Genomic DNA, 230,686 nt, shown 5'->3' on the forward strand with positions numbered 1-230,686 from the left:
GTGGCTGGCGACGAGGTGCCGGAGGGTGCCGTTGTTGGCGAGCATGTGGTTGAGCCCAAGGGTGAAACCGAGGCGGTCGAGGTAGTCGAGACCGTGGCTGGCGACGAGGTGCCGGAGGGTGCCGTTGTTGGCGAGCATGTGGTTGAGCCCAAGGGTGAAACCGAGGCGGTCGAGGTAGTCGAGACCGTTGCTGGCGACGAGGTGCCGGAGGGTGCCGTTGAGAAGCCGAAGCGTGGGCGACCCCGCAAGACCGAATCGGAGTAGCTATGTGGGCGACCGTCGATGATGTGAAGCTCCGATGGCTACTGCCCGAACCGATCACCGCGACTGATGAGCAGATTGATGCTTTGGTAGAGGAAGCTGAGGACACGATCCTTGGACGTTTCCCTGACATGGCGTCTCGGGTGCCGTCGCCTATTCCGCTGGCGCGAGTCCGTAAGATCACGGTCGCGCTGGTAATCGAGAAACTGAAGAACCCTTCAGGTACTCGCCAAGCCAACACCACCACGGGGCCATTCACCGACTCGGTCACCTATGGTGGCGCGAACCCGGGTGCGATGATCTTGACGAACGATCAGATCAAGGAACTTTCTGGTTCGCGCACGGGTGCGGCATTCACAGTGAACACGATCCCTGTGGGGTATCCATGGCGTTGGCGGTGACTCGTATTCGGCTCGTGGATTCGGGCCAGATCGATCGTGGCGGGAAACCGATCATGGTTGAGGCTCGGACCGACCACATCGCGAAAGCGTTCGCGCCGCTCGTGCAGGTTGAGGATGAAGATGTGGAGCGCACGGTTGCCAACTTTGGCGGCACCTTGTACTTCCGTCCGCCTCATTTCTGTTATGCCGAAGCGTCCGACCGGTTCATCGTTCGCGGCGTCGAATACGAAGCAGACGGGCGAGAGGCCGATTGGCATCATCAGGATTCACGGCATCGGGGAACGGTGATCGTTCTTCGCCGGCACGAGGTGGCCCATGGCTAAGACGAAGACAAAGGTGAAGCTCAAGCGCAGCGAATGGGGACGTCAAGTTACAGGATCTGCCGGCATGGAAGAGCACGTTGCAGGGCTAGCGCGTCAGGTTGCGGCCCGGCTGCCTGGAAGCACGGTAAAAACCGAGGTCACAAAGGTTGTCGGCGGCGGCTATCGCGCCCGCGGCACGGTGACCACCAAGATCCCTTTCCAGACTGAAGTGGACACCGGCGAGGCGCTGGCTGCACTACAGGCCGTTGTGCCGTCCGGGCACAAATCCAACGGCAACACTGGTGCTACTCGTCGTCGCCGCGCCGCGACCAAACAGTCGAGGAAGCGCGGGAGCGCGATTATCAAGGCTCGTCGCAAAGCGAAGGGGGCGTCATGACGGTTGTTTTTGACAGCTTGGTTGCCTCCGTGGTGCCGAAGCTTGATACCCTCCTGAAGGCTCGGCCTGAGCCGTACGCGTCCGGAGTGACGGTAGCCAACAAGGTCCTTCCCGTGAAGGGCCGCCGCCCAGGATTCAAAGACCGTATGGTCTCGGTGTTCCAGGGTTCGGGTGCTGGGGACTACGACACGTTGGATGACACCACGCTTCGTGTGCGGGTGATCTGCAAAGACGAGTTCGACGCTGAGGATCTTGCGCTTCTTGTGAAAGCGCTTTTCGAAGACGCGTGGGGGCGGGGCCTGGTCGATGGGGATCCGATCGTGCGCTGCAAGGTGTCTGCTGGCCCTGTCGAGGTTGTGGCGGCCGCCGAAGGCTTCGAGTGGTACATGGTTGCGAACGTGACCCGGCGCGGAACCGATTTCCGCTGATCAAACAAGACTGACGCGCTCCCGCTGGGGGCGCTTTTTCTATGCCCGGATTCGGGCGGATGGAGCAATGATGACTACTGCAGAAGACGCCCGCGCGGGGCTGACTGCCGCAAACGTGCGGGTCGCAGTTACTGGTGCATGGTTTGTGGGTGAGACGAATGCGCCGGCACCGACTGGTCCGGGTGACTCGCTCGCCCAGTACCGCAACCTCGGGTATCTGAGTGAGGACGGGACCTCTCGCACGATCGACCGTTCGACCACCTCGCTTCGAGCTTGGCAGGATGCCGCCGAGGTCCGTGTGGTCGTGACCGAATCGGGGATCTCGTACACGTTCACTCTGATCGAGACGAACCGCGAGACCGTGGCTCTCTACAACGGCCTCAAGGAGTCCGACATTGGTGCTGATGGTACTTATGTCGTGAACCCGGGCCGTACTGGTGGACGCCGATCGTTCGTGTTTGTGGTCTTCGACGGCGCGTACGAGCGCCTGGTGTGGATCCCCGAGGGTGAGGTCACCGAAGTGGGCGACCAGACCAACGCCTCTGGTGAGGCCATCGGGTACGAGATCACCATCAAGGGCTACCCGTCGGCGAAGATCGACGGTGGCACCGAGAAGGTGTTTGACCCGGCCCTGGCATCCACTGGCGATGCTGCGGGCAAGGCTGCTGGCAAGGACAAGTAACAGACCAGGTGGGCGCGTTGCGTGGGGCGCGTCCACCTTTCCTTTTCCCACGCATTCACTTTTTCCCTACGCAAGGAATCGCGATGCTTGAAATCACTCCGAAGGTTCGACCTAACTTCAAATTCTCGTATGACGGCGAGGTGTATGAGCTGCCGGGCATTGCCCCGCAGGCGATCATCACCGCCACAGATGGTGTACCCAAGCCGAAGGTCTATGCGGGTGCCCAGAAGGATGCCTACGACAAGATGACCTCGCAGGCGCTCATCAATGTTTTCCTCACTGAGGTCCTGCCGGAGTCGCTGACTTCGCGGCCGTCGTGGGATGCATACGAGCACACTGGTGAAATCTTCTCCGCGTGGTCGGAGTACGTCGAACTGGGGAAATCCAAGAGCTCCGACGCCTAGCGGCGGAGCACGAAGATGAATTCGTTTACGAGCTCCGCAAGGGCGGCTGGTCGGTAGCTGATCTGCGTGATAGCGACTGTCTGGGGGAAGTCCTGTCGTGGTTGAGGGTTTCGGCACGCGACCCAGCGTCATGGCTGCATGCAGCCATCGTGGGATGGAAATATCCGTTGTCGCGCGAAGGTCAGATTCTTCTCGAGCTGTACGACCTGACGCTGGCTGTGAACTCGGGCAAGAAGAAGCCGAAGCCGTCGCCGCGACCCTGGCAGACAGGGCAGCGGATCAATGCCACGGCACTACCGATCGAAGAAGCTCGTGAACGCCTTGCAGGGCGCGGAATGAAGCAAGAGGGGCTGGCCTGATGGTCGGCCCCTTTTGCGTACACAGGGGGTGTGTATGGCTGAAGCTGCTGTAGCTGAGGTGTCGCTGATTATTGTCAGCAAGGGCGCAGGGAAGCAGATCGCCGACGAGATTGACAAGGACGATCCGGGGACTAAAGCTGGCAAGTCTGTCGGAGACAAGGTTCTTGGGGGGATCGGGAAGGCCCTCAAGGGCGGCGCGCTGGCTGTCGGGGCTGTAGCCGTAGGCGGTATCGGTACCGCCCTGGTGAAGGGCTTCAGCCGTCTCGACGGAATTGACCAGGCGAAAGCCAAACTGACAGGCCTGGGCCACTCGGGCGAGTCGGTGCAACTGATCATGGACAATGCGCTTGCGTCCGTGAAGGGAACGGCGTTCGGACTCGCTGAAGCTGGCACGTCCGCAGCAAACGCCGTCGCTGCTGGCGTCAAGCCTGGTGCTGAACTTGAGCGCACACTGAAGCTGGTCGCAGATGCTTCGACCATCGCCGGAACCGGCATGGGCGAGATGGGCGCGATCTTCAACAAGGCCGCCGCATCGAACAAGGTCCAGATGGACGTCATCAACCAACTTCATGATGCTGGTGTGCCGGCGCTCGCTTTCCTGGCTGACCAGATGGGCGTCACCGCTGAAGAAGCCTCCAAGATGGCATCTGCTGGCAAGATTGACTTCGCCACTTTCCAGGACGCTATGGAGAAGGGCCTGGGTGGCGCAGCGGCATCGTCCGGTGACACATTCAAGGGCGCACTCGACAACATGGGTGCAGCTATGGGCCGTCTGGGCGCTGACTTGCTATCGGGGATTTTCCCTGAACTCAAGAACGGGTTCGGCGATCTGACAACACTGTTTGATGACCTGGGTCCCGTTGCAAAGGACGTGGGCAAGGCCATCGGTGAAACCGCTAAGGCCGTGGGTGAGGGCATCAAGGATCTGGTTTCTGGTCTGACGATGAACAAAGAAACCCGAGACCAGTTCGGTGACGACCTCGAGGGCCTGGTCAAGGTTGGTGCGGATGTGCGCCAAGCGTTTGAGACCACAGGCGATGTCATCAAAAACGTGTTCGAGTGGGTGCAATCGAACAGTTCGTGGCTGACGCCGCTCGCAGTCGGCGCGGCCGCAGGAGCTGCCGCATTTACTGTTTGGACTTTGGCCGTGAAGGGATGGGCTGCGGCGACATCGATTGCCGATAAAGTCCAGAAGGCTTTCGATGCCACCACGAGAGCGAGTGTAATCGGGCTCATCGTAACGGCAGTTGTGGCGCTAGTCTCGGCTCTCATTTGGTTCTTCACTGAGACTGATGTGGGCAAGGAAATCTGGGCAAATTTCACCAAGTTCCTTGGTGAGGCATGGGACAACATTGTTGCTGGTTTCCAAGCCGTAGTCGATTTCTTTGTGGACGCCTGGAACAACATCGCGAACTTCTTCAGCGACGCAATCGACAACATTGTTTCGTTTGTGCAGGATCACTGGGGCCTTCTGCTGTCTTTCCTGATCGGCCCGATGGGCCTTGCGATCCAATGGATCGTGGAGCACTGGGAGGAAATCAGCGACTTTTTCGTGAGTTTCTATAACGACACGATCAAACCGATTTTCGACGGGATCGGCGAAGTATTTACTTGGCTTTACGAAAACATCGTGGTCCCCTTCGCCAAGGGGCTTGAGATTCATTTTGCGATCATGGCGGCTGCGGCGCAGTGGCTCTATGACAACGCGATCAAGCCTGCTTTCGATGGCATCGGTTGGATCTTCAACTGGCTCTACGAGAACGTGGTCAAGCGGACGTTCGACGGAATTGGCATCATCTTCACCTGGATCAAGGACAACGTTTTTACTCCTTTTGCCGATTTTGTCAAAACGACCATTGAAGGCGTTGGCGCGATTTTCACATGGCTGTACGAGAACGCTATCCAGCCAGCATTTGATCTTATTGGCGCGATTTTTGAATGGATTTACGAGAACGTCATCCTTCGCATTTTCAACGGTTGGGTGGAAATGATCAACGGCGTTGGCGCGATTTTCACATGGCTGTACGAGAACGCTATCCAGCCAGCATTTGATCTTATTGGCGCGATTTTTGAATGGATTTACGAGAACGTCATCCTTCGCGTTTTCAACGGTTGGGTGGAAATGATCAACGGCGTTGGCGCGATTTTCACATGGCTGTACGAGAACGCAGTTCAGCCGGCTCTTGACGGAATTGGCAAGGGAATGCAGTGGGTACAGGACACCATTATCGCGCCAGTGTCGAAGGGCATCACTGACCTTATGAACGGCATCGGGGAAACCGTTGACGATGTCTTTGGTGCCATTCCAGGCTTCATGGAGTCCGCTTTCAAAACCGCTAAGGATCTCATCAAAGCGCCAATCAACGGGATTATCGATCTGATCAACGGCGCGATCGGTGGCATCAACTCGATGGCAATCGATGTGCCTGATTGGTTCCCGGGCGACCTTGGTGGAAAGACCATCGGTTTCAATATCCCGAAGATTCCGCGGCTTGCTGAGGGTGGCATCATCTCGAAGCAGCCTGGCGGCATCTTGGCCAACATCGGCGAAGGCAAATACGACGAGGCCGTAGTTCCCCTCAATCGAAAATTTTACGACGCGCTCAGCGGGTCGGCTTCGAGTGAGCGCAGAGAGGGCGACCAGATTACAGTCATGGCTTCGCCGGGGATGAACGGGACCGAGTTCGCGCACGCGTACGCGGCACAGCGAGAGTGGGAGGGCCGAAATGAATAGCATCATGATTGGCCTTCCTGGCCAGCCGCCGCAGATCGTTTTGCGGATGGTAGGCAGGGCTGCGGGAGATGATCGTGGGTTCATGATCAACCCGTCAGGTTTCAAGGGGTGGACGGATGGTGGATCGCTGAGATCCACCAGGTCCGACCGCCCCTTGGGCCACGGCCAGTTTGATGCACCCGGGTACTTGAATGCCCGGGTGCTTACTTTTTCAGGGCACGCCTTGGCTGACTCTGCGGCGGATCTCGATCAGTTGCGATATCAGCTCACGTCGGTTCTGAATGGTGGCCAGCTCGGGCGCGTGACCGTCGCCTATGAAGGCAAGACACTGTGGGCGAATTGCCGTCTCGAGAGCGCCAAATGTGAACCAATGGCGTCGGATCCCTCGGTCGGGGATTTCCTGATCCAGCTCGTGTGCCCCGATCCGCGCAAGTACGGCGACACTCGAGAGTTTTCCGCTGGACAGCTTGCTTTTCATAGGGGCAACGCTGAGGCATACCCCGTTTTCACCATCAAGGGACCAACGATTGGCGGTTACACCCTTTCAGGCCCGGATGGGAAGCAATGGGTGGTGCCAGTTCCGATGCCATCCACAGAGACCCACACCATCGATATGGCCACTGGTGTTCTTCGGGTCAACGGGCAGGTGCGCTACGGGCTGGCTGTTCGGTCAGATATGTGGTCGATCCCTGGTGGGACAAAAGTCGCTCATTCAGTGAACGGCGGCACGCTCACGGTTCGACTCACCGATACGGAGATCTGATATGTGGGTGTACAAAATCGTTTCTGCGCTTACCCACCTTCCAGTGGCCACGGTGCAGCCGAAGGCGGGGTCGTTCACTCGGACCATCAACGCGGTGAGCACCGGTTCTGCGACTTTCGATGTGGACGACGTTCACGATTGGACTCGCCTAACGGCCCCCTGGGAAATGATCGTTGTCGCCGAATACAACGGTGTGGTGATGTATGCCGGGTACATCATCGATGACGTGTATGACGCGGCATCGCGCACCATCGTGGTGAAGACAGAATGTGTGCGCACAATCCTTTCGCGTCGGCTTCCATTTGCGGTCACCGGATCCACAGATGTTCCTGAGTATCCTGCCGGCACGCTATCAGTGGTGAACAAGTCGTGGGTTGGGGCTACTCGGGCCATCCTTCTTCGACAGGTGATCGGCGGTCAGGCCGGCCGATGGAATCTTCCGATCATCTTGCCTGGGGACTCGGACGGGGGCTTTTCTCGAACGTTCTGGAACTACGAATTTTGGACTATCGAGCAGATGCTTGCTGAGATTCAAAACGCGGATGGTGGCCCGGACATCGATTTCGCGCCGAGGTGGTCTCCTAGCGGACGGCTTGAATGGGCGTTGGTCGTTGGCACCCCGCGGATTTCTGCGGGGCTAGTGGAATGGCATAAGGATGCTCCTGCTGGGGGGATCGCGAAGTTCACTAGGCAGCGCAACGGGCAGAAAACCCTTTCGGGCGTGCACACGATCGGTAAGGGATCTGAGCAGGACATGCGGTACGGCAAGTACGGCACGGAAGGTCCGCCTGGAACGATTTTCCTTGACGGTTCCATGCCGTACAAGGAAATGGACGATTACGCGCAGCTGAATGCGCAAGCGAAGGCTGACGCGATCACGTTCGGTCGAATCACTGAGCAGTGGTCATTCGCCATCAACGGGGGGCAAAAAGACTTGCCTTCAATCACTGACATCAAAGTCGGCATGACCGCGGGCATGCGTGTCTCAGAGGACCCGGTAATCCCGCCCGGTATGTACAGCCAGTACGTGATCAGCTTCGGATGCGACCTCACTGACTCTGTCTCATTGGAGGTGCAGGCAATTGGGCCGAATTGACAATCTCAAGCAGGGCGGATCGACTCAGGCTAATCAGGTGCGACGTCTGAACGCCGCTGCGCCTGTTGGGTACACGTCCGTCACACGAGGCGGTTTGCGGATCGCCTCGCCCGAAGGGCTGACCATTCAAGGGTCGTCCACGACTACGGGTAGCCAGTCCATTTCAGGCCGACTCGGAGGGTCGGGCACTTTTGACTGGACTGGCCCCATGTGGATGCGCGGAGCGGTCACGGGCGTGGGCACTTTCACCTTCAACGGTCCGTGCCAGTTCAATGGAAATACATCCGGTCAGGGCGCACTCACCTGGTACGGGTCCGCGAGTTTCGACGGAGACACTAAGGTGACAAGGTCGCTTGAGGTGTCGGGTGACGCTCGCATTACCAAAACTCTTGATGTGACGGGAACTACTCGCCTTCGGGCCCGAACAACGCTCGAAAATGACTTGGTTGTGCAGAGCCCAGGCAAGGTCGTGGTGGGCTCTATGAGCTTCGAGCGGCTGGGCGATGGAGGATCAATCAACTTCCAGCCGCGGGGAAGCATCTCGGCATCACTGGGGAGCGTTCTTATAATCCCGCCTGACACCAGCGCCGGTCTCACCGTCGGCGGCGGCAAGGTTGCTGTTCAAGGTGCGCTCACCGTGAGTGGTGCAAAGCAGTTCGTCATGGATCATCCGACTGATCGCACATCCGAGCTTTACCATGCGGCCACCGAGTCGCCCGTATCTGGTGTCGAGTATTGGGGCGAGCTAGCTCTTGATGAAACCGGAGCCGCCGAGGTGCAGCTACCGACGTATTTCAAGGACCTCACGAAACCGTATGGTCGGGCGGTGCTGGTAACGGCCCGCGGATTTATCGCCGACTGGGGCGATATCGAGGGAAACACTTTCACGGTCACTGGGAAACCTGGTGGCCGTTTTTCATGGCTGGTAAAAGCTGAACGGCTGGGTGCTGATTTCGCACCCGTGCAGAAGAAGGGAGAACCAGTTGACCAAGTTTGAGCCGAAGAATCTTGATGGTCTGGCGGCCGCGTCGCGGTTGCGGAATGCCGGCAAGGTGACGCCCGGCTGGTGTTTGCAGGTCACCTGGCAGGCTTTCGGATCCCCGAAATCCGACGGTGAGCAGGGCGGATACCAGTGGGCCACAGATGCGCGAAAGGGTGCACAGGCCAAGGGTGCTCTTGTTCCCGGTCGGCTTGAAGATGCGCCGGCGGGCGCGGTTCTTTATTGGTCCGGGGTTATGGGCACGTGGTTGCGCGATGGGAAGCGGATCTGGGGAGATGCCGGGCATGTAGCAATCATGACCGCTGACCGGAGAATCGCAACGATCGATCTGCCAGTTCGTGGCTTCACTGGTGCAGTTACGCCGGCGGAGTTCCGCAGAGCATGGGGCCACCTCAAGTTTGAGGGTTGGGCCATCGGTCCGGGGGCGTTCCTCGGGCACACAGTTTTGGGGGTTCAGGAAGCGGCAAAGCCGGGCCTGGCCGCGCCGGGGAGCCCCGCACCTATTTTGGAGGTTGAGGATATGCCGAAGATTGTTCAGGTTACAGTGCCCGCGCCGGGCACGGTCGCACTCATCACCGAGCACAGTGCGCGAATCTACACGTCCCCTTCGGGGGAGCAGGGCGATTCCATTGCCGCCAATCGGCAGGCTTTCGGTGCTGTGCTTGGATTCACCGAGGGGCAGGTTGCTTTGCTCGCGCGGGAGGCTGAAGCGCGAGGCGAAGCGCTGGTAAAGAAGATCGCTCAGGCGTCTCGTAGCTGATGCCGGAATGGGTGCCTGAATGGATGGGTGCTCTCACTATTGGTGAGGGTGTTTTATGGGTCGTCGCGGTAGCGGCGACCCTTGCTGGTTTGCGGAAGGTTTGGCCGTCGTTGAAGGCGCTTGGTGTGTTTCTGAATGCTTTGTCCGAGCTGCCAAGGTTCATGGCCGAGACGCGAGCTCATACTGCGTCGGCTGAAGCGCACGCGGCGGCGACCACTGCGTCCCTGGCCGCCGTGAAGCATGAGGTGCTGCCCAATCACGGTGGCAGCATGCGCGACGCGGTAGACCGCAACGAGAGCGCGACAGGGATGCTCTCTGAGCGTCTTGCCTCTGTCGAAGATTCGATTAAATCGATCACGGACAAGCTCGGCAGTGACCACACCCGCATCGCAGTTTTGGAAGAACGGACCCAGCCGCGTGATGAACGCGGCCGGTTCACGAAGGGGGAGTAATGGACTACCTGACTAAGGACTTTTGGATTTACGCCGGCGAGCGCGCGATCAAGACGTTCGCGCAGACTGCTGTAGCGGTTATCGGTACTACTGCGATCGGCCTGATCGAGGTTGACTGGGCTGGCGTTGCGTCGGCATCGGCTCTGGCCGGCGTCGTGTCGATCCTGACCAGCGTGTACTCGCACGAGCGCACTCCGGGGAAGCGCGTCAAGGACGGTAGCTGATGCCTATTTATAGGGGGCGACTGACTGACCCTGCGCTATCTGCTTTCGCGAGTCTTAGCCCGGCATTGCATTTTCGTCTGGACCGGCCTTCGTATGGTCTGACTGGTGGAAGCATGCTGACAACTCGACCTGTGAAGGCTGATCTCAATGCAGATGGGTCGTTCACAGTCGACTTGGTGTCCTCGGAGGGTATCGCTGGGTCGGCGAAGTACATCGTGTCGGCTACATGGTTGGACGCTGTAGGCAACTATCAGTCGCAAGACTTGTTTTCGTTTTTTGCCAAACAGGGTGGCGGAGAAGTAACGGATGGATCAGACGGAGAGGGTTGGTCTCCGGCTCATGTTTTTTGGCAGGCGACCCGTCCCGACCCTTGGCCAACTGGGTGGATCTGGGTAGATAGCACGACCGGTGACGTAAACCGGAGAAACGGGTAAATAATGGCAAATCGAATTGAGTTCCTCGGAAACATTCGAGGCCCAGCAGGATACAACGCGTTGGGCGCGGACCAAAGCGACAAAACTGTTGCTGGATATGTGAACCAGGAGTCCGGAGCGACTCAGACAAGGGCTGCGCTCCGCCAGCACTTTGTGCCGCAGAGCGCTTACAGATTCAACAACGGAACCACGCCGCTGGTAGACCTCATCGACAATACCGGCTCAGCATCGACCATCCATCTGACATCTGGCCCCGGATTCAAGGGCGCATACCTCATGGGGATCGGCAACGATTATGAGGACAAACCAGGCCTACTGATCGCCAATAAAGCGAAGGGTGTGGGGTTCTACCTCGATAACTACCCTTCGGCTACTAACTCGGCATTCTTCGGCGCGCAGAATGGCGGCGGGTCGGCATTCATGGATCTCTTCCAGAATGCAGACAACGCAGAGCCAGTGCTTCGGGTAAGAGCAAACCCGGCGATTAAAACCAAGTGGGCGCAGTCGGTTTTCGCAGCAGAAGACAAGCTGGGCTCTGCCTTTAGGGTCCTCACTGAGGGTGGAATCTGGGCGCAGCGCCTCGTCACGGTAGCTCCCGAAAACGGGTCTGATGTGGCCGCACAAGTCCTGGTAACCGGTGCGCCTGGCGTTGGATCAAGCCAGAGAAGCGGCACCTATCACACGATCAACGGGGAAACCTACCTATCCGCCACGGGCCAAGAAAGCAAGTGGTTCGCCACTCGCGTGTGGTCCACCAGTGACAAGCTGTCATTCCAGGGAGGTGGCATCCGCGGTGATTTTGGGAGCAACGAGGGCGGTGCATGGACAACGGCCTTGCAGATCAACGTTCATGGGCAGCTCGGCTTCTTCGGCGCTGCCCCCGTTTCCCGTGTCCCGGTAACGCCGGGATGGGCTAACGACCTTTCCACTACCATCGCTCAGGTCAACGCGATCAAGGGCGCACTAATCAATCTGGGGCTGATCTCGTCATGACCACTCGCATCCTTCACTTCATCATTCAACCTGTTCTCGTGGAAGACGAGAACGGAGAGCTGACGCCGGGGCCCGTTGTTGATCCCGTGACGGTGCCTCTTTCCGGGCTAACCTCGTACTCGGAGCGTTTCGTGGATGAGCTTGCAAAGCTGAATGCGAACAATGCTGGTGAACGATCTTAGCTACCCTTGGGTCGTGGCGCGAATCATCCCAGGAGCTTTTTTCTTGATCACTTCGGTTGTCTTCTCGGCAATTAGCTGATGGCCGAGATCATTAGGGTGGAAGTCGTCCCGCGGGCCTACAAAAGTCGAATCACCAACCGGCCCGCGGGTTCCATCCTTCGACATGATTTTCGAGAGATCGATGTATGTCCCGTTCGAGCGGCCACAGCTTTTCTCGATTACTTTGTCGTAAGAGTCGCCCCAGGTGGTCCAGGTTCCCATGCAAATCAGCAAAGCGTCATCTGATGTTTCGCGGATGCGTCCGAGCAGTGAATTGTATTGTTGCTCGAAGCTGACCAAATCAGTTTTTTCGCCGACATCATTCGTGCCAAGCTCCACGACTGCCAGGTCAAGCCGTTCCGGCACGTCCAATATGCGACTTACCGTAGTAAGTGTTTGATGGGCAAGGGCCGTCTCGGTCGGCTCCACCTCAATGAGGGAGCTGAGAACGACGCTCTTGAACCCTGATTCTTGATCAGTGGCGAAAAACCCGTCGGTCAGGCTGTCCCCGACGAATAGAACTCGGGGCGGCTCTGAATAGGTTCGCATGGGGGTGCTTGCGCACCCCGCCAGCATGAGAGTGACTGGCAGTAAAAACGCTGCAATGGCGCGCATCTAGTAACTCCTATGGTCTGGGGACGCGCTAGAGATCGTACCAGTTTGGGTGGCCCTCCGGGGCCGCCCCGCTTTTTCGTGTTTAGTCCGTGCTGATGCGTCCGGCGATGTCTGCTCTGAGCGAGGTGAGTTCGTTCAACAGGTCATCCATGACTGCTGGGTCGGTCTTTGCCTGAAAGGCCCGGTCGTCCGTGGCGAGAGCCGTCGCACGGTCGTGGAAAGCGCCATGCTCGGAATAGGAAAAAGCTCCATATGGTGCGTGCCGGATGCCGTCCACGATGCGCAGCATAGCTAGAGAGAACTTAGCCGCCTCGTGTTCCAGATCGCGCGCGGGAGAAAGCTGGGCGGCAGCGGGTGCGTAACGCGGTAAGCTCAACCGTTATGAGTAAAATTGGTGCGTGGAACAGGTTGCGGTGGGTGGACTCCGCCAAAGGTTTAGCCATATTGCTTGTAGTGATGTGGCACCTATACCTATTTTTCCTGTACCCGGCACTGGTCGATTACGGCCCCGATGGTCTCGCGGCACGGGTTTCGCGGCGGATGCATATTTTGACACCAGTAAGAATGCCTCTTTTCTTTCTGCTGTCAGGCGCACTCGCCGCGAAACTCGCTGTCACCTCTTGGGGCACAGTCTTCCGGAAGCGCACACTGCACTACTACTACCTGTACTTAGTGTGGGTGAGCATCTACAGCATCATCTACTTTTTCCATCCGAACCTTTGGGCCGAGCCAAGCTGGCTAGGCTGGTCGATGTCTGCAACCTTCAAACTAAACACTTTGTGGTATTTATGGGCGCTGGCGATTTTTTACCCGCTCGCTAAGCTCCTATCCCGAACCCCCCGGATGGGTCTGGTTGCTGCTGTTCTCGCCTCGGTAACGATCGGAGTCACGCCTTACGCTGAAGTTGGGGCTCTTACTGATGTGCCAAAGAACTTCATCTGGTTCTTTGCGGGATTTGTGCTCAGCGAAAGCATTAAACGGTTTACTGCGAACCGGCGAACTGGTCTTATCGCGCTCGGTGCAGCGATAGTTTGGATTGCGCTTGCCTGGATGAAGTTTGGGAGCGACCAGATAATGTTCTTGGGCATCGCGGCCTGCGCCGTCTATGCCGTGCTTTTTGTGCTGGTATGGGCTGATCAAAAAAGCTTTGCTATCAGCCGAGGGCTAGCCCACCTAGGGAAACGCACGATGCCCATCTATGTTCTCAATGTCCCCGTGCTGTGGTACCTGTCGCTCATGATGCCGGCGGGGTGGGCTCCCAGCGGGGTTATCGAGTCTTTCGGGTTCCTGCTGGTGGGCTCTGCCCTCATCGCCACAGTGTCGCTACTGGTCGGAACAGCTATCGGAAAGCTTGTCCCTCCACTTTTTTCCCCTCCGAGGTGGCTCATCGGGGAGCGAAAGCTACCGGAAGTCTCGGTCGAGCCTGTTAAGCCGAGATAACTCACCCTCGTGGTCTTGCACGAAGTAAGCCACGATTTTCTTGATGATCGTTTTCATACCTACAAGATACGGCACCATTAGCCTGTCAGGCAGATGATTTTCGCGGGGTGTATCTTTGACCCCCAGCGTCCCGATCTGCATTCTCGGGGTGCCTTACTTTCTGTGGGGCGGCCGCCAGGGGACCTTTAGATCCTACACACGCATATGGCTCGGTGGGATAAGCGGCGAGACTTGGGCTACGGGTGTCGAACGTTTAGTAGTGATAGCAGGGCGGTTCCTTCGGGAGCCGCCCCGCTTTTCTTGTTTAACTGGAAGTGCCCCTCACGCCGGGGCGTGAGGGGCATGCGCTACCAGGAATGGTTGCTCACCCATTCAACCCGTGTTGGTGTTGAGCGAACACCCCCACTGAGAGGGCCACACGAAAATGATGCGTTAAAAGGGAAAGGCCCCGCAGTGGGGCGGGGCCTTTATAACCCGAGGGTTACATTCATATTGAACACGAAAACCCACAGTCGAAACACCCCCAAACGAGTGCTATTTCTCCTTGCGGATCGACAACACCGCGAACCCCTCGGGCACCTGCGCTTGGGCCTGCTCGAGCGCAGCCTCGTACGTGTCGGCCTCGACCTCGATAGTTGTGACCTCGGACGGGCGCACCTGCAAAATAACCTTCATGGACCCAGGATAGCTTCGGCTGCCCACATTTTGCCCACAATCCACCCACATCTAGCCCGATTGAGGGCGATTCAGGAGTATGAAAAAACCGCAAGATTACAGGCATGCAAAGGCGCCGCTTGAAGAAAAACAGAACCACGACTTCTTCAGTGGCTCGGGCTCCTCCTACGTCATCGGCAAGGCCGTCGTGACCGAGGATGAGGACTGGGACTTCTAAGTTTTAGGGTACCTACCGACATCCCGGGAAAGCCCGGAGCCCATCTGGGTCTCCCCGGGTTTGCGAAAGGCCGGGACCTGCAGGAATTCTGCGGGTCTCGGCCTTTTGCGTGCGCGGTCAGTGAACAGCGCAGGTGCTTGACACGTATCAATAGCCATTCGATGAGGCGCTCAGACGGTGCAAACTCGCCGCTAATCGGGGATCGTCTGCGCTGTCTGAATAAGATCGGGGAGCATCGCGGACACAGGGATGGCTTCTACTCGACCGTCTGGCTATGCTGATCTTGCACATTGCAGTAGCGGTGTGAAGTGAGCTCGGTAGCCTTCCGGACGGTCGGTGGGCCGAGCTTCGCGTTTTTATGCAGAAATTCTTGTGATACCTGTGATGAGAGGGTTCACTCGTGACTTCCACTCGCCACCTTTGACGTAGCTCCAGGCGATCGCGTCGGCAATCCACAACAGTGGCTCTTCATGCGGTACCTGGAGGTCGTAGCTGAGCGCTGATTTGAGACCATGTCGCCTCACCTCCTGGAAGAGGAACTGTCGATCAGCCTTTTCGATTGACTCGTCTCGTTCGATCACAATCTTGGTGGAGCTGCGCTGGGCGGCATGGGTAACGATTCCTGACAGGCATGCTTCGCGCCCGATGATCTGGTTTTTCGTCACACACTGGAACACGTGTGCTTGGGCACCGAACTCGGAAAACCGCGACAAGATCAGGCGCTTGCGTTCAGGCCTTTCCTTGGAGAAGTGGATGCGCCGTTGGCCGGGCAACACCAGCGATCGAACGTTGCGGCGAAGTACTGCGATGTCGCCTGGCAGAACGAGAGCTGCGACCATCGTGTAGCCCTTTGCTTTGGATTCATCGACGAAGAGGGTGCTCACGACTTACGACTTATGACTTGTGACCGTCGTGTGTGCGCAACCGGATCGAGTGCGTGTTTCGTCCGGACCAGCCTAGGTCGCGAGGGTTCTCCATAATTTGAATATAACGAAGACTTCTATTGGGACTGCCTACACGCATCATTCATTGACAGCACCTGCCTGGAATACGCCAAGCGATCATTTAGTGCATAGCTTCGAACCGATCCTGCCAGAACGTTCTAGTTGTTCGCCAGAAAACCTCAAATACCCCTTTACCTTCTCGCCGGAACAGACCATTCTTGGAGTCAAAGCGAAAGGACACCATGACCGAGCTGATCATCGGCGACGTACTCGAAGCACCGGGAACGCCGGCAAAGATTGACGCACGAAAGTTCAACCGGCACACGTTCTGGTGCGGACAAAGCGGAAGCGGGAAGACGTACGCCCTGGGTGTGGTCCTTGAACAGCTCCTGTTGCACACCGAGCTGCCCCTGCTGATCCTGGATCCCAACGCCGACTTCGTCCGTCTACGCGAAACCCGGCCCACAGCGACCGATGCCGCGAATGAGCGGTGGGGCGACCTCGACATGCGGGTGTTCCGGTCCGGCCGGGCCGAGGGGGAGCGTCTGCTTGTGCGCTACGTGGACCTTTCGCCGGCCGCCAAGGCCGCAGTGCTGCAGATCGATCCGATCGCCGACTCCGAGGAGTACAACGTCCTCCTGCACCTCGACCGCGAGACCAAGAACTTTGACGCCGCCGACTTTGACACCGCCGAGATGGTGCGTAAGCTGCGCGACAGCGGCGATAAGTGGGAGGGCCGCCTGGCCAACCGGATGGAAAACCTGCAGGTGCTCGAATGGGAGCTGTGGTCGCGCGGCGCCCACTCGGTGACCGACGTCATCGACGAGCGTCCCCGCGCGACCGTGCTCGACCTCGGCGGGTTTGATCACCCGGCCGAGCCCAAGGTGGCGGCTCTGGCGGTGCTCGAACACCTCTGGGAGCGCCGTGAGGAACGCCGCCCCATGCTCATCGTGATCGATGAGGCGCACAACCTCTGCTCTCCCGAACCGGTCACCGCGGTCGAAAAAGCACTTACCCAGCGTCTCATCCAGATCGCCGCCGAGGGCCGCAAGTTCGGTCTCTGGCTGTTCCTCTCCACTCAGCGACCCACCAAGATCCACCCCAACGTGCTCTCCCAGTGCGACAACCTCGGACTGATGCGGGTCAACGCACCCCGTGACCTCACCGAGCTCTCGGAGGTGTTTGGGTTTGTTTCCGAGGATCTGATCCGCCGAGCCCAGGGCTTTGCTCAGGGACAGAGCCTCTTCGCCGGCGGGTTCATCACCGAGCCAACCGTCATTCAGATGGGCGAGCGGGTCTCCGAGGAAGCCGGCGGGGACGTGCGGGTGCCGCTGCGCGGGTGAGACCGGCGGCTCCGTTACACACGAGTGGCGAGAACTTCCTGGTGGCACCGACACCCACGGTGAGAATTCAGCCGGGGCGCACTACTGTGGGCTCATGAGTAACCTCATCAGCGCGGCCGAGCTGGCCGCCCTTCTGGAATCCGAAACCCCCGTTCGTGTGCTGGATGTGCGTTGGCGTCTGGACAAGCCCAATGGACACGACGACTATCTGTCCGGACACATCCCGGGTGCCGTGTATGTCGATCTCGATACCGAGTTGGCAGATCCCCACGGAGATCCTTCGCTGGGGCGGCATCCGCTGCCGACCCTGGATATCCTCAACACCGCCGTAACCCGCTGGGGCCTCAACCCCGGCGACACGGTGGTGGCCTATGACACGTTTGCCTCGCTTCCCGCCGCACGAGCGTGGTGGGTTCTGGCCGATGCCGGGTTTGTCACCCTCCGGGTCCTGGACGGAGGCCTCGCCGCGTGGACGGCCGAGGACCGGGCGCTGGAAACCGGCGAGGTGACGCCCGAACCCGGGACCCTGGTGCTCACCGAGCTCGGCCAGAACGCCGTCCTCGACGCCGATGCGGCCGCAGCCCTGGCAACCTCGGGCGTGCTGATCGACTCCCGGGCGGGGGAGCGCTTCCGCGGCGAGAGCGAACCGATGGACCCCCGCGCCGGACACATCCCCGGCGCAGTCAACGTGCCCTCCGGCACCTACCTGGACAAGGGCCGCTTCCTGGATCCCGAGCGCCTCCGCGCGGTATTCGCCGGCGTCGGTGCGGTTCCCGGAGCGCAGATCGGAACCACCTGTGGATCGGGCATCACTGCGGCCCATACGGCCCTGGCGCTGGCCGAGGCGGGACTGCCTGCGGCGATCTTCGCCGGATCTTGGAGCGCCTGGTCCCGCGATCCCGAGCGACCGGTGGCCACGGGCGCCTAGTCCACGAGGAGTGTGGCGCGCCCCACGGGTGTCTCAGGCACAGGTGGCGTTGCGCCTCGCCGCGCGCCACCAGGGACAGACTGCCCCGACGGCATCGAACTTTTCGAGGTGGCGTTGTGCCCCACGACGCATGCAGGGGGCATGCTTGGGGCACAACGCCGGAACCGGAATTTGGGGCCGGTTCATCACAACAAGATCCAGCCGACACGGTTTCATGACGGGGATACCGGAAATTGTTACTGTCCGAATGTCTTGAGCTTGGCGATGAACTCGTCCCGCTTGTCCGTGCTGAGCAGTTCGTACCCGCGGGCCGAGATCTGCACCCCCTCAAGCGGGGTGCCGTCGCGTGCCGATTGTCCCTCGCGTTCGGTGCGGAAGGCACCGGTGGGATCCTGGGAGAGGTCGTAGATCTGGACATCCACATAAAACGTGATCTGCCGATCCACCGAAACCATCGACCAGGTGTGCTGCTGGTCGGGGTTTGCGCTGCCATAGAAGCGCTCTAGATTGCCGGGATCGGGCTGATAGCTGGGGTCGCTCAGCATGATGGTGCGGGAGACGCCGTTTTGCAGCATCACCCGGTTGACCACGTCGCGGAGTCGACGCTTATCGGCCACCGACTGCATCGGGCGATCGCTTGTCCACACGGGACCGCTGCGGTCTACCAGCATCGACTCGCCACCGTACCCGTTGCGGTTATTACGCAGGGTGTTTTCACCATGCATGGTCCAGGTGATGCCGAACTCGGTGGTGAGGGCCGCTCGCAATTTGGCGTTCAGGTCGTCGGTGCGCGCGATGTTTTCCTCAAGCGAGGGCTTGTCGAGAATCTCGGCGGGATCAACCCCGCGGATCCCCGGATAGGCGTTCCATTTACGCTGCTCGGAGGTTTTATAGTCGTCGTAGTTCCCGCTCTGTGCACTTTCCAGCGCGGACACCGATCCGACCGTGGCCACGTTGACAAACAGCGTCACGACCAGCGCGATTGTGCCGAGTCGGCGACCACGCGGCCCCACCAGAATCACGATGGCTGCGATCAGCATCAGCACCTGCACGGTGATGGCACCGATCGTGAAGTAATAGCTGCTGGCACCGGGCAGGAGTAGACGAAACAGCAGCCACAGCGCATGCGCGAGCACCACCGCACTGACAATTTTTGCGGCCCGTGATGAACTCGGCCGCGGTGCCGGCAGCGCGGGTGCGGCGGGCGCGGGCAGCGGGGGTGCCGCCGGACGCATCATCCGCGAAACCCGTGTGTTGCCGCGATAACCACCGGGCGGCGGGGGCGGAGGTGCGCCCTCGCTACCACCCAGGTAGGGATCGTTGCGGGTTACCATGGTCGCTCCGTATCCGGGGTGCCGCCCTGCTCGTTGCCGCCGTTGCCGCGCTCCTGATCACCCTGTTCGAGCTGCTTCTTGAGCTTGTCCAACTGATCATCCGAGGGCCCGGGCGGAGGCGGTGGGGTCTCCTCGGGGGGCGGGGGTGGAGAATCCGAGCCGTTGCCCTGATCCGGTGGTGGAGGCGGCAGAATTTTACTGCGGATGGATTCCTCGGTGGTGGTGAGGCTCGAATCCATGCTGCGCGAGGGATCGGAGGAGGCGCGATCAGCCTCGGGCGTGCGGCACTTCGGCGAGGTCTCCACGATGGTTTTCAGCGCCTCCAGATAGAACGCCTGTCCGCCCGGAACATCCTGCTCCTGGGTGGCCCGATCGCCCTGACGTTCGATCACCATCGCCAGGTTGATCCGCACCGTGCAGATCGCCAGGCCCGGGGTGCGCGGCAGAGCCGCCTCGAGCTGTTCCCGAGACTCGGTCAAAAGTCCGTCCTCGGCCAAGCCCACACTCAGGTCAAAGGGGGCCTTGAAGGGCTCGAAAATGTTCACGGGGGAGAGACCGCGTGCCGCGGCCGCGCTCTCCGAATAGCGCTCGGCGTGTACGTTGAGCAGGGACAGATGCGCAAACGCGTAGATGCTGAGGATCTTGATCACCAGCAGTAACCCCACCAGCAGGAATGGCAGTGCCCCAATCGCGCTCCAGAGCCGCACGCGTGCGCGTCGTATATTGCGCTCGGCAACCGTGCGCGTTGTTGTGGACATCAGCGTTCCTTCCCCGCCGCGAGGACGCCGCGGCGCAGCCGGATGAGCTGGGCCAGGGCGTTCGCCATTTCGACGCCCAGCAGGGCGGCGAGCAGCCCCGCCGCATACGGATACAGTTCGATGGCGGTGCCCACGTGCCCTCCCGTGCTCGCGGTGCCCGAGGTAGTGGTGGCCGGGGGATCGGGGAGCGCGAGCTTTTTGCCGGGCTCGCGCAGCTCGTATTTCACTCCGAGCTGCGTGGCGATGGTACGCAGGTTGTCCTGGTCGATCACCGAGAGAGCGGGCTGACCCTGATACTCAATGTAGGGGGCCTCACCGCCGTCCACGGTGCCCGTGGTCTGGCGCATCTTGCCACCCTGCTCGGTGCCGTATCCCAGCACCAGGCCGCCATCGGTGAGCGGGGCGGAGTCGGCGAAGCTCTCGGGGGTGGAATCCGACGTCTGCTCGCCGTCACCGAAGTAGAACACGAGGCGTCCACGCGCCTCGGTGGAGTTTTGGATCAGGCCCAGCGCGTCCTTCAGCAGCGGGGCGGCCACCCCGATGCTGGTTCCACGCGAGTTCTGGGTCACCTCGGGGGTCAGCCCATCCAGGGCCGAGCGTAACGCGGTGGTGTCTGCGGTGATCGGGACCCGCATCTCGGCCTCACGGTCGAAACTGATCAGGCCAAAGCGGGCGCCGGGGTAACGCTCCATGACCGCCTGAATGTCCTTCTTGATCGCGTCCATCCGGGGCTGATGGTCGCTGCCCCAGTCCTCGGCAATCGAGCTGGCGGTGGTATCCACCACGAGCAGAACGTCGGTGTTGGCGCTGAGGGTTTCGGCACTGCCGCCGGGCAGTCCCGGGCGCAGCAGGATCGTGGCCAGCAGCACCGCCATCCCGATCCGACCCACCCATCGCCAGCGCTCGGAGGGCGCGTTGGAGCGTCCCAGTCCGATGGCCGCGAGCACCACAAGGGGAATCAGGAACACCAGCAGCAGGGCCGGATGAAGCACCGGTTGAAAAATCACAGTCGGAACCTCCACACCAGCACCACAAAACCGCCACCGGCAATCAGCAGCGCCACGGACCACAGCGCCGGATCGTCGGTCCGAATCACGCGTGGTTCCCCGCGCAGGGCGCGTGCCTGAGAAGACTGAACCTGGGCGATGATATCGCTGACGGCGGTGGTCGCGCGCAGCGGGTAGTAGGCACCGCCGGTGCTCTCGGTTGCCGCACGCAGGCGATCCGTGTTGCCCGCGTTGTTCCCATCGACCGGGTTGAGCGTGAAGACACGAATCTGCTTATTGGTGGCGTAGCCCGCGGCCTCCTCGAGGCTTACGATTGAGGCTCCGTACTCCTCGTTATCGGTCGCGAAGATCAGCGAGCGGGACCGGTCGGTTTCGATGTGGTCAAAGCGCAGCGAGCAGGCTGCCAGACCGTCCCCGATCAGCGAGGCACCGGTACCGTTGAGCGTGCCCTTCCAATAGTCGGGGGTGAGGCTGGTGTCATCGGTGAGGGATCTGCGCATCGCGGTGAGCTGCTCACGGACAAGCGTGTAGTCATCGGTCAGCGGGAACACCTGGGCGGCCGAGCTGTTGAATATCGTCAGGCCGATCCGTTCGCCATCAAATCCCTTGCTGAGCTCCAGGAAGGTGTCGATGACCTCGGCGTCCACGTCGGTCATCGAGCCCGAGACATCCAGGCACAGCATGATGTCCCGGTTGTGCGACAGCGGGCGGGTGACCGATTCGGTGGTCGGACGGGCCACCAGGATCCCGCCGAAGATGATCGCCACAAACCCCAGCACCAGGACTCCGGCGAGCAGCCGGGTGCGGGTGCGCACGACCGAGGTGAAGCGCGGAAGCGAGCGCAACCGGTCGGTGCGGGAAACCGCAACCGGATCGGTGCCGGGACGTGCGGCGGGATCTCGTCGGCCCAGCAGGATTCCGGCGGCAACCGAGACCCCGAGAATGACGAGCGTGATGAGGAGCAGCCAGGGGGATGCTAGTTCCATGTGGTCACCACCTGACGGGCGATAGCGATGCCGGCGAGGGGATCCACCATCGTGTGCGGATCAAACTGGCTGGGATAGTAGTAGCGTCCCAGCGCATCCAGGAGCACCGGCGGGACACCCCGACGGGAGAGCTCGGTGAAGGTGAGCACGGGGGCTTCCAGCCCGCTGTACTCATTCACATAGGCGCGCACCAGGCCACTCAGTCGGGCGTGCACGTCGTGGGGCTGTAGGGTGCCCGAGCGATACTCGGATTCGATCTGGTCCAGACGCCCGAAATACTCGGCGCGCAACGCCCCATAGGCCTGGGCGGTCAGCATGGCCGGATCGGCGGCGGGGACCGGGGGCCCCGCGGGGGGCTCGATGAGGGGGCGCGTCAGCCGGGCGACGATGAGGATTGCCGCGACCGCGAGGATCACGACCCCGAGCGCCAGGAAAAACCAGCCGGGCAGATACTGATAGGGCGGGTACAGGTTGTTATCGACGGGCACGATGCCTCCGTCGCAGCATGTCAAGAAGCGCGGGTACAACCTCGGCTTCGGTGCGGATCTCCAGGTGCGTGATCGACAGGGCGTTCAGCAGCGCGATGCGTCGCTCCCGCTCCGCGGCGTCGGCCCGTGCCAACGCCTCGATCAGGGCGGTGTCCCCCTGGGCGAAGGTCGGGATCGCCCAGCCGGTTTGCACATCCACGTGGGATTCGCGGGGAACCCCGAGCAGTGGTGCCTCGCAGACGGTGATCCAGACCAGGTCGTGCTGCACTCGGAGCCGGCGCAACTGACGCTCCTCGGCGGCGCTGATCGGTGCCTCATCGGTGATGATGGTGAGGATGCGACGACCGCGCTCCTCACGAACCACGGACTCCAGCAGTTTCTCGCGGGTGAACTCGGCCCCGGCCACCCGATCCCGCGCGCCCCGCAGGGCGAGTTCCAGTCGACCCTCCGATGTGGCACCGCGCTGACGGTGCAGGCCGGTTTCGGTGGCGTAGCGGGTTCCCACCTCGTCTCCGTGGCGCAGCGAAAGGTAGCCGAGGACCCCGGCTATCAGCAGCGCCAGATCGCGTTTGCGGGTTCCATCGGCGGCCCTGGCATCCATCGTCACGCCGGTGTCCAGGGTCAGGCTCACCACCTGACGACGGGTCGCGATGTAGCGCTTGATCAGGACCTGGTTGCTGCGGGCGCTGGCGCGCCAGTCGATATCGCGCACCTCGTCTCCCGGCTGATACACACGAAGATCGTCAAAGTCGAGGCTGCGTCCGCGCAGCACCGCGGCGTGCGCACCCTCAAGCGGGTGTGCACTGCGGTGAGGGGAGGTCAGAAACAGCCTGGCCTTGACCTTGCGAAGAAGTGTGCTCACGAAGGCCCTACGGGGTGGGGACGGCCGCGAAGATCTGGTCGATCAGGTCCTCGCTGCGAATTCCATCGGCTTCGGCCTCGAAGGTCAGCAGCACGCGGTGACGCAGGACCAGGTGACGCAGGGTCACCACATCATCGGGGATCACGTAGCTGCGGCCGGAGAGCAGCGCGAGAGCGCGCGCGGCCTGGAGGAAGGCGATGCTCGCGCGTGGGCTGGCACCGTAGCGCAGGGCGCGGGCGGATTCCGGGGCGAGGTATTCCCCCGGACGCCTGGTCACATAGATCAGCGAGACGATGTAGCTGCGGATCGCGGGGTCCACGTGAACCCGGCGGGCCAGGTCCTGGAGGAACACCACGTCGTCGAGGTCGACCGCGCCGGCACCGTGGGCCTGCGGGTCGAGGACCCCGGAGTCGATCCGGCTGAGGATCTCTAGTTCCTCGGCCGGGCTCGGATACTGCACAATCTCCTTGAGGAGGAAGCGGTCCATCTGAGCCTCGGGGAGCTCATAGGTACCCTCCTGCTCGATCGGGTTCTGGGTCGCGATGACCAGGAACGGACTCGGCAGCGCGTGCACCTCGCCGCCGATCGTGGTCTGACGCTCCTGCATCGCCTCGAGCATCGCACTCTGGGTCTTGGCACTGGAGCGGTTGATCTCATCCAGCAGCACAAAGTTCGCGTGGACCGGGCCGAGCACCGTGCGGAAGTTTCCGGTTTTCACGTCGAACACCTGGTTGCCGGTGATGTCGCTGGGCAGCAGATCGGGGGTGCACTGGATGCGGCGGAACTGTGCCCGGATGGTGTCGGCGAGGGTGCTTGCGGCGGTGGTTTTGGCCAGGCCCGGGACGCTCTCCAGGAGTACGTGACCGCCGGCGAGCAGACCGACCAGCAGACTCACCCGCAGGCGTTCCTGGCCCACCATGCGTGCACTATAGGCGGAGGAGATGATGTCCAGGATCTGGCGGGCGCGAGCCATTTCCGCGTCGTTTGGGATGACGTGGGCGGGTACTGCGGGCGTTGGTTCGGTCATAGCTGGTGGCATTCCCCTTCGCAGATGGGCGTCTCGGAGCCCGGAACAATTCGGGGAGTCCGGGAATCCCCTCCCGGATGCCCACTCGGCCACGATACCCGGGGCCGCTGGGAGATGTCGAGCCGGAGACGCTGGATGTCCGCCATCTGACGCATAAAACGGCGTCCCGGATTCGGGACGCCGTTTTCATGGGAGCGAGCTAGAGTTCGAGGTTGCTGTGCTCGCCCAGGTGGTGCCAGGTCCGGTTGTGATAAACCAGCGGCCGCGACTCGGTGGCGTCGGCCTCGACGCTGCCGGCCTCGGGGGCGTTGGCCTGCAGGGCGTGCACCACGACCACGGTGGAGGCGCCGGCGCGCAGCGAGTTCACAACGCGGCCACGAATCCAGGTCTGGGCCGAGGGGTAGAAGGGTTCGCCGGTGATCAGGCGGGACCAGATCGAGGTGTCTTCGAAGCGGTCGATGCCGCTGGTGGCGCCGAGCTTGGCGATGTCGAGCTGGTCGGCACCGAGCAGGTGCACCACGAGGGTGTCGGCGGCGATGATGGTCTTGGCGCTGGAGGACAGGTCGGACACCGAGAAAACCAGGAGTGCGGGGTCGGCACTGACAGAGAAGACCGAGGTCACGGTCATCGCGACCGGGCCGGTTCCATCATCGGCGGTGACCACGGCGACGCCCGCCGGGTGGTTGCGGAACGCGGCCTTGAACTCATCCGGTGCGAGGCCCGCATCAAACCCCAACGCCGGAGATTCCTCGGTGTCGGCGTCGTGTGACAGAACATTCGCTGCGGTCGTCATCTGCTCGGGTTCTCCTCTATCCATATCGGTATATACCGATGTGCGGCGGGTTTTATTCCCCGACGCCTGTGGTGATACAGGTTCCACGATGGCCCTCGATTCGATCTGTCGCAAACCGCACGTAGTTTTGCGACGAAATGTGAAGCTAAATGACAAAACCGCGGGGCGTCCGTGTGGGCCGCCCCGCGGTGCGAGTTAGCGCTGGTCGAGCGCCTTGGTGATGCGCTGCAGCGACACCGACTGGCTGGTGCCGAGGTGCTGGGCGAACAGGCTGATCCGGAACTCCTCGAGCATCCAGCGAGCCTGCACCAGGTGGTCCGGTGCGTGCTCGGGCAACGGGATGGTGCCGCCGGCGTTGGTGAAGCGGGCCTGCGCCGTCTCGATTTCGTTCTGCCAGGCACGGTCACGGTTGGCATTGTCGGCCAGTCGCGAGGCGCGGTGGGTGATGCCCGAGAGGTAGCGCGGGAGATCCCGCATCCGGGCGAGGCCCGTGCGTGAGACAAAGCCCGGGAACACGAGTCCCGCGCGCTGTGCCTTCATATCGGTGAGGGCGGGCAGCAGGGTCAGGCTGGTCGCCTTACCCAGCGCCTTATCGGCCTCGCGAGAGGCGGTGAGGATGCGGGCGGTCAGAGAAACCGTCTCGAACATGCCGTTCATGATGGCCTGGGACACCCGGTCCCGCACCTTCTCGAATTCGGCGCGCATGAAGATCGCGCCGCCCGGTGCTACGCGCTGCAGCACATCGTCGATGCACGCGGTGAGGCAGTCATCAAACAGCGCCGGGGTGTTCTGGTACGGACTCGCGGCCAGCGCGAGCTTTTCCGGCGCGGTCAGATGATTCTGCACGTACGAGACCGGGGAGGCCGTCTGCAACTGCAACAGGCGGCGCACACCGCCGGGCAGCTCGCGCAGCTGATCGGCCTCGGTGGCCATGATCCGCACCTCGACGCTGTCTCCGCGGTCCACGAGCGCCGGGTATCCGCGCACCACGTGCCCGCCCTGATCGCTGTCGATGAAGCGCGGCAGCTCATCGAAGTCCCAGCTGGTGAGGCCGCGACGCTCGATCGGATCGGCCGTGCGTGCCTGGGCCACCTTCGCCACCTGCGTGCGGGTCTTGGTGGCCAGGCGCGATTGCAGGACCGTGAGGTCCTTATCGCTGCTCAGGGTGCGACCTCGCTCATCGATCGCCCGGAAGGTGATCTTCAGATGGTCGGGCACCCGGTCGAGCTCAAAGTCGGCGGCCTCGATCGGGATGTATACGGCGCGCTTGATCGCGATGGCCAGGCGCGCGGTCAGCGTATCCTCCTGGGTCGCGGTGGGCTGCGGCACCTCGGTGGGGAGATCGGCAAGCAGACGCGCGGCCCAGTCGGCCGCGGGCACCACGTTGCGTCGGATGTGCTTGGGCAGCGACTTCAGGAGCGCGGTCACCAGCTCGGCACGCAGGCCCGGCACCTGCCAGTCAAAGCCGATCGGCGAGAGGCGGGGGAGGAGCGCGAGCGGCACCATCACGGTCACGCCGTCGTCCGCGGTGCCCGGCTCAAAGCGGTAGCGCAGCTTCAGGGTCTGATCGCCCTGTGACCAGGTCGGCGGGAACAGGCCCTCGTCGATCTCGTCGGCGTCCTCGGGCAGCAGGTCCTCGGCACGCATGGTGAGCAGCTTCGGCGTGCTGGCCGCGGCCTCACGCCACCACTTTTCGAACCCGCGCAGATCGGCCACCTCGGCCGGAATGCGCGCGTTATAGAAGTCGTACACGGCCTCGTCATCGAACAGGATGTCGCGGCGACGCGTACGCTCCTCGCGCTCGGCGAGCTCGCGGCGCAGACCGGCGTTCTGCCGATCGAAGGCAAACAGCTTCTGGTTGAGACGCTTGAAATCGGCCTCGCGCTGCACCAGCGCGTGGCGGATAAAGAGATCGCGGGAGAGCTCCAGGTCGATGCGCGCGTACTGCACGCGGCGACGCGGGATGATCGGTACCCCGTACAGGGTTACCTTCTCATACGCCACGACGGATCCCTGGGTCTTCTCCCAGTGCGGCTCGGAATAGCTGCGCTTACAGAGATCCGGGGCGATGGCCTCGGCCCAGGCCGGGTCGATCTTTGCGACCGTGCGCGCAAACAGCCGGCTGGTCTCTACCAGCTCGGCGGCCATCAGGGCATCGGGCTGCTTCTTGATCAGCGCCGATCCCGGGAAGATCACAAAGCGCGCCTGACGCGCGCCCACGTAGTCGCCCTTGCGGCGTGGACCGGGGGTTGCCGCGGACCCCCGCTTTTTGGCGGCCTGCGCCTGGGCGGCGGCCGCCTCGTCCTTGATACCGATCTGGGAGAGCAGACCGGAGAGGATCGAGCGGTGGATGCCGTCGGGGTTGGTGGCGGGGTCCCCGACGCTGAGGCCCAGCTGCGAGGCCATGCGGCGCAGCTGGCGGTAGACGTCCTGCCACTCGCGCACGCGCAGATAGTTAAGGAACTCGGCCTTGCACATGCGGCGGAACGCGCTGGAGGAGAGCTCCTTCTGCTTCTCTTCGAGGTAGTTCCAGAGGCCCAGCAGGCTGAGGAAGTCACTCGTGGGGTCGGCAAATCGGTTGTGGAACTCATCGGCCTGCTGGCGCTTCTCGACCGGGCGCTCGCGGGGATCCTGAATGGTCAGCGCGGCCACGATCGCCATGACCTCGCGGGTCGTGCCGTGCTTTTTGGATTCCAGCACCATGCGGGCAAAGCGCGGATCAATCGGCAGGCGGGCGAGGTCACGACCGGTCTTGGTAAGGCGCGGGGTGGTGCCCGGGCGCTGGGTGATCGCGCCGAGCTCGGTCAGCAGGTCGAGGCCGTCCTTGATTCCGCGGGCCTCGGGGGCCTGCAGGAACGGGAACGCGGCGATATCGCCGAGACCCAGCGACACCATCTGCAGGATGACCGCGGCGAGGTTGGTGCGCAGCACCTCCGGCTCGGTGAACTCGGGGCGCTTGTTAAAGTCCTCCTCCGAGTACAGCCGGATCGCGATACCCGGGCTGGTGCGCCCGGTACGGCCCGAACGCTGATTCGCCGAGGCCTGCGAGATCGCCTCGATGGGCAGTCGCTGGATCTTCGCGCGCACGCTGTAGCGCGAGATGCGGGCGGTACCGGCGTCGATCACGTACTTGATGCCCGGCACAGTGAGGCTGGTCTCGGCCACGTTGGTCGCCAGAATCACTCGGCGGCGCACCCCGGCGGTGTTTCCCGGGCGGAAGACCCGGTGCTGCTCCTCGGCACTCAGCCGGCCGTACAGTGGCAGGATCTCGGTGACACCGGTCGCACCGGCATAGCGGGCGCGCAGCGCGTCGGCGGCGTCACGAATCTCTGCCTCACCGGAGAGGAACACCAGGACATCGCCGAGGGATTCGCGGGCCAGCTCATCCAGGCCATCGATGATGCCTTCGATGTAATTGCGGTCATCGCGGCTCGGAGTATCGGTGTCCTCTTCGTCCTCGGCGTTCTCATCGGCGACAAGCGGTCGGAACCGGATCTCCACCGGGTAGGTGCGGCCTGAGACCTCGATAATCGGGGCGTCGTTGAAGTGCTTGGAGAAGGACTCGGGGTCGATGGTCGCCGAGGTGATGACCACCTTGAGATCCGGGCGCTTGGGCAGCAGCTGCTTGAGGTAGCCCAGCAGGAAGTCGATGTTGAGGCTGCGCTCATGTGCCTCATCGATGATGATGGTGTCGTAGCGCTTGAGCAGACGGTCGTGGTGGATCTCGTTGAGGAGAATACCGTCGGTCATCAGCTTGATCTTGGTGCTGGCGCTCGCCTTATCGGTGAACCGCACCTGGTAGCCGACGGTCTCACCGACCTCCTCGCCCAGCTCCTCGGCGATCCGCTCGGCGATGGTGCGCGCGGCGATTCGCCGCGGCTGGGTGTGTCCGATGCTCTCCCGCCCCAGCTCCAGCAGAATCTTCGGCAGCTGAGTGGTCTTTCCCGACCCGGTGGAACCGGCAACGATCACTACCTGGTTATCGCGAATGGCATCGGAAATATCGGTGCGCTTCTGCGAGACGGGCAGCTCGGCCGGGAACGTAATAACGGGAGACATAACGTTCCATTCTACGTCTTTTTGGGTGCCGGGCGCCCGAAATCAGCTAGGCCGGAACCAGCGGCAGCCTTCCATCCAGTACCCGGACATCGCGGGCGCCGGCCAGGGCCAGGGCGAGGGCGGTGGCGCTCGCCGTGACCTCGCCGCCATCGGCCGTGATGATGGGCAGCCCCGAGCGCAGGGCGGGGGCGTACAGCTCGCGCAGCTTGGCATCGGAAACCAGGGTGTGGTCACTGGAGCGGGTGATCGAGGTCAGCGGGACACTCAGTGCCCGGTCGCCGGGGCCCGTGCGCGGCAGCTCCAGCTTGGAGCCCGACACCACGGTCACCGGGGTCAGGACCTCGGGTGAACCCGCGTGGACCGCGGCGGCGGTGACCGGATCCACCCACAGCTCGGGCCGCGGGGTCCCCACAAAGTCGGAGAGCTGGGACACCCGTGAGCCACCGCCAGATTCCACCGAGCGGTGTTCGCTGAGCCAGGCGGTGAGGCCGCCATCCAGGACCGCAACCTCGTCGAACCCGGCGGTGCGCAGCAGCCACCACAGGCGGGCTGCCCACTGGCCACGCTGGGTGTCGTACACAACCACACGGCTATCGGTGGAGATGCCCAGGCGGGCAACCGCGCCGGCCAGGCAGGCGGGATCGGGGCGGTGCAGACCCGGCGCATCCGGGTGGGAGAACTCGGTCAGCAGGTCGGCAAAGCGCGCGCCGGGAATATGGCCGGAGCGCTCAAAGTGGTCGCGCCCGCAGTGATATTCGCCGTCTCCGGACACCATCACGGTGGCATCGATGACCACCAGGGCGGGGCTGCCGAGGTGGTCGGCGAGCCACTGTGTGGAGACGACGGGACTTTCAAATACGGGAGACATACCTCAACGCTAACCCGCACATCCGACGCCGTCGAGGGCCACGCAATACGCGGTAACCCTTCACGGCCGACTCTGCGTCGGCACATAGCTGACACCAAGACTGTGTCGCATAGCTCATACCAAGGTTTCTCTCAGGAAGCGAAATGAAGCCCGTAATACTGCGGATGTAACGCCAGGTTACCCCGTGTTACCTGGCACCCGGTGGGGGGTCAGCGTGGTTGCTAGCGTGTGGGCTTTACCTCCGGGCATACCCCTCCCGCACCCTCCCGAAAGGAAAAACCACTCACATGGCACTCCACAGACTGATTACGGCCAGTGCGCTGTCAACGGTCCTGATCGGCGGGCTTTTGCTCGCCCCGCAGGCGGCCGCCGTCGCGGACGAGGCGGGACCACTCCTGCTGACCGTCCCGACCACCGCCGCAGACCAGGTCTCCGACCTCGATGTCGTTGAGGCAAACAACGCCGGGCTCGTGGTCCTCGCCGATCCCGAAACCGAGTCGCTGCTCGCGACCCGCGGCGTACGGGTCATCAGCTCGGCCCCCTACTCAACCTCAATCGGTCAGGCACCGGTCCAGGCTCCGCGGGCCCGGTCCTTCGCGGCCGCCGCGGCCCCCACCTACCCGCTGCCCGGCCGCCTGGCCGGCACCGAGTACGAGACCTACTTCGGTGGGTACCGCACCGCCGCGGCCTACGATAAGTTCTCCACCGACATCGCATCCAGCTACCCCGAGCTCGTGCAGCGGGTCGACTTTGGCGAGTCCTGGGAGAAGAAGAACGGCAAGGGTGGCAGCAACCTCGTCGCGATTCGTATCACCGGCGACGTGAAGAACCAGCCCGCACCGACCGACGGCCAGGAGGGCCGCCCGCGGTTCGTGCTGGTCGCCCAGGCTCACGCCCGTGAAATCATCACCAGCGAGCTGGCCTGGCGCTACGCCACCGAGCTGCTCAACGGCTACGGTGTAGACCCGCAGGTGACCGCACTGCTGGACAGCACCGAGGTCTGGATCAACTTCCAGAACAACCCCGACAGCATTCGTCAGGTGGAAACCGCGCTGGGAACCTCCCCGGTCAACGCCGCCGGTGATGCAACCCCGCCCAACAGCTCCAAGGCCTGGCAGCGCAAAAACGCCAACAACACCCTGTTTGCCCCGACCTCCACCAACTGGAGCAGCCAGCAGCACGGGATCGACCTTAACCGGAACTGGGCCTTCAAATGGGGTGGCGCGAGCACCAGCACCAACCCCAACGCGGTCACCTACCTGGGACCGTCCCCGGCCTCCGAGCCCGAAACCGCTCAGCTCGCCACGCTGCTGACCCAGCTGTTTGGTGAGTACCGCACCGAGAACACCACCGCGGCACCGGATACCCGCAAGGGCAGCTACATCAACCTGCACTCCTACTCGGATTACGTCATCTACCCGTATGCGTATGACAAGAACGACGCGGTCCCGAACCTGGCACCGATCAAGGCCAGCGCCTTCCGTCAGTCCTTCGCCAGCGGATTCCAGACCGGTAAGGCCGGCGAGATCCTCTATGACAACGCCGGAAACGACATCGACTGGATCTACTCGCAGCTGGGCGTCCCCGCCTACACCTACGAGATCGGTACCGCCTCGACCGGTGGATTCTTCCCCGCCTACACCCGAGTGGCCGACTTCTGGGCCAAGGTTTCCCCGGGTATCCACTTCGCCGCCGAGGCAGCCTACGCCCCCTACACCGCGACCCTGGGTGGCGTGGTGACCGAGGTATCGGCGGAGCGTGCCGAGAACGGTTCGGTTCAGATCACCGGCACCGCAAGCGATGACGTCTACGGCAAGGACCCGCGCTCGGCCGCGCGTCGCCCGGCCGTCACCAACATCATCGAGGCGGAGGCCGCGGTTGCCTACGACCGCAACAGCATCGGTAAGACCGTACCGCTGACCGTGGCCGCACCCGGAACCGAGGCCACGTTCTCGGGAACCGTTGCCGTGACCCGGGACAACGCGTCCTTCAACCGGGTGTTTGTCCGGGTCAAGAACGGATCCGGCCAGTGGGGACCGTGGCGTGCGGCCGAGGTCGCACAGATCGATGCCCCCGTCTACTCGGGACCCTCCACCTTCACCCTGACCGCCGGTGAGAAGCAGAACATCCAGCTCAACGCCGCCTCCGTGGTCCCGGCCGAATACGCTGTGTTCGACGGTGCCCTGCCCGAGGGGCTGACGCTCGACCAGGAAACCGGCGTCATCTCCGGAAGCGTGACCAAGGCCGGAACGAGCACCGCGACCCTGATCATCGCCAATGGGTCGGCAAGCATCAACCCCGAGCTGACCTTCACGGTCGAACCCGCCGCGCTGTCGACGTTTGACCTGGGCCTGTCCGCTCCGGCACCCAAGCAGGGCGACACGATCACCATCACCGCGCTGGGAATCGATGAGTATGGCAACCAGATTGCCGACTTCAGCGACCGCGTGGTGCTGACCTCGAACGTGGCCAGCGACGTGATCGTGGGCAACACCGTACGCTTCCCGCACGCCAGCCCGCACATCATCACCGCGACCTTCGAGGGCGTCTCATCCTCGATCCTGGTCGAGGTCACCCCGGTGGCTGTAGACGGCGGAACCACGCCGCCCACCACCGTTCCGGCTCCGGGTTCCTCGGCTCTGCCGGTGGACAACGCCGGGGTGAAGAACCCGGGCAACTCCATCGCCAACACGGGTGCCGAGATCGGTGGCATCCTGGTGGCCCTGACCCTGCTCCTCGGCGCCGGAACCGCACTGGTTGTGCGTCGCCGCCGCAGCAGCGAGGTCTAACTCGCCTCACCCCTCGCGCCCCCGGCTGCTTCGGCAGTCGGGGGCGCTGTTGTGCGTTCGCAGTCGCGGTGAGGTGTCGGGCATCGAGTCGGGAGGTTTACCCCACCCGGCCCGTTAGAGTATGGGGAGCCTTGCACACCGGACGAGGGGAATGGCGATGCGAATGCTGGGACGTACGGTGACGGCGGCGATCCTGATTGCGCTGCCGGTGGGCACCCTGGTGTGGGCGCGCACTGCGTGGGAGGGACGCTTCACTGCCGAGCTGCCCAGTCACTGGCAGGGGCCCGGAGGACCGGACGCGACCTCGCCTGAGGAACCGCTCTACTGGGCGATGCTGTGGACCTCGGCCGTGAGCGCCCTGATTGCGCTGGCGGGTCTGATCCGCTGGCCGCTGCCCTCGGCGGGCATGCGCTGGTGGGTTGCGGTTTTTGCAAGCGTCGCCGCGGTCACCGCCTCGATGTGGATCGGCCCGGCCGGGAGCACACTGGACCTTGAGAATGCCCTGGAGGCTCGGCCCGGTGTGGGTGTTCTGCTCACCATGTTTTGCCTGGTATACGGCGCGATTCCCGCGCTGGTGAGGCCACCGGCGCGGGAATCTGTGGGTGTAGCTGGGTAGTTAGCGGCGTCGACGGGCGTCGATCTGACCGGTGTTGAAGCCCATCAGGTTGAGGCCGCCGTGGAAGCGGGCGTGCTCGATCTTCATGCAGCGATCCATCACGACCTCCAGGCCCTTACTCTCGGCGAGGGCCGCAGCCTCCTCGTTCCAGAGTCCGAGCTGGAACCACACGGTTTTTGCGCCCACCGCCGCGGCCTCCTCAACCACCTGGGGGAGGTCGGAGTTCTTGCGGAACACATCGACGATGTCGGGCACCTCGGGCAGCGAGGCCAGGTCGGGATACACCGGCTGGCCGAGCAGCTCGGTGGCTCGCGGGTTTACGAAGTACACCCGGAAGTTCGAGGACTGCTGCAGGTAGGTGGCCACGAAGTAGCTGGACCGTGCGGTGTTGGGTGAGGCACCCACAATCGCGACCGAGCGCGAACGGCGCAGGATGTTATAGCGCTCGTGGGAGTCCGGACCCACCCAGGTGCGGGTGGTGTCGGCGTGGGTCGGCGCGGCGGGCAGTGCGCAGGTCAGGCCGGCGCTGCTGGTGGTGGCGCTCATTTTCCTGCTCCCGCGTTCAGCGCCGCGGTGTGGCTCAGCTCCGTGATGGTCATTTTCCTGCTCCCGCGTTCAGCGCTGCGGTGTGGCTCAGTTCCGTGATGGTCATTTTCCTGCTCCCGCGTTCAGCGCTCGGTCGAGGTCCGCGATGATGTCCTCGGGGTCCTCGATGCCCACGCTCAGTCGCACCAGGCCCGGCAGCACGCCGGCGTCCAGCAGCTGCTGCTCGGTGAGCTGGGCATGGGTCGTGGAGGCCGGGTGGATGATCAGGGTCTTGGCATCACCCACGTTGGCCAGGTGGCTGGCCAGCTCGACGTTCTCGATCAGGGCCTTGCCCGCCTCGCGTCCGCCGCGCAGCACAAATCCGAAGACCGAACCGGGGCCGGACGGGAAGTACTTGGCCGCGCGCTCGTGGTGCGGGTGATCGGGGAGCCCGGCCCAGTTGACGGCCTCGACCCGGGGATCGGCGGCCAGCCATTCGGCGACAATACGGGCGTTGTCCACATGGGCGCGCATCCGCAGCGGCAGGGTCTCCACACCCTGGGCGAGGAGGAAGGCCGAGTGTGCGGGCAGCGCCGGTCCGATGTCGCGCAGCTGCTCGGCACGCAGCCGGGTCAGGAACGCGTACTCGCCGAAGTTGCCCGACCACTCCAGGCCGCCGTAGCTCGGGACCGGTTCGGTGAAGCGCGGGAAACGGCCCGAGGTCCAGTCAAACTTCCCGGATTCCACCACGACACCACCGAGGGTGGTTCCGTGACCGCCGATGAACTTGGTGGCCGAGTGGGTGACGATATCCGCTCCCCAGTCGATCGGGCGGATCAGCGCCGGAGTGGAGAGGGTCGAGTCGATCACCAGCGGCACGCCGTGGGCGCGGGCGACCTCGGCGAGGCCCTCGATATCGGCGATCTCGCCCGAGGGGTTGGCGATGGTCTCGGCGAAGATCAGCTTGGTTTTGTCGGTGATTGCGGCGGCGTAGGCGGCCGGATCGGAGGAGTTCACAAAGGTGGTTTCGATGCCGAAGCGGCGCAGGGTCACATCCAGCTGGGTGACCGAACCGCCGTAGAGGCTGGCCGAGGCGACGATGTGATCGCCCGCCTCGGTGAGACTCGCGAAGGTCAGGTACTGGGCCGCCAGGCCACTCGCGGTGGCGACGGCACCGAGGCCACCCTCGAGGTTCGCGATCCGCTCCTCGAAGCTGGAGACCGTGGGGTTGGCCAGGCGCGAGTAGATCGTGCCGTATTTCTGCAGCGCGAACCGGCTCGCGGCGTCCTCGGCGCTGTCAAACACAAACGCGGTGGACTGATAGATGGGAAGGGCGCGGGCACCGGTAGCCGCGTCGGGGATGTTGCCCGCGTGAATCGCGCGCGTGCGGAAGCCGTACTCTCGATCTGCCATGATGACAGGCTAGTGGGCGAGGCGCGTCACACCCGCTCATGTGACGTCATAGACCGAAACATAACAGTGTGAGACAATACTTATGAGCCCGATGATCGGGCCCCGGACGAGGGCGCAGTACCCGGAACGCGACAAGACTGACCATGAAGGTTGGTGTTTGTCATGGCATGGATCGTGCTGATTATCTCCGGTATTCTCGAGGCCGTTTGGGCTACCGCGCTGGGCCGCTCGGAGGGATTCTCTAAGCTCTGGCCCACGGTGGTGTTCGGGGTGGCGCTGCTGCTCAGCATGGGTGGTTTGGCGTATGCGATGCGCGAAATCCCCACCGGAACCGCGTATGCGATCTGGGTGGGAATCGGCGCAAGCCTCACGGTTTTGTACGCGATGATCTTTGGTGGGGAGCCCGCCTCGATTATTAAAATCCTGCTCATCCTGGGAATCGTCGGCTGTGTCATCGGCCTCAAGATGGTGGACGCCGCGCACTAGAACCGAGGCGTTCGGCAGGGCCAAAAACCTGTGAATTCCATTAGGTTGTGCGAACGGCGCAAATCTGAATGTGGATCGAGGCTCCGGACGCTACACTGGCCCAATGGCTACCTCAGAAACCCGTGCTCGAGCCGAACGTCGCCTCGGGATTACGCTTTTGATCGTGTCCGCGCTGGTTGCCGGATTCGCTGTGTACACCTTTGTCAGTGCGAGTGTCTGGTACGCGTATGCGGCCGGTGCGCTGTTCTCGATTCTGGCGCTGGTGCTGGTACTGCGCGGGGTTGAACAGGTCCGCGATGGGATCGATTCCGCCCACCCCTAAACGTCTCCACAACAAGAAAGTCCCGCAGGCAGTGCCTGCGGGACTTTTTTGTGCCCTAGATCCAGCTGGGGAGCCAGGCGTGCATCTGCCAGAACCAGTAGGGGACGTTCATCGCGGTCCACAGCGGGTACCAGAAGACCGACAGCGCGGTCGCGAAGAAGAGGAAGATCCCCACGGTCGCCAGGCCCGAGGTGCGTCGGGGGCGTGGATCCTCCCGCTTGCCGATGATCAGCCCGATCACAAAGACCAGGCCGAGGATCAGGTAGGGCTCAAACGCGATCGTGTAGAACTGGAACACCGTGCGTTCGGTGTAGGCGAGCCAGGGCAGGTAGCCGGCTACCATGCCCATCAGGATCAGGCCCACCTGCCACTCCTGGTGACGGGTCAGCCGGTACACGAGGTAGAGGGTTGCCAGCACGGCGGCCCACCAGATCAGCGGGTTGGCGATCGAGGTGATGGCCTCCGAGCACAGGTCGGCACCGCAGGATCCGGCCTTCGGGGTGACGTACCACATGCTTGTCGGGCGGATCATCGCGAGCCAGCCGAGCGGGTTGGCCTGATAGGCGTGCGGGGTCGAGAGGCCCACGTGGAACGCGTATATCTGCTCGTGATAGTGGACCAGGGACTGGATGGCCTTGGGCACCCAGGCGAACGTGCCCTGCCAGGCGTTGGCCGGGTCGGCCGCCCACTGGCGGTAGTATCCGCCCGAGGTGCTCAGCCAGCCCGACCAGCTAGCGATGTAGACCACCACGGCAACCGGGACGTACAGCAGGAAGGTGGCGGGTGCCTGGAGGAGCGAGCCCAGGGCGAATTCGCCGAGGCCGCGACGGCGGCGGGCCAGCAGGTCCACCACAACCAGGTAGATCCCGAAGGCGGCCAGGAAGTAGAGTCCCGACCACTTGACCGAGGTGGTTGCGCCAAAAGCGAGACCCGCGGCCAGGACCCACGGCCGATTCCAGATGACCGGTCCGGCCGCCTTTTTGAGCGGGGCGTCGGGGCGTTCGGCGATCCAGGCATCGAGGTGCCGTTCCAGCCAGGCTCGATCCTTGAGGATGAACCAGAACCCGAGCAGTGCGAAGACCATGACCGAGTTATCGAGGATCGCGACCCGGCTCATCACGATCGCGTGTCCGTCGATCGCAAACAGGAATCCGGCGATGACCGCGAGGGTGCGCGACTTGGTCAGGCTGCGGGCCACCAGCATGACCAGGCCCACGCCGATTACACCCATCAGCGCGGTGGTGATGCGCCAGCCGAACGCATTATCGGCACCAAAGATGGCCATCCCGACCCCGATGATCCACTTGCCCAGCGGCGGGTGGACGATATAGGAGGGGTCCTTGAGGTAGATATTGACGTCGCCGGCGTTGAAGCGCTCGTTGACGCCGTCTGGCCACTTGGACTCGTAGCCGTTGCCCCACAGCGAGTAGGCGTCCTTCACATAGAAGGTCTCATCGAACACCAGCGCGTGCGGATACCCGAGGTTCCAGAGGCGCACACCCGCGGCGAGCAGCAGAATCAGGACCGGGATCAGCCAGTTGAGCAGGCGTGCCCGCTCGGGGGTGCGGACGATCCTGAGCCATAGGTCATCGATGCGCGACCCGGTGGGTACCGCCGCGTGGGCGGGTGGATGCGCGCTCTCCCGCGTGGCAACCGCGACCGGGCCGGTGTGCGGCGCGGCGGTCTGTACGACCGGGCCGGTGTGCGGCGCGGCGGTCTGTACGACCGGGCCGGTGGTGGGGGTGGGCGACTCGGCGGCGGAGGGAGTGCCCTCCGAGGCGGAACCGTTTTCACTGCTGGACACCCTGTAATGGTAGTCAGTGAAGGTGCGATTTCTCACCCGATTTGGTGATTGTTGTGTGTGGGGTGCCGGATTGACCTGTCAGACTGGACCCATGATCATCCTCGGTGCCACCCCCATTGGAAACCTCTCCGACGCGACAACCCGTCTGGTGGAAACCCTGGAACGGGTCAGCGTGGTTGCCGCCGAGGACACCCGCACCACGGTCAAGCTGCTGCGCGGGCTCGGCATCGAGAACCGTCCCGAGCTGCTGGCCCTGCACGATCACAACGAGCGGGTGCGGGCGGCGGACCTGGTCAATCGCGCCCGAGATGAGGACATCCTCGTCCTCAGCGATGCGGGCATGCCCACGGTCTCGGACCCCGGATTCCACCTGGTCGAGGCCGCCGCGGCCGCCGACGTGCGGGTCACGATTCTGCCCGGCCCAAGCGCCGTGCTCTCGGCCCTTGCGGTCTCGGGCCTGCCGACCGACCGCTTCTGCTTCGAGGGGTTCCTGCCGCGCAAGTCGGGGGAGCGTCGCGCGGCCTTCACCGAGCTGGCCGACGAACGCCGCACGATGGTCTTCTTCGACTCGCCCAACCGGCTGGCCGCGAGCCTTGCCGATATGGCCGAGGTGTTTGGTGCCGAGCGTCGTGTGGTGGTGTGCCGTGAGCTGACCAAGCTCTATGAGGAGGTCAAGCGTGGCTCGGCCGCCGAGCTGGCCGAGTGGGCTGCCGAGGGTGTGCGCGGGGAGATCTGCATCGTGGTTGCCGGGGCTCCGGCCCGCGAGTTCAGCCTCGAGGATGCCATCGCCCGGGTCCGTTCGCTGGTGGAATCCGGCGTGCGCACCAAGGATGCGGCGACCCAGGTTGCCGCCGAAACCGGCCTCGGCAAGCGCGACCTCTACGAGGGTGCGTTGGCCCGCTAAACGGCTTCCCACGCCGCCCGGCGTAACGATGTCCGCGGGCGGGTGATTTTCACCATACAATTGAGCGCATGTCGTCCGGTCGTTCTTTCTATGTCACCACACCCATTTTCTACGTTAACGATGCTCCCCATATCGGGCATGCGTACACCGAGGTGGCCGCTGACATGCTCGCGCGCTGGCACCGTCAGTCAGGTGATGACACCTGGTCTCTGACCGGAACCGACGAGCACGGAGAGAAGATCCTGCGCACCGCCACCGCCAACGGCACCACCCCGCAGGCGTGGGCCGACAAGCTGGTGCGTGAGTCCTGGATCCCGCTGCTGGAGACCATCGATATCTCCAACGACGATTTCATCCGCACCACCGATGAGCGCCACGAGAAGAACGTTCAGGTCTTCCTGCAGAAGCTCTACGATGACGGGTTCATCTACTCGGGTGAGTACTCCGGCCTCTACTGTGTGGGCTGTGAGGAGTTTAAGCCCGAGAGCGAGGTTGTGGACGGAACCGGTGAGTTCGCCGGCCAGAAGGTCTGCGCGATCCACTCCAAGCCGCTGGAGCGCCTGGAGGAGAAGAACTACTTCTTCCGGATGAGCGACTTCTCCCAGCGCCTGCTGGACCTCTACGAGCAGAACCCCGAGTTTGTGCAGCCGGAGTCGGCGCGCAACGAGGTCATCCAGTTTGTCCGTCAGGGCCTCAACGACCTCTCGATCTCGCGCTCGAGCTTCGACTGGGGTGTCAAGGTGCCCTGGGATGACTCGCACGTGGTCTACGTGTGGTTCGACGCGCTGCTGAACTACATCACCGCCGTCGGCTACGGCCAGGACGACGCCACCTTCGAGAGCCGCTGGCCGGGTATGCACCTGGTGGGTAAGGACATTCTGCGCTTCCACGCCGTGATCTGGCCGGCCATGCTGATGGCCGCCGGACTGCCCGTGCCGCACCGTGTATTTGGTCACGGCTGGCTGCTGGTGGGTGGCGAGAAGATGTCCAAGTCGAAGCTCACCGGTATCGCGCCGCACGAGATCACCGACACGTTTGGTTCGGACGCGTTCCGCTACTACTTCATGTCCGCGATCCACTTCGGTCAGGATGGCTCCTTCAGCTGGGAAGACCTCTCGGCTCGCTACCAGGCTGAGCTGGCCAACGGATTCGGAAACCTGGCCTCGCGCACCCTGGCGATGATCACCCGCTACTACGACGGCGTCGTGCCGGCTCCGGCCGAGTACACCGAGGCCGACCTGAACGTTCAGCGTGTGGTCGCCGAGGCCGTGGCCAACGCGGATGCGGCGATCGAGAAGATCGCGCTGCACGAGTCCCTCGCCGCCATCTGGACCGTGGTCGAGGAGCTCAACGGATACATCACCCTGCAGGAGCCCTGGGCCCTGGCCAAGGACGAGGCCAACCGTGAGCGTCTGAACACCGTGCTGTACACCGTTGCCGAGGGCCTGCGTGCCCTGGCCGTGGTACTGTCGCCGACCATCCCCAAGGCCACCACCAAGCTGTGGACCGCACTGGGTGTGGAGGACTCCCTGGGAGCCCTCACCGCTCAGCCGATTCGCTCGGCCGGTGTCTGGGGTCAGCTGGTTCCGGGGACGACCGTGGGTGCGCTTGAGGCGCTGTTCCCGCGGATCGAAACCACCGACGCCGAATAGTGGGGATGCCGGAATCGGCGAAAGCGGGTAGCGTCGAGGGTATGAACCCGACGCACGTACGCACGCGTGGGGACTCGGATCGTAAGGATCTGAGTTACCCGCCGCTCCCGCAGCCGCTCACCTCCGGTGTGTACGACAACCACACCCACCTGGAGATCGCCGATGGCGATCAGGCCCTCGACTATCGCGAGCAGCTTGATCGCGCCTCGAGCGTGGGTGTGAAGGGCGTTGTCCAGGTGGGCACCGACCTGGCCACCTCGCGCTGGGGTGCCCAGATCGCCGCGATCGAGCCGCGGGTGCTCGCGGCCGTGGCCATCCACCCCAACGACACCCCCGAGCTTGAGGCTCAGGGCCTGCTGGATGAGCATCTCGCGGGCATCGATGAGCTGGCCGCGCTGCCACGGGTACGCGCGGTGGGCGAGACCGGACTCGACTTCTTCCGCACCGGAGAAGACGGCCGAGCCGCCCAGTTCCGGGCGTTTGAGGCGCACATCGAGATCGCCAAGAAGCACAACCTGGCCCTCCAGATTCACGACCGCGACGCCCATAACGAGGTCGTGGAAACGCTGCTGCGGGTGGGCGCGCCCGAGCGCACGGTCTTCCACTGTTTCTCGGGAGACGTGGAGCTGGCCGAGATCTGCATCAAAAACGGCTGGTACATGTCCCTCTCGGGCACGGTGACGTTTAAAAACGCCCACAACCTGCGCCGGGTCCTGGATATTGCGCCGCGCTCGCTGCTGATGATCGAGACCGACGCGCCCTATCTCACCCCGACCCCGTACCGGGGTCGGCCCAACGCCCCCTACCTCATTCCCTATACGCTGCGTGCAATCGCCGAGTACCTGGATCTTGATCCGGTGATGCTGGCCACGCAGCTCAGCTCCAATACCGAAGCCGTATACGGCCGCTGGGATCACGATCCGATCCGCTCCCAGACCGGCCCGAACGACCGAACGAAAAGTACCCAATGAACCTGCTCGGCCCCGCCGAAATCCGCGACCTCGCGGAAATGCTTGATGTGACGCCCACCAAGAAGCTCGGCCAGAACTTTGTGGTGGACGCCAACACCGTCCGTAAGATCGTCAAGGCTGCGCACGTCGAGGCCGGGGATGCGGTGATCGAGATCGGTCCCGGACTCGGTTCGCTGACCCTGGGCCTGCTCGAGGCCGAGGCCCGCGTGGTTGCGGTGGAGATTGACGCACGTCTGGCCGCCCAGCTGCCCAAAACCGTGGAGGCGCTGGCCCCGGAGGCCGAGCTGATCGTGGTGCATCAGGACGCCCTGAAGGTCACCGAGCTGCCGCTTGAGCCCACCCGCCTGGTGGCAAACCTGCCCTACAACATCTCCGTGCCGGTGCTGCTGCACCTGCTGGAGCACTTCGACTCGCTCACCTCGGGTGTGGTCATGGTTCAGGCCGAGGTGGGTCACCGCCTGGCCGCAGAGCCGGGGTCCAAGATTTACGGCAGCCCGAGTGTCAAGGCCGAGTGGTACGGAAACTGGCGGATCGCCGGAACCGTGAGCCGCCAGGTGTTCTGGCCGGTACCCAACGTGGACTCGGTCCTGGTGGGCTTTGATCGTCGCGAGGACCAGATCGGCACGCTTGAGGAGCGTGCCCTGACCTTCGCGCTGGTGGATGCGGCCTTCGGGCAGCGTCGTAAAATGTTGCGACAGTCCCTGGGACAGGTTTTGGGTGGCGCCGATGTGGCGACCGAACGCCTGGAAGCCGCGGGAATTGCGCCCACCGCGCGCGGTGAGGCCCTGACCGTTCATGACTTTTTGGGCGTCGCACGCGCACATCTGAGCGCCGTCGGTAAATAACGTTAGATATCCTGCGTTAGGTTTAACTCATGAGCGCCAACCAGACGTCCACTGAGGTAGCAGCCCGGGCTCCCGGGAAGGTGAACCTGTTCCTGTCCGTGGGAGCGGTCCGTGAGGATGGATACCACGAGGTAGCCACCGCGTATCAGGCCGTGTCCCTGTATGAGGACGTCTATGCCTCACACGCGAGTGATTTCGCGGTGACCTTCGAGGGCAAGATCAATACCGATTCGGTGCCCACCGATGGCTCGAACCTGGCGATCAAGGCGGCCCGCCTGCTGGCCCGCAAGACCGGTTATCGCGGCGGGGTGCACCTGCGGATCGAAAAGAACGTTCCCGTGGCCGGCGGCATGGGCGGCGGATCCGCCGATGCCGCGGCAACCCTGGTCGCCTGTGATGCGCTCTGGGGAACCGGACTCGGTCGCGAGGAACTCGTGCGCCTGGCCGCCAAGCTCGGCGCCGATGTGCCCTTCGCCCTGGTGGGCGGCACGGCGCTGGGAACCGGACGCGGGGAACGCCTGAGCCCGGCGCTGGCCACCGGCCAGTTCACCTGGGTGTTTGCCCTCGCCGATCAGGGACTCTCCACCCCCGCGGTCTACGCCAAGCTCGACGAGCACCGGGAAAAGCACGCCCTGGACATTTCCCCGGCCCGCGAGGTGCCGAGTGTGGATAACGATGTTTTGCAGGCGCTGCGCGCCGGGGACACGATCATGCTCGCCAACGCCCTGCACAACGACATGCAGGTCGCCGCACTGCAGATGCAGCCGGGCCTGGCCGACGTGATCGAGCTGGGGGAGCGCTCCGGTGCGCTGGCCGGGATCGTCTCCGGGTCGGGGCCCACCGTGGCCTTCCTGGCCGAGGATTCCGATGCGGCCCTGGAGATCCAGGTTTCGCTGAGCGCCAACGGTATCCGCACGGTGCGGGCCACCGGTCCGGCTTCGGGCGCCCGCCTGCTCACCGACTAGCTATCTCGTTTTGGCCGGTCAGCCCCGGCTTTGTTTTCGCCGGGAATTGTCGCCCCAGAGCGAGGGACGTTTCGCGCAATCACCCGGATAAACCCGCAACGTTTGTATAACTAACGTTTTCAGCGCCGTCAAAAACCTGTTACATTCCCCGTACACGCCGTCGGGGGGACGGCACCGCGGTGTTCCGTGTGTGCGTCGGCCGATTGGTGCCATGACACACTGACGGTCCGGGGGAACACACGGTGGTATTCGAACGACTCAGCGGCGTACGCAACGCCCTTGTGGGAGTGGTGGTAGGCGCACTCGTGGTGAGCCTGGGTCTGGTGGGCACCGGCCCCGCCTTTGCCGCCGGGCCTCCCGCCACCCTGACCCTGGAAGCGATCAACCCCGCGACCGGAGCGACGGTCACGCAGGTGGAATCCAACCGGGAATTCGCCTATACCGCGAGCGTGGGTTGCCCGGATCCCTCGGGGTGTGGTCCCACCACGGTAACCGTAGTCTTTCCCAGCGAGGTGGAGTTTATCGCCAGCGGGTTTACCCCGCCCAACGGCACCACGTATGCGCTCAGCCCCGAGGGCGGACCCGCCACCGGGAAAACCCTCACCATCAACTGGGACAACCTGGACCAGGCATCCCTCATCTACCTGCCCGCCAAGGTCAGCGCGGATGCCGATTCGACCCTGAACGGTTCCCTCCAGGAGGCCACCGCACGTCTGGTTTCCGGGGTGGAGCCGGATGTGACAACGATCGAGGATGCGGCCCAGATTCGCCTGCGTGTGTATGAGCGTCCGGGCATTCTGAGTAGCGCGCAAACCTGGAGCTCGGTGGATATCGCCGAGGGTAGTCGCGCCGAGGCCGAACTGGTGACCACCGCAGTGGCGGCGGCCAACAGCCCCAGCTCGCTGAGCTTTCGGGTGCCCGGAACCGCCGCGATTCCCGAAGCTTCCCTGCCCGTGGCCGAGGCGTTTGATCTGACGGGACTGCGCTTTAACGCAAACCCCGGCGGCATCTCGGTGGTGTTCACCCTGCAGGATGGAACCACCTCCACCGTCTCCGTCCCTGCCGGAACGCTGGCGGTGGACGCCCCCGCGGAGACCGTCGGCTATGACGTGACGGTCTCGGGACTGCCCGCGCTCGGTTCCACCAACGTGGGCCAGCGTACCGTGAGCGTGACCGGTGACTATACCCTGCGCGACTCGCGCCGAAGCGATGGCAGGCGCATCATCGGCGAGGGTGCCAACATTCAGTCGGTACGCGCCACCGCCGATGTCACCAACCGGGTGAGCGACGTGGCCCCGAATGCTCCCACCACGCTGGTCCAGCAGACCCACCGCGACATCGTGGTGGCGGCGCTGCTGCCCTCGATCGCCCGCTCCACCGCGTGGATCACGACCTCGGGTGATCGGACCTCGGTGTACGAATCCGGCGAGGGATCCACGGTCACCGTGCGCCTGTCCAACACCGGCGTGCCCGTGCTCTCCGAGGCGACCCTGCGGCTCACCGCCAACCAGACCAGCCGCACCGCCGACTACTTCGACTATCAAAAGCTCACGGCAAACCCCGAGGTGGTGTTCCCCGCCGGATCCACCCGGGCGAGCATCCGCTACAACTACGCCACCGCGCCGGTGGCCGGTGAGGCACAGGAGTTTTTCGCCGGTGCCGCGGTCCCCGGGCCCGAGGGTGATGGGCGCACGCTGGAAGAGATCGTGGGCATCACGGTCACCTTCTTCGCCACCGACGACGGCGGCATTACCGGGAACTGCGCGCTGGATAACGATGATTGTGCAGCCCGGGTGATTCTCACCTCGGTGTTGCGTGACAAGCGGCTCTCAAACAACAGCCCGATCACCGCGCCCTCCGGCAACCCGGGGACAACCCTGGTGGAATTTGACGGGACCGTTGTGGCCACGGCGGCCACCGGTGCGCGCATCACCGAGAACCTGCCCACCGCGAGTATCACGCTGGTGAAGCCTCAGTTCACCGCCAAGCTCAGCAAGAACCTGGGTTCCGATGCGGACCGGATCGTGTATCCGCTGACCGGTGAGGCACGAGCCGGAGACGTGTTTGACCCCGAAATCGACCCGCAGAACTACCGCGATCACGCGCTGCGGCTGAGCGCATCGACCAGCCCGTCGGCGGGAGCGACCGAGGATCAGGGACCAACCGGGCTCACCATTTCGGACCCGCAGACCACCCCGACAAACGCCAACCTGAAGAGCAACCCGTTTAATACGATCAAACTGTCGGCGCTCTCCTCGCAGGCGGCTGTCTGTACCGATGCGAACGGCGGCACCGTAGCCAGCACCACGAGCTACAAGGTGTGGGTCCTCGGTACCGGAACCTCGCCCACGGTCACCAAGGTTGACTACACGGACGGGATGGAGCTGGACCGGGTGGTGGGATTCGAAGTCACCATCCTTCCGGCCGAGCCGGCCGCGCGCTTCCCGGTGACCATCGACTGTGATCTGCCCGCCGGAACCACCGTCACGTTCCGCAATGAGCAGCTGAGCGGCCCGGTCAAGGTGGACCCCAATCTGATTGGGTCCTCGGACACCCCGGGACTCCTGACCGTGGGAAACACCGCCGAGGTGCGCACCGGGATCAACACCGCGACCGCCACCGGTGGCGACGCGATGTTCCTGCTGGATCTGGCCCGCGCCTCGGTGTTCAAGGACTACGCATCCGGGGCGAAAAAGTACGGCATTCAGGGGCAGGAGTCGCCGACCGCGTTCCTCCTGGCCGGTGTGCCCGAGAGCGAGCGCAGCGTGCGCGTGCGTATGACCGACGGTCCGCACTCGGGGTCCTCACTGGACGTCTTCGCCCTCACCGGTCTGCGTGATGCCCGGGTGGGACCGGACCAGAGGATGACCATCACCATGAACGATATCGACGGGAATCCGATCGGGCCCGTGGGTGAGGTTGAAGCCAGCACCAGCCATAAGGGTGAGGAACTGTCCGCGGAGGATATCGAGGACTCACAGAGTGCCGGATACCTGGATTTCCAGCGGGTGGACCGCGAGATTGAGTGGTCGGGATCCTGGGTTGGATTCGATTCGGCACGCGTCTTTAGCGTGCAGGTTGAGGTCACCCGGGCCGACCCCACCGTTGCGTTGCAGCGCTTCGGGGCGTTCTCGGTGGTGGCCGACATGAAGCTGCGCACGCACCTGCTGACAAACCCCGCGGTGATCGTGAACGGCTCGCTGGCCGGGATCATCAAGCGCAACCGCGCCACACTCACCTCGATGAATGAGCCCGGGGGATGGACCACCGGGATTGTTGGCACGGCCGACTTCACGGTGTACGCCGCCGATCAGCTCTTTGGGGATGCTACCGCGAGCTGGCAGGGCACCCTGGCGGAGAACTACCTGGTCGCCCAGCATCAGAGTCCCTCCCACGTGGTGCTCACCGCGAGTAACAAGACCGCGCTGGGCGTGGACGGGGTGCCGCCCGCAAACCAGTGGTCGGCCACCGGCAGCATTGCCGTGGGCGTGGATAGCATCGCCGTGGGGGTGGGGAACGGGCCGGGAACCGCGACCAACGATCCCTTCGCGATCACCGACTTCACCGGTATCGAACTGGTGACCTGGCCCGATCGTGAGGGTGCTCCCAGCTCGGGCGGGCAGCCCGCAAATAACAAGGTAGCGGGCGTGATCCACTACCTCTTTGCCGACGGCACCACCCTGGATGTGCCGGCACCGGTCAACGCGCAGCCCGCGACCCTGAACCCTCCCAGCGATCGTTTCGCGGACGTGGTCGGGGTGCATATCACCTGGTCCGAGGAGGGCAAGCGGGTGGGTCTCAATCGCCCGACCGCGGTCGTTCAGGGCGAGCTGCGGTTCTTCACGAACCTGCGTGACTACGTCCGTACCGGGTACACCTACCGGTTTGTCGCCGGTGTCCCGGATGAGCTGGCATCGGATCAGAGCATCGATGGGGCCACCCAGATCCCCGGTGAAACGGTAACCCAGCAGGCCAACCTGACCGCCAACTATGCGGCACGGATGGGCAACGTAACGCCGCTGGATCTGACCGTAGACAGCGCCAACCTGGCCATCGATGTGGCGGCCTCCTCGGTGAATGCGGCCGTGTCGGTGACCGGCACGGGAACGCTGAACCGAGACCTGCTGCCCAACCGAACCTGGGTATTGGTTACCCAGAACACCGGAAACATTCCGGTGCGCTCGCTGCGGATGGCTACCGCTGCCGAGTTCCTGGATGGTGCACACTGGCCCTCGGCGGATCCGGACGGATACACCCTTGAGCCCGGATCGGCCCTGGACGCCTTCGATGTCCAGCGAGTCCAGGTGAGATACCCGGTGGGTGCGGTCACGGCCCGGGTCTGGGTGCGGGGTGAGGACGGAAAGTGGAGCGACGCCATCACCGCGGCCGACAACGCCGACCTGACCCTGCCGAGTACCGGAGACGGGCCCAAGACCTGGGCCGAGGCCACCGGTTTCCGGGTGCAGTTTGACGGGGATGAGAACACCCGCAAGCGCATCCTGAAGCGCTCAATCGGTGCGCTCAACATCGAATCCAAGCTGCGCACACACCTGCGTAGCGACCCCACCGAGGTCTCGCCGGCCACCGATTTGCCCAGCGGGGCCAGCCAGTGGGTCGTGGGGATGACCGGTGGTGGCGCATCCTTCATGGACACCTTCACCGTCCCGCTCGCGGAGGTGACCAATGCGCGCGGTGAGACCCCGATCTATCCGGGAACCCCGGCACCGCTGGTTCGCAAGTACGCGGGTCGATACGACCCGGTGACCAACACCGGAACCACCACCACCAACGCGAACCCCGGATCCTGGGTCAACTTCTTTGTGGTGCTGCAGAACAACGCGAATGCCTCGAGCAACCTCTACAACCTCACCGCAATCGATGTGCTCCCACCCGAGCTCGCCTATAACGCGGTGTTCCCCTCCTCGGAGTGGCGGGTGACCTCGGCTCCCGAGGGTGTCTCGCGCACCCCGGAGATGACACTGGTACCGGGGGATCGGGATTCGATGCGCTGGACCTGGCCCGCGGATAACGTGCTGCGTCCGGGCGAGAAGATTGTACTTCAGGTGCCGCTGCAGATGAGTGACGGTGTGGCCTCGGGCAGTTCGGGGACCAACACCGCCCGGCTCGTGGGGAGTGGAATCCTCGGGGCGCTGCCCGCCTCGGTCTGTGCCGATGAGTCCTCGGCAAACGCCAACTGTGTCTCCACCGCCAACGCGAGCTTCCTGCAGAACGACTCGGTGCGCGCGGAGTCCTATATCAACGCGGCAATCGGCGGCTCGGAGACCGAGGCCCGCACCGTGTGTGACCCCTCCACCAACGCCGAGTGGCCCGACGGCGACTGGGTGCGCAACCCGTGTATCGCGCTCACCACGGCGGGGGCAACCCTGACCTACCGGGCGAAGCTGATCAACTCGGGAAACAGCGCGCTGAGCCAGTTCCGATTTGTGGACGAGCTGCCCGCGATCGGCGACACCGGTGCGGTGCTGGAAACCGCGCGTAACTCGCAGTGGACGGCGGCCCTGGTCCCGGGATCGGTCAGGCTGCTGGGTGGTGCCGAGGCCGAGGCCATCGGTGCCCGCGGGGACGCCGCCTTCTCCGCCGAGGGACTGCGCTACTCCTCGACGGGCAACGCCTGCCGGGTCGCCCCCGACGCGTTCGGCGGCGCAAACACGCTCGCCTGTGACGCGGGCACCTGGAGCGGCACCGCCACCCCAACCACGCACGCCCTGGGGGCGGACATCGTGTTTGCCGATGACGCTCGGATGCTTGGTGGCGAGTTTGTGGTGGTGGAGTTTGATGTGACCGTTCCGGAGACCAGCACCACCCCTCGGGTGGCCTGGAACTCCGTCGCGGCCACCGGACGCGTCAACGCGGCAAGCAGCTGGCTGCCGGCCGCCGAGTCGCCCCGCTCGGGTGCCCGCGCGCAGGACAGCGAGCTGACCCTGACCCTGAACCTCCGGGATGACCCGGTCACCCGCTGGCACCTGGGATCCACCGGCTATGCGCTCGACTATGCGTGTCTGGCACCGGGGGCCGAGTCCCCGGTTACCGGAACCGCGAACTTTGCCGGAATCGGCGCGGTGGACGAGACACTCTCGATCACGGTCACCGGCCTCCCGCTCGGGGCATCCTGCTCGATCGTGGACCAGCGCTATCAGCCCACCGGGACCACGCCCCCGGGCCAGTACGGTTCGGTTTCGGCCGGCACCACCGGGTACGGGTTTAGCACCGATCCCGAGGATGCTCTGGTGCTGGGAACCACCCTGGCCGATAACGTGATTGCCACCACCAATGCCTTTGCCGAGGCGGTGGTGACCCTCGCGGTCGAGGTGGATGGTGATGCAACCTTCCTCCCCGCGGACGCACCGTTCGAGGTGGCGATGAGCTGCACCTTCGCGGGAATCACCGAGAACTATGGGCCCTTCAGCCTGGTTCCCGGAGACACCCAGCGTGTGGACGGTCTGCCGGTTGGTGTGACCTGTACCCCGGCGGAGACCAACTCACGCGGGGCTGCCACGGTCACGGCGACGCTCAACACCGAGGCGGTGCCACTGGATGCAAACCGGGCCTTTGACGCCGAGACCCTGGAGCCGGGGACCCACGACGTGGTGTTCCTCAACACCTTCAACGCGGGTGGCGACCTGACCATTCTCAAGCGGGTGGAGACGCCGAGCCTGACCACCACGGTGGGCGATGCACGCTTCACCGTGGTCTGCACCCTCGCCGGGGCACCGATCGCGCTGGGCGATGTGGGCACGTTCACGCTCGCCATCGCCGCGGGGGAGACCACCGCATCCCGGGCTATTGCCGGTCTGCCGGTGGGCGCCGAGTGTGTGGTGACCGAAACCGAGTCGGGCGGGGCGAATATCGCCGCCCCCGAACGCACGGTCACGATCCTGGATGGGGAACCGGTCACGGTCGAGATGCTCAACACCTATTCGCCGGCGGCACTCGAACTCACCAAGGTTCTCACCGGTCCGGGGGCGGGCGAGTCCCGGGTCCCGGGCAGCTTTGAGGCGCGGGCAACGTGTACTCGGGAGCTGACCGTGGGTGGTGCCGCGGTCACGGTGACCGATCACGATGCGCTCACGGTCCTTCGGCCGGGAACCGCCGTGCGGATTGATGCTCTGCCCGAGGGTAGCGTCTGTACGATCACCGAGCCCGATCTGCGGGGTGCGGAGAGCGTGAGCATCGATCCGGTGACTCCGGGCGTTGTCGATCAGCAGTCGGCGGCGAATACCGCCCGGGTTGCCCTGGTGGGCCCGGGGGCCGATGGCAATCCGATCCCCACCGCGGTGCGGGTGACCAACACCTATGCGGCGACGCCGGGAGTTGCGGGTCCGGGCGGTTCGATCCTGGGGTCCACGGGTGCTCAGCACGCCGTGGGGCTGGGTGCCCTCGCCCTTGCCACGTTGCTGGCCGGACTCGGCGCGTTCTTCTTCCGCCGCCGAGGCCGCACCGAATAGCCTCCCTCCAAGACGCACGGCCCCGTGTGAGAACCCGGGGCCGTGCGCATATGCGGGGTGCTGCCATACTCGGAGGATGAGCGGATTTCATCATGTCGAGGTGTGGATCGCGGACCGCGAGTCCCTTGGCGACTGGGCCTGGCTGCTGACCCGCCTCGGTTTCACTCGGGACAGCGTGTGGGCCGAGGGAGAGTCCTGGGGTGCCGGAGGCTCGTATCTGAGCCTCACCACCTCCCCGAACCTGTCCTCGCCCGTGCACGATCGTCGGCGGGCGGGGATCAACCATCTGGCCTTCCACGGTGGATCCCGGGCGGAGGTCGACGCGCTGGTCGCCGCGGCCCCGGCCCACGGCTGGCGGACGCTGTATGCCGAACGCTATCCACACGCCGGCGGTCCCGACCACTACGCGGCCTGGTGTGAAAATGCCGACGGGTTCAAGGTCGAGGTGGTGGCCGAATAATCGGGCATACAAAAAGACCCACGGGAGAAATCCCGTGGGTCTTTTGTGGTGTCGTGACTAGTTCACGCAGGGGATGGAGCCGGCCTGCAGCGGCTCCTTCCAGTCGTGGTAGGTGTTGTCTGCCGGAGCCTCGGAGGAGGGGGCGCCCGGGGTGGCCGGAGCCTCGGAGGCGGGAGCCTGCGGGGTTTCCGGGGTCTTCGGGGTCTCGGCGGTGCCGGCGCCCGCGCCGCCGGTGGCGGGGGTTTCGGGGGTGGCGCTGCCGGAGGGGGTGGTGCCGAGCAGCTGGGCCACGGTGGCGTGGATCTGGTCCAGGTCCACCAGGTTGACGTCCTTGCCATCACGCTTGGCATAGCCGGTGATCGGCAGGGTTGTGAAGGTGATGTTTCCCCCGGCGAGGCTCGAGGCCTGCTGGGCGAAGCTCAGGAATTCGAATCCGTCATCCACCGCGATGTACTGCTTGGCGGTGCCAACCAGGCTGGTGATCGTGGCGGGGTTGGTGAAGGTGCCCGCCTGCTTGAGCTTATAGGCGAGGGACACCATGAACGCCTGCTGGCGACGGGTGCGGTCAAAGTCGGTCAGCTCCAGACCGGACTTACCGGTGTCGCGCCGCTGACGCACAAAGCTCATGGCCTGCTGCGCGTCGATCTCCTGCATGCCCGCCGGGAAGTTCGCTCCCGAGTACTTGTCCTCGGTGGCCTGGTTCAGGCACACCTGGATCGGAGCCACCGCCTGAGCGACCTGGTAGAAGGCCGCCATAGTGATCTCCACGAAGTGGTCGATCCGCACGCCGCCGAGGAAGTTGGACACCGTGTTGATCTGAGCCTGACGCCCGGCGGTACGGGCCTCCTGATAAGCCTCATCGCGGCTCATGCCGCCGCGCACGAGCTCGCGCAGCTTCTCGTCCAGGGCGAGGCCGTAGGCCTCCTTGATCTTGGACATCTTTACCCCGTTGGGGTGACCGGCCAGCTCGGCGTAGTCATCGCGCGGGATGGAGATTCCCTGCGCCCGGCCGCCACCGGCGGGGATGTGGATGAGCATCATCACGTTGGCGTTGTATCCGCCATCACCCTGGTCTCCGGCGTGGATCGCGTTGTAGATCTCCTCGGGGAACGGCTTGCCGTTCTGATCCACCCGACTGTCCAGACCCATGATCAGGATATTGGTTTCATCGGTGTTTTGATTGGCACCAAATTCGGGCTTGCCGCTGGGCATCGAGATTGGAGACCGGTGAATATTGTTGTTCAGGTCCTGATACACATACAGCGCGAAGGCACCGGTTCCGGCGGTCAGCAGCACCAGGGTGCTCACCACGGCGAGTGCGATCTGGCGGCGCAGACGTTTGCGCGGAGTCAGTCCGGCCGCGTGGCTCACGGCGGCGCGGGAAGAGTTCGGATCGGTCACGAGGCTCCAAATCGGGGGTGCACGGAGAATTAAGCCTATCGCGTGATGTCGAGTAATCTCTGTGACCGCGCGGGGAGAATGCCGGGGACGACTAAGCTTGAGGGGTGGCTCACCTGTTGGGAGCGGAATCGCTCCACCTAGAATTTCCCACCCGCGTAATCTTCGAGAAGGTTACTGCCGGGGTCAATGAGGGCGACCGGATCGGTATCGTCGGCCGTAACGGTGATGGCAAGTCCACGCTGTTGCAGCTGCTGGCCGGCCGGATCGAACCCGATTCGGGTCGGGTCACGCGTCGCCGCGGGGTGACCATCGGCTACCTCGATCAGCGCGACATCCTGGACTCGGACATGACGGTTGCCCAGGCGATTGTCGGCGACACCGAGGAGTACATCTGGGCCGGTGATCCGAAGATCCGCGACGTGATCTCGGGTCTGCTGTCCGATCTGCCCTGGACCGCCGAGATCGGCACCCTCTCCGGTGGTCAGCGCCGCCGGGTCGCCCTGGCCGCTCTGCTGGTGGGTGACTGGGACGTGCTGTTCCTGGATGAGCCCACCAACCACCTCGACGTCGAGGGTGTGTCCTGGCTGGCCGGACACCTGAAGAACCGCTGGATCCCGGGCCAGGGTGGCCTGCTGGTGGTCACCCACGACCGGTGGTTCCTCGATGAGGTGTCCACCGACACCTGGGAGGTGCACGACGGCATCATCGAACCCTTCGAGGGTGGCTATGCCGCCTACGTGCTGCAGCGCGTGGAGCGCGACCGGATGGCCGCGACCATCGAGGGCAAGCGTCAGAACCTGATGAAGAAGGAGCTCGCCTGGCTGCGCCGCGGTGCCCCCGCACGCACGGCCAAGCCGAAGTTCCGGATCGAGGCTGCCAACGCCCTGATCGCCGATGTCCCGCCGGTGCGTAACACCGTGGCGATGAGCCAGATGGCGACCTCGCGCCTGGGTAAGGACGTCGTGGACCTGCTGGATGCCGGCGTGAAGTACGGCGATCGGACGATCCTGAAGAGCGTGGAATGGCGTATCGCCCCGGGTGAGCGCACCGGAATCCTCGGTGTCAACGGTGCCGGAAAGTCGACCCTGCTGGGCCTGGTAACCGGCGAGGTGCAGCCCACCTCCGGTGTGGTCAAGCGCGGCAAGACCGTGAAGATCGCCGCACTGACCCAGCAGCTCGCCGAGCTGGAAGACATTCAGAACGAGCGCGTCTCGGCCGTGATCGGCCGCTACCGCACGAGCTATAAGGCCGGCGATAAGGAGATGACCCCGGGCCAGCTGCTCGAGCAGATGGGCTTCGCCTCCGCTCAGCTGCAGACCCCGGTGAAGGACCTCTCCGGTGGTCAGAAGCGCCGCCTGCAGCTGCTGCTGATCCTGCTGGATGAGCCCAACGTGCTGATCCTCGATGAGCCCACCAACGACCTCGACACCGACATGCTCGCGGCCATGGAGGACCTGCTGGACACCTGGCCCGGCACCCTGCTGGTGGTTTCGCACGACCGGTACCTGCTGGAGCGGGTCACCGATCAGCAGTATGCGGTACTGGATGGCGACCTGCGTCACCTGCCCGGCGGCGTGGACGAGTACCTGCGCATCCGCAACGCGACCCCGGCCTCGGCGAGCAAGCCCGAGGAGCTGACCTCGCAGGCCAGCTCGGCCCCGGCTAAGCCCGGCCTGAGCGGTGGCGAGCTGCACCGCGCGCAGAAGGAGCTGGCCTCGATCGAGCGTCGGATCCAGAAGGCAACCGCCGCAATCGATGCGGCCCACGCACGCCTGGCCGAGCACGACCAGAGCGATTACGCGGGCCTGGGCAAGATCACCGAGGAGACCCAGAAGCTCTCGGCCGATATCTCCAGCCTGGAAGAGCGCTGGCTTGAGCTTTCGGACCTGCTGGGTTCGTGAGTCTGGCTGTTCCGTCCGCGCAGCGTCTCATCTTTGAGACGCTGCGCGGGCGTTTTGACGCCGAGGGATGGTGGCCGGCAGCATCGACCTTCGAGATGATGGTGGGCGCGATCCTGGTGCAGAACACCGCCTGGCGCAACGTGGAAACCTCGATTCGGGCGCTGCGGGAGCGCGCACTGTTGGATCCGGTGGCGCTCGCCGCAATCCCGGCCGAGGAGCTGGCCGAGGTGATCCGGCCCAGCGGCTTTATGACCGCCAAGTCGCGCTCGGCGGTGGCCCTCGCGCGCTGGGTGGTCGAAACGGACAGCCTGAACGGTGGGGTGTCTTCGCGCACCGATGCCGAGCTCCGCGAGGAACTACTCGCGCTACCGGGCATCGGCCCCGAGACCGCCGACGTGATCGGCCTCTACGCCTTTGACCGCCCGGCCTTTATCTGGGACACCTACGCCCGCCGGATGCTCACCGCTGTGGGCTATTCGGTTCCCGGCAGCTACCCGGCCGCCCGTCGCGCGCTGACCGCGACGGTTGAGGCCGCCGGTTTCAGCGTGTCCGAGTATCGGGAGTTTCACGGCCTGATCGTTGAAGCGGGCAAACACGCCCGTTCCCTAGGCGGTTGGGACGTGCTGGCGGCCGAGCTGTTCCCCGCGCGCTAAGACGCCCGCCGAAACGACCGTGGGCACCCCGGAAATTCGGGATGCCCACGGGTGTGCAGTCGACTAGTTAAAGAGTCTCCGGAACAGGTTGGTTTCGGCCAGGTCGAGCAGTTCCTTGCCGTTGTCCGGTTGAGGGGACTGTATTGTGCGCTGGCTAGTTGAAGAGTCTCCGGAACAGGTTGGTTTCGGCCAGGTCGAGCAGTTCTTCGCCGTTGTCCGGTTGAGGGGACTGTATTGTGCGCTGGCTAGTTGAAGAGTCTACGGAACAGGTTCGTCTCGGCCAGGTCGAGCAGTTCTTCGCCGTTGCCGGAGAGGATTGTGCGCAGTGCGTACAGGGTGAAGCCCTTGGCCTGGGCGGCGGTCACGGTTGGCGGGATCGAGAGTTCCTGACGCGCGGTCATCACCTCAACCAGCGCGGGGCCGTCGTGTTCGAAGGCCGTGCGCAGCGCGCCCTCAAGATCGTCGGGGCTTTCCACACGCTGACCGTGTAGCCCGATCGCGGTCGCGACCTCGGCGAAGTTGGGGTTGTCGAGTCCGGTGCCGTAGGTCACAAACCCGGCGGCCTTCATCTCCAGTTCCACGAAGTTCAGCGAGGAGTTGTTGAACACCACGATCTTCACCGGAAGCTTCAGCTGGCGCAGCGTGATCAGTTCACCCAGCAGCATGGCCAGTCCGCCGTCGCCGGAGAGCGCGACCACCTGGCGCTCGGGGAAGGCAGACTGGGCACCGATGGCGTGGGGAACCGCGTTGGCCATTGTGCCGTGGTTGAAGGATCCGATCAGGCGGCGCTTGCCGTTCATTTCCAGGTAGCGGGAGGCCCACACCACGGGGGATCCCACGTCGGGGATGAACACGGCGTCCTCGCTGGCCAGGTCGCTGATCAGCTTGGCCACGTACTGCGGATGGATCGGGGTGCGACCGCGATCGTTGGTGGCCAGCTCATCGAGGCCCTTTCGCGCCTTCCGATAGTGCTTGAGGGAGGCGTCGAGGTGTTTGGAGTCGGTGCGTTCGCGCAGGATGGGAAGCAGCGCCTCGGCGGTGTCTTTGACCGATCCCACCAGCCCCAGATCGATCGGGGTGTGCTGACCGAGGTTTTCCCCGCGAATATCGACCTGGATGATCTTCGCCTTGGACGGGTAGAACTGACGGTAGGGGAACCCTGTCCCGAGCATCAGCAGCACCTCGGCGTTCTCCATCGCCCGGTAGCCCGAGGAGAATCCCAGTAGGCCGGTCATGCCCACGTCGTAGGGGTTGTCGTATTCGATGAACTCCTTACCGCGCAGCGCGTGCACGATGGGTGCCTTGAGTCTGGCTGCCAGCGCGATCACCTCATCATGGGCACCCTCGGTGCCGGCACCGGCGAGGATCGTGACGTCCTCGCAGCCGTTGAGGATCTCGGCCGCCTGGGCGAGCAGCGCATCGGTGGGCCGGGTAATCCGCGGGGCGTGCACGATGGGGGCCGAGCGGCGGGTATTCGGGGTGGACTGCAGCAGAATGTCGCCGGGGATGACCACCACCGCGACACCGCGCAGCTCGATCGCCATCCGCATCGCCCGCTCGATCACAAACGGCACCTGCTCGGCCACACTCACCAGCTCGGTGTAGACCGAGGCTTCGCGGAAAAGTTCCTGTGGGTGGGTTTCCTGGAAGTAGCCGCTGCCGATCTCGGCGCTGGGGATCTGGGCGGCGATAGCCAGCACCGGAACCCGGCTGCGGTTGGCATCGAAGAGCCCGTTGATGAGGTGGGTGTTGCCGGGTCCGCAGCTGCCCGCACACACGGTGATCTCACCGGTGAGGGCGGCCTCGGCCGCCGCCGCGAACGCCGCGGCCTCCTCATTGCGCACGTGCTGCCAGGCGATGGTGCCGTCCTTACGCAGGGCGTCGGTGAACCCATTGAGTGAATCTCCGGGGAGCCCGTATACCCGGCTGACTCCCGCATCCTTGATCGTTTCGACGATGGTTTCGGCAATGCTTGGCATTAAAAATCCTCCCGCGCTACATGATCGTTATCCCTTTCCACCCTACTCGCGACGGGTGAACTTAATGCATGCATCAATGCATGGTTCTGATACAGTGGCGACGTGACCGAATCAATCCTGTTGCCGTGGGAGGGTGATCACAGCCGCTCAGTGGCTATGAAAATCGCCGCCACGACCGCCAAAAGTATCGTCCAAGGCGGGTATGGTCCCGGCGACCTGCTCACCGAGGTAACCCTCGCCGACTCCCACGGTGCCAGCCGAACCCCCGCTCGCGAAGCCATGCTGCAACTGCACACCTGGGGTCTAGTGCGCCTGATGCCCAAAAAGGGTGCCCTGGTTACCGCCGTATCCCCAAAGGAACGGCGGGATCTGCTGGATGTACGGGCGATGTGCGAGACCCGCGCGGTCGAGCTGTTGGCCGATGATGACGCGGGAAAGCTTGCGCTGTTGGACCGCCTATATGCGTGCATCGCCGCCCAGCAGGAGGCCCTCGTCGAGGGTGACCTGCTGTGCTTTGCCCAGAACGACGTGGCCTTCCACCTGCGCATCATCGAGGCCGGGGGCAACCTGGTGGTGGGGGAGATGCTGAAAAGCCTGGGACCGCGCCTGGCCCGTCTGATCTACCAGGCCACGATCGAGCGCCCCTCCGCAGCCGCCGGATTCCGCGAGGAGCATGTTCGCCTGGCCGCGATGATCGCCGCCGGAGACACCGAGAGCTTTGGCACCGCCGTGCGTGCCCACATCGACCGGGGAACCTCCACCGGAGGCGTCGCGTGACCCGTGCACCCTGGTGGCGTGTTGCCCCGGCCGTGTTTTTGCTGGCCTGGGGCGGGAATCACTTCACGCCGCTGCTCCACCTCTACGAGGAACTCGGACGCTATGCCGCCTGGCAGGCGAACCTCCTGCTGGGAATGTATGTGCTCGGGCTGGTTCCCGGGCTGCTGATTGCCGCCGCCCTCTCCGACCGCTTCGGGCGCAAGCCCGTGCTGGTGACCGGGGTACTGCTGGGAATTGCTGCCAGCGTCATGCTGGGCCTCGGGCTGCACTCGTTTGTCCTGCTGTGTGCCGGGCGTGCGCTCGCCGGCGTGGGGGTGGGCATCGCGATGTCGGTGGGTTCGAGCTGGATCAAGGAGCTTTCGGCCCCCGACATCGACCCGAGCGCCGCCCGCGGATCGGGGGCGCGCCGTCCCACCCTCACCCTGACCATCGGGTTTGGGCTGGGTGCCGCGGTCACCGGAATCCTGGCTCAGTGGGCCCCGGATCCGTCCCAGCTGCCCTATGTGGTGCATGCCGTGCTCAGCATTGTGGCCCTGGTTCCGCTGATGCGCGCTCGAGAAACCCTGACCGCGGGTCCCGAAGCGGGGACCCACTGGTGGCAGGATCTGCGCATCCCCGCCTCGGGTGGCCCGGCATTCCGCCGCGTCATCGTGCCCGCGGCCCCCTGGGTCTTTGCCGCCGCGGGGATCGCCTATGCGATCATGCCGGCCATTGCCTCCCGCCAGATGGGGGAGTGGACCACGCTCTACGCCACCATTCTTACGGTCCTGACCCTGGGTACCGGCGCGCTGGTGCAGCCCTATGTGGCCAAGCTTGATGGGCGCACCCGGGGTCAGGCGCTGAGTATCGGGCTGGCCCTGATGTCGCTGGGTATCGTGCTGGCCGTGGTAGCCGCGATCCTGAGCAACCCGATCCTGCCCTTCTTCGTGGCACCGATCCTGGGCTGCGCGTATGGGGTCACGGTGGTCGCCGGCCTGACCCGGGTACAGGCTATTGCCACCCCACAGGACCTGGCCGGTCTCACCGGCGTGTACTACTCGCTGACCTATTCAGGATTCTTACTGCCGGCTGTGCTTGCCGCGCTGCTGCCGGTCATGAGCTACACCTTCTCGTTGGCGATAGTTGCCGTGATCTGCGTAATTTGTCTGGTCATCGTGTACACCGGGAGCAAGCGTTTCCGCCCCGGAATCACGGGCTAAAACCTGTTCGTGTCTCGGTTTGTTACGGGCCGTTTTCGGCATCCCGCCCGGGTTCCCTACGGTTGAACCATCGTGAGAAGTGCTCGCGGAGAAAGGAAGCCCAGATGTCTATCAAGCACAAAATCGCCGGAGTCGTCGCAGGAATGGCCGCGATTGCGCTGCTGGCTGGTTGCTCCTCCGCAGCCACCCCCGAGGGTGGATCGTCGGCAGATGCCGGCAAGACCGTGAAGATTGGTGTTGTTGGCGCCAGCGACCCGTACTGGGAAACCTATAAGGATGAGGCCAAGAAGGCCGGCATCAACGTCGAGATCGTTGGTTTCACCGAGTACCCCCAGGTCAACCCGGCACTGGCTAACGGCGACGTTGACATCAACCAGTTCCAGCACCTGATCTACCTCGCCCAGTACAACGTGGGTGAGAACAAGGACCTGACCCCGATCGGTTCGACCGCAATCTACCCGCTGCCCCTGTACTCGAAGAAGTACAAGGATGTGAAGGACATCCCCGAGGGCGCGACCATCGCGATCCCCAAGGACGAGTCCAACCAGGCCCGCGCGCTGCTGGCCCTGCAGGGTGCCGGTCTGGTCAAGCTCAAGGATGGCGGCTCGATCGTCTCGATCGCCGATGACGTGGAGTCCGGCTCCAAGGTCAAGGTCATCACCGTGGACGGTTCGCTTGCGGCCGCTCAGCTGGATGACCCGGCCGTTGCCGGTGCCGTGATCAACAACGACTTCGCCACCAAGGCCGGAATCGATGTCAGCTCGGCCATCGCCAAGGACAGCGCCGAGGACCCCAAGTCCCAGGCCTACGTCAACGTGTTCGCGGTTCGCGCCGCCGACAAGGACAACGCCACCTACAAGAAGCTGGTGGAGATCTACCAGGACTCCGAGGCCGTGAAGAAGGGTGTGCAGGAGGCTAACAACAACAGCGCCGTGTTCGCCAAGATCCCGGCAGCCGACCTGGAGAAGACCCTCAAGGACGTCGAAAAGACCGTCAAGGCTACCAAGTAGTAGGACATCACATACACCCGGGCGGTGATTGGAGACATGCTCTCCAATCACCGCCCGTGGGCGTCTGGGCCGTGATAGCGTCGCCGAGTCCTCGGTGATTTGAGGCCACACACGTATTTTGGGCGGTTTTGCCGCAACCGCAGCAGCAAGGAGCGCAACAATGGCACTGGTCAGTTTGACCGACGTCACCAAGACCTATCCGGATCCCAATGATCGTAGGCGTCAGATCGCCGCTATCGACGGGGTTTCCCTGGATATTCAGTCGGGCGACGTCTACGGCATCATCGGCTACTCGGGGGCCGGAAAATCCACCCTGGTCCGGTTGATCAACGCGCTGGAATCGGCCAGCTCGGGCAGCATCCTGGTGGATGGGGCCGAGGTCACCACGATGCGTGAGGGTGAGCTGCGCAAGCTGCGTCTGGGCATCGGCATGATCTTCCAGCAGTTCAACCTCTTCAACGCCAAGACGGTTCGGGCAAACATCGCCTATCCGCTCAAGGTGGCGGGGGTGCCCAAGGCCGAACGGAATCGCCGAGTCGAGGAGCTACTGGCCTTTGTGGGGCTTTCCGAGAAGGCTAAATCCTTCCCCGATCAGCTCTCCGGCGGGCAGAAGCAGCGGGTGGGCATTGCCCGCGCGCTGGCGACCTCGCCGCGGATACTGCTGGCCGATGAGGCGACCAGCGCGCTGGACCCCGAGACCACCCACGAGGTGCTGGGTCTCCTCAAGAAGGTCAATCAGGAACTCGGCATCACGATCATCGTGATCACCCACGAGATGGACGTCATCCAGCAGATCGCCACCAAGGTCGCGGTGATGGAAAGCGGCAAGGTCATCGAAAACGGTGAGGTCTATGAGGTGTTCTCGAACCCTCAGCACGCGGCGACCCGTCGCTTTGTCTCCACCGTGGTGCGGGGAATCCCGGTTGGTGAGGAGCTGCAGACGCTGCGGTACCGTCACCCGGGACGGATCTTTACCGTGTCGATCCTCGACGGGGATACCAGCCAGGCGCGGGTGTTTGAGATCCTGACCCGGGCCGGACTCGGATTTGAACTGATCTACGGTGGCATCAACGACATTCAGGGCCGGACCTTTGGTCACCTGACCCTCGCCGTGACCGGGGACGATGCGGCACTCGAGTCTGCCCTCGCCCAGATTTCCGCGCTGACCGAGATCGTGGAGGCCCGCTGATGGACGATATCACCAACATCATTAACAACATCCCCAAACTGATCACCGCCTCCGGGGAAACCCTCTATATCGTCGGTTTTGCGTTGCTGCTGGGCGGATTCCTGGGACTCGTCCTGGGCCTGATCCTCTACGTAACGCGACCCGGTAACCTGCTGCAGAACCGTCCGGTGTTCACGATCCTCAACGTGATCGTGAACATCTTTAGGCCCATCCCGTTCCTGATCTTCCTGGTTGCGCTTCAGCCGCTGACCCGAATCGTGGTGGGCACCGGAAACGGTAACACCGCGATGGTGTTCACGATGTCGATGGCGGCAATGTTCGGGATCAGCCGAGTGGTGGAGCAGAACCTGCTGACCGTCTCGCCCGGCGTGATCGAGGCCGCCCGGTCGGTGGGTGCCTCGCGGCTGCGGGTCATCTTCACGGTGATCCTGGGTGAGGCCCTCGGACCCCTGATCCTCGGCTACACCTTCGTCCTGGTGGTCATCGTGGACATGTCCGCGTTGGCCGGCACGATCGCCGGTGGCGGTCTGGGTACCTTCGCGCTGGAGAACGGCTACCGCCAGTTCAAGCCCGAGCTGACCTATGCGGCGCTGGTGATCGTAATCATTCTGGTGCAGCTGATCCAGTTCCTTGGCAACTGGCTGGCCCGCAAGGCGCTCCGCCGCTAGGGTCCATACACAACGCCCGGGTGGCTTCTTCGGAAGTCCACCCGGGCGTTGTTACGTCCGGGAGCCGGTGCGGCGGCACTGGCTGAAACGGGCTATACGGAATCCACGCCCAGGCGGCGCAGCAGGATCGAGAGGGATTCCTGTTCGCGCTCGGTGATCGCCGAGAGCAGCTGCGATTCGGCCGCCAGCAGTGCCGAGATCGCGGCATCCACGGCGTCGCGTCCCTCGGCGGTCATAACCACCAGGATGCCGCGGCCGTCGTTGGGATCTGTCTCACGGCGCACCAGCCCGCGGGCGACCAGGCGGTCGATCCGGTTGGTCATCGTGCCGCTGGACACCAGGTTCTGGGTGAGCAGGGTTTTGGGGCTCAGCGTGAAGGGGGCTCCGGCACGGCGCAGCGAGGCTAGCACGTCAAATTCCCAGGGCTCCAGGCCCGGCTCGGCAAAGGCCGCGCGACGGGCCGCATCCAGCTGATGGCTCAGCCGATCCACCCGGGAGAGCACCCGCAGGGGCGCGAAATCGAGATCGGGGCGCTCGCGTTCCCACGAGCGCACGATCAGATCGACTTCATCCGGTTGTGCGGGCATCTCACTATTATCTCGACTTCGAGACAGTTGTGGGGGATTGACGGCAAATCCACACGCTTCGTGGCGACCGAAGTTGCGGCTTGTGGGCGTTGTCGGCGGCGACACTCGTCGGAATCTGGCAGACTGGGATCGCACACGTCCTACGACGTGTTCCGCCTTGGTGTAACGGCAGCACGGCAGCCTTTGGAGCTGTCCGGTCCAGGTTCGAATCCTGGAGGCGGAGCGCAGTGCACTCTTAGACACCGCACTCTCGCAGGGTACGGTGTTCCCTTCAGAAAGGAATCGAGTGACCGATTCGCAGCTCGCCGTTATCGTTCTTGCCGCAGGGCAGGGAACCCGGATGAAGTCTCGCACCCCGAAGGTTCTGCACCCGCTGGGTGGCCGCACCGTCGTGGGTCACGTCATCGAAGCGGCGCGCAGCCTGGAGGCCGCTCACGTCCTCGCCGTGGTGCGCCACGAGCGTGATCTGGTGGCCGCCTCGATCACCGAACAGCTTCCCGAAACCATCATCGTGGACCAGGATGAGATCCCCGGCACCGGTCGTGCGGTGGAACTCGCCGTCGCGGCGCTGCCCGCGGGGTTCGCCGGCGATGTGCTGGTGCTCAACGGCGATGTGCCGCTGCTGACCGCCGAAACCCTTTCCGCGCTGATCGCCGATCACCGCGGTACCGGGGCCTCGGCCACCATTCTGTCGGCCATCCTCGATGATGCCACCGGCTACGGTCGAATCATCCGCACCGAGGCCGGCGACCTGGACCGGATTGTCGAGCACAAGGACGCCAATGAGGTCGAGCTGGCATCCCGCGAGATCAACGCCGGCATCTACCTCTTTGGTCTGGCCGCGCTGCGCGAGCAGCTCGCCGCGCTGACCACCGATAACGCCCAGGGCGAGAAGTATGTGACCGACGTGCTCGGCCTGCTGCGTACCGCCGGCTCGGCGATTGCCGCGCTCCCGGTGAGCGATGCCTGGGAGGTTGAGGGCATCAACGACCGCGTGCAGCTCGCCGCCGCCGCCGCGCGCCTCAACACCGTGACCATCGAGCGCTGGCAGCGTGCCGGGGTGACCGTTCAGGACCCGCGCACCACCTGGATCGACGTCCAGGCCACGCTGGCGCCCGATGTGACCCTCAAGCCCGGCACGCAGATCCTCGGACCCAGCGTGATCGAAAGCGACGCCGTGATCGGCCCGGACACCACCCTGTTCGCCGTGGAGGTGGGCGAGGGAGCCGAGGTCAAGCGCACCGAGGCCAGCCACAGCGTCATCGGTGCCGGCGCGACCGTGGGGCCGTTCACGTTCCTGCGCCCGGGCACCGTTCTCGGTGCCAACGGCAAGATCGGCGGCTTTGTCGAGACCAAGAATGCCAAGATTGGCGCGGGCTCCAAGGTCCCGCACCTCTCCTATGTGGGCGACGCCACCATTGGTGAGGAAACCAACATCGGTGCGGGCACAATCTTCGCCAATTACGACGGCGTGAACAAGGCCGCATCCACCGTGGGATCGCATGTTCGAATTGGATCGCACAGTGTGGTCGTCGCTCCGGTTACAATTGGAGACGGTGCGTACTCGGGTGCGGGCACCGTGGTCCGGAAAGATGTTCCGGCCGGGAGCCTCGCCATCAACGTTTCACCGCAGCGCAACCTCGAGGGCTGGACCGAGTCCAAGCGTCCCGGAAGCGCGGCGGCACTGGCGGCCGAGGCCGCCAATTCCCCCACAGCAGATAACTGAATAACGCGAAACGTCGGTCAAGACCGGCAGGAAGCAGGAGTGGTGTCCGGCATTAAAACGAATGGTCAGAAGCGTCTGGTTCTGGTCGCGGGTCGCTCGCACCCCGAGCTCGCTGAGGCAGTAGCCGAGGCGCTCGGGTCCGAGCTCGTCCCGACCGACGCTCGTACCTTCGCCAACGGTGAGATCTACGCGCGGTTCGATGAGAGCGTGCGTGGTTGTGATGCATTTGTCATCCAGTCCCACACCGCTCCGATCAACGAGTGGCTGATGGAGCAGCTGATCATGGTTGACGCGCTCAAGCGTGCCTCCGCCAAGCGGATCACCGTGGTCGCCCCGTTCTACCCCTATGCACGTCAGGACAAGAAGGGTCGCGGCCGTGAGCCGATCTCGGCTCGCCTCGTCGCCGACCTGTTCAAGACCGCCGGTGCCAACCGCATCATGTCGGTGGACCTGCACGCCTCGCAGATCCAGGGCTTCTTCGACGGCCCGGTGGACCACCTGTTCGCGATGCCGGTTCTGCTGGAGCACTTCCGTGCCTCCCTCGACCGCACCGAGCTGACCGTGGTGTCCCCGGACATGGGCCGCGTGCGCGTGGCCGACATGTGGAGTGACCAGCTGGATGCGCCGCTGGCGATCATCCACAAGCGTCGCGACCCGCTGGTGGCCAACCAGGTCACCGTGCACGAGATTGTCGGTAACGTCGAGGGTCGAGTCTGCCTCCTGGTGGACGACATGATCGACACCGGTGGAACCATCGTCAAGGCGGCTCAGGCCCTCAAGGACAACGGTGCAACCCGCGTGATTGTGGCCGCCACCCACGCCGTGTTCTCGGACCCGGCGAGCGAGATCCTGCAGTCGGCCTGCGTGGACGAGGTCGTGGTGACCGACACCCTGCCGATCCCCGAGCACAAGCGCTTCGACACCCTCACCATCCTCCCGATCGCGCCGCTGCTGGCGCGCGCGATCCACGAGGTCTTCGAGGACGGTTCGGTTACCTCGATGTTCGATGGTGCCGCCTAGCCTTTAGCCACATCACAAACGCCTCCCGCTCATCGAGCGGGAGGCGTTTGTGCGTGTGGTGGTGGTCGCTGTGTTTGTGCCCGGTTAATCCGCGAGTTCCGCCGCAGGCACGACCGCGACCGCGGGCACCACGCCGCCGCGTCGAGACAGCAGGCTTCCACGCGCGCGCATCAGGCTGGGGACCACCAGATAAACGGCCAGGGGAACCACGGCCGCGGTCAACACCAGCGTGCGCAACGGCAGAGGCCAGCCCGCGGAGAGGGGTTCGAGGGCGAACGAGCCGAGGGTGACCAGGGGGAAGATGGCGAGCCAGGTGAGCAGTGCGCGGACGTGGGTCGAGGGTGGTTTCTGTGACATTAATCAATCTCCAACTGTTTGGTTGCAGATCCGAGAGTAGCGCCTCAATCGAGCATCTGCAACTGTTTAGTTGGAATTGCTAGACTGGGGTCATGGCCTGGGATACCGAACGCACTCAAAAGCTCCTGCTCGATGCCGCGACGGCATGCTTTAGCGAGTCTGGTTTGGCGGGCACCCGGATCGACGCCATTGCGCGGGCGGCCGGGGTGAATAAGGAACGTATCTACAGTTACTTCGGCAACAAGGAGGCGCTGTTTGAGACCGTGCTTTCGCGCGAGTTAGAAACCTTCGTGGGGCAGGTGCACGTATCCGGCGTCGGAGCCGAGGCCGTGGGGGAGTATGCCGGAGCCTTTTTTGATCGCTTCCATCAGAGCCCGCACCTGCCCCGATTGCTGGCCTGGGAGGGACTGGAACGTCCCGCCGCTCGGATGGGTGGACACACCCGGCTGGCAAACTGTGTGGCCAAGGTGGATACCCTGTCCGTGGCCTTGCCCGGTGTATCGCGACCCCAGGTGGCCCAGCTGCTCCTGAGCATCATCATGCTCGCCGCCGCCTGGTGGACCATGCCGCAGATGAATCGCCTGGTGCTCGGTGGGAGTGAGGGGACTCAGGATGACCCCGAAACGGCGGCCGATCGGTTCGGCCGTGACCGGCACCGCCGGGCGGAGCTCGTGGTGCAGGTAACCGGCGCCGCACGCGCCCTCCTCGCGAGCGATTAGCGACACGTTTGATGGGCGCGCTCCATCGCGCCGGCGCACGCGCGTAGCGTGAATGGATGTGAGCGAGATTCGGTTCCGATTCGCGGTAGCCGCGGATGCGCCCAGGGTTGTGGCGCTGGCCGCCCGCGTGTTTCGCGGGGCGCCCAGTCGCGCGGGGTGGGCGAGCGAGGTGGGGATGTCCTCGTCGCGGCCGACGGACCTTTCGCTGGCCGCGCGCTGGATTAGGTCCGAGAATCAGTGGGTGCTCCTGGGGGAGGTGGAGGGCACTCTGGTGGCCGCGGCGCACGTACGGAGCAGCTGCGGGGGCCGGACCCTGGAATCCGCGGTGAGCAGCGGAGTCGCGGGTGGGGGGCGGGTGCGCCTGGGGGCGTTTTGGGTGGATCCCGTTCGCGCTCGATGCGACGTGACCGCGGCGATGCTCGCGGAGCTGGACCGAATACTACGAAGCTCGGTGCGCGGGGAGGCTCGCGAACTGGTGATCGTGACTCCCCAACCCGCACTCACCGCGTATTTCCTGCGCCGAGGTTTTATCCCCAGCGGAAAAATCTTTGATCTGCCGCCCGTTGATCCTCAGATCCGGGTGGGAAGACCCGATGCTGCGGTGGCGACCGCTCCCTGAGTGCCCTGGCGGAGGTTGCGAAGCGGGCGTAGGGTGGGCTCATGACAAACGATGTAATCGCAAACGACCCTCAGATCACCATGTATGGTGCCGACTGGTGCCGTGACTGTGTGCGCTCTAAGGCCCTGCTGGATGCCCGTGGTGTGGCCTATACCTATGTGGATCTGGTGGCCGATGAGAACGGTGCCGAGCGCGCTCAGGCGATCTCCGGCCGCACCCAGATTCCGGTGGTGGTATTCCCGGATGGGTCGCATCAGGTTGAGCCGAGCGACCGTGATCTGGAGGCCAAGCTCACCGAGCTGGGTGTCCTCTAGCGCACATCTGCCATACCAGCGGCCTCCTAACGGCGCATGCTTCCCTGGTGAAACATGCGTCGTTTTGTATTTCACGGGTCGCAATTGCTCAACTGGTATGGTAGTTTTCTTGTGGGCGGAATGACCGACCCGTCGCATCATCAAAGGAGTTGACCGCGCATGCGTATCGCCAGTGCCGAAATCATCGTCACCAGTCCCGACCGGAACTTTGTCACGCTGAAGATCACCACCGAAGACGGAATCACCGGCCTGGGTGACGCCACCCTGAACGGTCGCGAACTGGCCGTGGTTGCCTACCTGCAGGAGCACGTGGTGCCGCTGCTGATCGGTGCCGACGCGCACCGCATCGAGGACATGTGGCAGTTCCTCTACCGCGGGGCCTACTGGCGCCGTGGACCGGTCACCATGGCCGCGATTGCCGCCGTGGACGTGGCGCTCTGGGACATCAAGGCCAAGGCCGCCGGCATGCCCCTCTACCAGCTGCTGGGTGGTGCCTCGCGTAACGGCCTGCTCGCCTACGGTCACGCCTCGGGCAAGACCATGCCGGAGCTGTTTGACAGCATCCGTTCGCACCAGGAGCAGGGCTACCGGGCGATCCGCGTGCAGACCGGTGTTCCCGGCCTGAAGTCGATCTACGGCATCGCCTCCAACGACACCTTCGACGCCAACACCGGCGTGCGCTACGACCACGAGCCCGCCCAGCGCGGTGCCTACCCGGCCGAGGAGGACTGGGACACCCGTGCCTACCTGCGCCACGTACCCACCGTGTTCGAGGCCGTGCGGAACGAGTTCGGTCCCGAGCTACCGCTGCTGCACGACGGCCACCACCGGATGACCCCGATCCAGGCCGCCAAGCTGGGCAAGAGCCTCGAGCCCTACGACCTGTTCTGGCTTGAGGACTGCACCCCGGCCGAGAACCAGGAGGCGCTGCGCCTGGTCCGTCAGCACACCACCACCCCGCTGGCCATCGGTGAGATTTTCAACACTCAGTGGGACTACCAGCAGATCATCCGCGAGCAGCTCATCGACTACGTGCGCTCGGCAGTGACCCACACCGGTGGTATCTCGCACCTGAAGAAGATCCTGGAGTACGCGGCGCAGTACCAGATCAAGTCCGGTATGCACGGACCGACCGACATTTCCCCGGTGGGTATGGCCGCGGCCATGCACCTGGGACTGGCAATCCACAACTTCGGTATCCAGGAGTACATGAAGCACGGGGCCAAGACCGACCAGGTCTTCGAGCAGTCCTTCACCTGGGAGAACGGATTCCTGCACCCGGGCAACAAGCCGGGTCTGGGTGTCGAGCTCAACAAGGACGAGGCGGGCAAGTACCCGTACGAGCAGGCGTACCTGCCCTACAACCGTCTGGCCGACGGCACCGTTCACGACTGGTAGGAAGCTACCCGCACGATGACGCATCGTGTGGGATCAGGATTCGATTGGCGGGTGTGGGTTTGCGCCGGGTACACCCGCTAATCGAACATCGTTGTACATCCGAGGGCTCGGGATGCCGCACGGCATCCCGAGCCCTCCGGCCTAGGATTGAGCCATGACTTCCTCCTCCGCTTCGGCACCACGTGCGTCCGCGCGGTCGATCGCCTATACCGAGATCCGCGAGCGGGTGATCCGCGGGACCTATGCCCCGGGCACCGGGCTGAGCGAGGCCGATCTGGCCGGCGAGCTCGGTGTCAGCCGACAACCAGTGCGTGAGGCGCTGCTGCTGGTCGCCCAGGAGGGGCTCGTCGAGGTGCGCCCGCAGAGCGGGACCTACGTGGCCCGGATCGACTCGGCCGTGGTGCGCCAGGCGCAGTTCATCCGCGAGGCCATCGAGCTGGCCTCGCTCGAGGCCTGCCGTGATCGCGTGGGGGAGGCCCAGATCGCGCGGCTTCGCGACATCATCGCCCGGCAGCGCGAGGTCGAGGACCCCGAGGACTTCTACCCGCTGGATGAGGAGTTTCACCGTGCTCTCCTGGGTATCCCCGGGCACGAAACCGCCTGGGCAACCGTCGCCGGGGCCAAGGGACACCTCGACCGCGTGCGCTATCACGGACTGACCGGATTCCGATCGGTTGCCGAATACATCCGCGATCACGAGCGCATCGTCGATGCCCTCGAATCCGGCAGCATTCCCGGTGCCGCCGCCGAACTGCGCTCCCACCTGCGCTTCGTCCTGATCGACCTCGACGGCCTGGAACGCAGTCACCCCGAGTACTTCGAGCCGGTGGGTCCCGCTCGGCGATAAGGGGCATTCGTCCGGTGTTCTCGCCATATTTCGTGGGTAAGAACCCTCCTCCACATAGGTGCGTGTAGACCACGTTCTCCACAGATTATGGTGTTCTCACCGCCCAGCTCTTCTGTCGCAGAGGATTGTGAATGGGGGTGATGAGTGATGACACAGAGGGCGGGCAACGTGCGAGGGGCAGTGCTGCGCTTTCTGCTGTCGCCGTTTGCCGAGGCGCTGACCTGCGTCGCCCTTCTCTTTGGTGGAATGAGCATCTCCACCGCTCGTGGGGAACCTGTTTTTCTGTTCCTCGGTGGCATGCTGATCGCGATCGGTGTGTGCCCGCTGCTGGTACGCGGGTTCCAGCCCTCAGTCGAAGGCAACCTGTTTCGCATTGCGACGGCACAGACGGGCGATACCCTGACGCTGCTCCGCAGTACGGTTCGCCTGGCCACCGAGCTGGTTGTGATTTCGCCCGCGACTCGATCACGACTCGGAAAGAATTACCTCGAAGACACCGTTTTCAGGCTGTGGCGTACGCGATTCCGCGGGGACTCACGAGTGGGCATCGTCCTCTATGTCCTCAGCGAGGATGGGCAATTCTGGAAACCGCAGGTGGGTGTCGGTGCCGGAATTTCCGGTGCACGGCTGCCGCCGATGCGCGTGCGGGGGCTCTCCCCGCTGGGCTGGATCGGCGAGATCACGCGGGAGAACACGGAAGGCGTCGTGAGATCACGGCACCGGCGAGACTCCGAACTGGTCATCCCTCTCCGCGCCCCCGACCGCGTTCTCGGTGCTCTGCGCATCATGGGGGTTACGGCGAACGATCACTCAAAAGAATTCCACGTAGCGTTGATGCCATACGCGGAAGCCATCGAATTTGCGATCGTCGCCGCGGAGCATCGATCAATCTAAAGCAGGAAGAACACGGGAGGAAGATCATGAGTAACATCTACGAGCAGCAGCCCGAACCGCAGACGCCGGCACGGGAACCATACTGGGCCGACCATGACACGGCACGGGACTTTAGCGAGGCTATTGAGCGTCAGGTTGCCGCGGGCATGCGCGCCATTGCGCTGGATATTCTCCATCTGCGTTGGCGTGGACTCCGCAAGCGCCATGGGATTCACCCCAGTCAGCTTCGGTAGCGCGCGAACCGCGGAAGGCAGCCCGAGCATCCTCCACAGCGCACTCCTCGCATCGAAGTTTCCACAGTTTCAACGATCAGGACCGTGGCCGGCTAGACGAAGCGAAAGATATAACTCGGAGGTGAATCGAGTGAATCGCGAAGTGCGTTGGGGAAGCAGAGCGGTGCGATTTTTGCTGTCCCCGTTTGCCGATGTGGTAACGAGCCTGGCGATGCTGTTTGGGGGCATGTTCCTCTCGACCTTGCCTGCCCGCCCCGCGGGGCTTTCGTTCGGGATTCTGCTCCTTGTCATCGGAATCTGCCCGATGCTTGTGCGTGGTGCACATGCATACTTTGACGTTGGACGGGCATATTCGACGTGGGTCGGTGGTGATCACGTCTTACAGTTCATGAGTCGAATCATTCGTGTGGCAACCACTCTGACACGTCTCGAACCGGATCCACATGCGCGTCGGATCCTGCGCGAGTTGCGGGCTACAGCGGACTCAATGTGGACGCACACGCTTCACGCCGATGTGAAAACCCGAACTGTCCTGTATGTCCTTGACCCGGTGACGAACGGGTTTGTGGCGCAGGCCTGGTCTGGGGTACCGCTGCCGAACCAGCAAACACCCCAACCGCCGCTTGCCGGGGCCGACCCCGTTGAGTGGATCGCTGAAATCACGCGAGAAAACGAGGAAGGCGTGGACCCTGACCCCGTCGGAGGTTATAACCCCGTCCGATATTCTGGGCCGGATCTCTGGGTCCCCATCCGTTCTCCCTATCGGATATGCGGCGTCTTGCTCATGTCGGGTCACTCACGCACTGTTCATGACCGAGCCTTGCGCGTAGCGTTGCGGCCATACCTGGATGCGCTCGCCTACCTCCTTGATTCCGTACCGGTTCATCGAATAGGCGGTGCCTCCACCACTCCATTCCCCTGAGAAAGAGAGGCCACAATGGCAGAGAACGAGATTCGGGAAGATCTGGACACGTCAATCATTGACGATGAGCTCCCGTACGAGGAGGCCAGCATCGAAGAACTCCGCGAGCGGTACCGGAGAGAACGAGACGAGCCGTTTGCGGCCTTCCTGGCCGACATGCTGCTCTTCCGGTGGCGCGGGCTACGGGAGCGTCATGGTTTGCAACGGGTCGGCTGGAAGGGCCGTTGAATTCGGAACTAAAACGCGGCCCCGCCCGATGGGGCGAGGCCGCGAGATTACCCGTTTGCCAGTTCCGTAACCTGGAACCGGCAGATGAGGGTGATGAGAACCGGAACTAGTGCGAGTCGGTGGCGCTGATCTCGGTACGGTCTCCCGACCACAGGGTGTGGAAGGTTCCCTCGATGTCGACACGCTTATAGGTGTGAGCACCGAAGAAGTCGCGCTGGCCCTGGACCACGGCGGCCGGCAGGCGCTTGGCGCGCAGACCGTCGTAGTAGGCCAGCGAGGAGGAGAACGCCGGGGCGGGGATGCCGGTCTGGGTGGCCGAAACCACAACCCGACGCCAGGCCTCCTGACCCGCGGTGATCGCGTCCGAGAAGTACGGTGCGGTCAGCAGGGCGGCCAGGTTCGGCTGCTCGGCGTACGCGTCGGCGATGCGGTTGAGGAACTGGGCGCGGATGATGCAGCCACCACGCCAGATGCGCGAGACGGCACCCAGGTCGATGTTCCAGTTGTACTCGGCGGCACCGGCGCGGATCGCGTCGAAGCCCTGCGAGTAGGCGACGATCTTCGAGGCGTAGAGTGCCTGGCGGACGTCCTCGATGAAGGCGTCGCGGTCGGTCACGGCCACCGGGTTTGCCGGACCCGGCAGACCTGCGGCAGCTTCGCGCTGCTCGGGGTGCGAGGAGAGCGAACGTGCAAACACGGCCTCGGCGATACCCGAAACCGGGACACCCAGGGCCAGTGCGTTCTGTACGGTCCACACGCCGGTGCCCTTGGAACCCGCCTGGTCCAGGATCACGTCAACCAGCGGCTGGCCGGTCTTGGCATCCACCTGGCGCAGAACCTCGGCGGTGATCTCGATCAGGTAGCTCTCCAGCTCACCCTTGTTCCACTCGGTGAACACGTCGGCTATCTCGGCCGGGGTCAGACCCGCGTTGTAGCGCAGCAGGTCGTAGGCCTCGGCGATGAGCTGCATGTCGGCGTACTCGATACCGTTGTGGATCATCTTCACGAAGTGGCCGGCACCGTCGGTACCCACGTGGGTCACGCAGGGCTCACCCTCGGCGACCGCGGCGATCGAGGAGAGGATCGGACCCAGGGTCTCATAGGCCTCGGCGGTTCCACCGGGCATGATCGACGGGCCCTTGAGTGCGCCCTCCTCGCCACCGGAGATACCCGCACCCACAAAGTGGATGCCGGTCGGGCTTACGGCCTTTTCGCGGCGGATGGTGTCGGTATAGAGGGCGTTGCCGCCGTCCACGATGATGTCGCCGGGCTCGAAGCGCTCGGTCAGCTGGTTGATTACGGCATCGGTGCCGGCACCGGCCTGCACCATGATGATCGCGGTGCGCGGCTTCTGCAGCGAAGCCACAAACTCATCGATGGTCTCGCTGGCCACAAAGCCGGCCTCCGGGTGTGCCTCGACAACACCGCGGGTGCGCTCGGGCGAGCGGTTGAAAATTGCGACGGTGTTACCCTCGCGGCTCGCCAGGTTACGGGCGAGGTTGCTGCCCATGACCGCCATTCCGATCACGCCAATGTTTGCCTGTGCTGCTTCCGTCATGGTTACTCCAATTCGGGGATTATGGAAAGGGGATGCGCTGGACATGCCTGGAAGAGACGCAGAAACGCGCGGCTCCGAGCATGGGTTGTGATCAACTTAGCAAACCTCACATGCCCGGAAACGGTTTTGCCCATGCACCTTTGTTCAGTGCTGTGGGCGACCGTGCGGACCCCCGGAATACCGGGGATCCGCACGGTGTTGTCCGCCCACCGCGGAATCGGATGCGCACACCGGTGCGCCCGAATCGGCCAGGTTGAGGTCCTGTCGAGAGACGGAAAACCTCGCGCGGGACCCCCGGTGTGGACTGTTCGATCTAGAGACGGAAGACCTCGCGCGGGATGCGGTCCGTGAGATCCCGAATCAGCACCGCCGCCTCATCCTCGCCCAGCTGATGGGTGGCCACCAGCCCGGCGAGGAATGCGGCATCCGCGCGGCGGGACATGTCGTGGCGGGCGGGGATCGAGCAGAACGCGCGGGTGTCGTCGATGAACCCCGAGGTCTTGGCGAAGCCGGCGCTGTCGGTCACGGCCGACCGGTAGCGGGCGATCGCCGCCGGGGTGTCGATGAACCACCACGGCGCCCCCGCATAAACCGAGGGATAGAACCCGGCAAGCGGGCCGATTTCCCGCGAGAAAACCGTCTCATCCACTGTGAACAGCACCAGGCGGAAGGTGTCGTTGGTTCCGAAATCCTGGAGCATGCGGCGCAGGGGTCGGGTGAACGAGCCCTGGTCGGGGAGGTCGTGTCCGGTGTCGGGGCCGAAGCGTTCCAGGGTCGGCGTGTGGTGCCCGCGGATCACGCCGGGGTGCAGCTGCATGACCAGCCCATCCTCGGCCGCCATCTCGGCATAGCGGTAGAGCATGTTGCGGCGGTAGGCGACGGCGTCGGCCTCGGTCGCGGTTCCGGCCAGGGCGGCGGCGTGGATGCGTTCGGCCTCGGCGAGGGGGAGCGGCTCGGCGGTGGGTTCAAGCACGCCGGTGTCGGTGGCCGTGGCGCCGTGGTTGATGAAGTGTGCACGACGGTTCCGCAGCGCGGCGATCAGGCCCGCATAGGTTCCGGTGTCGATATCGGCGGCCTCGGCGATCGCGGTGAGGGCGCCGCGCCAGGCCGGGGCCGAGGGGTCCATGTAGCGGTCGGCGCGGAAGGTCGGCAGCACGCGCCCGTGGAAGGTGGGATCCTCGGCCAGGGCGCGGTGGGCATCCAGCGAGTCGGCGGGATCGTCGGTGGTGGCCAGGACCTCGATGTTGAAGCGCTCAAACAGTGCCCGCGGCCGCCATCCGGGCTGCGCCAGCTTGGCGGCGATCTGCGCATAGATCGAGTCCGCGGTGTCCGCGGAGGGGACCTCGGTGATCCCAAACACGTCGTGCAGCTCGGTTTCAAACCAGTAGCGCACCGGGGTTCCGGCGAAGTGGTGCCAGTGGCTGCAGAACCTGCGCCAGATATCCGATCCGCTCGCGGTGGAGGCCACGCCGCGGTCGGCCAGTCCCAGATCGCCCAGGGCAACACCGTGGGCGTGCAGCAGCCGGGTGACGTAGTGGTCCGGGGTGATCAGCAGCTCGGCGGGATCCCGGAACGCCGCGTTTTCCAGCAGCAGGGTCGCATCCACATGCCCGTGTGGGGAGAGGATCGGCGCACCCGCCACCTCCCCATAAAGCCGCCGGGCAATCGCGAGTGTGGTGGGGTCTGCCGGAAGCAGACGATCGGGGTGTGGGGTGAGCTGAGTCACGGGTGTCTCCCTGTCTTCATTGGCTGGGGTCGGTAACGCGGTGGTGCAAAACTGTGGGTGGCTAATGCTCCCGGGCGGGGCCGGTGGACTTGCGCACGGTCAGGTGGGTGGGCAGCAGCATCGGCGGGGGCGGCGGAGCGTCCGCACCGGCTTCGAGCCGGGACAGCAGCATCGAAACGGCCATCCGGCCCGCGCGCTCGATCGGCGCGGTGAGGGTGGTGAGCGGGGGATTGCAGAAGTCGGCCCCGAAGATGTCATCGCAGCCGACCACGCTGATGTCCTCGGGGACCCGGACGCCGCGCTCGCGGAACCGCTCGAGCATCCCGATCGCGATCAGGTCGTTGAACACCACGCACGCGGTGGATTCGCTGTTGATCATCGCCTCCGCTGCCGCCGCTCCCGAGGCCATGCTCGGGGCGTATTCGCGGGTGCGTACGGGGTGCACGCCGAGCTTCTGTGCGGTCTTTTCCAGGCGCTGCCAACGGCGCTCATTGGACCAGGACATATCGGGTCCGGACACGTAGGTGATCCGGCGGTGCCCGAGGGAGGCGAGGTGGTCGAGGGCCTGATCGATCCCGAACGGGGTGTCGATGATGACCGCGGGAATCCCGGGCACATGACGGTTGATCGCGACCAGCGGCATCCGTTCGGCCAGCGTGAGCAGCTGCTGGTCGGAGAGCCGGGATGCGGTGAGGATCGCCCCGTCGGCCGAGCGGCGCAGCGAGTCGATGGTCGCGGCCTCGGAGTCGCTGGACTCGGCGGTGTCCACGAGCATCTGGAGGTAGTTTGCCGCCTTGAGTTGCTGCTGTGTGCCACGGATCAGCCCAAAGTAAAACGGGTTGGTGATGTCCGAGACCAGCACCGCGATCGAGCCGGTCTGTCCCGAGGTGAGGGCGCGCGCCTGGGTGTTCGGGGTGTAGTTGAGGGCCCGGGCAATCGCCACGATCTTCTCCCTGGTCTGGGCATTTACTCGGCCCGGATTGGAGAGCGCGCGCGAAACGGTCGAGGCAGCAAATCCGCTTTCGCGGGCCACGTCGTGAATCGTCGCGGGCCTGGTTGACGGCGACACCGGGTCATTACTCATATCCAGAGAAAACCACACTTGGCAATTTTTGGCAAACGGTTGCTGAAAGTTTGTCGTTTTGTCTAGAGTCGGTGCACCGGGGTTTTGAGCCACGGTTTCACCCACTCAAGGAGGAGCTCGGATGATGAAGAAGAAATTCGCCCTGACCACGGCGCTACTGGCGGCCGGCGCGATCACTCTCGCCGGTTGCGCGAGCGGCGGTGACGCACCCGGCGATGGCGCCGGCGCGCTGGACGGAAAGGGCAAGACCCTGAACGTTCTGACCGACGCCAACACGCTCTACCCGGAGGAACAGCAGAAGTGGTTCGCCGATGTGAGCGAAAAGTTCAAGGCCAAGACCGGTGCCGAGGTGAAGTTCGAAACCTTCGCCAGCGCCAACGATGAGCTGACCAAGATCCAGACCTCGGTGGTCTCGGGCCAGGGCCCGGACATCTACTCGCTGGGTACCACGTTCACCCCGACCGCCTATGCCACCGGTGCCTTCGTCAAGCTCAGCGACGACGACTGGAAGAAGGTCGGCGGGCGCGACCGCTTCACCGAGGCCAGCCTGGGGATTTCCGGACCGGACAAGGACAACGAGGTGGGGATTCCCGCCCGAAGCCGTCCGTTTGTGATGGCCTACAACACCGAGATGCTTGCCGCCGCCGGCATCGACAAGCCCGCCGACACCTGGGACGGACTGCTCGAGCAGGCAAAGAAACTGACCCACGACGACGTGTATGGTCTGAGCATCGCCTACGGCGACAACTTCGACCCGTGGAAGTTCATCTGGGCGATGTCGACCCAGGCCGGTAACCCGATTATCGACGGCAAGAAGGTGCGCCTGGATGACCCGGTCACGATCAAGGCCTATGAGACCTACTTCGGCTGGCTGACCCAGGACAAGGTGGTCAACCCGGCCGCGATCGGCTGGAAGGCCAGCCAGGCCCTCGCCTCGTTCGCCGACGGTAAGGCCGCGTTCATGCCGATGGTCACCGCAACCTCGATCAACACCCTGGAAGCTTCGGCCGTGGCCGGCAAGTACGCCTACGCGGTCATGCCGACCGTTCCGCCGGGGGAGACCAAGCGTCCCTCCGACGGCAAGGAAGCCGCCTCGATCCTCAGCGGATCCAACTTCGTGGTTGCCGACTACTCCAAGAACAAGGACCTCTCCTTCGCCCTGATCGAGATGCTGACCACCGCCGAGGAACAGAAGGTCTACTACGACACCTTCGGCGAGATGCCCACCAACTCCGAGGCCGCCGCGGCCCTGGAAAAGGACAACGCACAGCTCGCCCCGATCGTTGAAGCATCCAAGCTCTCCGTTGGTACCCCGTTCAGTGGTGCCTGGGGTGATGTTCAGCTGGGCATGACCAACGTCGTGGTTCAGGCCATCCCCTCGCTGAACGCCGGATCGGTGAGCACCGATCAGATCATCTCCGCCCTGAAGACCGAGCAGGAAAAGGCTCAGTCTGCTCTGGATCGCGCGAAGTAAGACACCGGAAGAGATTTCTCATGGTTACCACCCCCGAGGCGCGCACCCGCGCCGATGCGCTCGCGGCCAACGCCGCCGCGAGCGCCGATGCCACCCCGGCGCGCACTGCCGCGCGCCGGGGCGGGCATCCCGCCCCCTCCTCGCCTCCCACGGGCCGCCCGCGTCGGGCCCGGAAGATCGGCGAGCGTGATCGCCCGCTCTGGATGCTCGCCCCCGGCGGCATCCTGATGGTGGTGGTGATCCTGGTCCCGCTGGTGCTGGGACTGGTGATCTCCCTGATGGATCTCGACCAGTACACGCTGCGGCAGTGGATCAGCGCACCGTTTATCGGCATCTCCAACTATGTGGAGGCGCTGACCAAGTCCACGCTGATCCAGTCGATCGGTATCAGCGTGGGCTACGCGGTCCTGGTGACCCTGATCTGCCTGCCGATCGGTGTCGCCGCGGCCCTGGCCACCCAGAACCGCTTCCGTGGTCGGGGCCTGGTCCGCTCGCTGTTCCTGGTGCCCTACGTGCTGCCGACCTTCGTGGTGGGTACCGTGTGGCGCACCATGCTCCAGCCCGACGGGGTGGGCAACGCGATGCTCAAGAACTTCGGCATCGACGGGGGCCTCTGGCTCAACGGCCCGCAGTCCTACTGGGCGCTGGTGTTTGTGCAGATCTGGGCATCCTGGCCCTTCATCTACCTGCTCGTGCTCTCGGGTCTGCAGTCGGTGGACTCCGAGGTACACGAGGCATCGGCCCTGGACGGCGCCGGCTGGTGGACCAAGCTGCGCTATGTCATCCTGCCCTACCTCAAGGGTCCGATCACCCTCGCGCTGATCATCTCCTTCCTGCACTCGGTGAATAACTTCACTCTCCCGTTTGTGCTGTTTGGAATCCCCGCACCGGCGGATGTCAACGTCCTGCCCGTGCTCACCTACATCACCGGCTTCCAGAACTTCCGGTTCGGACTGTCGGCCGCGATGGCCGTGATCTCGCTGATCCTGATCGCGATTCCGCTCTTTATCTACCTGCGAGCAGTGAAGCTCGACACCGGAGAGGATGGTGGTTCCCGTGTCCGCAAGTAACACGATCGCCCCCGTACGCGTGACCCCGCACCGCGCCAGCGCCAAGGAGGGTGCCCGCCAGGCGCAGATCCACCGGCTGCTCCCCAAACCCCTGCTGATCGTGATCCTGGCCGCGCTGCTGGTGTTCTCGATGGTGCCGGTGCTCTACATCTTCTTTGCCTCGATCAACTCCGACCTGGCCGTGGCCCGCGGGGCGTTCTGGCCCACCGAGTTGACCTTCGAGAACTACTCGAAGATCTGGACCACGGTGGACCTCGGCACCGGACTGGTGAACAGCGTGCTGGTGGCCGGCGGCGTCGCGATCGTCTGCGCCGGACTCTCGGTCTCCACCGCCTATGTGCTGGTGCGCTATGCCTTCCGCGGCCGCCTGCTGGTGCTGCGTGGTCTGCTCGCGCTGCAGTCGATCCCCGGAACCCTGCTCCTGCTGCCCGTGTTTGTACTCTTCTCCAGTGCGGCGAGCACGCTGGGCGTGCAGATCATCGGTACCCGCTGGGGCCTGTTCCTCACCTACCTGACCTTTGCGCTGCCGTTCTCGACCTGGGTCATGGTGACCTACCTGCGTGGCCTGCCGCGTGAGCTTGAGGAGGCGGCGCGCCTGGACGGTGCCTCGCCCTTCAAGATCCTCACCCGGATCATCGTGCCGCTGAGCTGGCCGGGCATCGTCGTCTCGGGTATCTTCGCGTTCTTGCTGGGCTGGAACGACGTGCTCTTCGCCTCGGTGATGACACGCCCGGAGTCTCGAACCGTGGCCGTCTCGCTGCAGATTTTTGGGGCCACCCAGGAGGGCGGTGCCGTCCCGGTTTATGGCCAGATGATGGCCGCCGCGCTGGTGTGTGCGGTGCCCGTTGTTGTTCTCTACCTTATTTTCCAGCGCTACCTTGTTGGTGGCCTCACCGCAGGAGGAGTTAAGTAATGACCGCATCATTCACCCCCACCTGGACCCTGTCCGGGTTCGGGGACGAGATCCATGAGGATCCCCGCATTCAGATCGCCGTGCTGCAGGCGCTCGGTGCCCAGCACATCGAGGTCCGCAGCGCCTGGGGCATCAACATCGTGGAGCTTGACGATGCCCGACTGGAGGAGCTGCGTGCGCTGCTCGCCGAACAGGAGATGGGGGTCTCGGCCATCGCCTCGCCGCTGGGCAAGGTGGATATCACCTCGGACTTCGACGCCGAGCTGGCACGCCTGGACCGCGCCATCAACGCCGCCAAGGTGCTGAACAGCCGCTACATCCGCATCTTCTCCTTCTATTACGGCGAGGGCGTGGACGTGGACTCGATCCGCGAACCCGTGATCGAACGACTGACGCGCTTTGCCGAGATCGCCCAGGCCGCGGGGATCGTGCTGCTGCACGAGAACGAGAAGGACATCTATGGCGACACCCCCGCCCGGGTGCTCGACCTGATCACCTCGGTGAACTCGCCGGCGCTCCGCGTGGCCTGGGACAACGCCAACTATGTACAGGTGGGAGCGGTGCCCTTCGATGACGGATTCGAGGACCTGCGCCCCTACCTGGAATACCTGCAGGTAAAGGACGCCCTCGCGAGCGACCACTCGGTGGTTGCCGCGGGCGAGGGCGACGGCCAGCTGCGCGAAACCCTCGGTGCCCTGGCATCCGACGGGTTTGCCGGCTTCGCCTCGCTCGAACCGCACCTGTCCGATGCATTCGCCACCGGCGGATTCTCCGGGGCCGCCGCCTTCGGGCGTGCAGCCCGTGCCTTTAGGGGCCTCACCGATGAACTGGGAGTAACACTCAAATGACCACCGCAACACCCACCCGTGCCGTCATCATCGGCTGCGGCGTGATCGGCACCCACCACGCCCGCGTCCTGGCGGCCCACGAGGCCTTCACCGTGAGCGCGCTGGTGGATGTCTTCCCCGAAGCCCTCACCACCCTCGCCGACCTGCTGCCCACCGAGTATCCGGTGGAGCGTCCGCGCACCTTCGCGACCCTGACCGAGGCGCTTGAGGCCGGAGACATCGACCTGGTGGTCATCACGACCCCCAGCGGTCTGCACGTAGACGCGGCGCGCGAAGCACTCGCCGCCGGCGTGCACGTGGTGATCGAGAAGCCGATCGACGTGGACCTGGTGCGCGCTCGCCGCATCGCCGACCTGGCCGATGAGGCCGCCGAGCGCGGGCTGATCGTCAGCGTCATCTCCCAGCACCGCTTCGATCCGGCCAGCGTGCTGGTCAAGCAGGCCATCGATGCGGGCCGCTTTGGGCGGGTCACCTCGGGCTCGGCCACCGTGGCCTGGTGGCGCGGACAGGACTACTACGACAGCGGTAACTGGCGCGGCACCTGGGAACTCGACGGCGGCGGCGCGGTGATGAACCAGGGTGTGCACACCGTGGACCTGCTGCGCTGGACCCTCGGCACCCCGGTGGAGATCTACGCCCGCACCGCGCTGCTCGCCCACGAGCGGATCGAGGTTGAGGACATCGCGGTGGCCACGGTCGCCTTCGAATCCGGTGCCCTCGGCGTGATCCACTGCACCACCGCCGCCTACCCGGGCCTGAACACCCGCCTGCAGGTGCTCGGCTCGCGCGGCTCCGCGGTGATCGACAACGACCGCCTGGAGTACTTCCACGCGGCCGGCGGCGCCGACCTGATTCCCGGAACCGGGTTGAGCGCGGTGGGCACCGCGAACCAGGCAGCCGAGGTCATCGACGCCGGCCAGCTCTCCACCTCCCCGCGGGAGGACGGCGACTTCCTCGCCGCCCACACCCGGCAGTATGACGACATCGCCGCCGCGCTGCGGGATGGCCGTGACCCGGGCATCACCGCCCGCGACGCGACCCACTCGCTCGCACTCGTGCACGCGATGTACGCCTCGGCGACCCTGGGCACCGCGGTGCTGTTCGCCGACGTGCTCGCCGGAAAATATGACGACCTCACCCTGACGACGGGACGTGCATCATGAAGTATTCGGTATTCACCGCCTCGACCCCCGACTGGACCCCGGCCGAGGCCGCCCAGACCCTGGCCGCCCAGGGCTGGGACGGCATCGAGTGGCGCATCACCGACCAGGACGAGGCCACCCCGCCCGGATTCTGGGCCGGAAACCGCGCGACCTGGCCGATGACCGGGCTTGAGGACCACCTCGTTCAGATCCGCGAGATCACCACCGCGAATCACCTGGAGTTCTCCGGCATCGGCGGGTATGCCCAGCTGGAAAACCGGGTGGATGCCGAGCGGATGCTCGCCGCCACCGCCGCCGTCGGCGCAACCCAGGTGCGCATCGCGATGCCGCGGGTGGATGGACGCAACTATGCGGACCTGTTTGCCCAGGCCCGCACCAACCTGGAATACATCGTGGCGGTGGCCGAAAAGCACGGTGTCAAGGCGCTGGTTGAGCTGCACCACGAGACCATCACCCCGTCGGCCTCGGCCGCGCGCCGCCTGGTCGAGGGGCTGAACCCGCAGTTTGTCGGCGTGATCCACGACGTGGGAAACCTGGTCAACGAGGGCTTCGAGAACCACCTGGCCGGCTTCCAGCTGCTCGGGGAGTACCTGGCACACGTGCACATCAAGAACGCCCGGTGGGTGGTGGATCACGTGGAGCAGGACGGCACCCACATCTGGCGTCACGAGTGGACCACCCTGCGCGCCGGGCAGGCGGACCTCGCCGGTTACGTGCGTGATCTGGTGGCATTCGGCTATGACGGCTGGATCACCCTGGAGGACTTCTCCACCGAGGTCCCGCTCGAGCAGCGCACCGCCGAAAACCTCGCCTACGTGCGCGGCCTGGTCGAGGCCGCGCAGGCGGGTTCGCGTGACTAGCTCCGCCGCGGCCGGGGACCGGGTACCCACCCGGACCCGGCCGCACCCCCGCACCCGGATCGCCCACCTGGGCCTTGGCGCGTTCCACCGTGCCCACCAGGCCTGGTACACCGAGCTGGTGCAGCGCGAAAATCCGGGGGACTGGGGGATCGAGTCCTTCACCGGACGCTCACCCGCGCAGGCAGAGATTCTGGCGGCCCAGGATGGCGTGTTTACGCTGGTGGTGCGGGCGGCGTCGGGGGACACGTTTGAGCGGGTCGAGTCGATTGTCCGGGCCAGCGACGGTAATGACGGCGCGCGCTGGCGTGCGCGGTTGGCCGATCCGGACACCGCGATCCTCAGCCTGACGATCACCGAGGCCGGGTACCGGCGCGGCCCCGACGGGACGCTGAATCTGACCGATCCCGATGTGGCGGCCGATATCGAGTTTCTGCGGGCCACGGGTAAACCGGAATCCGACCGGGGCTGCGTGAGCGCGCCGGGCCGGATCGTGGACGGGCTGCGTGCCCGCCGCGACGCGGATGCCGGGCCGATCGCAATCCTCAGCTGCGACAACCTCGCCGACAACGGTGCCGTGACTCGCGCGGTGGTGCTGGATCTGGCCACCCGTGTGGACCCGGCCCTCGCCGCGTGGATCCGGGATAACGTCTCGTTTGTGTCCTCAATGGTGGATCGAATCACCCCGGCCACCACCGATGCCGATCGCCGTGAGGTGGCCGAGCACACGGGACTCGCAGACGCCGCGGTCATCGTGACCGAGCCGTTTGCCGAGTGGATCATCGCCGGGGACTTCCCGGCCGGTCGTCCCGCCTGGGAACACGCCGGCGTGCGTTTTGTCAACGAGATCGAGCCCCATGAGCGGCGCAAACTCTGGCTCCTCAACGCCGGACACTCGCTGCTGGCCTATGCGGGACTGGCGCGCGGTCACCGGACCGTGGACGCCGCCTTCGCCGATCCCGAACTCGCCGAACGCCTGGAGACCCTGTGGGCCGAGGCCGCCGAGGTGCTGCCGCAGGGCGGGCCCGAGATCGACGCGGCCCGGGCCGCACTGCGTGAGCGCTTCGCCAACCCGCGGATCCAACACCACCTGGCCCAGATTGCCCTGGGCGGTGCCCATAAGCTGCCGCCGCGGATTTTTGACGTGGTGCGAGCGCGCCGCGCCGCGGGTCTTGACCTGGGCACCAGCGCGATCCCGATCGTGGAGGAGTGGATCGCCTATCTGCGCCGCGCGGACACCCCGGATGCCGAGTCCGCTCCGCTGGGTGCGGGGATCGAGGTGGGAAGCCTGGGCGTCGAGGACGTACTGGGGATTCTGGCCCCGGATCTACGGGAGGTTTTGGGGCTGCAAGCGATCGAATCCTGACCGGTCCCGAACCGCAAAGCGGCCGCACCATCCCTCCCGGCTGGTGCGGCCGTCGCCGTCTCGGGTCCGACGATTTACACTCGCCGGGAAAACTCGGTTAGACTAAGCGCTGAACTTCGGCGAGGGCTGTCCTTCGGGATAAGCCGTTATCGACGCGGTGGGCAAGGCCTCGGCTTTTCCTCACGCTGATATGCGTTCGAGTTGAAACCATCCGGGTCCCCGAGGCCCGCCACATCAAGGAGTAATTATGGCTGACAACAGCGTAAACCTGGACGCCGAACTGCGTACCTCTTTCGGTAAGGGTGCCGCCCGCAAGCTGCGCGCCGCCGGCAAGATCCCCGCCGTCATCTACGGTCACGGCACCGAGCCCAAGCACGTGTCGCTGCCCACCCACGCCACCGGCCTGATCGTGCGTCACACCAACGCCCTGATCAACCTGAACATCGAGGGCACCGAGGAGCTCGTTCTCGTGCGCGAGGTTCAGAAGGACCCGGTTCTGCGTATCATCGAGCACATCGACCTGGCGGTTGTTGTGAAGGGTGAAAAGGTCGAGGTTGAGATCCCCGTTCACGTTGAGGGCGACTCGGCTCCGGGCACCCTGGCAAACGTTGAGACCAACACCCTGCGTCTGCTGGTTGCCGCAACCAACATCCCCGCCAACGTTGTGGTTTCGATCGCCGGTGCCGAGGAGGGACAGCACGTCCACGCCAAGGACGTCGTTCTGCCCGAGGGTGCCGAGCTCGTTGACGACGCAGACCTGCTGATCGTCCAGGTTGCCGCCGCTCCGGCCGCTCCCGCCGAGGACGAGGCCACCGAGGCTGCCGCCGAGTAATTCTCGCGCTTACCTGCGCGCCCCGTTCTCCCTGGTGGAGGGCGGGGCGCGTTTTTTGGGTGGGGGAACCGCGCTACCCTGGACACATGACAGATTCGGCGCATCCTCGCCGCTGGTGGCACGTTTTTTTGGGAGCACGGACACAGAACATGGCTGCAGCAAACACCTGGCTGGTGATCGGACTCGGCAACCCCGGCCCGCGCTATGAGCGCACCCGGCACAACATCGGACAGATGGTGATCGCCGAGCTGGCCGGCCGACTGGGACAGCAGCTCAAGCGTCACCGCAGCGCGGCCCTGGTGGCCGAGGGCTTCCTGGCCCCGGGCGGTCCCAAGCTCATCGTGGCGACCCTGACCAGCTTCATGAACGTCTCGGGGAAGCAGACCGCCGCGCTGGCCTCGTTCTACTCGATCCCGCCGGAGCGAATCATCGTCATCCACGATGAGATGGACATCCCCTTTGACAGCATCAAGCTGAAGATCGGCGGCGGTCACGGCGGTCACAACGGGCTGCGTGATATTGCCGCGGCCCTGGGAACCCCGGAGTTTATCCGGGTGCGTACCGGGGTGGGGCGCCCGGTGGGGCGTCAGGACCCGGCCGACTTTGTGTTGGCGCCGTTCACCGCGGCCGAGCGGGAGACCCTGCCCATCCTCATTGCCGATGCCGCCGATGCCGCCGAGCTGGTGGCTACCGAGGGCCTGACCGCCGCACAGCAGAAGTTCCACAGCCGCGGCTAGGTCCCGGCACCACTCGCATCACGACCAACGGCCTCCTTCTGTGGAAGGAGGCCGTTGTGGATTCGCCGTTTAGTCGGTGACGGTGAGGTTTGCTACCCGGTCTCGGGCTGGGTTCAGGGTAAACCGGAAGCGACGGACCGTGGGGCCGGCGGGGTTGTCGGTGTTGATGCGGTAGAGCAGCGTGATGCCGTGGGCGTCGCGCTCGACCCCAAAGTGCTGGGCGCTCACGCGGCGCTCGGTGAACTGGTGTGCCCAGCGCAGGAGTTCATCATCGCCCACGTACTCGTCATTGTGATCGGTGATCCGGGCGTCCTCGGTGACCAGCGCCAGCAGCGGGGTTGGGTCGGGGAGCACCGCCGATGCGACAAATTCGGTGATGACCGCGGGAAGATCGGTTGCGTTTTCGAGGGTGGCCGAGAGGGTCATGCGGTTCAACTTTCGCCGGGGGACGGGGTGATGATCAACGCTGATCGGGTGGATGTTCACACCATGATTCCCTGCCTCCCCCGACAGTGGGTGAATCCTGGCACCAAATGAACCATAAGCTGTCGCATTTCACTGCGTGGTTTTCGGCGTGGATGATGCATGCATGTTTGGTGTCGCGGTGGCGGGGATTCCTCTCCAAAATTGGCGTGTTTTCCACTTGGTAAGGGCGCATTGGGGAGGTGTTTATGCGGGAAACGAATGCTCGCGAGGAGTTTGGCAACGCGTCGCGCAGGGGCTCAGTTCGGGCGCTTTTGCTAGATAGCAGGCACTATCTAGAGACCTTGGGTGTAAAATCACTCGGCTCTTCCGCGATTGCGGTTTCGCTCAGGGCACAGGGACGGCGGATGCCGATGTCACCGGTGCCGTCTAGAATTACTCGGTGATGCTTTCGGGTCTGATTTCAGCGCTTTCTGGCGCGCCCTCATTTTCCGCTGCCCTGGACTATGCCCCGCGCGATGCCGATTTCTCGGTCGCCGAGGGGCTGACCGCCCCGCTGATTGCCGGGCTGGTTGAACGCCGTCGTGAGGCGGGTGCCCCGCCGGTGGTGCTGGCGATCACCGCGACCGGACGCGACTCGGAGTCGCTGATCGCCAGCCTCCGCGCGCTCCTGCCCGGTGGCGATATCGTCGACTTCCCGGCCTGGGAGACGCTGCCCCATGAGCGTCTGAGCCCGTCCACCGAGATCGTCGGTAGGCGCCTGGCCGCCCTGCGGGCACTGCGCACCTGGGACGGCGAGCGTACGCTGATCGTGGTGGCCTCGGTGCGGGCTGCCCTCCAGCCGCTGGCCGAAAACCTCGCCGACGCCGCCCCCATCTCGCTGGTTGCCGGGGCGCGTGGTCACGACCTCCAGGAGCTGGCCGCCCGGCTGGTTGAGGCCGCCTATGTGCGGGTAGACCTGGTGGCACGGCGCGGGGAGTTTGCGCTGCGCGGAGGCATCCTGGATGTCTTCCCGCCCACGGCCGACCATCCCTTCCGGGTCGACTTCTTCGGTGATGAGGTCGAGCAGATCCGCCGCTTCTCGGTGGCCGATCAGCGCTCCCAGGAGGAGGATCTGCCGGGGATCGAACTGGCACCTGCCCGTGAGCTGCTGCTGACGGCCCCGGTGCGTCAGCGCGCCCGTGAGATGCAGCATGAGTTCCCCGGTATCTCGGGCATGCTGGAAAAGATCGGCGAGGGTATTCCGGTCGAGGGCATGGAGTCACTGGCCCCGGCGCTGCTGGAACGCCTGGTCAACGTGGGCCATTATCTCCCGGCGGGAACCGCGGTCGCGGTGGCCTCGCCCGAGCGGGTCACCACCCGGGCGATCAGCCTCGCCGAGACCAACCGCGAGTTCCTGGCCGCCGCCTGGAGCGCGGCTACCGCGGGGGCCGGAGCGCCGATCGATCTGGGCGGGGGAGAGTTCATCACCCTGGGCACCCTGCGCGACTCGCTCAAGTATTCCCGCCCCGGTGAGCCCAATACCGACCACCCCTGGTGGACCTTCAGTTCCTTCCAGCAGGGTCCCGTGGGCGGCGATATCGACATCGATGCGCTGCTCGAGGTACGGGTCGAGGCCGAGACCGTGCCGAGCTTCGCCGGAAACGTCGAGGGGGCGATCGCCCACGTGGGTGAGCGCCTGCGCGCGGGATGGTCGGTTGTGGTGACCGCCGGCGGACAGGGCCTCCTGGAGCGTGCCCGCGACGTCCTGAGCGAAGCCGGCCTTGCCGCCCGCATCGTGACCGAGCTGCCCGCCGAGCTGGAAACCGGTGTCGCGTTCCTGGTCCAGGCGAGCCTGGACCACGGCTTCGAGATGACCGAGATCAACCTGGGCCTGATCAGCGAGGCCGAGTTCTACGGTCGCGCGGTGGGCTACGATTCGCGCGCGGTCAAGAAGCTGGCCTCGCGTCGCCGCAACGTGGTGGATCCGCTCCAGCTCAACCCCGGCGACCACGTGGTGCACCAGACCCACGGCATCGGACGCTTCGTGGAGATGACCCAGCGTACGGTCTCGACCGGCGGGCGCAACCCGATCAAGTCGCTGCGCGAATACCTGGTGCTGGAGTACGCCCCGAATAAGCGTGGCTACCCCGGCGATAAGCTCCTGGTGCCCACCGATCAGCTCGATCTGCTCTCGCGCTACGTGGGCGGCGAGGCCCCGCAGCTGTCCAAGATGGGCGGTTCGGACTGGTCTCAGGCCAAGTCCAAGGCGCGCAAGGCCGTGCGAGACATCGCGGTGGAGCTGGTGAAGCTCTACTCGGCCCGGATGAACAGCGTGGGCCACGCGTTCGGGCCCGACACCCCCTGGCAGCGTGAGCTGGAGGAGGCGTTCCCGTACCCCGAAACCCCCGACCAGCTGACCACCATCAGTGAGGTCAAGTCCGATATGGAAAAGCCGATCCCGATGGACCGCCTGCTCTCCGGCGACGTGGGCTTCGGTAAGACCGAGGTTGCCGTGCGCGCGGCGTTTAAGGCGATTCAGGACGGCAAGCAGGTCGCGGTGCTGGTGCCCACCACGCTGCTGGTCAAGCAGCATTTCGAGACCTTTGCCGAGCGCTATGCGGGCTTCCCGATTCACCTGCGCGCGCTCAGTCGCTTCCAGACCGCCAAGGAGGCCAAGGAGATCATTGCCGGGCTCGAGTCCGGCACCGTGGATATCGTGATCGGTACCCACCGCCTGCTCACCGACAATGTGCTCTTCAAGGACCTGGGCCTGGTCATCATCGATGAGGAGCAGCGTTTCGGTGTTGAGCACAAGGACAAGCTGAAAAAGCTCAAGACCAACGTTGACATCCTGGCGATGAGTGCAACCCCGATCCCGCGCACCCTGGAGATGGCGGTGACCGGGATCCGTGAGATGTCGACGCTGGCCACCCCGCCCGAGGAGCGTCAGCCGGTGCTGAGCTTTGTCGGTCCCTATAACGACAAGCAGGTCGCGGCCTCGATCCGGCGCGAACTGTTGCGTGAGGGCCAGATCTTCTTTGTCCACAACCGGGTGCAGAGCATCAGCCGGGTGGCCTCCCACCTGGCCGAACTGGTGCCCGAGGCACGGATCGCGGTGGCGCACGGAAAGCTCACCGAGCATCAACTGGAGCAGGTGGTGGTCGACTTCTGGGAGCGGAAGTTTGACGTTCTGGTGTGTACCACGATCATCGAAACCGGCCTGGATATCTCCAACGCCAACACGATCATCATCGACCGCGCCGATAAGTACGGCCTGAGCCAGCTGCACCAGCTGCGTGGACGGGTGGGGCGTGGGCGCGAGCGTGCGTACGCGTACTTCCTCTACGATCCGGCCAAGCCGCTCTCCGAGACCGCGCATGATCGACTCTCCACGATCGCCGCCAATAACGAGCTGGGCTCGGGTATGCAGGTCGCGCTCAAAGATCTGGAGATCCGTGGTGCCGGAAACATGCTCGGTGGCGAGCAGGCCGGGCACATCGCCGGGGTTGGGTTTGACCTCTATCTGCGGATGATCGGCGAGGCCGTCAACACGTTCCGCGGCGAGGACACCACCGGTCCGACCGAGCTGCGTCTCGAACTGCCGATCGATGCCCACATCCCCGAGGACTATGTGGATAGCGAGCGTCTGCGTCTGGAGGCGTACCAGAAGCTCTCCAGCGCGGCCTCCTCGGCCAAGATCACCGATGAGGATCGAATCGACCTGGTGGTTGAGGAGCTGCAGGATCGCTACGGAACCCCGCCGCTCGAGGTGCGCAACCTGATCGCGGTCTCCAAGCTGCGGCGCCGAGCCCAGGCTTCGGGACTGTCGGATGTGATCACGATGGGCCCGAACCTGCGCATCGCCCCGGCTCACCTGCCCGATTCGCTGCAGGCGCGACTGCGCCGGATGTATCCGCAGGCCAAGCTGCTGGCCGGCGGCGACGCCCTGGTGCTGCCGCAGCCGCGGATCGACGGCGAGGCCCTGTCCGACGGTGACCTGATCGACTGGGTCTACACGCTGCTGGACGCGCTGTTCCCGATCACCCGGGCGACCAAGGAGTAGCACGCGTTCCGCGTGTTCCGGGAAGACTCGGGACACGCGGGGCGAACCGCCTGGCAAACACCTGTTAGGCGGTTTCTCGGGTGCCGCGTGGTTTACTGGGTCGGTGCATCACAACGTCTCCGCCCCGCCCCTTTCCCCGTCGGCCCGGCGCACCCTGCCCTGGCCGATTCTGCTGTTGCTGGGAGTGATCGCGGTCGCCATCTCGGTGACCGGTTCCTGGATCCCCTCGCTGTGGGGCGACGAGGCCGCGAGCATCATGTCGGCTCAGCGGGACTGGGGATCGCTCTGGGCGATGCTCGGCACCGTGGATGCGGTGCACGGGCTGTACTACGCGTTCCTGCACCTCTGGATCGATGTTTTCGGGGCGAGCCCGTTCTCGGTGCGCCTGCCCTCGGCCCTGGCCGTGGGCGGTGCGGCGATTCTGCTCGCGCGTTTTGCCACACTGTTGGCCGGACGCGGGGTGGGCATCGTGGCGGCGCTGCTGTTTGCCACCGTGCCCCGGGTGACCTACTACGGCACCGAAACCCGTGCCTATGCGTTCACGATGCTGCTGGTCATCTGGCTGCTGTTTGTGCTGGTGCGCCTGGTGGCGCGCCGCGAAACCCGGGTCCTGCCGTGGGTGGGATTTGCCGCGCTGTTTGCGCTCTCCAGCGTGGTATTTATCTACACGGTGCTATTCGTGGTGGTCTTCGCGATCATCGTGCTGATGATGCGCCCGGGGCGGCAGACCGTCCTGCGCGCCGCGGTGTGGAGCGCGCTGGGCGGAATTCTCTCGGTTCCGGTGCTGATCTATGCGTATCTTGAACGCGAGCAGGTGGCCTACCTGCACTCGCGTGATGGGCTGACGATGTCGGCGCTGTTTGAAACCCCGTGGTTCTCGCAGCAGCTGCCCGCGCTGATCGGCTGGGGCCTGATCGTGGTCGGCCTGGTGCTGGCAATCCTCGCCCGGGTGCGCCGCGGATCCGATGCCGCCTGGAGTGTGCGCCTGCGCGCCCTCTACCGTCCCGAGGATCCGGCTCTGCCGGGCGTGCTGACCGTGGCGATCCCCTGGCTCGTGGTGCCCTCGGTGCTGCTGGCGCTGGGCACCGCGGTGACCCCGCTGTACTCCCCGCGCTACCTTGCCTTTACCGCGCCGGCGATCGCGCTGCTGATGGCCGTGGGCCTGGTCGCGGTGACCCGACTCCTGCGTGCCCGCTGGCTGATCCCGATCCTGGTGGTCGCCGTGATGCTCGGCTCGCTGCCCACCTACCTCGGCCAGCGCACGCCGTACCCACGCAATGGCGGGGTGGACTGGAACACGCTCTCGGAGACCGTGGCCGCCCATGCGAAGCCGGGGGAGTCGATCATCTTTGATCAGACCGCGATCAACGCCCGCAAACCCCGCCTGGCCAAGTATCTCTACCCCGAGGCCTTCGAGGGGCTCAAGGACGTGGGGCTAAGGACCCGCTTCGATCAAACCGACGGTCTCTGGGACAAGGCATACTCGACCTCCGAAACCATCAAGCGTCTCGACGGCGCGCAGACCGTGTGGCTGGTGCGGGCGGGGGAGCGGTTCTCCACCGACCGGGCCAAGAGCGACGCCTACGTCACCGAGCTGGAGGCCGCCGGCTACACCGCGACCGAAACCCACGACCTCCACCGTTCGATCCTGGTGCGGTTCGAGCTCACCCACTAACACGCAGGGCCCCGGAAATCTCCGGGGCCCTGCGCTGTGAGGGGTGATTACGCCGAGACCGATGCTCGGCGGCGCATCACGGAGAGCGCGATGGCGGCGGCAATCGCCGAGACGACCGAGCCCAGCAGGACCGCCAGGATGCCCTGGTCGGAGAGGGCGAGGTCGTTTTCGAAGGCGAGCGTGGTCATCAGCAGGGAGACCGTGAACCCGATGCCGCCGAGCAGGCCCACCGCGACGATCTCGTGGGTGCGCATCCGCTCGGTTGTGGGGGTGGCGCCGTTGCGACTCAGCAGCCAGGCGCCGAGTAGACCGCCGAGGGTAATGCCGATCAGCTTGCCGATCGGCAGCGCGGCCAGGATGCCCCAGAAGGGAGCGGAGAGCTCACCCAGCGGCACGTGGGGGATGACCACCAGGGTGGCGGAGAAGGCGAAGATCGGCAGCACGAGTCCCGCGCTCCACGGCTCCAGCCGGTGACCCAGCTTATGGCCTACGCCGGCGGGCAGGATCAGTCCGAAGGCTACGCCGGCCAGGGTCGCGTGCACGCCCGAAAGCTGGGTGAGTACCCAGGTGGCGATGCCCAGAATCACCAGCAGGATGCCCAGCATGATGCGGGATTCAGCGGAGGCGGCGCGGCCGAGCGCGCGGGCGACGATCGCGGCAATCACCAGGACGATGACCGCGCCGGCGAGGGCGAGTAGGTCGGGGCTGCCGCCGAAGAAGATCGCGATGATCAGGATGGCGATCAGGTCATCCAGCACCGCCAAAGCCAGCAGGAAGACCCGGATTCGCGGGGGCAGGCCGCGCCCAAACATGGCCAGCACACCCAGCGCAAACGCGATATCGGTCGCGGTGGGGATCGGCCAGCCGCCGGGCTGCCCGGCAGGCGCGGCAATCAGCAGGTAGACCAGGGCGGGCACCACCACACCACCCACGGCGGCAATGGCCGGGTGCAGTGCGCGCTGCCAGGAGTTCAGCTGACCGGCGGTGAGTTCGTGGCGCAGGTCAATGGCGACCACCAGGAAGAAGATGGCCAGTAGGCCGTCGCTGATCCAATGCCCGATGCTGAGGGTGAGTGCGCCCACCCCCACCTCGGTGTGCTGCAGGTCAAGAAGCCCGGCACCCAGCGGGGAGTTTGCCAGGATGATCCCGGCGAGGGCTGCCCCGAGCAGGAGGAGTGCCCCCGTGCGCTCGCTGCGCAGGGCGGGTGTGACGTGGGAAAGAATCATGCTGTCCGATCGTGATGGGCGCATGCGCGCCGGATAGTAACCGTGATCCGTTGGGATCCCCGGGCCGACCAGACTTCCCGGCACTCCACCCCCAGAATATCAGTTGACCGCCTTGTAGGCTGGGATTCCGCGACCCGAGCCGGAGGATACGATGACCACTCCCCAGAACCCCGCCGATCGGGTTGCCGCCCTGGCCGTAGTCCCCGCCGCCGAGTTTCCCGGCGTTGCCGCGTACGCCGAGGCCGGAGCCGAGCTGTCGGCCTATGCCGCCGCGATGCACCAGACCCGGCTCACCTGCGTGTGGACCGAGGCGATGACCCACGAGGGCCTGCGCCGCTATCTGCTTGAGGAGACCCACGAGCTGCTGGAGGCCCTCGATGAGGCCGATCCGGTGCACGTGCGCGAGGAACTGGGCGACCTCCTGCTGCAGATTGTGTTCCATGCCGAGATCGCCGCCGGAGACCCGGACGCGGGCTTTGACCTGGCGGATGTGGTGCGTGATGCCCGGGAGAAGATGGTTCGACGTCATCCCCACGTGTTTGGGCCCGAGGGGGCCGCCGACGTGGACGAGGTCCTGCGGGTGTGGGGCGCGGCCAAGGCCGCCGAGAAGTCCGAGCGGACGGGGATCCTGGACGGGATCGCCCCGACCCTGCCCGCCCTCGCCCGGGCGCAGAAGGTGGCCGCGCGGATCGCCCGGGCCGGGGCGGGCGCCGAATCGAGCGACACCCTGCCGTCCGGGTCGAACAGGACCCAGCCCGCCGATCCGAGCGACACCCTGCCGGCCGAGGTATTCGCCGACGAGCAGAGCCTGGGCGACTACCTCTATGCGCTTGCCGCCGAGGCTCAGGCGCGGGGTCTGGATGCCGAGTCCGCACTGCGCACGGTCGCAACCCGCCGGGCGGAGCGTGCCTAGCCGCCGAGGCCAATGTTGCGTCGCCGATCCGGATGCCGGGTCCGTGTCGCGAGCCTCAACGGGTGAAGCCCGGATGAACGGGCGTGCGCCGAAATCCTGCGGCGGGTTCACTCATGCCAAAATGGGAGCATGGCAACAGTTAGTGCACCGCGCGGCATGCGCGATTTCCTCCCCGCAGAGAAGGCACGTCGTGAGCACGCGCTCTCCGTGATCCGCCGGGTCTACCGTCGTTTTGGCTTCGATGAGATCGAAACCCCGGTACTGGAAAACTACGACCGCCTGCATTCGGGTCTGGGTGGCGACAACGAGAAGATCTCGTTTAACGTGCTCAAGCGCGGCATCGGTGCCGAGGAGCTGCGCGCCGCCGCCGAGAGTGATGACCTCTCCAGCCTGACCGACCTGGGCCTGCGCTTTGACCTGACCGTTCCGCTGGCCCGCTACTATGCGACCCACCGTGCCGAGCTGCCCAGCGTCTTCCGCTCGGTGCAGATCGCCCCGGTCTGGCGCGCCGAGCGTCCGCAGAAGGGCCGTTACCGCCAGTTTGTGCAGTCGGACATCGACATCATTGGTGAGGCCGGGATCCTGGCCGAGATCGAGCTGATCGGCGCGACCACCGAGGTTCTGCGCGAGCTGGGCATCACCGGCACCCGGGTGCGGATCAACGATCGCCGCCTGATCACCGGGATGCTGGAGGCCTTCGGCTTTGCTCCCGAGGAGTTCTCCGGCGTGCTGATCACCATCGACAAGCTCGACAAGATCGCCGCCGCCGGCGTGATCGCCGAGCTGCGTGAGCGCGGGGTGACCGCCGCGGCGATCGACGCCCTGGCCGTCTTCCTGGAAACCGAGCACGCGGACTCCGCGGAATTCTCTGCCGAGTCGATCGCTGCCCGTCTGCCCGCGGGCGTGGACCCCGAGGTGATCGCCGAGCTGGCTCAGATCGGCACCTCGACCGAGAGCGATCTGGTTTTTGACCCGTTCCTGGTGCGCGGCATGGGCTACTACACCGGTCCGATCTTCGAGATCGAGCACGCCGACTTCGGCTATGCCCTCGGCGGCGGCGGTCGCTATGACGGCATGATCGGCCGCTTCCTCGGACAGGAGGTGCCCGCGGTCGGGTTCTCGATCGGCTTCGAGCGTATCGTGGACCTCATCGAGGCAGATGCGGCATCCGCCGAGGAATCCCTCGTGCTGATCTATGACCGAAACGTGGACCCCGCGGCGCTTATCGCGCTGAAAAACGAGGTGGCCGCCTCGGGCACCCGGGTGCGGTTGGACAAACGTGCAAAGAACTTCCGGGCCGTCCTGGAGCGAGCTGCGGAGGCGGGCTACACCGCCTATGCGACCGTATCGGCGGAGACCAGCGGGGCGTCCGATCTGGACGTTAAACCGCTCGGCGCGGCCGAATAGGCCGGATAGACTGACAACTAGCAGTACACACCCTGATCAAGGAGAAAACATCGTGGCACTTGTTGAATTCGTGAACGCTCGCGAGATTCTGGACTCGCGCGGAAACCCGACCGTTGAGGTTGAGGTTGGACTGGACGACGGTTCCTTCGCCCGCGCAGCGGTGCCGTCCGGCGCCTCCACCGGCGCCTTCGAGGCCTATGAGCTTCGTGACGGCGACAAGGCTCGCTACGGCGGCAAGGGTGTGCTGAACGCCGTCAACGCCGTGATCGAGGAGCTCGCCCCGGCCATCGAGGGTCTGCCCGCCGATGACCAGCGCGTGATCGACGCCGCCCTGATCGCGGTTGACGGTACCGACAACAAGAAGCGCGTGGGCGCCAACTCGATCCTGGGTGTGAGCCTCGCCGTTGCCCGCGCCGCAGCCGACGCCTCGGGCCTGCCGCTCTACCGTTACCTCGGTGGACCGAACGCGCACGTGCTGCCCGTTCCGCTGATGAACGTGATCAACGGTGGATCGCACGCAGACACCTCGGTCGACATCCAGGAGTTCTTCCTGGTTCCCCAGGGTGCCGCCACCTTCTCCGACGCACTGCGTTGGGGCACCGAGATCTACCACGTCCTCAAGGGCGAGCTCAAGTCCAGCGGCCTGGCCACCGGCCTGGGTGACGAGGGTGGCTTCGCCCCCGACCTCGCCAGCAACCGTGCTGCACTCGACTTCCTGATCGCCGCAATCGAGAAGGCCGGCTTCACCCCCGGTAAGGAGATCAGCCTGGGTCTGGACGTCGCCTCGAGCGAGTTCTACCGCGAGGGTGCCTACCAGTTCGAGGGCAAGGCACGCACCGCCGCCGAGATGACCGCCTACTACGCCGACCTGGTCGCGAACTACCCGATGGCCACCATCGAGGACCCGCTGGACGAGGACGACTGGGAGGGTTACTCCATCCTGACCGCCGAGCTCGGCAAGAAGGTTCAGATCGTCGGTGACGACCTGTTCGTGACCAACCCCAAGCGCCTGGCCAAGGGCATCGAGCGCGGCGACGCCAACTCGCTGCTGGTCAAGGTCAACCAGATCGGTACCCTGACCGAGACCCTGGATGCCGTGTCGATGGCTCAGCGTGCCGGTTACACCGCAATCCTCTCGCACCGTTCGGGTGAGACCGAGGACACCACCATCGCCGACCTGGCCGTGGCCACCAACGCCGGTCAGATCAAGACCGGTGCGCCGGCTCGTTCGGAGCGCGTTGCCAAGTACAACCAGCTGCTGCGTATCGAAGAGGAGCTGGAGTCGGCCGCCGTTTACGCCGGTGCCTCGGCCTTCCCGCGCCTGAAGTTCTAATTCTGCGGCAAACGTACTCATTCCGGCGGGCCTGACGGCCTTCCTGAAAGCTTTCGGTACGCGGGAGGGTCATCCGGGATTCTGGATGATCCGCCCGTAAGCTGAACGCAGTACTACCGGTACTCCCGGTCCTGGTCCCCTCGGGGACGCGGGGCCGGGAGTCCGTTTTTTCTCGGGTTCCTTCCCTTCGGCGACGTTGCGGAGGGGCCCCGAGTTCCGGGTCCGCACCGTGACGGCCCGCGCATCGACCAGCGAAGGGGATACCGCCATGACCGAGACCGGAAGCAGTGCCCAGGCCGGGTGGATGCGTCGTCTTCGGCTGTCCGGGTTTGCCGCCATTATGCTCGGCGTGATCGCGCTGGGTGTGGTGATCATCGCGCCGAACCTGAAAACCTATGTCGAGCAGCGTCAGCAGATCGCGATCTACCAGAAGCTGGTGACCGACGATAAGCACACGGTGAAAAACCTGATGGCCGAGCGAGAGCGCTGGAACGACAAGACCTATATCGAAACCCAGGCGCGAGACCGGCTCTACTACGTCAATCCCGGTGAAACCACCTACACGGTACGCAACGATCTGGATCCCGCGGTGGCCGGCAAGGAACCCGATCCGGTCAGTGACAAGGTGAAAACCGGGGACGCGAACTGGTCGGAAAACCTGCTCGGTTCGTTCCTGAGCGCAGGTCTGGGTAAGGTTGCGGTGGGGAATACACCCGAAAAATAGGTGTATCCCGCACCAGAGTGACCAGCCGTAGGAGAAAAACGCATGACCACCCCGCCCTTTGACCCGGTAACCGACGAGGATATTGCCATCGTCTCGGCCCAGCTTGGCCGTCCGGCACGCGATGTGGTGGGAATTGCCGCACGCTGCGTGTGTGGGGCCCCCACGGTGGTGTCGACCAAGCCGCGCCTGAGCGATGGTACCCCGTTCCCGACCTTCTACTACCTGTGCCACCCGGCCGCGACCGCCGCAATCTCGCAGCTTGAGGCCGAGCACGTGATGAACGAGTACAACGACCTGCTGGCCGAGGATGAGGACCTGCGTACCCGCTATGCGGCCGCCCACGAGGCATTCCTCGCCGACCGCTACAGCATCGAGGACATCCCGGAAGTACACGGTATCTCCGCCGGCGGCATGCCCGTGCGCGTGAAGTGCCTGCACGCCCTCGCCGGTCACGCCCTGGCCGCCGGACCGGGCGTCAACCCGATCGGTGATCTGGCACTCGAGCGCGCGACCTGGTCGCCGGATGTCTGCGAGTGCCCGGACTACTCGGCCGCCGAATAACACCCCTTGGGACACGCGCGATTGTGCGTGTCCCCGCGGGAGTCGGCACGGGTCATTCGATGGCCGCACATTAGTGTTTTACCGACTGCACATCCGCCCGTTTACCGCGTGAACGCGGGGTTAACGCCGGGGCAGTGCTATCGTTGAATCTGCTTGGTGCCAGTGCTGCTGCCGCAAGCCCCTCGGACGCTCCCGTGTCGGAACGCCTCGATTTGCAAACACCCCTCGCTACAGGAGAAATCTCACAGTGCCTAAAATTCTGATCGTCGGCGGCGGCTACGCGGGTTTTTATACCGCGTGGAAGCTGGAAAAGCACCTTCGGGCCGGGGAAGCAGAGGTCACCATGGTCGACCCGCTGCCCTACATGACCTACCAGCCGTTCCTCCCCGAGGTTGCGTCCGGTTCGATTGACCCGCGTCACGCGGTTGTCGCTCACCGTCGTCACCTGAAGAAGACCCACATCGTTACCGCGAAGGTCACCTACATCAACCACGCCGAGAAGAAGGCGACCATCCAGCCGCCCGTCGGCGAGGCGTACGAGTTTGAGTACGACCAGATCGTGATCACCGCCGGTGCCGTTTCGCGCACCTTCCCGATTCCGGGTGTGGCGGATGAGGCGATCGGCCTCAAGACCATCGAGGAAGCCGTCGCGATCCGCGACCGCATGCTGCACAACTTCGACCTGGCCTCGCAGATGCCGGCCGGTCCGGAGCGCGACCGCCTGCTGACCGTCACCGTCGTCGGTGGTGGATTCGCCGGTATCGAGGTCTTCGCCGAGCTGCGGAGCTTCGCCTCTGACCTGCTGTCGCAGTACACCGAGCTGACCTTCGATGACGTGCACTTCAACCTGGTTGAGGCCGCCCCGCGGATCATGCCCGAGGTGTCGCTGGAGACCAGCCACTGGGTGCTGAAGAACCTCGCCGAGCGTGGCGCCAAGGTCTTCCTGGAGACCCAGTTCTCCTCCTGTGTCGACGGCAACGTTGAGCTCTCGGACGGCACCAAGTTTGAGTCGGACCTGATCATCTGGACCGCCGGTGTCATGGCGACCCCGCAGATCGTCCGCAACACCGACCTGGAGATCGAGGCTCGTGGCCGTCTGGTCACCCGTCCCGACCTGCGCCTCGGTACCGAGGATGCTCCGGTTGAGGGCGCCTGGGGTGCCGGTGACGTCACCGCCGTTCCCGACCTGTCCGGTGGCGGCGTGGGTGGCATGTGCGTGCCCAACGCTCAGCACGCCGTGCGTCAGGGCCGCCTGCTGGCCAAGAACCTGGTTGCCGTCCTGCGTGGCGAGAAGCCCAAGGATTACTTCCACAAGAACATGGGTGCGGTTGCCGGTCTCGGTATCGGCATCGGCGTGTTCCAGTCGGGTAAGTTCTCGATGAAGGGCTTCCTCGCCTGGGGTGCTCACCGCGGATACCATGGTCTGGCCATGCCGACCTGGGAGCGCAAGTGGCGCGTCATCTGGGGCTGGTGGCACAACGTGTGGCTGGGTCGCGACATCGTTGGTCTGTCGGCCACGCTGACCCCGCGTCGCGCATTCGAGGAGTTCGCTTCTCGCCCGAAGCCGCCGGTAGAGGCCGCTCCGGAGGCTCCGAAGACCGAGGCTCCCAAGGCCGAGGCAGTGAAGGCTGAGAAGCCCGCCAAGGCCGAGAAGAGGGCTGATAAGGCCGAGGCACCGGCCGCCAAGTAGTTGCCGTCATTCAGGGGGTTCGATCCACGGATCGGATCCCCTGAATGCGTCCACCGAGTTGAGTGCCCTACACTGTTGAGCACTCACGCCCCCATAGTCCAATGGCAGAGACAGGCGACTTAAAATCGCTCCAGTGTCGGTTCGAGTCCGACTGGGGGTACCAAAAGGGCCCGGGATCATCACGATCCCGGGCCGTTTGCGCGTCTCGCCCAGGCACCATGCATTCACATCACGTATGTTTGTTGGCTGTTAGCATGGACGGATGCCTCACCCGTCATCTCGAGCGCTGGGCCTCGGACATATCTTACTCGTCGTCGCGGTTTTCCTCTGGGGCGCATTCCTCTCGTTCTGGAACCTGCTCGCCACCAATGTGCACGTCGATGAGCGCGTATATGTGGACGCCGGGCGCGCGTATGTCGGTGGAGATTTCTCGGCGAATCGCGAGCATCCCCCGCTGGCCAAATACGTGTACGGCTTGGCGCAGCTGATTTTTGGTGACGGGGTGCTGGGCCCGCGGATTGTTGTGGGCCTGCTGGTGATGGGCTCTGGCCTGATTATCTGGCTCTGGCTGGGACGCGAAATCGGGCGCATGCGGGCACTGATTCCAGTGCTGGTCTGGTTTTGTATCCCACGCGGGTTTGGCAGCGAGGTGCTGCGTATTGATCGCATCGCGTTCCTCGAACCGGTCATGGTGTTTTTTGCACTGGTGGCTCTCGCCTCTGCCTGGCGTTGGTATCGCGGGGGCAGTACCCTCTGGATTGTCTTGTCGGGCGTCGCGCTCGGTGCGTCTGTCGCGTCTAAGGTATCGGCGGCGATGTTTGGTGTCGCGCTGATCGTGCTGCTGTTTGGCAGCGGACGCAGGGTGGCGATCGTGATCCGGGATGCCCTGATCTTCCTCGCTACGCTGGTGATCACCTTTACCCTGGCCTACCTGCCGATGGGCATGGTGGATGCCATCTCGGGCATGCTGGAGAACCAGGCGGCACACAATAAGTTTGGTCACCTCGTCTCGATTGCGGGCACCGTCTATACCCATGCGCCCTGGTGGTCTCAGCTCTGGCTGACCAAGCAGGGGTTGGGAACGCTGGGGACTGTGGTTCTTGTTATCGGGATGGTCCTGGCCGTCGTCCTCGCTCGTCCCCGTACGCTGGTACTGTACCTCGGGGTTGCCCTGGCCGCCTTCGCCGGCTTCCATATGTTTGGCACCAGCGTCGCGCTCTCCCACTATTTCGCCGGGTGGTTCTGGCTGATGGCGATGCTGGCTGGGCTCGGGATTTCCGCGCTGCTTCCCCCCGCGCCCTCACCGGCCCTCCCTGACGGTCAGGAACCTGCAAGGGTCCGCCGCGGGGGATCCGCCGGGGTGCTGCCTCGGGTAGTTCGGTTTGTTCGGGTCCTCGGAGCCGTGGTTCTGATCGCGCTGGTCCTGGTGTGCGGGGTCAAGCAGTCGATCCTTGTAATCTCGGATCGACCGCAGGGTCTCGCGCTCTTGCCTGCCGAGCTGACCAGCCACGGCCTAGACGGTGCCGTCCTCGCCGGCGGGATGCCGCCGTATCGCGTCGCGCCCTACGTCGACAACCAGGAGATCTTCGATCCGGCGCTGGTGAACGGCGAGGGGGTGCGCGCAATCGTCCTTGAAGCCTCGGACCGGTTCGCCATCGATGCCCGGATCGACCGGTTCCTACGAGAAAATGCCGATCTCTTAGAGCCCATCAGAATGGATAACGTCACCCTTTACGTACTGCCGCGTCCCCTGGAATACAACGGTGAGGAGCTCGCTCTTAAAGCCCCGTAGGATCCGCTCGGTCAGAGATGCGGTGCGATCCTACGCCCGCAGTGCTGGCAGCCGGTTCACGCGAACCGGCGGGCGGGACCTCACGACCCTTTAACAATCTCTCTTGATATGTATATAGTGCAGGGTCGCCGAGTGGCCCGGTGTGGGCAGAGTGGGAGCGTGGATATGATCGGGCATTTTCGGGTGGTACGGGCGGTACCGCTGCTGGGCGCGGGTATTGCAGCCATGCTGCTGTTGACGGGATGTGTGGCAAAGCTTGCCGCCCCCGGGTCTAGCGATGGCACGTCCCCCTCCCATTCGAGTCCGAAGCAGTCTTCCGAGACTGGTGCGGAAACCTCCGCCGCACTGTTTGATGCGGTTTCGCGCGATGATGTTCCGGAGATTGGCCGGCTGATTGCCGCCGGGGCCGATATTGAGGTGCGAAACGGCAACGATCAAACACCACTGATCGCCGCAACCAAGGCCAACCGGATCACCGCCGCGCGCGCTCTGATCGAGGCCGGGGCCGACGTGAATGCCAAGGACGAGATCCAGGACAGTGCGTACCTGTATGCCGGAGCCGAGGGATACAACGAGATCCTCACGCTCACCCTGGAAAACGGCGCCGACCTTGCCAGCACCAACCGCTACGGCGGCACCGCGCTGATTCCCGCGGGGGAACACGGACACGTCGAAACCATCCGGTTGCTGTTGGAGGCGGGCGTAGACCCCGACCACATCAATAAGCTCGGCTGGACGGCGCTTCAGGAAGCGGTCCTGCTGGGCACCGACGGGCCCGACCACCAGGAAAGCGTGAAGCTGTTGATCGCCGGGGGAGCGGATGTGAACCTGCGCGATTCGAAGGGCAACACCCCGCTCAAAAATGCCGAGGACCGTGGCTCACGGAACCTCGCGGCGCTGATCAGGGCCGCCGGCGGACACCGCTAGCGTCCGGACGTACGCAGAAGGGGCCGGGACCCTGCGGTCCCGACCCCTGAGAACGACCTATCTCTTAGGCGTTCTGGGTGTAACGTGCCTGGCCGAAACCGAGGATCAGGTAGCCGATGAACGGGAACAGGAACAGCAGGAAGAACGAGAACGCCCCGCCCTTACCGAACTTCCGGCCCAGATCGAAGGCCACGATGATGGCCATCACGATGTTGACGATCGGGATGAGGTACAGCAGCACCAGCCAGCCGCTGCGACCAACGATGCGCAGGGTGATGATGACGTTGACGATCGGGATGATCGCCAGGATGCCCGGGCGTCCCGCCTTGCTAAACACGGCCCACAGACCGATGACCGAGATGACGTAGAAGATGAATCCGCCGGTACCGGTCGTGGTGGTGATCTGGTTCAGACCGTCCTGCACATCGGTGTTAATTTCCGCGGGGAGGAGCGAGAGGTGAGAGAACACGCAAAACCTTTCAACGATTCGTGCCGCCCCGAATGAGCGGCGAGGATAACGATAGTTGTAGAAAGTGAAACCGCAAGCGAGGCGCGTGCGTTTATTTAAAGATCTTTGCTCAACTCGAGGTTGATGCCGTGGATAGGCCATTTCTGTGGTGGGTCAACCTGTTGGAGAATATGCGATAAATGTAGCATTGGACAGAATTCGCCGGTTCATTTAGAAGTGTTGATTGGTCATTTCAGAGGCCTTGTGTCGCTGGGTCGCGATGCAATAGTGTGCAGATCATGAACGAACCACGTGAGCTAAACGAGGGGCTTAGCCGGCGGACGTTGATTGCTGCGACAGCGGTTGCGGCAAGCTTCAGCGCTCTGGGATTTGACTATTTAAACTCAACTCCCGCCAAAGCCGCTGCCCCTAGATTTATCTGGCCATTTCCAGATAACCTGCGAACCCCCAATTCTGGGTTCGGGAACAGAAATATTATTCAGACTCCCAATGGCCCTACGGTGCGCTTTCACACGGGTATTGATTATGGCCTAGGAATCGCCAACAAGCTCAATACCCCGGTCATTGCCGCGGGGAGCGGACGTGTGTACCGAATTTGGAACGCAGCGTCATCGCCAACCTGGGGTAACCGGGTTGATATTGCTCACGGCGATGGACTCGTCACCGTGTACCGCCACATGTATAAAAACGACGTGGTGCTCAATCAGGAGGTGGTTCAGGGCCAGCGAATTGGGGGGACTGGTGCCACCGGAGTTGCTGATGGAGTTCACCTACATTTTCAGACTGAAGTCAACGGGGTAGCTAAGGACCCCGTTGAGTTCTTTGCGCTTTACGCTACATCCACACCGATCACCGAACCTGAAAGCGAAGACGATATGTTTACCGATGATGACCGCCGAATCCTCGAACAGCTCTCCCGCACGAACCTTCCTGTTCTTGTAAAGACCGCTGCCTCGTCAAAGGTATGGCTCTCAAACCTTGTTTCTCGCCGTCTTGTTGCAACCGTTGCAGAGCTTGCCCTCGTGCAAAGTTCTCTCGTGTCTCGCGGAATATCGAACCTGGTCAACACCGTCCCAAACCTTGACTCCTTCGGAGTCCCGCTGCTCACTGATGAACAGAAGACCACCCTGACCAAGGGACAGATTGACGGAACCGCATAGTCGAAGAGACGTGTTGTGAGGGGCCGTTTGCACAGAAATAGGGTGCAGGCGGCCCCGGATCCGTTAACACGAGGCAATAGGAATTGCGTGGATCAGGGTGTCGAATGCGTCCTGTTCACCGCACTCGTTTTGTCACGTTGATAGACCTCCCACGGACACGCTCGCTGGCACGAGTGACTCAGTGAGCCTGTGCGCATAGGCAAGTCACAGATCACACTCAGCTAGATCCGAGTAGCGGGGCTATGCTCTTCCTGAGTGGCGCCACGGATCGACGCCGGAAAAGAAGAATCATGTCCGCGTCACAGTCCTCACGCATCCTGGAAACCTCGGCCGGCCCGGTGGAATACGCCGAGCGCGGGAGCGGGGTTCCGTTGATCGTTCTGCACGGAACTCCGGGTGGATTTGACCAGGGGCTCTCCCTCGCCGAAACCATCGGAACCGACGCCGGGGTGCGCGTGATCGCGATCTCCCGTCCCGGTTATCTGCGCACACCGTTGGAGCTGGCCCCGGGGCCACGCCGTCAGGGTCTGCTCCTGGGACCGGTGATGGATGCACTCAACCTGCACACGGCCGCGGTAGCCGGGATCTCCGGGGGCGGCATGGCCGCAATCTGGGCCGCCGCCAACCTGCCCGACCGCGTCAGCGCGCTGGTGCTCATCGAGGCCCTGGTGGCCGCCCAGGACATCTCGATGCCGCCGGGCGCTCGGTTCCTCCTGACCCGACGCGGTATTGCGCGGGCGGCGACCACAAAGCCGATCCAGCGGATCCTGGCCCGGGGGATTCCCGGACCCGATGCCGAGGGGTGGGATGCGCGTGCGGTGGTGCGCACCATCACCGCCGCCAGCTTTCCCTATGCGCCGCGGGTTCGCGGGACCGAGAGTGATACCCGCTATGCGGCGGAGTTTGTGGCACCCGATCCGGCTCGGATTACGATGCCCACACTGATTGTGCACGGAGAGCGGGATCGAACGGTTCCGATTGAGCCTGCCCGCGCCCTGGCCGCGGCCCTGCCCGACGCGCGAATGATCGCGCTTCCTCGCGCCGATCACACCAGCACCGTTCCCTCACCCGAGGTGCGCCGAGAGGTCCCGGACTTTGTGCGTTCTCAGGCGGGCGTGAGGGTGCGTTAATGCACTGTTCAGCCACGGCATAGGTGCGGTTCAGACGCGCTCCGTAGCGTGGGGGCATGTTCGGAGGGTGCAAGCGCTTCGGGCATCACCACTAGGCTCCGGTCGGGCATTCCCGGTCGCGGGCCGTCCACGTCCACACCGGCCGGGCATCGCTGCCCGGCCGGTGCTGTGTTATTTGGCCTCCGAATAGCGCTCAACGATCGCGACGCTCAGCGGGAAATCGATCGGGAACGTCCCGAACAGCAGCCTTCCGGCTTCGGCGGCAGCCTCACGAATGGCCGTGGCGGTCTCGTCCGCGACCTCTGCCGGAGCGTGCACCACCACCTCATCGTGAAGGAAATACACGAGGTGGGGGCGATCGCCCGGGGTTCCGAGCACGGCCAGTCGTTGACGCAGTCCCGCCATCCAACACAGGGCCCATTCGGCGGCCGTGCCCTGGGCGATAAAGTTGCGGCTAAACCGACCCCAGTCCCGAGCCATGGTGCCCGCGCGGCGGCGCATCGCATCGGTCGCGTCAACCTGGCCCGAGGCACGCTGGAACTCAAACCAGGCGGTGTCCGGCAGCGGGGCGCCGCGGCCCAGCCAGGTGCTCACCGAGCGGCCCCGCTCACCCTCGCGGGCGGCGTTTTCCACGGCGGCGATGGCCTGCGGGAATGCGCGCTTGAGCCGGGGCATCAGCGCGCCGCTCTCGCCGCTGGTGGCCCCGTAGAGTGCCCCGAGCATCGCGAGCTTCGCCTCGGCTCGTCCGGGAACCACGCCCGCATCAGCGAGCCCCTGATAGAGGTCCTTGCCCGCGCCCGCCGACGCCATCGCGGTGTCGCGGGACATCCCGGCGATGATCCGAGGTTCCAGCTGCGCGGCATCGGCCACCACGAGCAGGTGTCCGGGATCGGCTCGAACCGCCGCGCGAATCTGGGCGGGCAGCTGCATCGCCCCGCCACCGTTGGTCGCCCAGCGGCCGGTCGCGGTGCCGGCCACCACATACTCGGGGCGATAGCGGTCCTCGGGAACCCAGGTGTCGAGCCACACCCAGCCGTTGGCGCTGAGCAGCCGGGAAAGGGACTTATAGCGCAGCAGCGGTTCCACCACCGGATGCTTAATCTCCCGCAGCACCCACTTGCTGGTGCTGGGCACCGAAATACCCGCCCGGGCGAGAGCCCGCAGCAGTTCGGGTGGGGAATCGGGATTGAGATCGGGAGCGTCAAGGAGCTCCCGGATGGTATCGGCGAGGGCTCCCAGCTTTGTGGGCCGGCCGCCAAAGCGCGGCCGCTCACCCAGCGCCTCGGTCAGAATCCGATCGTGTTCCGCCCGGCTCCACGGCAGTCCGTAGTGGTGAATCTCGGCGGCAATCAGCGCTCCCGAGGACTCGGCGGCGAGCAGCAGACGCAGCTTTCCCCCGGCGATCTGATCCCGTTCGACGGCTCGGGAGACGGCCGCGCGCTGACGGGCAAACTCGGCCAGAACTTCGTTGGCGTCCACGGTGTCCGCCCGGTCCACCTCGTCAAACAGGGTCAGGCCCTGTTCGACCGGTGCGCCGCTGGGGAAGGGCTCATGTGTCCAGGGGCTGTCCGGCGCGCTCGGGTACTCGCCCGCGGGGAGAGCCGAGGTGAGGCGGAGCAGCGCGTGTCCCAGGCGCAGATCCACACAGCGTTCGATGCGCAGATCGTGCTCCAACAGCCACGGATACCAGTCGTTGGTGCCCGACCAGACCCAACGTGGATGGGCCGCCTCGGCCGCGGCAATCGCCTCGAGGATGTTCTCCGTTCCCCGGAGCTCGACCGGTTCGGACAGGACGGTGCCCGCCTCATCCACCTCGTGGAGCACGGTGAGGCCGTGTGGGGAACCGGTGAGAACGAGGGGCATATCCCTATTGTGGACCGAGCCACCGACCTCGGGGCCCAGGCGGGCCTAGCGTGAGGAGATAAAGAGTGAGCGCAGCGAGGTCCGCCACAGGTAGGCGCCGAGTCCGATCCCGCCAAAGAGTAGACCCAGGATGAGGGCCGCCGGGATGATGTCGGGGGAGTGCAGATGGCCAAACGCCGGCCACAGCAGCGCGAACAGCGTGGTGTAGACGGGCAGTGCCGAGGCGAGCCAGCGCCAGGGGCCCAGGGCCAGGATCGCGCGGCCGCTGGTCTGCCCAAGCGGAATCAGGAGGATCGCCGCCGACCCGATGCCCGCCATCGCCGTGACATTGGCGACCTCGGCGAGGAAGGACCCGGCGATACCGGTGGGGGAGCCAAGCAGACTGGACGCGATCCACCCGGCAATCCCCAGCCCAAACACGCTGAAGACGCGCAGCGCCGCGGCCCCCGCGCGCTGGGCACGGACGGCCTCGGGGACCAGGGTCACCGCGAATGCGATGCCAAATACCAGTGCGGGTTCCATTCCGAGCATCCGCGACACCACCGAGGCGGCGATTGCCGCGCCCAGGTAGCGGGGGGCGACGGTCACCGTGGCGGTTCCGCCAAATCGCCGGGTACTCAGCAGGACCGGGAGGATCGAGGCGGCCGTGTTCACAAAGATCAGCGCGATCACCGCGGCACCAAACAGGCGCAGCTGGGCGGCGTCCTGGCGCAGCGGCATCGCAAAGACCACCACGAGTCCCAGCACCAGAACCAGGACGGCGCCGGCGAGGATGGGATGACGCACCGAGAGCGCTCCGTCGGGATCCTCGGGCTCCGGGCGTTCCCGGTTACGCCCGGTGAACCGGAGCGGTCCGCGGGAGCGGAAGCCCCCGGCGAGGAAGCGGGCGGGGATTAGAACCAGCGCGATCACCGCGAGGGCGAGGAGGAACGCGCCGATCCATCCGGAGGCGGCCGTGGGCCCGAGAACCGGTGCTACCGCGTGGGTGAATGCCGAGCGGGCGTCCCAGTCCCAGGGACGCACCGGAGTTGCCGGACCCGCCTCGCCGCCGCCGGTGGGCGGCTGCGGGGGAGCGGCGGAACCGGGCGGATTGCTGGGGGTCGGCGTCGCCGGCGGGGTCGCCGAATGACCGGGCTCCGGCGTGGTGCCCTGGCCCCGCCCTGGATCCTGACCGGTTCCCGGTGCTGTCGGAGGCGGGGGAATGGTGCCGCCGGGGTTTGCGCCAAAGACGATTCGAATCGGTGTGCTGGTGTCGCCGGGGTTCCCCGAGGCATCGGTTTGATAGGCGATCAGGGTTGCTGGTCCACTGGCGGGGACCTCGGCCGCGCAGCTCCAGTGGCTGGCCGTCACGGGGGCCGAACACAGCACCGCGTCGCCGCCGGCATCGGGAACGGCATACACGGTCACCGTTGCGCCGTTTTCTCCGCCACCGGCGAAGGTGGTGCGGGAGGTGAGGGCGCTGCCCGCCGCGGGGGAGGTGATCGTGGGAGCGGGCGGCGGGGTGGTATCCACCACCAGCGAGATCGTGGGGCTGGGATCCGATGAGGTGGTGCCGCTGAAGGACGTGCGCTGGGTTGCGCTCATCGAATAGGTGCCGTGCAGTTGGAGCGGCAGCGACTGTGCCCAGCGTCCGGACTGGGCCACCTGCACGTCCCAGGAACCGACGCCGGTCACCGTGAGTTTGACCGTGGCCCCCGGATATCCGGTGCCCTGAATCAGCCCAACCTTGGCCGAACCCGAATCGCTGGAAATGGTGGGTGGGGTGACCACGGCAAACACCACCGAGGCCGAGTCGGGAGCCCCCGAGCTTGCGCCATTGTCACGGGTGACCAGTGTCACCGACGGGGAGGTGGTCAGGCCCGACAACTGGCAGGTGTAGCTGCCGTCGGTGCCGGCATTGGTGGTGCAGACCGATTTACCGTCGGCCAGCACCGTCAGCGAGGCGCCGGGAGCCGCCGCTCCTCGGACCGTGGTGCTCGCGCGACCGATCACATCGCCGGCGGCGGGTGCCGAAATGGTGGGTCGAACGGAGGGATCGGGGCTGGAGGGAGCACTCGTCGATGAGCCCGAAGCCGGCTGTGCGGGCTCGGCGGATGCGGGGATCTGGGCGCTCACGAGCACGCTCAACGTGATCGCGGCCAGGCAGAGCACAGCAGCAACCGGGACGGGGAACTTCCTCGGAACGGAATGCACGGTCCCTCTATTCCATGCAAAAAATCGGGCTTTGTCAAAGATTTCCGACATCCGCCCACACATTCCTGCGAATTGGGTGCCGGGTGGTGACGCGGGGAAGCCGAGAATCACCCGGGCGCGTACACTGGGTATTCAGTACGAATATCATTCAAACTTTGGAAGGTCACACCGTGCCATCTTGGCTTATTCCCGTCCTGATCGTGGTTGCGCTTGTCGTCGTGATCGGCATCTACCTCTGGTCGACCTATAACTCGCTGGTGGCACTCAAGGTTCGGGTCGATGAGGCCTGGAGCGACATCACCGTGCAGCTCAAGCGCCGTGCAGACCTGATCCCGAACCTGGTTGAGACCGTCAAGGGCTATGCCTCGCACGAGAAGAGCGTCTTCGAGGCGGTTACCCGCGCCCGCTCGGAAACCCTGAGTGCTCAGGGCCCGGCCGAGGCCTCCGCCGCCGAGAACCACCTGCAGTCGGCGCTGAAGTCGGTCTTTGCCGTGGCCGAGGCCTACCCGCAGCTGCAGGCCAACCAGAACTACCTTCAGCTTCAGGGCGAGCTGGTAGACACCGAGAACAAGGTGCAGGCCTCGCGTCGCTTCTACAACGGTGGAGTGCGTGAGCTCAACACCAAGATCCAGGTGTTCCCGAACAACCTGTTTGCGCGTAACCTGGGCTTCACCGAGCGTGAGTTCTTCGAGGTTGCCGACGCCGCGGCCATCGCCGAGCCGCCGCGCATTCAGTTCTAGTTTTCCCCGCAATACATGTATCGAGCTATACGCGAAAACAAGATCAACACGGTCATCATCATGATCCTGTTTATCTTGATCATCGGCGCGCTGGGATGGCTGGTAGGGTACCTGAATCACAGCCCCACGATCACCGTCGGCATCCTGATCGGCGGTGCCGCGTTTGCGATCTTCCAGTACTTCATGGGTTCGCGTCAGGCCCTCACGATCAGTGGCGGACGTCAGATCAGCCTGGCCGATGAGCCTCGGCTGTATCGGATCGTGGAGAACCTGGCGATCACCACGGGTACCCCGATGCCGGATGTGTATCTGATCGACGACCCTGCCCCCAACGCGTTTGCGACCGGCCGCGATCCGCAGCACGCCTCGGTGGCCGCAACCACCGGGCTGCTGGAGATCATGACCGACGCCGAGCTGGAGGGCGTCATGGCCCATGAGCTGGGTCACGTGCGCAACTACGACATCCGGGTCTCGATGATCGTGTTCGCCCTGGTGGTGGTGATCGGATTCATCTCCGACATCTTCATGCGGATGGCCTTCTGGGGTGGCCTGAGCGGCGGTCGCAACGACAATAACAACAACGGCGGCGGCAACAACCCGGTGGTCATGATCATCGGACTGGTTGCCATGCTGGTCGCCCCGCTGCTGGCGAGCCTGATTCAGCTGAGCGTCTCGCGTCAGCGCGAGTACCTGGCTGATGCCACCGGTGCGATGACCACCCGGCATCCCGACGCCCTGGCCAGCGCGCTGGCCAAGCTCGACGCCTATGGACGCCCGATGCAGCGTCAGAACTCTTCGATGGCGCACCTGTGGATTTCCAACCCGCTCAAGTCCGGCGGTGCGGCCAAGCTCTTCAGCACCCACCCGCCGATCCCCGATCGGATCGCCCGTCTGCAAAAGATGGGTGGGGAGTTCTAACCCCTCCCCACAACACCGATGGCCCGGAGAGTTTCTCCGGGCCATCGGTGTTTTTATGAATTGAGGGGTATCTCTGGCCGATAGTCCGCGGAGAATTCGGGACACGCTCGAGAGTAAAAACACCCCCGCTTTGGGGGTTACCACAGAATGCGTGTTGAGCTTGTCATTCACAGGTTTTTACCAGTAATTTCAACCGTGCCCTATTTCGGGGCGTCATTTACTGGGGGATTTCTGCGTGTCTTTACGCGTTGACCGGCACTGGTTCCGGGCACTCATTGCTGTTGTTTCTTTTGCGGTAGTCGCGGGGGTTCTGGTCCCGTTTGACATTCAGGCGGCACACGCCGATGAAACCGTCACCACCCGCGAGGTGGACGAGTTGCCCGCGCCGAGCGCGCCGGCTCCCGATGTGACCCCGGGCACGATGCCCACGGGCGACTTTAGCGATGCGCCGGGCGAGGGTGATGCGGAGCCGAAACCCGCTCAGACCCTGACCCCAGGTGATACCGAAGAAAAGCCGTTCGTGCCTGAGGATGCCAAACTCCTGAGTCGTTCCGAATTTGAGAACGTCTATGAGACCAAGGACGGTCTCAAGGTATCGGAGGTTTCTCAGGAGCCGCTCAACGTAGAGACCAAGCCTGGAAACTTTGAGCCGGTGGAAACCAGCATCTCCGGCGACGGATTTGGCGGGGCGCTTGGATTCGGATCCTCGAAGGCAAAGCGCCACCCCCTGGCGCCCACCTTCGCCGAGCACGCCGATGACAAGAATCCCTACACGGTGACCAAGGATGGACACACCGTCTCGTTTGCGCTCGAGGGAGCGAAGAACGCTCGCGCCAACCGTAACCTCGCCCCCTGGGGCGAAAAGAACACCATTGCCTACCCCGGCGTACTGACCGACACCGAGCTGCGCTATGAGGTGACCGAGGGCACGGTTAAGGAACTACTGCTCCTGGACACGAAGAAGGCCATCGGTAACGCCGAGTGGTCGTGGAAGGTCAATTCCGGTGGGCTGAAGCTCGCCCTCGATGAAACCGGCTCGGTGAACTTCACCGATGACGAGGACCGAAAAGTCTTCTTCGTGCCCACCCCGATGGTCTGGGACGCCTCGGGGGAGGAGGGTGTTCGCGAACCCGAAAGCCAGCCGTTGAAGGTCTCCGTTGAGGGCTCGGGATCGGATTGGACAATCACCCTGACCGGAGATAAGAAGTGGCTGAACGCCAAGGAGCGGGTATTCCCGATCACGGTCGACCCCACCGCGCAAACCGGAACCGATAACGCGATTGCGTACCGCTCCGACGGTGTATCTGTAAGCGGTGCCATCAACGTCGGCAACTCCCGTGACGGCAACCGCGACACCTACTGGCGCTCCGTTGTGCACTACAACATGGCTCCCTGGTTCGGGAAGCAGATTGTGGACGTGCAGCTTGCCGCCGGGCTTGCCAAGGGAACGGCGAACGTCTATCCCGGAGTTCTGCGCCACGCCAGCTCGTTTTCCTATAACGGTGCGGGCTCCGAGCTTGCCGGCATGACGATGGGCACCGAAGTTTCCGCTCGGGACAACCGCCTGAGTGAGGCCGTGGCCTGGTGGGTTCGGTCGAGTAACAACGATCCGTATCTGATGCTTTCGGGTCACGAACAGTCGGGCACCTATACGTATAAGGGTCTGAGCACCGCAATGTACGTGTATTGGAAGGACTACCCGACCACCGGAAGCCGGGACGCGCCCTCGCCGACCAATGGCGGCAACGGATCGGTGACGCCGACGCTCAGGGTGAGCGGATACACCGACCCCGAGAGTACCGGTCTGAACTGGTTCTTCCGTATTTCCGAGAACCCCAACCCCGAGGTGAACATCCTCTGGGATTCGGGTTGGATCGGACAGGACAACGTGAAGGTTCCCCAGTTCAAACTGGTGGCCGGCAAGAAGTACTACTGGAAGGCCTACGTTCGCGACGGCTACGACGGACTCTTCAACGTCCCCACCGCCCGCGGTAGTGCCACCTGGTCCTTCACCACGAGTGCAGCCCCGATCCCGCCGCGAGACACCGCAACCCCGCTGGACGGGACGGTTCTCACCACGACCACTCCCACTTTTACCGCGGTGAAGCATCCCAATGCGACCGCCGATACCAAGTACTGGTTCCGGGTGTCCACCGGTGCCGATGGCGTGACCGGTCAGGTGCTGAATTCTGGCTGGCTCAACGACCCGACCTGGACCGCTCCCTCGGGAAGCCTCCAGGACGGTGACCGCTACTTCTGGTCGGTGCTGGTGAAGCACGGCAACGACGAATACCAGCCGTTCTGGACTAATGCGATTACCGTGAACCAGCGCATCGGCGCGGGTGGTCCCTCACCGTCGCAGTCGGTGGGACCGGTGTCGCTGAACCTCGCCAACGGTAACGTGAGTGTCGGTTTTGATTCCCCGACCGTGCAGACCCTCGGCGGCCCGATGGGGATGACCTTCAGCTATAACTCGCTGAAGGCCAACAACCGCGGACTCAAGGGTGAGTACTTCGACCTGACCAAGGTCTGGAAGGACAACCCTTACCCGAAGCTCAGCGAGGGCGAGCGAGTCCTCGTGCGCACCGACCCGCAGGTGTCCTTCGACTGGGGCGAGGGATCGCCGGGGCCGTCGGTTCCGACCGATAAGTTCGGCGCACGCTGGACCGGTTTCATTACCCCTCCGTCCGCCGGCAACTACACCTTTGGTCTGCACCGTGATGACGGCTCGCGTCTGACCGTGGACCGCGCGATCCTGCTGGACAAGTGGGGCTTGAACCGCCACGATGCGGGTATCGACTGGGCAGCGCCGCGTGCGCTGACCGGGAACCCGGTGCCGATCGAGGTGGAATACTTCGACAGCACAAACTTTGCCAAGATCATTCTCTGGGCTAAGAAGGACAACGGCGCCGCCTTTATTGTGCCGCCGGACTGGTTTACGACCTCGGTGCAGACCCTGCCCGCGGGTTGGGGATCCTCGGCACCGTTGGCCGGCGATGCGAGTGGTTTCTCCTCCGTCCGAGTGACCGAGAGTGCGGTCATCCTGACCGACGTGTCGGGTGCCACCCACAGCTATGGCAAGACCTCGACCGGTGGTTATGCGCCGCCGGAGGGGGAGTACGGAGTGGTGGCACTGGACGCCACCGGAAAGGTGAGCTTCACCGATGAATCCGGTGCGGTAACCCTGTTTGACGCCTCCGGCAACGTGGCCAACACGATTGCGCCCGGCGATGCTCTTAAGCCCGCGACCCCGGTAGTTGAAAACCGCCCGGGTACCGGCCAGGTCACCCGCATCTCGGACCCGCTCTCCAAGAGCGGGAATACCTTCGCTCGCTCGGTGGTGTTTGCCTATGCGGGGGATAAGGCCTCGGATGTGGGCCTCTCAGGTGCCGACACCGGTGGGTCCGCAGACGCCTGTGTGGTGCCCTCGGGCTTCTCCGCGGCCCCCGCGGGCATGCTGTGCCGCATCGTGTACCCCGGTCACGTGGCCGGCACCAATGACACGACTCAGCTGTTCTATGACGCGGCCGGCCGCCTGGCTCGCATCGTGGATCCGGGCGATGAGGTGGCTTCGTTCGAATACGATGCCAGCGGACGACTCACGGTCATTCGTGGTGCCGACCTCAATGACTGGCTGCTCGCCGACGCGAGCCGTCAGCCCACCGTCCAGAACCGCATTTCGATTGCCTACGATGCACAGGGCCGGGGCACCAGTGTGACCCTTCCCTCGCCCGACGGTGTCACCGCGGGGCAGCAGCCCAAGACCACGGTAACCTATGCGGCGAATCAGACGACCTTCGTAGATCAGTCGGGTCTGACGGTACCAAACGTGGCACCCTCCAACGGGCATGCACGGACGGTTACGTTCGATCCTGCCTGGCGGGCGTTGTCCGACACCTCGGCGATGGGTCTCAGCGGGAAGCAGGAGTGGAACCAGCGCGATCAGGTGCTGTCCGCTACCGATTCGCGTGGTCGCAAATCGACCACAATTTACGACGCTCAGAACCGCCCGACTGACAGTTTTGGGCCGGCACCCGAGGCCTGCTTTGGTGCGGACAGGAAGCCCCTGGCAAACTGTGCGATTCTGCCGCAGCACGCCAGCACCAGCTATGACGAGAACCTGCGGGGACTCAACGTCGCCTACTTCAACAACCGATTCCAGGCGGGACTCCCGGTGGGATTCGGACTGGGGATCGGTGACGATTCCGGGGCGATGAAGCGCAACTGGAACACCACGCCGCCGGTCACCGGCGTGGAATCAGTCAACTGGTCGATGCGGATGACCGGTGTCATCGCCTTCCCGAATGCCGGCGACTATCAGCTGCGCACGGTGGCTGATGACGGTACCCGTATCTTCATTGATGACTTCCTGGTGGACAGCAACTGGGTGGATCAGAGTGTAAAGCCCTCGTTGGGCGGCACGATTCAGATTCCGACCTCCGGGGCAACCAAGCGCATTCGTGTGGACTATTTCCAGGGGCTCTCTTTTGCAAGTTTTGACCTGCAGTGGAAGGCCCCCGGGGCGGCGGACTTTGTCACGATTCCCGGTAGCCAGCTCACGCCGGACTACGGCCTGGTGACCGGCACCAAGACCGATGACGCGCTGCCCAAGTCGAGCAGCATCACCGGGCTGACCGCCCCCACCTCGATGGAGACCTCCTCGAAGTATGCCGAGCCGTGGCTGGGCGGTGAGACTAGCTCGACGATCGACCCGAACGGTCTCAAGCTCACCACCACGACAGGCTTTGAGGCGACCGGTGCCGGATACCAGCGTCGTACGTTGAAGACGCTGCCGGCGGCAACCGCCGCTAACAAGCCGGCCTCCACCAACGGTGCAACCTTCGCCTACTTTGGACCGCTCGAGACGCTGTCGCAGGCGTTCGGCGGCGAGGTCTGTGGGGTGGCCGCGAACACGCCGCAGTTTGGTGCGTTGAAATCCTCGACCGGGCCGACCCCGGCGATCGGATCCGCGGTGGTGACGCAGTATGCGTACGACGTGTTTGGTCGCACCGTGGGCTCAAAGCGCTCGGGCGATGCAGGCTGGAGCTGCACGAACTTTGACGCCCGTGGACGCGTGGCCACGGTGAAGTACCCGGCGTATGGGGATTCCCCGGCGCGCACGGTAACCAACACGTATGCGGCAGACGGCAACCCGCTGACGAGCTGGTCGGAGGATTCGGCCGGTCGGATCACCACCACCACGGACCTGCTGGGACGGCTGTTGACCTACGTCGATGTGTGGGGAACCACCACCACGGTGGAGTACAACATTCTGGGCCAGGTCACCAAGTCCACCGTTGCTCCGCCTTCGGGTGCCGCCTCGGTAGAGCAGATGACCTACGATCTGGACGGTAAGCCGCTGACGCTCACCGTGGATGGCAAGCTGATGGCCACCGCCGAGTATGACCGCGGTGAGCTGACTCGCGTGACCTTCCCCTCCGGTCCGGACAAGTCGGGGAACGGGGCGACCCTCTCGAACATCGTGCGTGATCCGGCCGGTGCGGCGCTGTCTCAGGACTGGGGCTTTGCCGATGGCAGCGTGATTCGTGAGTCCGTGGTCCGTTCGCAGTCGGGCCGTATTCTGGGCACCACCCTGGTGGATGGTGCCGAGACCCTGGTGTCGAAGTACCGCTATGACGGTGCCGGACGCCTGGTCCGTGCGGATATTGGTGACTCGGTGTTCGAGTACGGTTTCGGTGCCACCATCGGTGGTCCCGCAAGCGCGGTGACCAACGCCGGACTGAACGGCAACCGAACCTCGGCATCGATCACGGTTCCGGGCGCGGGCACACAGTCCACGACCTACTATCACGATGCTGCCGATCGCCTGTTGGCATCCATGGTGACCGGAGCGTTTGCCGGGGCCAACCCGGTCAACGCGGGGCTTGCCTCGGTGGGTTATGACGCCCATGGCAACACCACGGTGCTGGCAGATCAGACGCTGTCGTATGACTCGGAGGATCGTCACACCAAGAAGGTTCTCGCCGATGGCACCCAGGTGACCTATAAGCGAGATGTGACAAACCGCATCGTGCAGCGTTCTGAGGTCAAGCCCGGTGGTACTCCGGATGTGCAGGGGTACGGATTCTCCGGCAGCGGGGATTCTCCGGATTACATCTATGACGGTGACTCAAACGTCCTGAACAAGACGGTGTCGACCTTCGGTAGCGTGATCGTGAATGCGCGTCCGGATGGGTCTGCTTCCTGGTCGTTCTCGAACCAGCATGGTGACGTGATGGTGACCACGGATGCGGCGGGTGCCCGCGAGGGAGCGCGTCGTGCATATGATCCGTTTGGTCAGGTGATCGATCCGGTGACCGGTGTTCCGGGCACGATTGCCGCAGCTGCCGCGCTGCCGGATAACCTGCCGGGAAATGCGGACTATGGCTGGGTGGGAGGAAACCAGAAGCTCACCGAGCACGCGGGCTCGATCGAAACCGTGGAGATGGGCGCACGTCAGTACGTCCCGGCGCTGGGCCGCTTCCTCTCGGTGGACCCGGTCGAGGGCGGCGTGGATAACGACTATGTGTATCCGAATGATCCGATTAACTTTGATGATTTGGACGGGCAGAAAAAAGAACCTAAGGGCGGCGGATTCTTCGCTGATTTGGTGGGCAATGTTGGAAATATCGTTAAGAAAGTTGTTTCGGACCCGGTTGGTTCAGCGAAAGCGGCCTTGGCGAACGGATTTGTTAGGGGTGTAGTTACGACTTTGGCTGTTGGTGCTTTGTGTGCGGCAACGGCGGGAATTGGGTGCGCAATTGTGGCTGGTGTAGTTGTTGGAGGTGGCCTTGCTGCGCTGAACTATCGTGTAAATACACCCAAATCGCAAAGATCCGTGGGCGGATACGTATCTGCAATGGCAGAAGGCACATTAGACGGATTGAAAATTGGTGGCGTGGGCGGGATGCTTGCTCGTCAATATACAAAATTGCACTCGATGAACTCGTTCTCTCGTGCCTCGCTGAAAACTGTAGGGGTCAAATTTACTACTCGTAAGATGTTTGGATTGCTCCCGCGTAAAGCTCCGTTTGAACAGCAACGGTATGGTTCAATGGGCAAGGTCGGGTTTGGCTTCAGGTATTTGCGGTATTTGTGGCGATCACGTTAGTAGCTTCCTCAAGTGATAAAGATAAACGGAGAATTCGTTAAACATGTCAGGTTTATGGGAATTCGCAGACAAGTACGCGGTATCTATATTGATATTTGGCGGCTTGCTCCTCGGTGTGCTCTTAGGAGCAGTCTCAATTATCTATGCAATCGTTCGCGACCGTATTAGGTCGATTTTCCCGCCTAAGCAGATCCAATTTTCAGTAATTCCTACGCCGTCTGAGATTATTGCATTGTCGGAGTTAACTCCTATCGATACCTGCGCGGTGGATCGCGTATATGCCCTGGGATGGGTCGATGAGTTAGAGCGTCGTCAACTCGAAACTAGTTGTAATGCTGCGCTTAATTCTTCACGATTGAATTTAGATGAAAGCGTTAAAGCGATTTTTCTACTGGCTGTATCTAGAGCCATTAGAGGCTGGGAAATTAGCCGGGATATGCGTTCTCAGTTAAGTCAGGTTGCTGGTGATTTGGGCGTTATGGGCCTCTGGAAGGAAATCAGTGAAAACTCTGGGACAAGGGAGAATTCTCGAGTTCTGAGAGCGTCGCTTGAACGTTGGCTCTAAATTGGACCCTTTGTTAGCGCAACATAATCGTTTCCTTGGTGGCTTGAACTTGTTTGAAATCGGTGGAGATCGATGCAGCATTGTTTCGCGTCCTTACAGTGCACTTGCTGGCGCAGTGACCGAAGTGCCGTCGCATGGGTTTGAGCGTCGTATGACTCGGAGGATCGTTACACCAAGAAGGTTCTCGCTGATGGCACCCAGTTGACCTATACGAGCAATGTGACGAAGCGCATCGTGCAGCGATCGGCGGTCAAGCTCGGTGATACTCCGGACGTGCACTGATATGGGTTTTCCGGTGGTGGAGGTTCGCCGGACTACATCTACGACGGAGATTCGAAGGTCTTGAATAAAAGGTGGCCTCGTTGACAAATTCTCAATTTAGTTATCGGAACTCAGCGTTTTGGGGGGAGCAAGGACGGTATGGCCTAATACGCAGGGGCCCCTATTCTGGACGGTATGTTTACGCTTACCCTGAGACAATTCACGGATACTACACATTAGTAGTTCATCCCTCTCCCTATGTGGATGTTCCTGGTGACATGTATCTGGATCGAGAATCAGATTTCTTTTCCTGTGTTGAAGACTGGAATGTCGAATGGATAGAACCGAATGATGCTCTAATCGAGCACTTGCGGAGGGAGATCGGGTGGCCCACATTAATATCACGAAAGCCCGTCAAATTTGGAAAATTTTGGTTGTGGATATCCAAGAAATGGCGAACAAAACATCGAAGTTCTGACTCCGATGATTAGAAAACGGATTACGTACCTAACTGGTAAAGTCTCGATCTCTTGGCTAGTTCGTTGGTCAAGCTCGACGTTTATGGACGTTCGATTCAGCGGTAATACCCTTGATGGTGCACCTTGGATTTCCAACCCGTTCAGGGGCGACAGTGTGTATACGCGCTTTCGGCCGAGCCTGCCGATCAACGATCGGATTGCCCGCCTTCAGAAGGTGGGCGTGCAGTTCTAAACATGGGGCTGTGCTGTACGGAGCTGGTCCGGCGATTTTTCTCCGGATCATCGCTATTTTTGTGCCCTTCCCGTGGGTCTGTGGGTTCGTCCGCGCAGTGTGGGATCATCAAAGGTCACTTTAGAGAATTGAGGAGTATCCCCATGCGTCGAGTACCGCACTCCGCCACCTTTTCGCGGGTGATGGCAATCTGTGTGGGGATTATCCCGCTCGCCTCGTTGATGCCGATTTCCACCGGGAACGTCCCGCCGCTGTGGGGGCTCATTCTGCTGATGGGAACGGGGGTCTGGTGCCTAGCGATCATTATCTTTACGGGGCTCTACGTTTCGGCGACAGAAATCCTGGTGGTGGGTATCTTTCGCGTTACTCGCCTGAGCAAGGAGTCGATTGCCGAGATTAGCCATAAGAGCTACGAGCCGCTGCTGTTTATCTCCACGGATGAGTGGGTGCTCGGGTTTTTTCCGCGAACGCTGGTGATTGTTGACACTAACGGGCGGACGCGGAGATTCAACTCACCGGTTTTCCGGCGAGTTCGCGGCCCCGAAATTTTGCAGAGTCTCGGTGGATTCCCCAGCCGATCTGGCTCGCCCACGGTGGCGGATGGTGAGCGCCGAGCACGGCACCGTCGCGTTCGGTGAGTGTGGGGCTGCATCGCCCAGCGGCACTGGGTCTTGACGGGCTTCGGACGGATTTTCTGGCGTGGCTCGGCGAACGGGTACTCGTGTCGACGTTGCCCGCGACGAATGAATAAAACCCGCTATGTTTAGCCTGTGAGTACGATGCCGAAAGCGCGCTTCCTGAGAGTGACGCGGGTGCGAAAGCTGGCCGGAACCGGTGCCGCCGCGCGCGGTGAACAGTTGATTTTGTTTCTGTTCCTGGCGGTGTGCGGGGTCGGTGGCATTCTGACCGCTCAGTACTCGCGTGCCGTCGACATCGGTGCGTTCGTGTTCGTGTCATGTGGCCTGCTGTATTTTTTGACGATCGGTACCTATATGGGTCCCCGCCACATCGTGGTGGTGAATCTGCCCGTAGTGCGCGTGGTTCGGACCGCCGAGGTGGCGGAGATCTTGGTGCGCAGGACGAATGTGACCTGGATGGTTCACGGCTCGTGGTGGGTCGACCGGATTGTGCTCGACTACGGACCCGGTCGGCGAGATGTTCATTTCGATGTGCGTCCTCGGTCCAGTCAGCGTGCGGTGGCTCGGGTGGCGCTGGTGTGTTCGAACCTGTGGCGATCCGATGCCGATCCGCTCCGGGTCTCGATGCGCTACGGCGGCGAGTCTCGTTATGGAAGCCCGGTTCGAGCGGTCCTGACCGTCGGAAATCCGGGTGCGAGCTGGAACCGGGTGAGCCCCGAACGCGACTCGCTAACCGTCCGTCAGCTGAACCCGGATGAGGAGCTTGGCGAGAGGTTTACCGACCTGAGCGGCGCACGCGCCGATGCCCTGGCTCGGGAAATCGTGACCGAATTTGATCCGAACCATCGCACCTGGACCGAACTCACAAGGCGGCGCCGGGCAGGGGAGCGCGGACTCGGGGTGGAACCGGCCTTGCTGCCACGGATGGAGACGGTTGCCGCCGGGGTTCTGCCGCATCGAGGTAGCGTGCTGGCGCTCTATCAAAGCCTCGGACTGCTGTGCATCAGGCACCGGGTGTCCGCGCGCATGCTTCTCTTCCGGGAGCCGTCGATTCGGCGGGTGTCCGGAGTGCTCCAGGAACGAGGACTCGCCCTCGCGTTGACCCGGTCTACGCGCATGCTGCCGGACGGATCCCTACACCTGGGCCGCGAAGACATCACCCTCTTGGACGAGAACTATCTCACCCGCGAGACGATGCTCACCCTGAAAAACTTGGCGCGAGAGTACGGATGGTGGACGTTGCTCAGTCGGCGGCTGCGCCGGACCCGGCCCGAGAACCTGGGGCTTCTGGCACTGTTCTCCGCGCTGAGCGGGGACGTGGGCGTGAGCCTCGTGATTGTGCCCCTCGGGGTTCCCTCCTCCGGGGTGCGCCTGCGGGCCCTCGGCTCGGGACCCGACCTTCCGCTGCGGATCGTCTGCGCCCTGGTGCGCATCGAAACCGTCGAATCCATCTGGTAAATCCGGACGGGCGAGTTGCTCCGTCCGCCGTCCCGATACCCGATACGATCACCGTTATCCCCGAATCCATTGGACATGACATGCACGAAGCCACCCGGCCCGCGAGCCCGAATCGGGTTCCTCGGAGCGCGCCCACTATGGTGAATCCTGACATGAGAAAAATCAGACACACGAACGCCTGGACACTGCTGTGGGCGGTGCCGATTCCCGGGCTGCTCCTGCTGGGCGTCGCCTCCGGAATCGTCGCGGATACAACCCTCGCCGCATTGGCTTTTCGAGGTGTCTTGATTGTGCTCCTGGCCACGGTCATCATCCGGTCCGCCCTGATGGGACTTTATTTGGATGGTTCGGTCCTCGTGGTTCGCCAGTTTTGGCGCACTCGGAGGTACGATCTTGCGGCGATCGATTGGTTCTCCTGTGTGCCCCTGCGTACCGCCCTCCTCGAGGGTGTATTCGATTCCGTACCGTTTTATTCGATGCCGGTGCTGGCTCTGAGCCCGGCTTCCGTGGAGGGAAACCGTGATCGGCAGCGACACCTGCCCTCGCTGGCGATTCGGACTAGCAAGCGCGCCGAGGTGGAGCGCGCGCTGGCCGCGTTGATCGGTTCCGAGCGGATTCGCCATGGCCACAACGTATGAACGGTGGCGTCCAATGTGACGAGGCAAGCATCTTTCTCGCCGAAACCTGGCTACCTGTGAGATGATGTATACATGTCTACAGACGTTCTCAGCGTGCGTCTTCCCGCTGAAATCAAAGCCCGCTTGGATGCGCTCGCCGCGTCCACCGGCCGGCCCGTGGCGTTTTATGTTCGTGAAGCGGTGGTCGAGCAACTGGCTGCTTTAGAGTATGCGTACACGCTGCGTAGTGAGGCCGAGCAAATCCGTCGTGGTGACGCGCGCACTCGCTCGCTAAACGCGGTCATGGAGGAAATCGAGCTCGACTGAATCGCGTCGAATGCAGGAGTATGAAGAAGACGCGCTTGACTGATCACCTGCAATCCGCTTGTGTAGCGGCGTTAGGGGGCGATGGTGGGATGGGAGATCGAACTATCCCAGCGTGCCGAACGATCCTTGCGGAAACTCGATCGGCAGGTTGCTCGTCGCATTCGAGATGCGTTGGTGCGCTTAGCCGCGGCGCAGGAACCGTGGGATGCGTGTAAGGCCTTATCCGGTCCGCTGACAGGTTTCTGGAGATATCGGGTTGGAGACTATCGAATTGTGCTCGACTTTGATCGGGGCCGCTTCGTAATCATTGCTCTCGATCTCGGGCATAGATCAGATATTTACACGTAGCGCGTTGTCCGGCGGTGGAGGTCGCTGCGATGGCCCCGCCAGGAATCTCGGCGAACCGTCGCTAGTATTTGCGTTATGCACTGCGCGAAGGAGTTTTTGGGGCGCGTGAATGAATCGATAATTCTCGCCCCAAACCTTCGGAGTACCACCCACTGAACCTCGCACGCGTGTGGCGGGGTGCCGGGTGCGCACCCGCAGTGCGAGTCCCCGCGAAGCCGCCGATATTTTTGACCTGAGTGATGTCGAGGCCTGGCGGCTCATGATCGAGCGTTTCGGGGTTCAGGTCGCCCCGTGAGTATTCCGACCAGGCGACCGGGACTATTTTGGGCTATTTCCGAACGCCTCACTAATTCCGAGTTGTTATCCGAATTTAATAACTGCGGGCGTGATCCGGACGTAGGCTGAATCCAGATCGCCGTCCCGAGACGCTTCGGGGCGGCAGAAGGAGAGGGGAACCATGTCCGACCTGGAAACCGCCATCGCCCGCATCGCCGCACTCGAAGCTGAGCTGGCCGAGCTGCGTGCGGAAAAGGAACTCGCGGCGAAAAACACCGAGCTGTTTGACCGGATGGACTTCGACGCCTACAGCACCCACGACTGGTCGCTCTTTCGAGACCTGCACTCCGCCGCACCCGACGTGGTGATGCCCGACGGCACCGCCGTGCACGACCTCGATGCCCACGTGGGAGACATGCAGCTTATGGTGTCGTTCATGCCGGATGCCCGGGTGCTTTCGCATCCGATCAAGGTCGCTCAGGGGGACTGGACTGCGGTGATCGGAGTGACCGCGGGCACCTTCACCGCGCCGATGATTCTCCCCGACGGCACCCGGATTGAACCCACCGGAAAGCGGCTGGAACTGCAGATGGCCACGTTCGCCCGCTGGGAGAACGGACGCATCGCCCAGGAAATCCTGTTCTGGGACAACACGCTCTTCAACACTCAGCTGGGACTCTAGGCGCACCCCTTACGGGGTTGCCGCGTCGCATCCGACTACCGTCATGCCATGAGAACCACCCTCCGTCGAGGCTCACGGAGCGGGCGGCACGCACGGGGCGCTCCGCCCTCGGCGAAACCGCGGAAAAATGCGGCGAGTCTGAGCGTGGAATATGAATTCCAGGATTCCGGGGGATAGGTGCTGGGATCAGCATATGTACGGTCTTAGACTGATCCTGTGTCAAACCTTGGAGAAAACCGCAAGCCGGCGGTAAAGCCGGATGGCGTATCGCGCGCGAGCGCTCCCGCGCCGAGCGAGAGTGTGACCGAATCGCTGCCCCGCGGTATTCGGATCGCCGGTGCCTGGTCCTGGCGTCTACTCGCCCTGGTGGCGATCATCGTGGTGGCCGTACTGGCCATTGTTGAGCTGCGCCTGATCGTGATTCCGATCCTGATCGCAATCCTGATCGCCTCGCTGGTGATGCCGCTGCAGAACCTGCTGCGCCGATGGCATGTGCCCCGCGTGCTGGCCACGATCATCACCCTGCTGATCACGATAGCCGTGGTGGTGGGCCTGTTCTACCTGGCAATCACGCAGATTTCGGCGCAATCGGGCGAGGTCAAGGACCGAGCGGTTGCGGGCTACCAGTCGCTACGCGAGTGGCTCAAGGTCTCGCCGCTGCACCTCGATGACACCCAGATCAACGAGTACCTGGGCCAGCTCTGGAACATCATCAAGGAGAACAATAAGGCGATCTGGACCGGGGCTCTCTCGGTCGGATCCACCGTGGGTCACGTGGCCGCCGGTGCCCTGCTGACTCTCTTCTCCCTCCTCTTCTTCCTCCTGGACGGACCCGGCATCTGGCGCTGGGTTGTCCGCCTGATGCCGCGCAACGCCCGCGCGGCCATCGACGGTGCCGGCCAGGACGGCTGGCGTGCACTCGCCAGCTACTCACGCACTCAGATCATGGTGGCTGCGATTGATGCGATTGGAATCGCGCTCGGTGCCTTCATCCTGGGCGTGCCGATGGCCATTCCAATCGGTGTGCTCGTTTTCCTCGGTGCCTTCATCCCATTTGTGGGTGCGATCCTCACCGGAACCGTCGCCGTCTTCCTCGCGCTGGTGTACAACGGCCCCTGGCAGGCGTTGGGCATGCTGATCGTTATTCTGTTGGTGCAGCAGGTTGAAGGTCATATCCTTCAGCCGGTACTGATGGGTAACGCCGTCAAGCTGCACCCGCTCGCCGTGGTCCTCGTGGTGACCGCCGGTGCGCTGGTGGCCGGGATCCCCGGTGCGCTCTTCGCCGTTCCGCTGGCGGCAGTGGTCAACGAGATGACGCGCTATATCGCCGGGGGACGCTGGCGTACACCACCCGCCGGGGACCGCTCCGACGGCGGTGACGACGGCGATGACCCCGCCATTACCGACGGGGCCGATTCCGAGTCGGAGAATCGCGAGCAGAGTGAAGACGATGCCGCGACCGTCCCGAGCGATGTATCCGCAACCGCCGATACATCCACGGAAAAGACCCCGGGCTCGGATGAGCCCAGCGAACGCTAACCCAACCTGTTGACGAAGTTAGGTGCGTCTACGCACCGGGAGAAATACGTTATGAGCACCATCCCCGGACCCACTCCGGCCGAACTCGAGGCAGCCCGCGAGGTTGTCAGCCGCGTCGCCGAGGTCACCCCGATGGAGTCCTCGCGCTTTCTGGCCGAGCTCCTCGGGTTCCCCGTCCACATGAAGTGCGAAAACCTGCAGCGCACCGGATCGTACAAGATCCGTGGCGCCTACAACCGCATCTCGGCGCTGACCGAGGAGGAGCGCGCCCGAGGTGTGGTCGCCGCCTCCGCCGGAAACCACGCGCAGGGGGTCGCCCTCGCCGCCCGCGAGCTCGGCATCGGGGCTACGATCTTCATGCCCAAGGGTGTGCCGCTGCCCAAGCTCCAGGCCACCCGCAACTACGGTGCCCAGGTGCGCCTGGACGGCCACAGCGTCGAGGAACTGCTGCGCGCCGCCGCCGAATATGCCGAGCAGACCGGTGCAATTTTCATCCCGCCCTTTGACCACGCCGACGTGATCGCCGGACAGGGCACCCTGGGCCTGGAAATCTTTGATCAGGTGCCCGAGGCCGAGACCATCATCGTGCCGATCGGTGGGGGCGGCCTCATCTCCGGTGTTGCCGCCGCGGCCAAGCATCGCGCGGCCGCCGAGGGACGCGAGATTCGGGTGATCGGCGTGCAGGCCGCCAACTCGGCACCGTATCCGGTGTCGCTGGAGGCGGGCGAGGTCACCACGATCAAGACCAGCCCGACCATCGCCGACGGAATCGCCGTCGCGCGTCCGGGCGCGCTGAACTTCGAGATCATCAAGGAACTCGTGGACGAGGTGGTGACTGTCACCGAGGACGACATCGCCCGTGCCCTGGTTGTCCTCCTGGAGCGCGCCAAGCTCGTGGTGGAACCCGCGGGTGCCGTGGGGGTGGCGGCGATCCTCGCCGGGCACGTGCGGGCTACCGGACCCACCGTGGTGATCCTCTCCGGCGGAAACATCGATCCGATGCTCATGCAGACCGTGGTCAGCCACGGCCTGGTGGCCTCGGACCGCTACCTGACGCTGAGCATCCCGCTGCCGGACCGCCCCGGTCAGCTAGCGCGCATCTCCGAGCTGATCGCCCACGCCAACGCCAACGTGATCGAGGTGCTGCACACCCGTCACGGTAGCGGCCTGCAGATCGGTCAGGTTGAGCTCAAGATCAGCGTCGAAACCCGCGGCTCCGAGCACCGCGATCTGGTGCTCGACACCCTGCGAGAGGCCGGCTACGAGCCGCGGATCGGCGATGCCGAGGCACGCCGCTAGGAACCACACGCACGCAAAAGGCGGGCATCCAGATCCTGGATGTCCGCCTTCTGTTCGTGGCGACCGGCCGTGGGGCTCGGCGGCCCGGTGAGCTTATTCGCCGGTGTAGGTGTCTACGCCGGTGATTTCCACCGAGATGTCGCGGCCGTTCGGTGCCTGATACGTGGTCTTCTCACCGATCTTCAGACCGATGATCGCGGCACCCAGCGGGCTGGACTCGCTGTAGACGTCGAGCTCCGAGTTTGCGGCGATCTCGCGGCTTCCCAGCAGGAAGCGCTCCTCGTCCCCGGCGATGATTGCCGAGATGACGGTGCCGGGCTCAACCACGCCGTTGGACTGCGGGGCTTCGCCCACGACGGCGTCGCGCAGCATCGCGGTCAGCGTGCGAATGCGCGCCTCCTGCTTGCCCTGCTCGTCCTTGGCAGCGTGGTAGCCGCCGTTTTCCTTGAGGTCGCCCTCTTCGCGGGCGGCCTCGATACGCTTGGCGATTTCCTCACGACCGGTGGTGGAGAGTGCTTCCAATTCAGCGGCGAGCCGATCGAAGGTTTCCTGGGTCAGGAACGAGACCTGAGTGTCGTCAGCCATCGTGAACTCCTCAATACATAAAGGGGCGCCCCGACAGTGTCGAGGCGCCAAGAACCAACCCGCGATATGGCGGGTTTTGATTGAGCCTAGGGGAGCCCCAGACTAAACGCAAGCCGTGTGCGCGAACACGCGGCGATTATGACGCTTCGGGAATCCAGCAGTTCTTGACGATGCCGGTGGTGGCCAACTGGGTCGTCTTCAGGTGCTGGGTGAACTGGCGAACCGGCACGGTTGCCGGGTCCAGCTCGATGATCTTCCAACCCACCACGGTGAACTGCGGATCCAGGGCCTGGAGTGCACACTCGACCCGGGTGTTCTCGGGGGCGGTGACCTGGAAGGTGATCTGAACGTTGTGTTCGTCGATCACGATATGCGCGGTATCGCGGGACTCCAGTGAGGCGCTCGGGCCGTCCAGCGCACCCCACACCACCCAGGCACCGAGCACCACGGCAAACGCGGCGGCGGCGATCACCAGGATGCGGCGGTCACGCTTTCCGGTGCGCTTGGTACGTCCATAGCGCTGATCCAAAGCGCTCTCCGGAGCACTGGTGGCCTGGCCACTGGGAAGACTCATCAACTCACACCCGTTCAAAGCATTAGTACACTTGATTCTAGGCTAGTCGCTTCCGGACCCGTGTGTGATCCACCGACCGACGAACCGGCCATTTCAGCGGAGGAGAGAACAACCCGTGGCACCACGACTTCTGGCGGTACACGCCCACCCCGACGACGAGTCCAGCAAGGGATCGGCAACCCTCGCCTCCTACCGCCATCGCGGGTACGAGGTCATGGTGGTCTCCTGCACCGGGGGCGAACGCGGAGATATCCAGAACCCGTACATCGAGCGCAAGGCGCTGGGGGAGCGCGATCTTCCGGGTCTGCGCCGCCTGGAGATGGCCGAGGCCGCCTCGATCCTGGACATCCAGCACCGCTGGCTGGGCTATTACGACTCGGGCATGCCGAGCGAGGACGGCACGGTGCCTCCGGGCAGCTTTGCCTCCATTCCGCTGGAGATCTCGGCCGAGCCGCTGGTACGTCTGATCCGCGAGTATCGTCCGCACGTCATCACCACCTATGACGAAAACGGTGGATATCCGCACCCGGACCACATCCGCACCAACCAGATCGCCGAGTACGCCTTCGAGGCCGCCGCCGACCCCACCCGCTATCCCGAAGCGGGCCCGGCCTGGCAGATCTCCAAGCTCTACTACGATCAGATCTTCAACCCCGCCCGGGTGCGCGCCAACCTAGCCGAGCTGCGCGCGGGATCCCCGGATCCCGACGAGCTTGCGGCCCTTGAGGAGCGGATGGCCTGGATCAGCGACCGTCCCGATCGCGCCACTACCCACGTCGAGGTGGGCGACTTCTTCGAGCGTCGCGATGCCGCCCTGCGCGCCCACGCCTGCCAGGTGCCGCCGGACTCGGGCTTTTTCTTCTGGGATAATGATTTACAGCGTCGCGCGTGGCCGTACGAGGACTTCGAGCTTGCTCGCAGCGTCGTCCCCACCACCATCCCCGAAAGCGACCTGTTCGCCGGAATTGAGGACCTCTCATGAGCCTGACATCGATCATCGTGAACCTGGCGACCACCCCCTCGCCGGTTCCCAGCCCCACGACCCCCGACGAAAACCTGGTGACCCCGGGTGTGGGCGGATTCCTGGTGGTGATCGGGATCATCCTGGTTGCGTTCCTGCTGATCTTCGACATGGTCCGTCGGGTCCGTCGGGTCAACTACCGCGCCGAGATTGTCGAGCGTCTGGAGGCCGAGAAGGCCGAGCTGGACGCCGCCGAGGAGGCCAAGCGTGCCGGCGCGATTCGCACCATCCCGGACGCCCCGGAAGAACCCAAGAACTAGTAACAACCACAAAAGCCCGGTGATATTCATCACCGGGCTTTTGTGGTTGTGGGGTATTACATCGGGGGCATCAGCACCGAGTCCACCAGGTACACGGTGGCGTTGGCGGTCTTGACGCCACCGCAGATGACCGAGGCGTCGCCAACCTTGAGGTCGTTACCCGAACCGGTCACGGTCAGGTCCTGACCCTCAACGGTCTTGTGGGTGCCGGCGATCTGGTCCGGGAGGATCTGGCCGGGAACCACGTGGTAGGTGAGGATCTTGGTCAGCAGATCGGAGTTGGTCTTCAGGGTGTCGATGGTTGCCGGGTCGATCTTGGCAAACGCGTCATCCACCGGGGCGAAGACGGTGAACTCGGAACCGTTCAGGGTGTCCACCAGGTTCACGTTGGGGTTCAGTTTGCCCGAAACGGCGGCCACAAGGGTCTTCAGCAGCGGGTTGTTCGAGGCGGCGACGGCCACCGGGTCCTGAGCCATACCCACGATCGAACCGGCACCGTCCGGAACGGCCTTGGCGTAGGCGGCGCAGCCGGGGCCCACGAGGTTCTTGGTCAGCGCGGCATCGGGGCTGGGGGTTGCGGAGGGCTTCTCACTCGACGCCGAGTTGGAAGCGCTCGGGCTCGCCGAGGGCGAGGAGGCTGCGGAACAGCCGGTGAGCGCGAACAGGGACAGGGCTGCGAGAGTGGTCGCGGTGAAAAGCGCGTTACGGGTCTTCATGATCGTCTCCTGACGGTTGATGTGGTGCGAGGGGCTCCCGGTGCTGTCAGCGGCGGGAGATGTCAGGGGTTCGGAGCCCCTCCAGATTCGGATGGGAAAAAAGTCAAAAAACTTTTTGACGCCCGGATTCTCGCGGAAAACTCGGACATCCAATCCGTTTGATGGTTGGTGCCGAACCACTGCCAGACGCTGCCCCATCCCCGGGGCACAGAAGGGGTGGGTGACATGCTCACATTGGCTTTGATCGGGGTGGTGGGAGGTCTCATCACCGGGATCTCCCCGTGCATCCTGCCGGTACTGCCGGTCATCTTTTTCTCCGGCGGCGCGCAGAGCGCCCGGAACCCCGACGGAACCGAGGGCGAAGCGGCCCCGGTTAAGGAAGCCTCACGCTGGCGTCCCTACCAGGTGGTGGCCGGACTGGTCCTGAGCTTCAGCATCTTTACCCTGCTGGGTTCGCTGATCCTGAATCTCCTCGGCCTCCCGCAGGACGTGCTGCGCTGGGCCGCACTGATCGTCCTGATCCTGATCGGACTGGGCCTCATCTTCGAACCGCTGCAGCACCTGCTGGAGCGTCCCTTCGCCCGCTTCCCGCAGCGAGCGATCAGCCCCAAGCGCCGCGGATTCGGACTGGGCCTCGCGCTCGGTGCCGTCTATGTGCCGTGTGCCGGGCCGATCCTCGCCGCCATCACCGTGGCGGGATCGACCGGGAAAATCGGCTGGGAAACGGTGGTTCTGACCGTATCCTTTGCGGTCGGTACCTCGATCCCGCTGCTCTTCTTCGCGCTGGCCGGACGCCGCGTGGCCGAGCGGGTCAAGGCGTTCCGCACCCGGCAGAAGGGCATCCGGATCACCGGCGGCGTGCTGATGATCGCGCTCGCCATCGGCCTGGTCTTCAACGTGCCCCAGGCCCTGCAACGCCTGATCCCCGACTACACCGCGGGGCTTCAGGACGGTTTCAACAACTCCGAGCAGGTCAAGTCCCTGGACCTCGGCGGCCTGGTGACCGACGAAAACAAGGACCTGTCCAAGTGCTCCAACGGTTCCGATGTGCTCCAGAGCTGTGGCCCGGCCCCGGCACTGCGCGGGATCGACCAGTGGTTCAACACCGCCGACGACAAGCCGATTGCGCTGAGCGATCTGCGCGGCAAGGTGGTACTGGTGGACTTCTGGGCCTACTCCTGCATCAACTGCCTGCGTTCGGTCCCGCACGTGAGTGCCTGGGCCAAGGCGTATCAGGATGCCGGCCTCACGGTGATCGGCGTGCACTCCCCGGAGTATGCGTTCGAGAAGGTGCCGGAGAATGTGGCGGCGGCGATCAAGGAGCAGGGGATCACCTACCCGGTGGCCCTGGACAACCAGCTCTCCACCTGGACCGCGTATCGCAACCGCTACTGGCCGGCCCACTACCTGATCGACGCATCGGGTACCGTACGCCAGATTCAGTTTGGTGAGGGTGGCTATGCGACCACCGAAAAGCTGATCCGTGAGCTGCTGACTCAGACCACCCCCGACGTGAAGCTTCCGGCGATGACCGAGACGGCCGACGACACTCCTAAGGCAGGCTCGACCACCCCGGAGACCTACCTGAGCCCCACCAAGATGGTGAACTTCGGCGGAACCGAACCGTACTCGATCGGGACCTCAACCTTCGCCTTCCCCGAGAAGCTCGCCAAGGATACGTTCGCGCTGGATGGGTCCTGGACCCTCACCAGCCAGGGCATATCCAGTGCCGAGGGATCGATCAAGCTGGCCTATACGGCGCAGCAGATCCGGATGGTCCTGGGCGGATCGGGCACGGTCACGGTGACCGATAAGAATGGGACAAAAACCATTCAGGTATCCGGGCCTCCGGGATCCTACGAGATCTTCTCCTCGAAGAAATCCGATACCGGAGAGCTCAAAGTCACGGTGGGAGCGGGAGTCGATGCGTACTCGTTTACGTTTGGATAGCCCGAGCTCCCCGCCCTTTCGGACGCTCGGATCGGAGGCACATTCGAGCGATTCCGTGCCGGTTCGGACCCCGCCCCCGGCGGCGGGGTCCAGTCCTGGCCGGGGAAATGTGACACCGATTCGATCGCGTGTCTCCCCGGAACGGGCCGATGTTTGGGAGACTAGCGACATGTCCCTCGAACATTCGGCCGCCGACCCCGCGTCGCTGCGTTCCTCCACAGACCGGGAATCCCTCCCGGATTCCACAGATATTGCGGTCAGAGCGCGCGGCTTCCTGCTCCGGGTGCAGGGTGGAGATCGGGAAGCATTCGCCTCCCTCTACGATCTCTTCGTCTCCCGGGTGCTGGGCCTGGTGCGGCATGTGCTCGTGGATCACGCCCAGGCGGAGGAGGTGACGCAGGAGGTGTTCCTGGAGGTGTGGCAGCGCGCATCCACGTTCGATCCCGAACGGGGCAGCGTGAGCGGCTGGCTGATGACCCTTGCTCATCGCCGGGCGATCGATCGGGTTCGCGCCTCCCAGGCCGGACGTAACCGGGATGAACGCATCGGCATCCGCGACCTCCCGATTCCGGTGGACGAGGTGGCCGAGACCGTGGAAACCCGGGTAGAGCACACACGGGTCGAACGGGCACTTGGACATCTGAGCCCTCCGCAGCGCGAGGCGGTACTGCTCGCCTACTACGAGGGCTTCACCCAGACGGAGATCGCCGAGCGGCTGAAGATCCCCCTGGGAACCGTGAAAACACGAATTCGCGATGGCATGATCAAATTACGACAGATTTTAGGCGAGGAGGTGACAGCATGACCACCACAAACATGACCCCCGAGGAGCGCGAAAGCCTCGCGGCCGGCTTTGCGCTGGACGCGCTGGACGCCGAGGAAACTCGTGTCGCCCAGGCACTCCTGAATAGCGACCCGGCCTTTGCCGCCGAGGTAGCCTCATTCGATTCCGTTACCGATGGGCTGGCCGCACTGGTGGCCCCCGCGGTGCCCTCCGCCGCGCTGCGCGGAAGCATTCTGGATGCGATTCAGGCGCTGCCGCAGCAGGGCGCGCAGGGCACCGAGGCAACCGTTGGTTCGGCGGCGCCGAGCGCGGCCCCGAGCGCAACCCCGACGGTAGCTTCGCCGGCTTCGGCTGCGGCTGTTCCCTCGGCCGACACCGCAGTATCCGGGACCGCATCATCCGTGTCGGCCGATTCGGTGGCCCCCGTGGTCCCGCCGACCCGTTCCGTCGAGTCCACCCCGGTGACCCGGGCCCGCGGGTCCAGACTGCGGGGGATTCGGCTGCTGACCGGCGTGCTCGCCGCGGTGCTGCTGGTTGTCGCCGGTGTGGGCCTCGGCCGCAGCGTGTTTGCCCCCACGGTCACCCCCGAGGCCAGCGATCACACGCTCACCTCGCTGTTGGCCTCGGCCGATCTGCAGCGTTCCTCGACCCCGGTTACCGGTGGCGGTACCGCGACCGTGGTGTGGTCACCCGATCATGCCAGGGCCGCGATCGCCACCAGCGATCTGCCCGAGCTGGGCAAGGACCGGGTCCTGGAACTCTGGCTGATCGACGGTTCGGGTGCCCGCGCCGCCGGGACCTTCACACCCGGAGACTCGGGAGTCACCTGGACCCTGCTGGATGGCACACTCAAACCGGGAGACAGCGTCGGCATGACCGTCGAGCCCAAGGGCGGCTCCAAGGCGCCCACGACCGATCCGATTCTGGTGGTGGGTACCAGCACCAGCTAGCCCCGGTGGTCGCGCACCGGATGCCCCGGCGCTCACGCACATGTGTTCGTGAGTGTCGGGGCGTCGTTGCAAACGGGTCTAGCGTAGGAGGGTGACTGTTGCCTCCCCGCCCCGTGCCCCTCGTACCGCTCGTCCCTGGCTCATGCTGGGTGTCGGAGTGTATGCCCAGGCGGCCGGGACGGTGGTCGCCGCAGCCCCCGCCTTCTTCATCCCGTTCCTGCATACCCAGCGCGGATTGAGTCTCGCCGAGGCCGGGGCGCTCGCCGCGGCACCCAACGTTGGACTGGTCCTCACCCTGGTGCTCTGGGGCTGGATCGCCGACCGTCGCGGAGAACGCGGAGTCCTGGTAGCCGGGCTTCTCCTCACAACCCTCGCGGTGCTCGGTGCACTATTCGTCTCGGGCACCTCGACCGGATCGCTCTGGATCCTCGGGGTCCTCCTCGGCATCGCCGGGGCGGGCACGGGCTCGGTGAACGTCGCCAGCGGGCGCGTCGTGGTCGGCTGGTTCCCGGCCAACCGTCGCGGACTCGCGATGGGGATCCGGCAAACCTGTCAGCCGCTGGGCATCGCCGCTGCCGCGCTGGCCATTCCCGCGCTGATCGCGGGTGGGTCACTCGCCCCCGCGCTCATCCTGTGTGCGGTGCTGGTCTTGATCGCGGCAATCGCCTGCGCCATCGTCATCGTGGACCCGCCCCGTCATCCGCTAACGCCGGGTACCACCGCGGCGCAGACCAACCCGTATCGCCGTTCGGGCACCCTGGCCCGCATCCACGCGGTCTCGGCCCTCCTGGTGGTTCCGCAGACGGCCCTGAGTACCTTCGGTCTGGTGTGGCTGATCGTGGATCAGGGATGGAGCGCCCTGGCCGCCGGTGCCCTGGTCGCCATCGCTCAGCTGCTCGGCGCCTTCGGTCGAATCGCGGTGGGTGTGCTCTCGGACCGGGTGGGCAGCCGGCTCCAGCCGCTGCGCTGGGTTGCCCTGATCGGGGTGGCAACCCTGCTGCTTACCGCGGCGGCCGGTGCCGTGCACTGGCCCTGGGCGGTCGCGATCACCTATGTCCTGGCCAGCTGCATCGCCGTTGCTGACAACGGTCTGGCGTTTACCGCGGTAGCCGAAATCTCCGGGAGCCGCTGGGCCGGACGGGCGCTGGGCATCCAAAACTCCGGCCAGTTCGCGGCCACCGCCCTGGTCGGCCCGGCCGTGGGCGCGCTGATCACGGTGATCGGCTACAGCGGAGCGTTTGCCCTGCTCGCGCTCGCGCCGATCATCGCGCTGCCCATCCTGCCCGGTCGGGAGGCCGAAAAGGCGCACGAGCCGGTGGAGACTACGCCCCGCTAATCGGATGCAGGGCGAGGAGCAGGATTCCGGTCCAGTGGCAGAGGAAGGCCAGCACCGTGCACACGTGGAAGATTTCGTGGAAACCGAAGTGCCCGGGGAACGGGTTGGGGCGCTTGAGTGCATACGCCACCGCTCCCACCGAGTAGAGCAGGCCACCCACGACCACGAGTACCATGCTGGCGAGGTTCGCCTGGATGATGTCACCCAGATACATCACCGCCGCCCAACCCAACGCCAGGTAGAGGAAGACGTAGAGCCAGCGCGGTGCGCCGATCCAGAAGACACGGAACGCGATTCCGAGCAGCGCGGCCGACCACACCGAGATGAGCAGGATCATCCCCTGCGGATTCGGCAGCGCCAGCAGCGCGATGGGGGTGTAGGTGCCGGCGATCAGGAGGAAGATGTTGGCGTGGTCGATGCGCTTGAAGATCATCTTCGTGCGCGGCTTCCAGTTGATGCGATGGTAGAGCGCCGAATTGCCAAACAGCAGCATCGAGGTGAGCATGAACACAGCCGACGCCCACTTCGCTACCGGTCCGTCGGCCAGCACGATGAGCACGATACCCGCGGCAATGGTCACCGGGAAGGTGCCCGCGTGAATCCATCCACGCCAGGTGGGCTTGACCTCCTCGGGAAGCACATCCGCCGCCTCGATCAGCGGAAGACCGTGGCGTTCATCCTCGCCGGGCACGCCCCCGCTCTCCGAGGAGTTGGCGGACGCTGAAAGGTCACGATCTGCTGGCATACTCCCAGACTACGCCAGCCAATATACGTCTGAACGGAAATGTGGACTACCGTAGGTCTGTGACGAATAGCGAACCTCGACCCGGACGTGGCCTCCTCTACGCGCTCTATCAAAAGATGCTGCGTCGAAACCTGGCTCCCGAGACGCTTCCGCACCACGTGGCCATGATTATTGATGGAAATCGACGCTGGGCGAAGCAGCTCGGGCTCGAGACCGTGGCCCACGGACATCGCGCGGGTGCCGCAAAGATGCAGGAATTTCTCGAGTGGTGCGATGATCTGGGAATCCGTACCGTCACCCTGTATTTGCTCTCGGCGGATAACCTCACCCAGCGTTCCTCGGAGGAACTGCGCGATCTGATCGTGATCATCGCCGACCTTGCCCGCGACCTCGCCGGCTATCGAGACTGGCGCGTTCAGCACGTGGGCGCGACCGCCGGTCTCCCCGAATCGCTGCGCACGGCCCTGCACGATGCCGAAGTGGCAACCAAGGACCGCTCCGGGCTGCACATCAACCTCGCGGTGGGCTACGGGGGACGCTCCGAGATCGTCGAGGCCATGCGCACCATTGTGCGGGACTATGAGGGCAGTAACGGCGGAACCATCAGTGGTCTTGCCGAGCTACTCACCCCCGACCTGATCGGTGCCCACCTCTACACCGGCGGTCAGCCGGATCCCGACCTGGTGATTCGCACCTCGGGAGAGCAGCGGCTCAGCGACTTTATGCTGTGGCAGAGTGCACACAGCGAGTTCTATTTTGTGGAGGCCCTGGGGCCGGACCTGCGTGAGGTTGACTTCCTCCGTGCCGTTCGAGACTTCTCGCGTCGTCAGCGTCGATACGGCGGATAACGTCCGGGAGTACCTGGCGTTATTCGCCTCCGGCATAGTAGTCTCCGAGCACGGCATAGCGAATGTCGTGAGTCCTCGGGAGGAGACAGAATGTCGGGAATCAGCGTGGTTGTGGGCGGTTTCGCACAGCGGGAGTACCCGCCCTCGCGTGCCGAGGTCAGCGCCACCATCGAGGTTGAGGGGTCCGAGCGCACGGATGTCGTGGCACGCGCGTCCCGGCTCCATGCAGAGCTCACGGTGGCCGCGCAGCAGCTGGCCGACCAGGGTGCCACGACCCGGTGGCATGCACAGTCGGTGGCCGTGGGAACCAGCCCGTTCTGGGGACCCGACGGGCAGCGCGGTGCGGATATTCAAAAGGCCAGCGCGGGTCTCGCCCTGCGCTTTCAAGATTTCGCCGCGCTGACAGACTGGGTCACCCGGCTGGCCGCCGAACCCCTGGTACGGGTGAGCGGGGTGGACTGGGACATCGCCGAGGCGGATCGCGCGGACCGGATCGCCGAGGTGCGTGCGGCCGCGGTGGCCGACGCGATTGCCCGGGCCGCCGTGTACGCGCGGGCAGCCGGCGCAGGCACTCCGGTCCTCGAGTCCCTATACGAGTCGGGACTTCGTCCTGCGGGGGGAGCCTCCGACGGAGGGTTTCGGCCCAAGGCTCGCTCTTTCGCGATGGCCTCGGCCGATATGGCCGGCGGCGACAACGGGTTTGATCTGACGCCGCGCCCGTTTGTGGTGTCGGCGGAAATCACCGCGGACTTCCGCGCCTAGAACAAACCCCTTCCTCCACAACCTCCCGCTCTGATCCGGTTATCCACCGTTTCCACCCCTCGAGCCTCGAGCTGACCGCCCGAGCATAGCGTGGGGTCATGCTCACCACATCGACCCCACGCCTCGCCAGTGTCCACTACCCGGTCCCCTTCGCGCCACCGCATCCGGGCCCCTTTGACGTGCCCTTTCCCCTGACCATCGCCGAACCCATCGTGCCCACGGTCAGCCTCGTTACCGCAGGCTCCGTGCCGATTCCCGCCATGCTGTGGCCCTGCCTGCTCTGGCTGCTGCTGACTACCCCCGGACTGATCCGGCTCGATGTGCGGGAGCGCAGGCTTCCCAACCGGCTGATTGTGCCGGCAGCACTCCTGCTGGTCGGGGGAGTGATTTTCGACGCAGTCACCGTGGCTTCCGGCGGTCTTGGGCCCAACGATCTTGGCCCCAGCATCGTTGGGTCCGTCGGTCGTGAGCCCAACGTCGTGGGGCCCGTGGACGTTGTCGCAGCCTCGGCGCGTGACGGCCCGGTGGAGGCCTTCGCGAAGCTGATCCCCGCTGTCATCCTCGCGATCGTGGCGCTCACTCTGGCGGCGGTGGGGTTTTGGGGAGGTGGCGATGGCAAGCTTGCGGCGGTGTGTCTGGGCGTGCTGGCGCTGACCACCGACCCAGTGGGAGCACTGAGCCTGTTTGCGCTGCTGTGCGGGCTCGCCACGATCGTCATCTCCTGCCATCGCGCACTGAAACGGATTCGAAGAAGGCGAGGGTCATCACCCCCGATCGCTCCCGAGCACCCGGACACACCTTCCGGCGGGATTCTCGCCCGCACGATTCCGCTCGGGCCGGTGTTACTGGGCGGGTTATGGGGCGCCCTGCTGACGCTGGTTATTACGGGGCTTCCGATGTAGGCCAGCGCGCGGGAGGCCGGCGCACAACAAAAGCCGCCTCGGGGGGCACATGGTGCCCGCCCGAGGCGGCGGTGGCTGCTGCTGTGTGAGGTTAGCCGGCGTGGGTCATCGAGAGCAGGTCGAGGGCGGCATCCAGCTGCTCCTCGGAGACCTCTCCGCGCTCCACGAACCCGAGGGCCACAACGGCCTCACGGACGGTGATACCCGCGGCGACCGCGTGCTTCGCAATCTTGGCGGCGGCCTCATAGCCGATGATCTTATTCAGCGGGGTCACGATCGACGGCGACATACCCGCCAGAGCGGCGGCGCGCTCCACGTTGGCCTGGAGACCATCCACGGCCTTATCGGCCAGCACCGTCGAGGCGTTGGACAGCAGACGAATCGACTCCAGAAGGGCGGTACCCATGATCGGAATCTGAACGTTCAGCTCGAAGCTGCCGGACGCGCCGCTGATCGCGATCGAAGCGTCGTTACCGATGACGCGCGAGCACACCATCAGCACGGCCTCGGGGATTACCGGGTTGACCTTACCCGGCATGATCGAGGAGCCGGGCTGCAGGTCGGGGATGTGCAGCTCGCCCAGGCCGGTGTTCGGGCCCGAACCCATCCAGCGCAGGTCGTTGCAGATCTTGGTGAGGCTCACGGCGATGGTGCGCAGTGCACCCGAGGCATCCACCAGACCGTCGCGGTTAGCCTGGGCCTCGAAGTGATCCAGGGCCTCGGTGATCGGCAGGCCCGAGTCGGCGGCGAGGCGGCGGATAACCTCCTGCGGGAAGCCCAGCGGGGTGTTGATACCGGTGCCGACCGCGGTGCCACCGAGGGGCACCTCGGCCACGCGCGGAAGAGCCGACTGAACCCGCTCGATACCCAGGCGGATCTGACGGGCGTACCCACCAAACTCCTGACCCAGGGTGACCGGGGTGGCGTCCATGAGGTGGGTGCGGCCGGGCTTGACCGCGTCCTTCCACAGCTCGGCCTTCTTCTCCAGCGACACGGCCAGGTGCTCGAGGGCCGGCACCAGCTGCTCGATCAGGGCACCGGTCACGGCCACGTGCACCGAGGTCGGGAAGACATCGTTGGAGGACTGCGAGCAATTCACGTGGTCGTTCGGGTGAACGGGGGAGCCCAGCGAGCGAGTAGCCAGGGTCGCCAGCACCTCGTTCATGTTCATGTTCGAGGAGGTTCCCGAGCCGGTCTGGTACACATCGATCGGGAACTGGTCGGCGTGCTGGCCGGCGATAATCTGATCGGCAGCGTCCTCGATTGCCGCGGCAATCTTGCCATCCAGCACACCCAGCGACGCATTCGCGGAGGCGGCAGCCTTCTTGATTCGGGCGAGGGCCACCACCTGGGCGGCTTCCAAACGCGAGCCCGAAATCGGGAAGTTCTCTACCGCGCGCTGAGTCTGCGCCCCATACAGGGCGGAGATCGGCACACGAACCTCACCCATGGTGTCGTGCTCGATGCGGTATTCGGCGGATGCGTTTTCAGACACGGTGTTCTGCTCTCCTCGAGGTGTGAACGCTACTCTGCGTTCGGGGTTTTGGTGCTTGTGGCACCCGTGGGATCCAGGTTACCCAATGTCACATCGGGAACCGCTGTGCCCTCCGTCAGACGGTAGTTGGCACCGACGACCGCGAGGGTTCCCTCGGCGACCGCACGATTAATCATCTCAGAACGAGTCAAGAGTTCGGCCACCGTGCTGCGCAGATGACTCTTTCCGACCTCGGCCGGGTCCGCGTGAGAGATCTCGGTTCCCGATACTCCCGCGACCTTGACCACCGAGGGCACGATCTGGCGGATCAGACCGGCAATGTTCGGCGGCAGCGTTTCGGCGTCGGGGGCACAGGAGGAAATCGCCGCCTGGACCGCACCACAGGCGTCGTGTCCGAGAACCACGATCAGCGGAACCTTCAGCACACCCACCGCGTATTCCAGCGAGCCCAGCACCGAATCGGAGATGACCTGTCCGGCGTTACGCACCACAAACAGGTCGCCCAGACCCTTATCAAAAATAATCTCGGCGGACAGACGCGAGTCCGAGCAGCCAAACAGTGCGGCATCGGGGGTCTGCACACTGGCCAGCTGGTGACGGCGCTCCACATCCTGGCGGGGGTGCAGCGGTTCACCGCTCACAAAGCGTTCGTTACCGGCGACCATTTCGGCCCAAGCCTGGCCCGGAGTCATGGTGGACATTAGCGGTTTGCCTCCTTCTCGATGTCCGGAGTCAGCGCGGTCGCGAGGGTGGTGAACTCCTCGTTCGAGGCGGACCCGAACAGAACAAAGTACGAGCTTCCAGCCTGGGTAGCCAGGCCGTAGTGCACGTTTCCAATCTTGTCATCCCGTGAATCACGGTTGTCGTATACGGTCCACTGGACCCCATCGATCGTGGTGGTGCCCGTGGGCACCGAGTTCTTCAGCATCAGCGAGGTCCAGGAGTCGTTCGCATTCAGGCCCTGGGCCATCCCGATGAACTTCTGATCCGGGGTCAGGAAACCAATCTCCCACGACTTCACCGAGGTCTTCGAGCGTACCTCGGCGTAGTTCGCGCTCCAGGTCTTGGGGAGCTTCGGGCTGGCCAGGTGGGCATCCTGAGACTCCTGTACCTGCCCGGCCACCACGGTGTAGTCCACCGAGCGATCGGTGGGCTTATCGCTGCGCGGCACGATGATGACCATGACCGCGACCAGCGCGACGGTGGCCAGCAACGAGTAGACCAGGTTGTTCACGGTCTTGCGCATCCGATAGTTGCGCGACTGGGTGGCCTTGCGCTCGGCGGTTTCCTCGGGCGTTTCCGGGCGACCCAGCTCGGCAACTACCCGCGGCTCGGTGGACTTCTTTTTTGCCACGGTTAGAAGATCTCCTCGCCGGAAGCGGATACCTCGCCGGTGTGATCGGCGTTCGCGGTCGAGGCGGCACGGGCCGCATCCAGCCGGGCCTTGGCCCCGATCAGCCACTGCTCGCAGCGGGCAGCCAGCGCCTCACCGCGCTCCCACAGCTCAAGCGAGTGCTCGAGTGTTGCCGAACCCTGTTCGAGTTCAGACACCACCCGAACCAGCTCGTCACGGGCCTCTTCATAGCTCAGGGCGTCGATTTCGGGGTTGGAAGACATGCCGCCATCCTATCGCGTCCGCACCGACCTCCCGTTCCCCGGGTTGGGTGCGAAACGGGTGAACTCTCCCGCAATCATGCGGGTCCTCCCGCCGAGACGCCGGCGGGCTAACGCTCGGTTTCTGTCGCGGTTGCGTGCAGCACACCCTCGGCGAGGGTGATCCGCAGATCGGTACCGGTCGGCGCCTGGGTGGTCTCGCGCAGTGCGGATCCGTCCGGGGTCTGCACGATCGCGTATCCGCGGCGCAGGGTTTGCTGCGGGGACAGGGTGCGCAGTCTCGCGGTGAGCTCGGCCAGTCCCGACTCTGCGCGCTCGATTCGGCGATCGATCATCTCGGCACCGCGCGCCACATAGCGGGTGACCTCCTCACTGCGGGAGGTCACGATCCACGCCCCGTCGGCCAGCGCCGGGCGGGTTCGGATCTGCTCCAGCCGGGAAATCTCGGTGTTGATCTGGTGCACCAGGCGGCCGGTCAGCCGCGAACGCGCCTCGGCGACCCCGGCAAGCTCCTCGCCCACATCGGGCACCACCCGCTTGGCCGCATCGGTGGGGGTGGAGGCTCGGAGGTCGGCAACATCATCAAGCAGCGGACGGTCAGCCTCGTGCCCGATCGCCGAGACGATCGGAGTGGTCGCGGCCGCGGCCGCCCGCACCACACGCTCGTCGCTGAATCCCAGGAGATTCTGGAAGTCGCCACCACCGCGGGCGACGATGATCACGTCCACCTCGGGGTCGGCATCCAGCGCCTCGATCGCGGCAACCACCTCGCCCACGGTGCGATCACCCTGAACCGCGGCGTGACGCACCCGGAACTGCACGGCCGGCCAACGCAGCTGGGCATTGCGCAGCACGTCTTTCTCGGCGTCGGAGTCCTTGCCGGTGACCAGTCCGATCACGTTCGGGAGGAAGGGCAGTCGCTTCTTGCGCTCGGGAGCGAACAGACCCTCGGCGGTGAGGCTCGCACGCAGGCGTTCGAGCCGCTCGAGCAGGTCACCCAGACCGACGTGGCGCATCTGCATCACCTGCATCGTCAGGCTGCCGCCCTTAACCCAGAAATTAGCCTTGATCAGCGCAACCACCCGGTCGCCCTGCTTGAGGTTCTCGGGCAACTTCGCTCGAACCGAGGACCAGATGGTGAAGGAAATGGTCGCGTCGGCGTTCAGATCCTTGAGCTTGCCGTAGACGTTGCCGCCGGACTGTCCCCACTGGGTAATCTCGCCCTCAACCCACACCGTGCCGAGCCGGTCGATGTAGTCGCGAATCTTGTTCCCCAAGAGCGCAATCGGCCACGGATCCTCCGCAGTAGCGGGCTGTGCGGGCATAGAAACGGCCATCCGGCAATCCTCTCACTCGGAGTCCAGCGACTCGGCTTACAATTGGTGACGTGAGTAACACGACGATTAGCCTGCCGATGCCGAGGATCCCCGGTGCTTCAAGCCGACTCCAGGATAACCCGGTCGCCGGACCCAAACGTGTGCTGCTGGCCGCCCCGCGCGGCTACTGCGCCGGTGTTGACCGCGCCGTTATTGCGGTTGAGAAGGCGCTGAACCTCTACGGCGCGCCCGTCTACGTGCGTAAACAGATCGTGCACAACGTCCACGTGGTCTCCGAGCTTGAAGCTCAGGGTGCCATCTTTGTGGACGAGGTGGACGAGGTTCCCGAGGGTTCGCACATCGTGTTTTCCGCGCATGGCGTTTCCCCGGCTGTGGTGAATGCGGCGGCCGACCGTCACCTGCAGGCCATCGACGCCACCTGCCCGCTGGTCACCAAGGTGCACCGCGAGGCCGTCCGGTTTGCCCGGGCGGATCAGGAAATCCTGCTGATCGGCCACGAGGGACACGAAGAGGTTGAGGGTACCGCCGGGCACGCCCCCGAGCGCACCACCATCGTGAACGGTCCCGAAGACGTGGACAAGATCACCGTCAAGGACCCCGACAACGTGGTGTGGCTCTCGCAGACCACCCTCAGCGTGGACGAGACCATGGAGACCGTGCGCCTGCTGCGCGAGCGCTTCCCGAACCTGAAGAACCCGCCCTCGGACGACATTTGCTATGCCACCCAGAACCGTCAGGTGGCGATCAAGAAGGTCGCCGTCGGTGCGGACCTGGTGATCGTGGTCGGTTCGGCCAACTCCTCCAACTCGGTTCGTCTGGTTGAGGTTGCCCTGGAATACGGCGCGAAGGCCGCCTACCGGGTCGACTACTCCAGCGAAATCAAGCAGGAGTGGCTCGATGGCGTGCAGACCGTGGGTGTGACCAGTGGCGCCTCGGTGCCCGAGGTACTGGTGGATGAGGTCCTGCGGGACCTCGCCGGTGCCGGATACGGTGACGTCCAGGAGGTCAAGACCGCCGAGGAAGACCTCATGTTCTCCCTGCCCAAGGAGCTCCGCAAGGACCTCGAGGGCAACCGTGACGAGCGCGCCCTGGGTGGCCGTCGCTCCTCCTAAATTCCGTTTGAGCTGTTCGAGAGGCAACGATGACCCCGCAACCCCGTTTTGGTGAATTCGCGACTCCCGAGGAGCAACGCGATCAGATGAACGGGCCCGACGCCGAAAAGGCGTCGGTCCCCGCCGTCAATCAGCCCCCGCGCCGTCCGTCGTTTGGCGAGCGGGTTGAGGAGGGGGATGGTGACGCGGCTGCGAGCGCCCCTGCAGATCCGGAATCCGTCTCTGAGCCGAAGGCATCCGATTCAGCCTCGTCTGCGTCGGCACCCGCAGTGCCCACCGCCCCGGCATCCTCCGCACCGCGTTATGGCGAACGGGTGACCGAAGGTGCGGCCCCGGCAGGCTCCGAGTATCCCGAGTCCGCCGCCGCAGACGGTTCGCCCACGCGTGCCGAGCCGCGTCGCCCCACGTACGGCGAGCGAGTGGATCCGGCGGATGCGCCGCAGCAGGCCCCTGCCTCACCCTCGGCTGCCCCCGCCGCAGGCGAGCGTGTGGCTGCCTCACAGCTACCGCCGCCCGAATATGGCGAGCGTGTGGCCGCGTCCCAGCTGCCGCCGCCCGAGTACGGTGAGCGTGTGGCCGCATCTCAGCTGCCGCCGCCCGAATACGGTGAGCGCACCACGGACGCCCCGGTGTATGCGCAGGCATCCTCGACACCCGCAGCCCCCGCCGACGGCATTCCTCGCTACGCCGCGGGATCCTTCAGCGGCGTGACCGTGGGAAACCGGCCGGCCTCCCAGACCTCGGCACCGTCGGATGCACGAGCAGGTTCGCAGGTCGGTAATGGTGTGAGCCGTGCGGGCGCGCCGTCGGGTGGAGCGCCCAAGCGCCCCGCCGCCGGTCGCGCAAACGACGGGCTGCCCGTACAGGCCCCGCCGGACCGTTTCATCTCGCTGATTCTGCTGGCGTTTGGTGCATTCTCGATTCTGACCAGCGTTCCCGCGCTGCTCAACCTGCGCGAGGCGTTTGTTGAGTACTTCAAGGAGCTCGGCATCTCGGGTGACTCGCTGGGGCAGTCGATCAACGTATCGGGATGGGTGATGGCGGCGATCATGATCGCCGTGTGGTGCCTGTCGGCCTGGTGGACGATGCGCCGGATCCGGGCGGGTAAGTCCTCGTGGTGGATTCCGCTGCTCGGGGCCGTGGTCGCCCTCCTGGTGATGAGCATGATCCTGGCCCCGGTCATGGGTAACGATCCGGCCTTCCAGGAGTATGTGCGTCGGTTCCAGCCGTAGCGATTTTGACACATAAAAACCCCGGTGATGAAGAACATCACCGGGGTTTTGTGTTGGGCGAACCTAGATGGTCAGCGACTTACCGTGCGAACCGAGCTGACGGGTCGACTCGATGACGCGGGCGGCCATGGCGGTTTCGGCGATCTTGCCCCAGGCGCGGGGGTCGTAGACCTTCTTGTTTCCGACCTCACCGTCAACCTTGAGGAAGCTGTCGTAGTTGCGCAGTACGTTGTCGGCGATGGCGCGGCTGAACGCGTACTGGGTGTCGGTGTCGATGTTCATCTTGATGACACCGTTGGCGACGGCCTCGCTGATCTCGGCGTCGGTCGAACCCGATCCACCGTGGAAGACGAGGTCCAGCGGCTTGGCGGCGGTGCCGTACTTGGCGGCCAGACCCTCCTGGATTTCCTTGAGCAGACCCGGCTGCAGCTGCACGTTACCCGGCTTGTACACACCGTGCACGTTGCCGAAGGTCAGCGCAGCCATGTAGCGGCCCTGTTCGCCCAGGCCCAGGGCCTCGACGGTCTGGATGGCGTCTTCGAGGGTGGTGTAGAGGTGCTCGTTGATGTCGTGGCTGACACCGTCCTCCTCGCCACCAACAACACCGATCTCTACCTCGAGGATGGCGTTGATGTTCTTGGTCTTCTTGATGATCTCCTTGGCGATCTCCAGGTTCTCACCCAGCGGCACGGCCGAGCCGTCCCACATGTGGGACTGGAAGATCGGGTTGCGACCGGCCTTGACCTCTTCTTCGGAGGCGGCGATCAGCGGGTACACAAAGTCGTCCAGCGCGTTCTTGGGGCAGTGGTCGGTGTGCAGGGCCACGGTGATCGGGTAGTTGTCGGCGATCGCGTGCACAAACTTGGCGAAGGCGAGGGCACCGGAGGCGCGGTTCTTCACGGTGTGGCCGGCGAAGTAGTCGGCACCACCGGTGGTGACCTGGATGATGCCGTCGGAGCCAGCCTCGGTGAGTCCCTGAAGTACTGCGTGAATGGTCTGCGATGACGACACGTTGAACGCCGGGAAAGCGAATGCGTTCTCCTTGGCGTTGTCAAGCATCCGTGCGTACTGCTCGGGGGTTGCGATAGGCATTACTTCTCCTTAAGGAATGTCTGCAGGGAACACTTCGAGTCTACCGACCGGGCTTCACGGATGTCTCGGTAAATCGTGCGGATACGTCTGGAGTGCCGGATGCGGTGTCGGATGCGGACCGGCACCGGGGCTCGTTGGGTGCACGTCCGTGCGGATCGATCCCATCGTCGGGCACAATTGAGGGTATGAGTGACTCTTCGACCGGGCCGCGCCCGGGGTCCGCGTTCTTCCGTCCCGCCGGTTCTCCGGCACCGCGTTCGGCAAAGCCTAAGCCCGCGAAGCCCGTGGGATGGCCCGGTGCCGAGACCCTACGCGGATTGCGTTTGGCAACCGTTGCGGCGGCCACCGCGGCCGCGGACCACGTGGGAGCCGGCGATCCGCTCGCCGTGGACGGTGCCGCCGTGCACGCGCTGCGCGCCGAGCTGGACACGCTCGCGCTTTCCGGCGTGGTCATTGCCGGGGAGGGCGAGAAGGACGAGGCCCCGATGCTCGCGGCCGGGGAAACCTTCGGAACCGGCGGCCCGGCGGTGGAGATCGCCGTGGATCCGGTGGACGGGACCCGCCTGGCAGCGGCCGGCGAGCCCGGCGCGATGGTGGTGCTGGGTGTTGCCGAGCCCGGCTCGTTTGCGAATATCGGTCCGGCCTACTACCTGTCGAAGATTGTGGCGGGCGCGCGTGCGCCCGAGGTGAGTCTGGATGCGCCCTTTGAGCAGACCCTCGCCGACATCGCCGCCCACCGCGGCGTCCCGGTCGAGGAGCTGCACGTGGCGATTCAGGATCGTCCGCGTAACGCCGAGCTGATGCGGATTGCCCGCGAGGCCGGAGTGCGCTGCGACTTCTTTGAGCACGGTGAGGTCGAGCGATCGCTTCGTGTGTTGCAGCCGGATGCGGATCTGGACCTGGTTGCCGGGATCGGTGGAGCCCCCGAGGGCCTGGTGGTTGCCGCCGCCGTGCGGGCGCTGGGTGGTTCGATGCAGGCCCGGTTCGCGCCGCAGTCGCGGTCGGAGCGTACCCGGATCGAGGCCGCGGGCATCAACCTGGACGAGCTGCTGGGTCTTGACCGGCTGTGTGGGGGACGGGCGGCGATCCTGGTGAGCGCGGTCACCGAGTGCCTGATTGTGCCCGGTGCGCCGCTGCGCGCGGCCGAGGGGCGTGGTCAGGATGCACGAATCTGGTCGTGGTCGGGAACTGAAATTCCCGCGTAAAACGTTCGATTCGTTAAGAACACAGCTTTTTAACAGCAGGATTGGCCCACACGCCGCGGCGTGTTTGTGGGCGCGGGGTTAGTGTGGAACGGTTCGCCTTGCCCAGATGTTGAGGAGCGTTTTTCATGAGTCAGCCCACCACCGAGTCCCTGTATTTGCAGCCCGGACGAAATCTTGCACTGGAGCTGGTGAGGGCAACGGAGGCCGCGGCGATTCGTGCCGAACCGTATATCGGTCGCGGCGACAAGCTGGGTGCCGACGGTGCCGCGGTGGATGCGATGCGCGCGTTCCTCGGCACCGTCAACTTTGATGGCACCGTGGTGATCGGTGAGGGCGAGAAGGACGAGGCCCCGATGCTGTTCAATGGCGAACGCGTGGGCAACGGACAGGGCCCGGCGGTGGACATCGCCGTGGATCCGATCGATGGAACCAGCCTGACCGCCGCTGGCCGTCAGAATGCACTGTCTGTCATTGCGGTGGCCGACCGTGGTTCGATGCTGGATGCGTCGACCGTGTTTTACATGGACAAGATTGTGACCGGTCCCGAGGGTATCGGTGTGGTGGACATTCGTCAGTCGGTGGCCGAGAACATTCAGGCGCTGGCTCAGGCGAAGAAGGTTCCGGTTTCGGACATCACCGTCGCGGTTCTGGACCGTCCGCGTCATGAGGGTCTGATCGAGGAGATTCGCGCCGCCGGTGCGGGTACCCGTCTGATGCTCGACGGCGACGTGGCCGGCGGTATCAACGCCGCCCGCTATGGCACCCGGATCGACATGTGCCTGGGCACTGGTGGTAGCCCCGAGGGTATCGTGACCGCGTGTGCGATCAAGGCGCTGGGTGGCCACATCCAGGGCCGTCTGCACCCCCGCGACGACGCCGAGCGTCAGCGCGGTATCGAGGCCGGTCTGAAGATGGACTATGTCTACGGTGCGGACGAGCTGGTGCGCAGCGACAACACGTTCTTTGTGGCAACCGGTGTGACCGACGGTGGTCTGGTCGCGGGTGTTCAGCACCGCGGCCCGATCATCCGCACGGAGAGCATCGTGTTGCGGTCGAAGTCGGGAACGATCCGCCGGATCGTGGCCGACCACCTGGTGGAGAAGTGGCGCTAAACCGCTGATCCTCAACCCGCCCACACGCGGGTCCTGAGCTGCGGGCGTACCAATGGCGGTGCGCCCGCTTTTTGCTGCCCGTTTAGGCTTGAGAGGTTTCCTCCTGATTCTGTTCCGCTTCGGTTTCATTCGGGGTGAGGGAGGCTGGGGAAGTGGAGGAGATCGGGGAAGTGGAGGAGACCGGGGACGCGGGGGAGCGGCTTTCTTCAAGGCCGGCAACCAGGTCAACATCGGTGATCTCGCGCAGGGGCTCTTCAATCGGGGTGAGGTCGGCGATGATCTTGGTTTTATCGATGCGGCCGAGTTTGCGGGCGCTGGGCAGCACCTGGTGTTCGAGGGATCCGATCACCACGTTGTAGTCCTTCACCGAGCGTTCGATCGAGCGCCCCAGCTTCTGCAGTCGTGTCGCGGTGGTGGCCAGACGCGAGTGGAGCTCTCGGCTCAGGTCGAAGAGTTCGGTGGCTTCCTTGGTGAGTACATCCTGCTGCCAGCTAAACGCGACGGTTTTCAGCACGGACCAGAGCGTCACCGGAGATGCCAGCGCGACCCGCTTGGAGAACGCGAAGTCGAGCAGGGTGCGATCGGCTTCCAGCGCCGAAGACACCAGGGACTCGCTGGGGATGAATGCGATGACCAGCTCGGGGGAGGCGGGCAGGCCCTCCCAGTAGGTCTTATTGCCCAGGGCGGTCACATGCTCGCGCACGGCCTTCACATGATCACGCAGAAGCGAATCGCGACGGGCGGCCTCGGCACCGGTCGCGGTGGCCGGAATCGCGCTGGCTTCCAGATATGCGTTGAAGGGCACCTTCGCATCCACGGCGATGTTCTTGCCCCCGGGCAGGTGCACCACCATGTCGGGGCGACCGGCTCCCGCATCGGTGGACACCGAGGATTGCACGCTGAAGTCCACTCGTTCGATCAGACCCGCAGCTTCCACCACATTGCGCAGCTGGGTCTCGCCCCAGACGCCGCGAACGTTATTCGATCGCAGCGCACCGGCCAGGGTGTCCGTGGTGGCGCGCAGCCGCTCCTCAGCCTCCGTGGCCGCTCGGAGCTGGGCGCTGAGTTCTCCGTGTTGGAGGCTTCGCTGGTTCTCGATCGCCGAGACGGCCGTCTGCATCGTGCGCAGGGTTTCGGCCACGGGAGCCAGCGCCTCGAGAACCCGCGCATCCTGGGACTCTCGTGCTCGCCGATTCGTGGCCTCTTCCTCACGACGTCGCTCCTGGTCGGCGGCAAACCGACGCTGGGCGTCGATCTGATCACGTAGCTCTGCCGTGGTCGCCTCGAGAGCGGCTAGCTCTGCACGCAGCGTGCCGCGAATTTCGGATTCTCGTGCACCCTGGGACATCAACTCGGCGGAATGCTGCGCCGTCAAGACCTCAACTTCGGCGCGGGCAGCATCGGCACGAACCTCCGCCGCGCGCAGTGCCGAGCTTGCACGGCGCTGTGCGGTCAGGCCGCCGAACACGCCGCCAAGGACCGCGCCGAGCACGAGGCCCAGCACGAGGCCGATGATGAGTGGGAGTAGTGAGTCCATACCCCAAGTGTGCCCGACACCGCCGACAGGCTCGGCTGAGGTCGAGTAACTGGGGATAACTGAGCTGCGGACGCCGCTTGTGGAGGAAACCCGACACGACTCCTGGCTCGGTTAGCGATGCTGGGCTAGCGACGCTCGGCCACGGACGCTCGGCCACGGACGCTCGGCCACGGACGCTCGGCTAGCGATGCTGGGCTAGCGACGCTCTCCGGCGGCGGAGACACCGGCGGCGGAGACGCCGATGGCGATCAGATCCCCTCGAAATGCGTGGATGCCCACGCTGACCGGTCGGCCCGCGGAATCCCGCGATATCCGGGTGCGCTCGAGGATAACCCCGTCCGTGCCGAGACTGAGTAATCCGGTCTCGGCCGAGGTCGGTTGACGGGAGATGAGCCGTTCGTCGACGCTGTGAATGAGGATGCCCGCGGCACGAAGAAGGGAGTATGAACCGGTGTCCTTCAGCCGGTGGAAGCCGGGAACATTGAGGTCGGCGGGCACATGGTTTGTGAGGACCGCAAATGGTGCCTGATTGCTGCTCAGAAGCCTGCGGAAATGGTGCACCGGCGTGCCGTCCGCACGTTCCAGGAGGGTGGCAATCAGCGCCGAGGCGGGTATCGTGCGTTGCTCGAGAACCTCGCTGTCGGGGCGGTGTCCGTCGCGCTCAAGCGACTCGACGATGCCCAGCGGCTCGATTGCGGTCCGGATACGCCTGTGCGCGACGCGTGTGCCCACACCGCGTCGCCGAGCGAGCAGGCCCTCTGCGACAACCTCCTGGATCGCGCGCCGTACGGTCGGTCGGGAAATACCCAGTCGGTGTGCCAACACAATCTCGTTGTCGAGTCTGCTTCCCGGGGGCAGCGTTCCGTCGGTGATGGCATCGCGAAGTTGATCGGCGAGTTGTCGATAGAGCGGAACGTCTCGGCCTCGGGCAAGGTCGAGCGAAAGGGGCGTGATGTTCCGGCTAGGTGCCTGCATGAGTTACCTCAGATTTCCCGGTGTGGGCGAGCATATGAAGCGCAGGCTAACAACGCAGCGTGTGAGAATAACGGATGCCCAGAACGTTCGCCGCGCGCGCTCGGCTGGCCCCGGTCCATCTGGCCGGGTACGATAGATCCTCGTGGCCCTCACTATCGGAATTGTCGGACTGCCCAACGTTGGCAAGTCAACCCTGTTTAACGCCCTGACCAAGAACCAGGTGCTCGCGGCGAACTACCCGTTCGCGACGATCGAGCCCAACGTCGGGGTGGTGAACCTTCCTGACGTGCGCCTGACCAAGCTGGCCGAGATCTTCGGCAGTGAGAAGATCCTGCCCGCCGCGGTCTCCTTCGTGGACATCGCGGGCATCGTGCGCGGAGCGAGTGAGGGTGAGGGGCTGGGAAACCAGTTCTTGGCAAACATTCGTGAGGCCGACGCGATCGCCCAGGTGGTGCGTGGATTCGCCGACTCCGACGTGGTGCACGTGGACGGCAAGGTCAACCCGGCCGGCGACATGGAGACCATCAACACCGAGCTGATCCTCGCGGACCTGCAGACGGTTGAGAAGGCCATCCCGCGTCTGGAGAAGGAGGTCAAGGGCAAGCGCATCGATCCCGCGGCCCTGGAGACCGCCAACGAGGTGCTCGCCGCGCTGAACGCCGGAACCCCGCTCTCCGCCACCAAGATCGACCTGGAGCCCGTGCGCGAGCTCGGTCTGCTCACCGGCAAGCCCTTCATCTACGTGTTCAACGTGGATGAGGAGGTCCTGCAGAGCGACGAGAAGCGCGCCGAGCTGGCCGCCCTGGTGGCCCCCGCACAGGCGATCTTCCTGGATGCCAAACTGGAGTCCGAGCTGATCGACCTGGACGAGGAGGACGCCGCCGAGCTGCTGTCCTCGACCGGTCAGACCGAGTCCGGTCTCGACCAGCTCGCCCGCATCGGTTTCGACACCCTGGGCCTGCAGACCTACCTGACCGCGGGTCCCAAGGAGTCGCGCGCCTGGACCATCCCCAAGGGTGCCAAGGCCCCGCAGGCCGCCGGTGTGATCCACACCGACTTCGAGCGTGGCTTCATCAAGGCCGAGATCATCTCGTTCGCCGACCTGGTGGAGACCGGTTCGGTCGCAGAGGCCCGCTCCAAGGGCAAGGCCCGCATGGAGGGCAAGGAATACGTCATGCAGGATGGCGACGTGGTGGAGTTCCGCTTCAACGTTTAGACTCACTTTCTGCACACGGTCCGCTTCCCTCGGGAGGCGGACCGTTTTTATGGGCTTGGCCACGCCCCTGAAAGCGGGTGCTGCGGATGGGTATCCTGATCGTCATCGGAAACCCCACTGGCATCGCGAGAACCTCGGTAGCATGTAACGTTCGTAGATTTTACCCCCGGTAGGGATGTGATGTCAGAGGGTCAATCCGATTCCCAAGCGGTGACGTTGCCGCGCGGAAAACGAGTCGCGCGCGCGATGGGGGCGTTTGGCAGCGCCCTGTTTGTGGGCCTAATTGTGCTGGTGTGTGCCATTCTCGTTGCGGTCTTAGCGGCCCTGGCCATCGGGGGAATAGCCTCGGCGAATGAGCCTCTGCGTTGGGGCACATACACGGAAACCTCGTACACATGCATTCCCGGCGTACGTAATGGCTGTTCAAGTTTTGGAACCTGGGTGAGCGAGGATGGCGCGACCACCCTTACCGATGTTCGGCTGGATGGCGGCGTAGAGACGAACGGTTCGATTCGCACTAGCTACCGTGAGGGCGGATTCAACAGCGATGCGGACAACCATATTGTCCACGTTGAGACCTTCTCATACGGTTTTGTATGGGCACCGATTGCCCTATTGATCGCTTTTTTCTTCATGTTTGGTGGCATGAAAACGATAAGAAAACATGTGCGGCGGCGACAGCGAGCCCGAGCACTCAGGCTAGCCCGAAAGCAATCTGCATGAGTGCGCGTCCGCAGTGGATAAACCACCTACGTGTGGTCGTCGTCGCGGCGTTTGCAAAGCGCCCGGTGGTCCTGGGCGGACTGAGCCTTGCGATTGTGCTGTCCGTGATTATGGGGGTCGGCGGCATCGCCGCGCTGAGCCTCCCGTTGCACTGGGGAACGTATACCGAAAGTGAGTGTACGCGTGGTTTTCTCAACCGGAATTCCTCGTGTTCAAGCAAGGGGTACTGGGTGAGCGATGACGGCACGATCAGCCTCCCGCACACCGGGCTGTCCGGTCCGCTGGACAGCGCCGACGGAACCGTTCGCGCGAGCTATCGAGAGGGCGGAATCACCACCAACGGCCTGTTCAATATTGTGACCGCGGAGGGGGAAGCCGACGGGTCAATTTGGCAACCCTGGACGGTAGCGGTCGTCCTGATTCTTGTGCTGACCTGGCAGATTTGGGTCAATCGCCCGCGCAGAATGCCCACCGGCCAGATCGGCCGCCACGCCCATCCCGGATAGGTGTCCACGGCCGATCCGCGTGGACTCGTGTCTGAGCCGGGGATCCTGGGTGAGTGATGACGGATCTCGGGTGGTGAAAAGCATCGACCTGGATGCTGGTTTTCGGCGCGATTGCCCTCGGCCTCGTCTCGGCCGGACCGGCCCTGTGGAAGCGGTGGCGTCGATCGCGCGCACGGCCCGAATTTTGACCACCCCACAACTGGTGTAACGTGACCCCGGTGACCCTGTGCGGTCACCCCGATCCCCGCCGCTCCTCGGGAGCGCCCCATTTTCCGACTGGAGAATCCCATGATTCAGGCCAATATTGCCGTAGATTTCAGCGCCGTTGAGGGCGAACGTGAAGACGTTTCGCTGAACAACGTGGTGTTCGAAATGGTCACGTCCACCACCAGCGTTGTGGCCGCCGAGCCGACCCTGTTCCGCTACTTCGAGAACGAGGGTGTGGTGTGGGGCGACTACACCGGTGACACCGTGATCGAGGGCCGTTTCTCCGGTATCCGCGAGGGTGACACCCTGCACATGTCCTACAACCACCGCTCGAAGAACGGCAACCTGGTGCACGGCAACGACACCACGATCATCTCCCGTCAGGCCGACGGCCTGCTGCGTCTGACCGAGTTCTACGTCGGTGCAGGCGGTGAGCCGCAGCTCAGCGTGTGCCGCGAGGTCGCCGCGAACTAGACCGCGCGGGCCCGATGCCGCCGCGAATAGCTTTCCGGCGGCGAGGAACATCTCGGGCCTTCCGCCCATTTTGGTGGGGGATGAGCTAGCGCAACGGTGCGCCCTCATCCTCCTCACCCGGCTCCGCGATCCGCAGGTGCCGGGTGGAACCCAGCGGGGATTCCCCCGCCCACTCTCCGGGCGAACGCAGCGCCCGGCCGGCAAAGCCAGCACCCAGGCTGACCCGATCCCACTGCTCATCCATCACAAACACCGTCTCGGTGGATTTGATGCAGGACCACTGCGCAAGATTCAACGCCACAAGCTCATGAATTGCCGCGACGTCCGCCGCACGCACCAACAGCATGCCGTCATGCTCGCCGGCGGTCACCGCGAAATACTCCAGTTCCGGCACCGTTTTCAGACGCTCACGAAACTCACCCCACTGCTGCTGTTCGAGTGACACAAACACCAGCGCGGCCACGCCAAACCCCGCAGCCCGGAAATCCAGGGTGGCGGTAAATCCGGTAATCACACCGGATTCAATCAGCCAGTCATAGCGCTGGTAGGCGTTCGAACGGGAGATCCCCAACTGGTCCGCCAGCGCCGCGATGGACAGCCGTCCATTGCGTCGCAGCAGGTCAACCATGCGGATGTGAATATCGTCGAGTTGCATTCTGTCTCCCCGGGGATGGAATTATTCTGCGGATCTTGGATGAAATGCCACATACTCGGCAAATCAAAGAACGAATATCGCATTTTTCTTTCGTATTTGACACAATAATCGCGAATCACATAACTTTTGTAAATAGTTATCCATCTCGGGTAACAAAGAGGAGGCCACAACATGAAGTTCTCGAGGAAAAGCGCCGCCACAGCCGGTCTGGTCGTCGCGGCCGCCCTCGCGCTGTCGGGTTGCGCCGGCGGCAGCAACGGTGCAGCCGGAGGGGGTGACGCAGGCAAGTCTCTCGTGGTTGACGCCTCGTTCGACCTGAAGACCGCCGACCCCAACCGTCAGTACGAGACCACCGGGTCGATCGTCGCCAAGGCGCTTTACCAGACGCTGCTGACCTTCGAAGGCAACGACGTCACCAAGCCGGTCGACGGCCTGGCCAGCTACACCATGAACCCCGAAAACACCGTGATGACCCTCACCCTGAAGCCCGGAGCCAAGTTCTCCGACGGCTCCCCGGTGACCGTGGACGACGCCGTGTTCTCGCTCACCCGCGTCCAGGGCGTCAAGGGAAACCCCTCGTTCCTGCTCGACGGGATCACCGTTGCCAAGACCGGTGATGACACCCTGACCCTCACCTCGGCCGAGCCCAACCCGGCCCTGCCCTTCATCCTGCCGAACCCCGCCCTGTCCGTGGTGAACAAGAAGGTTGTCGAGGCAAACGGTGGCTCGGACACCGAGAGCGACAAGGCCGAAGCCTTCCTCAACAAGACCTCCGCCGGTTCGGGCCCCTACAAGCTGGAGTCCTTCGACGCCGCCAAGCAGGTTGTGCTGACCGCCAACCCCGAGTACAACGGCCCCAAGCCCGCCTACTCGCGGGTCGTGCTGCGCAACGTGGCCGGTCCGACCCAGAAGCTGAACGTGGAAAAGGGCGAGTCGCAGGTTGCGCTTGACCTGAACCCGGACCAGGTTGCCGAGCTTGCCGGCTCCAAGGTGAAGATCACCTCGGACCCCTCGCGCTACATGATCTTCCTGCTGCTGAACCAGAACAAGGATGTCAGCCAGATCACCAGCAACCCGGACTTCCTGAAGGCCGTCAAGCTGGGCATTGACTACGACAAGATCGTCAAGATGGCCGGCGACGGATCCGTCCGCCCCGGTGGTCCGATCCCCTCGCTGTTTGTGGGCGCGATCGACGCCAAGCAGGGCAACCAGCGCGATGTTGAGGCGGCCAAGGAAGCCCTCAAGGCTTCGGGCTACAACGGCGAGAAGGTCACCCTGAACTTCCCCAACGACATCACCGTGCAGGGCCTCTCGCTGCAGAACGTCGCCGAGGCCGTGCAGGCACAGCTCAAGGATGTCGGCATCGACATCAACCTGGCCCCCGCCCCGGTGGCCACCGAGCTGGACGCCTACCGCAACGGCACCGAGACCGTGGGTCTCTGGTACTGGGGTCCGGACTTCCCGGACGCCTCGAACTACCTGGTGTTCTCGCCCGGTGAGCTCGTCGGTCTGCGCGCCGGCTGGCCTGCGGGTGCCGACCCCAAGGTGACCGAGCTGGCAAACGCCGCCAAGGCCGCCACCGGTGATGCCCGTGCCGCCGCCTACGAGGCCTGGCAGAAGGAGCTCAACGCGAGCGGACCGTTTGTGCCGCTGCTGCAGCCGGCTCAGAGCATCGTCACCGCCCCGAGCATCACCTCGGTGACCACCAACCCGGTCTGGACCGTGGACCTTGCCCTCATCAAGTAACACTGCCGCCGTCCAGACTCAGACGGCTGACCGTAGCGCACGGAGGGGCATTCCCCCCTTCGTGCGCTACGTCGCAATACGGCTCGGGCTGAGTGTCCTGCTGATGTTCGGGGTGACCGTGGTCACCTTTATCCTCACCAACCTGGTGCCCGCCGACCCGGTGCAGGCAGCCCTGGGTGAGCAGGCGGCCGCCGATCCCTCGATCGTGGCCAAGTTCCGTGCGGATAACGGCCTCGACCAGCCGCTCGTGGTGCAGTACTTCACCTACCTGAACAACGTGCTGCATGGAAACTTCGGTGTGTCCACGCAGACCCGGATGCCGGTGGCCGATGAGCTCGCCTCCGCGGTGCCCGCGACCATCGAACTGGCCCTGGCCGCGATCGTCTTCTCGACCCTGATCGGCATCGGCCTGGGACTGTGGGCTGCGCTCAAGCAGCGCACCATCATCGACCAGATCATCCGCGTGGTGAGCCTGATCGGTCTGTCCTGGCCGACCTTCTGGCTGGCCCTCGTGGTCTACTACGTCTTCTTCTTTGTGCTCGGGATCTTCCCCGGTTCCGGACGTCTGGATCCGGTGTCCATCGCCCCGCCGCAGGCGACCGGTTTGTACACCGTGGACGCGCTAATCGCCGGGCAGTGGGGCACCTTCTGGGATGCCGTGTATCACCTGGTGCTGCCCGCCTCGGTGCTGGCCCTCTACACGATCGGTCTGCTGACCCGCTTCGCCCGCTCGGCCGTGCTGGAGGTGCTCGACCTGGACTATGTCAAGGCTGCCACCGCCAAGGGACTCCCGCGTCGCACCGTGGTCTTTGGCTACGTGCTGCGCGGCGCGCTGGTTCCGATCATCACGGTCCTGGGCCTCGCGTTTGGAGCGCTGCTCTCCGGCACCGTCCTGGTGGAGAAGGTGTACTCCTGGCATGGCCTGGGTGAGTATTCGTTTGCCGCGGCGACCAAGCTGGACCTGCCCGCCATCATGGGTGTCGGTCTGATTGTGGGCTTTGTCTACATCGGGCTGAACTTCCTGGTGGATGTTTTGTACGGGGTCATTGACCCGAGAGTGAGGGTCGCATGAGCGCCGACATCCTGACCCAGCGCGCCAAGCGGCGCCGCTGGCTGAAGATTGCCCCGGCGTTCCGCACGCCGCTGGCGATCACCGGCATCACGATCGCCGCCCTGTGGGTACTGATCGCGATCTTCGCGCCGATCCTCGCCCCGTTCGACCCGCTCGCCCAGGACTTTGACCGGCTGATGCCGCCCGGTGGCGAACACCTGTTTGGTACCGACGCCGTGGGCCGCGATGTCCTCAGCCGCGTGATCAGCGGTGCACGCATCTCGATGCCGCTCGCCCTGGCCCTCGTGGTCGCCTCGATGGTGGTTGGTGGCACCCTGGGTGCCATCGCCGGCTACTTCGGACGTGCGGTGGATGAGATCATCATGCGGATCGCCGACCTGGTCTTCGCCTTCCCGACCATCATCCTGGCGATGGTGATTACCGCGGCCCTCGGCCCGAGCCTCACCAACGCGGTGATCGCGATGCTGATCGTCTCCTGGCCGGCCTATGCCCGAGTGACCCGCTCCCTGGTGATCTCCGCGCGGCGTCAGGAGTACGTGGTTGCCGGTCGCCTGCTGGGTAACAGCCCGTTCACCACGCTGCGCCGCGACATCCTGCCCAATGTCCTCTCGCCGGTCTTTGTGCTGGCGATGCTGGATGTGGGCACCGCGATCCTGCTGCTCGCGGGCCTGAGCTTCCTGGGCCTCGGTGCCACCCCGCCGCTGCCCGACTGGGGTGCGATGGTCTCCGACGGTGTGCAGCAGTTCTCCTCCTGGTGGATTGCCGCCTTCCCGGGACTCGCGATCTTCACCGTGGTGATGGCGTTCAACTTTATTGGGGACTCGCTGCGCGACTCCCTCGACCCGCGTGCACAGGATGCGGTGCAGGGGAGGGCAATGTGAGCCAGCTAGACAATCAGTACGACGGCGCTCGTCACGCGAACGCCTCGGATGGCCTGACCATCCGGGACCTGACCATTCGGATTGGCGAGAAGGAGATCCTGCACGGGATCAACCTCGACCTGATCCCCGGACAGATCACCGGCCTGGCCGGCGAGTCCGGTTCGGGCAAGTCGATCACGGGTTTGGCCATGCTGCGGCTGCTGCCGAAGAACGCCAAGACCGGCGGCGCGATCACCTTCGAGGGACGCGATCTGCTCACCATCCCCGAGCGGGACATGGGCAAGATCCGCGGCCAGCATGTGGGTATGGTCTTCCAGGACCCGACCGCCTCGCTGCACCCGATGCTCACCATCGAGCGTCAGCTGACCGACCACCTGCGCGCCCACACCGGCGTCTCCAAGAAGGAGGCACGGGAGCGGGCACTGGACGTGCTGCGCAAGGTGAAGGTGCCGCTGCCCGAAACTGCTCTGAAGAAGTACCCGCACCAGTTCTCCGGTGGGCAGCTTCAGCGCATCGCGATCGCCGTGGCGATCATCTGCGAACCGCGCATCCTGATCGCCGATGAGCCCACCACCGCCCTGGACGTGACCGTGCAGGCGGGCGTGCTGCGTCTGCTGCGTCAGCTGTGTGATGAGCTGGGCCTCGCGGTCCTGCTGATCACCCATGATCTCGGTGTGATGAGCAGCCTGGCCGACCGCATCGCGGTGCTGCGTCGGGGCGAAATCGTGGAGGAGGGGACCCGGTACAACGTGCTGCGGAACCCCCAGCACGAGTACACCAAGGCGCTGATCGACGCGCTGCCGAGCCACGAGGGTGCCGGTGCGGATCTGGCGTCCGCGACCGATGCCGCTGCCGCTGCCGAGGCAGTGAACGTTGAGGGTGCCGGAGCGGATCTGGCGTCCGCGACCGATGCCGAGGCTGCCACCGAAACCTCGACCGAGAAGGAGGCCAGCAATGACTGAGTCGCTGCTGAGCGTGGACGATCTGCGGGTGCAGTACAAGCTGCCCGGCAAGGGAACCCTGACCGCCGTGGACGGTGTGAACTTCGAACTCGCCCCTAAGCAGGTGCTGGGACTCGTGGGTGAATCGGGTTGCGGAAAGTCGACCCTGGCCCGTGCGGTGTGCGGGCTGGAACCGATCCACTCGGGATCGATCCATTTCAAGGGCGCCCCGATTCGCACCCTCGGGATGCGGACGCGTCCGGCCGAGCTGCTGCGGATCCAGATGGTCTTCCAGAACCCGTACGCCTCGCTCAACCCGCGGCGCACGGTGGGGAGCCAGATTGCCGACGGACTGCGCATCCACCCGCAGCGGGACAGCTGGACCGTCGCCGGTCTGTTGGAAGAGGTCGAGCTGCCCGCCGAGGTGGCCAACCGCTTCCCGCACCAGTTCTCCGGAGGACAGCGTCAGCGCATCGCGATCGCCCGCGCGATCGCCTCGGGTCCGGACCTGCTGATCGGTGACGAGCCGATCGCCTCGCTGGATGCCAGCCTGCAGGCGAAGGTTGCGCAGCTGATGCGTCGCCTGGCTCTGGAATCCGGCGCGTCGATGCTGTTCATCAGCCACGACCTCGCGGTGGTGCGCACCATCGCCGATGAGGTCGCGGTGATGAGCAAGGGTCAGATTGTTGAGCACGGTCCCGTGGAGCAGGTGTGGCGTTCCCCGCGCGACCCCTACACCCAGCGGCTGCTCGCCGCGATCCCCGCCGTGGACGGCCTCGGCACCCTGCCGGGTCTGCCCGAGGACTAGGGTCCGACCGAATAACCTCCGAGGGTGCTCCGCAGACGCGGGGCACCCTCGCAGTGTATGAGCGGGTTAGGATGACGGGGTACCGCGGTCGCGCTCTGCGACCAGTGCGAGAGGAGGCGGGGATCCTGACTCGGCAAAAACCAGAACCCGCAGGCCCGTTTCTTCGACGGTTAGACCCCTCGGACGCCTCCGCCGTCCTGTCCGCTTTTGCCGCGGACCCCGAGATGCAGCGCCAGGGTGCGGTAACCTCGCTCGCGGATGCCCAGCTCTATATCGCGAACCTGCTCGATCCGGCGCACTCCTCGGTTCCCTGGGCGATCGTGGTGGACGGGGTCGTTCATGGGCTGGTCTGTGTGCGTATTGACGCCGACAATCGCAGCGGCTGGGTGTCGTATTGGATGCATCCGCTCGCGCGCGGCGGTCATCGGATGAGAAGAGCCGTCACAACCGTCGCCAATTGGGCACTCTACGAGGGTGGTCTGGAACGGCTGGAACTTGGGCACCGGGTCAACAACCCGGCTTCCGGTACCGTCGCGCTGGCCGCCGGATTTGTGCGCGAGGGCACTGAGAGGGAGAAATTCCTCATCCGCGGCGAGCGGATCGACGTGGCCACATACGGTCGACTACGCACGGATCCGTGGCCGCAACACGAACCATTCGAGATGCGCTGAGCCGAGCTCAGAGCGATCGTGTCACCTGTGGGCCCGATGGACCCACCGGCGCAGTGAACCGGTAGAGTCGTGCTGGCCGATGCCGCCCGCCGGTCTGCACCTGCTCGGTCGCACGGACCAGGCCGCTGGTCTCAACCTGGCGTCGGAAGTTGGCCGGATCGATGCGCTTATCCAGCACAGCCTCATACACTTCGCGCAGTGCCGAGAGCGTGAAGAGTTCACCGACGAAGGCATGGCCAAGGTTCGAGTACTCCAGTTTGCCGCGGAGTCGACCAAGCGCGTACTCAACAATTTCCGCGTGGTCGAAGGCGAGCTCGGGCAGATCATCGGCGGGGAACCAGCGCACGTTTTCGGTCACCACCGCCTCGGCCGCCTCCTCCTCGCGCACCAGCGCCCAGTAAATAATGGACACCACGCGGTTGCCGGGGGAGCGTCCCACGTTACCGAACGCGTACAGCTGTTCCAGATAGCTGGGGGAGAGCCCGGTGGTCTCATTGAGGGTGAAGGCTGCGGATTCGGAGAGCTCCTGTGCGGGTTCCAGCGGGCCGCCCGGCAGGGCCCACTTGCCCTGCTGGGGCTCGCGGATCCGGCGTACCAGCGGAAGCCACACCGTGCGCCGACCGGAATCGTCCCCGGGACGCAGCGCAAAGATGACCGTGGACACGGCGAGTTCGATCGGTGCGGACGTGATCATGGTGGCCTCCGGACGTTTTGAGTGGTTCACCTCAGCTTAGTGTCATAGTGACACTAAGCAGTGCATAACACTCGGTGTTGCCGGTCAGGAGGTGGAAACAGTGAGAAGCGCGAGGGTCACGATGGTGACCGGACCGAGCGCGAGAAGCACACACGTGAGCACCCGGCGAGTCGCCCGATGCGGGATGACCGAGCGGCGACACCAGCATCCGTCCGCCGGGGACGGGGATCAGCAGCGTCGCGGCAAGCAGCGCCATCGCGACTCCATATGTGAGTGTCCATCCGCGAAGACCGTCGAGGTTGCCACCGGTGAATTCGTATAGCGGTTCCAGGCCCTTGGTCCACGTGACGATCGCGAGAACAGCAAAAACGTAGAGAGCCCCGGCCAGCAGTCGCGAGATGATCTCGAGTGGATCGAGGACGATAACCGGCGGCCGTTTCGCGGGCAATTCTTCGGCCACTAGAACCCCCGAGACACGGCGAGGAGCAGCGTGATTGTCTGGAGAACCAGCGGGAGCGCCACCATCGAAACGGCGAGTGCTTTCCGGGTCCGCGCGTGACGTGTGGCGCGCTGAACAAACATGATGACCGGAACCGCGATCATCACCAGTGCGGGCGTGAACAGGGCGAGTTCCGACGGCCAGTTATGGACGATCATGGGGCTCGTTTCGTCCCCGACGGGATCCGTGGGCGGCGTGCTCGTCAACACCACCATGACCAGAACAAACGCCAGATTGATCATTATCTGAGGAAGCCCCGCCACCCAGTGGATGAGCGCCTTGCCCGGTGAAATCGGGATCAGCAGGGCCAGCGCCATCACCGTGGTGATTGCCGTGCTTGTCAAAAACTCGGGGATGAGCGCAACGAGCGGGGCGGCATGAACGTTAAAGTGGACCGTCCACACCAGCACAAACGGGGCCAGCACGGCATAGCAGATGCTCAGGAGAATGCGCGCGACGAGACCAATCCGTTCGCGCATGACTCGCCTACTACTCAACGTCTGGTGTGGCTCTATCGAAGCGTGTGCCGAAAACATCTACGGGTGAACCCAACGCTGGGCAGACGTGCCAAGGAGCGCGAGGGTGATCATCGCGGCCGGCCCCAGCGACACCATCGTGATTGCCAATACCCTGCGCGTGATCTTTTCGCGGATAAACACCCGGATGAATCCAAGACCACAGATGACGATAACAATCACAAAGCGGGACTGCACCAGTATTTGGCCCCACCATTCCGCGGTGAGCGAGGGAGGGGCCGGGACGTTGTAGGGTTCCGATCTCGCCCCGTCTGCCAGGGCCGCCATGAGGAGGATGCCGAGCGCCGCCGCCACCATAACCGCGACCATCGCGGCGGGATGGATAAAACTCTTGCCGCGCGGATAATTCACAAGAAGCGCGGCGCCAAGCGCCGCGAACACCAGGGCATGGTAGGCGACCCAGCTGGGCAACGTGGATCGGTCCCCGCTTGCCAGCTGCCCAGAGGTAACGACGTACTCCGCGCCCAGCAGCGTATACGCCACCAGTACGAAAAACGCGGCACCCGCGAGTAAGCGAGCAAGGAGGTGTCCCCAACTGAATTTCACATCTAGGCTCGTCATCGTCCTCTTTACGATATCGCAGGTCAAAGTTTCAGCCGAAGCCGGAATGTAAAGAGTGGCCTCTCTAATTCAAACAGCCTTGTACATTTGGCTCAGGAACTCGACTACCAAGTCAGGCCACCTAGTTCAAGCAGCCGTTTTGCTGAGGCCAGGGTGAATTTAGTCAGTTCTTCATTGGTTGGTTCTGGCGCGTCGCCGAGAAATTGATAACGTGTAAGCCCAGCCATCGGCCATTCGATACCGACAAATATAGTGATGATTGATCTCTGGAGGTTGTACTTGGGGCTTATTCCGAAACGGCCGTAGAGAAACTGAGCTACTCGTGAAGTTGGTGTTTGGTATTGCGAATAAATCTCCCTCAAAGCACGATCTAGCGGCACATTTGAATTCAGCTGAGAGCCAAGGAGCCAACCGTCTGCATCGCCATAAACGTCGCCCAGTCCAAAACCTGTGCTTTCAACTTTGCCGAGGTTTGCTTCAACCCACGCCTCGATCGAGACACCGATAGGGCGTTTCGTGCAGGCAACCCATAGCTGGACTAGGTCGAGGCCCCAACCGCCGAGGTCTGAGGCCTGGAGTCGATCTTGATTTGCTGCATCTCCGAAGATAAATACCCCACGCGCAGTGGCCGCCATATGAGCTAGGTCATCCACGGAACCGTAAGCGCTATTTGCAGCTTCCAGCTCCGGGATGGTCTTCGAACGGAAGTTGTCCAAAACTTGCGGTGTATATGAAATTCGAGGATGTAGGACGTTTGGAACGTCTACGCCGATAGGTGCAAAGATGTTCCAGATCGTGTTGTTGTATTTCTGCCTCAATAGCCAGTCTAAGACTAGCCCTGATGCGTTCATGGGTAGATCGGCATTAGGAAACGACTCATTAGGCCCAGGCTGCGATATATACAGTTCGTTCTCCGCAATGACTAGCGCTCTCGTTAGCGTCCATGTCACTGGTTCATACACATAAGTCACTCCGGGGAGGGCATCGTAGTCAACGACCGGTCTGTATACAACGCTTCCTCCGCCTCCGGGAATTGGTTGACGAAGCGGCACCCGTTCTACATCTGCTCGGATGGCAGGACGAGCTCGTTTTGAAACCACGTTTCGATCTATGTTGTTCTCAGGATTTGTCGAATTGCTCTGACCGTGGATTTCTTGAATCTGGTTGTACATCCATTCGGCAGGCATTTTAAAGCCAAGGTTACCGCTATAGCCGATCGACATTCCGCTCACCCAGACGCCGGTCGCCAGGCTTGCGGAATGTACGATGGAGGCAACATTGCGGGTACCGTAGACACCCACTTGATATGACACGGAATTCGAGACTTTTAGTCCCTTTTTGACACCCCTAAAGTAGTTCAAAACTATACTTGAAGCTTCCGCCCCTGTTGCGTCATAGTCCACCGCAAAAAAGATGATGACGTTTTCGCGAATACCCAATTGTCTGGATCGGATAGCGGCCTCACGTCCGTGGTCATAGCCGATAGCTTCGGTGAAGAACGAGGCAGCGTTATTGTAGTTTTGAAAAACAGGCAACAATCGCATACCGTTGTTGAGGATTGCGTCCAGTTCCCCTGCCTTGAGATTCTTTTCATCGACAGTGAGATATCTCCCCGCAACCGTATATCCCTTGTTCACAAGCTGGAGTACCCGATCCTTGGTGAGCCGATCGGTAGTATCCATACCAGCAACTGAGCGGTTTGCATCTCCTGTGCTCACCAGGAGCGCAGCCCATGTTCCGAAATCTGCCTTTGAAGAGACATCGATTTCCATGAAGGTCTGAAAGGAGGTGACTTGGGAGCGTGTCGTTGCATCAAAGGTTCCGGAAACCGGGGTTGCATACCCATTGCACGATAGCGCAAGCTGAAATAAAGAGACGAAGTTCTTGAGCCCATCACTATCACCGAATTTCAACTGCGCGTTAGTTTTGATGCCTGCAATTGTGCCAGGCCCAAAGTTTCCGGTCGCGACGCCATCAGCCATTCCTAGCTCGTACTGAAGTGCATACATAAGCCCCTGTTGCATTTGTCGCGTAAAAAGACCGTCGCAGGGCACGATGTAGAAGTCCTTACGAAACGAATACCTGCGGTTGAGAGTCTGTTGCCCTGCGCGGATTGCATCGGATCCACCCCTGAGGAGGACGTATGCATCCATCGTGAGTAGCGATTTCATCAACTTCGCATTGACGCCTACTGGGTCTGCGGTTAACCCCAAATCGCTGCGAATCATAGCGACTGACGCAGCAACCTGTGTGTTCCATCCGTCGCCAACCTTTCCTCCGGTATACCCCTTACACCACAGTGCACACTGAAGAATTGCAACAATTTTTTTATTGCTTGTTTTATCGTTGATCATGCCGATCGAATTTACGAATGCGGCTTCCGTTCCTGGACCAAACGTATTGCTTGGGCCAGCTACTCCCAGCTCAATTTGGAGAGCTCGGATAAGAGAGAACATCGTTGGCCAGCCTGTGTTCCCGTCTGTGGGGGAATCGATATATCCTGATCTCCCTCTGTAGGTGGCATTGAGATACTCTTGTGAGGCTTGAACGAGGGGATCTGGCATCGTATGAAGTTCTTTCTTAATCCTGAAGCGTGACGGACTCGTGTCCGGTGATTCGTTGCATTGCGATTGCGGCGGGCGGGCCGGCAAACGAGACGGAAGCTCGAGTTCGATCTGCGCTTGAAGCTGCAGCTTTGGTGAGTTCACCCGTGAAAGACACGACAACCGATGCGCCGCTTGGAACGGCTGCCTGGAGGGTTGTGGCCAAGACCTGAAGTTCTGCCCGGCGTGCGCTGTTTGTTGCAGACGGTGCTTCGGTGACGGTGAGATCGTTGGGAGCCACGGCATCCACGCTTGCATCATTGATCACCTTGCGGTCAGTTGACAACGCGATGATCGAACCAACCGGAATTGGTCCGGGGCCCACACTTGTGACTTGAACAAGACGGGGAATCGCCGCCTCAGCGTCGTGAGAGGTCTCCGACGGAGGTTCCCAGAAAGCAGAAAGCTCAGCACCCCAGGCCAGGCCCGAAGCTGCGGCGTCGCTAGCTTTTGCGGTCATCGAGAATGAATCGGCCGGGTTTACACAGGTCACGTCAAGGGTCGTGGGGACAACTGCATCGATCCCATCGGATGGATAGAGTGCTCTGGCCCGGAGTGGGAGCATGACGGATGCGCTGCCTGCATTCCCGTCTGCGGCAAAGTCCGATGGCCAGGTGAACGCTATCTGTCCGTCCCCGCTCATTTCTGCGGCCACTATCGTGATGGAATCGCCGTGGGCAAGGATGACGTTCGAGCCGCTGACAAGTGCGAGCCGTGGGTCCCAACTCAGTGTGATGCGAGCGTCCGAAAGCTTGGCAAACTGTTGGGTTACGGACATGGAGCTGGGCACGATCCACTGCGACGTTTGCGTGAACGCAGTGTTGAAATGGGTTATCTCATTTCCAGCGAGGGAAACGGCCGAAGAAAGCGGCCCAGAAACTGTAGCCGAACTTGAGAGAGCCGGTGACAGCAGCGTTTGTGTTGTCGTCATCGCCAGGGTGAAGGCTCCGGCTACAAGCAAGAAGTTTCGACGGGAAACCGAGGCTTCGGGCTTTGGTGCTTCAATCCGTTCGTTCGTCTCAAACGACGCCATCGTATCTCCATCTCGTATGCCAACGAGGAGCGTATAGATGACAAAGCATCGCTCTATTCCCCCGTGCACTGCCCCCCACATGCGGCGATGCGGGTTCAGTATATTCACACACTGCAAGCAACACGCAAGAGCAAAATCTGTGATAGATATGCCCACTTTGTTATAAATACTTGTGTGATTTATAAACGAGTCGGACGATGTTTTGCATCGCGTTTGACGCGGTGGGGTTTTCCGTTATGCTCACCTCATAGCTGGTCGGGTGTGGCATCACGGAGGATGCGCGCGGACAGAAAATCCGAGGGGGGAATTTACTAACGACGTTTTGCGAGCATTGCAATTGGGGTGCCGCTGACCGCTGGTTTGGGCGGAATTACCGCTGCCCCGGCTAACGCGATACCGGATTGTCCCTGCGGGAGAGAACGGGTGAACTTTCTTGATGTAAGTGCCGCTGCGTTCAATTGCACCTCGTCTCCTGTCCGAATCAAGATGAAGATTTGGAACGAGGAGAACAGTACCTGGTTCTGGGATACCAGTCGCACTTTGGGTTCTGCTCAGCAGTGCGGAGGGATGACTGTCACTACTCCCTTCAAATACAAGTACATCGAGTTTGGTTACTGCTGACAAGAAAGTTCAGGAGGTGCACCGTCGACAGGGGGCGGCAGTGTAGATCGGGTGGGCGGACGATCTGTATCAATTATTGAGTGAAGTGGATTGGGATGATGAAAAAGAAACTGATTGGGTTGGCCCTAGGGCTGCTTCTGGCTGGAGGTTTGGGGAGCGCAACGGCTCCGCCGGCGTCTGCCGTACCGGAGGGCCCGTGCGTGACGGTGGGCGTGTTTTGGAACGTCAATGGGAGCAGCTATCTACAGAATTGCACCGCGCGTTCGATCAACATCAAGATGAAGATCCATAACTACAATTCGGGATTGTGGTTCTGGGACCAATGCCGGACGTTGGCCCCAGGCCAGCGCTTTGGCGGCATGATTGTGCCTCCCACTCTGACATACAGGGGTTGGGCATACTGCTAAGTAGCAATGTTTGAACGTTTCCGGAGTGCCCGGGATGCAGCGCATCCCGGGCACTTTCCTTTTAATTCTCGGTGTAGTTCAGGTGGAACAGTTCCAGGGCGAGGAGGAGGAATAGCGGTGTGGTGAGAAGGAGAACGCTCGTCAGTATCGTGCGGGTGCGGGGTGAGCGCGAGGCGTTGCGCCAGATTGCGATGATCGGCTGCCAGATGAACATGACTACGGCAGCGTAGTACTGGAGGAGCAAGTACCAGTAGGTGGGAAACATGCCGGGTGAAATCTCGTGTGGACCGACCGGGCTTGATGAGGAGAAGAACATCAGCAGGAGCAGGAAGACGGAGGTGGCGATGACGAGTTGCACCGATAGTGCCACGTTCCCGATCAGAGGGGTGCCTGCGGGGGTGGGGACTAGCAGGAGCAGGGCGATCGCGGTGAACACGATGACGTTGATCACGGTGCTGTCGAGTTTTGGCCCGAGTGGTCCGGCCATGCCGTCGCTGGGGAAAACCAGTCGCCACAGGCTGAAAAGGCCCCAGATATAGAGGACGCCCGCGACGCCACGAATCCAGCGATCGGCTCGCGGAGTCCGAAAGGTCGTGAGTGTCAACTTGGGGGCCATCATGGGTGCCATTCGATAGGGGGCGAAGCCGCTGAACGTTCGCCCGGGCTGCGTGTTATGGCTGAGTGTGGAGTATGGATCCGCCGGTTAGGCGAACGTACTCAGGAAGAATACTGTCAGTGTGCCCAGGGCAACCGGAGGCACGCAGAATCCGATCACGGAGAGCACCATTGTGGGCCTTGATCCTCGCACCAGTCGTGCGGCGAGGAGGACCAGAGCCTGCACCGAGGTGACGACCGGCACAGTCAGCGAGAAAAGGTTCTCAAACCAGTGCGGTGAGAATGATGGTGAGGGCAGTGCGGACGGCTCGTCGGACAGCACAAGGATGAGCAGACCCGCGAGGAGCGAAAATACGAGACTCCCGGCTGCCACCACCCCCAGTGCGATGGTGGGAGCGAGCGCACGCTTCGCGGTGCGAAATGCCCAGGCATAAATCCCGAGCAGGGTGAGCGCAACCAGGAAGTAAACGGTCCAGCCCCACACGAGTCCCGGATCATCGGCGAGGAAACGTTTCATCGGTAGGAGGTTGTACCCCTCCACGGTCAGCGCCGGCACACCCAGCACACACAGTGCCGCGGTGACGATCTGCACCGTAGTCCGCGATGTCAGCGGCACGGACGGCGCGGAGGGAACGGGGGAGCCCACTACTTGGTCACGCCGAAGACGCCCGGCCACCAGGCCAGTGCGAGCGGGAAGCCGACAAACGAGATGATGTCGATCAGGGTGTGCGCGAGCACAAGTGGCATGACCCGGCCCCAGCGGCGGTAGCACCAGCCGAAGACCACACCCATGACCACGTTGCCAAAGAAGGGGCCGATGCCCTGGTAGAGATGGTAGCTGCCACGCAGCAGGGCGCTGGCGATAATGATCTTCCAGGTACCCCAGCCGAGCTGGTCCAGCCTCTTATAGAGGTAGCCGATGACGATGACCTCTTCGAGTAGGCCCGCCTTGAGCGCGGCGAGGATCAGCATCGGGATTGTCCACCAGTACTGATCCTGCGGGGCCGCCTGGACTGCCACCGTAATCCCCAGCAGGCGACCGATTGCGTAGAGTCCGATGCCGGGAATGCCGATCACCGCCACCAGGAACAGGGCCCGGCCTGCATCCCTCCCGATCAGAGAGGGACGGATGTCCAGACCCAGTTCACTAAAGGGGTTGGTACGCGGCCGCCACAGAAGATAGAGGACCAGGGCCACCGGCGCGAGTCCCAGCGCAAAGCCCAGGAACTGATTGGCAAAATCGAGCCACTCCCGAGTGCTGGTCGCCTGGTTGAGGCCGGTGCTCTGGCTCCCCAGCGGTTTTTCGGCGGTTAGGCTGGCGATCAGGCTCAGGATCGAGTAGAGGGCCGACGCGCCGAGCGAGAGTGCCAGGACGATGCCGATCTCGACCCAGAGGCGTCCCCGATCCACCGGGTTAAGCAATGAACCATCACCCGCGGTCGTTCTACTCGCCGAAACATTTCCCCCAGGTTTGGGGTCTTGCGAGTTCAGAGGCATAGGGGTTCCACATCACGTTCGGAATGTTCTACGAGAGGGCATTCCAGGGCTATTGAAGGAAATTTGGCACGGTTATTCGTAATCTAGGCGAAATATGTTTCCGGTAAATAACATTTTCGCGCATGGTTTTGCTATCAGCATGATTCACCGCATAGTGTCGAGGTATCCAATAGACCGTTCGGTCTCTCAGGAACCCGAATCGGTCTCTCATCCATTTGCACAGGAGAAACATTGCTTTCCACCAAAACGCGCTTTAAGCGCTTTGCAGTCGCTGGTGCGATTGCTGGTGCCGTGGCACTCACTCTGGCTGGCTGCACCACCGCTAGCCCGAATGACGACTCGTCCACCGGTAACAAGTCCGGCGGTACCATCACGATCGCAACCACCAACGCTTTCACCTCCTTCAACGGCGACACCCCGCAGTCGAACCTCGACACCAACGGTATGGTCGGTTACCTGACCGGTACCAGCGGCGGCCTTGGTCTGGGAAGCTTCATGACCCTGGATGACAAGTACAACGTTGTGCCGGAGACCGACATCGGAACCTTTGAAAAGGTTTCGGACGAGCCCCTCACCGTGAAGTACACCCTGAAGAAGGACCTCAAGTGGTCCGACGGTCAGCCCATCACCGCCGATGACATGCTCTTCACCTGGGCATCCTCCTCGGGCTACTACGATGATGCCACCACCAACGACGCCGGTGAGGTGACCTCCGGTACCCGTTACTTCGACCTGGCCGGTAGCACCGCCGGTCTCGACGAGACCGCGTTCCCGACCATCAGCGACGACAACCTGTCGCTGACCCTGACCTACAGCAAGCCCTTCGTGGACTGGAACCTGGTCAACATGCTGGGCAAGCCGGCACACGTCATCGCAGAGAAGGCTGGCGTTTCGCTGGCCGACTTCGTGAAGACCCTGAAGGACACCCCGAAGGGTAACCCGGCAGCTCCGGCCGCCGTCAACCCGACCCTCGAGGCAGCCGCGAAGTTCTGGAACACCGGTTACGACGTGACCTCGATGCCGACCGACAAGTCGCTCCTGGTTTCCTCCGGTCCGTTCATCGTCTCGGACTTCACCGCCGAGTCCTCGATCACCCTGAAGAAGAACCCGGAGTACAAGGGCAAGAACGTGCCCGCGTACGACGAGCTGATCATCCGTTTCATCGGTGACACCAACGCTCAGGTTTCCGCTCTGCAGAACGGTGAGGTCAACGCGATCTACCCGCAGACCTCCGCCGACACCGTGACCGCCCTTGAGAAGGCTAACGCCAAGATCGAGCGTGGCGACCAGCTGGCCTACGACCACCTGGACCTGAACTTCAAGTCCGACGTGTTCAAGGACAAGAACGTGCGCGAGGCCTTCCTGAAGACCATCCCGCGTCAGCAGATCCTCGACTCGATCATCACCCCGGTGAACAACAAGGCCGAGGTTCTGAACTCGCAGATCTACGTTCCGCAGAACGCAGAGTACAAGGACGCCACCAAGGTTAACGGCTACGACGCCTTCGGCAAGCCCGACATCGAGGGTGCCAAGGCACTCCTGAACGGTGCAACCCCGACCGTGCGTATCCTCTACTCCTCGGTCAACCCGAACCGTGTTGACACCTTCAAGGCAATCCAGGCTTCGGCCAAGGAAGCCGGATTCAACGTCGTTGACGGTGGATCGAAGGACTGGGGCAAGGAGCTCAGCGGCGGAAACTACGACGCTTCGATCTTCGGTTGGGTCTCCCCGGGTGCCGGTAACTCCGCCCTGGCTCAGATCTTCGCCTCCAACGGTGGTGGTAACTACAACGGTTACAACAACGCCGATGTAGACAAGCTGGTTGCCGACGCCCAGACTGCTCTGGACCCGAAGGCTCTGGAAGACATCAAGATCAAGATCGACACCGCTACCGCTACCGACGCTTACGGCCTGCCGCTGTTCCAGCTGCCGGGTGTGTTCGCCACGAACGGTACCATCTCCGGTATCAAGTACTTCGGTGGACAGACCGGTCTGGTGTGGAACGCCCAGGATTGGAAGATCACCAAGTAGCCCTGTGACCTGTCGGAAACAAACGATAGGTATACTGTTACAACTAGAGTGAACTGTGTGGGGCGTCGCGGAAAATCCGTGGCGCCCCACACTGTGGGGTTACGGCCCGGAACACTACCGTGTTTCCGGGCCGCTACTCCACCGGACCCGAAGCCCGGCCGGGCAGAAAGCAACCGGGTCGTTCGATCCAATCGATCGAACGGTCTCCGAGGTAGACCACATGGCGAGTTATATCCTTCGACGGATTTTTGTATCCATCCTGATTCTGATCGCTGCCTCCTTCATCATGTATATCCTGACGGCAGGCTCGGGAGATCCGCTTCAGGATCTTCGAGGAAGTAGCGCGCCGAACAAGGAACAGCTGATTCAGGCACGAATCGCAGCACTTAACCTGAACGATCCGGTGCCCGTGCGCTGGCTGATGTGGCTCGGCGGCGCTGCCGGCTGTGTTGTCCCGTTCGCGAACCTCTGCAACCTGGGTGTGAATCTCTCCAACGCCCCGGTGACCACGCTTCTCCCCGACGCAATGTTCTCCACCATCCAGATGGTGACCCTGGCCTTCGTTCTGGCCCTGGTTGTGGGAATCGTCGTCGGTATCGTGACCGCCCTGCGTCAGCACAGTGGTTTCGACCTGTCGATCACCTTCCTGAGCTTCTTCCTCTTCTCGCTGCCGTCCTTCCTGGTGGCCGTGCTGCTCAAGGAATTCATCGCGATCGGCTACAACAACTTCCTCAGTAATGATCCGAGATTGAGCGTCGTGCTCATCGTGATCATCTCAGTGGTTTCGGCCGCCATCTGGCAGGTCCTGGTCGGGGGCAATGCCGCCCGCCGACTCAAGGTCTTTGTCATCTCGGGCCTCGCCACCGCTGCCGTACTCACCTACATGTCCCTGACCGACTGGTTCCTGCACCCGGGCCTCGGTCCGGTGGGACTGTTCGTTCTGATCGCCGGAACCGCCGTAGGTGTGACCGCGATCGTTTCGGGTCTGGCTAACCGTCGGGCGCTGATCGCCGCCGGTGTGACCGGTGCGATCGTCTACATCTCCTACTTCTTCCTGCAGGGGCTGTTCAACATCTCCAGCGCCGCGACCCTCGTCATCATCTTCCTGGTGATGATCGTGGTCGGTCTGATCATCGGTTTCTTCACCGGTGGACCCGACAAGGGTCAGGCGATGCGTGCGGCCGCGATCACCGCGGGTCTGGGATTCCTGTTTGTGATCCTGGATCGCTTCATGGCCGCATGGCCCGCCTACATGAACAACCCGCGCATCAACGGACGCCCGATCGCGACCGTGGGCGCAAACACTCCGGGTCTGACCGGCGATGTCTGGATCACCGGTCTGGACAGCTTCACCCACCTGCTGCTGCCGACCATCTCGCTGCTGCTGATCTCGTTCGCCGGATACACCCGGTACGCACGCGCCGGCCTGCTTGAGGTCTTCAACCAGGACTACATCCGCACCGCACGCGCCAAGGGTCTGCCCGAGCGCACCGTGGTGGTGCGTCACGCGTTCCGTAACATGCTGATCCCGATCGCAACGCTCGTAGCCGCCGACATCGGTGCGCTGCTGGGTGGTGCGATTATCACCGAGCAGGTGTTTGCCATCTCGGGTATGGGACGCCTCTTCTCCACCTCGCTTGCGCGGGTGGACGTGAACCCCGTCATGGGCTACTTCGTGGTCATCGCAATCATGGCGATCGCATTCAACTTCATCGCGGATCTTGCCTACGCCGCGCTCGACCCGCGTGTTCGGGTGCGCTAATGGCCAGGGTAATGATTCAGATTCGTACGAAGAACACACAGAGTAAGGCCAGCCGATGACTCAGACTACTAATTCTCCCGAAGGAGCCCCCGCCGCAGCGGTTGCTCCCGCCGAGGTCAAGGGCAAGAGCCAGGGACAGCTGATCTTCAGCCGCTTCCTGGAAAACCGCATCTCCGTTGTCTCGATCTTCCTCCTGCTGGCCCTGATCATCTTCGCGTTCACCTCGGTGGGCTTCGGTCCGATCCCCGGCTGGTGGAAGCACAACTACCGCGACCTCAACGACCTGGTCAACGGTGGAGCAGCAACCCTGTCGGTTGTACCCAAGTGGCTCGGCGGCTCCGGTATCCAGTTCGGTGACCACCCGTTTGGTCAGAGCCGAATCGGTGTGGACTACTTCGCCATGACCATGCGTGGCATCCAGAACTCTGTTGTGGTCATGCTGGTTATCGGTGGTGTGGGAACCGTTGTGGGTACCGTGGTTGGTGCCATCGCCGGGTACTACCGCGGCTGGGTTGACGCCGTCCTGATGCGCATCACCGACATCTTCATCGTGATCCCCGCGATCGTGATCGGTGCGGTTGTGGGTAGCACCGCAAACAACGCCGGAAGCTCGCTGGGTGTGTGGATCCTCGCCATCCTGCTGGGTCTGGTGTCCTGGATGGGTATCGCCCGTCTGGTACGCGCCGAGTTCCTCTCGCTGCGTGAGCGCGAGTTTGTGGAGGCCGCTCGGGTGGCCGGTGCAAGCGATGCCCGCATCATCTTCCGCCACATTCTGCCCAACGCCGTAGGTGTGGTGATCGTGTCGGCCACCCTGCTGGCCGCCTCGGCCATCCTCCTGGAGACCGGCCTCAGCTACCTCGGCTTCGGTATCAAGTCGCCGGACGTGTCGCTGGGTCTGCTGATCTCCGACAACCAGAGTGCATTCGCCACCCGCCCGTGGCTGTACTGGTGGCCCGGTGCCTTCATCGTGGTGCTGGCCCTGCTGGTCAACTTCATCGGTGATGGACTGCGTGACGCCTTCGACCCGCGTCAGAAGCGCTTCAAGCTGAGCCGGAAGAACCGCGCGGCCGAGTCCAAGTAATGATGATCAGGCCGAACCGGACACCGTTCTGGTCAGAGGGTGAAACCCACGATGACCAGAATGGCACCGCCCACCAGCACAATCAGGTTGGTCAGTCGCCATGCGACGCTAACCCGAGTGCTCCGGGCCTGTCCGGCTTCGATGCGGCCTGCCTCACGCAGTTCGGTCCAGCGGCCGCGCACCAGCGCGGCCGCTCCACCCGAATCGCTGGTGGGCAGGTCGCCCGGCCGGACGGACGAGCCCATGCCCGTCGCACGAAGCTGCGCCCGTTCGCGGCGCAGGGTGCGCTGGGCGGACATCGCTCCGGGGGCCGGTGCCACCCAGACCTCGTACTTGCGATCGGGGACATGCAGCGACAGAGCGAACTTGGTGTCCACGTGAATCAGCGCGGCCCAGGGTATCGTGATGGTGCGGCTCACATTGTGAATAGTGGTTCCCAGATCGTTCACCACGAGTCTGGGCGCCCACAGCACGATGAATACCGCGGCGGCAATGTAGAGCGGCAGCAGCACGGACCCAAGGGTTCGCGAGGTTTCCGGCATCAGGGCCACGATCACCAACAGCGCGGCACACAGCGTCCAGACCAGAATGGCCAGGACGCGATTAAAACGAGAATAGTAAACCTGGGTGCGGAGATCATCGTGCATCTCCCCATCCTCCCAGTACCTGGTGCGCAGCACCAAGATGAGAACACACAGCGCGGCCTTCTGGTCGCGTCGGGAAGGAAGCGCTCGTGAGCGACACACAGAAGCCGCCGGTCTTGGAGATTACCGACCTGAGCGTAGATTTTGGTGTAGATGGGGCCTGGGTTCCCGCCGCCAAGAAGCTGAACTACCACATCGCCCCCGGCGAGGTTGTGGCCGTTGTGGGTGAATCGGGTTCGGGTAAGAGCGCCAGCTCGATGGCGATCCTCGACCTGCTGCCCAAGAACAGCCGCGTCCGAGGCAGCATCAAGCTTGAGGGCGAGGAGATCACCGGTCTCAGCGCCAAGAAGATGCAGTCCATCCGCGGAAGCAAGGTTTCGGCCATCTTCCAGGAGCCGATGACCGCGCTGAACCCGGTGTACACCGTGGGCTTCCAGATCGTGGAGACCATCCGGGTGCACACCAACATGCTGCCCGCGCCCGCCGCCGAGCGTGCGATCGAGCTGCTGAAGATGGTGGAGCTGCCGGACCCGAAGAAGGCGTTCGACTCCTACCCGCACCAGCTCTCCGGTGGTCAGCGTCAGCGCGTGATGATCGCCCAGGCTCTGGCACTGGACCCGACCCTGCTGATCGCCGACGAGCCGACCACGGCTCTGGACGTGACCGTGCAGGCCGAGATCCTGGACCTGATCCGTAACCTCAAGGACCGCCTGAACTCGGCCGTCCTGCTGATCACCCACGACATGGGTGTGGTGGCCGACCTCGCCGACCGCATCGTCGTGATGCGTCAGGGTGAGATCGTCGAGCAGGGAGATGTCCACCAGGTATTCGCCGCTCCCAAGCACCCCTACACCCAGGCCCTGCTGGACGCCGTGCCGCACCTGAGCGTGAGCCCGGCCGTGATCGATCCGGACGCCCCGATTGTGGTGGCACCGCCGGCCGACACCAGCAAGCCCGTGCTGACCCTGGACAAGGTTGTCATCGAGTACGCCTCGCGCGGTAAGCTCGGTGCGTTCCGCGCCGTGGACGAGGTGTCCTTCGAGATTCGTCAGGGCGAGATCCTGGGTCTGGTGGGCGAGTCCGGTTCGGGTAAGTCGACCATCGGCCGCGCCTCGATCGGTCTGCAGCCCATCGCCGGTGGCCACCTCGACGTGGCGGACATCGACCTCAGCCAGCACAGTCGCGCGCTGCTAAAGAAGCTGCGTCGCCAGGTGGGCATCGTGTTCCAGGACCCGTCGTCCTCGCTGAACCCGCGTCTGCCGATCGGTGTGAGCATCGGGGAGCCGATGCTGCTGGCCGGTGTGGCCAAGGGTGCCGAGCTGGACCGTAAGGTCGAGTCGCTGCTGGACAGTGTGAAGCTGCCCCGCAGCTACCGCAACCGTTTCCCGCACGAGCTCTCGGGTGGACAGAAGCAGCGTGTGGGCATCGCCCGCGCCCTGTCGCTGAAGCCCAAGCTGCTGGTTGCCGATGAGCCCACCTCGGCTCTGGACGTGTCGGTGCAGGCCACCGTGCTGGAGCTGCTCAAGGAGCTGCAGGCCGAGATGCAGTTCGCCTGCCTCTTCATCACCCACGACCTGGCCGTGGTTGACATCATGGCCGACCGCATCGCCGTGATGCACCACGGAAAGATTGTGGAGATCGGTTCGCGCGATGAGATCCTGCGCTCCCCGAAGGACCCGTACACCCGTCGCCTGATCGCGGCCATCCCGGTCCCGGACCCCGATGCACAGCGCGCGCGTCGTGCCGAGCGTCGTGCCCTGCTGGACGCCGGAGACACCGCGGCCTAGGTCACAGCGCACACGCTCCGGCTCGAACACCCTCGGTGTTCGGGCCGGAGCGTTTTTGCGTGTCGGTGGGGAGGATGAAGGCTTGTAGACTGGGCGCGTGAAGCGATTCTTTCCCCGGCGTCCGGACAACCTGTTCATCATGCGAGGCCGTGGGGGCGTCGTCGCTTTTTATGCGTTTATCGCGGTGGCGCTCTACCTGCTGGGAGATTCAGCGGTGCGTGGAGCCTGGGACGTGGTCTTCTCGGCTCTGCCGTGGGTGCTGCTGGTGCTCTGGGTGCTCTATGTTGCCGCCTTCCAGCCGTATATCGGCTATTCCGATCGCGCGGTTGTGGTCTACAACGTGTTTAAGCGATATGAGTTTCCGTGGTCGGCGGTGCGCACCATCACCGATCATCAGCAGTTTGTTTTCACGCTGAAGACCGGCGCACCGATCAAGGCATGGGGCGGCCCGAATGCGAAGCGTCCGCGTGGATCTCAGGCGGCGTCCGGCACCGGTGCGGCCGCCCGCACTCCGCTCGAGCATCTGACCCATGTTTGGCATGAGGGGCGGGTGCGATCCCAGGGCGATTCCGCGCTGGTTACCTGGAATATCCCGGCGATCGCGGTTGGCGTTGTTCTCATCCTCTGGAGTGTCCTCAGCCTGATCTAGGGCTGCCACAGCCCGGGCATCGGCCCGCAACAGTATCACGCGGGTGTGGCTAAATCCCGAGTTTATTGACGCATATTTCCGTTCCGGGCACACCGCCTAAACCCAGTCATTTGCGCGTTTGATGGATGCATGACGAACCCATGCACTCGCGAACGCCGAGCCTGAACCATGCTCGGGTTTTTGGCACGCCGACTCGGCATCAACACGCTGCTGGTGGTCCTAGCCACCGCCCTCTCGTATGTGGTGGCGAGCCTTGTGATGGACCCCGGAGCGCGCTTTCGCCTCCAGACCCCGCCCCTGGGACCGGACGCGATCGCGGCCAAGCTGGCGGCCATCGGTGCGGACCCGCGGGAGCCGGTGCTGAGCCGCCTGGGTGCGTGGGCTCGCGGCATCCTATGGGAGGGCAACCTGGGCACGGGGCTCGCCGGGGAGAACATCACCCAGGAGATCGCCGGACGTGCGGGCACGAGCCTGCGGCTGCTGGTGATCGGATCGCTGCTGGCGGCGGTTGTGGGCATCGGCCTGGGCGTGTGGGGTGCCGTTCGTCAGTACCGGCTCTCCGACCAGGTTGTGGGGATCCTCTCCTACATGGTGTTCGCGACCCCCACCTTCGTGCTTGCGATCCTGCTGATGATCGCCGCCACCGCACTCAATTCGGCGCTCGGATTCCAGTTTCTGGAGTTCACCGGGGAGGGGGGCGAGGCGGGACAAACCGGGCTCGCGCTGCTCGGCGACCGGATCGGGCATCTGGTCCTACCCACCCTGGTGCTGGTGCTGATCGGGGCCGCCGGCTACTCCCGGGTGCAGCGCTCGGCGATGCTTGATGTACTGTCGGCCGAGTATATTCGGACGGCCCGGGCCAAGGGACTGCGGCGCACGCAGGCAATCTGGCGACACGGCGTGCGGGTGGCGATCATCCCGATGTCCACGTTCCTCGCCTACAGCCTGGGCACCCTGATCGCCGGATCGGCGGCCATCGAGATCGTTTTTTCCTGGAACGGGGTGGGCCGCTACCTGGTTTCCAGCATCGGTCAGGGCGACATCAATGCCATCGCCGGCGGCACCGCATTTGTCTCGGTTGTGCTGTTGATTGCCGCGAGCCTGTCGGATGTGCTGTTTGGGCTCCTGGATCCGCGGGTTCGGGGTGCCCGATGACCGCGCCGCTGCTGAGCGTGGATAGCCTCCGGGTCGCTTTCGCCTCCGCCACCCCGGTGGACGGTGTTTCGCTGAGTATTCGCGCGGGGGAGTGCGTCGCCCTGGTGGGTGAAACGGGCTCAGGGAAAACCCTCACCGCACTCGCCATCATGGGATTGTTGCCTGGTTCAGCCCGGGTCACGGGAGAGATCGTCCTGGACGGACTGCCGCTCCCGGTGGGCGATGATGCGGCCATGTCGCGGCTGCGGGGACGCCGGGTCGCGATGATCTTTCAGGATCCGCTGCTCGCGTTGAACCCGGTACGTCGCGTGGCCGCGCAGCTTCGCGAGGCCATCCGGATCCACGCGCCCGGTCTGGGACGGGCCCGGGTTGACGCGCGGGTGGCCGAACTGCTCCGCCTGGTGGATCTCGAACCGAACCAACAGAACCTGGCCGCCTATCCGCACGAGTACTCCGGCGGAATGCGGCAGCGTGCGATGATCGCGATGGCCATCGCTCATGATCCGGCCCTGCTGATCGCCGATGAGCCGACGACAGCGCTGGACATGACCGTGCAGGCGCAGATTCTTGAGGTCCTGCGGAGGGTGCGCGAGCGGACCGGGACCGCGATTCTGCTGGTCACCCACGACCTGGGAATCGTCGCGGCCGAGGCCGACCGCACCGTGGTGATGCGGGCGGGCCGGGTGCGTGAGAGCGCGCGAACCGCGATCATCCTGGGTGCCCCCACCGATGGGTATACCTCGTCCCTGGTCGCCGCGGCTTCCCGGTTTGCATGGGAGAGAGCGCGCGTCATACCGACGGCCGAGCCGGCCGTGACGGAACCGGTCGGCACACTGCTGCGCGTGGAAAACCTTCACGTACGCTATCCGCGTGCCCGCACCGTGCGGGGGACATCGGTGCATGCCGTGCGCGGGATCTCGTTTGCGCTCAACCGGGGGCAAACCCTCGCGCTGGTGGGTGAGTCGGGGAGCGGAAAGACCAGCACCGCCCGGGCAATCCTGGAGCTCCAGCCCCCGACCGGGGGAACCATCACGATCGAGGGGCGTGACGTGGCGACCCTCAGCCGCCGCGAACGTGTCCGGCTGCGTCCGGACGTGCAGATGGTCTTTCAGGATGCCTCGGGAGCGTTGGATCCGCGGATGAACGTGGAACAGTTGATCTCCGAGGCACTCCCGCAGATCCGCGACGCGTCGCAGCGCACCCGCGAGGTTGCGGAGCTCCTGGGCCGGGTCGAACTCCCGGCCGCCCTGCGCTCGCGCGCCGCCCACGAACTCTCCGGTGGTCAGCGTCAGCGTGTGCAGCTGGCGCGGGCGCTGGCGGCCACACCCCGGCTGCTGGTGCTGGATGAACCGCTCTCGGCCCTGGATGTGGGTGTGCGCGGGGAGATTCTGGACCTGCTGATCCGGTTACAGGAGGAGACCGGCATCGGATATCTGCTGATCGCCCACGACCTGGCCACGGTGCGCGAGATCGCCCAGCGCACGGCGGTGATGTTTCGTGGGGAGATTGTGGAGGCCGGGGCAACCTCGACGGTGCTGGGTACCCCACGGCAGGCGTATACCCGCAGCCTGATTGCGGCCATCCCGCGGGCCCCGGCACCGCCCGAGCATTCCCATCCCGCGGGCGCACCACCGAGCACCCACCGCGCGATCGGGGGCCGCCATGAGTGAGACCATCGCCCACCTGGAGAAGGCCGGCGGCGGGCGTTTCCTTGGTCGACTGATCCGACGTCCGAGATTCTGGGTGGGCGGCGGTGCACTGTTGCTGATCGCCCTGTGGCTCTATGTGAGCCCGCTGGTGTGGCCGGTGGATCCGCTGGCACGCGACACCCTCGCCCTCGGCGTGGGCCCGGACGTCGAACACTGGCTGGGCACCAATGACATCGGTCAGGACATGTATGCGCGGGTGGTCGTGGGTCTGCGCATCTCCCTTCTGATCGGACTGATCGCCGGTCCCGGTGCCACGCTGATCGCCGCGGTGCTGGGGGCCCTGGCCGGCTATGCCGGGGGATCCATCGACCGCCTCATCTCGGGGTTGATCCGGTTGCTGCTGGTGCTGCCCGGGCTCCTACTCCTCGCTCTGATCAGCCCGCTGTTTCGCGGATCATCCTGGTTCACGATGACGCTGTATCTGGCCGGGTTCGGCTGGATGATCATGGCCCAGGTGGTGCGCGGCCAAACCCGGTCGCTGCGCGAGCGAGAGTTTGTTGTGGCGGCACGCTATCTGGGAGTTCCGACACGACGGATCATCGCCCGGCATATCCTGCCCAACATTGCCTCACTGCTGATCATCGACGCGACCGTCGGGGTTTCGGTGGCAATTCTTGCCGAGGCCGGTCTGTCCTTCTTTGGTCTGGGGATTCAGGCTCCCGATCTGTCACTGGGCAGCCTGCTGGCGACCGGGGCCCCGGCCGCGACCACGCGTTCATGGCTGTTTCTGTATCCGGCCCTGGCGCTCATCATCACGGTTCTGGCGGTCTCGGTTGTGGGCGATGCCGTCCGAGACACCGTGGACACCGCCTCCAGCGTCCGCCATGACGGCGGATGATCCCACCCACCGCAGCACACACAATAAGGAGAAAATCGATGAACACCACTACCAAAACCCTCGGCGGGGGCCTCGTGCTCCTGCTGGCCCTCTCCCTTGCGGGGTGCAGCCCGGGCACCCGGGAGGCCCGGCCGACCACCGCCGGGGAGCTGCCGACAACGGACTATGACGCCGCCGAACCCGGCGAGCTCAAGGACGGGGGATCCCTGACCCTGCCGTTGGAGAGCTTCCCCGATAACTTCAACTTCTCCCAGCTCGACGGCTATACGGGAGATACGGCATCGGTGATCTATCCGACCACCGTCCGCCTGTTCAACGTCGACGACTCGGGCCAGCGCTCGGTCAACCCGGACTTTGCGACGTCGATCGAGCGGGTGCCCGGCGAACCGTTCACGATCGAATACGCGCTCAACCCCAAGGCGGTGTGGGAGGATGGCACCCCGATCGGGCTGGCCGATTTTGTCGGGACCTGGCAGTCGCAAAACGGGTCGAACCCCGACTACCTGCCGGTGGCCACCACCGGATACGATCGCATCACCCAGATCACCGCGGGGGAGAAGCCCAACTCCGTACGTGTGGTGTTTGACCGTGTCTACGCGAGCTGGCAGGCCCTGTTTTTCCCGCTGCTCCCTCCCGCCGTTACCGCGACGCCGACGGCGTTCAACGAGACGTTCCGCACCCAGGGACCGCCCTCCGCGGGTCCCTTCCGCATCGCCGAGTCCACCCCGGATAAGCTCACCGTGCGCCTGGTGCGCAATGAACGCTGGTGGGGAGCCCCGCCGCGGCTGAGTGAGATTGTGCTGCGCGGGGTGGACCAGTCGGCCTCGGCCCAGGCATATGCAAACAAGGAATTTGACGTCTTGGATATCGCCTCCAGCGTCGATGCGTTTAAGACCGCGCAGAGCCGTGCCGATGGCCAGGTGTTCGCATCCAAGGGGCTGCCCTGGACCCACCTGACGCTCAACACGGCGACCGGCCCGCTCGCCGATCTGGCCGTGCGCCAAGCCATCGGCAAGGCGATCAACCGGGAACAGATCCTGCGCTCGGTGGTTGAGCCGATGGGCCTCACCGGCAGCCTGGTGGAAAACTACCTGTACGTGCCCGGACAAAAGGGCTATCAGCCCAACGGCAAGGAGGCACTGAGCTACGATCCGGAAGCCGCCCGGAAGATCCTGGACCGCGCCGGATACACCGGAGAGAAGGTCCGATCCAAGGACGGGGTACCGCTGAAAATCGACATTACGATCCCCGCGGGCATAGCCACGAGCAGGCAGCGGGTGGATCAGATTGCCGCGGATCTGGCCGAGGTGGGGATCCAGGCCGTCGCCAATGAGGTGCCGACCTCCGGACTGTTCAAGGACTTTGTCACGCCCCGTCAGTTCAGCTCCACGATCTTTAGCTACTCGGGTGGGCTCGACCCGATCGTGGAAAGCCGCGACTCGTACGCATCGGTGGAGTCCCCGCAAAACTATTCGGGGATTGATGATCCGCGCCTGGCCGCACTATTCGAGCGGGCCGAGGGGGAGGAAGACCCGGAGGTGCAGCGGGCAACCATCAACGAGATTGATCGTGATCTCTGGGAGTCGTTACCGATCATCCCGCTGTTCCAGCGGCCCACGGTGGTGGGAGTTACGAAGGGGCTTGCCAATTTTGGGGCCACCCAGTTTGAACCCACCGATTGGACCCGCGTGGGGTGGCGGAAATAGCGGGGTTTCGCCCCGGTGCGCGAGGTGAACAAACGGGGGAGTTTCCGAGTTAGCCAGGAACCGGTTAGGCTGGATACTCCGTGGTGCGGTAAAATATAACGTTGGGCCGAGCCGCGCCCCACCGTTCACCTCGCCGCATGGGCCCTTCCGCCGCGGCGTCAACACCTGCGAAGGACCTCTTTCATGGCGCTTGCCTCGCGCGCGAATCTCCGAAACGTGGCTATTGTTGCCCACGTTGACCACGGCAAGACCACCCTGGTCGACGCCATGCTCCAGCAGACCAACTCGTTCACCGCCCACGAGCACGTTGAAGAGCGTGCCATGGACTCCAACGAGCTGGAGCGCGAGAAGGGTATTACCATTCTCGCCAAGAACACCGCGATCCAGTATGAGGGTGAGCACGCCACCAACGGCGCGATGACCATCAACGTGATCGACACCCCCGGCCACGCCGACTTCGGTGGCGAGGTGGAGCGTGGTCTGTCGATGGTGGACGGCGTGTGCCTCCTCGTTGACGCCTCCGAGGGTCCGCTGCCGCAGACTCGCTTTGTGCTGCGTAAGGCCCTCGAGGCCAACAAGCCGGTGATCCTGCTGGTCAACAAGACCGACCGTCCCGATGCTCGCATCGATGAGGTTGTCGCCGAGAGCCAGGACCTCCTGCTGGGTCTGGCCTCGGACATGTCCGACGAGCACCCCGACCTGGACCTCGACGCCATCCTGAACGTTCCCGTGGTGTACGCCTCGGGTAAGGCTGGTCGTGCCTCCAGCGTCAAGCCGGAAAACGGTAGCCTGCCGGACAGCGAAAACCTCGAGCCGCTGTTCGCAGCGATCATCGAGCACATCCCCGCTCCGCAGTACGACGACGAGGCTCCGCTGCAGGCCTGGGTCACCAACCTGGACTCCTCGCCGTTCCTCGGTCGTCTCGCGCTGCTGCGCGTGATCAACGGAACCATCCGCAAGGGTGAGACCGTGGCCTGGGTCAAGGCCGATGGCACCCACTCCAACGTGCGCGTCACCGAGCTGTTCATGACCCGTGCCCTGGACCGCTACCCGGCCGAGTCCGGTGGCCCCGGAGACATCGTTGTGGTGGCCGGATTCCCGGACATCACCATCGGTGACACCCTGGCCGACCCCGAGGACATCCGTCCGATGCCGGCCATCGAAATCGATGACCCCGCCATCTCGATGACCATCGGTGCCAACACCTCGCCCCTCGTGGGCAAGGTCAAGGGCCACAAGCTGACCGCCCGCATGATCAAGGACCGTCTGGACCGTGAGCTCGTGGGTAACGTGTCGCTGAAGGTTCTCGACATCGGTCAGCCCGACGCCTGGGAGGTGCAGGGTCGAGGCGAGCTCGCCCTGTCGATCCTCGTTGAGCAGATGCGTCGTGAGGGCTTCGAGCTCACCGTGGGTAAGCCGCAGGTTGTGACCAAGCGCGTTGACGGCAAGGTTCACGAGCCCTACGAGCACCTGACCATCGACGCCCCCGAGGAGTACCTGGGTGCGATCACCCAGCTGCTGGCCGCCCGTAAGGGTCGCATGGAGGGTATGTCGAACCACGGTACCGGTTGGGTTCGCATGGAGTTCGTTGTTCCGGCACGTGGCCTCATCGGCTTCCGTACCGAGTTCATGACCCAGACCCGCGGTACCGGTATCGCCAACTCGCTGGCCGCCGGCTACGAGCCCTGGGCCGGTCAGATCATCACCCGTAACAACGGTTCGATCGTCTCGGACCGCTCCGGTGTGGTTACCCCGTTCGCGATCATCGCCCTGCAGGAGCGCATGAGCTTCTTCGTACAGCCCACCGAGGACGTGTACGAGGGTATGGTCATCGGTGAGAACTCTCGCGCCGACGACATGGACGTGAACATCACCAAGGAAAAGAAGCTCACCAACATGCGTGCGGCTTCCTCTGACTCCTTCGAGTCGATGACCCCGTCGCGCATCCTGTCGCTCGAGGAGAGCCTGGAATTCGCTCGTGAAGACGAGTGTGTTGAGGTTACCCCCGAGGCGATCCGTATCCGCAAGCTGGTGCTGAACGCCGGCGACCGTCAGCGCGAGTACTCGCGTCTGAAGAAGCAGGCCGAGCAGAAGGGCTAGTCCCTCCGCTTCACCCGAACGCCCCGCGGCTCCGAAAGGAGTCGCGGGGCGTCGTGTGTTCTAAACAGGACGACAGGTGAAGCCGAAACTACCGCTCAGCAGGGTGCCAAAGTTCACGGTGATGCGGGTGGATTGGGCTGCGGACCAGCCCACCGTGTACGAGTTACTCGATGCGGGGACGAGCTGGACTGTCCGCACGTCAATATCGATGGGACCGGAACTACCCAGGAGTGCACCCAGGAGGGCAGAGAGTAGCCCCTGAGAAAGGTTGGTGAACCGTTCCTTCTGCGGGGCCAGCGTGGTGGCGTTAGCTCCGTTGCGCGACATGGTGACCTGGTAGCCAACGTCTGCCGGCGCGCCAGCTGGTTCGGACCAGGAAATCTGGGCACGGGCACCGGGTTCTAGCAGACCTCCATCGGGCAGCTTGCTACAGGTGAGCGGTGCGGGCACCTGGCCGTAAGTGACGGCGGTGAAGGTGGCACCGATGGACTCCCCGTCGGTCCAATCGGCCAGTGTTGAGCGGGTTGATGAAAGGACCATTGAGGCTAGTGTGAGCGAGGTAACCGCGAGGAGGACTCGAAAGTACCGGCGGGGCCGTGTGTGACGGGGGGTATGTGCTCCGCTCATGATGCTCGTTCCCCCTGGCGCAGACGGGCGATGCCGGCGATCAGGATGCCGCTGCCGATTGCGAGGAGCGCCAGCATCATGCGGGTCGGGTCGAGTGCGCCACCGGTCTGCGAGAGGCCACCGGCCGCACCGGGTGCGGGCGTGAGCGTGGCCTCGGGTGTTGCCGGATCGGTGCCCGGCGTGTGGGTACCGGGCTCTCCGGGAACCTCGATGGTGTTGCCATCGGGGTCGGAGATGCGCAGGACAACCTGGCTGGTTGCGGAGGAGGGGACTGCGCGGTCGGGGGCGGTCGGCATGGTGACGGTCATCCGATACCAGCGGGTATCACCGGAGGGAACATCGGAGAAGGTGCGCTGTACCCCGTCGAGAACCAGGGGACCCGTCGTCGTCACGCTGCGTGAGCCCTGCGGACAGACGGTACCCTGCCAGCGCTGCGCACACTCGCTGATTCCGGCGACCAGGCCCAGACGACTCTCACCGGAGGCCGTCATCGAGACCGTGAGTGGCCCGGTGGAGCGCGACTGCACACCCAGATCCCAGGTCACGGGTTCGCCCGGGGTGAGGTTGGCCATCCGGTAGGAATCAGCGACCGAAACCAGCGTGAACGTGCGCGCGGTGAGGGTCTGCTCGGTTGCTCCTTCGGCACGTACGGGTGACGCCGGAGCGAGAAGCGAACCGCCGAGGACGAGAGCAACGGCCAGCGCTGCCGATCCCGTTCCCACACGCGAGCCTATGCCCGCACCGTGCCGGCCACGGCGACGCGGGGGCGCGGTGTTTCGCGGCCAAAATGCCCAGGTCACCAGGGCCGAGAGTGCAATCGTCAGCCCGCCCAGGACCCAGGGATTCCCGAACCACACGATGACGTGGGCCAGGCCCGGCACCGATCCGAGCACGATGCGTGCGTGCAGGATCGTGTATGGGGCCGGGTCCTCGGTCGCGTTGGCGTCACCGCGCATGGTGATGGTGCGCGCCTCGGCGTCGGGTCCCGGGATGATCGAGGTGATGCGGTGGGTGATGGGAAGCTGACCCGGACGATCCACGGTCACCACATCGCCCACCTTCAGCTCGGCGGCCGGAACTTCGCGTACCAGGGCCACCGATCCCGCGGGAATCGTCGGGGCCATCGATCCGGTCTTGAACATGATCAGGGTGATATTGAAGAAAAATGCCAGGATGACCAGCAGAATACAGATCGCTCCGGCCACCGCGGCCAGATTGAGCAGAAGATTGCCCAGACGCGCACTCAGCCGCCGCGCCGGTGGACGAGGCGTGGTGGCACGAGTGGCACGAGTGGCGCGAGTGGGGGGAGGCGGGGTGAGGGTGCTCATCACGCTATCCGGTGGTTCCGCTGATACCCCACACCGCGTTCAGCGTGGTGCCCTGTGCGGCATTGGGGGCGGTTGAGGGAAGGGTGATCGCGAAGCAGTAGGTGATCGTCTGTGTTCCGGCACCGGCGACGGCAAACTGCTCGGAACCGCTGACGGTGGGTGAGCTACCGGCCGGAACTACCACGGTGCCGCCGGTGATTCCCGCGGCGGTGCAGTTCGCCGGCGTGGCCACCCGCGACACCTGGTAGGTGAGATAGGCCCCGAGACCGGTGTTGTTGGTGCCCGAGGCGATCGGGGTCAGCAGACCGCCGGTGCTCCCGGGTGCGGTTTTGACGCTGAAGGGAGCGTAGACGGTTTGCCCAGGCAGCATGGCACCGGCCGTGGGCACGAAGGTCAGCGTGGCACCGCTCCCCGTGGGATGGGAGGTGAAGTTGGTGCCGTCGGTGCTGCCGATAATGTCAAACGTACCGGCCTTGAAGGTCGCCTGGACCACCTCCTGATCGGTCCAGGCGGCGAGGGTGAGGGTTCCTCCCACGCCGAGTACGAGTCCGCCCGCAAGCAGCGCTCGCAGCCGGATCCACGAGGATCCGGCTGCGGCGCGTGAGTGCCGAGTGTGTCGGCCCATCAGAAAACCGACTACAGCGAGGTCGCGGTGATCTGCCAGGTCGCCGTGGTTGTGCCGCCCTGGACCAAGCCCGGAGCGGCGGTCACCACGAAGCACAGCAGTCGAGAGCCACCCGCGGTGGACGCATCAGCACCCTTGGTTAGGGTGATATCCGTAGCGCCGGAGACCGAGGTGAGGTTGGTGCCCGTGGCAATCGGGGTTTGGCTGGTCACGCCGGCGGCGTTACACGTGGCGGTCGGCGCCAGGTTGTACACGCTGTAGGTCAGGTTGGCGGCGTTGGCAGCACCCGAAACAGAGTCGGTGGCGCTCGCGTTGGCGATCCGTGCCGACGCATCGGTGGTGGTGCCCGCGGCCAGGCGCACGAAGTAGGGCGCGTAGGTTACGTTGCCCGGCGAGAGGTTAGATGCCAGCGGTGCCGTAAACGCCAGGGTGGGTGCGGCACCCGCGGTCGCGTGGCTGTCGTAGGTGCCGCCGGCGGTCAGCGATCCCTCAAGATCGAATTTACCGGAGCCGAAAATTCCCTGGACGAATTCGGAATCGTTCCAGGCTGCCAGGGTGACGGCCGCACCGACACCCAGGACGAGTCCTCCGGCCAGGACCGCGCGCACGGCCTTGCGCTTGGAGGTGCGGGGGACCGCGACGGTGTCAGCCGGCGTGGTCGAAGACGACTCGGTCATGGTGAGTTCCTTCGTTGAGCTATTGAGATGGGAGCGCATAACGGGTGCACTTCATCCCAGGCTAAAAAGGGTCAAACCGATAGACTAGCCCCGCTTCAGGGGACAATTAGACAGAAAAAATGCCCCCAAATTAGGGGGCTGACCGGCTAGAAAAGTCCACGTTCCTCGGTCAGGAGCTGGTCCAGGGTATGCCGGGCGATGCCCACCAGATTCGTGTTATCTGGGGCCGAGGAGAGGATCGCGGTGGCCATCAGCAGGGCCCATCCCTGGGCGCGTTCGAGCAGCGGTTCGTCCAGGTCATAGCTGGGCTCGAAGGTGTCAAAAAAGACCGCACGGTCTTCCTTATTCAGGGTCAGCCAGGCGGTGGCCACGTCGGTGGCGGGGTCGCCGGCGGTCAGGTCACCAAAGTCGATGACGCCAGTCAGGGCGCCGTCGAGGGCGATCAGGTTGCCGGGGTGGAGGTCGCCGTGCAGCCAGAGTGCCGGTCCGTTCCAGACCGGTGCGCGCAGGGCCTGTTCCCAGATTTCCAGGAGCTCGGGAGACTGCGGAATGGTGCCTCCGAGCAGTCGGCCGCGCACGTCGTGGTCACGGTTTTGCAGCGGCACCCCGCGGTACGCATTGGCGGGTGCGCTAGCCGGTGCCGCGCGCTGAAAGTCCGCCACAAAGCGCGCGAGGTCGGCGGCAACCTGGGAGCGTTCGGCCACCGGCAGCGAGGCGACGGTTTCCCCCTCGATCCAGGGCACGATCGACCACGGTCGCGGGAACTCCGCACACGCCTTGCCGGCGAGCAGTGCCACCGGAGTCTGGGTCGCCACGCCCTCGCTGAGAACCGGCAGCCAGCGCTGTTCGATCTCGATCAGATCCGCCGCGTGTGCCCGCCGGGGCAGCCGAACCGCGTGGGCCGGACCGACCCGATACATGACCGCATCAAAACCCTCACCCGACGCTACCGGCGCGTGGTGCGCCAGTGCGGGTGCGCCGGATCGCAGCAGCTCCGAGACCAGGGCCTCGTCGATGCGGATATCGGCGGCGGGAAGGTGGGTCATGAGGCGTGCGCGTGCGTTCCTTTTCGGGGTAGGAATAAAGGGCAGAAGTTTTTAGAATACGCCAGTGTGGGGCAACACGCCTCATCGACGCAGGGTTTTGCCCTATCCAAAAATGCCTGCCCCGATGTGCTCGCCGGGCTTCGCCCCCGGTGGCACGGCAAAAATCGCCGATCCAACATGACGAATGTACTCATTAAGTAAATCTGAGTGACCGAGCTGCTTTTGGATGGGGATGAACGCAGTCCGGGGGTCAGCCTGGAACGCCAGGAAAAACAGGCCCGCGTTGAGCCGGCCCAGCTGATCATTGCCGTCCACATAGTTATAGCCGCGACGCAGCAGTCGTGCTCCGTGGTTGTGGTCGGGGTGGGCGAGGGCCACGTGGGAATCCATCGCGAGTTTGCGACCATCGGGGCCCGCATGGTTGAACCTCACCGGGGTGAACTCGTCGCCACCGGAGAGGGGAGAGCCGGTGCCCTTCGTGCGGCCCATGACGTGCTCCTGCTCGTCGAGGCTCGTGCGATCCCAGGTCTCGATGATCATCCGGATCTTGCGGGCCACCAGGATGCTGCCCCCGGCCAGCCAGGAGTTTCCGCCGACCCAGACGTCCTTATTCACCACGTCGGTTTCCTCGGCGGTGATGTTGGCAGTGCCGTCCTTGAATCCGAACAGGTTGCGCTCGGTGACCTGCGCCTTCGAGGTTGAGGAGGTGCGCCCAAATCCGAGCTGGGACCAGCGGATCGAGGCGCGTCCAAACGCGATCCGGGACAGGTTGCGGATCGCGTGCACGGCGACTTGCGGATCGTTGGCGCAGGCCTGAATGCACAGATCTCCGCCGCTGGATGCCTCCTCCAGGGCGTCGCCGGCAAAGGTGGGGAGGTCCACCAGCTCGGCGGGCCTGCGGGACGCCAGACCGAAGCGGTCGTTGCCGTGCGCGTCGGTAAAGACGCCGGGCCCGAAGCCGAAGGTCAGCGTCAGTCCACTCGCGGGCAGACCCTGGGCTTCACCGGTGTCATCCGGCGGGGCGAGGGCCGGTCCGCCCACGGCACCGGTTTCGGAGACGTCGAGGCCGCGGGTGAGCCGGTCGGCGGCGGCCGTCCAGTCCTCCAGTAGCGCGATCAGATCGGCCCGGGTAGTGCCGGGGGTGATGTCATACGCGGCGAAGTGCAGTCGATCCTGGGTGGGCGTAACGATGCCCGACTGGTGCTCACCAAAAAACGGGTACTGCGTGTTGGTGTCGGCTGCGGCCACCGCGGTGGCGGTGATCGCGCCGCCGACACCGCCGAGCGCGAGCCCGCCCAGGGCGGCCCCGGCGAGGCCCAGCAGGCCTCGCCGGCTGACTCCGGACGTGGGTACAGCGGTTTCCGAGGGAGACTCGGAGGGGGATGCCGTCACGGATGCGTCGGCGGGTTCGCGCTCGGTGTCACTCACTTGGAGGAAACCCCGAGGACCGTGTGGGTGAGCTTGGACAGCGGCTCGGAGAGCGCGTTGATCGCGTCGGAGAGCTCCTTGACCTGATCGGTGGTCAGCGTGTTGTAGGCCACAAAGCCCGTATCGAGCGACCCGTAGGTTGCCAGCATCTTGTTGAGCGCGTCGAGCTTGGCATCGATCGACTCGACCAGCTTGGCACCGTCGGAACCCGAGGCCTTGGCGATGTCACGCACGTTGCCGTAGGCGACCGCCGCGCCCTCCACGTTGGCCTGGAAGTCGTATAGGTCGGTGTGCGAGAACTCGTCCTCCTCGCCGGTGATCTTCGAGGTGGCAACCTCGTCGAGCAGGCCGATGGCGCCGTTGGAGATGTCGTCCAGGCTCACGGTGAACTTGGGCTCGTGGACCAGGTCGTAGAGCTTCTGGATGTTCTGCTCCAGCCCGTCGGCGAGCTCGGCGCGTCCGGCCGGATCGCTCGGGGTGAAGCCCGCCGGGGCCCACAGGTCCTTTTCGATCCGGTGGAAGCCGATGAAGGGCACGCCGTCCTCGCTCGCATCACCCTCGCGGATGTCGATCTTGGGGTCGAGGTCGCCGAAAGCCTCGGCGGTGGGCTCGATCCGCTCGTAGTTCACGCGGGCCGGACCAAACAGGGCCCGAGCCTTCTCGTCGTCGCCGTTGCGGTAAGCCTCGGTGAACTCCTTGACCGCGGGGACCAGTGCGGCGGTGCGGTCCTTGATGTACCCGATGTAATTGGTCACGGCGGTGTCGATCTGCTGCTGCTTGCTGGCGTCCACCTTGGCGGACTTGCCGGTCACCGTGAACTTGGTGGTGCCCACACCCTCGCCAACCATGCCGGTCTTGCACTCGGTGTAGTAGGTACCGGGCTCCAGGTGGGTGACATAGTCGACGCTCTGACCCGGGGTGATGTTCTCCTTCTCGCCCACGATGCGCAGCTTATCGGCGGCCAGGATCTCAAACTCGTTGACCTGGGAGCCGGTGTTCTTGGCGGTGAACTTGACGGTGCCCGCCTGCGCCGTGTTCGCCGAGACCACGCAGGTGGTGTCGGTGATGTCCACGGTGAGCGCCTCACCCGATGTCGGGTTATTGGGCACGCAGCCGGCCAGGGCCAGCACCAGCAGGGCCGCTCCGGAGGTGAGGCCGACGAGGCGGGCGGGGCGGATGGTGGACACGCTCATGCGGTTTCTCCAAGCGGGGTAGTGGGAACGGGGGTGGGAGCTGGGCGTCGCTTTGAGCGCACCAGCCGGGTGAAAAGAATCAGGGCGATGACGAGATAGAGGACCCAGGCGATCACCTGGAGCGGGGTGGGGATCGGAGTGAACCCGAAGATGCCGCCCAGGACCGAGCCCAACGGGCTGGTGGGCGGAATCAGACCGCTGATGTCATAGAGCGGGGCACCCCAGCCGGGTAGCGCGCCGGCCTCCTGCAGATCGCCGATGCCATAGGCGAGCACACCCGCGGCGACCACAATCAGGGCAAAACCGGTCCAGGTGAAAAAGCGCGAGAGGTTGATGCGCAGCAGGCCACGATAGATCAGGATTTCGATCACCACGGCGGTCAGGATCCCCAGCAGCACACCGGTGAACGCCCCCCAGGCGGCCCCCGAGGTGGCATCGGTGCTGGGACCCACGGTGGACCAGACAAACAGGGCGGTTTCGATGCCCTCGCGGCCGACGCTGAGGAAGGCGAGCAGGACGATGCCCCAGCCCGCGCCCTGGGCGGCCTTATCGATGCCCGAGCGCAGGTTGCCGGCGAGCTCGGCGGCGGTGCGGCCCATCCAGAACACCATCCAGGTCACGAATCCGACGGCCACGATAGACAGACCGCCGCCGAGGATTTCCTGGGCCTGGAAGCTCAGTCCGTAGGGGCCCCAGGTGAGAATCGCGCCCACGCCGAGGGCGAGAACAATCGCGATCCCCACACCAAACCAGACCCGGCCGAGGAGGTCGCGGCGGTCGATTTTGACCAGATAGGCGATGAGAATGCCGACGATGAGGGCGGCTTCAAGCCCCTCACGCAGACCAATGAGGTAGTTAGCAAACAACGTGGTTATCAATTCACGAAGGGGCGGTCGAACGCGCCAAGGCGCGGATCCGAGGGCCGGAACGAGTGGGAATTACGGTCGCTCGTGGCGTCTACGGGTGCCGTGAAATGAAGGCTAGCATGCCCTAAGTAGACACGGAAGCCTGGTGTCCGAGATCGGCACCCGGCGCACCTCCCAGGGAAGGGCGGAGTAGACTAGCCGGGTGAGTAGTCCTGTCGATTTCCCCCAGCCCACTCGGAGCACTCCGAGTGGACCCGTGGTGACGACGCCCGCCTACGCCGCGGGCCCGGCCGAAACCGAGTCGAAGACCTCACGCATGCCGAGTATGGTGCTGGGATTCCTGCTGGGTGCGCTGGTGGGAGCAATCGGAACGGTTGCCCACCCCAATACCCTGAGCATTGCCGGTGCCGAGATCCCCTACGGACTCCTGCTTGGCCTCCTGGCCTCGCTCGCGCTGATGATGGGAATGCGTCTGCTCTATCCCGGCCGTGGGGCCGTGATTGCCACCGGCATCGGTCTGGTGGGCATGATCGCGCTGTTCACCCTGCCGGGCCCGGGCGGTGCGGTGCTGATCGACCAGTCGCTGTACTCGCTCGTGTGGACCCTGGGTCCCGTGCTGATCGCCACGATCGTGATCGCCTGGCCGCGATTCACCGCACCCGTGCGTCGCATCCCCGAGCAACCCGGGGTGCCCGGTAACTCCGAGCACCGCGCCTAAAACCTTTTCTATTCGTTCTGTTCTGAAGGGACCGTTTCACCGTGACCTACGTCATTGCCCTGCCCTGTGTGGATGTTAAAGACCGCGCCTGCATCGATGAATGCCCCGTCGACTGCATCTATGAGGGCGAACGGTCGCTGTACATCCACCCCGACGAGTGCGTGGACTGCGGTGCCTGTGAGCCGGTATGCCCGGTCGAGGCCATCTACTACGAGGATGACCTTCCGGACGAGTGGGCCGACTACTACAAGGCCAACGTCGAATTCTTCTCGGAGATCGGATCCCCGGGCGGCGCGGCCAAGCTCGGTACCCTGGACTTTGATCACCCGGTGATCTCCGCCCTGCCCCCGCAGGCGGGCTAACGGTGGCGCTGCAGCCGCTCCCGGATTACCCCTGGGACACGCTGGCACCGTTTATCGAGACGGCAAAATCACACCCCGAGGGGATGATTGACCTCTCGATCGGTTCTCCGGTGGACCCGACCCCGGATGTGATTCGGGCGGCGCTCGCCGAAGCCACCGACGCCCACGCGTACCCGACCACGATCGGGACCACGGATCTCCGGGTCGCGATTGGTGACTGGTACGCCCGTCGCCGCGGGGCCAGCGGGCTCGGTGTCGACGCGGTTCTGCCCACGATCGGCTCCAAGGAACTGGTGGCGCTGCTGCCCTTCCTGCTGGGTCTCGGGGCGGGAGACACCGTGGTGGGACCGCGCGTGGCCTACCCAACCTATGCGATCGGTGCGGCCATCGCCGGTGCCGAGTTTGTGGCCGCCGACGATCCGGCCGAGTGGCCCGAATCGACCCGCCTGATCTGGCTCAACAGCCCCGGTAACCCCGACGGCCGCGTGTGGTCCATCGAGGATCTGGCTGTGCGGGCCGAACGTGCCCGCGAACTGGGCGCGGTGATCGTCAACGACGAGTGCTACGCCGAGCTGGGCTGGGATGAGCCGTGGGATGAAACCCCGATCCCCAGCATCCTGGATGACCGCCTGGGCGACCGTACCGGACGCCTGGCCATCTACTCCCTGTCCAAGCAGTCAAACCTGGCCGGGTACCGTGCGGGCATCGTGGCCGGAGACAGCGCTCTGATCGCGCGCCTGGTCACCGTCCGCAAACACGCCGGGCTGATCGTGCCCGCGCCGCTCCAGCATGCGATGACCGTGGCCCTCGGCGACGATGCCCACGTGGCAGCGCAGCGCGAGATCTACCGCGCCCGCCGCGCGGTGCTGCTGCCCGCGCTCGAGGCCGCCGGGTTCACCCTGGAGGGAAGTGAAGCGGGTCTTTACCTTTGGGTAACAGAGGGTAAGCCAGCATTGGAATCACTCGGACACCTCGCCGAACTCGGTATCATGGCCGGGCCCGGACACTTCTACGGAGACTTTTCCCCTCAGCACGTCCGTCTCTCGCTGACCGCGAGTGATGCGGACATTGCCCGCGCCGCAACCCGGCTGCGTGCACGTTCGACCGAGGGGAACCAAACTCCGGCGGCGTAGCCGGAAAAAATAACGGGGAATCCCAAACGAACATCGAGATGGCGTAATTTCCATCTCAATACCCGATTAGGATGGGAGCGAACCTTCCCCAAATGAGGCCTCTACCCCGAGTGCCGTACCCCGGGCCGCCAGCGTAGACGACTGCGCAGGTGGCCACGAGCGAAAATCAACCAAGGAGGCACCGTGGGCGACAACGGAGCGCACAACGATCTTGCCGGGCAGAAAGCTACCCTGACCTTTGCGGGCGGCAGCGCCGAATTCCCGATCCTGGGCGCAACCCAGGGCGCGAGCAGTCTGGACGTGTCATCGCTGACGCGCCAGACCGGACTGACCGCACTGGACTACGGTTTTGTGAACACCGCGGCAACCAAGTCCAAGATCACCTATATCGACGGTGACGAGGGAATCCTGCGCTACCGCGGTTACCCGATTGAGCAACTGGCTGCCGGATCCACCTACCTTGAGGTGGCGTGGCTGCTGATCTACGGCGAGCTGCCCACCGCCGACCAGCTGGGCGAGTTTGACGAGCGGATTCGCCGTCACACCCTGCTGCACGAAGACCTCAAGCGCTTCTTCTCGGCTCTGCCGCACACCGCACACCCGATGTCGGTCATCTCCAGTGCCCTTTCGGCCCTGTCGACGTACTACGAATCCGGTGCCGACCCGCACGATCCCGAGCACGTCGAGCTGACCACCATTCGTCTGCTGGCCAAGCTGCCGGTGATTGCCGCGTATGCACACAAGAAGTCGCTGGGTCAGGCGTTCCTGTACCCGGACAACAACCTGAGCTTCGTGGACAACTTCCTCAAGCTCAACTTCGGCAACATGGCCGAGGACTACGAGATCAACCCGGTGCTCTCCACCGCGCTAGATCGCCTGCTGATCCTGCACGCGGATCACGAGCAGAACGCCTCGACCTCGACCGTGCGCCTGGTCGGCTCGACCGGTGCCAACCTGTACGCGTCGATCTCGGCGGGCATCAACGCCCTCTCGGGCCCGCTGCACGGTGGGGCCAACGAGGCCGTGCTGGAGATGCTTGGCCGTATCCAGGACTCCGGCGAGGGCGTCAAACGCTTCGTCGAGCGGGTCAAGAACAAGGAAGACGGCGTCAAGCTCATGGGCTTCGGGCACCGCGTCTACAAGAACTACGACCCGCGCGCCAAGCTGGTCAAGGAGAGCGCGACCGAGGTCCTCCAGGCCCTCGGCGTCAAGGACCCGATGCTGGATCTGGCCATGGAGCTTGAGCAGCTGGCCCTCGAGGACGACTACTTCAAGGAGCGTCGCCTGTACCCCAACGTCGACTTCTACACCGGCGTAATCTACAAGGCCATGGGCTTCCCGACCCGCATGTTCACCGTGCTCTTCGCGATCGGCCGCCTGCCCGGCTGGATCGCCCACTGGCGCGAGATGAACCTCGACCCGCAGAACAAGATCGGGCGGCCGCAGCAGTTGTACATCGGCGAGCCCGAGCGCGATCTGCCGCAGCGCTAACGAGGCCGCAGCAGCACTGTGTCTGCTTCGACAATCGGCGAGCCCGAGCGCGATCTGCCGCAGCGCTAACGAGGCCGCAGCAGCACTGTGTCTGCTTCGACAATCGGCGAGTCGGAGCGGGATCTGCCGCAGCGCTAACGAGCCCGCGCATAACAACGCCACCCTCTGTTGAGGGTGGCGTTGTTGTGTGTCAGGGGGCTATTTCGGTGCGGAGTGGCCTTCCGCGACGAATGCCGCGTCACCATACTCGTATGGTTTTTAGACGTGTGTACCGTGTCGCGACGCAGGCGACTGTTGGTCCATGTCTGGACAACGAATCGATAAACGACATTCGCGTGTTCGGATTGCGCTAACGTCTTGAATCACGCTTCAGTTCAACCAGGACGTTGATAGCCTGCGCCGCGATCCCACGACCAGTGGAACCCGCCCGTGCCAGAAGGGAGCCGTTGTGCGTTGCAAAGGCACAGGACAGGCCGGGAACCCTATGCTGGGGCCATGACGTCGATCCCTCCCAGTACGCACAGCGAGCCTGCCGTGCGGTCGAAACGCGCGCCTGGCACGCCGGAGTCCGCCTGGCTCAACATGGTGGGTGGCCTCGCCGCGCTCGTCATTCTGTTGGTGCCGCTGATCGTGGTCCCAAACTCCGGGTCGCGCTATTTTGAACCGCAGATCGTGTTCTTCGGGGGACCGTTGGTGGTACTCGGCTCCATTGAGGTCACCCGTCTGGTTGGGCATATCCGAGACCTCTCCCACGGTAACGTCATCCTGGTTGTGGCCGCCGCTCTGGGGCTGGGCGGTGCGTGGGGCATGCCGGGGCTCACATTTGGCCTGATCCAGTCGATCCTTGGGTTTGCCGACGGTCCGGTAAAACATCCGGTTCCGTTGCTGGTAGTGGACGCCTGCCTCATTCTGGTGTGGGTGGCGGTGGCGGTCATCGTATTGCGTACGTCCGGATGGGTGCCCCGGCCCCGCGCCACCAGGCTCCACCGAATCGTGGGGAGGGTGATTTTTGCCATCGGTTTGACCATCCCGGTGTTTGTTGGTTTCGGTGTCGGCGGTATCGGCGTGAGCGTCGTAGATGTGGGCGCTGCGCTATTGTCGGCGGTGGTCATCCCGCTGATGGCGCTATGGACCTACCTGCCCGGTTACCTTCTCGGGGTGTTGCTGGCGAGTGGATTGATTGGGATTGCGCGCGCCGGGGCACCGAGCCCCGAGGCGGCCGGGGGAGTCCCCCTGAGTACCCGGCGACGCCGAACACCAGTGATCCTGATCGGCGTCTCGCTCTCGACGACGACCCTGGGCTGGCTCCTCGCCCTGGACCGAGTCGCGAGTGTGATCTTCTCGCTCTCCCCGGGTGAGTATCTTGGATCGCCCTCCCCGAGTATCGCGATCACGGTCCTCATGCTGGTGGCGCTGAGCTGCGCAATCGGTGCCCTCACGATCCCCGCGGAATCGTCCACAATCTGGCTCGTCTCATCCGCCGCGGTGTTGACCGCTATTGCGCTGTTTGTCACGTGGATCTAATTCATTCGTTTTCGTGTCGATAACGATTGTCGCCTCATCACGTTATATCTCCACGATGATCCGGGCGCTGGGTAGGCTCGGGGGATGACTCTGGATCCCTCTGTCTCTCAGCACGCCCAAGAACCACAGCCGCACTCAACCGATCGCGTACCGTCGGATCGGCACTGGCGTGGAACCCGACTGCTGGCCCTGGGCATCGGTACCGGATTTCTTGTCCTGGTGCTGGGTTTTCTGGTGCCGGCGGCGTTCGGGATTGCCTCGGATGCGGCGAGTCTTCTCAAACTGATGTGGGTCCCCGTCATGGCCGGTGCCGTGCTCACCGCGTGTGTCGGCGAGGCCGTTCGGCGATGGACCTACTCGCATACCGCCCTGGTGATCGCCTCGGTTGTGGTGGTCGGTGTTTCACTGACCGTTCCCTTCCTCGCCCTGGGCGGGGTCCAGGCGGCGACCCGACTGATGGATTCCCGCCTCATCTTCATGAACTTCCAGACCCGGGCACAGGACCAGCTGCTGCTGACCCTGCTGGCGGGGGTCGTGGTGATCCTCATCGCGCTGTCGATTGTGTTGCTGAAGCGGACTCCCGTTCGGCCCACCCGTAAGGCGTATCGCCTCTGGATCACCGTGAACTGGGTGGCCCCGATCCTGATCGCCGTCCTGCTCCTGGTTGATCTGATGGGACCCGGAAGCCCTACGGAACAGCCGGCCAGCCTGCTGATGGGTTTCCTGACCGGTGGACCGATCTTCATGGTGTACCTGGTTTTCACCTCAGCACCGGGTTATCTGCTTGCGGCCGTCCTCGCGCTGGCATTCCTCGTTGCCGCCTGGGTGTATTCGGGCTGGCACGGGTTTGACCTGCGCCGCCGCACCTTTACCACAAAGCGCCGGGCCGCGTTTGTGCTGATCCTGCTCTCCATCCCACTCAGCATTACCGGCTGGATGCTGGCGACGGGCCGCATGACCGAGGGCTGGCTGAGCTCGGTTGCACCGCTGGCCACTCCACTCACCGCGGCGCAGATTCCTCAGATTCCGATCACACTCTGCCTGGTGGCCGCGCTGCTCTGCCTGGGAGCCGCGCTTGCGCTATGCCGCTCCGGTGCCGTCCTCAGCCTGCTGCTGATGACGGGGTTGCTCGCGGTGATCGCGCTACCGTCGATCTGGAGCGCCGCCCCGGGCCTGTAGCCCTGGGCGGAAGGCTAGCGGCCCAGCGCGCGGGCGATCTTCGAGTGCGAGGAGGCGGCGACCGCGCCGGCCTCGGCCAGGCGAGCCTCGACCGCTCCGAGTAGGGTGTTCGCCTCGGCTTCGGCGGCCTCGTCGTTTGCGGTGGCACCGGGCAGCGGCAGGAATTCGGCCTCCCACTCGCGCCACGAGCGGGTGATGTCCGCGGAAACGTCGTGGGCGATGACCGTGTCATCGGCGATCTCCACCCGAACGTTGCCGTCGGAGTCGCGTAGGGTCACGATGGTGCGGGTGGTGCGCAGGATCGCAATCGGGGCAAAGACCGCGTCAGCCAGGCCCAGTCGGGTGGCCAGCTCGGTACGGACGGCCGCGGGAATTGCCACCGGGGTCGCGTCATCGGACGCGGGATCGACCGACTCATCCAGTGGCCACTGCGTCTCGAATCGTCCCTGCGGGGTATCGGCCTTGATGTGCCAGCCCGCATCGTGCCCGCCCTCGCGGCGTCGCAGCGCGGTGCGGGCGCGAGCCAGGTCGCCATCCGCGGTGTCCAGATAGCTTGCGGCCAGCTCAAACGTGTGGGGAGCGTCGGCCAGCAAACCGGGCACGGCACCGGTCAGATCCGGCAGCACCGCCGCATCGGGGACGTCATACTTACGTTCGATCTCGCGGGCTTCAGAAGCAGTCATGATTCCAGTGTGCCGGGAAACACCGCGCCGCACCAAGGACGAACCGACGCGAGCGGACACACAACCCGGTGGGGCCGCGCGAGACCGGTGAAACACACAACCGGCCGGAGCGAATCGCCCCGGCCGGTTGTGTAGAAGATGCCTACGCGTGCAGCGCGGCGTTCAGGACGATGCCCACACCCGAGCGCGGCAGGACCTCCACGCCACCGCTCAGCGAGTTGCGACGGAACAGCAGGTTGGCCACACCGGAGAGCTCGGCGGCCTTGACCCGGCGCGGCTCGGCACGGTCGCCATCCAGCAGGGTGACCTTGGTACCGGCGGTCACGTACAGACCCGCCTCCACCACGCAGTCATCACCGATCGAGATGCCGATACCCGAGTTGGCACCCAGCAGCGAGCGCTCGCCGATGGTGATGCGCTGGGTTCCACCGCCGGAGAGGGTGCCCATGATCGAGGCACCACCACCGATGTCCGATCCGTTGCCCACCACCACACCCTGGGAGATGCGGCCCTCAACCATCGAGGTGCCCACGGTGCCGGCGTTGAAGTTCACAAAGCCCTCGTGCATGACGGTGGTGCCCGGGGCGAGGTGTGCGCCGAGGCGGACGCGGGAGGCATCGGCGATGCGGACACCGGCGGGGCTCACGTAGTCCAGCAGGCGGGGGAACTTGTCCAGGCCCACCGGGCTGATGCCCGCACGGGTCAGACGGGGACGGTTGGCGTCGAAGAATTCGGGCTCAACCGGTCCGGCGGTGGTCCACATGACGTTCGGCAGGAACGCAAAGATCCCGTCGAGGTTGATCGTGTTGGGGGCCACCTTGAGGTGGCTGAGCAGGTGCAGACGCAGGTAGGCGTCGCTCGTGCTGGCGGGTGCCTCGGACAGCGTGATCTCCACGGTCACGGCTTCCAGACGCACGCCGCGGCGCTCATCCGGTCCGGTCAGATCCTCAATCTCGGCGGGGGTGAACCAGCGCTCGCGACCCTCGGGCAGGGTGCCCAGCTCGGGTGCGGGGTACCAGGTGTCCAGGACGGTACCGGCGTCGGTGATGGTCGCGAGGCCATAGCCCCAGGCGTTGGCGGGGGTCGCGGCGGAATCAGTTGCACTCATGCTGTAAGGCTAGCGAATTCGGGCCGGATACGCGTCTGTGTGTCGCTGCACATGCTTGCGAATTCGCGGTTTCCGGCGATATTCACGCCGATATCCACGCATGGTCGGTGGCCCGAACACCCTAGACTCGAGGGTATGTCCACGCCTATCGCCCTCCCGTTTGACCTGTCCGCCGGAACCGTGGAGCTCACCCGTGAGATCTGTGATGAAGCCTCGGTGTCCGGTGCCGAAGCACACCTGGTGGATCGTCTGGTGGCAACCCTCGAGGGATTCGACCACCTGGAACTGATCCGTCACGGCAACACCCTGACCGCGCGTACCAACCTGGGCCGTGCCCAGCGGGTGATCATCGCCGGGCACGTGGATACCGTCCCGATCAACAACAACCTGCCGATTCGTCGCGAGCTCGTGGACGGAATCGACCACCTGATCGGACGTGGGACCGTGGACATGAAGGGGGGCGTGGCCGTGCAGGTGGCGCTCGCCGCCGAGCTGACCGATCCCGCGGTGGACATCACCTGGATGTGGTACGACAACGAGGAGGTCTCCAGCGACCTCAACGGATTGCGCCTGCTCGCCGAGGCTCGCCCCGACCTGTTTGAGGGCGACTTCGCGATTCTTGGCGAACCGACCCGGGCCGAAATCGAGGGTGGATGCAACGGAACCGTGCGGATTGAGGTGCGTACCCGCGGTTTGCGAGCACACTCGGCGCGCGCCTGGGTGGGGGAGAACGCGATCCACGCGGCCGCCCCGATCCTGGAAAAGCTTGCCGCCTATCAGCCCGCCCAGATCGAGGTTGAGGGCCTGGTCTACCGAGAGGGTCTAAATGCCGTGGGGATCACCGGCGGCATCGCGGGCAACGTGATTCCCGACGAGTGTATGGTGCACATCAACTACCGCTTCGCCCCGAATAAGAGTGCCGACGAGGCCATCGCCCACCTTACCGACCTGTTCGGCGAGTGGGATATCACCGTGGTGGATCGTGCCGAGGGTGCCCGTCCGGGCCTCGACGCCCCCCTCGCGAAGCGATTCCTCACCGCCCTGGGAGTGCCCGCGCTGCCCAAGTATGGCTGGACGGATGTGGCGCGTTTCTCGGCTCTGGGCATCCCCGCGGTGAACTATGGACCCGGCGATCCGCTGCGTGCCCACGCCGACGATGAGCGCGTCGCGGTGGCGGAAATTGAGGACTGCGAGCGGGGTCTGCGGGCTTGGTTGAGCACCTCCGATTTGGACTAAAAGCCACCTTCGACACCTCACCGAGCGAGGATATTCGGTCCAATTTCGGTGGTTTTTGCCGCACCGGTGATATTAACAATACGCGGATTTACTGACGCAAATTGCATGCCGATGTGTTTGGCGATTGGGATCTGCGCATCCGGCTAAACACCCGATCAGCAGATTGTTAGACGGCGGCTGCGGGCTTGTCGCGCGGCCGTTGAGAATGACATTCCATGTCCGTTATGTCGGGTTGTCTGGATCGTCATAAGTCGCCTTGGATTTCCACGGGTGCCCCAAATGGCTGATAATGGGAACAGGAAACCACGGAAGGGGAACCGAATGGCAGCGATGAAGCCCAGGACTGGGGACGGACCGATGGAGGCCGTGAAGGAAGGGCGCCTGATCATCGTGCGTGTCCCACTTGAGGGGGGCGGACGACTCGTGGTCTCCGTGAACGACGAAGAGGCGAAGGAACTTCACCAGGTACTCTCGGGGGTCGTGGCGCCCGCATAGGCTCACTCCCATCAACCGCCCCGGCGTCTGTGTTCAGACGCCGGGGCGGATTTGTCGGAGCCGTCGAAACGATTCGACCGTGTCGCCGATAAAGTTCATGGCGTGTATGCGGACGTGTTGTATCGTGTGGAAGGTAGCCGCGCCGACTCGTTTCGGCCCTGCTCCCGGGAAGGCCACCGCTCGCCTTGTGAGGCCCGGAATTCTTATTTGCGGGTGGCATCGCCGCTTTCCCGCACAGCTCTGAGGAGTCTTAGTGAACGCACGACCAGCCGGTCGGGCACCCAATATCCGCGATGTCGCGGCGGCCGCGGGGGTGTCCCACCAAACCGTGTCCCGGGTGCTCAATAACTCACCCAAGATCCGGGATAAAACCCGGCTCGCGGTGCTCGCCGCGATCGAGGAAATCGGGTATCGCCCCAATCAGGCGGCGCGGGTTTTGGCCAGTCAGCGCACCCGCATGATCGGGGTGTTATCCACCCATTCGACCGCGCTGTACGGTCCGCAGGCCATCATGATCGCGATGGAGCAGGAGGCCAACGCCAACGGCTACCGCCTGGCGCTGGTTACCGCGATGGGGATCGGCGTGGGTGTCGAGGACGATATCGAGCGCCTCCTCGCCCAGGGGGTCGAGGCGATCGTGGTGATCGCGCCCCAGGCCAAGCTGGTATCCACCGTGGCCGCGGCCGCCCCCGGGGTGCCGCTGTTTGTGGCGGACTCGCTGGATCGACCCGGTGCGTTCAACGTGGCCGTCAACCAGTATCAGGGCTCCTATCAGGCGGTTCAGCATCTGATCGAGCTCGGCCATACCGAGATTCTGCACGTGGGTGGTCCGCAAAACTGGATCGAGGCCGACGAGCGGATGCAGGGGTTCTTGGCGGCAATCGGCGAGGCCGAGCTGCGCATGCACCCGCCAATCCTCGGCGAACACACCGCGAGTTTTGGCTATCAGGCGGGCAAGGAGCTGCTGCGCGGTGACCCGTTCACCGCGGTGTTTGCGCTCAACGATCAGGTGGCGCTCGGGCTCATCCACGCGTTTCGGGAGGCCGGGGTGCGGGTACCCGAGGATGTGAGCGTGGTCGGATTCGACGATGTCCCCGACGCCGGTCACTTTTTCCCGCCGCTGACCACCGTGCGGCAGGACTTTTCAGCCGTGGGTCGGCGGATGGTGCAGGAGGTGATCGCGCAGCTCGAGGGGGAGGGTGCGCGGTCGGTCATTCTGCCGGCGCCGCTGCTCGTTCGCGAGTCCTCCGCTCGGGTTCCGACACGCCAGAACTGGCCCGAGAAGAACCGCGAAAACTCGCCAGAGTAGGCCCCCCAGAAGAATCGTTATCTCTCCGAGATTGACATCCTCACCGGGTTGGGCCTAATTTATTCATACCAAATGTGAACGGTCACATTTGGACCAAAAGCCCCACTCCGAGAGTGGGAGTGACAACGTTGTCCAGCGAAAGGGAGCCATGCTCACTGTCATCATCGCGCCGACCCGAATCCGGGAGGTGTTCCCCGATGGCCGCTAAGCCCAACATCCTCGAGATGGTGAACATCACCAAGGAATTCCCCGGTGTTCTTGCCCTCTCCGAGGTCAACCTGGCGGTGCGCGCCGGCGAAGTTCACGCCATCTGTGGCGAGAACGGTGCCGGGAAGTCGACCCTCATGAAGGTTCTGTCGGGGGTGTACCCGTTCGGAAGCTACAGCGGCGACATCGTCTACCAGAACGAGGTGCAGCGCTTCCGCGACATTCGCGCCAGTGAGGCCGCCGGAATCGTGATCATCCACCAGGAGCTCGCGCTGATCCCCGAACTCTCGATCGCCGAGAACATCTTCCTCGGCAACGAGGTCACCAAGCGTGGAGCCATCGACTGGGAGGCCACCCGCCTCGCCGCAGTCGAACTGCTCGCTCGGGTGGGCCTGAGCGAGGACCCCGACACCCAGATCAAGGACATCGGTGTGGGCAAGCAGCAGCTGGTGGAGATCGCCAAGGCGCTCGCCAAGCAGGTCAAGCTGCTCATCCTGGATGAGCCGACCGCGGCCCTCAACGAGACCGACTCGCAGCACCTGCTCGACCTCATCAAGGGCCTGCAGGGACGCGGAATCTCCTCGATCATCATCTCCCACAAGCTCAACGAGATCGCTCAGATCGCCGACTCGATCACCATCATCCGTGACGGCCACGCGATCGAAACCCTCCGGGTGGACGAGGGCGCGGTGGATGAGGACCGGATCATCCGCGGCATGGTGGGACGCAGCCTGCAGTCCCGCTTCCCCGATCGCATTGCGACCGTGGGGGAGTCCTTCTTTGAGGTGCATGACTGGACCGTTCAGCACCCCACCTCAAGTGAGCGTATGGTCTGCAAGGGCGAGACCCTGCATGTGCGCCGCGGCGAGGTGGTGGGCCTTGCCGGCCTCGTGGGTGCCGGCCGTACGGAGCTTGCGATGAGCGTCTTTGGGCGCTCGTACGGCAACTTCATCTCGGGAACCATCATCAAGGACGGCCAGGAGATCCAGATTCGCAACGTGGCCGAGGCCATTAGGCACGGCATCGCCTACGTGAGCGAGGACCGCAAGGCCCTCGGGCTCAACCTGCTGGATGACATCAAGCGCTCAATCGTTTCGGCAAAGCTCTCCAAGATTTCCCCCGCGGGCGTTGTCAACGAGGGTGCCGAGCACGAGGTCGCCGAGGACTACCGCGGGAAGCTGCGCATCAAGACGTCGAGTGTCGAAAGCGGTGTGGATACCCTGTCCGGTGGAAACCAGCAGAAGGTGGTGCTCGCCAAGTGGATGTTCACCGACCCGGACATCCTGATCCTCGATGAGCCCACCCGCGGCATCGATGTCGGTGCCAAGTTTGAGATCTACACGATCATCCAGCAGCTCGCCGCACAGGGGAAGGGCATCATCCTGATCTCCTCCGAGCTCCCCGAGCTGCTTGGCCTTTCGGACCGTATCTACACGATCTTCGAGGGTGCCATCACCAACGAATTCACGGCCGAAACGGCCGACCCAGAACTGCTCATGAAGAGCATGACCGCCACCCAAAAGAAAGCGAATGCAGCATGAGCGGCATCAAAGACCTGAAGAAGATCTTCGGAAACGGCAACACCTCGAGCCTGCGTCAGCTGGGTATCCTGGTCAGCCTGGTAGTGATCATCCTGCTCTTCAACGGTCTCACCGACGGCGCGACCCTGCTGCCCACCAACCTGAGCAACGTTGTCTCGCAGAACTCCTACATCCTGATCCTGGCGATCGGTATGGTCATGGTGATCATCGCCGGCCACATCGACCTGTCGGTGGGTTCGGTCGCCGCCCTGACCGGCGTGATCGTGGCCAAGATGATGAACGACTTCAACGTACCCTGGCCGCTGGCGATCATCGCCGGTCTGCTGGTGGGTCTGATCATCGGTGCCTGGCAGGGCTTCTGGGTGGCCTACGTGGGTATCCCCGCGTTCATCGTGACCCTCGCCGGTATGATGCTCTTCCGCGGTCTGCAGCTCATGATCGGTAACTCCACCGCCGTTCCGGTTCCGAACGACTACCAGTCGCTCCTCGCCGGCGTGCTGCCCGAGGTGGGCCCGAACACCGGGTTCAACAACCTCACCCTGCTGCTCGGACTGGTCGCCGTGATCGCGGTCATCTGGCGCGACCTTCGTGCCCGTCGCGCCGCCGTGCGCACCGGTGCCGAAGCCGTCCCGACCTGGGTGGTTGTGGTTCGCCTCGCACTGCTGACCGCGATCATCGGTTTCGCCACCTTCCTGTTCGCCGGTGCCGACGTGGGCAAGAGCTTCCCGAACTCGGGTATTGTGCTCATCGTCCTGATCCTGCTCTACTCGTTCCTGACTCGTCGCACCATCATCGGCCGTCACATCTACGCGGTGGGTGGCAATAAGCGGGCCGCCGAGCTCTCCGGTGTCAACACCAAGCGCATCAACTTCCTTGTCATGATGAACATGTCGATGCTCGCGGCCCTCGCCGGAATGCTCTACATCGCCCGTGCCGGTGCCGCCGGTGCCATGGACGGTACCAACTGGGAGCTCGACGCGATCGCCGCCGTCTTCATCGGTGGTGCCGCGGTGGCCGGTGGTATCGGAACCGTTCCGGGTTCGATCATCGGTGGTCTGGTCATGGCCTTCCTGAACAACGGTCTCCAGCTGATCGGTGTGGGCTCCGACAAGGTGCTCATCATCAAGGGCCTCGTGCTCCTCGCCGCCGTTGCCATCGACGTGATCAACAAGAACAGCGGTCGATTCTCCGTCATCGGTGCCCTCACCTCCCGTCGCAACCGCAACGGTGACGAGCTGGGCGTCCCGGTCAACAAGTCCTAAATTTTTCCTCGCATCACCACAATCACAAAACAGAAAGAGAAAGCTATGTTCCGCAAGACTGCACTTGCCACCGTCGCCATCGCGGCTGCTGCGGCACTCACCCTCGCCGGCTGCTCCAGCCGTGACGCAGGTACCCCCTCATCCTCCTCGAGCGGCGACGCTGCCGGCTTCGCGAAGGACTCGCTGATCGGTGTGGCACTGCCCGCCAAGACCAGTGAAAACTGGGTTCTCGCCGGTGACCTCTTCACCAACGGTCTGAAGGAAGCCGGATTCAAGGGCGACGTTCAGTACGCCGGTGCCTCGTCGCCGGTTCAGGACCAGCAGAACCAGATCCAGTCCATGGTCACCAAGGGCGCCAAGGTCATCATCATCGGTGCCGCTGATGGTAGCCAGCTCGGCCCGCAGGTCAAGGCGGCAAAGGACGCCGGCGTTACCGTCATCGCCTACGACCGTCTGATCCTCAACACCGAGGACGTGGACTACTACGTGGCCTACGACAACTTCAAGGTTGGCGAGCTGCAGGGTCAGGCCCTGCTCGACGGCATGAAGGCCAAGAAGGCCGAAGGTCCCTACAACATCGAGCTGTTCTCGGGTTCCTCCGATGACGCCAACTCGGCCGTCTTCTTCGACGGTGCGATGAAGGTGCTGCAGCCCAAGATCGACGATGGCACGCTGAAGGTTGTTTCGGGTCAGACCGACATCAAGCAGACCGCCACCGCCGGTTGGAAGGCTGAGAACGCTCAGAACCGTATGGACACCCTGCTTGCCGCCAACTACGCGGGTACCGAGCTGGATGGTGTGCTGTCCCCGAACGACACCCTGGCCCGCGCGATCATCGCGTCGGTCAAGGCCGCCGGCAAGCAGCTCCCGATCGTGACCGGTCAGGACTCCGAGGTGGAGTCGGTCAAGTCCATCATGGCGGGCGAGCAGTACTCGACCATCAACAAGGACACCCGCAATCTGGTCAAGCAGTCCATCGAGATGGTCAAGGAGCTCCAGGAGGGCAAGAAGGTCACCACGAACAACGACAAGGACTACGACAACGGTAAGAAGATCGTTCCCGCTTACCTGCTGCCCCCGGTCATCGTGACCAAGGCCAACGCGGCCGAGGCTTACGCCAACGACCCGACCCTCGCACCGCTCACCAAGTAACACCGAGTAGCGAACCCACGGCGGGCGGGATCTTCGGATCCCGCCCGCCGCGGCGTGTATCGGCACAAAAAAGAGGACCGGCCACCTGGCCGGTCCTCTTTTGTGCGTGGTTAGGCGCGGATGGTGAGCTGCAGCAGGCCGTCGCCCGCGGGGGAGAGGGCGCTGACCACGGCGCTGGATGCGGCGATCTCCTCCACCAGGGTGCGGAACGCGGTGGTGATGTCGTCGCGCTTGGCGGGGTCGGCCACGTGTCCCTGCCAGAGGGCGTGCGGGACCAGCACGGTGCCGCCGGGACGCACCAGGCGCAGCGCGTGCTCGACAGTTTCGATGACCTGGGCGGGATCGGCATCGACCAGCACGATGTCGTAGCTGTTCTCGTTCATCCGGGTGAGGACGTCGAGGGCCGGACCACCGATCAGGCGCAGGCGCGAGGAGGGGATGCCGGCGTCGGCGAAGGCCTGCTTGGCGGCGGCGAGGTGCTCGGGTTCGTGATCGATCGTGGTGAGCACCGACGTGGCCGAGCCCTCCAGCAACCACAGTCCCGAAACGCCGGCACCGGTGCCGATCTCGATGATGTTGGCGGCACGGCTGGCCGCCGCGAACACGGCGAGCTGAGCGCCGAGCGCGGGGGAGACCGGGGTCAACCCAAACTCAAGCGACTGCGAGCGTGCGCGCCCGATGGCCTCGGACTCGATAACGATGTCGTCGGCGTACTTCCAATTGGAATCCTGTTCGGACACGTGGCTCCCTCCCATGGAAACGATGTCCCCTACTTTACAGGGCGGATAGGGTGCGCGGAGTGCGACGCGGCGCGGTAAGCTGAAGGGGTGTTTGACCTCGGGTTATCGTTCAACAAGCTGCTGATCATCGGCGTGCTTGCGGCGTTCCTGCTGGGTCCCGAACGTCTGCCTCAGCTGGCCTCCCAGCTGGCCCGCCTGGTGCGCTCGCTGCGCGAGATGGCCACCGGAGCCAAGGATCGTCTGAAGGACGATATGGGCGAGGAGTACAACGAGGTCGACTGGAAAAAGCTCGACCCGCGTCAGTATGATCCGCGCCGCATCATCCGCGAGGCTCTGACCGATGAGATGTCGGATACGCCGGGAGCCTCCGTCTCGTCTGCTTCCCCCGGTTCCGCTGCGTCATCGGCGATGGGGGCCGGTGCGAGCGCCGGCTTCACTGCGTCGGCGGGTTCGGCGGGTAACCCGGGGGCCTCCGGGATGAGTGCTGCCGGTTCGGTATCTTCGGGCTCCGGAGCCCACGGTGCTGCTGGCTCGGCCGCTGCGGGCGGTTACTCTTCTTCGGGAGGCTATTCCTCGGGTCCGCGGATCAGCGCCGATGCGACCGCGAGACTGCGCGCAATCATGGCCGGCGAGCCCGTCCTCAACGCCCCGTTCGACCCCGACGCGACCTAGCGGCGAGCGGCCTCCCGGGTGCGCAGCGTGTGGGCCTCGGCGTGCCGATTGAGTGATTCCAGGACCTGGGCCCACTCCTCGATGACCTGTGCGCGGATGGGGGCCTCTGCCGGGACCGAATCGCCGAGGGTCCGGTATCGTTCCAGCGCCTCGTCCGCGCGATCCAGGCGCACCAGAATGCGTGCCTCGTGTACCCCGCTCGCCACCGCGGCACCGGGATCCTCGGCCTGCGCATAGGCGGTCCCCGCGGCTCGGGCGTACGGGAGCGCCTCATCCGCGCGATCCAGCGCGGTCAACGCGCGCGAAATCGAGTCGGTCACGTCGGCGGCGAGCCAGGTGCCATCGGGGATTTCGGCACGCAGAGCCTCCAGCTCGCTCACCCCGGCGGGATCGCCGAAACGCGCCCGGGCAAGGCCTAGCCGGTGCCGGGTTTCCAGGATTGGGCCCAGATCGTCCTGTGCGCGGGCCCAGACGGCGGCGCGCTCCAGACGCTCCACCGCCTCCTCATCCTCCATCCGCATCAGCAGGGCACCCAGGGACAATCCGGCCCGCGTCCCCACCGCGGCAGCCTCGGGGGTATCCACGTGATCGGCGATGTCCATCACCTGGGACCACGCCCCATAGGCAAGCGAGAACTGCTCGGCGTTCGCGGCCGCATCGCCCAGGGTAACTAGGATCTCGGCATCCAGCAGCGGCTCGTCCTCACCGGTCATCCGGTAGGCGGTATCCAGGGTTTCCACCGCGGTTTCCGCGGCCCCTGCCCAGTTCTGATAGCGGCCGAGACTCAGGTGGAGCGAGACCAACCGGTCATCCTCCGCCCGGCGTGCCAGGTCGATGGCGTAGGCGGTGCGAGCGGCGGCCTCGGCGTCACGGTCGAGGGTGCTGAGCATCTGGGCGGTGAAATCCAGCGCGGTGATCTCGATACCGCGATTAGCGCCCCCGCTGACGAGGGCAAGGAACGCCTCGCCATCGCGCAGCGCGGCCTCGGTCTCGCCGCGTTCGGCGTGCAGGGTCGCGCGCTGGAACAGCGTGTGGGCGCGGACAAACCCCGAACCCTGTTCGGCGAGCAGCGCATTCAGGATCCGCAGAGCCTCATCATCCTGGCCCAGACGGCGCTCCAGAACCGCCAGGTGCAGGCCGAGCGAGGGATGGAAAGCATAGGGAATGGGGTCCTGGGTTGCCAGGGTGTAGGCCTCGGCGGCGAGGGCACGGGCCTCGTCCAGACGATCCTCACGGCCGAGCACGTGAGCGAGCGAGGTCAGGACGTGCGCGAGGACGGATGCCGGAGCCCCCACGGCCCGCAGATCCTCGGCCTCCGATCTCAGCAGTGCGAGGTCCTCGATGCTCGCCGCACCGAACTGGAGCATCCCCATCCGCTCCTCGTTCTTGGCATGGTCGATAAAGCCCGCGATGCGCAGCTCATCGATTCGCGCCTCGAGGATGGCGGCTGCGGTGTCGGTCTGGCCCAGATCCCGGCGCATCGAGATCAGCAGCGAGGTGAGAAAAAGGCGTGAGGGCAGATCGTCCCGCGTGATATCCAGGGCGTGCTCGATTGCCGGCACCGCGGTTTCGGGACCACCGGTGAGCGCCAGGAATTCGGCCGCCGCCCGCGCCTGCTCGGGGGTCTGGGTCTCGGCGGGTAGAGCCGATGGCACGGGCTCATAACGTCCGGTGGTGCGGATCGGCGCCGGGAAGTCTGCTCCGAGCAGCGCCCGGGTCTGATCCAGCCGGTGGGCAAAAAACGCATTGCCATTGCGGGCATCAAACACCGTGGCGATGTCTTTCGCGCGCTCCCAGAGGCGTGCGGCCAGCGCGTCGGCCCGGGTATCCTCGCCGCTCAGTTCGGCACCCCAGAGCACTGCCAGGGCCGGATTCTGGGCACCTCGGACCCGTACGGCGCCGTGTCCCTCTGCGTTCAGGGTGTCCAGCAGGAGGGCGATCGCGGCGGCCAGCGAGAAGTGCTGATCCTGGTTGAGTGGATCCGGGACGATCGTCTCCAGCGCGCGCTCCAGCAGCGTCAGACCACGCTCGGCATTGCCGGTGACCGCGCAGAACACCAGTTCAAACGGCAGCAGCTCGAGTAGATCGGGGGAGCGCATGAGCGAGCGGATCGATTCCAGATGGATGGCGCGGGCACGCTCGGCGTTGCCGGTGAGGAGCAGCGGGAGCAGGATTCGGGCCTTTTCATACTCGAGTGAGCAGGTGTGATCCGTGAGCGAATCCTCAAGCAGCGCAACCGCCCCGGCCTGGTCGCCGGCGAGGTGCAGGAAGTAGCCCTCCTCGGCGGTCTGGCACTTGGCGCACCCGGTTTCGGGCTCAACCGGATACCGGTGGCGTTCGTGACGCAGGGTCTCGGCGGCGGCCAGGTCTCCCACGTGATAGGCCACCCGGAAACGAGCAAACACCGCGGTGCGGGGGCTCATGCCCGCGCGGGCATACCGTTCGGCCATCTCATCCAGGCAGCGGTACACCTCGGTGAGCGCGATCGCCGGAATCCAGGTGAGCACCTTGGCCGCCCAGTTGTATTGGAGCAGCAGGTTGAGTCCGGGCGCGTGTGGATTATCACCGAGCAGCGCGGGAAAGCGCTGGGGATCGGCCGCATGCTGACCCGCGCACCACGCAAACGAGGAGAGCATCGCATCCATATCGTGCGTCATGTATGCCGAGGCCGTGAGCCGGACCCGCGCCCGGTAGGCGAGCTCATCCGCACCCAGCTCCTCGGCCAGGAGCACCGCCTGCTCGATCAGGTTGCGTTCCTCCACGCCGACCTGCGTGCGATCGATCTCCTCGATCAGGGCCTCAAACCGTGCCGATTCCACCATTGGATCCTCCCAGAGCGTCACGACACCGAGCCGTAACGAGACCACGATACGGGCACGAGGCCGGGCGAGGGAAGATCCCGGCGCAGATTGACGGGCGCGACGTGCCGCGCCTAGCGCGGGCTGAGCCCCAGCTTCACGCCGGCCAGGCTGCGTCCGCCGGTCAGCAGGGTGTCGGCGGCCTTCAGGATCGCGATGCTTGCCGCGTTCTCGGGATCCGACAGAACCACCGGTACCCCGGCGTCCCCGCCGGTGCGCAGCTCGACGCTCAGCGGGACGGAGGCGAGCACCGGAACCGGTCGCTGGGCCACGGTCGAGAGTCGCTCGGCCACCAGATCCCCGCCACCGCTGCCAAACAGGTCCAGCACGGTGCCGTCGGGCTGCACGAGCCCCGCCATGTTCTCGATCACACCGGCGATGCGCTGCCCGGTCTGCACGGCCAGGGTACCCGAGCGCTCTGCCACCTCGGCGGCTGCCAGCTGCGGGGTCGTGACCACCACCACCTCGGCATTGGGCAGCAACTGCCCGATCGAGATGGCGATATCGCCGGTGCCCGGGGGCAGATCCAGTAGCAGCACGTCGAGGTCACCGAAGTAAACATCGGTGAGGAACTGGTTGATGGTGCGGTGCAGCATCGGTCCGCGCCAGGCGACGGCCGCCCGAGGATCATCCAGGAACATGCCGATCGAGATCAGCTTGATACCGTGCGCCACCGGCGGCAGGATCATGTTGTCCAGTCGGGTCGGCTTGACCGGTGACTCGGCGTTCTCTCCGATTCCCAGCAGACCCGGGATCGAGAACCCGTGCACGTCGGCATCCACGATGCCCACCCGCAGCCCGCGCGCGGCAAAGGCCGCCGCCAGGTTGGCGGTGATCGTGGACTTGCCCACGCCGCCCTTCCCGCTGGTGACCGCAAGCACCCGGGTCAGCGTGCCCGGACCAAACGGCATCTCGCGTGCGCCGCGGTCGCCGCGCAGCCGGGTGGTCAGCGCCTCGCGCTGGACCGGGGTCATCACGCCGACGTGCAGGTCCACCGCGGTGACCTCGGGCAGTGAGGTCGCGGCCGCACGCACGGCAGCCTCGATGGCGTTTGCCGCCGGGCACCCCACGATGGTCAGCAGAATGTGGATGTGGGCGATACCCTCGGCATCCACGTCGGCGGATTCCACCATGTCGAGTTCGGTGATCGGACGACGAATTTCGGGATCCTGGACCGTTCCGAGCGCACGCCAGAGTCCCTCATGCCGACTCGGTTCTGCCGCCGAGCCGCCGTTCTGGGAACCGGTGTCTGCGGGAACCTCGCTCACGGTCGCGGCTCCTCCTGGGTGGGGGAGGCCGCGGGTTCACGGTCTCGCTCCAGCTCCTCCAGCAGCGCACGCAGCTCGTGACGGATGAAGTCCTTGGAGGCCAGATCCTTCATCGCCAGGCGCAGCGCCACCACCTCGCGGGCCAGGTATTCGGTGTCGGCGAGGTTGCGCTCGGCGCGCTGACGGTCCTGCTCGATCTGCACGCGGTCGCGGTCATCCTGACGGTTCTGAGCGAGCAGAATCAGCGGGGCGGCGTAGGAGGCCTGCAGGGAGAGGATCAGGGTCAGCGCGGTGAACCCGAACGCCGCCGAGTCGAAACGAATGTTTTCCGGACCCCAGGAGTTGTAGGCGATCCACGCCACACAAAACAGGGTCAGGCCCACCAGGAACCCGGGGGTTCCCATCGCCCGGGCCACCCACTCGGTGAAGCGGCCGAAGCGGTCGCTGCTGTTTTTATCGCGGGATGCCAGGACCGCGCCGCGCAGGCCCTTGGGGGCGTCCAGGCCCGCATCGGTACGTCGCTGCTTTGCCATTATCGTCCCTCCCGAGGTGTGCCATTGGGGTTGCGTGCGGTGTGATGAAAGCGCGACGTACTTCGGCGCACGGGGATATCGGATTCCTGGGTACGCCAGTCATCCGGGAGCAGGAAGTCGAGCACGTCATCGATCGTGACCATGCCCACCAGGCGGTGATTATCGTCCACCACGGGGACGGACACCAGGTCGTAGCTGGCCAGGGTGCGCGCGACCCGCGCCGCCGAGGTATCGGTGGTCAGCGGTTCCAGGCTCTGATCCATGATCGTGCCCAGACGCTCATGCGGGGGATAGCGCAGCATCTTCTGGAAGTGCACCAGGCCCAGGTAGCGACCGGTGGGCGGCTCATACGGGGGCAGGGTGATACACACGGCGGCACCCAGCGCCGGGGCCAACTCGGCCTTGCGCACCAGGGCCAGCGCCTCGGCCACGGTGGAGTCGGCGGAGAGGATGATCGGCTCGGTGGTCATCAAACCACCCGCGGTATCCGGGGCGAAGGTCAGCAGCAGACGAACGTCCTCGGCCTCCTCGGGCTCCATCAGGTCCAGCAGCTGCTCACCGCGCTCCTCGGACATCTGACCGATCAGGTCGGCCGCGTCATCGGGCTGCATGTGGTCCAGCACATCGGCCGCACGCTTATCGCTCAGGCTCGCCAGAATCTGGATCTGGCTGGTCTCGGGCATCTCCTCGAGGGCGTCGGCCAGGCGGTCGTCGGAGAGTTCCCCGGCCACCTCGAGCAGGCGCTCGCCGGGGAGATCGAGCATCGTGTTGGCCAGGTCGGCGGGCTTGAGATCGGTGTAGGTTGCGATCAGGCGCTCGGCCGACTGGGCCTCGCCGTCATCATCCTTCTCACGGATTTCCCGCCAGCTGGCAAACGTGGTGACACCGCGGGCGAACGGGGAGGAGGAGGTCTTGGGGCGGCGCACAAAGTACTGGTTCACCGACCAGTCGCCGGGCCCCTGGGATTCGATGGCCACATCCTCGATGGTGGCCTCGCCGGAACCGTCGTGGAAGATGACCTTGCGGCCCAGCATCTCGGCGATCACGCGCACCTCGCCGCCGCGCTGCTGGAAGCGGCGCACGTTGATCAGGCCGGTCGTGATGACCTGGCCGGCGGAGATCGAGGTGACCCGGCCGATCGAGACAAAGACCCGACGCTTTCCGGGAATCTCCACCACCAGTCCCACCACGCGGGGCGGGTCGTTTTTTCGGTACACCACAAGAACGTCACGCACCTTGCCCACGCGGTCACCCGCGGGGTCAAATACGGTGCACCCAGCAAGTCGGGCGACAAAGACTCGTGTTGTACTCACCTCTCTAATGTAGTCGGGGTTTTGGATGGAACCTACCCGGCGCAGCTCCCGGCGCACATTCGTTCCGCGACCCGATGCGCTGTGGGCGAAAAAAGGGGGATTCTCGGGTCTGCCCGGCACGGGAATGCGAGAATGAGAGCGTGAGTATTCCGCAGACCGGCCGTGGCCGCAACCCGTTTGACGCCCAGCTTCCCGATGGGGAGACGGTGGCGATCTTTGAGAGCTATCAGGACGCCCAGAAGGCCGTCGCGGTGCTGGGCCAGAGCGACTTCCCGGTGCGCGCGGTTGCCATTGTCGGTTCGGACCTGCGCAGCGTCGAGCGGGTCACCGGCAAGATGACCTACGGTCGCGCCGCCGGCTCGGGCGCGCTGAGCGGAGGCTGGATGGGTATCTTCCTGGGCCTGATCCTGGTCATCATGAACCCCACCCTGAATCTCGGGATCGTCGCGGCCGCCGTGTTCCTCGGCGCCGGCTTTGGCATGCTGTTCTCCCTCTTCACCTTCTCCGCCCGCCGACGCCGCAAGGACTTCACCTCGGTGATGCAGATCGTCGCCGCCTCGTACTCGCTGGTGGTGCCCGCCGAAATGGTGGGTCGCGCGCGTAAGCTGCTGAGCGCCGCGCTGGAAAACGGCGGCACCGGCACCACAAACTGACGAGCATTTCGGGACCTCAGATGAACCCGGATGACCGTACATAACAAGACTGTTCTGTTTGATCAGCTCGGGGGATTAGGGTGTGACTACTCGCACCAGAAGGAGACCCCGTGACCTCGACCCTTACCCCCAAAAAGCTGGGGTTTGTGCATCTTGTGCCGATCGATCCGGCGGACCCCGCCCGGGGTTTGGCCGACACCATCGAGCTCTTCCGCTTCGCCGAGTCCCTGGGCTTGGATAGCGGCTGGCTGCGATCCCGGCACCTTCAGCGCGGGCTCGGTTCCCCCGCGGTGCTGTTTGGCGCGCTCGCCCAGCACACCTCCCGGATTGGACTCGGCACCGCGGTGATCCCGGTGGGCCACGAAAACCCATTCCGTCTGGCCGAGGATCTGGGCACCGCCGACCTGCTTTCGGGGGGACGGGTGCTCGCCGGGGTCAGTGTGGGGGCACCGAAGTTCTCCGATGAGGTCAACGACATCGTGTTCGACTCGGGTTGGCGCACCGAGGACTACGGCTACGGTCGAATCCAACGCCTGCACGATCTGATCGACGGCGCACAGGTGCGCGAAATCGAGGAGTACAACGGTATCGGCGGCGACCTGGACACCGAACGGGTGGAACCACACAGCCCGGGACTCGCGAACCGTATCTGGTACGGCGGTGGTTCGCTGCGCTCGGCCGAGTGGGCCGGACAGGCGGGCCTGGGCTGGCTGATGAGCAACATCAGCAGCACCGAAAACGGCGTGCGCGACTTCGGACTGGTGCAGCAGGCGCAGGTGGCCGCGTACCGCGCCGCCCACCCCACCCCCGAGACCTCCAACGCCGTGCTGGCCCGGGTTGTGGTTCCCACCGAGGGGGCAACGCCGGCGCAGCTGGAGCTCTACCGCGACTATGTTGAGCGGCGTACCCCGCGCACCCGTGAGGTCCACGGACCGCGCACGATCATCGCCCCGGACATCCTGGGTTCCACCGCGGAGATTGTAGACAGCATTGCCCAGGATCCCGGATTCGCCGCGGCGGATGACTACCTGGTCGAGCTGCCGTTCGAGTTTGGCCTGGACGAGTGGAAGCACATTCTGGAGCAGGTTGCCACGGAAATCGGCCCGGCCCTCGGCTGGACTCCGGGCGGTGCCGCATGAGCGGGGACGTGCTGATTCGGTTGGCTCGCCCGGACGAGTTTGAGGCGATCGACACCCTGATCCGTGCCGCCTACACCCACGACTACGGGGAGAAGGGCCACGCCACCGATGCGATGCAGTTCGCCTCGACCCGTGCACAAAACTACGACGTATGGGTGGCCGAGGACACCACGGGCACCCTGGTGGGCAGTGTCACCACGCGTCGGATCGGGGTCCCTCCGCTGCACGAGGATGTTCGTGAGGATGAGCTGGATCTGCGCCTGCTGGGCGTCGCCCCCGAGGCACGCCGACGGGGGATCGCCGCCGCCCTGATGCAACACGTCATCAACAACGCCCGTGGCCTGGGGTGGCACGGGGTGTTCCTCAAGACCGGGCCGGGTATGACCGGGGCCCACGGCCTCTACGAACACCTGGGCTTTATCCGCGTCCCCGAGCGAGACGGACTGTGGATTGGCGGGCGGAAGGTCCTCGACCTGTTTACCTACGTGTATCCACTGGTCGACGCGGCGGGTTCGGAGCGGCTGGCCAGCTAGCGTCGGCGCTCAGCCCCAACAGCTCGGGAATCGCGGTGATCCCGTCGAGAACCCGAACCCGGGGATCCGCCGACGTGCTCAACCCGGCCTCTCGAAAATCGGCCGCGGTATGCTCGCCACCGAGGATTCCCACCGCATGTGCGGCCCCGGCATAGAGACCCGCCTGCAGATCGGCCACCGAATCACCCGCGCTCAGGACCCGGGCAGAGTCAAGAACTCCGGTCCGCTCCATCGCCCGGTGAATCAGGTAGGGGGCGGGAGAGAGCTGGGACACCTCCTCACCACACACCAGCGCGTCGATGGTGACCGCATTATCCTCCCCGGGAGCGCCCACCCGCCAGCCCAATCGGGCGAGAATTGCCGTGGCTACCGGACGGGCAAGGGCCGTGGTGAGTACGATCCGGATCCCCGCCGCACGCAGGGTACGGAGCGTGGCCGCTGCCCCGGGGAGCGGTCGCGGCACCAGGCTGAGGGAATAGCTGTCCCTCAGCGCCAGATAACGAGCATATGCGTGGGCAACCACCGAAGCCGTGACGCTCCCGCCGCCGAGTTCGATCAGCGCGGCCAGGGCCGTATGTTTATCGGCGCTCATCCATGCCAGCAAATCGTGGGGATCCACGCCCACCCCGCACTCGCGCACGGCGTCCTCCAGCGCGCGGTAGACGGCCTGGCCGTCATCAATGGTGGTACCCGAGAAGTCAAAAACCGCGAGCTGAATCATGAGGTCTCCCAGCACTGGGGGATATCCGCCGCGGCCGATACCCGATCAGGTTGTGGCACTTACCGTGACTATAGGCTCGCTCATCTCGTCTTTTTGCGCAACCCGCCGGGATTCATTTGTCGTTCATGTGGGCGGGAATCTCGGCTACCGACGCGAGGATACTCACCCGCTGGTGAGATTCCCGGGAAAAACCGGCGTCGGCGAAGTCTTGAGCGGTGAGCTCCCCGGTGAGAACTCCCACCGTATGGGCGACCCCGGCGTTGATGCCCGCCTGAACATCCACCACCGTGTCCCCGGCGGTGAGGACCCGGGCCACATCCACGACGCCGGTGCACTCCATCGCCCGGTGGATCAGATAGGGCGCCGGGCGGCCCGCAGCCACCTCGTCTCCACACACCAGCGCGTCGATGCTGACCGTGTTGTCCGCGGTTGGTGCACCGATCTGCCAGCCCAACCCGTCCAGGATCCCGGTCGCCACCGCGCGGGTAAACCCGGTGGTCAACGCGATTTGAATCCCCTCGGCGCGGAGCTGCCGCAGGGTTTCGGGAATACCCGGCAGCGGTTTCGGGGGCCGAGCCGCGTAGTTCTCGGCCAGGATTTTGGCGAACCGGCTGTAGGCGGCGTCGATCAGTTCCGGGGTCGCGGTGCCGCCACCGAGGGTGATCAGCGCCGACAGCGCCGCATGCTTCTCGGTGCCCATCCAGGTCTGGAGGTCACCCGGGGCCACCGTGGCACCGGTCTCGCGCACCGCCTCGGCGAGCGCAAGATACACCGCACCGCCATCGTCGATCGTGGTACCGGCCATATCAAATACTGCGAGCTGAATCATGAGTCTCCGGGGTGTTGGGGGATGGGGGGAATTAGGGGAGGGCTGAGAGTCCCTCGGGGGCCGCTCCGACCACGGCGCGGGTGAGGGGAGTGCGGTGCTCGGCGGAGTTTTCCACCACGAAGGTGGCCATGCTGGGCAGGTAGCGATCATCGGCGGATTCCAGCACGTCGCCGTTCTGGTCGAAGGAGACTCGGCGAACCCGCAGCAGGGGCCCGCCCACCGGGACGCGCAGCCACTCGGCATCCAGCTGATGGGCGGCCACCGCGTCGATCACGTGCCGAGCCCGAACCGGGGAAATGTTGAGGGCGCGCATGTTTTGGTAGATGCTGCCGTTGTCGAGGTCGGCGCTGATCAGGTGTCTTCCGATTCGGAAGGGGAAGAGCGAGCGTTCAAGCATCGCCGGTTCCCCATCCAGGAGGCGCAGCCGGATAATCTCGACCACCTGCTCATCGAGTTCGATCTCAAGCTCCCGGGCAACCTCCTCCGAGGCGGGTCTGCGCGCGGCCTCGATCACACGCTGCCCCGGCGTGTAACCCAGGTCGCGCGCCCACTCGGTGAAGGACATAAACGTGTCAAAGGACTGCAGCGGAACGGCGCGGTTCACCCGCGGTGGGGCACCGCGACCGCCGACGATCATGCCCTCGGAGCGGAGGGCGGCGAGTGCCTGGCGCACGGGTCCACGCGAGGTCCCGAACTCCTCGGCGAGCTCCTTTTCACTCGGGACGCGCTCACCCTGACGCCAGTCTCCCGAGCGAATGCGCTGGATCATCGTGTCGTAGAGCCGCGTGTGCAGCGGTGTCGATTCGGTCATGACCACAAGCATAGAACCTGTCTTTACATCCTCTGTACAAGTCACCTGATAAGTGCATGAACGAAACGTGACTGATTGCCAACTAGACGGGCTTTTCGGTTAACTCCCGCGGAATTACGCCGAAAAAAGTTGTCATGACTAGTTTCGAGCGAGCAAGCTCGAACCATGACAACAACGCATACAACGCCGCACATCGTGATCGTCGGCGCCGGCATTATCGGTCTGTCCCACGCGGTGGCCGCGCTGGATGCCGGATACCGGGTCACGGTGCTGGAACAGGATGCCCGGGCCGTGGGCGCCAGCATTCGAAACTTTGGGCACCTGGGATTCGGGGCTCACGGTGGGCCCCTCGCGGGCCTCGCCGACGAGGCCCGCATCCTGTGGCCGAGTATCGCCGAGCGGGCGGGGATCGACATCCATCCCACCGGCACCCTGGTGCTGGCCCGGGACGAGGCCGAGCGTGCGGTCCTGACCGAGGCCCGGAGCCAGGAGCGCTTCGCCCACGCGGTTCCGGTGGATGCTCGTGGTGTCGCCGAGATGCTGGGCCGACCGGAGGTGGACCCGGAGTTCCGGGGCCTGCTGCTGCCGGGCGACCTCACCGTCAACCCGCGTGGGGCGGTGGCCGCGATCGCCGCCTGGGTGGATGCGCATGAGCGTGGAGCCTTGCGGTTTTCCACGACGGTGCACGCGGTCTCCCAGGGTGTTGTCAGCACCTCCCGCGGCGAGATTACCGCCGACCACGTGATCATCGCCGCCGGACACCTGCTGGGACGGCTCTTCCCCGACATCGCCGAGGAATACGGGATCGGCGAGTGTGCCCTGCAGATGCTGCGCGTCCGGGAACCCGAAGCCGAGCAGGTACGTCCCGCGGTCCTCACCGGAACCTCGATGCTGCGCTACTCGGCCTTTTCCGGTCCCGCAGTAGACGCGCTGCGCACACACCTGGAACGCACTCGCCCGGACCTCCTGGAGATGGAGGCCAACCTGATGCTGACCCGGCACCCCGACGGCACAATCCTGATCGGCGACACCCACGCGGCTCACCAGAGTGCCCCACCATTCCTCAACGAAACGTGGTCCGCCACGGTCCTCACCGAGCTGGCCGATGTACTCGGTTCCGGGCCGCTTGAGGTCCTCGAACGCTGGCAGGGTGTCTACGCCCAGAGCGCCAACCACGACATCGTGAGTGTGCAGCCGGCCCCCGGTATCACCGCGATCACGGTGACCACCGGCATCGGCATGACCCTGGGGCCCGCGCTCGGCGCGCGCACCCTGGCCGCCCTCAACCTTTCCCTCCCCGCAACACACAGCTAACCCCCTCTCATACCCATCCCTCCCAAGGAGAATCATGAAAAAGAATCCCGTCCTGATCGCCTCGGCCGCCGCCCTGGTGGCCCTGGGCCTGTCCGCCTGCTCGAGCCCCGCCTCCGGCGACAGCTCCGCCCAGCCCGAGGGTGCCTCGAACGTGTGCCCCAACGGCAAGATCCGCATGGGCATCCTGCCCTATGAGGACCCCGACAAACTTGAGCCGGCCTACCAGGTGCTGGCCGCGGCCCTGTCCAAGAAGCTGGATTGCCCGGTCGAGGTGAGCATCACCGAGGACTACGCGGCCGAGGTGCTGGCCATGGAGAACGACCAGCTGGAAATCGCCCAGTTCGGTCCGCTCGGTTTCGTGTTTGCCAGCCAGCGTGCCGACGCGATCCCGATGGTGTCCTTCGGCGATGCCGACGGCAAGCCCACCACCTACACCGGCGGAATCTGGGTACCCAACGACTCCCCGATCAAGACCCTGGAAGACCTCAAGGGCCACACCCTCGCCCTCGGCAGCCCCGGCTCAACCTCGGGTGATGCCCTGCCGATGTCCGCGCTGACCGACGCCGGAATCGTGGACGAGGTCACCGCCGACTACGCCGGTGGACACCCCGAGGCTCTGCTCGCCCTGGTTAATGGCACCGTGGACGCCGCCCAGATCAACTCGCAGACCCTCGCCACCGCCACCGCCAAGGGCACATTCGACGAGACCAAGTTCCGCCAGGTCTGGAAGTCGAAGGACATCCCCAACGACCCGGTGACCGTGCGCGGAAACCTCCCCAAGGAGTTCCAGAAGACCGTGACCGACGCCCTGCTGAGCCTCGACACCGCCGATGTGGAAAAGGTCAGCGCGTTCCTCGGCGTCAAGAACGCCGGACCGCTGATCCCGGTCACCAAGGACACCTACCAGCCGCTGTTTGACCTGGCCAAGACCATGGGTCTCACCGAGAAGGACGTCTAGTCCGATGAATACCCTCACCGCGCGCGGCACCACCGCATCGGACTCCACCGCCGAGGTTCTCCTGGATGTCCACGCGCTGTCCAAACGTTTCGGCGACCGGACCGTGCTGCGAGAGCTGAGCATGCGGGTCCACGCGGGGGAGGTGGTGGCTTTCCTCGGGGCAAACGGTTCGGGGAAGTCCACCACGCTGCGCGCGGTGAATGGGTTGATCGAGGCCGACGCCGGCGACATCACCATCGCCGGGGTCAACCTCAACGAGGCGAGCCCCCACCGCCGCGCCGAGGCCCGGCACACCGCCGCAACCGTGTTCCAGAAGATCCACCTGGTGGGTCGGCGCACCGTCTTACAAAACGTCTGTGCGGGCGGGTTTTCCCGGCTGCCCATCTGGCGTTCGATCCCGCCGCTGTTCGGGCGTGAACTGCGTGAGGAGGCGATGGCCTGCCTGGATCGGGTGGGCCTCGCCGACCGTGCACACGACCGTGCGGGCAGTCTGTCCGGCGGGCAGCAGCAGCGCGTCGCGATCGCCCGGGCGCTATGCCAGCGCCCGCGGATCATCCTCGCCGATGAGCCGGTCTCGGCGCTTGATCCCCGCTCCGCCGACGACGTGATGGCGCTCCTGCGTGCCCTCGCGGTGGAGGAGGGGCTCGGCATCGCCGCGGTGCTCCACCAGCCCGAGCTCGCCCAGAAATACGCCCACCGCATCATCGGACTGCGCGACGGGGTTTTGAGCTTTGATGCCCCGACCGCCGAGGTCGCCCCCGAACAGATCCAGGCGCTCTACCGATGAGCGGCCCGGGCACCCAACCAGCGAGGATCCCCGTGATCGACACCGATACACCCCACAGCCGCACCGACGCGCACGGTCCCGATCCCCGCCCCGCCGGCGAACGAACCCGCCAGCGCGCCGCATCCCGAACACTCGTGCGCACGCTTCCCGTCCCGCCGGATTCGCGAGCGCCGTGGCGCGCGGGATCCTGGACCATGATCATCGCGGTTTTGGTGGTCCTGCACCTGCTGGCCTTCCAGGCCACCGACTTCCGGCCCGAGGCCCTGGTGAGCGGTGCCCGCGGCATGGCGAACTTCCTCGCCGAGGCGATTCCGCCAGACCTCAGTCCCAAGGTCATCGGCGCGGGCGTCTCCGGCGCGCTGACCACCCTGTGGATCGGTTTGCTGGGCACCACCATCTCGATCCCGTTTGCGCTGCTGCTCGCGGTCCTCGGGGCGCGAACCACCTCACCCAACACCGTGGTGTATCAGATCGCCCGCGCCATCCTGTCCTTCTTCCGCGCGGTTCCCGACATCGTGTTTGCGCTGATCTTTGTGACCGCGGTGGGCCTGGGGCCCTTCGCCGGGGTACTCGCGCTGATCTGTCACAACACCGGGGTAATGGGCAAGCTGTGGTCCGAAGCCATGGAGGATGTGGATCCCGGACCCGAGCAGGCGCTGCGCACCGCGGGGGCGAACCGGTTCCAGATCGTCGCCAACGCAACCGTTCCCTCGGTGCTGCCCCAGCTCACCGGGCTGCTGCTCTACCGCTTCGACGTGAACGTACGCTCCTCGCTGGTGCTGGGTCTGGTGGGGGCCGGGGGCATCGGTCTGCTGATTAACAAGTCCATCAAGACCTTCCAGTTCGACACCATGTTGACCTATCTGATCATCGTCCTGATCCTCATCATCGTGGTGGATCTCGCCTCGGCCTGGATTAGAAAGCGACTTGCCTAATGGTCCTGCTCACCGAAACCATCCCCGCCGGACTACGTGCCGATGACCTGACCTTTGCCCGCGAACTGGCGGCGCTCGCCGATTCAATCAGCCTGCCGCGCTATACCGAATCAACCCTGAGTCACGGTCTCAAGGCCGATGGCTCGGTGGTCACCGAGGCCGATACGGCGACCGAGCGCGCGCTGCGTGCGGCGATTGAAGCGGCCCGCCCCGAGGACGGTTTCTTCGGTGAGGAGACCGGTGAACACACCGGCAGCGGCACCCGACGCTGGATCATCGATCCGATCGACGGAACCGCGAACTTCCTGCGCGGGGTTCCCAACTGGGGCACCCTGATCGCGCTGGAAATCGACGGCGAACCGGTGCTCGGCGTGGTGTCGGCTCCGGCGCTCGGCCTGCGCTGGTGGGCTCAGTCCGGCGGCGGTGCCTGGCGTCAGCACGGCACCGCCGAGCCCACCCGGCTGCGGGTCAGCACGGTGGAGCGCCTCGACCAGGTCTCGCTGAGCTTCCAGGCAGTCGAGTCCTGGGCCAAGACCGGTCACCTCGATGCGCTGCTCGACCTGTGCGCCGAGGTCTGGCGAGACCGCGCCTACGGCGACCTCTGGTCCTACATGCTGCTGGCCGAGGGGGCGCTGGATGCCGTCTGCGAGTTCAACGTGTTTGCCTACGATCTCGCCGCGGTGATCCCGATCGTGCGCGAAGCCGGCGGTACCTGCACCGACGTGAACGGCGTCTCCTCCCACAGCTCGGGCAATCTACTGGCCACCAACGGCCGCATCCACGAGCAGATCCGTTCGCGGATCACCCGCTAACCCCACAGTCCTTTCCTCCCCATACCCACCATCCCCGTCAAGGAGTATTACCCCATGAAATCGCATCCCCTTGGTGCGCCTGCGGTCGGATCGAATCAGGTCGGTTCCGAATCGTTTGCCCATCGCTCGATCTCCGGTCGCGGTATCCGCCGCACCGCAGCCGCCGCTGTCCTCTGTGCCCTCTTGAGCGGGTTCGGTGTGGCACCCGCTTTTGCCGCCAACCCGCTCGGTCAGGATTTTGAGAGTGCCGCCAATGCACAGACCGCCCCGGCCGGCTGGAGCGTCGACAATGTCAACACCGCCGGCATGAAGCTCGGCTGGGAGGGATGGAGCTTCCACACCGTTCCCGAGGTCACCACCGCGTTCCCCGGATCCGGACGACAGGGCGAGTTCACCCGGGCCTCGGGCAAGGTCGCCGTGGTGCAGTCGGACACCAACCGTCCCACCGCAGACCGGTTTACCTCAACCCTGTGGTCCGAACCGATGGCGCTGACCGAGAAGACCGGTGCGGCCAGCGTCAGTTTTGACTCGCACTACCGCCAGGGTGTGCAGCCGCAAAACGCGCGACTGGTGGCACGCTTTGATGGTGGCCCGGAGGTCCTGGTGGAGAATTTTGCCGGCGACCGATTCAACCAGGCCGTGACCGCCTCGGTCGATACCCCCGCCACCGCCTCGACCGTGGAATTCGGGTGGAGCTACCGGCAGAGCCAGGACAACTGGTACTGGATGATCGATAATGTGAGCATGCGTGAGAGTGCGCCCGCCGATGTGCGGCCGAGTGTGCGCGGGACCGAGAAGCCGGTGGTGGCACCCGGTTCCAGCGCCGTGATTACCCTGGCGGGACTGCGTCCCGGCCAGCAGGTCAGCGCGGTCCTGGGCACGGGCACCCCGCTGTCCGGCATTCCCGCAGTGGGTGCCGATGGCACCACCACGATTCGGGTGGCGATCCCCGCCGGTACCGCCAACGGTGTGCAGCCCCTGCGTCTGGGTGGCCCGGGCATCATCGAGACCACGATCCCGGTGACCGTCTATGCCTCCACCGGTGCGGCGATGGCCACGACCGAGAAGAAGGTCTGGTTTGACGGGTTTGAAACCCCCGAGACCTGGACCATCCCCGCCGACAGCGGATGGAACATCTCGACCCTCGACAACATCGTGACTCAGTGGGGAACGGACCGGCGTCAGGCATTCACCCTCGCCGATGGCAAGCTCGCAGCGATCGATACCGCCCGCGGTGCCGTTGCCGGAACCCTCACCTCCGCCGCGGTACCGGTACGCGCCGGGGACACCCTGGAGGCCCGGGTGGACAGTCACTTCCGTGCCCGCGGCACCGCAGGTCAGAGCGGAACCGTGGTGGCCGTGTACTCCACCGGGGAGCGCGAAACCCTGCGCACGCTGACCTCCACCGAGGAGGCGGCCGGGCTGCGTTTGCCGCTGCACATCCCCGCCGGGGCCACCGACGTCCGCCTGGAATTCGCCTTCCTGGGGGCCGCCGGAACCGGCTCCTGGATGGTGGATAACGCTCAGATCGTGCGCGGACTGGGAGACCTGCCCGCGGAGGCCGAATCCAGCGCCCGGGTCGATATTTTCAGCGACGTTCAGGGCGCCACCAGCCGCCTGCAGAATCAGGTGCTGCCCGGGTTCCGCAACCTCGGCGAGCGCGCCGACACCGTCGTCGCCAACGGTGACCTGGTACCCCACGGTTACGCCGAGCGGTACACCGAGTACTACAACGCCTATAACGCGGGCGGCGGAAACCGCTATCCGAACCAGTTCGCCACCATCGGCAACCACGAGTACTTCGGTACCGGCAACATTGACGACTTCCGTAACCGCTTCCTCGACACCACCGGCATGCGAGCTAAGGGTGGCCAGGGCGGTCTCTGGGGTGAGCAGCTGGTTGATGGCAAGCTGCCCATGCTGTGGCTGGGGAGCGAGTACTACGACGACAGTAAGTCGCGTGGATCGGGGCCGTTTGTGCGGATGTCCGACACCCAGTACGAGTGGCTGCGTGACCGCCTGGCCTACTGGAAGTCGCAGAACAAGCCGGTTCTGCTGATGACCCACCACGTGTTTGCCAACTCGGTTTCGGGTACCTACATCAACTTCTACCGCAACGACTACGATCACGACACCGCCCGGGTGGCCGCCCTGCTGCAGGACAACCCCAACGTGACCGTGCTCACCAGTCACACCCACTGGGCGGGAACGCTCAACGACTGGAGTGGGGAGAAGCGTTTTGATCCGACCCGGGCACAGGCGCCCACGATCGTCAACACCGTGGCGGTCACCACCCAGTACGGACCCAGCGGTGACTGGGAGGAGACCGGTAACAGCAATGCCGACCCGGTTGGCCTGCGTGTGGCCCTCTACGAGGACCGACTGCGGGTGAGTGCCTTCTCGTTTGATGCCCAGGCCGTGCCCAGCGAGATCAAGCACATCGACATCGCGATCCCCGGTGAGGAGCCCACCGGCCCGGCTGACCCCGGCCCGACCGACCCGACGCCCGATCCGACCACCGGGCCGACGGATCCGAGCACCGGACCGACGGACCCGAGCAACGGACCCACCGACCCGACCAACGGACCCACGGATCCGACCAACGGACCCACGGATCCGACCAACGGGCCGACCGATCCGACCGGTGCTCCCACCGCCGGTCCCACCGCGGGCCCGACCGGCACCCCCACCACGTCCCCGTCGCCCGGTACCCCCGGTGACACCGCATCCGGCGCACTCCCCGGCACCGGTGCCAGCACCAACGGCCTGCCGCTGTTCGCCGCCGGACTCGGCCTGATCGGACTGCTTCTGTTCGGCCTGCGCCGACGTCGCGGAACCCCCGAGGCGTAGCCGACAGAAGTAAGCCCCGAGGCGTAGCCGACAGAGGTAGGCCCCGAGGCGTAGCCGACAGAGGCAAGCCCCGAGGCGTAGCCCCGCAACCACAAACGCCCACGACCAAATCGGTCGTGGGCGTTTGTGCGTGCGCGGGGGAGGAGTAGGGGGCTAGCCCTTGACCGCTCCACCCATGCCGGCGGACTTCAGGAACAGGCCCTGGAAGATGATGAACAGCACGATCGGCACCAGGGTCGAGATGGCCAGGGCCGCCAGGTAGGTGCCCAGGTCGATGGTCTGCTGCAGCTGCGGCAGGCGCACCGAGAGCGGCTGAACCTCGGGGAGCGCGAGCACCAGCTTGGGCCAGAGGAAGTCCTTCCAGGCGGCAATCACCGCGAAGACCGAGACCACACCGATGATCGGCTTGGACAGCGGCAACACGATCTGCCAGAAGATCCGGAACGATCCGGCCCCCTCGGTGCGTGCGGCCTCGAAGATCTCCGGCGGGAGGTTTTCGAAGAAGCGCTTGACCAGCAGGATGTTGAATGCGTTGGCACCGGCGGGCAGCCACACCGCCCAGAACGTGTTCTGCAGCGAGATGCCCAGGAACGGCACATCGAGGATGGTCAGGTACAGCGGCACCAGCAGCACCACCGAGGGCACAAACAGGGTGGCCAGCACCAGGGCGTTGAGGACCTTGGCGTAGGCGGGCTTGAGGATCGCCAGCACGTATCCGGCGGTCATCGTGACCACCAGCTGCATGACCAGCACACCCAGGGCCACCCACACGGTGTTCATGAACTGGACGTCCAGCCCGATCGTGGTCCACGCCTTGCTGACGTTGTCCCAGGCGAAGCCGTTGGGGAACAGCGCCATCGGGGTGCGCAGGGTGTCCTGGGTGGGGGTGATCGCGGCCTTGGCGAGCCAGAGAATCGGGCCCAGCCCGCCGATGGCGAGCAGCACCAGGAGGGTGATCTGGATTCCGTTGGCGGAGCGACGAATGCCGCGCCGGCTCCACTCATTGGTCGAGATGATCCCGCGCTCATCCGAGGGACCGGCGGCCGCGGGCTTCTTCTTTCCGAAGCGACGGCGACGGGTGGGGGCGGGCACGGTGTCGAGCACCGCGTCGGCGGTCACCGCGACACCGGCGTCGCTACGGGTCGATGTGGTGGTCAATTCTTGCTCCAACCAGAGGTGAGACGGAAGTACACGAAGGACAGCAGGGCGAGGAACAGCGCGAGCATCACGCTCAGCGCGGTTGCCGAACCGTAGTTACCACCGAGGCTGTTTTGGAAGCCGTACCGGTAGATGAGTTGGAGCAGGGTGACCGTGGAGTTGGCCGGTCCACCATCGGTAAACAGGAATGGTTCCAGGAACACCTGCGCGGTGCCGATGATCTGCAGGATCAGGGTGATCAGCAGGACGCCGCGCAGCTGCGGCAGGGTCACGTGCCAGATCTTGCGCCAGATGCCCGCGCCGTCGATCTCGGCGGCATCGTAGAGTTCGGGGGCGACCCCGGTCAGCGCGGCGAGGTAGATGATGATGGTTCCACCGGCGGCGGCCCAGGTGGCCTCCAGCACGATCGAGGGCATCGCCATGGTGGCGTCCTGAATCCAAGGGAAGGGCCCGAGGCCCACCCAGCCCAGCATGGTGTTGAACACACCGTTGGGGCCCGCATCGTAGAAGAACTTCCACAGCAGCACGGCGACCACCGGCGGGATCACCACGGGCAGATACGCGAGTACCGAGTACAGGCCGCGCGCCCGTCGCACCTCGCTCATCAGCACGGCGGCGATCAGCGGAATCGGATATCCGAAGATCAGGGCCAGCAGCGCAAACCAGCCGGTGTTTTGTAGGGCCACCCAGAACACCGGATCCTCCAGCACACGCTGGAAGTTCAGCAGTCCCACCCACTGCGGGTCGGCGATCAGGTTGGTCTTTTGGAAGCTCATCACGAATGCGCGGATGATCGGGTAGAACGAGAACAGCCCAAAGATGATGATCATCGGGGCCGCAAAGAGGAGGTTGGAGAGCCCACCGCCACGCAACCAGGTGCGTGGATTCCGGGCGCGCCGACGCTTGGTCGGAGCGGGTTTGGTGAGGGTGGTCATGGTGGCGGCGGTGCCTTCCTGCACGAGGGAATAACGATGTGTGACCGCGGGGATGGACGGGCCATCCCCGCGGCCGGCGCGAGGGTTATGTCGCGGATGTGACGGGTGTTGCGGGGGAGGACCGGGGGTTAGCCGCGGTCCAGAACGGCCTGCGCGTCGGCGTTGGCCTGCTTGAGCAGGGCGTCGATGTCGGCGTTCTTATCGGTGAGCACGGCCTGGACCACCGGCGAGAGGATGCCGTAGATGTCCTGGGTGCTCTTAGTCGGCTCGATCACCAGCGGCTGGTCGAAGATCTTCGAGGTGAACGGTGCGACCTGGTCCTGGGGGACGTTGATGTAGTCC

At 64.3% G+C, this 230,686-nt stretch carries 210 protein-coding genes, 2 tRNA genes and 1 riboswitch (1 of these 213 cut by a window edge); of the genes, 139 read left to right on the forward strand and 73 right to left on the reverse strand.

The features are described 5' to 3' along the window. From M2390_RS02445 to M2390_RS02525, 17 genes are all read left to right on the forward strand, one after another. On the forward strand, positions 1-264 hold a 264-nt coding region (locus tag M2390_RS02445; RefSeq protein ID WP_259176813.1), incomplete at its 5' end, for a hypothetical protein. Between the two features lie 2 nt (positions 265-266). Then, entirely contained in the window at positions 267-662 is a 396-nt protein-coding gene (locus M2390_RS02450; protein ID WP_259176815.1) for a hypothetical protein, read from the forward strand. Continuing rightward, positions 659-985, forward strand: a complete 327-nt coding sequence (locus M2390_RS02455; protein ID WP_259176816.1) for a hypothetical protein — start codon at positions 659-661, stop codon at positions 983-985. Before M2390_RS02450 ends, M2390_RS02455 begins: the two co-directional genes overlap by 4 nt. Next, on the forward strand, positions 978-1,361 hold the full coding sequence (locus tag M2390_RS02460; RefSeq protein ID WP_259176817.1) for a hypothetical protein: 384 nt from the start codon (positions 978-980) through the stop codon (positions 1,359-1,361). Before M2390_RS02455 ends, M2390_RS02460 begins: the two co-directional genes overlap by 8 nt. After that, the gene (locus M2390_RS02465) at positions 1,358-1,789 is read left to right on the forward strand and encodes a hypothetical protein (RefSeq protein WP_259176819.1); all 432 of its coding nucleotides are present in this window, start codon (positions 1,358-1,360) and stop codon (positions 1,787-1,789) included. The genes M2390_RS02460 and M2390_RS02465 overlap by 4 nt, the downstream gene beginning before the upstream one ends. Positions 1,790-1,859: 70 nt before the next feature. After that, positions 1,860-2,471, forward strand: a complete 612-nt coding sequence (locus M2390_RS02470; RefSeq protein WP_259176821.1) for a hypothetical protein — start codon at positions 1,860-1,862, stop codon at positions 2,469-2,471. Between the two features lie 83 nt (positions 2,472-2,554). Beyond that, entirely contained in the window at positions 2,555-2,875 is a 321-nt protein-coding gene (locus tag M2390_RS02475; RefSeq protein ID WP_259176822.1) for a hypothetical protein, read from the forward strand. 149 nt (positions 2,876-3,024) lie between these two features. Further along, positions 3,025-3,234: a hypothetical protein gene (locus tag M2390_RS02480; RefSeq protein WP_259176823.1), complete on the forward strand. Its 210-nt coding sequence runs from the start codon at positions 3,025-3,027 to the stop codon at positions 3,232-3,234. 34 nt (positions 3,235-3,268) lie between these two features. Continuing rightward, positions 3,269-5,968, forward strand: a complete 2,700-nt coding sequence (locus M2390_RS02485; protein WP_259176824.1) for a tape measure protein — start codon at positions 3,269-3,271, stop codon at positions 5,966-5,968. Next, entirely contained in the window at positions 5,961-6,731 is a 771-nt protein-coding gene (locus M2390_RS02490; RefSeq protein ID WP_259176825.1) for a phage tail family protein, read from the forward strand. Before M2390_RS02485 ends, M2390_RS02490 begins: the two co-directional genes overlap by 8 nt. 7 nt (positions 6,732-6,738) lie before the next feature. Continuing rightward, positions 6,739-7,827, forward strand: a complete 1,089-nt coding sequence (locus M2390_RS02495; protein WP_259176827.1) for a hypothetical protein — start codon at positions 6,739-6,741, stop codon at positions 7,825-7,827. Between the two features lie 394 nt (positions 7,828-8,221). After that, positions 8,222-8,824, forward strand: a complete 603-nt coding sequence (locus M2390_RS02500) for a hypothetical protein (RefSeq protein WP_259176828.1) — start codon at positions 8,222-8,224, stop codon at positions 8,822-8,824. Continuing rightward, the gene (locus M2390_RS02505) at positions 8,811-9,587 is read left to right on the forward strand and encodes a hypothetical protein (protein WP_259176829.1); all 777 of its coding nucleotides are present in this window, start codon (positions 8,811-8,813) and stop codon (positions 9,585-9,587) included. The genes M2390_RS02500 and M2390_RS02505 overlap by 14 nt, the downstream gene beginning before the upstream one ends. 23 nt (positions 9,588-9,610) lie before the next feature. Next, complete coding sequence (locus tag M2390_RS02510; protein WP_259176830.1) at positions 9,611-10,039, forward strand: hypothetical protein; 429 nt, start codon at positions 9,611-9,613, stop codon at positions 10,037-10,039. Then, a complete protein-coding gene (locus M2390_RS02515) occupies positions 10,039-10,263 on the forward strand; it encodes a holin (protein WP_259176831.1) in 225 nt (74 codons plus the stop codon). The genes M2390_RS02510 and M2390_RS02515 overlap by 1 nt, the downstream gene beginning before the upstream one ends. A 437-nt stretch (positions 10,264-10,700) precedes the next feature. After that, entirely contained in the window at positions 10,701-11,690 is a 990-nt protein-coding gene (locus M2390_RS02520; protein WP_259176832.1) for a hypothetical protein, read from the forward strand. Continuing rightward, positions 11,687-11,872, forward strand: a complete 186-nt coding sequence (locus tag M2390_RS02525; protein WP_259176833.1) for a hypothetical protein — start codon at positions 11,687-11,689, stop codon at positions 11,870-11,872. Before M2390_RS02520 ends, M2390_RS02525 begins: the two co-directional genes overlap by 4 nt. Here the strand turns inward: M2390_RS02525 and M2390_RS02530 are convergent, their stop codons facing one another. Together M2390_RS02530 and M2390_RS02535 are read right to left on the reverse strand one after the other, a co-directional pair. After that, the gene (locus M2390_RS02530) at positions 11,873-12,526 is read right to left on the reverse strand and encodes an SGNH/GDSL hydrolase family protein (RefSeq protein WP_259176835.1); all 654 of its coding nucleotides are present in this window, start codon (positions 12,524-12,526) and stop codon (positions 11,873-11,875) included. An 82-nt stretch (positions 12,527-12,608) separates the two neighbouring features. After that, positions 12,609-12,815 carry a hypothetical protein gene (locus tag M2390_RS02535; RefSeq protein WP_259176836.1) on the reverse strand — a complete coding sequence of 69 codons (207 nt, stop codon included), beginning with the start codon at positions 12,813-12,815 and terminating at the stop codon, positions 12,609-12,611. Between the two features lie 92 nt (positions 12,816-12,907). Between M2390_RS02535 and M2390_RS02540 the strand changes: the two genes are divergently transcribed. Continuing rightward, positions 12,908-13,966 carry an acyltransferase family protein gene (locus M2390_RS02540; protein WP_259176837.1) on the forward strand — a complete coding sequence of 353 codons (1,059 nt, stop codon included), beginning with the start codon at positions 12,908-12,910 and terminating at the stop codon, positions 13,964-13,966. Positions 13,967-14,500: 534 nt separating this feature from the next. Here M2390_RS02540 and M2390_RS02545 read toward each other — a convergent pair. Continuing rightward, positions 14,501-14,641, reverse strand: coding sequence for a hypothetical protein (locus tag M2390_RS02545; protein WP_259176838.1), 141 nt, complete (start codon positions 14,639-14,641; stop codon positions 14,501-14,503). 79 nt (positions 14,642-14,720) lie between these two features. Here M2390_RS02545 and M2390_RS02550 point away from each other — a divergent pair, with 79 nt between their 5' ends. Further along, positions 14,721-14,858, forward strand: coding sequence for a hypothetical protein (locus tag M2390_RS02550; protein WP_259177390.1), 138 nt, complete (start codon positions 14,721-14,723; stop codon positions 14,856-14,858). Positions 14,859-15,214: 356 nt separating this feature from the next. Here the strand turns inward: M2390_RS02550 and M2390_RS02555 are convergent, their stop codons facing one another. After that, the gene (locus M2390_RS02555; RefSeq protein ID WP_259176839.1) at positions 15,215-15,742 is read right to left on the reverse strand and encodes a hypothetical protein; all 528 of its coding nucleotides are present in this window, start codon (positions 15,740-15,742) and stop codon (positions 15,215-15,217) included. Positions 15,743-16,044: 302 nt separating this feature from the next. Between M2390_RS02555 and M2390_RS02560 the strand changes: the two genes are divergently transcribed. Together M2390_RS02560 and M2390_RS02565 are read left to right on the forward strand one after the other, a co-directional pair. Next, positions 16,045-17,145 carry an ATP-binding protein gene (locus M2390_RS02560; RefSeq protein WP_259176840.1) on the forward strand — a complete coding sequence of 367 codons (1,101 nt, stop codon included), beginning with the start codon at positions 16,045-16,047 and terminating at the stop codon, positions 17,143-17,145. A 94-nt stretch (positions 17,146-17,239) separates the two neighbouring features. After that, positions 17,240-18,073 carry a sulfurtransferase gene (locus M2390_RS02565; RefSeq protein WP_259176841.1) on the forward strand — a complete coding sequence of 278 codons (834 nt, stop codon included), beginning with the start codon at positions 17,240-17,242 and terminating at the stop codon, positions 18,071-18,073. 236 nt (positions 18,074-18,309) lie between these two features. Here M2390_RS02565 and M2390_RS02570 read toward each other — a convergent pair whose 3' ends face one another. The 10 genes from M2390_RS02570 to M2390_RS02615 form a co-directional block, all read right to left on the reverse strand. Next, positions 18,310-19,407 carry a hypothetical protein gene (locus M2390_RS02570; RefSeq protein WP_259176842.1) on the reverse strand — a complete coding sequence of 366 codons (1,098 nt, stop codon included), beginning with the start codon at positions 19,405-19,407 and terminating at the stop codon, positions 18,310-18,312. After that, the gene (locus M2390_RS02575) at positions 19,401-20,165 is read right to left on the reverse strand and encodes a hypothetical protein (protein ID WP_259176843.1); all 765 of its coding nucleotides are present in this window, start codon (positions 20,163-20,165) and stop codon (positions 19,401-19,403) included. The genes M2390_RS02570 and M2390_RS02575 overlap by 7 nt, the downstream gene beginning before the upstream one ends. Next, positions 20,165-21,172 carry a VWA domain-containing protein gene (locus M2390_RS02580; RefSeq protein WP_259176845.1) on the reverse strand — a complete coding sequence of 336 codons (1,008 nt, stop codon included), beginning with the start codon at positions 21,170-21,172 and terminating at the stop codon, positions 20,165-20,167. Before M2390_RS02580 ends, M2390_RS02575 begins: the two co-directional genes overlap by 1 nt. Beyond that, complete coding sequence (locus M2390_RS02585; protein ID WP_259176846.1) at positions 21,169-22,158, reverse strand: VWA domain-containing protein; 990 nt, start codon at positions 22,156-22,158, stop codon at positions 21,169-21,171. Before M2390_RS02585 ends, M2390_RS02580 begins: the two co-directional genes overlap by 4 nt. Further along, complete coding sequence (locus tag M2390_RS02590) at positions 22,149-22,646, reverse strand: hypothetical protein (RefSeq protein WP_259176847.1); 498 nt, start codon at positions 22,644-22,646, stop codon at positions 22,149-22,151. Before M2390_RS02590 ends, M2390_RS02585 begins: the two co-directional genes overlap by 10 nt. Then, positions 22,633-23,508, reverse strand: coding sequence for a DUF58 domain-containing protein (locus M2390_RS02595; RefSeq protein WP_259176848.1), 876 nt, complete (start codon positions 23,506-23,508; stop codon positions 22,633-22,635). The genes M2390_RS02590 and M2390_RS02595 overlap by 14 nt, the downstream gene beginning before the upstream one ends. 7 nt (positions 23,509-23,515) lie before the next feature. Beyond that, positions 23,516-24,535 (reverse strand): MoxR family ATPase, encoded by a 1,020-nt coding sequence (locus tag M2390_RS02600; RefSeq protein ID WP_259176849.1) that lies wholly within the window; start codon positions 24,533-24,535, stop codon positions 23,516-23,518. Positions 24,536-24,734: 199 nt separating this feature from the next. Next, positions 24,735-25,328, reverse strand: a complete 594-nt coding sequence (locus M2390_RS02605; RefSeq protein WP_121687199.1) for a flavin reductase family protein — start codon at positions 25,326-25,328, stop codon at positions 24,735-24,737. A 195-nt stretch (positions 25,329-25,523) separates the two neighbouring features. After that, positions 25,524-29,387, reverse strand: coding sequence for an ATP-dependent RNA helicase HrpA (gene hrpA / locus M2390_RS02610; protein WP_259176850.1), 3,864 nt, complete (start codon positions 29,385-29,387; stop codon positions 25,524-25,526). A gap of 46 nt (positions 29,388-29,433) precedes the next feature. After that, on the reverse strand, positions 29,434-30,255 hold the full coding sequence (locus tag M2390_RS02615; protein ID WP_259176852.1) for a sulfurtransferase: 822 nt from the start codon (positions 30,253-30,255) through the stop codon (positions 29,434-29,436). Between the two features lie 287 nt (positions 30,256-30,542). Here M2390_RS02615 and M2390_RS02620 point away from each other — a divergent pair, with 287 nt between their 5' ends. After that, positions 30,543-33,044, forward strand: coding sequence for a M14 family zinc carboxypeptidase (locus M2390_RS02620; protein WP_259176854.1), 2,502 nt, complete (start codon positions 30,543-30,545; stop codon positions 33,042-33,044). Between the two features lie 163 nt (positions 33,045-33,207). Then, complete coding sequence (locus tag M2390_RS02625; RefSeq protein WP_259176855.1) at positions 33,208-33,660, forward strand: hypothetical protein; 453 nt, start codon at positions 33,208-33,210, stop codon at positions 33,658-33,660. On the opposite strand, the gene M2390_RS02630 is transcribed toward M2390_RS02625, so the two are convergent. Next, the gene (locus M2390_RS02630; protein WP_121687194.1) at positions 33,661-34,206 is read right to left on the reverse strand and encodes a CoA-binding protein; all 546 of its coding nucleotides are present in this window, start codon (positions 34,204-34,206) and stop codon (positions 33,661-33,663) included. Positions 34,207-34,308: 102 nt separating this feature from the next. Beyond that, entirely contained in the window at positions 34,309-35,598 is a 1,290-nt protein-coding gene (locus M2390_RS02635; RefSeq protein ID WP_259176856.1) for an O-acetylhomoserine aminocarboxypropyltransferase/cysteine synthase family protein, read from the reverse strand. Positions 35,599-35,679: 81 nt separating this feature from the next. Continuing rightward, positions 35,680-35,743: riboswitch (guanidine-III (ykkC-III) riboswitch) on the forward strand. A 17-nt stretch (positions 35,744-35,760) separates the two neighbouring features. Between M2390_RS02635 and M2390_RS02640 the strand changes: the two genes are divergently transcribed. Both M2390_RS02640 and M2390_RS02645 read left to right on the forward strand, forming a co-directional pair. Then, positions 35,761-36,084 carry a multidrug efflux SMR transporter gene (locus M2390_RS02640; protein WP_259176857.1) on the forward strand — a complete coding sequence of 108 codons (324 nt, stop codon included), beginning with the start codon at positions 35,761-35,763 and terminating at the stop codon, positions 36,082-36,084. A 103-nt stretch (positions 36,085-36,187) separates the two neighbouring features. After that, positions 36,188-36,406, forward strand: a complete 219-nt coding sequence (locus M2390_RS02645; protein ID WP_147441589.1) for a hypothetical protein — start codon at positions 36,188-36,190, stop codon at positions 36,404-36,406. A 55-nt stretch (positions 36,407-36,461) separates the two neighbouring features. Here M2390_RS02645 and M2390_RS02650 read toward each other — a convergent pair whose 3' ends face one another. Then, positions 36,462-38,210 carry a dolichyl-phosphate-mannose--protein mannosyltransferase gene (locus tag M2390_RS02650; RefSeq protein ID WP_259176859.1) on the reverse strand — a complete coding sequence of 583 codons (1,749 nt, stop codon included), beginning with the start codon at positions 38,208-38,210 and terminating at the stop codon, positions 36,462-36,464. Between the two features lie 91 nt (positions 38,211-38,301). Here M2390_RS02650 and rsmI point away from each other — a divergent pair, with 91 nt between their 5' ends. The 7 genes from rsmI to M2390_RS02685 all read left to right on the forward strand — a co-directional run bounded on the left by rsmI (position 38,302) and on the right by M2390_RS02685 (position 51,473). Continuing rightward, a complete protein-coding gene (rsmI, locus tag M2390_RS02655) occupies positions 38,302-39,114 on the forward strand; it encodes a 16S rRNA (cytidine(1402)-2'-O)-methyltransferase (protein WP_121687192.1) in 813 nt (270 codons plus the stop codon). A gap of 68 nt (positions 39,115-39,182) precedes the next feature. Next, on the forward strand, positions 39,183-40,766 hold the full coding sequence (metG, locus tag M2390_RS02660) for a methionine--tRNA ligase (RefSeq protein ID WP_396822422.1): 1,584 nt from the start codon (positions 39,183-39,185) through the stop codon (positions 40,764-40,766). 41 nt (positions 40,767-40,807) lie between these two features. Continuing rightward, entirely contained in the window at positions 40,808-41,737 is a 930-nt protein-coding gene (locus M2390_RS02665; RefSeq protein WP_259176863.1) for a TatD family hydrolase, read from the forward strand. Further along, entirely contained in the window at positions 41,734-42,582 is an 849-nt protein-coding gene (gene rsmA, locus M2390_RS02670) for a 16S rRNA (adenine(1518)-N(6)/adenine(1519)-N(6))-dimethyltransferase RsmA (protein ID WP_259176865.1), read from the forward strand. The genes M2390_RS02665 and rsmA overlap by 4 nt, the downstream gene beginning before the upstream one ends. Positions 42,583-42,611: 29 nt before the next feature. Further along, positions 42,612-43,547, forward strand: coding sequence for a 4-(cytidine 5'-diphospho)-2-C-methyl-D-erythritol kinase (locus tag M2390_RS02675; RefSeq protein ID WP_121687188.1), 936 nt, complete (start codon positions 42,612-42,614; stop codon positions 43,545-43,547). Positions 43,548-43,789: 242 nt separating this feature from the next. Next, the gene (locus M2390_RS02680) at positions 43,790-51,013 is read left to right on the forward strand and encodes a DUF5979 domain-containing protein (RefSeq protein WP_259176867.1); all 7,224 of its coding nucleotides are present in this window, start codon (positions 43,790-43,792) and stop codon (positions 51,011-51,013) included. A 76-nt stretch (positions 51,014-51,089) separates the two neighbouring features. Further along, the gene (locus M2390_RS02685; RefSeq protein ID WP_259176869.1) at positions 51,090-51,473 is read left to right on the forward strand and encodes a glyoxalase; all 384 of its coding nucleotides are present in this window, start codon (positions 51,090-51,092) and stop codon (positions 51,471-51,473) included. A gap of 57 nt (positions 51,474-51,530) precedes the next feature. On the opposite strand, the gene M2390_RS02690 is transcribed toward M2390_RS02685, so the two are convergent. Then, positions 51,531-52,874 (reverse strand): LCP family protein, encoded by a 1,344-nt coding sequence (locus M2390_RS02690; protein WP_259176871.1) that lies wholly within the window; start codon positions 52,872-52,874, stop codon positions 51,531-51,533. A gap of 104 nt (positions 52,875-52,978) precedes the next feature. On the opposite strand from M2390_RS02690, the gene M2390_RS02695 reads away from it, so the two are divergent. Together M2390_RS02695 and M2390_RS02700 are read left to right on the forward strand one after the other, a co-directional pair. Next, a complete protein-coding gene (locus M2390_RS02695; RefSeq protein ID WP_121687185.1) occupies positions 52,979-54,775 on the forward strand; it encodes an ABC-F family ATP-binding cassette domain-containing protein in 1,797 nt (598 codons plus the stop codon). Then, a complete protein-coding gene (locus M2390_RS02700) occupies positions 54,772-55,428 on the forward strand; it encodes an endonuclease III domain-containing protein (RefSeq protein WP_259176874.1) in 657 nt (218 codons plus the stop codon). The genes M2390_RS02695 and M2390_RS02700 overlap by 4 nt, the downstream gene beginning before the upstream one ends. A 245-nt stretch (positions 55,429-55,673) precedes the next feature. Here M2390_RS02700 and poxB read toward each other — a convergent pair whose 3' ends face one another. Beyond that, complete coding sequence (poxB, locus tag M2390_RS02705; RefSeq protein WP_259176876.1) at positions 55,674-57,407, reverse strand: ubiquinone-dependent pyruvate dehydrogenase; 1,734 nt, start codon at positions 57,405-57,407, stop codon at positions 55,674-55,676. Positions 57,408-57,509: 102 nt separating this feature from the next. Here poxB and M2390_RS02710 point away from each other — a divergent pair, with 102 nt between their 5' ends. From M2390_RS02710 to M2390_RS02730, 5 genes are all read left to right on the forward strand, one after another. Beyond that, entirely contained in the window at positions 57,510-58,184 is a 675-nt protein-coding gene (locus M2390_RS02710) for a GntR family transcriptional regulator (RefSeq protein WP_259176878.1), read from the forward strand. Beyond that, positions 58,181-59,383, forward strand: a complete 1,203-nt coding sequence (locus M2390_RS02715) for an MFS transporter (protein WP_259176879.1) — start codon at positions 58,181-58,183, stop codon at positions 59,381-59,383. The genes M2390_RS02710 and M2390_RS02715 overlap by 4 nt, the downstream gene beginning before the upstream one ends. Before the next feature lie 104 nt (positions 59,384-59,487). Continuing rightward, complete coding sequence (locus M2390_RS02720; protein ID WP_259176880.1) at positions 59,488-60,393, forward strand: MetQ/NlpA family ABC transporter substrate-binding protein; 906 nt, start codon at positions 59,488-59,490, stop codon at positions 60,391-60,393. Between the two features lie 160 nt (positions 60,394-60,553). Beyond that, a complete protein-coding gene (locus M2390_RS02725) occupies positions 60,554-61,582 on the forward strand; it encodes a methionine ABC transporter ATP-binding protein (protein WP_259176882.1) in 1,029 nt (342 codons plus the stop codon). Beyond that, positions 61,582-62,250: a methionine ABC transporter permease gene (locus M2390_RS02730; RefSeq protein WP_259176883.1), complete on the forward strand. Its 669-nt coding sequence runs from the start codon at positions 61,582-61,584 to the stop codon at positions 62,248-62,250. The genes M2390_RS02725 and M2390_RS02730 overlap by 1 nt, the downstream gene beginning before the upstream one ends. A gap of 92 nt (positions 62,251-62,342) precedes the next feature. Here the strand turns inward: M2390_RS02730 and M2390_RS02735 are convergent, their stop codons facing one another. After that, positions 62,343-62,837, reverse strand: coding sequence for a MarR family winged helix-turn-helix transcriptional regulator (locus M2390_RS02735; protein ID WP_259176884.1), 495 nt, complete (start codon positions 62,835-62,837; stop codon positions 62,343-62,345). A 151-nt stretch (positions 62,838-62,988) separates the two neighbouring features. Here M2390_RS02735 and M2390_RS02740 point away from each other — a divergent pair. From M2390_RS02740 to M2390_RS02750, 3 genes are all read left to right on the forward strand, one after another. Further along, positions 62,989-63,060, forward strand: a tRNA-Gln gene (locus M2390_RS02740). A gap of 63 nt (positions 63,061-63,123) precedes the next feature. Beyond that, complete coding sequence (gene glmU / locus M2390_RS02745) at positions 63,124-64,563, forward strand: bifunctional UDP-N-acetylglucosamine diphosphorylase/glucosamine-1-phosphate N-acetyltransferase GlmU (RefSeq protein WP_259176885.1); 1,440 nt, start codon at positions 63,124-63,126, stop codon at positions 64,561-64,563. 42 nt (positions 64,564-64,605) lie between these two features. Beyond that, on the forward strand, positions 64,606-65,583 hold the full coding sequence (locus M2390_RS02750; protein WP_259176886.1) for a ribose-phosphate diphosphokinase: 978 nt from the start codon (positions 64,606-64,608) through the stop codon (positions 65,581-65,583). Between the two features lie 84 nt (positions 65,584-65,667). On the opposite strand, the gene M2390_RS02755 is transcribed toward M2390_RS02750, so the two are convergent. Further along, positions 65,668-65,940, reverse strand: a complete 273-nt coding sequence (locus M2390_RS02755; protein WP_259176887.1) for a hypothetical protein — start codon at positions 65,938-65,940, stop codon at positions 65,668-65,670. Positions 65,941-66,032: 92 nt separating this feature from the next. On the opposite strand from M2390_RS02755, the gene M2390_RS02760 reads away from it, so the two are divergent. The 8 genes from M2390_RS02760 to M2390_RS02795 all read left to right on the forward strand — a co-directional run bounded on the left by M2390_RS02760 (position 66,033) and on the right by M2390_RS02795 (position 72,114). Beyond that, positions 66,033-66,659, forward strand: coding sequence for a TetR/AcrR family transcriptional regulator (locus tag M2390_RS02760; protein ID WP_259176888.1), 627 nt, complete (start codon positions 66,033-66,035; stop codon positions 66,657-66,659). A 58-nt stretch (positions 66,660-66,717) separates the two neighbouring features. After that, positions 66,718-67,278: a hypothetical protein gene (locus M2390_RS02765; RefSeq protein ID WP_259176890.1), complete on the forward strand. Its 561-nt coding sequence runs from the start codon at positions 66,718-66,720 to the stop codon at positions 67,276-67,278. Positions 67,279-67,319: 41 nt separating this feature from the next. Continuing rightward, the gene (locus M2390_RS02770) at positions 67,320-67,592 is read left to right on the forward strand and encodes a glutaredoxin domain-containing protein (RefSeq protein WP_259176892.1); all 273 of its coding nucleotides are present in this window, start codon (positions 67,320-67,322) and stop codon (positions 67,590-67,592) included. A gap of 159 nt (positions 67,593-67,751) precedes the next feature. Continuing rightward, positions 67,752-68,990 (forward strand): D-mannonate dehydratase ManD, encoded by a 1,239-nt coding sequence (gene manD, locus M2390_RS02775; protein WP_121687172.1) that lies wholly within the window; start codon positions 67,752-67,754, stop codon positions 68,988-68,990. 154 nt (positions 68,991-69,144) lie between these two features. Continuing rightward, positions 69,145-69,837 carry a GntR family transcriptional regulator gene (locus M2390_RS02780; protein ID WP_259176896.1) on the forward strand — a complete coding sequence of 231 codons (693 nt, stop codon included), beginning with the start codon at positions 69,145-69,147 and terminating at the stop codon, positions 69,835-69,837. Between the two features lie 180 nt (positions 69,838-70,017). After that, entirely contained in the window at positions 70,018-70,731 is a 714-nt protein-coding gene (locus tag M2390_RS02785) for a hypothetical protein (protein WP_259176898.1), read from the forward strand. A 26-nt stretch (positions 70,732-70,757) separates the two neighbouring features. Continuing rightward, on the forward strand, positions 70,758-70,964 hold the full coding sequence (locus tag M2390_RS02790; protein WP_187977692.1) for a hypothetical protein: 207 nt from the start codon (positions 70,758-70,760) through the stop codon (positions 70,962-70,964). A gap of 937 nt (positions 70,965-71,901) precedes the next feature. Further along, positions 71,902-72,114 (forward strand): hypothetical protein, encoded by a 213-nt coding sequence (locus M2390_RS02795; protein ID WP_259176907.1) that lies wholly within the window; start codon positions 71,902-71,904, stop codon positions 72,112-72,114. 106 nt (positions 72,115-72,220) lie between these two features. On the opposite strand, the gene gndA is transcribed toward M2390_RS02795, so the two are convergent. The 3 genes from gndA to M2390_RS02810 form a co-directional block, all read right to left on the reverse strand. Beyond that, a complete protein-coding gene (gene gndA, locus M2390_RS02800; protein WP_030148387.1) occupies positions 72,221-73,672 on the reverse strand; it encodes an NADP-dependent phosphogluconate dehydrogenase in 1,452 nt (483 codons plus the stop codon). A gap of 313 nt (positions 73,673-73,985) precedes the next feature. Continuing rightward, a complete protein-coding gene (gene uxaC / locus M2390_RS02805; RefSeq protein WP_259176911.1) occupies positions 73,986-75,398 on the reverse strand; it encodes a glucuronate isomerase in 1,413 nt (470 codons plus the stop codon). A gap of 61 nt (positions 75,399-75,459) precedes the next feature. Next, a complete protein-coding gene (locus tag M2390_RS02810) occupies positions 75,460-76,482 on the reverse strand; it encodes a LacI family DNA-binding transcriptional regulator (protein WP_259176912.1) in 1,023 nt (340 codons plus the stop codon). Between the two features lie 121 nt (positions 76,483-76,603). Between M2390_RS02810 and M2390_RS02815 the strand changes: the two genes are divergently transcribed. The 9 genes from M2390_RS02815 to pth all read left to right on the forward strand — a co-directional run bounded on the left by M2390_RS02815 (position 76,604) and on the right by pth (position 85,742). Beyond that, on the forward strand, positions 76,604-77,956 hold the full coding sequence (locus tag M2390_RS02815; RefSeq protein WP_259176914.1) for an extracellular solute-binding protein: 1,353 nt from the start codon (positions 76,604-76,606) through the stop codon (positions 77,954-77,956). 20 nt (positions 77,957-77,976) lie between these two features. After that, positions 77,977-79,026: a carbohydrate ABC transporter permease gene (locus M2390_RS02820; protein WP_259176915.1), complete on the forward strand. Its 1,050-nt coding sequence runs from the start codon at positions 77,977-77,979 to the stop codon at positions 79,024-79,026. Further along, positions 79,013-79,939 carry a carbohydrate ABC transporter permease gene (locus M2390_RS02825; protein ID WP_245991809.1) on the forward strand — a complete coding sequence of 309 codons (927 nt, stop codon included), beginning with the start codon at positions 79,013-79,015 and terminating at the stop codon, positions 79,937-79,939. The genes M2390_RS02820 and M2390_RS02825 overlap by 14 nt, the downstream gene beginning before the upstream one ends. After that, complete coding sequence (locus M2390_RS02830) at positions 79,939-80,787, forward strand: sugar phosphate isomerase/epimerase (RefSeq protein WP_259176917.1); 849 nt, start codon at positions 79,939-79,941, stop codon at positions 80,785-80,787. The genes M2390_RS02825 and M2390_RS02830 overlap by 1 nt, the downstream gene beginning before the upstream one ends. Beyond that, the gene (locus M2390_RS02835; RefSeq protein WP_259176919.1) at positions 80,784-81,950 is read left to right on the forward strand and encodes a Gfo/Idh/MocA family protein; all 1,167 of its coding nucleotides are present in this window, start codon (positions 80,784-80,786) and stop codon (positions 81,948-81,950) included. Before M2390_RS02830 ends, M2390_RS02835 begins: the two co-directional genes overlap by 4 nt. Then, entirely contained in the window at positions 81,947-82,810 is an 864-nt protein-coding gene (locus M2390_RS02840) for a sugar phosphate isomerase/epimerase (RefSeq protein WP_259176920.1), read from the forward strand. The genes M2390_RS02835 and M2390_RS02840 overlap by 4 nt, the downstream gene beginning before the upstream one ends. Beyond that, positions 82,803-84,173 carry a mannitol dehydrogenase family protein gene (locus M2390_RS02845; RefSeq protein WP_259176921.1) on the forward strand — a complete coding sequence of 457 codons (1,371 nt, stop codon included), beginning with the start codon at positions 82,803-82,805 and terminating at the stop codon, positions 84,171-84,173. The genes M2390_RS02840 and M2390_RS02845 overlap by 8 nt, the downstream gene beginning before the upstream one ends. Before the next feature lie 247 nt (positions 84,174-84,420). Beyond that, a complete protein-coding gene (locus tag M2390_RS02850; RefSeq protein ID WP_030148397.1) occupies positions 84,421-85,005 on the forward strand; it encodes a 50S ribosomal protein L25/general stress protein Ctc in 585 nt (194 codons plus the stop codon). 149 nt (positions 85,006-85,154) lie between these two features. Then, on the forward strand, positions 85,155-85,742 hold the full coding sequence (gene pth, locus M2390_RS02855; protein ID WP_259176924.1) for an aminoacyl-tRNA hydrolase: 588 nt from the start codon (positions 85,155-85,157) through the stop codon (positions 85,740-85,742). Between the two features lie 69 nt (positions 85,743-85,811). Here the strand turns inward: pth and M2390_RS02860 are convergent, their stop codons facing one another. After that, positions 85,812-86,168 (reverse strand): hypothetical protein, encoded by a 357-nt coding sequence (locus M2390_RS02860; protein WP_259176926.1) that lies wholly within the window; start codon positions 86,166-86,168, stop codon positions 85,812-85,814. A 439-nt stretch (positions 86,169-86,607) separates the two neighbouring features. Between M2390_RS02860 and mfd the strand changes: the two genes are divergently transcribed. After that, the gene (mfd, locus tag M2390_RS02865) at positions 86,608-90,210 is read left to right on the forward strand and encodes a transcription-repair coupling factor (RefSeq protein WP_259176927.1); all 3,603 of its coding nucleotides are present in this window, start codon (positions 86,608-86,610) and stop codon (positions 90,208-90,210) included. Positions 90,211-90,313: 103 nt separating this feature from the next. Continuing rightward, on the forward strand, positions 90,314-91,885 hold the full coding sequence (locus tag M2390_RS02870) for a glycosyltransferase family 39 protein (protein ID WP_259176928.1): 1,572 nt from the start codon (positions 90,314-90,316) through the stop codon (positions 91,883-91,885). A 47-nt stretch (positions 91,886-91,932) separates the two neighbouring features. On the opposite strand, the gene M2390_RS02875 is transcribed toward M2390_RS02870, so the two are convergent. Further along, positions 91,933-93,111: a Na+/H+ antiporter NhaA gene (locus tag M2390_RS02875; RefSeq protein WP_259176930.1), complete on the reverse strand. Its 1,179-nt coding sequence runs from the start codon at positions 93,109-93,111 to the stop codon at positions 91,933-91,935. Positions 93,112-93,262: 151 nt separating this feature from the next. Here M2390_RS02875 and M2390_RS02880 point away from each other — a divergent pair, with 151 nt between their 5' ends. The 9 genes from M2390_RS02880 to M2390_RS02920 all read left to right on the forward strand — a co-directional run bounded on the left by M2390_RS02880 (position 93,263) and on the right by M2390_RS02920 (position 102,458). Then, positions 93,263-94,024, forward strand: coding sequence for a MazG nucleotide pyrophosphohydrolase domain-containing protein (locus M2390_RS02880; RefSeq protein ID WP_259176934.1), 762 nt, complete (start codon positions 93,263-93,265; stop codon positions 94,022-94,024). A gap of 129 nt (positions 94,025-94,153) precedes the next feature. Then, entirely contained in the window at positions 94,154-95,431 is a 1,278-nt protein-coding gene (gene hisS / locus M2390_RS02885) for a histidine--tRNA ligase (protein ID WP_259176937.1), read from the forward strand. A 52-nt stretch (positions 95,432-95,483) separates the two neighbouring features. Next, positions 95,484-96,764 carry a phosphopyruvate hydratase gene (gene eno / locus M2390_RS02890; protein WP_030148405.1) on the forward strand — a complete coding sequence of 427 codons (1,281 nt, stop codon included), beginning with the start codon at positions 95,484-95,486 and terminating at the stop codon, positions 96,762-96,764. A gap of 268 nt (positions 96,765-97,032) precedes the next feature. Then, positions 97,033-97,488, forward strand: coding sequence for a septum formation initiator family protein (locus M2390_RS02895; RefSeq protein ID WP_259176940.1), 456 nt, complete (start codon positions 97,033-97,035; stop codon positions 97,486-97,488). A 42-nt stretch (positions 97,489-97,530) separates the two neighbouring features. Next, positions 97,531-98,049, forward strand: a complete 519-nt coding sequence (locus M2390_RS02900; RefSeq protein WP_259176941.1) for a DUF501 domain-containing protein — start codon at positions 97,531-97,533, stop codon at positions 98,047-98,049. 247 nt (positions 98,050-98,296) lie between these two features. Next, positions 98,297-99,739 carry an NAD(P)/FAD-dependent oxidoreductase gene (locus M2390_RS02905; RefSeq protein ID WP_259176943.1) on the forward strand — a complete coding sequence of 481 codons (1,443 nt, stop codon included), beginning with the start codon at positions 98,297-98,299 and terminating at the stop codon, positions 99,737-99,739. A gap of 87 nt (positions 99,740-99,826) precedes the next feature. After that, a tRNA-Leu gene (locus M2390_RS02910) sits at positions 99,827-99,902 on the forward strand. 99 nt (positions 99,903-100,001) lie between these two features. Beyond that, positions 100,002-101,531 carry a glycosyltransferase family 39 protein gene (locus tag M2390_RS02915; RefSeq protein ID WP_259176944.1) on the forward strand — a complete coding sequence of 510 codons (1,530 nt, stop codon included), beginning with the start codon at positions 100,002-100,004 and terminating at the stop codon, positions 101,529-101,531. Positions 101,532-101,696: 165 nt separating this feature from the next. Further along, on the forward strand, positions 101,697-102,458 hold the full coding sequence (locus tag M2390_RS02920; RefSeq protein ID WP_259176945.1) for an ankyrin repeat domain-containing protein: 762 nt from the start codon (positions 101,697-101,699) through the stop codon (positions 102,456-102,458). 64 nt (positions 102,459-102,522) lie between these two features. Here the strand turns inward: M2390_RS02920 and M2390_RS02925 are convergent, their stop codons facing one another. Then, positions 102,523-102,927 carry a DUF5684 domain-containing protein gene (locus tag M2390_RS02925; RefSeq protein ID WP_245991806.1) on the reverse strand — a complete coding sequence of 135 codons (405 nt, stop codon included), beginning with the start codon at positions 102,925-102,927 and terminating at the stop codon, positions 102,523-102,525. Between the two features lie 278 nt (positions 102,928-103,205). On the opposite strand from M2390_RS02925, the gene M2390_RS02930 reads away from it, so the two are divergent. Then, the gene (locus M2390_RS02930; protein ID WP_259176948.1) at positions 103,206-104,087 is read left to right on the forward strand and encodes a M23 family metallopeptidase; all 882 of its coding nucleotides are present in this window, start codon (positions 103,206-103,208) and stop codon (positions 104,085-104,087) included. A 290-nt stretch (positions 104,088-104,377) separates the two neighbouring features. Then, positions 104,378-105,217 (forward strand): alpha/beta fold hydrolase, encoded by an 840-nt coding sequence (locus M2390_RS02935; protein WP_259176950.1) that lies wholly within the window; start codon positions 104,378-104,380, stop codon positions 105,215-105,217. 171 nt (positions 105,218-105,388) lie between these two features. Here the strand turns inward: M2390_RS02935 and M2390_RS02940 are convergent, their stop codons facing one another. Both M2390_RS02940 and M2390_RS02945 read right to left on the reverse strand, forming a co-directional pair. Beyond that, positions 105,389-107,080, reverse strand: a complete 1,692-nt coding sequence (locus M2390_RS02940; RefSeq protein ID WP_259176952.1) for a bifunctional 3'-5' exonuclease/DNA polymerase — start codon at positions 107,078-107,080, stop codon at positions 105,389-105,391. A gap of 45 nt (positions 107,081-107,125) precedes the next feature. Next, positions 107,126-109,273, reverse strand: coding sequence for a hypothetical protein (locus tag M2390_RS02945; protein ID WP_259176953.1), 2,148 nt, complete (start codon positions 109,271-109,273; stop codon positions 107,126-107,128). A gap of 170 nt (positions 109,274-109,443) precedes the next feature. Between M2390_RS02945 and M2390_RS02950 the strand changes: the two genes are divergently transcribed. The 12 genes from M2390_RS02950 to ilvA all read left to right on the forward strand — a co-directional run bounded on the left by M2390_RS02950 (position 109,444) and on the right by ilvA (position 126,763). Beyond that, positions 109,444-110,013, forward strand: coding sequence for a LemA family protein (locus M2390_RS02950; RefSeq protein WP_259176955.1), 570 nt, complete (start codon positions 109,444-109,446; stop codon positions 110,011-110,013). A 15-nt stretch (positions 110,014-110,028) separates the two neighbouring features. Further along, positions 110,029-110,931, forward strand: coding sequence for a M48 family metallopeptidase (locus M2390_RS02955; protein WP_259176956.1), 903 nt, complete (start codon positions 110,029-110,031; stop codon positions 110,929-110,931). A gap of 235 nt (positions 110,932-111,166) precedes the next feature. Continuing rightward, positions 111,167-118,042, forward strand: coding sequence for a PA14 domain-containing protein (locus M2390_RS02960; protein WP_259176958.1), 6,876 nt, complete (start codon positions 111,167-111,169; stop codon positions 118,040-118,042). Positions 118,043-118,085: 43 nt separating this feature from the next. Next, positions 118,086-118,607 (forward strand): hypothetical protein, encoded by a 522-nt coding sequence (locus tag M2390_RS02965; RefSeq protein ID WP_259176960.1) that lies wholly within the window; start codon positions 118,086-118,088, stop codon positions 118,605-118,607. A gap of 1,193 nt (positions 118,608-119,800) precedes the next feature. After that, positions 119,801-120,217 carry a hypothetical protein gene (locus M2390_RS02970; RefSeq protein WP_259176961.1) on the forward strand — a complete coding sequence of 139 codons (417 nt, stop codon included), beginning with the start codon at positions 119,801-119,803 and terminating at the stop codon, positions 120,215-120,217. Between the two features lie 174 nt (positions 120,218-120,391). Then, complete coding sequence (locus M2390_RS02975; protein WP_259176962.1) at positions 120,392-121,675, forward strand: hypothetical protein; 1,284 nt, start codon at positions 120,392-120,394, stop codon at positions 121,673-121,675. Between the two features lie 152 nt (positions 121,676-121,827). Further along, positions 121,828-122,313 carry a hypothetical protein gene (locus M2390_RS02980; protein ID WP_259176964.1) on the forward strand — a complete coding sequence of 162 codons (486 nt, stop codon included), beginning with the start codon at positions 121,828-121,830 and terminating at the stop codon, positions 122,311-122,313. Positions 122,314-122,385: 72 nt separating this feature from the next. Beyond that, the gene (locus M2390_RS02985) at positions 122,386-122,619 is read left to right on the forward strand and encodes a ribbon-helix-helix protein, CopG family (protein ID WP_259176966.1); all 234 of its coding nucleotides are present in this window, start codon (positions 122,386-122,388) and stop codon (positions 122,617-122,619) included. An 81-nt stretch (positions 122,620-122,700) separates the two neighbouring features. Next, complete coding sequence (locus M2390_RS02990) at positions 122,701-122,967, forward strand: type II toxin-antitoxin system RelE/ParE family toxin (RefSeq protein WP_259176967.1); 267 nt, start codon at positions 122,701-122,703, stop codon at positions 122,965-122,967. Positions 122,968-123,424: 457 nt separating this feature from the next. Further along, positions 123,425-123,925, forward strand: a complete 501-nt coding sequence (locus M2390_RS02995) for an ester cyclase (protein WP_259176968.1) — start codon at positions 123,425-123,427, stop codon at positions 123,923-123,925. A 216-nt stretch (positions 123,926-124,141) separates the two neighbouring features. Further along, positions 124,142-125,464 carry an AI-2E family transporter gene (locus M2390_RS03000; protein WP_259176970.1) on the forward strand — a complete coding sequence of 441 codons (1,323 nt, stop codon included), beginning with the start codon at positions 124,142-124,144 and terminating at the stop codon, positions 125,462-125,464. Between the two features lie 51 nt (positions 125,465-125,515). Next, complete coding sequence (gene ilvA / locus M2390_RS03005) at positions 125,516-126,763, forward strand: threonine ammonia-lyase (protein WP_030148438.1); 1,248 nt, start codon at positions 125,516-125,518, stop codon at positions 126,761-126,763. A gap of 93 nt (positions 126,764-126,856) precedes the next feature. On the opposite strand, the gene greA is transcribed toward ilvA, so the two are convergent. Together greA and M2390_RS03015 are read right to left on the reverse strand one after the other, a co-directional pair. Next, the gene (greA, locus tag M2390_RS03010) at positions 126,857-127,348 is read right to left on the reverse strand and encodes a transcription elongation factor GreA (protein ID WP_121687121.1); all 492 of its coding nucleotides are present in this window, start codon (positions 127,346-127,348) and stop codon (positions 126,857-126,859) included. Between the two features lie 136 nt (positions 127,349-127,484). Further along, positions 127,485-127,922, reverse strand: coding sequence for a DUF4307 domain-containing protein (locus tag M2390_RS03015; RefSeq protein WP_051701606.1), 438 nt, complete (start codon positions 127,920-127,922; stop codon positions 127,485-127,487). A gap of 115 nt (positions 127,923-128,037) precedes the next feature. Between M2390_RS03015 and mca the strand changes: the two genes are divergently transcribed. Both mca and M2390_RS03025 read left to right on the forward strand, forming a co-directional pair. After that, positions 128,038-128,904: a mycothiol conjugate amidase Mca gene (gene mca, locus M2390_RS03020; protein WP_183091790.1), complete on the forward strand. Its 867-nt coding sequence runs from the start codon at positions 128,038-128,040 to the stop codon at positions 128,902-128,904. Then, positions 128,901-129,203: a hypothetical protein gene (locus M2390_RS03025; RefSeq protein WP_259176975.1), complete on the forward strand. Its 303-nt coding sequence runs from the start codon at positions 128,901-128,903 to the stop codon at positions 129,201-129,203. Before mca ends, M2390_RS03025 begins: the two co-directional genes overlap by 4 nt. Positions 129,204-129,259: 56 nt before the next feature. On the opposite strand, the gene M2390_RS03030 is transcribed toward M2390_RS03025, so the two are convergent. Next, entirely contained in the window at positions 129,260-129,919 is a 660-nt protein-coding gene (locus M2390_RS03030) for a fasciclin domain-containing protein (RefSeq protein WP_030148443.1), read from the reverse strand. 225 nt (positions 129,920-130,144) lie between these two features. On the opposite strand from M2390_RS03030, the gene M2390_RS03035 reads away from it, so the two are divergent. The 4 genes from M2390_RS03035 to M2390_RS03050 all read left to right on the forward strand — a co-directional run bounded on the left by M2390_RS03035 (position 130,145) and on the right by M2390_RS03050 (position 134,939). After that, complete coding sequence (locus M2390_RS03035) at positions 130,145-131,869, forward strand: cytochrome c biogenesis protein DipZ (protein ID WP_259176976.1); 1,725 nt, start codon at positions 130,145-130,147, stop codon at positions 131,867-131,869. 169 nt (positions 131,870-132,038) lie between these two features. Further along, a complete protein-coding gene (gene sigK, locus M2390_RS03040; protein ID WP_081863893.1) occupies positions 132,039-132,674 on the forward strand; it encodes an ECF RNA polymerase sigma factor SigK in 636 nt (211 codons plus the stop codon). Continuing rightward, positions 132,671-133,603: an anti-sigma factor domain-containing protein gene (locus tag M2390_RS03045; protein ID WP_259176978.1), complete on the forward strand. Its 933-nt coding sequence runs from the start codon at positions 132,671-132,673 to the stop codon at positions 133,601-133,603. Before sigK ends, M2390_RS03045 begins: the two co-directional genes overlap by 4 nt. A gap of 91 nt (positions 133,604-133,694) precedes the next feature. Beyond that, on the forward strand, positions 133,695-134,939 hold the full coding sequence (locus M2390_RS03050) for an MFS transporter (protein WP_259176979.1): 1,245 nt from the start codon (positions 133,695-133,697) through the stop codon (positions 134,937-134,939). On the opposite strand, the gene M2390_RS03055 is transcribed toward M2390_RS03050, so the two are convergent. Next, the gene (locus M2390_RS03055) at positions 134,926-135,684 is read right to left on the reverse strand and encodes a hemolysin III family protein (RefSeq protein WP_259176980.1); all 759 of its coding nucleotides are present in this window, start codon (positions 135,682-135,684) and stop codon (positions 134,926-134,928) included. The genes M2390_RS03050 and M2390_RS03055 overlap by 14 nt on opposite strands. A gap of 59 nt (positions 135,685-135,743) precedes the next feature. Between M2390_RS03055 and M2390_RS03060 the strand changes: the two genes are divergently transcribed. From M2390_RS03060 to M2390_RS03070, 3 genes are all read left to right on the forward strand, one after another. Beyond that, entirely contained in the window at positions 135,744-136,532 is a 789-nt protein-coding gene (locus M2390_RS03060) for an isoprenyl transferase (protein WP_259176981.1), read from the forward strand. 90 nt (positions 136,533-136,622) lie between these two features. After that, the gene (locus M2390_RS03065; RefSeq protein WP_259176982.1) at positions 136,623-137,294 is read left to right on the forward strand and encodes an SIMPL domain-containing protein; all 672 of its coding nucleotides are present in this window, start codon (positions 136,623-136,625) and stop codon (positions 137,292-137,294) included. 98 nt (positions 137,295-137,392) lie between these two features. Next, positions 137,393-138,196 carry a hypothetical protein gene (locus M2390_RS03070; protein WP_259176983.1) on the forward strand — a complete coding sequence of 268 codons (804 nt, stop codon included), beginning with the start codon at positions 137,393-137,395 and terminating at the stop codon, positions 138,194-138,196. Positions 138,197-138,287: 91 nt separating this feature from the next. Here M2390_RS03070 and M2390_RS03075 read toward each other — a convergent pair whose 3' ends face one another. From M2390_RS03075 to xseA, 5 genes are all read right to left on the reverse strand, one after another. Next, positions 138,288-139,691, reverse strand: a complete 1,404-nt coding sequence (locus M2390_RS03075; RefSeq protein ID WP_259176984.1) for an aspartate ammonia-lyase — start codon at positions 139,689-139,691, stop codon at positions 138,288-138,290. 29 nt (positions 139,692-139,720) lie between these two features. Continuing rightward, the gene (locus tag M2390_RS03080) at positions 139,721-140,392 is read right to left on the reverse strand and encodes a carbonic anhydrase (RefSeq protein WP_030148453.1); all 672 of its coding nucleotides are present in this window, start codon (positions 140,390-140,392) and stop codon (positions 139,721-139,723) included. After that, positions 140,392-141,045, reverse strand: a complete 654-nt coding sequence (locus M2390_RS03085; protein WP_259176985.1) for a DUF4245 domain-containing protein — start codon at positions 141,043-141,045, stop codon at positions 140,392-140,394. The genes M2390_RS03080 and M2390_RS03085 overlap by 1 nt, the downstream gene beginning before the upstream one ends. A 2-nt stretch (positions 141,046-141,047) precedes the next feature. After that, positions 141,048-141,308, reverse strand: coding sequence for an exodeoxyribonuclease VII small subunit (locus M2390_RS03090; protein WP_121687112.1), 261 nt, complete (start codon positions 141,306-141,308; stop codon positions 141,048-141,050). A gap of 107 nt (positions 141,309-141,415) precedes the next feature. Then, the gene (gene xseA, locus M2390_RS03095; protein ID WP_030148456.1) at positions 141,416-142,642 is read right to left on the reverse strand and encodes an exodeoxyribonuclease VII large subunit; all 1,227 of its coding nucleotides are present in this window, start codon (positions 142,640-142,642) and stop codon (positions 141,416-141,418) included. A gap of 77 nt (positions 142,643-142,719) precedes the next feature. On the opposite strand from xseA, the gene M2390_RS03100 reads away from it, so the two are divergent. Together M2390_RS03100 and M2390_RS03105 are read left to right on the forward strand one after the other, a co-directional pair. Next, entirely contained in the window at positions 142,720-143,754 is a 1,035-nt protein-coding gene (locus M2390_RS03100) for a 4-hydroxy-3-methylbut-2-enyl diphosphate reductase (protein ID WP_259177366.1), read from the forward strand. 29 nt (positions 143,755-143,783) lie between these two features. Continuing rightward, on the forward strand, positions 143,784-144,986 hold the full coding sequence (locus M2390_RS03105; protein WP_259176988.1) for a DUF6264 family protein: 1,203 nt from the start codon (positions 143,784-143,786) through the stop codon (positions 144,984-144,986). A gap of 63 nt (positions 144,987-145,049) precedes the next feature. Here M2390_RS03105 and fbaA read toward each other — a convergent pair whose 3' ends face one another. After that, on the reverse strand, positions 145,050-146,078 hold the full coding sequence (gene fbaA / locus M2390_RS03110; protein ID WP_121687108.1) for a class II fructose-bisphosphate aldolase: 1,029 nt from the start codon (positions 146,076-146,078) through the stop codon (positions 145,050-145,052). A 185-nt stretch (positions 146,079-146,263) separates the two neighbouring features. Here fbaA and M2390_RS03115 point away from each other — a divergent pair, with 185 nt between their 5' ends. Beyond that, entirely contained in the window at positions 146,264-147,283 is a 1,020-nt protein-coding gene (locus M2390_RS03115) for a fructose-bisphosphatase class II family protein (RefSeq protein WP_259176989.1), read from the forward strand. A gap of 125 nt (positions 147,284-147,408) precedes the next feature. Next, the gene (gene glpX / locus M2390_RS03120; RefSeq protein WP_030148460.1) at positions 147,409-148,395 is read left to right on the forward strand and encodes a class II fructose-bisphosphatase; all 987 of its coding nucleotides are present in this window, start codon (positions 147,409-147,411) and stop codon (positions 148,393-148,395) included. Positions 148,396-148,477: 82 nt separating this feature from the next. Here glpX and rmuC read toward each other — a convergent pair whose 3' ends face one another. Both rmuC and M2390_RS03130 read right to left on the reverse strand, forming a co-directional pair. Next, the gene (gene rmuC / locus M2390_RS03125) at positions 148,478-149,932 is read right to left on the reverse strand and encodes a DNA recombination protein RmuC (protein WP_259176992.1); all 1,455 of its coding nucleotides are present in this window, start codon (positions 149,930-149,932) and stop codon (positions 148,478-148,480) included. Between the two features lie 195 nt (positions 149,933-150,127). Beyond that, positions 150,128-150,907 carry a GntR family transcriptional regulator gene (locus tag M2390_RS03130; protein ID WP_259176994.1) on the reverse strand — a complete coding sequence of 260 codons (780 nt, stop codon included), beginning with the start codon at positions 150,905-150,907 and terminating at the stop codon, positions 150,128-150,130. A 142-nt stretch (positions 150,908-151,049) separates the two neighbouring features. On the opposite strand from M2390_RS03130, the gene ychF reads away from it, so the two are divergent. The 4 genes from ychF (at position 151,050) to M2390_RS03150 (ending at position 154,033) form a co-directional block, all read left to right on the forward strand. Beyond that, entirely contained in the window at positions 151,050-152,123 is a 1,074-nt protein-coding gene (ychF, locus tag M2390_RS03135; RefSeq protein WP_121687104.1) for a redox-regulated ATPase YchF, read from the forward strand. 441 nt (positions 152,124-152,564) lie between these two features. Beyond that, on the forward strand, positions 152,565-152,846 hold the full coding sequence (locus M2390_RS03140; protein WP_259176998.1) for a hypothetical protein: 282 nt from the start codon (positions 152,565-152,567) through the stop codon (positions 152,844-152,846). A 230-nt stretch (positions 152,847-153,076) separates the two neighbouring features. Then, a complete protein-coding gene (locus M2390_RS03145; protein ID WP_259177000.1) occupies positions 153,077-153,352 on the forward strand; it encodes a hypothetical protein in 276 nt (91 codons plus the stop codon). Between the two features lie 288 nt (positions 153,353-153,640). Beyond that, positions 153,641-154,033, forward strand: coding sequence for a hypothetical protein (locus M2390_RS03150; protein WP_211250776.1), 393 nt, complete (start codon positions 153,641-153,643; stop codon positions 154,031-154,033). Between the two features lie 85 nt (positions 154,034-154,118). Here M2390_RS03150 and M2390_RS03155 read toward each other — a convergent pair whose 3' ends face one another. Beyond that, positions 154,119-154,688 (reverse strand): Lrp/AsnC family transcriptional regulator, encoded by a 570-nt coding sequence (locus M2390_RS03155; protein WP_030148468.1) that lies wholly within the window; start codon positions 154,686-154,688, stop codon positions 154,119-154,121. Between the two features lie 171 nt (positions 154,689-154,859). On the opposite strand from M2390_RS03155, the gene M2390_RS03160 reads away from it, so the two are divergent. From M2390_RS03160 to M2390_RS03185, 6 genes are all read left to right on the forward strand, one after another. Beyond that, the gene (locus M2390_RS03160) at positions 154,860-156,434 is read left to right on the forward strand and encodes an ABC transporter substrate-binding protein (RefSeq protein ID WP_259177006.1); all 1,575 of its coding nucleotides are present in this window, start codon (positions 154,860-154,862) and stop codon (positions 156,432-156,434) included. Between the two features lie 61 nt (positions 156,435-156,495). Beyond that, complete coding sequence (locus M2390_RS03165; RefSeq protein ID WP_259177008.1) at positions 156,496-157,506, forward strand: ABC transporter permease; 1,011 nt, start codon at positions 156,496-156,498, stop codon at positions 157,504-157,506. Next, positions 157,503-158,387: an ABC transporter permease gene (locus M2390_RS03170; RefSeq protein WP_121687094.1), complete on the forward strand. Its 885-nt coding sequence runs from the start codon at positions 157,503-157,505 to the stop codon at positions 158,385-158,387. The genes M2390_RS03165 and M2390_RS03170 overlap by 4 nt, the downstream gene beginning before the upstream one ends. Beyond that, positions 158,384-159,349 carry an ABC transporter ATP-binding protein gene (locus M2390_RS03175; RefSeq protein WP_259177010.1) on the forward strand — a complete coding sequence of 322 codons (966 nt, stop codon included), beginning with the start codon at positions 158,384-158,386 and terminating at the stop codon, positions 159,347-159,349. The genes M2390_RS03170 and M2390_RS03175 overlap by 4 nt, the downstream gene beginning before the upstream one ends. Continuing rightward, the gene (locus M2390_RS03180) at positions 159,342-160,136 is read left to right on the forward strand and encodes an ABC transporter ATP-binding protein (protein ID WP_259177011.1); all 795 of its coding nucleotides are present in this window, start codon (positions 159,342-159,344) and stop codon (positions 160,134-160,136) included. The genes M2390_RS03175 and M2390_RS03180 overlap by 8 nt, the downstream gene beginning before the upstream one ends. A 104-nt stretch (positions 160,137-160,240) precedes the next feature. After that, positions 160,241-160,807, forward strand: a complete 567-nt coding sequence (locus M2390_RS03185) for a GNAT family N-acetyltransferase (protein ID WP_396822540.1) — start codon at positions 160,241-160,243, stop codon at positions 160,805-160,807. 7 nt (positions 160,808-160,814) lie between these two features. On the opposite strand, the gene M2390_RS03190 is transcribed toward M2390_RS03185, so the two are convergent. From M2390_RS03190 to M2390_RS03230, 9 genes are all read right to left on the reverse strand, one after another. Then, positions 160,815-161,501, reverse strand: a complete 687-nt coding sequence (locus tag M2390_RS03190) for an NUDIX hydrolase (protein ID WP_259177013.1) — start codon at positions 161,499-161,501, stop codon at positions 160,815-160,817. 31 nt (positions 161,502-161,532) lie between these two features. Beyond that, entirely contained in the window at positions 161,533-161,961 is a 429-nt protein-coding gene (locus M2390_RS03195) for a hypothetical protein (RefSeq protein WP_259177015.1), read from the reverse strand. Then, the gene (locus tag M2390_RS03200; RefSeq protein WP_259177017.1) at positions 161,961-162,479 is read right to left on the reverse strand and encodes a hypothetical protein; all 519 of its coding nucleotides are present in this window, start codon (positions 162,477-162,479) and stop codon (positions 161,961-161,963) included. Before M2390_RS03200 ends, M2390_RS03195 begins: the two co-directional genes overlap by 1 nt. A 57-nt stretch (positions 162,480-162,536) precedes the next feature. Next, positions 162,537-163,097 carry a hypothetical protein gene (locus M2390_RS03205; protein ID WP_259177018.1) on the reverse strand — a complete coding sequence of 187 codons (561 nt, stop codon included), beginning with the start codon at positions 163,095-163,097 and terminating at the stop codon, positions 162,537-162,539. 104 nt (positions 163,098-163,201) lie between these two features. After that, positions 163,202-165,553, reverse strand: coding sequence for a glycoside hydrolase domain-containing protein (locus M2390_RS03210; RefSeq protein WP_259177019.1), 2,352 nt, complete (start codon positions 165,551-165,553; stop codon positions 163,202-163,204). A 124-nt stretch (positions 165,554-165,677) separates the two neighbouring features. Continuing rightward, complete coding sequence (locus M2390_RS03215; protein ID WP_259177020.1) at positions 165,678-166,733, reverse strand: hypothetical protein; 1,056 nt, start codon at positions 166,731-166,733, stop codon at positions 165,678-165,680. Positions 166,734-167,822: 1,089 nt separating this feature from the next. Then, a complete protein-coding gene (locus tag M2390_RS03220) occupies positions 167,823-168,380 on the reverse strand; it encodes a hypothetical protein (protein ID WP_259177021.1) in 558 nt (185 codons plus the stop codon). A gap of 84 nt (positions 168,381-168,464) precedes the next feature. Further along, a complete protein-coding gene (locus M2390_RS03225) occupies positions 168,465-168,968 on the reverse strand; it encodes a hypothetical protein (protein ID WP_259177022.1) in 504 nt (167 codons plus the stop codon). 53 nt (positions 168,969-169,021) lie between these two features. Beyond that, a complete protein-coding gene (locus M2390_RS03230; RefSeq protein WP_259177023.1) occupies positions 169,022-169,786 on the reverse strand; it encodes a CPBP family intramembrane glutamic endopeptidase in 765 nt (254 codons plus the stop codon). Positions 169,787-170,164: 378 nt separating this feature from the next. On the opposite strand from M2390_RS03230, the gene M2390_RS03235 reads away from it, so the two are divergent. The 3 genes from M2390_RS03235 to M2390_RS03245 all read left to right on the forward strand — a co-directional run bounded on the left by M2390_RS03235 (position 170,165) and on the right by M2390_RS03245 (position 174,747). Further along, on the forward strand, positions 170,165-171,904 hold the full coding sequence (locus M2390_RS03235) for an ABC transporter family substrate-binding protein (RefSeq protein WP_245991799.1): 1,740 nt from the start codon (positions 170,165-170,167) through the stop codon (positions 171,902-171,904). Between the two features lie 220 nt (positions 171,905-172,124). Beyond that, the gene (locus M2390_RS03240) at positions 172,125-173,666 is read left to right on the forward strand and encodes an ABC transporter permease (RefSeq protein ID WP_259177024.1); all 1,542 of its coding nucleotides are present in this window, start codon (positions 172,125-172,127) and stop codon (positions 173,664-173,666) included. 55 nt (positions 173,667-173,721) lie between these two features. Next, positions 173,722-174,747 carry an ABC transporter permease gene (locus M2390_RS03245; RefSeq protein WP_121687081.1) on the forward strand — a complete coding sequence of 342 codons (1,026 nt, stop codon included), beginning with the start codon at positions 173,722-173,724 and terminating at the stop codon, positions 174,745-174,747. A 32-nt stretch (positions 174,748-174,779) separates the two neighbouring features. Here M2390_RS03245 and M2390_RS03250 read toward each other — a convergent pair whose 3' ends face one another. After that, entirely contained in the window at positions 174,780-175,394 is a 615-nt protein-coding gene (locus M2390_RS03250) for a PH domain-containing protein (RefSeq protein WP_259177025.1), read from the reverse strand. A gap of 86 nt (positions 175,395-175,480) precedes the next feature. Between M2390_RS03250 and M2390_RS03255 the strand changes: the two genes are divergently transcribed. The 7 genes from M2390_RS03255 to typA all read left to right on the forward strand — a co-directional run bounded on the left by M2390_RS03255 (position 175,481) and on the right by typA (position 185,335). Further along, on the forward strand, positions 175,481-177,178 hold the full coding sequence (locus M2390_RS03255) for an ABC transporter ATP-binding protein (protein ID WP_121687079.1): 1,698 nt from the start codon (positions 175,481-175,483) through the stop codon (positions 177,176-177,178). A gap of 97 nt (positions 177,179-177,275) precedes the next feature. Continuing rightward, complete coding sequence (locus M2390_RS03260) at positions 177,276-177,827, forward strand: hypothetical protein (RefSeq protein ID WP_121687078.1); 552 nt, start codon at positions 177,276-177,278, stop codon at positions 177,825-177,827. A 180-nt stretch (positions 177,828-178,007) separates the two neighbouring features. Then, positions 178,008-178,982 carry an ABC transporter permease gene (locus M2390_RS03265; RefSeq protein WP_259177026.1) on the forward strand — a complete coding sequence of 325 codons (975 nt, stop codon included), beginning with the start codon at positions 178,008-178,010 and terminating at the stop codon, positions 178,980-178,982. Next, positions 178,979-180,652, forward strand: coding sequence for an ABC transporter ATP-binding protein (gene nikE, locus M2390_RS03270; protein WP_259177027.1), 1,674 nt, complete (start codon positions 178,979-178,981; stop codon positions 180,650-180,652). Before M2390_RS03265 ends, nikE begins: the two co-directional genes overlap by 4 nt. Continuing rightward, complete coding sequence (locus tag M2390_RS03275; RefSeq protein WP_259177028.1) at positions 180,645-181,529, forward strand: ABC transporter permease; 885 nt, start codon at positions 180,645-180,647, stop codon at positions 181,527-181,529. The genes nikE and M2390_RS03275 overlap by 8 nt, the downstream gene beginning before the upstream one ends. Before the next feature lie 38 nt (positions 181,530-181,567). Then, the gene (locus tag M2390_RS03280) at positions 181,568-183,235 is read left to right on the forward strand and encodes an ABC transporter family substrate-binding protein (protein ID WP_259177029.1); all 1,668 of its coding nucleotides are present in this window, start codon (positions 181,568-181,570) and stop codon (positions 183,233-183,235) included. A gap of 183 nt (positions 183,236-183,418) precedes the next feature. After that, a complete protein-coding gene (gene typA, locus M2390_RS03285; RefSeq protein ID WP_259177030.1) occupies positions 183,419-185,335 on the forward strand; it encodes a translational GTPase TypA in 1,917 nt (638 codons plus the stop codon). Between the two features lie 60 nt (positions 185,336-185,395). Here the strand turns inward: typA and M2390_RS03290 are convergent, their stop codons facing one another. The 8 genes from M2390_RS03290 to efeU form a co-directional block, all read right to left on the reverse strand. Beyond that, complete coding sequence (locus M2390_RS03290; RefSeq protein WP_259177031.1) at positions 185,396-185,875, reverse strand: hypothetical protein; 480 nt, start codon at positions 185,873-185,875, stop codon at positions 185,396-185,398. Between the two features lie 83 nt (positions 185,876-185,958). Further along, complete coding sequence (locus M2390_RS03295; protein ID WP_259177033.1) at positions 185,959-187,290, reverse strand: S26 family signal peptidase; 1,332 nt, start codon at positions 187,288-187,290, stop codon at positions 185,959-185,961. 4 nt (positions 187,291-187,294) lie between these two features. Next, positions 187,295-187,915: a SipW-dependent-type signal peptide-containing protein gene (locus M2390_RS03300; RefSeq protein ID WP_259177034.1), complete on the reverse strand. Its 621-nt coding sequence runs from the start codon at positions 187,913-187,915 to the stop codon at positions 187,295-187,297. An 11-nt stretch (positions 187,916-187,926) separates the two neighbouring features. Further along, entirely contained in the window at positions 187,927-188,592 is a 666-nt protein-coding gene (locus M2390_RS03305) for a SipW-dependent-type signal peptide-containing protein (RefSeq protein ID WP_259177035.1), read from the reverse strand. A 146-nt stretch (positions 188,593-188,738) separates the two neighbouring features. After that, positions 188,739-189,638 carry an aminoglycoside phosphotransferase family protein gene (locus M2390_RS03310; protein WP_259177036.1) on the reverse strand — a complete coding sequence of 300 codons (900 nt, stop codon included), beginning with the start codon at positions 189,636-189,638 and terminating at the stop codon, positions 188,739-188,741. Between the two features lie 102 nt (positions 189,639-189,740). Next, entirely contained in the window at positions 189,741-191,066 is a 1,326-nt protein-coding gene (efeB, locus tag M2390_RS03315) for an iron uptake transporter deferrochelatase/peroxidase subunit (RefSeq protein ID WP_396822462.1), read from the reverse strand. Continuing rightward, a complete protein-coding gene (efeO, locus tag M2390_RS03320; RefSeq protein ID WP_121687068.1) occupies positions 191,063-192,259 on the reverse strand; it encodes an iron uptake system protein EfeO in 1,197 nt (398 codons plus the stop codon). Before efeO ends, efeB begins: the two co-directional genes overlap by 4 nt. Further along, entirely contained in the window at positions 192,256-193,125 is an 870-nt protein-coding gene (efeU, locus tag M2390_RS03325) for an iron uptake transporter permease EfeU (protein WP_259177038.1), read from the reverse strand. Before efeU ends, efeO begins: the two co-directional genes overlap by 4 nt. Before the next feature lie 202 nt (positions 193,126-193,327). Here efeU and M2390_RS03330 point away from each other — a divergent pair, with 202 nt between their 5' ends. From M2390_RS03330 to M2390_RS03355, 6 genes are all read left to right on the forward strand, one after another. Then, positions 193,328-193,843 carry a DUF6113 family protein gene (locus tag M2390_RS03330; protein WP_259177039.1) on the forward strand — a complete coding sequence of 172 codons (516 nt, stop codon included), beginning with the start codon at positions 193,328-193,330 and terminating at the stop codon, positions 193,841-193,843. Between the two features lie 41 nt (positions 193,844-193,884). Beyond that, entirely contained in the window at positions 193,885-194,205 is a 321-nt protein-coding gene (fdxA, locus tag M2390_RS03335; RefSeq protein WP_121687065.1) for a ferredoxin, read from the forward strand. 2 nt (positions 194,206-194,207) lie between these two features. Continuing rightward, positions 194,208-195,338 carry a succinyldiaminopimelate transaminase gene (gene dapC / locus M2390_RS03340; protein ID WP_310503960.1) on the forward strand — a complete coding sequence of 377 codons (1,131 nt, stop codon included), beginning with the start codon at positions 194,208-194,210 and terminating at the stop codon, positions 195,336-195,338. 183 nt (positions 195,339-195,521) lie between these two features. Beyond that, positions 195,522-196,829 carry a citrate synthase gene (locus tag M2390_RS03345; RefSeq protein WP_259177040.1) on the forward strand — a complete coding sequence of 436 codons (1,308 nt, stop codon included), beginning with the start codon at positions 195,522-195,524 and terminating at the stop codon, positions 196,827-196,829. A gap of 495 nt (positions 196,830-197,324) precedes the next feature. Continuing rightward, complete coding sequence (locus M2390_RS03350; protein WP_259177041.1) at positions 197,325-198,353, forward strand: hypothetical protein; 1,029 nt, start codon at positions 197,325-197,327, stop codon at positions 198,351-198,353. An 84-nt stretch (positions 198,354-198,437) separates the two neighbouring features. Further along, positions 198,438-199,532: a hypothetical protein gene (locus M2390_RS03355; protein WP_259177043.1), complete on the forward strand. Its 1,095-nt coding sequence runs from the start codon at positions 198,438-198,440 to the stop codon at positions 199,530-199,532. 14 nt (positions 199,533-199,546) lie between these two features. Here the strand turns inward: M2390_RS03355 and M2390_RS03360 are convergent, their stop codons facing one another. Both M2390_RS03360 and dapD read right to left on the reverse strand, forming a co-directional pair. Further along, entirely contained in the window at positions 199,547-200,215 is a 669-nt protein-coding gene (locus tag M2390_RS03360; RefSeq protein ID WP_259177044.1) for a CYTH domain-containing protein, read from the reverse strand. Between the two features lie 142 nt (positions 200,216-200,357). Then, positions 200,358-201,323 carry a 2,3,4,5-tetrahydropyridine-2,6-dicarboxylate N-succinyltransferase gene (gene dapD / locus M2390_RS03365; protein ID WP_121687057.1) on the reverse strand — a complete coding sequence of 322 codons (966 nt, stop codon included), beginning with the start codon at positions 201,321-201,323 and terminating at the stop codon, positions 200,358-200,360. 135 nt (positions 201,324-201,458) lie between these two features. Between dapD and dapE the strand changes: the two genes are divergently transcribed. The 6 genes from dapE (at position 201,459) to M2390_RS03395 (ending at position 208,525) form a co-directional block, all read left to right on the forward strand. Beyond that, positions 201,459-202,559, forward strand: coding sequence for a succinyl-diaminopimelate desuccinylase (gene dapE, locus M2390_RS03370; protein WP_121687056.1), 1,101 nt, complete (start codon positions 201,459-201,461; stop codon positions 202,557-202,559). 321 nt (positions 202,560-202,880) lie between these two features. Further along, positions 202,881-203,054: a DUF3117 domain-containing protein gene (locus tag M2390_RS03375; protein ID WP_081863887.1), complete on the forward strand. Its 174-nt coding sequence runs from the start codon at positions 202,881-202,883 to the stop codon at positions 203,052-203,054. Positions 203,055-203,307: 253 nt separating this feature from the next. Beyond that, complete coding sequence (locus M2390_RS03380) at positions 203,308-204,363, forward strand: LacI family DNA-binding transcriptional regulator (RefSeq protein ID WP_259177047.1); 1,056 nt, start codon at positions 203,308-203,310, stop codon at positions 204,361-204,363. Positions 204,364-204,560: 197 nt separating this feature from the next. Then, entirely contained in the window at positions 204,561-206,111 is a 1,551-nt protein-coding gene (mmsA, locus tag M2390_RS03385; protein ID WP_259177048.1) for a multiple monosaccharide ABC transporter ATP-binding protein, read from the forward strand. A gap of 5 nt (positions 206,112-206,116) precedes the next feature. Further along, entirely contained in the window at positions 206,117-207,373 is a 1,257-nt protein-coding gene (gene mmsB / locus M2390_RS03390) for a multiple monosaccharide ABC transporter permease (protein WP_259177369.1), read from the forward strand. 45 nt (positions 207,374-207,418) lie between these two features. Then, entirely contained in the window at positions 207,419-208,525 is a 1,107-nt protein-coding gene (locus M2390_RS03395) for a sugar-binding protein (protein ID WP_121687052.1), read from the forward strand. Positions 208,526-208,635: 110 nt separating this feature from the next. On the opposite strand, the gene M2390_RS03400 is transcribed toward M2390_RS03395, so the two are convergent. Further along, complete coding sequence (locus M2390_RS03400; protein ID WP_030148514.1) at positions 208,636-209,265, reverse strand: O-methyltransferase; 630 nt, start codon at positions 209,263-209,265, stop codon at positions 208,636-208,638. Positions 209,266-209,352: 87 nt separating this feature from the next. Here M2390_RS03400 and M2390_RS03405 point away from each other — a divergent pair, with 87 nt between their 5' ends. Beyond that, positions 209,353-209,937: a hypothetical protein gene (locus tag M2390_RS03405; RefSeq protein WP_259177052.1), complete on the forward strand. Its 585-nt coding sequence runs from the start codon at positions 209,353-209,355 to the stop codon at positions 209,935-209,937. On the opposite strand, the gene M2390_RS03410 is transcribed toward M2390_RS03405, so the two are convergent. From M2390_RS03410 to M2390_RS03425, 4 genes are all read right to left on the reverse strand, one after another. Next, a complete protein-coding gene (locus M2390_RS03410; protein WP_259177053.1) occupies positions 209,934-212,759 on the reverse strand; it encodes a hypothetical protein in 2,826 nt (941 codons plus the stop codon). The two genes, M2390_RS03405 and M2390_RS03410, sit on opposite strands and share 4 nt — an antisense overlap. A 110-nt stretch (positions 212,760-212,869) precedes the next feature. Then, positions 212,870-214,063, reverse strand: coding sequence for an Mrp/NBP35 family ATP-binding protein (locus M2390_RS03415; protein ID WP_259177054.1), 1,194 nt, complete (start codon positions 214,061-214,063; stop codon positions 212,870-212,872). Beyond that, positions 214,060-214,596: a DUF1003 domain-containing protein gene (locus tag M2390_RS03420; protein WP_030148517.1), complete on the reverse strand. Its 537-nt coding sequence runs from the start codon at positions 214,594-214,596 to the stop codon at positions 214,060-214,062. The genes M2390_RS03415 and M2390_RS03420 overlap by 4 nt, the downstream gene beginning before the upstream one ends. Further along, the gene (locus M2390_RS03425; RefSeq protein WP_030148518.1) at positions 214,596-215,909 is read right to left on the reverse strand and encodes a magnesium transporter MgtE N-terminal domain-containing protein; all 1,314 of its coding nucleotides are present in this window, start codon (positions 215,907-215,909) and stop codon (positions 214,596-214,598) included. The genes M2390_RS03420 and M2390_RS03425 overlap by 1 nt, the downstream gene beginning before the upstream one ends. Positions 215,910-216,049: 140 nt before the next feature. On the opposite strand from M2390_RS03425, the gene M2390_RS03430 reads away from it, so the two are divergent. The 3 genes from M2390_RS03430 (at position 216,050) to M2390_RS03440 (ending at position 218,234) form a co-directional block, all read left to right on the forward strand. Further along, positions 216,050-216,562, forward strand: a complete 513-nt coding sequence (locus M2390_RS03430) for a general stress protein (protein WP_259177055.1) — start codon at positions 216,050-216,052, stop codon at positions 216,560-216,562. 110 nt (positions 216,563-216,672) lie between these two features. After that, positions 216,673-217,701: an LLM class flavin-dependent oxidoreductase gene (locus M2390_RS03435; protein WP_259177056.1), complete on the forward strand. Its 1,029-nt coding sequence runs from the start codon at positions 216,673-216,675 to the stop codon at positions 217,699-217,701. Further along, on the forward strand, positions 217,698-218,234 hold the full coding sequence (locus M2390_RS03440) for a GNAT family N-acetyltransferase (protein ID WP_259177057.1): 537 nt from the start codon (positions 217,698-217,700) through the stop codon (positions 218,232-218,234). The genes M2390_RS03435 and M2390_RS03440 overlap by 4 nt, the downstream gene beginning before the upstream one ends. Here M2390_RS03440 and M2390_RS03445 read toward each other — a convergent pair. The 3 genes from M2390_RS03445 to M2390_RS03455 form a co-directional block, all read right to left on the reverse strand. Next, entirely contained in the window at positions 218,179-218,955 is a 777-nt protein-coding gene (locus tag M2390_RS03445; RefSeq protein WP_259177058.1) for an HAD family hydrolase, read from the reverse strand. The two genes, M2390_RS03440 and M2390_RS03445, sit on opposite strands and share 56 nt — an antisense overlap. A gap of 112 nt (positions 218,956-219,067) precedes the next feature. After that, positions 219,068-219,784, reverse strand: coding sequence for a phosphonatase-like hydrolase (locus M2390_RS03450; protein ID WP_259177059.1), 717 nt, complete (start codon positions 219,782-219,784; stop codon positions 219,068-219,070). Positions 219,785-219,815: 31 nt separating this feature from the next. Next, complete coding sequence (locus tag M2390_RS03455) at positions 219,816-220,595, reverse strand: GntR family transcriptional regulator (protein WP_187977791.1); 780 nt, start codon at positions 220,593-220,595, stop codon at positions 219,816-219,818. Positions 220,596-220,760: 165 nt separating this feature from the next. Here M2390_RS03455 and M2390_RS03460 point away from each other — a divergent pair, with 165 nt between their 5' ends. The 6 genes from M2390_RS03460 to M2390_RS03485 are packed head-to-tail and all read left to right on the forward strand — an operon-like array spanning position 220,761 to position 228,251. Beyond that, positions 220,761-221,909 carry a TIGR03364 family FAD-dependent oxidoreductase gene (locus M2390_RS03460; protein ID WP_259177060.1) on the forward strand — a complete coding sequence of 383 codons (1,149 nt, stop codon included), beginning with the start codon at positions 220,761-220,763 and terminating at the stop codon, positions 221,907-221,909. A gap of 34 nt (positions 221,910-221,943) precedes the next feature. Continuing rightward, positions 221,944-222,867, forward strand: a complete 924-nt coding sequence (locus M2390_RS03465; RefSeq protein WP_259177061.1) for a phosphate/phosphite/phosphonate ABC transporter substrate-binding protein — start codon at positions 221,944-221,946, stop codon at positions 222,865-222,867. Positions 222,868-222,871: 4 nt separating this feature from the next. Continuing rightward, complete coding sequence (locus M2390_RS03470; RefSeq protein WP_259177062.1) at positions 222,872-223,654, forward strand: phosphonate ABC transporter ATP-binding protein; 783 nt, start codon at positions 222,872-222,874, stop codon at positions 223,652-223,654. A gap of 32 nt (positions 223,655-223,686) precedes the next feature. Further along, on the forward strand, positions 223,687-224,589 hold the full coding sequence (gene phnE, locus M2390_RS03475) for a phosphonate ABC transporter, permease protein PhnE (protein WP_259177063.1): 903 nt from the start codon (positions 223,687-223,689) through the stop codon (positions 224,587-224,589). Further along, positions 224,589-225,401, forward strand: coding sequence for an inositol monophosphatase family protein (locus tag M2390_RS03480; protein ID WP_259177065.1), 813 nt, complete (start codon positions 224,589-224,591; stop codon positions 225,399-225,401). Before phnE ends, M2390_RS03480 begins: the two co-directional genes overlap by 1 nt. Positions 225,402-225,455: 54 nt before the next feature. Next, on the forward strand, positions 225,456-228,251 hold the full coding sequence (locus M2390_RS03485; protein ID WP_259177066.1) for a metallophosphoesterase: 2,796 nt from the start codon (positions 225,456-225,458) through the stop codon (positions 228,249-228,251). Between the two features lie 153 nt (positions 228,252-228,404). On the opposite strand, the gene M2390_RS03490 is transcribed toward M2390_RS03485, so the two are convergent. The 3 genes from M2390_RS03490 to M2390_RS03500 all read right to left on the reverse strand — a co-directional run. Further along, positions 228,405-229,409 carry a carbohydrate ABC transporter permease gene (locus tag M2390_RS03490; protein ID WP_396822472.1) on the reverse strand — a complete coding sequence of 335 codons (1,005 nt, stop codon included), beginning with the start codon at positions 229,407-229,409 and terminating at the stop codon, positions 228,405-228,407. Next, positions 229,406-230,344 (reverse strand): carbohydrate ABC transporter permease, encoded by a 939-nt coding sequence (locus tag M2390_RS03495; protein WP_030148524.1) that lies wholly within the window; start codon positions 230,342-230,344, stop codon positions 229,406-229,408. The genes M2390_RS03490 and M2390_RS03495 overlap by 4 nt, the downstream gene beginning before the upstream one ends. Before the next feature lie 128 nt (positions 230,345-230,472). After that, positions 230,473-230,686 carry the 3' portion of an ABC transporter substrate-binding protein gene (locus M2390_RS03500; RefSeq protein ID WP_259177069.1) on the reverse strand. It continues 1,166 nt past the right edge of the window, so the window shows 214 of its 1,380 coding nt (coding positions 1,167-1,380); the start codon falls outside the window, past its right edge; the stop codon is at positions 230,473-230,475.

Origin of the sequence: Mycetocola sp. BIGb0189, from assembly GCF_024810155.1 — a bacterium.
Taxonomy (GTDB): Bacteria; Actinomycetota; Actinomycetes; order Actinomycetales; family Microbacteriaceae; genus Mycetocola; species Mycetocola lacteus.

Excerpts from the sequence above, each read along its gene's own strand:
- M2390_RS03220 (WP_259177021.1), bottom strand. The coding sequence starts at position 168,380 with ATGATGGCCCCCAAGTTGACACTCACGACCTTTCGGACTCCGCGAGCC.
- M2390_RS02560 (WP_259176840.1), top strand. The coding sequence starts at position 16,045 with ATGACCGAGCTGATCATCGGCGACGTACTCGAAGCACCGGGAACGCCG.
- M2390_RS02735 (WP_259176884.1), bottom strand. The coding sequence starts at position 62,837 with ATGCCCGCACAACCGGATGAAGTCGATCTGATCGTGCGCTCGTGGGAA.
- M2390_RS03460 (WP_259177060.1), top strand. The coding sequence starts at position 220,761 with ATGACAACAACGCATACAACGCCGCACATCGTGATCGTCGGCGCCGGC.
- M2390_RS02450 (WP_259176815.1), top strand. The coding sequence starts at position 267 with ATGTGGGCGACCGTCGATGATGTGAAGCTCCGATGGCTACTGCCCGAA.
- M2390_RS03090 (WP_121687112.1), bottom strand. The coding sequence starts at position 141,308 with ATGTCTTCCAACCCCGAAATCGACGCCCTGAGCTATGAAGAGGCCCGT.
- M2390_RS03150 (WP_211250776.1), top strand. The coding sequence starts at position 153,641 with ATGATTCAGGCCAATATTGCCGTAGATTTCAGCGCCGTTGAGGGCGAA.
- metG (WP_396822422.1), top strand. The coding sequence starts at position 39,183 with ATGTCGTCCGGTCGTTCTTTCTATGTCACCACACCCATTTTCTACGTT.
- M2390_RS02525 (WP_259176833.1), top strand. The coding sequence starts at position 11,687 with ATGACCACTCGCATCCTTCACTTCATCATTCAACCTGTTCTCGTGGAA.
- M2390_RS02485 (WP_259176824.1), top strand. The coding sequence starts at position 3,269 with ATGGCTGAAGCTGCTGTAGCTGAGGTGTCGCTGATTATTGTCAGCAAG.
- M2390_RS03280 (WP_259177029.1), top strand. The coding sequence starts at position 181,568 with ATGAACACCACTACCAAAACCCTCGGCGGGGGCCTCGTGCTCCTGCTG.
- M2390_RS03130 (WP_259176994.1), bottom strand. The coding sequence starts at position 150,907 with ATGCAGGCACCTAGCCGGAACATCACGCCCCTTTCGCTCGACCTTGCC.
- M2390_RS02730 (WP_259176883.1), top strand. The coding sequence starts at position 61,582 with ATGGACGATATCACCAACATCATTAACAACATCCCCAAACTGATCACC.
- M2390_RS03180 (WP_259177011.1), top strand. The coding sequence starts at position 159,342 with ATGACTGAGTCGCTGCTGAGCGTGGACGATCTGCGGGTGCAGTACAAG.
- M2390_RS03025 (WP_259176975.1), top strand. The coding sequence starts at position 128,901 with ATGAGCCTGACATCGATCATCGTGAACCTGGCGACCACCCCCTCGCCG.
- M2390_RS02575 (WP_259176843.1), bottom strand. The coding sequence starts at position 20,165 with ATGTCCACAACAACGCGCACGGTTGCCGAGCGCAATATACGACGCGCA.
- M2390_RS02725 (WP_259176882.1), top strand. The coding sequence starts at position 60,554 with ATGGCACTGGTCAGTTTGACCGACGTCACCAAGACCTATCCGGATCCC.
- M2390_RS03115 (WP_259176989.1), top strand. The coding sequence starts at position 146,264 with ATGAGTGACTCTTCGACCGGGCCGCGCCCGGGGTCCGCGTTCTTCCGT.
- M2390_RS03485 (WP_259177066.1), top strand. The coding sequence starts at position 225,456 with ATGAAATCGCATCCCCTTGGTGCGCCTGCGGTCGGATCGAATCAGGTC.
- dapD (WP_121687057.1), bottom strand. The coding sequence starts at position 201,323 with ATGAGTGCAACTGATTCCGCCGCGACCCCCGCCAACGCCTGGGGCTAT.
- M2390_RS03100 (WP_259177366.1), top strand. The coding sequence starts at position 142,720 with ATGCCGAGGATCCCCGGTGCTTCAAGCCGACTCCAGGATAACCCGGTC.
- M2390_RS02875 (WP_259176930.1), bottom strand. The coding sequence starts at position 93,111 with ATGATTCTTTCCCACGTCACACCCGCCCTGCGCAGCGAGCGCACGGGG.
- M2390_RS02585 (WP_259176846.1), bottom strand. The coding sequence starts at position 22,158 with ATGGAACTAGCATCCCCCTGGCTGCTCCTCATCACGCTCGTCATTCTC.
- M2390_RS02540 (WP_259176837.1), top strand. The coding sequence starts at position 12,908 with ATGAGTAAAATTGGTGCGTGGAACAGGTTGCGGTGGGTGGACTCCGCC.
- M2390_RS03205 (WP_259177018.1), bottom strand. The coding sequence starts at position 163,097 with ATGACGAGCCTAGATGTGAAATTCAGTTGGGGACACCTCCTTGCTCGC.
- M2390_RS03105 (WP_259176988.1), top strand. The coding sequence starts at position 143,784 with ATGACCCCGCAACCCCGTTTTGGTGAATTCGCGACTCCCGAGGAGCAA.
- glpX (WP_030148460.1), top strand. The coding sequence starts at position 147,409 with ATGAGTCAGCCCACCACCGAGTCCCTGTATTTGCAGCCCGGACGAAAT.
- M2390_RS03305 (WP_259177035.1), bottom strand. The coding sequence starts at position 188,592 with ATGACCGAGTCGTCTTCGACCACGCCGGCTGACACCGTCGCGGTCCCC.
- nikE (WP_259177027.1), top strand. The coding sequence starts at position 178,979 with ATGACCGCGCCGCTGCTGAGCGTGGATAGCCTCCGGGTCGCTTTCGCC.
- M2390_RS03300 (WP_259177034.1), bottom strand. The coding sequence starts at position 187,915 with ATGGGCCGACACACTCGGCACTCACGCGCCGCAGCCGGATCCTCGTGG.
- M2390_RS03450 (WP_259177059.1), bottom strand. The coding sequence starts at position 219,784 with ATGATTCAGCTCGCAGTATTTGATATGGCCGGTACCACGATCGACGAT.
- M2390_RS02535 (WP_259176836.1), bottom strand. The coding sequence starts at position 12,815 with ATGCTGCGCATCGTGGACGGCATCCGGCACGCACCATATGGAGCTTTT.
- M2390_RS03375 (WP_081863887.1), top strand. The coding sequence starts at position 202,881 with ATGGCAGCGATGAAGCCCAGGACTGGGGACGGACCGATGGAGGCCGTG.
- dapE (WP_121687056.1), top strand. The coding sequence starts at position 201,459 with ATGTCCACGCCTATCGCCCTCCCGTTTGACCTGTCCGCCGGAACCGTG.
- M2390_RS02920 (WP_259176945.1), top strand. The coding sequence starts at position 101,697 with ATGATCGGGCATTTTCGGGTGGTACGGGCGGTACCGCTGCTGGGCGCG.
- M2390_RS03190 (WP_259177013.1), bottom strand. The coding sequence starts at position 161,501 with ATGATCACGTCCGCACCGATCGAACTCGCCGTGTCCACGGTCATCTTT.
- M2390_RS03200 (WP_259177017.1), bottom strand. The coding sequence starts at position 162,479 with ATGCGCGAACGGATTGGTCTCGTCGCGCGCATTCTCCTGAGCATCTGC.
- M2390_RS02940 (WP_259176952.1), bottom strand. The coding sequence starts at position 107,080 with ATGCCCCTCGTTCTCACCGGTTCCCCACACGGCCTCACCGTGCTCCAC.
- M2390_RS03495 (WP_030148524.1), bottom strand. The coding sequence starts at position 230,344 with ATGACCACCCTCACCAAACCCGCTCCGACCAAGCGTCGGCGCGCCCGG.
- M2390_RS02820 (WP_259176915.1), top strand. The coding sequence starts at position 77,977 with ATGGTTACCACCCCCGAGGCGCGCACCCGCGCCGATGCGCTCGCGGCC.
- M2390_RS02530 (WP_259176835.1), bottom strand. The coding sequence starts at position 12,526 with ATGCGCGCCATTGCAGCGTTTTTACTGCCAGTCACTCTCATGCTGGCG.
- M2390_RS02625 (WP_259176855.1), top strand. The coding sequence starts at position 33,208 with ATGCTGGGACGTACGGTGACGGCGGCGATCCTGATTGCGCTGCCGGTG.
- M2390_RS02665 (WP_259176863.1), top strand. The coding sequence starts at position 40,808 with ATGAACCCGACGCACGTACGCACGCGTGGGGACTCGGATCGTAAGGAT.
- M2390_RS02815 (WP_259176914.1), top strand. The coding sequence starts at position 76,604 with ATGATGAAGAAGAAATTCGCCCTGACCACGGCGCTACTGGCGGCCGGC.
- M2390_RS03350 (WP_259177041.1), top strand. The coding sequence starts at position 197,325 with ATGACGTCGATCCCTCCCAGTACGCACAGCGAGCCTGCCGTGCGGTCG.
- M2390_RS02840 (WP_259176920.1), top strand. The coding sequence starts at position 81,947 with ATGAAGTATTCGGTATTCACCGCCTCGACCCCCGACTGGACCCCGGCC.
- M2390_RS02600 (WP_259176849.1), bottom strand. The coding sequence starts at position 24,535 with ATGACCGAACCAACGCCCGCAGTACCCGCCCACGTCATCCCAAACGAC.
- M2390_RS02850 (WP_030148397.1), top strand. The coding sequence starts at position 84,421 with ATGGCTGACAACAGCGTAAACCTGGACGCCGAACTGCGTACCTCTTTC.
- M2390_RS02880 (WP_259176934.1), top strand. The coding sequence starts at position 93,263 with ATGACCACTCCCCAGAACCCCGCCGATCGGGTTGCCGCCCTGGCCGTA.
- M2390_RS03215 (WP_259177020.1), bottom strand. The coding sequence starts at position 166,733 with ATGGCGTCGTTTGAGACGAACGAACGGATTGAAGCACCAAAGCCCGAA.
- M2390_RS03295 (WP_259177033.1), bottom strand. The coding sequence starts at position 187,290 with ATGAGCACCCTCACCCCGCCTCCCCCCACTCGCGCCACTCGTGCCACT.
- M2390_RS02795 (WP_259176907.1), top strand. The coding sequence starts at position 71,902 with ATGGCAGAGAACGAGATTCGGGAAGATCTGGACACGTCAATCATTGAC.
- M2390_RS03045 (WP_259176978.1), top strand. The coding sequence starts at position 132,671 with ATGACCACCACAAACATGACCCCCGAGGAGCGCGAAAGCCTCGCGGCC.
- M2390_RS02860 (WP_259176926.1), bottom strand. The coding sequence starts at position 86,168 with ATGACCCTCTCGGCCACCCTCGAAAACGCAACCGATCTTCCCGCGGTC.
- efeO (WP_121687068.1), bottom strand. The coding sequence starts at position 192,259 with ATGAGCGTGTCCACCATCCGCCCCGCCCGCCTCGTCGGCCTCACCTCC.
- M2390_RS02770 (WP_259176892.1), top strand. The coding sequence starts at position 67,320 with ATGACAAACGATGTAATCGCAAACGACCCTCAGATCACCATGTATGGT.
- M2390_RS02990 (WP_259176967.1), top strand. The coding sequence starts at position 122,701 with ATGGTGGGATGGGAGATCGAACTATCCCAGCGTGCCGAACGATCCTTG.
- M2390_RS02970 (WP_259176961.1), top strand. The coding sequence starts at position 119,801 with ATGCCGATTTCCACCGGGAACGTCCCGCCGCTGTGGGGGCTCATTCTG.
- M2390_RS02515 (WP_259176831.1), top strand. The coding sequence starts at position 10,039 with ATGGACTACCTGACTAAGGACTTTTGGATTTACGCCGGCGAGCGCGCG.
- sigK (WP_081863893.1), top strand. The coding sequence starts at position 132,039 with ATGTCCCTCGAACATTCGGCCGCCGACCCCGCGTCGCTGCGTTCCTCC.
- M2390_RS02930 (WP_259176948.1), top strand. The coding sequence starts at position 103,206 with ATGAACGAACCACGTGAGCTAAACGAGGGGCTTAGCCGGCGGACGTTG.
- M2390_RS02985 (WP_259176966.1), top strand. The coding sequence starts at position 122,386 with ATGTCTACAGACGTTCTCAGCGTGCGTCTTCCCGCTGAAATCAAAGCC.
- M2390_RS03035 (WP_259176976.1), top strand. The coding sequence starts at position 130,145 with ATGCTCACATTGGCTTTGATCGGGGTGGTGGGAGGTCTCATCACCGGG.
- pth (WP_259176924.1), top strand. The coding sequence starts at position 85,155 with ATGGCTGCAGCAAACACCTGGCTGGTGATCGGACTCGGCAACCCCGGC.
- M2390_RS03065 (WP_259176982.1), top strand. The coding sequence starts at position 136,623 with ATGTCGGGAATCAGCGTGGTTGTGGGCGGTTTCGCACAGCGGGAGTAC.
- M2390_RS03070 (WP_259176983.1), top strand. The coding sequence starts at position 137,393 with ATGCTCACCACATCGACCCCACGCCTCGCCAGTGTCCACTACCCGGTC.
- M2390_RS02620 (WP_259176854.1), top strand. The coding sequence starts at position 30,543 with ATGGCACTCCACAGACTGATTACGGCCAGTGCGCTGTCAACGGTCCTG.
- mmsA (WP_259177048.1), top strand. The coding sequence starts at position 204,561 with ATGGCCGCTAAGCCCAACATCCTCGAGATGGTGAACATCACCAAGGAA.
- M2390_RS03080 (WP_030148453.1), bottom strand. The coding sequence starts at position 140,392 with ATGTCCACCATGACTCCGGGCCAGGCTTGGGCCGAAATGGTCGCCGGT.
- M2390_RS03310 (WP_259177036.1), bottom strand. The coding sequence starts at position 189,638 with ATGACCCACCTTCCCGCCGCCGATATCCGCATCGACGAGGCCCTGGTC.
- M2390_RS03290 (WP_259177031.1), bottom strand. The coding sequence starts at position 185,875 with ATGGTCCTTTCATCAACCCGCTCAACACTGGCCGATTGGACCGACGGG.
- poxB (WP_259176876.1), bottom strand. The coding sequence starts at position 57,407 with ATGCCAAGCATTGCCGAAACCATCGTCGAAACGATCAAGGATGCGGGA.
- M2390_RS03015 (WP_051701606.1), bottom strand. The coding sequence starts at position 127,922 with ATGAGTCTTCCCAGTGGCCAGGCCACCAGTGCTCCGGAGAGCGCTTTG.
- M2390_RS02935 (WP_259176950.1), top strand. The coding sequence starts at position 104,378 with ATGTCCGCGTCACAGTCCTCACGCATCCTGGAAACCTCGGCCGGCCCG.
- M2390_RS02835 (WP_259176919.1), top strand. The coding sequence starts at position 80,784 with ATGACCACCGCAACACCCACCCGTGCCGTCATCATCGGCTGCGGCGTG.
- M2390_RS02520 (WP_259176832.1), top strand. The coding sequence starts at position 10,701 with ATGGCAAATCGAATTGAGTTCCTCGGAAACATTCGAGGCCCAGCAGGA.
- M2390_RS02490 (WP_259176825.1), top strand. The coding sequence starts at position 5,961 with ATGAATAGCATCATGATTGGCCTTCCTGGCCAGCCGCCGCAGATCGTT.
- M2390_RS02895 (WP_259176940.1), top strand. The coding sequence starts at position 97,033 with ATGACCGAGACCGGAAGCAGTGCCCAGGCCGGGTGGATGCGTCGTCTT.
- xseA (WP_030148456.1), bottom strand. The coding sequence starts at position 142,642 with ATGGCCGTTTCTATGCCCGCACAGCCCGCTACTGCGGAGGATCCGTGG.
- M2390_RS02980 (WP_259176964.1), top strand. The coding sequence starts at position 121,828 with ATGAGAAAAATCAGACACACGAACGCCTGGACACTGCTGTGGGCGGTG.
- M2390_RS03440 (WP_259177057.1), top strand. The coding sequence starts at position 217,698 with ATGAGCGGGGACGTGCTGATTCGGTTGGCTCGCCCGGACGAGTTTGAG.
- M2390_RS02965 (WP_259176960.1), top strand. The coding sequence starts at position 118,086 with ATGTCAGGTTTATGGGAATTCGCAGACAAGTACGCGGTATCTATATTG.
- M2390_RS02810 (WP_259176912.1), bottom strand. The coding sequence starts at position 76,482 with ATGAGTAATGACCCGGTGTCGCCGTCAACCAGGCCCGCGACGATTCAC.
- M2390_RS02995 (WP_259176968.1), top strand. The coding sequence starts at position 123,425 with ATGTCCGACCTGGAAACCGCCATCGCCCGCATCGCCGCACTCGAAGCT.
- typA (WP_259177030.1), top strand. The coding sequence starts at position 183,419 with ATGGCGCTTGCCTCGCGCGCGAATCTCCGAAACGTGGCTATTGTTGCC.
- M2390_RS03420 (WP_030148517.1), bottom strand. The coding sequence starts at position 214,596 with ATGGCAAAGCAGCGACGTACCGATGCGGGCCTGGACGCCCCCAAGGGC.
- M2390_RS03055 (WP_259176980.1), bottom strand. The coding sequence starts at position 135,684 with ATGCCAGCAGATCGTGACCTTTCAGCGTCCGCCAACTCCTCGGAGAGC.
- rsmA (WP_259176865.1), top strand. The coding sequence starts at position 41,734 with ATGAACCTGCTCGGCCCCGCCGAAATCCGCGACCTCGCGGAAATGCTT.
- M2390_RS02955 (WP_259176956.1), top strand. The coding sequence starts at position 110,029 with ATGTATCGAGCTATACGCGAAAACAAGATCAACACGGTCATCATCATG.
- M2390_RS03410 (WP_259177053.1), bottom strand. The coding sequence starts at position 212,759 with ATGGTGGAATCGGCACGGTTTGAGGCCCTGATCGAGGAGATCGATCGC.
- M2390_RS02755 (WP_259176887.1), bottom strand. The coding sequence starts at position 65,940 with ATGTCACAGAAACCACCCTCGACCCACGTCCGCGCACTGCTCACCTGG.
- M2390_RS02790 (WP_187977692.1), top strand. The coding sequence starts at position 70,758 with ATGAGTAACATCTACGAGCAGCAGCCCGAACCGCAGACGCCGGCACGG.
- M2390_RS02510 (WP_259176830.1), top strand. The coding sequence starts at position 9,611 with ATGGGTGCTCTCACTATTGGTGAGGGTGTTTTATGGGTCGTCGCGGTA.
- M2390_RS02570 (WP_259176842.1), bottom strand. The coding sequence starts at position 19,407 with ATGGTAACCCGCAACGATCCCTACCTGGGTGGTAGCGAGGGCGCACCT.
- M2390_RS02470 (WP_259176821.1), top strand. The coding sequence starts at position 1,860 with ATGACTACTGCAGAAGACGCCCGCGCGGGGCTGACTGCCGCAAACGTG.
- M2390_RS02630 (WP_121687194.1), bottom strand. The coding sequence starts at position 34,206 with ATGAGCGCCACCACCAGCAGCGCCGGCCTGACCTGCGCACTGCCCGCC.
- M2390_RS02640 (WP_259176857.1), top strand. The coding sequence starts at position 35,761 with ATGGCATGGATCGTGCTGATTATCTCCGGTATTCTCGAGGCCGTTTGG.
- M2390_RS03170 (WP_121687094.1), top strand. The coding sequence starts at position 157,503 with ATGAGCGCCGACATCCTGACCCAGCGCGCCAAGCGGCGCCGCTGGCTG.
- manD (WP_121687172.1), top strand. The coding sequence starts at position 67,752 with ATGCGTATCGCCAGTGCCGAAATCATCGTCACCAGTCCCGACCGGAAC.
- rsmI (WP_121687192.1), top strand. The coding sequence starts at position 38,302 with ATGATCATCCTCGGTGCCACCCCCATTGGAAACCTCTCCGACGCGACA.
- M2390_RS02685 (WP_259176869.1), top strand. The coding sequence starts at position 51,090 with ATGAGCGGATTTCATCATGTCGAGGTGTGGATCGCGGACCGCGAGTCC.
- M2390_RS02460 (WP_259176817.1), top strand. The coding sequence starts at position 978 with ATGGCTAAGACGAAGACAAAGGTGAAGCTCAAGCGCAGCGAATGGGGA.
- M2390_RS03445 (WP_259177058.1), bottom strand. The coding sequence starts at position 218,955 with ATGATTCAGCTCGCGGTTTTTGACTTCTCGGGTACCACCATTGATGAC.
- M2390_RS02915 (WP_259176944.1), top strand. The coding sequence starts at position 100,002 with ATGCCTCACCCGTCATCTCGAGCGCTGGGCCTCGGACATATCTTACTC.
- M2390_RS03360 (WP_259177044.1), bottom strand. The coding sequence starts at position 200,215 with ATGACTGCTTCTGAAGCCCGCGAGATCGAACGTAAGTATGACGTCCCC.
- M2390_RS02615 (WP_259176852.1), bottom strand. The coding sequence starts at position 30,255 with ATGTCTCCCGTATTTGAAAGTCCCGTCGTCTCCACACAGTGGCTCGCC.
- gndA (WP_030148387.1), bottom strand. The coding sequence starts at position 73,672 with ATGACGGAAGCAGCACAGGCAAACATTGGCGTGATCGGAATGGCGGTC.
- hrpA (WP_259176850.1), bottom strand. The coding sequence starts at position 29,387 with ATGTCTCCCGTTATTACGTTCCCGGCCGAGCTGCCCGTCTCGCAGAAG.
- M2390_RS03480 (WP_259177065.1), top strand. The coding sequence starts at position 224,589 with ATGGTCCTGCTCACCGAAACCATCCCCGCCGGACTACGTGCCGATGAC.
- M2390_RS03275 (WP_259177028.1), top strand. The coding sequence starts at position 180,645 with ATGAGTGAGACCATCGCCCACCTGGAGAAGGCCGGCGGCGGGCGTTTC.
- M2390_RS03250 (WP_259177025.1), bottom strand. The coding sequence starts at position 175,394 with ATGCACGATGATCTCCGCACCCAGGTTTACTATTCTCGTTTTAATCGC.
- M2390_RS03155 (WP_030148468.1), bottom strand. The coding sequence starts at position 154,688 with ATGCAACTCGACGATATTCACATCCGCATGGTTGACCTGCTGCGACGC.
- M2390_RS02760 (WP_259176888.1), top strand. The coding sequence starts at position 66,033 with ATGGCCTGGGATACCGAACGCACTCAAAAGCTCCTGCTCGATGCCGCG.
- M2390_RS02780 (WP_259176896.1), top strand. The coding sequence starts at position 69,145 with ATGACTTCCTCCTCCGCTTCGGCACCACGTGCGTCCGCGCGGTCGATC.
- M2390_RS03160 (WP_259177006.1), top strand. The coding sequence starts at position 154,860 with ATGAAGTTCTCGAGGAAAAGCGCCGCCACAGCCGGTCTGGTCGTCGCG.
- M2390_RS03030 (WP_030148443.1), bottom strand. The coding sequence starts at position 129,919 with ATGAAGACCCGTAACGCGCTTTTCACCGCGACCACTCTCGCAGCCCTG.
- rmuC (WP_259176992.1), bottom strand. The coding sequence starts at position 149,932 with ATGGACTCACTACTCCCACTCATCATCGGCCTCGTGCTGGGCCTCGTG.
- hisS (WP_259176937.1), top strand. The coding sequence starts at position 94,154 with ATGGCAACAGTTAGTGCACCGCGCGGCATGCGCGATTTCCTCCCCGCA.
- M2390_RS02465 (WP_259176819.1), top strand. The coding sequence starts at position 1,358 with ATGACGGTTGTTTTTGACAGCTTGGTTGCCTCCGTGGTGCCGAAGCTT.
- M2390_RS02545 (WP_259176838.1), bottom strand. The coding sequence starts at position 14,641 with ATGAAGGTTATTTTGCAGGTGCGCCCGTCCGAGGTCACAACTATCGAG.
- M2390_RS02675 (WP_121687188.1), top strand. The coding sequence starts at position 42,612 with ATGAGCGCCAACCAGACGTCCACTGAGGTAGCAGCCCGGGCTCCCGGG.
- M2390_RS02900 (WP_259176941.1), top strand. The coding sequence starts at position 97,531 with ATGACCACCCCGCCCTTTGACCCGGTAACCGACGAGGATATTGCCATC.
- M2390_RS03455 (WP_187977791.1), bottom strand. The coding sequence starts at position 220,595 with ATGACCGAATCGACACCGCTGCACACGCGGCTCTACGACACGATGATC.
- M2390_RS02645 (WP_147441589.1), top strand. The coding sequence starts at position 36,188 with ATGGCTACCTCAGAAACCCGTGCTCGAGCCGAACGTCGCCTCGGGATT.
- M2390_RS02605 (WP_121687199.1), bottom strand. The coding sequence starts at position 25,328 with ATGACGACCGCAGCGAATGTTCTGTCACACGACGCCGACACCGAGGAA.
- M2390_RS03470 (WP_259177062.1), top strand. The coding sequence starts at position 222,872 with ATGAATACCCTCACCGCGCGCGGCACCACCGCATCGGACTCCACCGCC.
- greA (WP_121687121.1), bottom strand. The coding sequence starts at position 127,348 with ATGGCTGACGACACTCAGGTCTCGTTCCTGACCCAGGAAACCTTCGAT.
- M2390_RS03355 (WP_259177043.1), top strand. The coding sequence starts at position 198,438 with ATGACTCTGGATCCCTCTGTCTCTCAGCACGCCCAAGAACCACAGCCG.
- ilvA (WP_030148438.1), top strand. The coding sequence starts at position 125,516 with ATGAGCACCATCCCCGGACCCACTCCGGCCGAACTCGAGGCAGCCCGC.
- M2390_RS02565 (WP_259176841.1), top strand. The coding sequence starts at position 17,240 with ATGAGTAACCTCATCAGCGCGGCCGAGCTGGCCGCCCTTCTGGAATCC.
- fbaA (WP_121687108.1), bottom strand. The coding sequence starts at position 146,078 with ATGCCTATCGCAACCCCCGAGCAGTACGCACGGATGCTTGACAACGCC.
- M2390_RS02475 (WP_259176822.1), top strand. The coding sequence starts at position 2,555 with ATGCTTGAAATCACTCCGAAGGTTCGACCTAACTTCAAATTCTCGTAT.
- M2390_RS02635 (WP_259176856.1), bottom strand. The coding sequence starts at position 35,598 with ATGGCAGATCGAGAGTACGGCTTCCGCACGCGCGCGATTCACGCGGGC.
- M2390_RS03245 (WP_121687081.1), top strand. The coding sequence starts at position 173,722 with ATGACTCAGACTACTAATTCTCCCGAAGGAGCCCCCGCCGCAGCGGTT.
- M2390_RS02550 (WP_259177390.1), top strand. The coding sequence starts at position 14,721 with ATGAAAAAACCGCAAGATTACAGGCATGCAAAGGCGCCGCTTGAAGAA.
- M2390_RS03395 (WP_121687052.1), top strand. The coding sequence starts at position 207,419 with ATGTTCCGCAAGACTGCACTTGCCACCGTCGCCATCGCGGCTGCTGCG.
- M2390_RS03465 (WP_259177061.1), top strand. The coding sequence starts at position 221,944 with ATGAAAAAGAATCCCGTCCTGATCGCCTCGGCCGCCGCCCTGGTGGCC.
- M2390_RS03210 (WP_259177019.1), bottom strand. The coding sequence starts at position 165,553 with ATGTTCTCTCTTATCCGAGCTCTCCAAATTGAGCTGGGAGTAGCTGGC.
- M2390_RS03240 (WP_259177024.1), top strand. The coding sequence starts at position 172,125 with ATGGCGAGTTATATCCTTCGACGGATTTTTGTATCCATCCTGATTCTG.
- M2390_RS02720 (WP_259176880.1), top strand. The coding sequence starts at position 59,488 with ATGTCTATCAAGCACAAAATCGCCGGAGTCGTCGCAGGAATGGCCGCG.
- M2390_RS02830 (WP_259176917.1), top strand. The coding sequence starts at position 79,939 with ATGACCGCATCATTCACCCCCACCTGGACCCTGTCCGGGTTCGGGGAC.